Here is a 219,463-nt window from a genome sequence, read left to right on the forward strand (position 1 = left end):
GCGGTGTCGCCGATCATGAGGACGGCGTCCGAGGGCAGCTTCCGGTCGGCCAGCACGGCGCGCAGATGCCGCCGCATCGCGCCCCAGCTATCGGTGAAACGCGGCGCGGGCGCGGCCCAGTCGAGCGGGTCTGGCGTCTCGGCAGCCAGCGGCGCATGCACCAGAACGCCGCGCGACGCGGCCACGTCCGAGAGTTTCGCGGCCCGCACGGCCTCGAGTTCGGCGCGGCGGATCATGCCGAGGGCGTTCGACGAGAAGAGGAGCGCCACGATGTCCCGCCCGGTGGCCGCCCGGACGCTGGCATAGGTGCCGTAATCGAGCCCCAGCGCCGCCGCCCGCCGGACGCGCAGGCGCACGACCTCGACCGGCATGACGTTCCCCATCACCGCGCGACGCGCGCGGCGCCACTGATGGAGCCGCCCGCGATAGCCCGCGGGATCCGTGCCGGAATTATGCCCGATGCCATGCGTCACGCACCAAGGCATGGGCCATCGGCGCGTGCCGGGCAAGTCGCGTCAGGCCGCGTCGCGGAGGATGGCCGCGATCTCGTCTTTGAGCGTCAGCCGCTGGCGCCGGAGCTCCAGCATATGGACGTCGGAGCACGGCTGCACGTTGGTTTCGGCGCGGTGAATCTCGCGGTTGAGCACGTGGTAGCGCTCGGCGAGCTTTGCAAAATGCGGCGCCTGGGCCTTCAGACGGGTGATGGTCTCGGCCTGATCGGGAAATTCCTCGGTCAGTTCGTGGGGCACATGGGACATGGGGCGGGCTCCGTTGCCGGGTTCGGGTCGCGGGCACCCTGACCCGCATCGGCGCGCGCCACCTTGATCCGGGTCAACCTTGGACGATCCAACCGACCGCGCGGCACGCGTCGCTACGGGCGCGGGCCGCGTCGGCGAACCCCATCCGGGGCGGGTGCAGGCGGCGCCTTCCATGGGCGTCCTCGGGATCGCGGCGGCATTCGACCCAGCCCGCGCCGTCCCGATTACGAGGATGTCGACGCAGCGGTCGCCGGTCGCATCCTCGATCGGCGCCTGGACGGTCACCCCGCCTCGGCCAGCCGCGCGACGTAGCGCGCCAGCGTGTCGATCTCGAGGTTCACGCGGTCGCCGGGGGCGGCGGTGCCCCAGGTCGTGACCTCCTGCGTGTGCGGGATCAGGTTGACGCCGAACTCCACACCCTCGACCTCGTTGACGGTCAGGGACGTCCCGTTCAGCGCCACCGAGCCTTTGGGCGCGATGAAGCGCGCGAGCGCGGTTGGGGCGGCGAAACGGTAGCGGATGCTGTCGCCCTCGGGCACGACCGACAGGATCTCGGCCACGCCGTCGACATGGCCCGAGACGATATGCCCGCCCAGCTCGTCGCCGACCCGCAGGCTGCGCTCGAGATTGACGCGCGTGCCCTCGGTCCAGGCGCCCAGCGCCGTCTTAGACAGGCTCTCGCCCGAGACGTCGACGTCGAACCAGTGCCCCTCGGCGTCCGTGCCGCGATCCACCACCGTCAGGCAGCATCCGTCGCAGGCGATGGACGCGCCCATGTCGATGCCCGCCGCGTCGTAGGCCGTGCCGATCCGCACCCTGAGGTCGCCGCGCCGATCCAGCGCGCGGATCGTTCCGATATCGGTGATAATGCCCGTGAACATGGTGCCTCCGTCGCTCGAACGTGACGTAAAGCCAGTGCGCATTGGCCACAAGTGCCCCGAACGTGCCACAATCGCGCCTTTCCCGTGCCGCCGCGGCGGGGCACCACGGACCTGTCTATCGGAGGGCGAAATGCGTCCAACGCGCCGATTCCTGTTCTTGCAGGGGCCCCACGGGCCCTTCTTCCACCATCTGGGGCGGCTGCTCCGGGCGGCGGGCTGCGAGGCGTGGCGCGTGGGGTTCAATCGCGGCGACGATGCGTTCTGGTTCCACCGCGACAGCTACATCGCATTCCAGGATGCGCCCGAGGCATGGCCCGCCGCCTTCGCGCGTATCGTCGAGACGCGCGGCATCACCGATCTGGTGATCTATGGCGACGTCCGTGCGATCCACGCCGAAGCGGTCGCCGAGGCCAAGGCGCGCGGCCTGACCGTGCACGTCTTCGAGGAAGGTTACCTGCGGCCCTGGTGGATCAGCTACGAGCGCGACGGCTCGAACGCCCATTCGCGGCTGATGACCAAGACCGTCCCCGAGATGCAGGCCGCGCTGGCCCAGCTCGATCTCGACCTGCCCGATGCGCCCGCCCATTGGGGCGACATGCGACACCACGTCTTCTACGGCGCGCTCTATCACTGGTTCGTGGTCTCGCGGCCCGGTGCCTACCGCGCCTACCGGCCGCATCGCGACATCACGGTGCTCAAGGAGTTCCGGCTCTATCTGCGCCGCCTCGTGACCATGCCCTTCACCGCGCTCGAGCGGCGCTGGAAGACGCGCCGGATCGTCCATGGCGGCTTTCCCTATCACCTGTGCCTGATGCAGCTCGAACATGACGCGAGCTTCCAGGCGCATTCCCCCTACGCGTCGATGACCGAGTTCCTGACCGAGGTGATCGCGGGCTTCGCCGCGGGCGCGCCGTCGCACCACCATCTCGTGCTCAAAGCCCATCCGCTCGAGGACGGGCGCGCGCCGGTCAAGGCGACGGTCGCGCGGTTGGTGGCCGAATACGGGCTGCGCGACCGCGTCCATTACCTCCGGGGCGGCAAGCTCGCCGGGCTGATGAACGAGGCCCGCTCGGCGATCACGGTGAACTCGACGGCGGCGCAGCAGGCGCTCTGGCGCGGGTTGCCGGTGCTGGCGCTGGGGCGGTCGGTCTATTCGAAGCCCGAATTCGTCAGCGACCAGTCGGTCGAGGCATTCTTCGCCGATCCCGAACGCCCCGACAGCCGCGCCTATCGCGATTACCGCCACTACCTCCTGGAGACATCCCAGGTGGCGGGCGGCTTCTATTCGGCGCGCGGACGCCGGCAACTCCTGCGGCAGGTCGTCGACATGATGCTGTCGGACATGGACCCCTATGACAGGCTGGAGGCGGGCAAACCCGCGCCCCGGCAGAATTTGAAACTGGTATCCGGCTAGGCTACCGTCGACCACAACACCGCCCGCGCGGAAACACGCGCCGGATCGGGGACAACCCCGGCGAGCGAGGCACCGAAGGCAGATCGAGAAGGACAGGCACCATGGGTATCGCTCTGGGACGCGCCGCACGCATCGCGGTGCTGGCCACTTTGGCCTCCGCTATCGCCGCATGCGGCACCCTGCCCCGATCCGGGCCGAACAAGCGCGAGATCTTCGCGGGCTCCGTCCTCAACGAGGGCGATGCCTTCATCGTCTCGGTCAACGACCGGGTGGCGCGCGCCACGGCGGTCACGCCCGCCCTCGGCTTCAGCCCATCCTTCCGCCATGCGGGCCTGGTCGGCGCGGACACGATCCGGCCGGGCGACACGCTGGGCCTCATCATCTACGAGAATGTCGAGGACGGGCTCCTGACCAATGCGGGCGCCTCGGCCTCGCTGATCGACGAGGTGCAGGTCGACAGCGCAGGCATGATCTTCATCCCCTATGCAGGCCGCCTGCGGGCCGCGGGCAATACGCCCGAAGCGCTGCGCCAGGTCATCACGCGCCGCCTCGACGAGCAGACGCCCGACCCGCAGGTCGTCGTACGTCGCCTCGCTGGCGACGGCGCGACGGTCAGCGTCGTCGGCGGCGCGGGCGCGCAGGGCGTCTATCCGATCGAGCGTCCGACGCGGACGCTGACCGCGATGATCGCCGCCGCCGGGGGCGTGGCCATCTCGCCCGACGTGGCGCTGGTCACCGTCACGCGCGGCGGGCGGACCGAGACGGCCTATCTCTCCGATCTGTACAAGAACCCGGCGATGGATATCGCGCTGCGCAACGGCGACACGATCTTCATCGAGGAGGACACCCGCTCCTTCACCGTGCTCGGCGCGACCGGCAGCCAGAGCCGTCTGGAATTCGACAGCGAGGTCATCACCGCCATCGACGCGCTGGCCGAGGTGGGCGGCCTGAACCCCCTCCTCGCCAACCCCACGGGCGTCTTCGTCTTCCGCAACGAGCCCGAGGCCATCGCCGAGGCCGTGATGGGCCGCGACGACCTGACCGGCACGCAACGGTTGGTCTACGTGCTCGACCTGACCGAGCCCAACGGCATGTTCAACGCCCGCGATTTCGTCATTCGCGACGGCGACACGGTCTATGTCACCGAGGCGCCCATCGTCGGCTGGAACCGCTCGGTCGCCGCGATCTTCGGCTCGCTGGGGCAGATCACCGCAGCGGGAACGGCCGTCGGCGTCAACTGAGTATGAGACACCGGGCGTCCGCGTGCGGTCCGGCCCGCATCGTCCTCTGGCCCGAAATACCTCGGGGGAGCGCGAGGGGGCTGGCCCCCTCGCTCCCGCCGGCGCCGCGATCGCGGCCGCCGGCATGACCGCGCCCCGCCGCGTCGCGCGCTTCGTCTCGGGCGGGTTCCTGTCGCGCCGCATCCGCCGCATCGCGACCCTCGCGGGCGTCGACCTGCGGCCCGGCCTGCCCCGCGACGGCGACTGGATCGCGGCCTGGGGCCATGACGGCCCGTCGGCCCGCCGCGCCGCCGCCTTGGCCGCCCGCACGGGGGCCCCGATCCTGCGCTTCGAGGACGCGTTTTTCCGCTCGCTCCATCCCGGCCGCGCGGGCGAGCCGACGCTGGGCCTGACCATCGACGCGGCGGGCGCGCATTACGACGCGACCGCCCCGTCGGAACTCGAGACGCTCTTGGCCACGCACCCGTTCGACGATGGCGACCTGATCGCCCGCGCCCGCGCGGCGATGGACGAGATGATCCGGTCGGGGGTTACCAAATACGCCGGCACGCGGACCGATCTCGACCCACCCGACCCGGGCTACGTCCTGGTGATCGACCAGACGCGGGGGGACGCGTCGATCCGGCTCGGCGGCGCCTCCGAGGCGACCTTCCGCGAGATGCTGCTGATCGCGCGCGAGGAAAATCCCGGCACGCGCATCCTCATCAAGACCCATCCCGAGACCGCGCAGGGCCTGCGCGCGGGCCATTACGGCGAGGGGGATGCCGTCCACGGGGCCACGCTCGAAACCCGCGCCCTGCCGCCTGCCACGCTGCTCGCCGGCGCGGCGAAGATCTATACCGTGTCCAGCCAGATCGGCTTCGAGGCGATGCTGCACGGGCACCGTCCCATCACCTTCGGGCAGCCCTTCTACGCCGGGTGGGGGCTCGACGACGACCGCAACCCGCTCGACCGTCGGCACCGCAAGCTGACGCGAACGCAGCTCTTCGCGGGGGCCATGGTGCTCTACCCGCACTGGTACGATCCCCATCGCGACCTGCTTTGCGACCCGCTCGACGTGATCCGCATCCTCGAGGCGCAGGCGCGGGCGTGGCGGGAGGATCGGGAGGGCTGGGCCGCGCCCGGCATGCGTCTCTGGAAGCGCGCGCCGATGCGGCGGTTCCTGTCGAAGCAGGTCGTCTATCGCGCCGACCCGGCCCGACGCCGCCTCGTCTGGGGGGCCGCCGCCGCCGAGGGCCCGGTGACGCGCGTCGAGGACGGGTTCCTGCGGTCGCGCGGGCTCGGGGCCGATCTGATCCCGCCCTTGTCTCTGATCCTCGACGGGCAGGGCATCTATTACGACCCGGCCGCGCGCTCGGACATGGAGGACGCGATCATCGCCGCCGCCGCGCTGCCGCCGGAGGCACTGGCCCGCGCCCGTGCGCTGCGGGCCGCGATCGTCGCGGCGGGACTGACGAAGTACAATCAGGGCGGCGGCCTGCCCGATCTGCCCGACGGACCGATTCTCCTGGTGCCGGGGCAGGTGGCGGATGACGCGTCAATCCGGCTGGGCACGTCGGACGTGACCGACAATGCGGGCCTTTTGCGCGCTGCGCGGCGGGCCAATCCGGACGCGGTGATCGTCTACAAGCCGCATCCGGATGTCGAAGCCGGGCTGCGTGACGGCGCCATCGGGGCCGAGGACGCGGATGTCGTCGCGTCGGACACGGATCCGCTGGCGCTCATCGCGCGGGCGGGTGCGGTCTGGACGCTGACCTCGCTTCTGGGGTTCGAGGCGCTGCTGCGCGGCGTGCCCGTCACCACGCTGGGGACGCCCTTCTATGCCGGATGGGGGCTGACGACGGACAAGGGCCGCATCCCGGCGCGACGCCGGGCCGCCCGTCCGTCACTGGACGCGCTGGTCCATGCGGCGCTGATCGCCGTGCCGCGCTATCACGACCCGGTCACCGGTACGGCCGCGCCACCGGAGATCATCGTGGAGCGGCTGGCCGCGGGCACGGTGCCATCACCCGGGCCGGGCAATCGGCTTCTGGCCAAGGCGCAGGGCTTGCTAGCGTCGCAGGCCTGGCTCTGGCGCGGCTGAACCGCGCGTCAGGCTTCGAGGGCCGCCAGGATCTCGTCCACGAGGGCCGACACCTCGTCGGCGGCGGCCTTGGCGCCGGGATACTCCCGCACCCCCTGCCCCCGGCCCATCGCCTCGGCATAGGCGACGCGATTTGCGATCACGCCCTCGGCGGCCTCGGCCTCGAGATCGGACAGCGCGGCCTTGATCGAGGCGGTCAGCCGCGTGCCAGCGCGGGCCCGGTTGAGGACGGCCAATGGGCGCTTGCCCTCGCGCGCGGCCAGTTCCAGCACGCCCTCGGTCGCCCAGAGGTCAACCTGGCTGGCCGAGACGGGCACGACCACCAAGTCTGATGCTTTGAGCGCGGGCCGCAGGTCGCCGTCGATCTTGGGCGGCGTGTCGATCAGGACGAAATCGTGGGTCGGCCCGTATTTCGAGACCTCATATCCGATGCCCCAGGCCGACGCGGTCGAGAAATCGACATCCGGCTGGCCCTGCATCCGCTCCAGCCGGGTCATGAACCAACGGCCCATCGACCCCTGCGGATCGCTGTCCAGAAGCGCCACCCGGTGCCCGCGCGCGATCAGCTCGACGGCCACGTTGGCACAGAGCGTGGTCTTGCCGGACCCGCCCTTCTGCTGGGCGAAGGTGATCGTCGTGGCCATGTCGCATCCCCATGCTGCAGTGCGGCAAGACCATGCGCGCGCCTTGGCGCGGCGTCAATCCCGGCTAGGTCAGCGACATATCGAATGACGGAGACCTGCAATGACCCGCCTTGCCCCTGCCCTCGTCCTCTGCCTCACGTCCCCAGCGACCGCGCAGGAGGCGTGGCCCATGGCCGACTGCCTGACCGCGCTTCAGGAGATCGCCCAGGCCGAGGCGGCCGAGGTGCCCGAGGCGGACGATCCGCTCTGCACCTTTCCGACGCCCGTCCGGATGACCGCGATCGAGACCGAAACGGGGCCGGTCCTGCTGTCGGGCGACCCGATCTTCCAGTGCGATTTCGCGCTGGCGGTCGCCACCTACGTGCGCGACGACCTCGTCCCGGCCGCGACCCTGCACATGGAAGACCGGCTGGACGCGATCGGCACGGGCAACGGCTTCGTCTGCCGACGGCGCAACGGCGCGCCGGACGGCAAGTTCTCGGAGCACGCGTTCGGCAACGCGATCGACATCACGACCTTCCGCTTCGACGGCAGCCTGCTCGTCGTCGCCGAGAGCGAGGATCTATCGGCCGACGAGGAAGCCTTCTTCGACGTCGCCCGCAAATCGGCCTGCGACGACTTCACGACCGTGCTCGGGCCGGGGTCGAACGCCGCGCATGCTGATCACTTCCATTTCGACCTCGGGCGGTCGGTGAAGGAGGGTCTCCGCGTCGCCGAGCCCTATCGCATCTGCGAGTGACGCCGTTCAGCCGCCGGTGAACTCGACCACCGTCTCGCCGGGCTTGACCAGTTGGGCGAGATGCTCGGCATCCCAGTTGGTCAGGCGCACGCAGCCATGGGACGCCATCGAGGTGATCTCGGTCGGATAGGGCGTGCCGTGGATGCCGTAGGTCGGCTTGCCGAGATCGATCCACATCGAACCGACAGGTCCGTTCGGTCCGGCGGCGATCTGCACGACCTCGTCGAAATCGGCGTTGGGCAGGTTCTCGGGGTCATAGGTATAGGTCGGGTCGGCGGCGATGGCCGTGACCTTCATCGACCCCGAGGGCGACGGGGTCTGCTGCGAGCCGACGGCGGCGGGGGCCGCGAAGATCAGCTTGCCATCCTCGCCGGTGCCGTCGAAGGCCTCCAGTCGCCCGGTATCGCGATTGACGGTGATGCGCATCACCTCGCCCTCGGGCGCGACGCGGGTAGCGGCGACGGTGATCTCGGTTCCGGCGGCAGTGAAGTCGGCCTCGGGGTTCAGCTCGGCCAGAAGCTCGGGGTCCATCTGGAAGCGCTCGGCCAGCATCTCCTGGTGCGAGTGGTAGCCGAGGTGGTCCATCTCGGCCATCTTCTCGTAATCCTCGGGGATCTCGGGCGTCGCTTCGAAGCCCGCATCCTCTTCGGTGAGGGTGTAGGTCTCGGTCGCGGGTCCGCCCTGTTCGAGCACGGCCCAGAGTTCGGGATCGAGTTCGCCGTCGACGGTCATCCCGTTCATCGCCTCGAAGGCCCGAAGCGCGGCGCGGGTCGCCTCGCCCATGTAGCCGTCGACATACCCGACCGATGCGCCGCTCCGGTCGAGCAGCACCTGGAGGCGGATCATCGCAGCCCGATCCTCGCCCGAGAGCGGGTCGGCGCCGTTGATCTCGTCGATCGAGAGCTGGGCCGCGGCGGCGGTGGGCAGAAGGAGAGCGGCGAGTGCAATGGATTTCATGGGTCCGGTCCGTGGTGGCTGACCGAAAGTCAACGCGAACGGACGGGCGGTGTTCCGCCGACCCCTGCGCGACCCTGCGGCAATGCGGCAATGCGGCCCATGTGATCCGAAGTAGGGATGGTGGAGCCGAGGGGAATCGAACCCCTGACCTCGTCATTGCGAACGACGCGCTCTACCAACTGAGCTACGACCCCAACGGGGCGGCATATGACCCTGGGGAGAGGCCGCGTCAAGCCGGTCCGGGCGGGTCGGGCACCGGAGACGACGCACGATCGAAGAACGGAAACGCGGAGCAGACGCAGGGGGTCGGGCCGTGTTGTCCAGGTGGTCCCCGTTCGCGCATGGCACCTATGCAAATTCGCACCGATTCATGGGGTGCGCTTGGCTGTCGCGCGCCCATATATGGAAGACGTTCAAGAGAAGGATAGAACCGATGAGCGTTCTGACCCCCTGTTCCTCGAAGGCGATGGGCCTTCACCGTGGTGCGACCCTTGGCCTTGCCGCCCCGCTGATCGGCGCGTTGCTGGCCGGGGGCCTCTGGCTCGCCGCGTCGTCGGCGGCGCCCTTCTGGGCCGAGCCGAATTCCCACTTCACGGCCGAGCGGCTGGCTGAAGTGACGCGGATGCTCGCTGAGCAATAGGCCCGGCGAGCCCGAACCCGCGCGGGCGGCGACCGATCGCCGCCCGCCGCGCGTCCCTACTCGGCCGCTTCGAGATAGTCCTCGACCGGCGGGCAGGTGCAGATCAGGTTGCGGTCGCCCGCGACGTTGTCGACGCGGTTGACCGGCGGCCAGTACTTGTCGACCCGGAACGCGCCCGGCGGGAAGCATCCGTCCTCGCGGCTGTAGGGCCGGTCCCAGTTGCGCACGAGATCTTCCATCGTGTGCGGCGCGTTCTTCAAAGGATTGTTGGCCGCGTCCATCTTACCGTCGGCGATTGCCGCCACCTCCTCGGCGATGGCCAGCATCGCGGTGCAGAAGCGGTCGAGCTCGGGCTTCGGCTCGCTCTCGGTCGGCTCGACCATGAGGGTGCCCGCGACGGGCCAGGACATGGTCGGCGCGTGGAAGCCGTGATCCATCAGACGCTTGGCCACATCGTCGACGGTGACGCCATGCTCGGCGAAGGGGCGCGTGTCGAGGATGCACTCATGCGCGATCCGCCCGCGCCGCCCGCCATAGAGGACGGAATAGGCCCCCGAGAGCCGTCGCGCGATGTAGTTGGCCGAGAGGATCGCGACCTTGGTGGCCTGCGTCAGGCCCGCGCCACCCATCATCATCACATAGGCATAGGAGATCGGCAGGATCGACGCCGACCCGTAGGGCGCACCCGAAACCGGGCCGTCGGTGCCCCGCTCGGGGTGACCCGGCAGGTGGGGTGCCAGGTGGGCGCGGACGCCGATGGGCCCCATACCGGGGCCGCCCCCGCCATGGGGGATGCAGAAGGTCTTGTGAAGATTCAGGTGGCTGACATCCGCGCCGATCTCGCCCGGCTTCGAGAGGCCCACCATCGCGTTCAGGTTCGCCCCGTCGAGATAGACCTGCCCGCCATGGGCATGGGTGATCTCGCAGACCTCGCGGACGGTGTCCTCGAAGACGCCGTGGGTCGAGGGATAGGTGATCATGCAGGCCGCGAGGTCGTCGCCCGCGGCCTCGGCCTTCGCGCGGAAATCGTCGAGGTCGATATCGCCGTTCTCGGCTGATTTGACGACGACCACCTTCATCCCCGCCATCTGGGCACTGGCCGGATTGGTGCCATGCGCGCTTGTCGGGATGAGGCAGACGCGCCGGTCGTCGCCATTCGCCCGGTGATAGGCGGCGATGGTCAGAAGTCCCGCATATTCGCCCTGAGCGCCGGAATTGGGCTGCATCGACATCGCGTCGTAGCCGGTGATGACACAGAGCCGCGCGGCCAGCTCGTCGATCATCCCGGCATAGCCCTCCATGTCCTCGGCGGGCGCGAAGGGATGGATGCGGCCGAATTCGGGGAAAGTGACGGGCATCATCTCGACGGCGGCGTTCAGCTTCATCGTGCAGGAGCCGAGCGGGATCATCGCGCGGTCGAGCGCAAGGTCGCGGTCCGCAAGGCGGCGCATGTAGCGCATCATCTCGGCCTCGGCCCGGTTCATGTGGAAGATCGGGTGGGTGAGGAAGTCCGAGCGACGCTTCAGCGCGTCGGGGATATCGGTGCGGCTGGCCGCGACCGGGCCGTCGATGCCGAACGCGCGCAGGACGCGGGCCAGCACGGCCTCGTCGGTCAGCTCGTCGCAGGCGATGCCGATGGCGGTATCGCCCACACGGCGAAGCGTGATGCCCTCGGCGCGGGCGGCGCGCCAGATGACGCCCTGCATCGGACCGGTCTCGACCGTCAGCGTGTCGAAGACATGGGCCGGGGCGACGTCGAAGCCCGCCCCGGTCAGCGCGTCGCGCAGCGCGACGGCATGGGCGTGAACATGGGTCGCGATGTGGCGCAGTCCCTTCGGACCGTGGAACACAGCGTAGAAGCTGGCCATCACGGCCAGCAGCGCTTGGGCGGTGCAGACGTTGGAGGTCGCCTTCTCGCGGCGGATATGCTGCTCGCGGGTCTGGAGCGAGAGGCGGTAGGCCTTGTTGCCATGGCTGTCGACGGACACGCCCACGAGGCGGCCCGGCATCGACCGCTTGAGCGCATCGGTGCAGGCGAAGAATGCGGCATGCGGGCCGCCATTGCCCAAGGGCACCCCGAAGCGCTGCGCGCTGCCGACCGCGATATCGGCCCCCATCGCGCCCGGCTCTTTCAGGAGGCACAGCGCAAGAAGATCGGTGGCCATGACCGCCAGCGCGCCCTCGGCATGAAGCGCCGCGATGAGGTCGGAGACATCCCGCAGGTGCCCGTTCGTGCCGGGATACTGGAAGATCGCGCCGAAGACGGCGGCGGGGTCTAGATCGTCGGGATCGCCCACGATCAGTTCGATTCCCAGAGGCTCGGCGCGCGTGCGCATGACGGCGATGTTCTGGGGATGGCAGCCGGCGTCCACGAAGAAGGCCTGCGCCTTCGACTTGGACATCCGCTGCGCCAGCACCATGCCTTCGGCGCAGGCCGTCGCCTCATCCAGCAGCGAGGCGTTGGCGATGGGCAGGCCGGTCAGGTCCGAAACCATCGTCTGGAAGTTCAGAAGCGCCTCGAGACGGCCCTGCGCGATCTCGGGCTGGTAGGGCGTGTAGGCCGTGTACCAGGCCGGGTTCTCGAGGATGTTGCGCTGGATCGCGGGCGGCGTGACCGTATCGTGGTAGCCTTGCCCGATCATCGCGGTCGTGACCCGGTTGCGGTCCGCCAGCGCGCGCATCCGGGCCAGGATCGCGTGCTCGGTCATCTGCGGCCACGGCAGCGGCTCGGCCTGCCGGATGCTCTGCGGCACGGTGTCGTCGATCAGCGCGTCGAGGCTCTCGGCCCCGACCACCTCCAGCATTTCGGCCATCTCCTGCGGCGAGGGGCCGATATGGCGACGGTTGGCGAAATCGTAGGTGTCGTAGTCGGTGAGGGTCATGGTGAGCGCTCCGGATCAGGCGGAATGGGTCAGAACGTTGACGAGATGGCCGTCAGGGTCGGTGAGAAAGAAACGACGGACACCCCGGGGCTCGTCCGCGGGGCCGTACGGGATCGGCGCCCCGGCAGCGCGGGCGGCGGCGAGGGTCGCGTCGAGGTCGTCCACTTCGATCGAGAGGGCCGGCACATCGGTGCCCGAGCCGCCCTCGGAGGCCAGCGAGAGCTGCACACCTGCGACCCCGCGCCCCGGATCTTCACGATCCAGCCATGATCCCTCGCAACCTCCAACCCGAAAACGGCGCGATAGAATGCGGCCGCGCGGGCTGGATCGGTGCAGTCGAGATTGGGGACGATACGGGCGGGCATGGGGTTCTCCGGGCGGGACGGATGGGGCGGACGGGGCCGGGCGCGGCGCGCGCGGGCCCCGACGCCACCGGATCAGTCGCCGATCAGCTCCTTGTAGGCGTCCTCGTCCATCATGCCGTTCATCTCCTCGGGGGTGGTGGTCGTCATCTTGAAGAACCACGCCGCCTCGGCGTCCTCGTTCACGAGGCCGGGCGTGTCCGACAGCGCGTCGTTGACCTCGGTAATCTCCCCGTCGAGCGGCGCGGTGATGTCCGAGGCGGCCTTGACGCTCTCGATGACCACGATCTCCTCGCCCTTGGTGACCGTGCGGCCCACCTCGGGGAGTTCGATGAACACCACGTCGCCCAGCTGGGTCGCGGCGTGTTCGGTGATGCCGACGGTGATGATCTCGTCTTTGGCGTCGAGCCATTCGTGGTCTTCGGTGAACTTCATTTGAGGGCCTCTCGGGATCAGCGCACGTAACGCGGCGCGTGGAAGGGAAGGTCGGTGACGGTCACGGGCAATCGCTTGCCCCGGACATCACCATAGAGCGTCGTGCCAGCGGCGCACCCCGCGGGCACATAGCCCATCGCGACCGGCGCGCCGATCGTCGGGCCGAACCCGCCCGAGGTGACGGTGCCCACGGGCACGGTGGCGGTCTCGCTGTCGTAAAGCATCACGCCCATCCGCATCGGCGCGCGGCCTTCGGGCAAAAGGCCGGTGCGACGGCGGTCGGCGCCCGCGTCGAGCTGGCCGAGGATGCGGTCCGCGCCGGGAAAGCCGCCCGCGCGGTCGCCGCCCGTGCGGCGGACCTTCTGGATAGCCCAGGCGAGATCGGCCTCGACGGGCGTGATCTCGGCGGTGAGGTCCTGCCCATAAAGCGGCATCCCGGCCTCGAGCCGGAGCGAATCGCGCGCCCCGAGCCCGATGGGTGCGACGGCGTCATGGGCCAGAAGCGCGCGCGCGAAGGCCTCGGCGCGGGGCGCGGGCACGCTGATCTCGAAACCGTCCTCGCCGGTATAGCCCGAGCGGCTGATCCAGAGCGGGGCGCCGTCCCAGTCGTGGGTGGCGACATCCATGAAGCGCATGTCTGCGACGCCCGGCACGAGGGTGGCCAGGGCCTCGGCCGCCCTCGGCCCTTGCAACGCCAGAAGCGCGCGGTCGTCCAAGAGTGTGACCTCGTGATCCGGCAGGCCCGCGGTCAGGATCTCCATGTCGAGATGCTTCATCGCACCGTTCACGACCAAGAGGAGGTGATCGCCGCGATTGGCGAACATCAGATCGTCCGCGACGCCGCCGTCGGGCAGTGTCAGGAGGCCGTAGCGCTGCCGCCCTTCGGCCAGCCCCGCGACGTTCATCGGGATCAGGCGCTCCAGCGCATCCGCTGCGCCATCGCCGCGCAGAATGACCTGGCCCATATGGCTGACGTCGAAGAGGCCGGCATCGCTGCGGGTGTGCAGATGCTCGGCCATGACGCCCATGGGGTACTGAACCGGCATGGTATAGCCCGCGAAGGGGACCATCTTGCCGCCGAGATCATGGTGCAGATCGGCCAGCGGGAGCGGCAGGGGCGGTGTGGTGTCATCGGCCATGGGTCGAGCCTCCGCGATGCGGTTTCCTCGCCCCCTCTGTCCCGTGCGCCTGAGATCGCTATCCCTTCGGCGGACCCGTTCGGGCCTCTCTCCAGAGTCTTCGTCACGACCGGTCCCTTGCGCCTGAGAGTTTACCGGGGCGGTTGCTCCTTCGGCCCTGCCCGCATGGGGCAGCGTCTCCCGAGTCGTGATGCGTTTCCTATAGGAAACTTCGCCGCCGCGTTGCAAGGGGTGGCGTGCGCGCCCGGCGCCCGGCATCACGGGCCACATGGAGACCGCACCGCCCCGCTTCTTCGGCTATGGCAGCCTCGTGAACCGGCTGGCCCATGCCTATCCAGATGCGGCTCCGCTGACCGTGGGCGGCTGGCGGCGCGCGTGGCGGCACACGCCCCTGCGGCCCGTCGCATTCCTGACCGCCGTGCCGGATCCCGGCACGCGGATCGACGGGCTGACGGCGGCGGTTCCGGCGGGCGACTGGCTGGCGCTCGACGACCGCGAGGCGGCCTATCTGCGCGCATCGCTGCCCGAGGGCCCGGCGATCTATCACATCCCCGACGGCCTCCATGGCCCGGCGACGGACACGCATCCGATCCTGCGGTCCTATCTCGACGTCGTCGTGCAGGGATACCTGGCCGAGTTCGGCCCGGCGGGGGTGGCGCAGTTTTTCGCGACGACCGATGGCTGGGACGCGCCGATCCGCGACGACCGTGACGCGCCGCTCTACCCGCGCGCGCAAAGGGTGTCGGGCGAGGTGACCGCGCTGGTCGATGGCTGGCTTGCGGCGCCAAACTCTTCCTGAAGAGTTTGTGCAGGCTTTTCCGGGAAAAGCCTGATCCGGTCTCAGTTCCGCGCGGCGGCGATGGCGTCGAGCACCGCCGCTTCGGTCAGCAATTCCGGCAGGGCGATGCCGCCCGGCGCGCCGGGGCCGTAGACCGCGTTGAACGGGATACCGAAGCGGTCGTGTTCGCGCAGGTAGGCGGCGATCGCCGGGTCGGGCCGCGTCCAGTCGGCACGCATCCGCACCGTGCTCGACAAGGTTTCGGTCACCTCCGCGCTGTCGAGGACGAGGCGCTTGTTGGCCTTGCAGGTCAGGCACCAATCGGCGGTCACGTCGACGAAGACGACCTCGCCTGCGGCGACCGCGGGCGCGATCCCGGCGCGGTCGAAGGGGTGCCACGGGCCGTCGGCGACAGAGCTCGCGGGGGCTGGCGGCAGGAGGAGGGCGGTCGCCACCAGCGCCGTGACACCGGTCGCAGCGACTAGGGTCGGCCGGAGTCGCAGCGCCAGCGCTCCGAGCAGCAATACTGCGACAAGCCCGGTGGCCAGCGCCACGCGCATGCCCGCCGACGCCCAGAGCACCGAGAGAAGCCAAAGCGCGGTCAGCAGAAGCAGACCGCCCAGCACCGCGCGGACCGTGCCCATCCAGCGGCCGGGCCGCGGCAGGCGGCGCACGAGTCCGGGTCGCGCCGCGACGAGGAGATAGGGGGCCGCGAGGCCGACCCCCATGGCGGCGAACAGGGCCACGATCTCGACCGGGCCGTGGGTCAGTGCGTAGGTCACCGCCGTGCCGATGAAGGGCGCGGAACAGGGCGTCGCCATGATAGCGGCGAAGGCGCCGGTGGCGAAATCGCCGCCGAGGCCGGGGCCACCCGCCTTGGCCATCCTCGTCTGCGCGCCCTGCCCTAGACCGATCTCGAACCAGCCGAACATGTTGGCCGCGAAGACCGCCATCAGCCCGATCATCAGCGCAAGGAAGGCGGGCTGCTGGAACTGGATGCCCCAGCCGACCGCGACCCCGCCCGCGCGAAGCGCGATCACCGCCGCGGCCAGCGCGAGGAAGAAGGCGAGCACACCCGCTGCCGCCGCAAGGAACCCGGCGCGGATGCGCGCGGGTGCGCGGTCCTGCGCCTGAAGCGCCGAGGCCAGCTTGATCGACAGGACTGGAAGAACGCAGGGCATGGCGTTCAGGATCAGCCCGCCCAGCGCGGCGATCAAGATCATCCACCAGAGGCTTGCCGCCCCAGTCGGCGGCGGCGGCGCCGCGGCGGCCAGCGGCGCGTCCAGAGTCGCGGCCCGCGCGCCGTCGGTCAGCGTCACGGATAACGGCCCCTCGCCCGCGGACAGGACGGGCAGCCGGGCCCAGAGCGTCCGGCCACCGTCCGAAAGGCGAATGTCGGGCGCGCCGAAGCTGGCTTGCGGGCCGCGCTCGGGGAAGAGGTCGGGCACCGCGAAGGGGGTCTCGGCGCGCGCCATGATCGTAAGCGCCGTCGCATCGAGATGCGCATTCCTCACCGATATCCCCGTCTCCTCGCCGCCGGGCACACGGGCCACGGCCTCTGCGATCCGGGCGGCGGCGCCTTCGTCCATCCCGCCCCCGACCGGCAGGTCGAGCGTCAGGGTCACGGTCTCGGGAATGCAGATCTCGGCACAGACGAGGAGGTTCGCCGCGACGTCCAGCCGCGCGGGCGCCGTGGCGTCTCCCACGCGGATGGTCAGCGGGAAGGTCACCGCGCCCTCGTAGCCGAAATTCTGGATGTCGAACGCCTCGAACCGGGTCGGGGCGGGATAGGCCAGCGCCGCGTCCGCGACATTCACCGAACCGGACCAGTCGAGCTCCGGCGGCAGGCCGACCTCGCCGGGGCTGCGCCAATAGGTCTTCCAGCCGGGCGCCAGATCGACCCGCAGCCCGGCCGAGATGGTCTCGCCCGTCACCCCGTCCGTCGCGGTCAGCAACGTCGCCGTCAGCTGGTTGCCCAGCGCGGGCACCGACTCGGCGGCCCGCAGCGGCAGGGCGAGCGCCGACAGGGCGGCAAGGAGGAGGGCGACGCGGCGGATCATCCTGCCAGATAGGCCGCGCAGCGGGGCTTGCGACAGATCGGAAGCGGCGTGGTGACGGGATCGTGACCGATCCGCACCGGCCCGCGCCCCTTGTGTCCGGCGGGCGCGCGCGGCACCCTCGCGCCCGACCTGCACCCGGAGATCCCGCCATGCGCCCCCTGACCCTTACGATGACGGCCACCGCCCTTGCGCTCCTGACGGTCCTGCCTGCCGCTGCCGAGCGCAGCGATGACGAGATCAAGGCCCTCGTGCTCGAGGCCATCCGCGAGAATCCGGAGATCGTGATGGAGGCCGTCGGCCTGATCCAGGCCGAGGAGGCCGAGGCTGCCGCTGCCGCCGCCCAGGCGGCGCTGGACGATGGGCGCGGCGCGCTCGAGGCCGATCCGAACGCGCCGATTCTCGGCAATCCCGATGGCGACGTCACCGTCGTGGAATTCTTCGACTACAACTGCCCCTATTGCCGCCGCGCGGGCGACGAGGTGAAGCAGGTGCTGGCGCTCGACGAGGATGTGCGCGTGGTGATGCGGGAATGGCCGATCCTTGGCGCAGCGTCGATCTTCGCGGCCCGCGCCGCCCTCGCCGCCCGCGAGCAAGATGCCTACGACCGGATGCACGAGGCGCTGATGAGCGCCCCGGGCCGTCTGGACGAGGACAGCGTGATGCGCATCGCCGCCGAGCTCGAGCTCGACACCGACCGGCTGCGGTCGGACATGGAGGGCGAGGCCGTACAGGCGCATATCGACCAATCGATGCGGCTGGCCCAGAGCCTCGGGTTCTCGGGCACGCCGAGCTTCGTCATTGGCGACCAGACGGCGCCGGGCCTCGTCGAGGCGGCGCAGATGCTGGACATGATCGACGCGGTGCGCGACGGGGGCTGACCCGGGCCTCACGGCGTCTCAGCTGACCTTGACCGGCACCATGGTTCCGAGCGCCGTGGCTACATGCGCGCCGTCGTCGCCATGCACGTCCGCCGCGACGGCGATGATGCGGCATCCGCTCCGCACGACCCGCCCGGTCGCTACCAGCCGCCCCGTCGCTGGGGCCAGAAGGGAAATGCGGAACTCGGAGGTGACGACCTCCAACCCGGGATCGAGGGTCGTCAGCGCGGCATAGCCCGCCGCCGAATCCGCGATCGCGAAAGTCAGGCCCGCGTGGCCGGCCCCGTGCTGTTGCGCGGTCTCGGGGCGCACCGCGGCCTCGATCCGGACCTCGCCTGCTGCGACATGCACCAGCCGCGCGCCCAGCGTCCGCATCAGGCCCTGCCGCGCGAAGCTGGCGGCGATCCTGTCGGCGATATCACTCATGCGCCGTCCATGATGATGCAGGTGGTCGAGCCGGTCGCGTAGAGCTTGCCGTCGGCGACGCCCCGGATCGTGCCCTCGGCCACGCCCGTGCTGCGGCCCGCGTGGCTGACGACGCCCTCTGCCACGATCTCGGTCCCGATGGGCAGGTTGCGCGTCACGTTCACCTTGTATTCGAGCGTCGTGTAGATGCGCCCGCGCGGCACCGTCGTCTGGACGGCACAGGCCATGCAGCTGTCGAGCAGCGTTCCGTACCAGCCGCCATGCACGGTCCCGAGCGGGTTGGTATGCTCGAAGGTCGGCGCACCGGTGAAGACGACGCGCCCCGGTTCGACCTCGGTCACGCGGTAGTTCAGCGTCCGGCCGATCGGCGGCTGCGGCAAAGTGCCGTCGCGGATCGCGCGCATGAATTCGAGGCCGGACATCGACAGGACGGTCTCGCGGGAGGCGAGATCCTCGGGGCGGTCGGCGAACATCGGGTGGCTCCGCTGCGGCTGGGGTCGTCGGCGGACCCTAGCCGCGTGCCGCGCGTCAGGCCACCCGGCTGAGGGCGGCGCGGGACGTCCGGCCCAGCGCGGTGCAGACATCGCGCGTCAGGTCGGGCCGGTTCAGCGTGTAGAAATGCAGGTGATCGCAGCCTTCGGTGACCAGCGCGTCGGCCAGTTCCGCGGCCTGCGCCACGGCGAAGAGCTCGGCGCGGTCGTCGCGTTCGGCCACGTCGAAGGCAGCGGCCAGATCGTCGGGGATCGACGCACCGCACCGGGCGGCGAAAGCACGCGTCTTCGACCAGTTTTCGACCGGCAGGAGGCCCGGCACGATGGGGGCGTCGATGCCCGCCGCCACGCAGCGGTCGCGGAAGCGAAGGAAGGTCTCGGGATCGAAGAAGAACTGGGTGATCGCCTCGGAGGCGCCTGCGTCGATCTTGCGCTTGAGCCATTCGACGTCGGCCGCGTCCGACGTCGCCTCGGGGTGGCGGTCGGGATAGGCGCCGACGCGGATGGTGAAGCCGTCCGCGGCCAGCGCTTCGATCAGCTCGACCGAGTTGGAAAAGCCGTCCGGGTGGGGCACGAAGCCGTCGGACCCCGCGGGGGGATCGCCGCGCAGCGCCACGATGTCCGACACGCCCGCCTTCCGGAAGCCGCGCGCGGTCTCCATCGTCTCGGCGCGGCTGGCATCGACGCAGGTCAGGTGGCCCGCGACGCGCAGGTCGAACTCCGCGCCGAGCGCGCCCACGGCCTCGCGCGTCAACTCGCGCGTCGTGCCGCCCGCGCCGTAGGTCACGCTGACCCATTCGGGGGCCAGCGGCGCAAGCGTCCGGGCGCAGTCCCAGAGCCGGAAGCTGCCCTGCAACGACTTCGGCGGAAAGAATTCGAACGAGACGGTGGGCGTGGGCATGACGTGATTCCTTCGGGGTCCAACCCTTGTGCCGCGATCCGGTTTCGTGAGACAGGCTCATAATCTTCAAGTTCGACATGAGGCGCACGCGATGAAGCTGCATCTGGAGTTCCGGCACCTGCGCACGATCAAGGCGATTGCGGAATGTGGTGGCCTCGCGCGCGCGGCGGATCGGCTGAACATCACCCAGAGCGCGCTGAGCCACCAGGTGAAGAACCTCGAGGGCCAGATCGGGGTGGAGCTGTTCGTGCGCCGCTCGAAGCCGATGACGCTGTCGCCGGCGGGCCAGCGCCTCCTGCGGCTCGCCGAGCAGGTGCTGCCGCAGATCGAGGCGGTGGAACAGGATTTCGCCGGGCTGAAGTCTGGCCGCACCGGGCGGCTGCACATCGCGATCGAGTGCCACGCCTGTTTCGAATGGCTCTTCCCGGTGCTCGAGCAGTTCCGCCGCGCCTGGCCCGAGGTGGATGTGGACATCCGACCCGGTCTCCAGTTCCAGGCCCTGCCCGCGCTCCAGAAGGAAGAGGTGGACCTCGTGGTGTCGTCGGACCCCGAGGCGCTACCCGGCGTCGAGTTCGCGCCCCTCTTCGACTACGAGCCGGTGTTCCTCGCCTCCTCCGCGCACCCTCTGGCGGCGAAGCCCTTCGTCGAGGCGGCGGATTTCACGGGCGAGACGCTCATCACCTACCCGGTGGATCGGCCACGGCTGGACGTATTCAGCCAGCTTCTGACGCCTGCCGGGGTGGAACCGGCGGCGATCCGGCAGGTGGAACTGACGGCGGTGATCCTGCTCTTGGTGGCGTCGAACCGGGGCGTGTCGGTGCTGCCGGACTGGGTCGTGCGCGAGGTCCGCTACAACTCCGACTACGTCACCCGCCCGCTGACCGCCTCCGGCGTCACGCGGCGGCTGTTCGCAGCGGTGCGTTCCGACGATGCCGCCAAGCCGTATATGGCCCATGTGCTGCGCCTGATGCGGACGGAGCCGGTGAAATTGCAGCGGACCGATGCACTGACCTGAGAGCTGCGGGCGCGGGTCGCGCGCAACGGCGCGTCCCGATGGCTCAGGTGGCCGCCGGGTCCTCCATCAACCCCAGCGCGCGGAACGATACCTCGCGGTCCTTTCCGACGATCATGTGGTCGTGGATGACGATATCCAGCGCGCGGCAGGCGATCTCGATCCGGGCAGTCATCTCGATATCCGCGTCGGACGGGGTGGGATCGCCGGAGGGGTGGTTGTGGATCAGCAGCAGCGCCGAGGCGTTCAATTCCAGCGCACGGCGCGCGATTTCGCGCGGGTAGACGGGGACGTGATCGACGGTGCCCTCACCCTGCGCCTCGTCGGCGATGACGACGTTCTTGCGGTCGAGGAACAGCACGCGGAACTGCTCGGTGTCGCGATGCGCCATCGTCGTCCGGCAATAGGCGACGACATCGGACCAGGACGACATGATGCAGCGGTCGAGGACGCGCGCCTGCCCCATCCGCTGCGCGAAGGCCTCGGCGATGCGGAGTTGCAGATAGACCCGGTCGGTCGCGCCCTCGACCCCGAGGAGGCGCCGCTCGGACGCCGCGACGACGCCGTTGAGATCGCCGAACTCCGCCAGGAGGCGCTTGGCGAGGGGTTTGACGTCGATCCGGGGGATCGCGTTGAAGAGGAGCAGCTCGAGCAGTTCGTATTCCGGCATGGCCGCGTGGCCGCCCGACAGGAAGCGGTCGCGCAGGCGCGCGCGATGCCCGTGGTAATGCGGCCGTGCGCACCCGTCCGGCCCGGTGACCATGCCGCCGCCCGCCGCCTGGCTGGGATGCAGACGGCCGCCAGGCTTAGGCTTCGGCGTACAGGCGGGGCGGGTCGGCGTGCCGGGCGGCGGCAGTCGCGCATCCAGCTCCATCGCGCCGCGATGGGCCGCCTCCGAGAAGCCGCCCGAGGCCGGGGCCTCCACCTCGCGGTAGACGGGGATTGCGTCGTCGTCGCCCTGTCCGGGCAGAAGCGCGCGCAGCCGGTCCCATACCAACGCCGATCTCCTCCGCATGTCCGCTCCCGCCGCGATTCCACTTGCGGTTGAGCCTAGGGGACGAGATGTGAACGCGACGTTAACGGTCGCGGAAACGGGGCTGGCCCCGCCGCGCGCCAGACGCTACACGGCGCGCCTGACCGAACTCCGGGGGCCGACATGCAGGGCAGCGCCAATCTCAACGTGATGATCAAGGCCGCCCGCAAGGCGGGTCGCAGCCTCGTGAAGGACTTCCGAGAGGTCGAGAACCTGCAGGTCAGCCGCAAGGGCCCGGGCGACTTCGTCACCCGCGCCGACCGCGCCGCCGAAGAGATCATCCGCGAGGACCTGACCGAGGCCCGGCCGAATTACGGCTGGCTGGCCGAGGAGAGCGATCCCGTCGAGGGCAAGGATCCGACGCGGCGCTGGATCGTGGACCCGCTCGACGGGACGACCAACTTCCTGCACGGGATGCCCCATTGGGCGGTGTCGATCGCGCTGGAGCACAAAGGCGAGGTGGTGACCGCAGTCGTCTACGACCCCGCGAAGGACGAGCTCTTCTGGGCCGAGAAGGGCGCGGGCGCCTGGCTCGACGGCAAGGTGCGCCTGCGGGTGTCGGGGCGCAGCACGATGGCCGATTGCGTCTTCGCGACGGGGCTCCCGTTCGCGTCCAACCGCTACCTGCCGGCGACGCTCAAGGATCTTGGGCGCCTGCTGCCGGCCTGTGCGGGCGTGCGCCGCTGGGGGGCCGCGTCGCTCGACCTCGCCTATGTCGCCGCCGGCCGCTACGACGGCTACTGGGAGCGCGGACTGAAGCCGTGGGACCTGGCGGCGGGCATCCTGATCGTGCGTGAGGCGGGTGGCATGGCCGAGCCGATCCGCAGCGACCAGACGCTTCTGGAGGACGGGCATGTCGTCGCCGCCTCGGGGTCGATCTTCGACAGGCTCGCCGGGACGCTGCGCGAGCGCGACTGACCGCGCTAGGCCGCGCCCACCGCATCGCGGCGCTGACCCATTTGGCCCAACCGCGTCATGGCGTCCGGCACGGTCGCGAACCAAGGCGCGAAGCCACCCAGATGCGCGTCCTCGGCACAAAGTTCGGCCATGCGCGCGGTCCAGCCGGGCAACGTCTCGGCCACCGGCGCGTCTCGCCCATGCCGGAGCGCGGTGGCCGCATCCGCCCAACCCTCCGCGCGTAGCACCCCCGTCATGCGGGCGAGGCGGTTCGCAGCCAGGAGCGTCGCCATCCGCCGGACCAGCGCCATCGCCTCGGGCGCGCCATTGCAGGGGCCCTCGATCAACCCATCCGTCGTCGCCCGGTTCAGGTCCCATGCAGGGTCGGAGATCGCCCATGCCAAGTCCTCGACCCCGGCACGGCGACCCGTCAGCGACCAGTCGTACCAGATCACCCTGCCGTCGGACTGCACGGCAGCCTTCGCAAGCGGCGCGTTCCAGCGCACGAAGCGGGCGGGCGGGGCCGCGAGCGCTGCGGCGACGGCCTCGAAATCCATAACCGGCTGCGCGATGCCGAGATCACCCGACAGGAACACGGGGCGCGAGACGAACTCCTCGGCCCAGGCCGGTTCCACACCGAGGCCGGGCAGTCGCGCGACAAGCTCGGGGTTGCGCATCATCGCGGCCCGGCACCCGTCGAGCGCCGCCAGCGCCCCCGCCGCCAACGCCACGCGCCGCTTCGGATCGGCCTCGGTCATCTCGACCGAAAGCCGCGCGGACCCGGCATCGCCCTGCAGCAGGAGCCCATCGGCGACGCCCAGCGGTTCGGGGACCGGCGCGCCTTCGGCATGGAGGGCGCCGAGCACGGCATGTTCAGCCGACGCGCGCGCGGCACTGGCGCGACGGGTCGCGATCACTGTCGTGCCGTCGTCCAGCTCGACCCGCATCGAGGCCCGAGCTGGGCCGCCCGGCGCGCTGATGCGCAGGACCGTCCGGCCCGTCAGCGCATGGGTCGCGGCCTTCAGCCAGCCGATGGATCCGGGGGGATGCGCGCCGGGGGTCGCGTCTGTCAAAAGGATCGCTCCTGATCGATCGGTGCCCCCAGGCACCTTGGCGTCATGGTTGCACCCGGGTCGACCGCATGCAACGGTTTTGAGGCGCTTGAACGGGCCCCGCGGCCCCGTCCGCCGGCGCTCGATCCGCCACCAGACCCCAGGCCCGCCCGTGACGCACGACCTTCCCCGCAACGCCGGACTGCCCTTCGACCGCTCGGTGGTGGATGGCGTCCGCGTCAACACGCCCGCGACGCTGCGGCGTGCGGCGACCCTGCCCGGCCGCCGGTCGGTCAAGAAGGACTGGCAGGCCGCGTGGCTGGCGCGCGCGATCAGCATGATCGACCTGACGACGCTGGCGGGGGACGACACCGAAGGCCGGGTCCGGCGGCTCTGTGCCAAGGCGCTGCGCCCGGTGCGCGCCGACCTGCTGGACGCGATCGGCCTGCCCGACCTGACCGTGGGCGCGGTCTGCGTCTACCACGAGATGGTGCCCGCCGCCGTCGCCGCGCTAGACGGTCGAATACCCGTCGCAGCGGTCAGCACGGGCTTTCCGGCCGGGCTGTCGCCCCTGCGCTTCCGACTGGCGGAGATCGAGGCGAGCGTCGAGGCCGGCGCGTCCGAGATCGACATCGTGATCTCGCGGCGGCACGTGCTGACGGGAAACTGGCAGGCGCTCTACGACGAGACCCGCGCCATGCGCGAGGCCTGCGGCGACGCCCATATGAAGGCGATCCTCGCGACGGGCGAGCTCGGCACGCTGAAGAACGTGATGAAGGCCTCGATGGTCTGCATGGCCGCCGGGTCGGATTTCATCAAGACGTCGACGGGCAAGGAGTCGGTGAATGCGACGCTGCCGGTCAGCCTGATCATGATGCGCGCGATCCGCGACTACGAAACGATGAGCGGCTTCAAGGTCGGCTACAAGCCCGCGGGCGGCGTGTCGAAGGCGAAGGACGCGATCACCTACCTGGCGCTTCTGAAGGAGGAGTTGGGGGACCGCTGGCTGCGGCCCGATCTCTTCCGCTTCGGCGCATCGTCGCTGCTGGCCGATATCGAGCGCCAGCTGGAGCATCATGTGACCGGCCGCTACTCGGTCGGGCACCGGCACGCCGTGGGGTGAGGCCGGGGGCCAGCCCCCGGACCCCCGAGGTACTTATGGCCAGAGGAAGACAGGACAGAGATGACCCGCGTGGCTGAGATTTTCGAAAGCATGGATTGGGGCCCCGCCCCCGAGGGACGCGGCGAGGCGGATGCCTGGCTGGACGAGCACGGGCGCGCGTTCGGCCATTACATCGGCGGCAAGCGCACCAAGCCGGGCGAGACCTTCGCCACGCTGAACCCCGCCGATGGAGCCGAGCTGGCGCAGGTGACGCAGGGCAGCGCGGCGGACGTGGCCGCGGCGGTGAAGTCCGCGCGCAAGGCGCAGGCGGGATGGGCCGCGACGCCCGATCACGCGCGGGCGGAGGTGCTCTACGCGATCGCCCGCGGCCTCCAGAAGCATGCGCGCCTTTTCGCGGTCCTGGAGACCCTCGACAGCGGCAAGCCGATCCGGGAGAGCCGCGACATCGACGTGGCCCTGGCCGCGCGGCATTTCTACCACCATGCGGGCCACGCGGCGCTGCGGGGCGAGACCCATCCGGGCGCGGAGCCCTGGGGCGTCTGCGGCCAGATCGTGCCGTGGAACTTCCCGCTGCTGATGCTGGCCTGGAAGATCGCGCCCGCGCTGGCGATGGGGAACGCGGTGGTCCTGAAGCCCGCCGAGTGGACGCCGCTGACGGCCCTCCTGTTCGCTGACGTCTGCGAGATGGCGGGCGTGCCGCCGGGCGTGGTCAATATCGTGACCGGCGACGGCGCGACGGGGGCCGCGCTGGTCGCCGCCGAGATCGACAAGCTGGCCTTCACCGGCTCGACCGAGGTCGGGCGCAACCTGCGCCGCGAGACCGCCGGACGCGCCATGGGCCTGACGCTCGAGCTGGGGGGCAAGTCGCCCTACGTGGTGTTCGAGGATGCCGATATCGACGGCGCGGTCGAGGGCGTCGTCGACGCGATCTGGTTCAACGGCGGGCAGGTCTGCTGCGCGGGCTCGCGGCTCCTGGTGCAGGAGGGCGTGGCCGAGGCGTTCGAGCGGAAGCTCCTGGCGCGGATGGCGAAGGTGCGCGTGGGCGACCCGCTCGACAAGGCGGTCGACATGGGCGCCCTGGTCCATACCGAACAGAAGGCGCGCATCGAGGCCATGCTGGCGCGAACCGGGGGCACGATCCATCGCGGCACGGCGCCCGAGGGCTGCTTCCTGCCGCCGGTGCTGGTGACGGATGTCCATTCCGCCGATCCGGTGATGCAGGAGGAGGTGTTCGGCCCGGTGATCGCGATGACCACCTTCCGCACGCCGTCCGAAGCCGTGATGCTGGCCAACGACACGACCTACGGCCTCGCGGCGAGCGTCTGGTCGCAGGATATCGACGTGGCACTGGACACCGCGCCGCGGATCGACGCGGGCATCGTCTGGGTGAACGGCACCAACATGATGGACGCCGCCGCCCCGTTCGGCGGCATGAAGGAAAGCGGGTTCGGGCGCGAGGGCGGCGTGGCCGGATTGGCGTCCTATCTGCGTCCCGCCTCGGGTGCGACATTGAAGCCGGTGAAGCGGCACGCGGCCAAGGGCGACGGGCCGGGCGGCATTGACCGGACCGCGAAGATGTATATCGGCGGCAAGCAGGCGCGACCCGATGGTGGCTATTCCCGCAGCGTTGCGGGGCCGAAGGGCATCGTGGGCGAGGTCGGCGTCGCCAACCGCAAGGACCTGCGGAACGCGGTCGAGGCGGCGCGGGGGGCCGCGTCCTGGTCGCGCACGACCGGGCATATGCGCGCACAGATCCTGTATTATCTGGCCGAGAACCTCGCCGCGCGGGGCGCAGAATTCGACGCGCGGCTCGCGGCGCAGGGTGCGACGGACGCGGCCGGAGATGCGGCGCGGCATCTGTTCCGTTGGGCGGCCTGGGCGGACAAGCACGATGGTCGAACGCTCGGCGTGCCGATGGGCGGGCTGGCGCTGGCGCTGAACCGACCGGTCGGCGTGATCGGGGCGTTCGCGTCCGAGGCGCATCCCTTGACCGCGATGGCGCAGGTGATCGGAGCGGCGCTGGCGACCGGCAACCGGCTCGTGCTGGTGGCCCCCGAGACCGCCCCGCTCAGTGCCACGGATCTCTACCAGGTGCTGGACACGTCGGACGTGCCGGGTGGGGTCGTCAACATCCTAACCGGCGACCACGCGGAGCTTGCGCCGCAGATGGCGGGCCACCTGGGCGTGGATGCGGTCTGGAGTTTTTCGGAGGCGGACATCTCGGACGTCATCGAGCGCGAATCCGCGGCCGATCTGAAGCGGACCTGGGTGAATGACGGGCGCGGGCGGGACTGGCGGGCGAGCGAGGCCGCCCCGTTCCTTGCGGCGGCGACCGAGATCCAGACCGTCTGGGTGCCCTTCGGCGTCTGAGCGCGGCTCAGGCCGGCGAGCGGAAGAGGAAGAGCGCGAAGGCCACGATCAGCGCAAGGATCGCGAAGCCGCCCGGGCTGGTGAGGTCGTAGGTGCTTCCGGCGATGCTGACATGCAGGTCGGGCGCACAGACGCCGCCGATATAGGGTAGATCGATGCACTTCATGGCACGCCTCCGATCGGATGGGGGTGGGAACGTGTGTTAAGGCGCAATCTGGACATGGTGATGCCGCAACCATGGCAAAATTGCAGCGAGACGGGTGGCGATCGGCGCGTCTAGCCGATCACCGTGACCTCGGGCGCCTCTTTCGACAGCGTGTCGCGGATCAGGTCGGCGATCTGCGCATAGGCGGCGTGACCGGCGGAGGTCTTGCGCCAGACCATGCCGATATCGCGCCCCGGCGCGGGGTTCGAGAGCGGGCGGGCCACGACCAGTGCCTCCCGCGCGACCTCGGAGCGGACATAGAGCGCGGGCAGAACCGAAAGGCCCAGGCCCGTGGCGACCATCTGGCGGAGCGTGTCGAGCGAGGTGCCCTCGTAATCGAGCGAGAGATGCGCGCCGACCTCCTCGGCCAGCGCGGCCACCGTGTCGTGCAGCCGGTGCCCGGCCTCGAGCGTCATCACGGTCTCGCCCGCCAGCGCAGCGCGTTCGATGACGGGGGTTTCGGCCAGGGGATGATCGGACGGAAGGACGACCTGCAAGGGCTCGTGGAAGAGCGGCTCGACATGCAGCGCGGCTTCCTCGAGCGGCAGCGGGAAGAAGAGCGCGTCGAGCGCGCCGTCGTTGAGCCGCCGCATCAGGTCGGTCGCGATCCCCTCGCGGACGTAGAACTTGAGCTTGGGATAGGCGGTATGGAGCGCCGGGATCACCAGCGGCAGGAAGTAGCTTCCGAGGCTGCCGACCACGCCGACGCGGATCGTGCCCCCGAGCGGATCGGCCCCGGTCCGGGCGAGGTCGACGATGTCTGCCACGTCGCGCAGGACGGTGCGGGCGCGTGCGGCGACATCCGCCCCCACCGGTGTCAGCGAGACCCCGGCCCGTGACCGCTCGACCAACTGCACCCCGAGCTTGCCCTCCAACTCGCGGATCTGTGCGCTCAGCGTGGGCTGCGTGACGTGCACCGTCTCAGCCGCGCGCCGGAAATGGAGGGTGTCCGCGACGGCCACGAGGTAGCGGAACTGTTGCAGCGTAGGCATTTGCACCTCGATAGACAGTATCTATCCTAAAACAGATAACGCCATGGGTTGAACAATCAAACCCTCCCTCTATGTATCGCCTCAACTTGACGTAGAGGACCCGATGGCGGCGCGCGAAGGACGGATCTTGGGGGGACCCGCCGGTTGGATCTCCGTCCTGATCCCGGCGGCGCTGTTCGCGTGGTTTCTGCAGTTCCTGCCGGCCGTGTCCGCGGGCGAGGTCGTCACCTTCACCTTCGACTGGGTGCCGTCGCTGGGGGTCGAGATCGGGCTGCTGCTCGATGGGCTCTCGCTGACCTTCGCGCTCCTGATCACGGGGATCGGGACGCTCATCACGCTCTACTCGACGGCCTATCTGGGGGGCGAGGCGCATTATTCGCGCTTCGTCTGGTACCTGATGGCCTTCATGGTGGGGATGCTGGGCCTGGTGCTGTCGGACAACCTCCTGGCGCTCTTCGTGTTCTGGGAGGTGACGACGATCAGCTCCTACCTGCTGATCGGCTACAATGCCGACGACGCCAAGTCGCGGCGGAACGCGCTGCAGGCGCTGGTCGTCACGGGGACCGGCGCGCTCGCGTTCCTCGCGGGGATCGTGCTGATCGGGACGGCGGCGGGCACGTTCAACATCTCCGAGATCGAGGGCACGCTGACGGATCACCCGCTCTACCTGCCGATCTTCCTGCTGGTCGTGGCGGGGGCCTTCACCAAGTCGGCGCAGGTGCCGTTCCACTTCTGGCTGCCGAACGCGATGGCCGCGCCCACGCCGGTCTCGGCCTATCTGCATTCCGCGACGATGGTGAAGGGCGGCGTCTACCTCCTAGCGCGGATGAACCCCTCGCTCGGGGGCAGCGACGTCTGGTTCTGGACGCTGGTCATCTTCGGCGGCGTTACGGCGGTCTTCGCCAGCGTCCTCGCCATCCGCCAGACCGACATCAAGCAAGTGCTGGCCTACACGACGCTGATGGCGCTGGGCACGCTGGTGATGTTCACCGGGCTGGGGACCGAGGCGGCGATCCTGGGCGCGATGGCCTTCCTCGTGGTGCATTCGCTCTACAAGGCGGCGCTGTTCCTGATGATCGGGCTGGTCGATCACGGCACGGGCACGCGGGATGCCACGGTCCTCCGCGGCATCGGGCGCAAGATGCCGGTGACGATGATCGCCGGCATGCTGGCGGCGCTGAGCATGGCGGGGCTGCCGCCGCTCTTCGGGTTCATCGGCAAGGAATTTCTCTACAAGGCGTCGCTCGACGGACCCGCGATCTGGTGGGTGACCGGCTGTGCCTTCGTCGCCTCGGCCCTGATGTTCGCGTGCGCCGGCATCGCGGCGTGGCGGCCCTTCACCGGCAAACTGGCCGAGACCCCGGTCGCCCCGCACGAGGGGCCATGGCCGATGCTGGCCGGTCCCGTCGTGCTGGCCGCGCTGGGCCTCGCCTTCGGTCTCGTGCCCGACTGGGCCGAAACGATGGTCGCCCCCGCGACGGTCGCGGTGCTGGGCACACCCGCCGACACCGATCTTTACCTCTTCAAGGAGGTCAACGCCGCGTTCCTGCTGTCGCTCGCGACCTTCGCCCTCGGCCTCGTCCTCTATGCGCTTCATCCGAAGCTCCGGGACGGGCTCGCGCGGTTCAAGCCGCGCTTCGATCCGGGCTACGACCGCGTGATGGACGGGGTCGCCGCCGGGTCGCACGGCCTGACCGCCGCGATCCAGACGGGACAGCTCCGGCGTTATATCTTCGTCACCTTCCTGACGCTCGCCGCTGCGATCGGCGCGGCCATGTGGCATGGTCGCGTGCTGCCCGAGATCCCGCCGCTGGAGGATCTGCGCACCAAGCACTGGTCGGTGCTCATCTTCATCATGGCGGGCGCGCTGCTGACTGCCTTCACCAACAGCCGGATGACCGCTATCGCGGCGTTGGGCACGGTCGGAATCGGCGTGGCCCTCGTCTTCATCATGTTCGGCGCGCCGGACGTCGCGATCACCCAGCTTCTGGTCGAGGTGCTGCAGGTCGTGCTCGTTGCCGTCGCGATGCTGAAACTGCCCCACATCCTGCCCGAGCATGTCAGCCGCGTACGGGCCTGGGACCTGGCGCTTGCGCTGGCGATCGGGGCGATGACGACGCTCGTCCTGCTTGCCGTGATGGCCGCCCCGCTGGACCTGCGCCTGACCGAGTTCTTCGAGGCGACCGCCGTGCCGATCGCCCATGGCCGCAACATCGTGAACGTCATCCTCGTGGACTTCCGCGCGCTGGATACCTTCGGCGAAGTGGCGGTGGTCGTGATCGCGGCGCTGGGGGCCTACGCGCTTCTCAGGGGCACGCGGGGGGCGCGGTCGTGAAGTCGTCCCTGATCGTCCGCGCCGCGACGCGCATCCTCGTGGGTCTTCTGCTGGTGTTCAGCTTCTACATGCTGATCCGCGGCCATAACGAGCCGGGCGGCGGCTTCATCGGCGGGCTGACGGGGGCGACCGGGTTCATCCTCTACGCGATCGCCCATGGCTGCCGCGCCGCCCGCGAGGCGCTACGCATCCAGCCCCAGACCATCGCGGTCGCGGGCCTCGGGATCGCGCTGGCGGCGGGCGTGGCGGCCTATCTCTTCGGGGACGTGTTCTTCACCGGGCAATGGCTCTTCATCGGGGCAACCGAGACCGAAAAGGGCCTGCCCCTGTCGACGGTGCTCGTGTTCGATATCGGCGTCTATCTCGTGGTGCTGGGATCCGTCCTGACCATCGTGCTCGCCCTCGAGGAGGAGGTCTGATGGAGACCCTGATCGCCCTCATGGTTGGTGCGCTGGTCGCGGCCGCAGTTTACCTGATGCTGGCACGCAACGTGCTGCGCTTCCTGTTCGGCCTGATCCTGATCTCGAACGCGGCGAACCTCCTGATCTTCGCCTCCGGCGGTCTGACCCCCGAGGCGCCGCCACTGATCGCCTATGGCGAGAGCGTGCCGCCCGAGGGCGTCGCCAACGCGCTGCCGCAGGCACTCGTGCTGACGGCGATCGTGATCGGCTTCGGCCTCTTCGCCTTCGCGCTGGTCTTGGTCTACCGCGGCTACCAGAACCTCGGGACGCTCGACAGCGACGAGATGCGCCTCGCGGAGCCCCGCGAATGACGCCCGAAATTCTCCTGCCCCTGCCGCTGATCCTGCCCTTCGTGACGGCCGTGTTCGCGTTCCTGTTCCGCCGCGGCAGCGAGGGGAAGTGGATCTCGGTTCTCGGCTCGGCGATGTCGCTGGTCGCGGCGGGTCTCCTTCTGAGCCATGTGCTCGCGAACGGACCGGTCGCGGCGCAGATGGGCGACTGGCCCGCGCCCTTCGGCATCACGCTGGTGGCGGACACGCTCTCGGCGATCATGGTGGTCATCACTGCGATCACCGCGCTGGCGGTCAGCATCTATGCCGTCTCGGATGTCACCCACGACATGGAGGAGCTGGGATACCACGCCCTCTTCCAGGTGCTGATCGCGGGCGTGACCGGCGCGTTCCTGACCGGCGACCTCTTCAACCTCTATGTCTGGTTCGAGGTCATGCTGATCTCGTCCTTCGGCCTCCTGATCATGGGCGGCAAGCGGGTGCAGCTGGATGCGGGCATCAAGTACGTCACGCTGAACCTGATCTCGACGATCCTGTTCCTGTCGGGCATCGGCCTGCTCTACGGGACGACCGGTACGCTGAACCTCGCGGACCTGCATTTCGCCGTGCAGGAGGCGGATACCGGCCTGATCACCGTGATCGCGACCATGTTCCTCGTGGGCTTCGGGGTGAAGGCCGCGGTCTTCCCGCTCTTCTTCTGGCTGCCCGCCTCGTACCACACGCCCAGCTTCGCGGTGTCGGCGGTCTTCGCTGGCCTGCTGACGAAGGTGGGCGTCTACGCGCTGATGCGGATGTTCACGCTGGTCTTCACGCAGGACGTCGCCTTCACCCATACGCTGATGCTCTGGGTCGCGGTGGCGACCATGGTGACGGGCGTCCTCGGGGCGGCGGCACAGACCGATTTCCGCCGCATCCTGTCGTTCCACATCGTCAGCCAGATCGGCTACATGGTGCTCGGCCTCGCGCTGATGACGCCGCTGGCGGTGATGGGCGCGGTCTTCTACCTCGTGCACCACATCATCGTGAAGGCGAACCTGTTCCTCGTCTCCGGCGTGGCGAACCGGATCGCGGGCGGGACCGAGCTCGACCGGATCGGCGGGCTCTACAAGGGCGCGCCGCTCCTGGCCTTCCTGTTCCTCATCCCCGCCTTCTCGCTCGCCGGCTTTCCGCCGCTCTCGGGGTTCTGGGCGAAATACGTGCTGGTGAAGGCGTCGCTCGATCTCGAACTCTGGTTCGTCGCCTTCGCGGCGCTGGCGGTGGGCCTGATGACGATCTACTCGATGACGAAGATCTGGGGCCGCGCGTTCTGGACGCCGCATCCCTCGGGCGTGACCCCCACCCTTCGCGATCTGGCCGCGGGCGAGCGGGCGGCCCTCCTGCTGCCGATCGCGGGGCTGGCCGCCATGACGGTGTTCATCGGCCTCTACCCCGAGCCCTTCGTCGAGGTTGCGACACGCGCAGCCGGTGAACTTCTGGACCCGAGCGCCTATATCACGGCCGTGCTGGGAGAGCGCCCATGAGCCTGTTCCTGATGAACCTGATCCTCGCGATCGCCTGGGCGGCCCTGACGGGCACGTTCACGCTGCCGGGTCTCGCCGTGGGCTTCGTGGTGGGCTTCCTCGCGCTCTGGATCATTCAGCCGCTCTTCGAGAACCGCGGCGGCGGATATTTCGTCCGCGTCTGGCGCTGGCTCAAGCTGATCGTGCTCTTCCACTGGGAGCTGATCGTCTCGTCGCTCTCGGTCGCTTGGGACGTGCTGACGCCGCGCCACCGTGCCCGGCCCGGCATCGTCGCGGTGCCGCTCAAGGCCAAGGGCGAGGCCGAGGTCCTCCTGGTGACGAACCTCATCTCGCTTACCCCCGGAACGCTCAGCCTCGACGTAACCGAGGATTGCAACACCCTCTTCGTACACGCGATGTTCGCCGACGATCCCGAGAGGATCGCCTCGGATATCGAGAACGGCATGGAGCGCTGGGTGCGCGAGGCGTTGGCATGACGAGAAGGAGGCGCGGATGGCCCCGACCCTGACCGAACAGATGCCGATCCTGAACTTCGCCGTTCAGACGGGATTCGTCCTCGTGATGCTGGGCGTCATCCTCGCGATGATCCGGCTCATCAAGGGGCCGTCCCTGCCCGACCGCGTGGTGGCACTCGACACGATGACGGTTCTGATCGTCGCGTTTTGCGGGCTCTTCGCGCTGGACACGGGATCGGCGGCGTTTCTCGACGTGGCGGTCGTCCTGGCGCTGATCGGGTTCCTGGCGACGGTGGCCCTGGCGCGCTTCGTCGAGCGCAAGGTCCGCCGCGCCCGCCCCGAGGACGCGATCCGGGTCGAGGAGGCGCCGCGATGATCGAGATCGTCCTCGCGATCTGCGTCCTGCTGGGCGGCTTCTTCGCCTTCATCGCGGGCCTCGGCATCCTGCGCCTGCCGGATGTCCTGATCCGGATGCACGCGACGACCAAGGCCGGGACGCTGGCCTCGGGTCTCATCATGCTGGCGGTCGCCATCGGGTTCGCCGACCCGCCGACCATCGCCAAGTCGGTCGCGATCGTCGTCTTCCTGCTGCTGACCGCGCCGGTCGGTGCGCATATGATCGGGCGCGCGGCCTTCCGTTCGGGCGTGGCGCTCTGGGCGCCGACCAAGGTGGACCCGACCGCGAAGGCCAAGCTCGGCGTGCAGGAGCCGGGCGACTAGCCCCTGCCCCAAAGCCGCGCCCACCAGGCGCGCATCCCGCGGCGTCGCTCGGCCACGTTGTCCTCGACTGCGTCCCACCGCTCTCCCGCGTCCTCCAGAACCGGGTCGATCCTGTTGCGGCGGAAGCGGATGATGCGGACCGTGATGGCCCAGACGATCGCGGCCAGGATCGTCAGGAAGATGATGTTGAACCAGGGGATCGTGGTGGCCTCCGGGCCTTCGACCTCGCGCACGCTGACCGCGTTCGGAAAGATCGAAAGGAACTCCGAGCGCCAGCCGTAGTGCCGCAACGCGACCCAGCGCGGCGCGGCGGCGGTCGAGACGAGATCCGTCGCCTCGGTCTGGAGGTTCGAGCTGTCGAGCTTGAAATAGGGCGGCCAGCCCCATCCCGTATCCTCGTTGCGATAGACCGAGACGCGGCCCGACGGACGCACCGTTTCGATGAACCGGACGTCGCGATTGGAAGCGGTCGCCCCGCTTCCGACATCGCCATCGGCCCAGAAGATCGAGTTCTCGCCGAAATCGACGCGCCGGACATCGGTGTCGACCACCCGGACGATATCGGTCTGTGGCAGGGTGTAGTGCAGGAAGGCGGCGATGATGCCGACGACCAGCAGAAGCGGCACCCATTTCAAGACGCGCATGTCGGCCCCCTTCAGGCGTAGTTGACGACGTAGATCAGGGTGCAGATGGCCCCGATCGGCAGGATATACACCCCCCAGAGCAATTTGCGGCGCAGGCTGCCCTGATAGTGGCGGAGCCCGTTCTCGACGAAGGTGTCGCGCGGCAGGGGGGGTTGGTCGCGCTGCCATTCTTCCTCGAGGCGGTCGCGCTCGCCCGCGCGGAAGTAGAAGACCAGCGCCCAGTAGATCACCGTCAGCGCGATCAGCAGCATCACAGCCAGTCTGAGAAGTCCGATCATGCCTGCTCCCTCGTCTCGCGTGCCGGATCGCTCCGCCGTCGCCATCCCGCGCATCCTAGCCGCTCCGCGCGCGAGGCGCGACAGGCGGTTGCGCGCCCCGGCCTCACCACGTCTCGGTCGTCCAGTGGCGTGGCAGATTGGCGAGCGACAGGACCATCATCGGCCCCCAGATCAGCGCGCTGCGCAGGCTGAGCACGGCGAAATGCCACGGCGCCTCGCGCCAGACGACGCCGCCCGCCTCGCCATAGAGGAAGACGAAGCCCAGCCCGGCGAGCACCGCTAGCAGGACCGACGAGATGACGCCGTTGGCGACGAGCCAGCCGACCCCTTCGGGGAGGAGTTTTCCCAATCCCCACGGCACGAGCCACGCGACGACCAGCAGGGCGAGGACCGGCAGGACGAGTGTCACGCCGCGTGATCCGATGCGCGCGGCCGCCGATACGCGCCGCCATTCGGTTGCGTCCCTGTCACATCACGCTCCGTCCCGTTTCGGTCCTATCCTATCCGCGCCGCGCCGCAGGCCGGCCGGGAATGGTCTGGCCCCCTGCCCGGTTTCCCCCCACTGTGTCGCCCGGAGCACGCCAAGGGAGGCCCGGATGGATCGGCTGTTGCAGGAGATCGAGCAGCGCGAGGGCGACCTCGTCGCGCTGACGCAGGCGCTGATCCGCATCCCGACACTGAACCCGCCGGGACGGCACTACCGCGACATCTGTTCCTTCGTCGGCGAACGGCTCGGCGCGCGCGGCTGGGAGGTGACGATGGTGCGGGCCGAGGGCGCGCTGGGCGACAGCACGGCCTATCCGCGCTGGAACGTGATCTGCCGCCTGGAGGGGGCGGAGCCGGGCGAATGCGTCCATTTCAACAGCCATCACGATGTCGTCGCCGTGGGCGAGGGCTGGACGCGCGAGCCCTTCGGGGGCGAACTCGACGGGGGTCGGATCTACGGGCGCGGCGCCTGCGACATGAAGGGCGGGCTGGCGACCAGCATCGTCGCCGCCGAGGCGTTTGCTGCGATGCGCCCCGACTTCCGGGGCGCGATCGAGATCTCCGCGACCGCAGACGAGGAATCGGGCGGCTATGGCGGCGTGGCCTACCTCGCCGAGCAGGGATACTTCGACCCGGACCGGGTCCAGCACGTCATCATCCCCGAGCCCTTGAACAAGGACCGCATCTGCCTCGGGCATCGCGGCGTCTGGTGGGCCGAGATCGAGACCAAGGGGCGCATCGCCCATGGCTCCATGCCGTTTCTCGGCGACTGCGCCGTTCGCCACATGGGCGCGGTCATCGACGAGATGGAGCGGACGCTCTTCCCGCTGCTCGCCGGACGTCGCACCGCGATGCCGGTGGTGCCCGAGGGGGCGCGGCAATCCACCCTCAACATCAACGCGATCCATGGCGGCGAGCCGGTGCAGGCGGAGGACTATACCGGCCTCCCGTCGGCCTGCGTGCCGGACCGCTGTGTCCTGACGCTGGACCGGCGGTTCCTGATGGAGGAGGACATCGCTGCCGTGAAGCGCGAGGTCACCGAGATGATGGAACGGGTCCGCGCCGAGCGGCCCGAGTTCCGCTACGAGATCCGCGATCTCTTCGAGGTGATGCCGGTGATGACGCCCACCGACGCGCCCATCGTCCGCGTCGTGGGCGAGGCGGTGGAGGCGGTGCTCGGCCGCGCGCCCGAGCATGTCGTCAGCCCCGGCACCTACGACCAGAAACATATCGACCGCATCGGGCGGCTGAAGAATTGCATCGCCTACGGTCCCGGGGTGCTCGACCTCGCGCATCAGCCCGACGAATGGATCGGGGTGGAGGACATGGTCGATAGCGGCAAGGTCATGGCGCTGGCGCTGGATCGTCTTTTGGGGTGAGGACGCTCCATCTCGACATCAACGACCGCGGAAGCCGCTATGCCGTGACCGGCGCACCGGCCCGCGACGCGGATGCGGCCAAGGCAGTCGTCGCCGCGCTCTGCCGGGACAAGCGCTTTGCCAAGGGGACGCATCACAGCTGGGGCCTGATCGCCGCGGACGGGCCGGTGAAGAACGACGACGGCGAAGCGGGGGCGGGCATGGTCATCCTGCGCATGCTCGAGCGGGCGGAGCTGCGCGACCACGTGGTCGTCGTGACGCGCTGGTATGGAGGCAAGCATCTAGGCGGCGACCGGTTCCGGCACATCCAGACGGCGGTGCGCGACTACCTCGCGTCCCGCGCGGAAAGTCCATGAAAGGATTTTGCCAAACTCTTCGAAGAGTTTGGGCCGGGCGCTAGCTGGCTGGCCATGCTCGATGCCGACGATTGCGTGACATTGATGGAGACGCTGCGCCGCGCCTACCCCGATGCGCGGCAACCGGCGACCAAGGGCGGGCGCGATCCGTTCCGCTCGGTCGTGAGCTGCATGCTCTCGGCCCAGAGCCTCGACCGGAACACGGCCGCGGCGTCAAAGGCGCTTTTCGCGCTCGCGCGGACACCCGAGGGTATCCTCGCGCTGCCGGATGTCGAGATCGCGGCGGCGATCCGGCCCTGCGGCCTCTACAACGTGAAGACCCGCAACCTGAAGCGGATGTGCCGGTTCCTGCTCGACGAATATGACGGGCACGTGCCGACCGACCGGGACGGTCTGATGTCCCTGCCCGGCGTGGGCCGGAAATGCGTCGATATCGTCATGGCCTTCACCTTCGGCGAGGCCGTGGTCGCGGTCGACACCCATGTCCACCGGGTCTGCAACCGCATGGGTCTGGCCAGCGGCAAGACCGAGGCGCAGACGGCCGCGTCGCTGGAGGCGCGTATCCCGGAGCCATTCCGCCGCGACGGCCATCTGATCCTTCTGACCCATGGCAAGCGGATCTGCCGGGCGCGGGCGCCGCGCTGCGACGACTGCGCGGCCGCGCCACTCTGCGAGGCGGTCGCCGGGGCCCGGAGCTGACGGAACTGCCCCACGGACACCGCTTGCCCCCGAGGCGAGGGGTTGGCTACGCTGGCGCACCGTTCCGGGGAGGACTTGACCCATGCTTCGACTGACAACCGCCATCCTGCTGCTGACCGCGTCCACCGCGCTGGCCCAGCAGACCGACATCACCATCGGCATGCAACTCGAGCCGCCCAATCTCGATCCCACGGGCGGGGCCGCCGCGGCCATCGACGAGGTTGTCTATGCCAATGTCTTCGAGGGTCTGACGCGGTTCGGGCCGGACGGGTCGATCCAGCCCGCGCTGGCCGAAAGCTGGGACGTGTCCGAGGACGGGCTGACCTGGACGTTCGACCTGCACGAGGGCGTGACCTTCCACGACGGCACGACCATGGATGCCGAAGACGTGGTCTTCAGCCTCGACCGCGCGCGCGCAGAAGATTCCACGAACGCACAGAAGGCGTTGTTCGAGGGGATCGCGAGCGTCGAGGCCGTGGACGCCCAGACCGTGCGCATCACGCTGGCCGCGCCGAACGGCAACCTGCCCTTCAACCTCGCCTGGGGCGACGCGGTGATCGTGGCGCCGGAAAGCGCCGAGACCAACGCATCGGCGCCCGTGGGCACGGGGCCGTTCACCGTTGCGGACTGGGTGCAGGGCGACCGCGTCGAGCTGACGCGCAACGACGCCTATTGGGGCGACGCCCCCGCGCTGGACCGCGCGACCTTCAAGTTCATCTCGGACCCGAACGCCGCCTTCGCCGCCGTCATGGCAGGCGATGTCGATGCCTTCCCGACCTTCCCCGCCCCCGAGACGCTGTCGAGCTTCGAGGCGGATCCCCGGTTCAGCGTCATCGTCGGCTCAACCGAGGGCGAGACGATCCTCGCAATGAACAACGTGTCCCTCCCCGACGCCCGCGTGCGCCAGGCGATCACCCACGCGATCGACCGGCAGGCGATCATCGACGGTGCGATGTTCGGCTACGGCACGCCCATCGGGACACATTTCGCGCCGCACAATCCCGACTATGTCGACCTGACCGACCGGTCGGCCCATGACCCCGAGCGGGCGCGCGAACTGCTGGCCGAGGCGGGGGTCACAGACCTGACGCTGCGCCTGATGCTGCCGCCCCCGGCCTATGCGCGGCGCGGCGGCGAGATCATCGCGAGCCAGCTGCGCGCGGTCGGGATCGAGACCGAGATCGCCAACCTCGAATGGGCGCAGTGGCTCGAGCAGGTGTTTCGCGGCAAGGATTTCGACCTGACCATCGTCAGCCACACCGAGCCCGCCGACATCAACATCTACGCGCGGCCGGATTACTACTTCCAATACGACAACCCCGCGTTCCAGGCCCTGATCGAGGAGCTTTCCGTCGAGACCAACCCCGAGCAGCGGAGCGCGCTGTCGCGGCAGGCGCAGGAGATCATCTCGGGCGACTACGTGAACGCCTACCTGTTCCAGCTGGCCAAGACCGGCGTGGCCGATGCCCGCATCCAGGGCCTGTGGGAGAATTCGCCGACACAGGCCAATGACCTGACCGGTGTCAGCTGGTCGGAATAAGACCCCGCGGGGCGGCCTCCGGGCCGCCTCAGCCCCAGTCGGGCGCGGTGGTCTGCGGCGCGTAGGTTCCGAAGGACCACTCGTGCCCCTCGGGATCCGTGCCGCGCCAGCGTCGCGTCCCGAACTCCGTATCCTGCGGGCCGTAGACCACGCCCGCCCCGGCCGCGACCGCCCGCGCGTGATGGGCGTCGACATCCTCGACCACCAGATAGAGGCCCGGCGAGCCGTGATCGGCCGCCGCATCGACCGAGCCGATCATGATCACGCCGTTGCCGAAGCGCATCTCGGCATGCATCACGCGCCCGTCGGGGCCATCGTGGGCCTGCACGGTCTCGAGCCCGAAGGCATCGGCGAGGAAGGTCATAGCCGCCTTGGCGTCGACATAGCTGAGATAGGGCACGATGGCCGGGCTGTCGGTCATGGTCGTCTCCTGAATGCGTGGGGTCAATTGGCGCGATCCTAGCACGGTTTTTCGCGCCGTTCCCCCTCTGGCCGCGCCGGCGCATCAGACTAACTGCCCCCCATGACACTCCGCGCCATTCTCGTCCTTCTCGCCGCGCTCGCCTTCGCGGTTTCGCCGTTCTTCGTCCCCGGCTTCGGGGGCTACGATCCGACGCAATTCCCCAACCCCATCGAGAACCCGTCGGTACAGCCGGCGGGCTATGCCTTCTCGATCTGGGGGCTGATCTACCTTTGGCTGATTGCCATGGCGGGCTACGGGGTCTGGGCCCGGCGCGACGATGCGGCCTGGGATGCGACGCGCGTGCCGCTTCTGCTCAGCCTCGTGGTGGGCGCGGCGTGGTTGGCCGTCGCGGTCGCCTCGCCGATCTGGGCGACCCTCCTGATCTGGGTCATGCTGGGCGGGGCACTCTGGGCGCTCATCCGGACGCCCGAAGCCGACCTGTGGTGGCTGCGCGCGCCGATCGGGCTCTATGCGGGGTGGCTGACCGCCGCCTCCTCGGTATCGATCGGTCTTCTGGCGGCGGGCTGGGGCTGGCCGCCCTTCGGCGAAGCGGGCTGGGCCATCGCGGCGCTGTCCATCGGGCTGGCCATTGCCGTCGCGATGCTGCGGATACGGGCCTCGCTGATGTATGGCGCCGCCGTCGTCTGGGCCTTGATCGCGGTGACGGTGCGCAACGGGTTCGATCTCGTAGGGATCTTCGCGGCCGGCGCCGCGGTGGCCGTCGCTCTCCTTACGCTGGCCGCCTTGCGCGCCGCGCGGGCCTAAGCCACGCGGCGCCACGCCCTCGGCTCAAATCGTCGCGTTCGTGGCCCCGCCATCGGCCAGCAGGTTCTGGCCCACGATGAAGCCCGCATGGACCGAGCAGAGGAAGGCGCAGGCCTGACCGAACTCGGCCGCTGTTCCGTAGCGATTGGCGGGAATGGTCGCGGCGCGGGCGGCCCGGGCCTCGTCAATGGAGATGCCCTTCGATTGCGCCACCGGCCCATCCAGCGCGTCGGCCCGGTCGGTCGCGTGGATGCCCGGCAAGAGGTTGTTGATCGTCACGCCGCTCGAGGCGACCTGCCGCGCCGTGCCCGCGACGTAGCCCGTGAGCCCGGTGCGCGCCGCGTTCGACAGCCCGAGCTGCGGGATCGGCGCCTTGACCGATTGCGAGGTGATGTTGACGACGCGCCCCCAGCCCCGGTCCATCATGCCGGGCAGACAGGCCTTCATCAGGGCGATCGGGGTCAACATGTTGGCGTCGAGCGCGGCGATGAAATCGTCGCGATCCCAATCTGACCAGAGGCCGGGGGGCGGCCCGCCCGCGTTGGTCACGAGAATGTCGGGGCTGTCCGCGGCGGCGAGTACCTCGGCCCGACCCGCCTCGGATGTGATGTCGGCGGCGACGGTCGTGACCGACACGCCGTAACGTTCGCGCAGATCGGCGGCGGCGGCCTCCAACGCCTCCGCCCCCCGCGCGTTCATCACGAGATCGACGCCCGCCTCGGCCAGCGCCGTCGCACAGCCCAGTCCCAGCCCCTTCGACGACGCGCCCACCAGCGCCCGCCTGCCATTGATGCCCAGATCCATCGCAACTCTCCCCTATTGTCCGTCTGGCCCGTCCTATCAGCCCGCCCCGGCGGCTTCACGCCCACATTTCCGTAACGTCGCCTCAATTCTCCGGATGCGGTCACCGCACGGCCCTGTTTTCGCCCCCGCGCGCCGGGTATCGTATTGAAATGACGGAATCGTCTTCCCCCCTTGCGGCGCTCAGCCGCTGCATGGTCCACGATGCGAACGCCCTCTCGGTCGAGACGGGCGCGCTGATGGGCGACGCGATCGGCACCGTTGACGAGGTCGTGGCCGGGGACATCTATTACCTCGATCCAGGGGCCACGCAGCGTGAGCTAGTCCTGACGCGGATCGGCGGCGGTATGGCGGTCGGACCCGGCAGTTCGGTCGGAATCGCAGGACAGGCCGTCACGGCGCTGGCGCGGCATCAGATCATGGGCGAACGCGGCTCGATGGTCGAGGTGCTCGTCCTCGACTTGGACGGCACGCGCCTGGCGTTGCCGCTGGGCCCGCTGTCGGCTTCGGACGAATACACGCTCATCGCCTCCGAGACGGTCGAGGGCGAGCTGTCGAACGTCGCGCAGGTCAGTTTCACCCGCGGCACCAAGATCACCATGGCCGACGGCCGCCAGACCCCGGTCGAGGCGCTGGCGACCGGCGACCGCGTCCTGACCCGCGATCACGGCCCGCAGGCGATCCGCTGGATCGGCCGCCAGACCGTGCGGGCCGAGGGCTCGAACGCCCCCGTCCGGATCGCGGCGGGCGCGCTCAACAATGCGGACGACCTGATCCTGTCGCCGGACCATCGCCTGTTCATCTACCACCGCGACGATGCGATGGGCGTTGGCCGGGCCGAACTGCTCGTCCGGGCGCGGCATCTGGTCGACGGGGACGGCATCGTGCGGATGGCCGGAGGGCATGTCGATTATTTCCACCTGCTCTTCGACGCGCACGAAATCATCTATGCCGAATGCATCCCGGCCGAGTCGCTTCTGGTCTCGCCCGAGGTTCTGGCCGGCATGGACGAGGACATGGCGCTCGACATCGCGCGGCGGATGGCCGGTCGAATCCAGCATCCGCATCACGGGGTGGAGCCGTCGGCCGCAGATCTCGACGGGGTCGATGCCACGGCACTTCTGGGGCGCGCCCTACCGGGGCGCGGCTAGCTCCAGCGGTCGAGCGCCGTCTCGTCCGCAGCGACTGCCGCGACCCACGCCTCGCCCTCGGCCGTCACCTCCTTCTTCCAGAAGGGCGCGCGCGACTTGAGGTAATCCATCAGGAACGTCGCCGCCTCGAACGCCGCTGCGCGGTGCCGCGCGGCCGTAGCGACCATCATGATCCGCGCTCCCGGTTGCAGGCGCCCGTGGCGGTGGATGATCGTCACGCCGGCCAGCGTCCAACGCGCCGCCGCCTGCTCGGCGACGTCGGTCAGGGCGCGTTCGGTCATGCCGGGATAATGCTCGATTTCCATGTGGCGCAGGCCGTCCGCGCTGTCGCGAACGCGGCCCGTAAAGGTGACCACCGCGCCGGTCTCGGCCCCTGTCTCCAGACGCGCAGCCTCGGCCCCGAGGTCGAAATCCTCCGGACCGACGACGATGCGCGGTGTCATCGCCCCCATCTCCGGGGTCGGTCGAGGCGAGGCATCGCCTAGCCCCCGGTCATGGGTGGAAAGAACGCGACTTCCCGGACGCCGCGCAAGGGCGCGCCGAGATCGGACAGCTCTTGGTCCAGCGCCACCTTGACGCTCGCCATGTCGGAGAAGGCGGCGGCATAGCGCGGCTCGCGTCCGCGCAACTCCTCGACCAGATCGGCGACCGTCGCCGCCTCGGTCTCGACCATCTCGCGGCCCAGCCCGATCCGCTCGCGCAGCCACGCGAAATAGAGCACCTGCACCGTCACGCCTTGGTGTCCCGCAGATGCGGCTTGGCCTTCGAGAAGTAGTCCCAGCCGGTCATCGCCGTCAGCGCCGCCGCGACCCAGAGTAGGATCACGCCGATCAGGAAGGTCGTCGCCTCGGCCTGCACCATCGTCGTCAGCCCGATCTCGTCGGGCACGGCGCCGGTCAGGATTGAATCCACCATGGGCAGGTCCATGCCCTCGGTCCGCTCGAGGAAGGCGTGCTCGAACACGCCTGCCGCGAAGAGCACCGCGATGGCCGTCATCTGCGCAGTCGTCTTCCACTTGGCGAGCTTCGTGACTTTCAGAAGACCCGCCGTCGCCCCGAGGAACTCGCGCAAACCGCTGACGAAGACCTCGCGGAAGAGGATCACCGTCGCGGGCAGCAGGATCCACGGATTCATGCCCGAGAACCCCGTGATGACGAGGAGCGCGATCACCACCATCGCCTTGTCCGCGATCGGGTCGAGCATCGCGCCGAAGCGGCTTTCCTGGTTGTATTCGCGCGCCCACCAGCCATCGATCCAGTCGGTGACCGCGGCGACCACGAAGAGGACGAGTGCGAACCAGTCTGCCCAGGGCCGCGCGAAAAAGAGGAACATGATCGCCACGCCGGGCGCAGCCAGGAGGCGCAGGACGGTCAGGATATTGGGCACGTTCCAGTTCATGGCCTTGGTTTAACGAGGTTCCGGTGGGGGTGCCATCCCCGCCGCATGGGCGGGGCGCCCGGTGGCGCCCCGCAGGGTCAGGAGAGGGCGTAACGATGCAGCGTGGCCCCGCCGCCATAGTCCCGCGCCTCGAGGAGCCGGGACGCGACGGCCCCGCCCGACCAGAGCGGTACGCCGCCCCCGAGGAGGATCGGCGCACGCTTCAGGACGACCTCGTCGATGAGGCCGCGATCCTTCATCGCGGTCGCCAGCGCGCCGCCGCCGCAAAGATAGACCGGGGCTGTGGCCGTAGCGCGAAACGCTTCGACCGCGGCGAGATCGCGGCAGATGCGGATCTCGCTGCCGGGCAGGTCGAGCGTCGTCGAGACGACGCATGCCGCCATGCCCGGATAGGGGTTCTCGCCCGGGGACAGGCCGTAGGCGAAGCCGAACTCGTAGGTCGCGCGACCCATGATGACCGCGCCGTAGCTGGCAAGGCGGTCTCGGTAATCGTCGACCACCGCGCCGTGATGTGGAAAGCGGGAGATGTCGGCGCCGGGGCCGCAGATGAAGCCGTCGCCGGACACGGCGACATCGTAGATGATGGGTTGCATGGAAAGATCCTGAACTGAATGGGATGGCGCGCGCTCGTCGCGCGCGGATCGGAATTCAGACGGTCAGGATCATCGGCAGGGCACTCCTCGGCTTGGAAGCGGTATTGCATTCCGGCCTCGCGCGCGCAACGGCGCGGGATCGGCCTGCCGCAGGCGCGCTCAGTCCCGTTCGTGGAAATGGGCGTGGATCGTCTCGGCGATGGTGTCGCTGATGCCCTCGACCGCCTTCAGGTCGGCGAGCGCCGCACGGCTGACCGCCTTTGCCGAGCCGAAATGCGTCAGCAGCGCGCGCTTGCGCGTCGCACCCACCCCCGGCACGTCGTCCAGCGGGTTCGCCACCAGCGCCTTCGCCCGCTTGGCGCGGTGCGTTCCGATGGCGAAGCGGTGCGCCTCGTCGCGCATCCGCTGCACGAAATAGAGCACCGGGTCATTGCGGCGGAGCGCGAAGGGGCGCTGGCCGGTGCGGTGGAACTCCTCCTTGCCGTGGTCGCGGTCGACGCCCTTGGCGACGCCCACCATGGCCACGTCCTCGACGCCCAATTCGCGCAGGATCTGGCGCACGGCGCTGACCTGCCCCGCGCCGCCGTCGATCAGCAGGAGATCGGGCCAGAGACCCGAGGCCCGTTCGGGGTCTTCCTTCAGAAGGCGCTTGAACCGCCGGGTCAGCACCTCCTTCATCATGCCGAAGTCGTCCCCCGGCGTCAGCTCGTCGCCGCGGATGTTGAACTTGCGGTATTGCGACTTCTCGAAGCCGTCCGGTCCGGCCACGATCATCGCGCCGACCGCGTGGCTGCCCTGGATATGGCTGTTGTCGTAGGTCTCGATGCGCCGGGGCGGCGCGGGCAGGTCGAACGCTTCGGCGATCCCGCGCAACAGCTTCGCCTGCGTGGCGCTTTCGGACATCTTGCGGCCGAGGCTTTCGCGCGCGTTGCGGACGGCGCCCTGCACCAGCTCGCGCTTCTCGCCCCGTTGCGGCACGAGAAGCTGGACGCGGCGTCCGGCCTTCGTGGACAGCGCCTCGACCATCAAGTCGCCCTCCTCGATGCCGTGGGACAGAAGCACCATGCGCGGCGGCTCCTTGCCGTCGTAGAACTGGCCGAGGAACGCTTCCATCACCTCGGCGGGCGAGTTGTCCTCGGCGACGCGCGGGTAGACATCCGTGTTGCCCCAGTTCTGGTTGGCGCGGATGAAGAAGACCTGGATACAGGCCTGACCGCCCTCCATGTGCAGCCCGATCACATCGGCCTCGGGCACGCCTTGCGGGTTCACGCCCTGGGTCGACTGCACGTTGGTCAGCGCCTTGATCCGGTCGCGCATCGCGGCGGCGCGCTCGAACTCCATCTCGGCGGCAGCGCTCTCCATCTCCGCGGCGAGCTTCGCCTGGATCGACGTCGTCTCGCCCCGGAGGAACCGCTCGGCATCCTTGACGCTGGCGGCATAGGCCGTGGGCGTTATGAAGCCGACGCAGGGCGCGCTGCACCGCTTGATTTGGTAGTTGAGGCAGGGCCGAGTGCGCCCCTCGAAATCGCTGTCAGAGCAGTTCCGCAGCAGGAACACGCGCTGCAACTGGTTGAGCACGCGGTTGACCGCGCCCGCGCTGGCGAACGGCCCGAAATAGAGCCCCTGCCCCTTCCGCCCGCGATGCTTTCGGATCTGGGGAAAGGCGTGTCCCGTCGTGACCTCGATATTCGGAAAGGATTTGTCGTCGCGCAGCAGCACGTTGTAGCGCGGCTTGAGCTGTTTGATGAGGTTCTGCTCCAGCAGAAGCGCCTCGAGCTCGGTCTGCGTCGTCAGCACCATCATCGATGCCGTCTCGGAGATCATCCGGCGAATGCGCGGCGAATGCCCCTGAAGCCGGGTGTAATTCGCCACCCGGTTCTTGAGGCTGCGGGCCTTGCCAACGTAGAGAATGCGGTTCTGATCGTCGAGCATCCGATAGACGCCGGGCGACCCATCGAGCGTTTTCAAAAAGCGCTTGATGACGGTCGGGCCGGTCGGCTTGGGCGCGGATTTCGTGTCTGCCATGGCGGGGTCTGATTCTGGAATCTGGCTGCTTCGAGTCGAGGGGAGGATCAAGGGGTCCGACGGGTGTCAAAAGAGGTCGACACTTGTGGATAAGGGTGGGAGCGGAATCGTCTCGCCCCTATTCATAACGGCACCGTCACATCACTGTCACCGTTTCGGAAAATTTCCTCGTCGGCGCAAGCCTCTCATATCAAATGACATTTATACGAAGTCGGGCCTAACGCATTGATCGGACTACCGAGTCCAGCGAACTTGACAGGGGTCGACCTTACGCGTGGACAATTTTCGAACCGGGTGACGCAAGGGCCGCGAATGAATCTGTCATTCGACCCCCAGAACGTCTGGTGTGCGCCATCCCAGATGCTGGCCCCCATCGACGCAAATCAACTGTCCCGTAACCGCGTCTGCTGTGACGAGATAGCGCAGCGCCGCAGCGATTCCAGCGGGATCCGCGCCGCGCTCCAGTATCGTCGCGGCGCGCTGTTCGTCGAAGTGGGTCTGACTCTGGCGACTGCCCTTCAAAGTCGGGCCGGGGCCGATGGCATTGACCCGGATCTGCGGGGCCAGCGCCTGTGCCGCCGTCCGCGTCAGCGTCCAGAGCCCGGCCTTGGCGAGCGTGTAGGTCATGAACTGGGGCGTGAGTTTCAGCACCCGTTGGTCGATGAGGTTAACGACGCAGGCGCGCGCGATCGGCTCGCCGTCGTCGCCCGGGGCGGGGGCCTGCGCCGCGAAGGCTTGAATCAGGAGAAAAGGCGCTTGAAGGTTCGAGCGCATGTGCCGGTCCCAGCTCTCGCGGGTGGCCGTCAGAAGGCTGTCGTATTCGAAGATCGAGGCGTTGTTCACCAGAAGGTCCAGCGGCTCGCCCAAGGCATCGGCCGCACGGGGCACCAGCGCCTCGGCCGCGTCGAGATCGGTCAGGTCGGCCTGAACTGTGACCGCCCGGCGCCCTTCGGCGCGGACGGCCTCGGCGGTGGTCTCGGCCCCCTCTACGCTCGACGCGTAGTGAATCGCGACGTCATGGCCGAGCCGCGCCAGCTCGACCGCCATGGCGGCCCCGAGACGGCCCCCAGCCCCTGTGACCAATGCCGTCATATCAATGCCCAGACGATGTAGCCCGCATAAAGCCCCGCGAGGATCGCGCCGCGCCCCCGGGTGATGTCGAGCTTGAGGAAGACGAACGGCGCGAGGAGCAGCGTTGCCGCCAGCATGACCCAGAGGTCCTTGGCCAGAAAGTCCGGATCGACCGGAACCGGGCCGACGAGGACGGCGACGCCCATGATGCCCAGAAGGTTGAACAGGTTCGAGCCGATCACATTGCCCAGCGCCACGTCCGCGTGCCGCCGGATCGCGGCCATCACCGTCGTCGCAAGCTCCGGAAGGGATGTGCCGATCGCGACCAGCGTCAGGCCGATGACCGTCTCGCTGACCCCCAGCGTGCGCGCCACGGACGTCGCGCCATCAACCAGGAGGCTGGCACCGAGAGGCAGACCGATTAGGCCCAGCCCGAGGAACAGCGACATCTTCCAGCCGGACAGCCCCGGCTCCGCGCCCTCGACCTCCACCTCTTGGCCGCGCGACGACATGAACGTCGCGGCCAGGATGCCGGCCAGCACGATCAGCAGAACGATCCCGTGCCACCAGACCAGCGTCCCCGACAGGCAGAACGCGATGAAGAGGAAGGTCGCCGCCAGCATGTAGAGGTAGTCGCGGCGCGTCTCGCAGACCGAAGTGTGCATCGTTGCGATCAGGGCGGGGATGCCCAGCACCAGCAGCACGTTGGCCACGTTCGATCCGACCACGTTGCCGAGGGCCAGGCCCGGCACTCCGTCGAGGATCGCCTGCACGCTGACGAGCAGTTCCGGCGCCGACGTCCCGAACGCCACGACGGTCAGGCTGACGACCAGCGCCGGCAGCCCGAGCCGGAGTGCGAGGTTCACCGCGCCCTTCACCAGCGCGTCGCCCGCGAAGATCAGGATGACGAGGCCGACGGCCACCAGAGCAAGGTCGTACAGCACGCGCTCAGCCTTTCCCGCAGGGACAGGGCCCGCGCCCGGCGCGCGGCGCGCCGCAGGCCTTGCACCGCGCGCGCGACAGCTTCGGGACGCCGGGCATCCGCAGCTTGCCGAACATCGCTAGCACGCCCATGCCGATCAGGAAGAGGGTTACGATCTTGATGATCATTCAGAGCCCGTAGCGCGACCAGGCGGCCCGCTGCTCGATCGACGCCATCAGGTCCAGCGCGACGCTCGGGATCAGCCGCTGAAGCAGCGGGCGTCGCATGGTCAAAGCGCGGAACGTCGTCTTGTCGCCGTAGCGCGCCTTCATCACCGGCACGAGATGGCCGATCCCGTCCACGAGGCCCGCATCGACCGCCTCGGCCCCCACGAAGATCTCGCCCGTGAAGAGATCGCGGCTGGTGTCGAGGCGGTCGCCCCGCCGTACCTGCACGAAGGCGATGAAGCTGTCATGGATGCGGGTCTGAAGCGCCTTCAAGCGTTCGATATCGCGGTCACGCTCGGGCCGGAACGGGTCGAGGATCGACTTGTCCTCACCCGCCGTATGGACCCGCCGCTCGATCCCGTAGCGCTCGATCAGGTCGTGAAAGCCGAAGCCCGCCGAGATGACGCCGATACTGCCGGTGATGGAGCTGGCGTCGACATGGATGTCGTCCGCCGCCGCCGCCAGCCAATATCCGCCGGACGCCGCCACGTCCTCGACGAAGGCATGGACGGGGATGTCCAGCTCGTCCGCCAGTCGACGGATCTGGCCGCCGATCAGCGACGACTGCGCGGGCGAGCCGCCCGGCGAGTTGATCGACAGCGCCACGGCCGTCGGCTTCGCTTTCCGAAACGCCCGTTCGATCAGCGGTGCGATCGCCGCGTGGGACAGCGCCCCGCGCGTGCCGTTGGACGCGATCACGCCCTCGAGGCGAAGAACCGCGACGCGGGGTGGCTGGTCGAGAAACGGAAGGCGATGACGCAGACGATCGAGCATGGTTCGGCATGTATGGCACGCCGGGGGGGCCGACAAGGCGCGGGCCCACCGCGGCGCCCGGAGGGTTGCCGCGCGGATCGGAGGGCTGGGCGCAAGGGCAAGAAGTCGGCGCTGGCATCCCGCGACGTCGCGGTGCATCCGGGGCCGAGACTAGCGGACGACGAATTCCGCATGCAGGGCGCCGGCAGCCTTGATGCTTTTGAGGATGTCGATCATGTCGCGGGCGGAAACGCCGAGGGCATTCAGCCCAGCGATTACGTCCGAGAGCGTCGTGCCCCCCTCGACCAACGCGAGGCCCGGTCCCGGCTCCTCCCGGAGGGCCACACCGGTGCGCGGCACCACGACCGTCTCGCCCTCGCCGAAGGGGCTCGGCTGCACGACGAGCGGGGCCTCCTCGATGCGCAGGGTCAGGTTGTTCTGGGACACCGCAACCTGGCTGATGCGCACCTCGCTTCCCATCACGATCGTGCCCGATGCCTGATCGACGACCACCCGAGCCTTGTGCTGCGGTGCGACCGTCAGGTTCTCGATGGCGCTGATCGCGTGCGCGGGCGACGGACGACCGGTCGCCGCGATGTCGATCAGGACGGTTCCCGCATCCAGCATGCGCGCCACCGACCGGTTGAGGCCCCGGTTGATGACCCGTTCGATCCGCGCCGCCGTGGTGAAGTCCGGCTCGCGGAGCGCCAGCCGGATCTGTCGAAGGTCCCCGAACTCGAAATCGACCTCCCGTTCGACGCGCCCGCCCGCGGGCACGACACCGGCCGTCGGCACCCCTTCGATCACGGTCGCCGCAGCCCCCGTCGCGGCCACGCCCCCGGCGATGACCGTCCCCTGGGCGACCGCATAGACCTCGCCATCGGCGGCGGTCAGCGGCGTCATGACCAGCGTGCCGCCCAACAGGCTGTCGGCGTCGCCGATCGCCGAAACGGTGACATCCAGCCGACCGCCGGCGCGGGCGAATGGCGGCAGCGTCGCCGTCACGATGACCGACGCGACGTTGCGTGGGCGAAATTGCTCGCCGGTGACGTTCACCCCGAGCCGTTCGAGGACGTTCTGCATGATCTCCTCGGTATAGGGCGCATTGCGCAGCCCATCTCCCGTCCCGTTCAGCCCGACGACCAGTCCATAGCCGATCAGATCGTTGCCGCGAACGCCGTCGAACTCGACCAGATCCTTCAGCCGAATGTCCTGCGCGCCCGCACCGCCCGCCGCGAAACTCGCGGAGCAGACGGCGATGACGGCGAGGATCAGGCGGATCATCTCAGGTAATCCGTCAACGACAGGCGCGAGAGTCGCGCCGTGACCGCATAATGGCTTTCGAGGCGCGAGATCTGTTCCTGGAGACGGGACGCGGTTTCGTAGGGATCGCTGCCGACGATCTCTGCGATGGAGGCCTCGATCGAGAGCATCTCTGCCGACACCCGCGCGACCCCGTCCGAGAGCCTGTCGGCAACCGTGCCGATGCGGGCCTGCGTAGCGATCACCCCGCCGGCATTCTCGACCAGCCGTTCGAGCAACACGGCATGGAGCCCAGCACGATCGGTCGGATCGGTCGATGCGGGACTCGCCGGGAGGACGGCGAGGATGGCCGTATCCCGCAACGTGGCACGGATCGCCGGATCGTCGAGGTCGACCGGGATCGCCACGGATTGGCCCTGGCCCGTCGGAAAACGCACAGTCTCGGTCGCGAAATCCCGCATGACGGACGTCTCGAACGTGCCCCCCGGTCCGAAATAATCGTCGAGCGTCTGCAGCAGGACGGCCGGATCCGTCTCCGTGGCGGCCAAGACGCGCAGATCGGCCAGAAGGGCATCAGGCATCGGCAGGACGGGTCCACCGGCATCGCCGTTGGCGAAGATCGCGCGTCCGTCCTGCGTTCCGCCAAGCCGCGCCATCATCGCGGCCAGCGCATCCTCGGCCGCCAGCGCGATTGCGGCCGTGCCGGAACCGGAATCTTCGCCGGCCAGCACGGCGAGCTGTTCCATAAGCGCAGCTTGCTCCCCCGCGTTCGCGGCCAATGCCGACAACAGTCCATCGGACCACCGTTCGGCCCGCGCGAGCGAGGTGTGACGCGCAAGGGAGGTCCCGAGGTCATGGCGAAGACGCGACAGCTCGGAAAAATCGCTGCGCACGGCACGCCCCCGGTCGGCAACCTGACCGGACGCCATCTCGCGCGACAGCGTCTCGATCCTCTCGCGTATCGTCGCGCCGACATCACCGCTTCGGGCGGGAACGGATCCAAGCGAAATGGTCATCTCAAATCTCCGTAATTCGATCCATCATCGCATCGACCGCCTGGATCACGCGTGCGTTGGCGGCGTACGCGCGTTCGATCTCGATCAGGCGGCGCATCTCGGCATCCGTATCGACCGATCCGCCGTCGCGGGCGGCCGCCAAACTGTTGGCATGGGCACGGGCGACCCCGCCCTCGTCTTCGGACCGGATGCGGCTCGAAGAGATCTCGGACCGCATCGTTCCCAGAAGATCCACGAGACTGCCGGCCGAGCGCGCCGGGTCGGTCACGGGGACGTCGCGCAGGTGCAGCGCGGCGCCGAATCGCAGAAGCTGCGCGGGATCGCCGGCCGGACCCGCGACCATCGCGCCGAACCCGTCGCGCAACGGAAGGAGCGTGGCCGGGTCCGTCGGTTCGAGTGCGTTGTTGACGCGAAGGCGGGCGGCCAGCCCCGCGGGCGGGGCGGCCGATAGCGCGGCGCCTGCATCGGTGAAAAGGCCTGGATCGCCGGGGGTGAGCGACGGGTCCGTGCCGACGCGGGCAAAGCGATCGATGAGGTCGGCGGCGAAGGCGTCAAGCCGGTCCGTGGCCGCCGGTGCATCGCGATCGCGAATGTCGAAGAGTGCGCCCAGCCGACCGCTACCCACCGGTCCCGCGCCGCCGGTCACGACGGGGCGGCCCTGGATCGTCAGCCCGGACAGTTGGCCCGGGGCGACCATGTCATCGGTCACGACCGGCTGAGGGGTGAACCCGATTGCGGCGGCGCGTCCATCCAGGAGGATCGCGCCACCTGTGGAAACGAGGGCGACCCCGCCGCCGTCGCGGGCCAGGCGGCGGACGGGTATGGCCTCGGAGATGCGGTCCACGAGCAGACCGCGCCGGTCGCGAAGATTGGAGGCGTCCTGACCGGAAGCCTCGACGCGCATGATCCGCGTGTTGAGGTCGGCCACGGCGGAAAGGTCCGAATTGAGCGCACGGACGGTCGCGTCGATCGCGGCATCGGCATCCTGCCGGGCCGCCGTCACCACATCGGCCATATCGTTCAGCCCGCCTGCCAAGCTGGCGGCGTCGCGTGCGACGGAAGCCAGAAGTGTCTCCGATGTCGGGTCGGACGCGGCAGCCACGAAGGACGCGTCGAAGGCGGCAAGGCGCGCCTGCACGCTTCCGGGATCGCCCGGATCGCCGATCGCCGTGTTGAGCCGGGCATGGAAGGCTTCGGCGGTCCCCGTCCGCGCCGCGTCCGCAGCCGCGTCTCGCCGCAACTGGGCCAGCGCCGGATCGACGACGCGGCGGGTGACGGCGCGTCCCGGAATTTCGCCCTGCACGATTTCGCGTCGGCGGTAGCCGTCCGTATCGGCATTCGCCACGTTCGAGGCGACGGCCTCGGCGCGGCGCGACGTCTGGGTCAGGCCCGACATTGCGGAGTTCAGGGAAGCGGTCAGGGACATGGCGACCTCCGGTCAGGTTGCGTCAGCGCTTGATGTTGGTGGTTTCCTGCAGCATCTCGTCGACGGTCTGGATGACCTTCGCGTTGGAGCTGTAGGCGCGCTGGGTCTGGATAAGCTGGGTCAATTCGCCCGCGACGTCGGTGGTACTCTCCTCGCGGGCGAAACCGACCATCGCGCCGACCGGGCCCTGGCCCGCATCCCAGAGGTAGAATGCGCCGCTCTCGCTGGAGATGGCGTAGGTCTGGTTCGGGAGGGCCTTCAGACCGTTCAGCTTCGGGACGTCCACGATCGGGATCTGGTAGAGGGCCTTGCTGAACCCGGTATCGTAGAGGGCGCGAAGAATGCCGTTCTCGTCGACTTCGATCGAGGTCAGGTTGCCGACCGGCGAGCCGTTCTTGCTGATCGAGAGCGGCGCGAACACGTCCGAGAGCTGGGACAGACCCTTCGCCTCGAGCGGGCGACCGACCTCGACCTCGATGTCGCCACCCAGGGCGCCGATGGTCAGTCGTCCGGTCGCGGGGTCGTACGCGCCTGCCGAAAGCGGCGTCACCGCCGAGATCGTGCCGCCGTTCTGGCGCGTGTCGTCGAACAGGATGTCGAATTCCCCGACGACGATCCCGCCCTGGCCCTGATCGCGAACCTCCATCGTCCAACGGTTGCTGGATCCCGTGGCGGGGATCACGGGCGTGTAGGTCACGTCGAGCCGTTCGGCTTGCCCCAGGCTGCCGAAATATTCGAGCGTCAGTTCCCGCGGGTCGCCCGTCGCGTCGAATTGGGTGTCGGTTGCGGGAAGATTGACGCCCATCAGGATCTCGGTGGTGGGATCGCCTTCGAATGTATTGGTGTCGACGCGGACGGGTTGCAGACCGCCGGAGGCGTCGCGCGGATAGGCGGGAATGATGCCGTCATTCGTCGCGGGCCAGCCGAGGAGGACGAGCCCGCTTTCGGTGCGCAGCACCCCGCTGGCATCGGGCCGGAACGATCCCGTCGTCGTCAGTCGCATCTCGACTGCCTCGCCCGAGGCCGCGCTGGTGGCGGTCGTGACCGGGATCATGCCGCGCCCGCCGACCGCCAGATCGGTGGCGTTGCTGGTGGTGACGAGCGTGCCGCGCTGATCGATCATGCGCCCCGTGGTGACGCGCACGCCACCTGCGGAATAGTTGCCCTTCGACTGATTGAGTACGAGCGAATGGAAATCCGCGACGGCGCGCTTGTAGCCGAAGGTGGCCGAGTTCGCGATGTTGTCGGAGATCGTCGCGAGCTTGCTGGCGTTCACGTTCAGACCGGTCACGCCGGCATTGAGGGAGGAGGAGATCGTCATCGGCAATCCTTGCTGAAAAACTCGGGCTTCTGTCGGATGGTGCTGCGGCGAGCATGGGCAACGGGTCTTAAGGCGAGGCTAACGCCGCGGCCGCGCGCCAGCCGTTATCGCGGTCGCGGGGGTCTCGGCGTGTTGCGCAGAAGGATGAGTTCGACGCGATTGTTCCGCTCGGACAAGGGATTGGCATTGGCCGGGCGGCGGTCGGCATGGCCGGTGATCCGGGCGACCCGGCCATCGTCGATCCCGATCGTCGGCAAAGCCGCGCGCAGCGAATCGGCCCGCGCCGTCGACAGCGCCCAGAGCCCGGCATCCCGCACCACGATCGGTGCGGCGGCGGTGAACACGCTGATGGCGATCATGTTGCGGCGCGGCGTCAGCTCGGACTTGGCCGCCTGGATGATGCCCAAAAGGAGGGGTGTCGGCGTGGTTCCGTCGAACAACGGTCGGTCCGGCAGGTCGAAGATCTCGATCACGGTGCCTTCGTCGGAGAGGCGGACGGTGACGTGACGAAGCTGCTCGGTGTCGAGAAGGCTGTCGCCCCCCTTGCCCATCAGCGCGGCGGCCACGGCCGTCATCTCGCCCTCGGCATCCGCGGTGCCATGCACTTCGGACGGGGTGATGCCGCCGCGCCCGGTCTGGACGACGAGCGCATCCGCGGCGGTGCTGTCGCCGCCCATCGCGCCGTCCCCGCCGCCCGACGCGCGGCTGATCGCGATCGTGGGATTGAAGTAGTCCGCGAGGCCCTTGCGCTGCTTCTCGGTTGTCGCGTTGAGCAACCACATGAGCATGAAGAAGGCCATCATCGCGGTGACGAAATCGGCATAGGCGACCTTCCACGCGCCACCGTGATGCCCCCCGCCCTCGACCTTCTTGATGCGCTTGATGATGATCGGGCGCGCGTCGTTGCCTGCCATGTCCGGGCCTCCGGGGGGCAGGGCTAGCGGCCAGACATGAAGAAACGGTTAGGGCGCGACCCAGCGGCCCGGCGCGTCCGGCCCGTCGAATGAAGCCCGTCGATGTGGCGCATGCGCGAGGCTGACGGCATCGATCCCGCGGACATGGCCGGACAGCGCGACGAAGCGCTCGAGGGCGGGGGTCCGGGTCACGATTTCGGGCGATGCGACCGACAGGCCCGGCGCGGGGTCGGTGCCGTAGTTCAGCCGCGGCTCGGGGGGCACCTCGGCCCAGCGGTCGCGGTCGGCGGGGATCAGAGTCATCTCGACGGAAAGGCGGATCTGGACCTGCGTTGCCGCGTCCCAGAACAGAAGGGCCGCGCGCGGCTCGGTCCAGAGGGCACGGATCTTGGCCGTCCTGAGGTCGCTATGTACCTCGATCGTGCCGGCCCGGCGGTCCGCGCCGCGCAGGCCGACCATCCGGGCTTCGGGGCCGTCCGTTCCCGCAGTGGCGAGCGCCACGAGCCGGAAGGGATCGGACGCATCCGCCACCCCGGCCGCGAGTCGGTCCCAGATATGGCCGAGTAGCGTGTCGAGCCGGTGCCACGGGTCACTCATAGCCGGTCATCTCCAGATATCCCGTCGCGGCGTGGCTTCCGGTGGCCGTGACCGGCCCTTCCCAATAGGGAAAGAGCGTCGCCTGCCAGCTCCGGGGGTTCACCGCACGTACCGTCAGGTCGAGATCGCGGGCGGGCAGCTCCAGTCGCCATTCCGTGGGAACGTCCCGCCCCGCCACCTGCGAGATGTCGAGCGCTTCGAGCCGGAGCGCGTCGCCGGAATAGGGCGTCAGCGTGCCGTCGGGATCGATCCACGAGGCGTATGCGAACGGTGTCCCGCCGCGCAATTGGAACGCCATCAGCTTGGCGCCGCCCTCCAGATGCAGCGAGAACCAGTCCCAGCCCTCCTGGTCGTCCTCGAGCGGCTGGGACGACCATTCGCGATCGAGCCATCCCTGCCCTGACACCTCGACCGGTCCCGATGGCAGGTCCAGCGTGCCCGAGACCCGGTAGAAGGGTTGCGAATAGTAATAGCTCGCCTGCCCGCTCGCGGACTTCACCGAGAAACCGTCCGCGCCGTGAAAGACGAGCGGTCCCTCCGCGGTCAGGGCAAGGTCGTAGCCAGCCTCGGTCCCGCGCGCCGACAGGGTCAGGTCGCCGAGATCGGGCCCCGCCATGCGCCACTCGTCGATCCACGCGGCGAAAGGCGCGGCCTCGACCCCGGCCTGCCCGATACCGCCCCGCGCCAGGCGCTCGCCGGAATGGTGCGCGTCAGGCGTGGTGATGCCCATATGCCCCATCCAGACCTGTGGCCCTTCGGGCGTCAGTGCCGAACGGAAGAGCGTCCATTGAATGCCGTAGGGCGTGCCGTCCGCCGCTTCGAGGCTCGCCGTCAGATACCACCATTCGATGCGGTAGTCGGGATGCGGGCCGTGATCGGCGGGGAAGGCGAACTCCGGGTCGGGGCGCGGCACCGCGAAGCCGTCGCCGCCCTGCCCGAGGCCCGCGAAGCCCTGTGCGGCGACCTGCAGCGGCAGCAGGATTAGGAGGAGGCACAGCCTAGCGTTCATGGGCGAAGACCTTCACGAGCCGGGCAGGCGGCATCCGCCACATGCGCCAGGCCGGCAGGGCTGCGGCCAGCGCGGCGGCGAGCACAGCCCAGAGCGCCAGCGCGGTCCAGCCGCCGGGGTCGGGGCGGAGCGGCAGGCGCCAGCCGAAGGCCTGCACGTTGACCACGGCCAGCAGCACCCAGGCCAGCACGATGCCGACCGGGATGGCCAACGCCGCCGTTGCCGCCCCGAGAAGGACGGCGCGGGCGAGGTCGAGCGCCGCCAGCCGCCCGCGCGTCAAGCCGATCGCCCAGACCGGCGCGACCTGTGGCAGGCGCATGGTTCCGAGGGTCGTCAGCGACGCCCAGAGCGCAAACCCGGCGACGCCCAGCGTGAGGACGTTGAGCGCGGCAGTCACGGCGAAGGTCTGTTCGAACACGTCCAGAGAGAAGCGCTTGATCCCGGCCTGATCGACCAGCCGGTCGCGCGGCAGGTCGAACCGCGCGCGGAGATCCGCGACGAGCGGCGTCACGTCTGCCGGTGCCACGCGAAGAGCGAAGCGCAGACGCGGCACCTCGGGAAAGCGCGCGTCGAAGGCGGCGAGGCCGAGGATCGCCTGCCCGCGCGGATTGCCGTAGTCGGAATAGACCCCGAGGATGGTTTGCCGCCCGGCCGCGCCCAGATCGACGTTGTCGCCCGCCCAGAGCCCCTCGCGCCGGGCGAGCTGTTCGTTGACGAGCGCGCCCTCCCCGTCGACCAGCCGGTCCCAGAGCCCCGGCAGGCCGTCGAGGATCGGCCAGTGATCGCGGTAGGTCGCGTGGTCGGCGACGCCGAAGACCTCGCCCGGCGCGCCCTGGAGTTCGGCCTCCGTCGAGGTGATCGGCAGGATCGCGTCCACGCGCGGCTCAAGATAGGCCACGAGCGCCTCGGCTTCGGCCGGGGTGGCGGCGGTGATGTAGAGTTCCGAGGCGAGGCGCTGATCGAGCCAGCCCGTGAAGGTCGCCCGGAAGCTGCCGACCATGGTGCTGACGCCGATATTGGCCGAGAGCGCGAGGAGCAGCGCCATCAGCGCGAGGCTGAGGCCCGGAAGCTGCTGGCGGGCGTCGGCCCAGAGCCATTGCGCCACCGCCCCGCGCGCTGTCCGCGCCCCGAGATCGAGCAGGAGCGACAGGAGCGGCGGCAGGAGAAGCGCCGCCCCGAGAAGAAGCGCGCCGAGACAGAGAAAACCCGCGACAAGACCTTGACCTAACAGCGCAAGCGCGGCCGACGCGGCGAGAAGGGCCAGCCCCGCCCCGGCCTGCCGCATCAGCGTCGACGCCCTAGCGCGCGCCCAAGCGCGGGGCATGGCGGGCGCCAGCACCGGTAACTGGGCGAGCCGCCAGAGGCTGCCGCCGCCCGCGACTGCCAGACCCGCACCGGCCATCGCGAAGCCCGAAAGCCACCAGATGGGCGCCAGCCCGAGCGTCCCCGCAACGCCTGCGCCATAGAGCCCCGAGAGCGTGGCCGCCACGCCCGGCAGAAGGGCCGCGGCCACGAGGTAGCCCAGAACGATCCCGAAGGCGCCGGAGACGAGCGTGAAGGCGACCAGTTCGCCCGCCAGAAGCCAGGTCAGCCGACGCGCCGAGACGCCCAGCGCTCGAAGCGTCCGAAAGAGCGGGCGGCGCTGTTCGAAGGCGAGGCCGATGGCGGCGTGCACGATGAAAAGACCTACGGCGAAGGCCAGGAGCGCGAAGGCCGTCAGGTTGAGGTGGAAACTGTCGGTCAGCCGCGCGACGTCTCCGGCCCCGTCGGTCGTGACAAGACGGGTGCCGGGCAGGAGGTCGGTCAGACCGGCGACATTCGACGTGTCCCCGAGTATGGCGAGATAGCCGATCCGGTCCGTGCCCAGCAGCGCCTGCGCCGCGCCGATGTCGGCGAGGACATGACCGGGCGCGAGACCCTCCAGCGGCCGGACGGTCGGCAGGCCCTCGGGTAGCCGGTCCATCGCGTCGGGTGCGGCGAAGATCACCTCGCCGGTCAGGAACCCCGCGAGATCGCCGTCGCCGCCCAGATCCGGCAACGGGCCGGCCGGGGGTGCGGTGAACGGATCGAGCCCGATCAGCCTCAGGGTCGAGCGCGGCAGCCGCGCCTCGATCACCGGCGTCACCGCCCAGCCCGCGCGGCGTGCGGCGGCGAAATCGCCAAGCGTCAGCGGCCCTTCGAGCCGGGTCCCGTCTTGCGCCCCGAGGGTCGCGGCGGCCTGGTCGTAGCTGAGCCGCGCTTGCGCATTGATCGCCTGCACACCGGTCCAGAGGCCGGTTGCGAGCGCAAGCCCCACCACCAGCGTCACCAGTTGCACCGGGTGCCGTAGCCAGTGCGACAGGAGAGCTTGCAGTGCCGCGTGGTTCACGTCACGCGTCCGGCGCGCAAGTGCAGCCGCGCGTCGAGCCGCCCGGCCAGCCGTTCGGAATGGGTCACCATCAGGAGGGCGGCCCCCGCCCGGACGACCATGTCGCGCATCACGTCGAGCATCGCGTCGCCGGTCGTCTCGTCGAGATTGCCGGTCGGCTCGTCGGCAAGGACGAGCTTCGGGCGCGCCAGAAGCGTTCGCCCGATGGCGACGCGCTGCTGCTGGCCACCGGAAAGCTGCTCGGGATAGCGGTCGAGATGCCCGTCAAGCCCGAGCCGTTCGGCCAGCGCCGCCACATCTCCCGGCGCATGGCCCGCGAGCCGGGCGTGAAAGGTCAGGTTCGCGCCGACATCGAGCGAGGGGATGAGATTGAACTGCTGGAAGACGAGGCCCACGGTGCTGCGCCGCATGTCCGCCCGACCGGCCTCGTCGAGGGCGGCGATGTCGCGGCCGTCGATTTCGATGACGCCCGCGTCGGGCGCGTCGAGGCCACCGATCAGATGCAGGAGCGTCGACTTGCCCGAGCCGCTCTCGCCGGTGAGGGCGAGCGTGCGTCCGGCGGGGATGGCGAGCGAGACGCCGCGCAGGACCGGCTGCGACCCGTCGCCCGTCTCGTAGCTCTTCTCGATCTCTCGCACGTCCAGCAGCATCGGGCCTCCAAGCCTGCGGACGATAGCCGGGGGACGCGGGGCTTCAACCGCTGCCCGCCCGTCCGCGTCAGAGGGTCACGTCGGGCAAGCTGTGGAACGCGGTGCGCAGCGCGTCGGACCATCCGTCCGAGATCGCCGCGAAATCGGCGTCGCTGTCCTGGATGCGGCGGTCGAGCCCGAGGCGGCAGGTATCGGTCTCGAGCAGTTGCAGGTCCAGCGGCGTGCTGACCGACAGGTTGGCGCGGATGGTCGAATCGAAGCTGACCATCAGGAGCTTGGCCGCCACCTCGAACGTCATCGCGGGGTCGTAGGCGCGTACGAGGATGGGGCGGCCGTATTTCGTCTCGCCGATCTGGAAGAAGGGCGTGTCGGGCTGCGCCTCGATGAAGTTGCCCTCGGGATAGATCATGTAGAGCCGGGGCGGCGATCCCGCGACCTGCCCGCCGAAGATCATCGTGGCGTTGAAGGTATTGGCCTTGGACTTCGAGTCGCGCGCATCCGCGATGACACCGCGCAGCGTCTCGCCGATCAGGCGCGCGGCCTGGAACATCGACGGGGCGGTCAGGAGCGAGGGGCTGCGCTCGGATGGCGCGAGGTTGCGCTCGTCCAGGAGGCTCACGACGGCCTGCGTGGTGGCGAGGTTGCCCGCGGTCATCAGGACCATCGCGCGCTCGCCCGCGACCTCCCAGGTGTGCATCTTGCGATAGGTCGAGACGTTGTCGACGCCGGCATTGGTGCGCGTGTCGGACATGAAGACGAGGCCGCGATCGAGTTGCAGGCCGACGCAATAGGTCATGGGTTTTGTCCAAGATGAAGGTCGCCGTGCTCTGCCATGCCCGCCTTGGCCGCGCAACGGGAACTCACCGCGGGTCCACGTATCGGTCCCGGCCGGACACGCCCCCGTGCCGCAATGCGGCAGGGTCCTATTGCTGCGACTGCTGCTGGGCCTGCCCTTCAGACACCACCAATTCGACATCCATCGCCTCGATCCCGTCGCCCTGGCGCACGCCTGTCACCGGCGCGGCCTCTGCATAGTCGCGGCCCGTCGCCACGCGCACGTAGCGGTCGTCGGGCGAGATGCCATTGGAGACGTCGAATCCGACCCAGCCGATCCCGTCGACATAGGCCTCGGCCCAGGCGTGGGTGGCGCTTTGGGTGTCCTGCCCGTCCATCCGCAGATAGCCGGAGACGTAGCGCGCGGGCCGGTCGAGCAGCCGCGCGCAGGTGACGAAGATATGCGCATGGTCCTGGCAGACGCCGGTGCCCGCATCGATCGCCTCCTCGGCGGTCATGTCCACGTCCGTCGTGCCGGTCGCGTAGGTCACCGCGTCGCGGATCACCTCGGACAGACGGTGGAGCTGGCCCAGATCGTCCGACATCTCGCGGACCTCGCGCGCGAAGGCGAGCGTGCCGCTGCCGCGCCGGGTGCGATCCGTCGGGCGCAGGAACATCCACAAGGGCATGAATCCGCCCTGTTTTCCGATGACGCCGCCCGCATCGCTCATCTCGACGCGGCCCTCGGCGATGATGCGGATCTCGCCCGCGCCGGGATTGATGGATACCAGCTGCGTCCGGTTGGCGTTCGCGTCGTCGAACGCGACCTCGACGCGCCCGCCCTCGATGCTCGTGTCCCAGGACAGGATCTTCTGGTCCGGGCGGTCCTTCGGGGTCAGGCGAAGCTGCTGGAGGCCATAGGTCGTGGGGCCATCCCAGCGATAGGTCGTGACGTGGCGGATATCGAGGCGTCTGGTCATTTGACGAACCTGTAATCGGTTTCGATCTGCGCCCCGAGTGCCGCGTTCATCCGCAGGAAATCCTGCAGGAACTCGTGCAGCCCCTCTTCGAACACGCTCTCGATGCTGGCACTGTCGAGTTTGCGGCAAACCTCCTCGGCGAGGTCATGGCTGGGCATCCGAATGCCATGGTCGCGTTCGAGATAGCCGAGATTGCCGCCAATCTTCTTGTAGCAGAAGGCGAGGCTGCGCGGCATCCGCTTGTCGAGCATCAGGAACTTCGCGATGTCGGCCGGTCGGCGGGTCCGGCCGTGCACCATGAGAAATGCGTTCTCGGCCGAGACCGACCGCAGGATCACCTCCCATTGCGCGTTGTCGAGGGGCGAGCCGACACCGGCGGCGGTCGGCAGGAGCACGTAGTACTTCACATCCAACAGCCGCGCGGTGGCGTCCGCCCGCTCCATGAAGGTCCCCAATCGCGAGAAGTCGAAGATCTCGTTGCGCAGCATCGTGCCGTGCATCGTGCCCCGCACGAAGGCCGAGCGCTGCCGGATCGCGCCGAGGACCTTGGGCAGGTTGCGCATCGTGACCTTGCGCGACAGGTCCGCGCGCAGCGTCATCCAACATTCGTTGACCGCCTCCCAGACCTCGCGGGTCAGGGCGGTGCGAACCGTACGCGCGTTCATCCGCGCCGATTCCACGCAGGCCAGGACCGAGGACGCGTTATCCGGCGATCGCAGCAGCCAGTCGATCACCGCTTCGGCGGTCACGTCGTCATGGGCGGCGTCAAAGGCCTGCCGCACGCCCGCCGTGCTGAGGACCGAGGCCCATTCGGTTTCCGCGCGGTCGGGGCGCGTCAGGGCGATGCGATGGCCGGTCTCGACCAGCCGCGCGATATTCTCGGTCCGCTCCAGATATCGAAACATCCACAAGAGACCGCCTGCCGTTTTTCCGAGCATCAGTCGTCCTCCAGCACCCAGGTGTCCTTGGTGCCGCCGCCCTGGGACGAGTTCACGACGAGCGATCCCTTCTTGAGCGCCACGCGCGTCAGTCCACCGGGCGTGATGTCGATCCGGTCGGGCGAGACGAGAACGAACGGCCGCAGGTCCACATGTCGTGGCGCCAGCCCCTCCTTGGCGAAGATCGGGACCGTCGACAGCGACAGCGTCGGCTGCGCGATGTAGTTGGAGGGGCGCGCCTCGAGCTTCTTGCGGAACGCCCGGATGTCCTTCTTCGACGCGGTCGGCCCGATCAGCATCCCGTAGCCGCCCGAGCCGTGCACCTCCTTGACGACGAGGTCCTCGAGGTTGTCGAGCACATGCGCAAGGCTGTCGGGATCCGAGCAGCGCCAGGTCGGCACGTTCTCGAGGAGGGGCTTCTCGCCGGTGTAGAACTCCACGATCTCGGGCATGTAGCTGTAGATCGCCTTGTCGTCGGCGACGCCCGTCCCCGGCGCGTTGGCGATGGTGATCCCGCCGGCACGGTAGACGTCGAAGATGCCCGGCACGCCGAGTACGGAATCCGGGCTGAAGTTCAGCGGGTCGATATATTCGTCGTCCACCCGCCGGTAGAGCACGTCGATGGGCTTGTAGCCGCGGGTCGTGCGCATCGCGACGCGACCGTCCACGACGCGCAGGTCGTGACCCTCGACCAGCTCTACGCCCATCTCGTCGGCGAGGAAGCTGTGCTCGTAATAGGCCGAGTTGTGGATGCCGGGCGTCAGGACGGCCACGACCGGATCGCCGTCGCAGGCCGGCGGCGCACAGGCCGCGAGGCTGGCATGGAGGTTCTGCGGATAGGACGACACCCGCTGGACCCGGTTCTGCGTGAAGAGCTCGGGGAACATGCCAAGCATCGTCTCGCGGTTTTCCAGCATGTAGCTGACGCCCGAGGGTGTGCGAGCATTGTCCTCGAGCACGTAGAACTCGTCCGGCCCCGTCCGCACGAGGTCGATGCCGACGATATGCGTGTAGACCCCGCCCGGCGGCTCGACCCCGATCATCTGCGGCAGGTAGGCCTCGTTGCGCGCCAACATCTCGTAGGGCAGCCGCCCGGCACGGACGATCTCCTGGCGATGGTGGATGTCGTAGAGAAACGCATTGAGCGCGCGCACGCGCTGCTCGATTCCGCGCGACAGCTTCTTCCATTCGCGCGCGGCGATGATGCGCGGCACGATGTCGAACGGGATCAGCCGCTCGCCGGCCTCGGCCTCGCCGTAGACGTTGAAGGTGATGCCGGTCAGCCGGAAGATCTCCTCGGCCTCGCGCGCCTTCTGGCGCAGGTCGCCGGTCTCCTCCTCCGAAAACCAGCGCTCGAAGGCAGCATAGGCTTCGCGGACCGACCCGTCGGGGTCGGTCATCTCGTCGAAATTGGGCGCTGAAGTCATCACGCGACGATGGTCGGTTTCGCCGCGAAGCGCAACGCAGTCGAGGACGGAGCCCGGATCGTAACCGGACGGCAACCTTTCCGCGCCTAATCTCGGACCCGAAGTGCTCAGGAGCCGTGCATGCGCCTAATCCGATCCCTCACCGTCCGGCAGTCGATGATCCTCGTGTTCCTGTCGGGTTTCGCGACCGCCTTGCTTTTTGCCGGCTCCGTCATACTGGGCGATATCCGCGACTCCCGCGCTCAGAGCGCCGAAGCCGGTATCATCGCGCTCGACGATGCGCTGTCGGGGGTGTCGCGGGCGATGCTGCTGGAACGCGGGGCCTCGACGGCGTGGCTCGCCTTCGGCGGCGCCGATTGGGCGGACGCGGTTGGACAGGCGCGCCTCGTCACCGACCGCGCCTTCCGCGAGGCCGAGATGCGGACCGCGGATGGTCGCCTGCTGACGCAGGCCGGTCTCGCGCCAGTCTCGCTGGGCACCTGGCGCCGGGCGCATGGGACGCTGCGGAACCGCATCGACGGCAGGGCGACCGATCTCGGGGCGCTCTACGAGGTCATGGCACGCGACAATGCCGCCATCCTCGGGGCGATGACCGCCGCCACCGACCGAACCCGCAGCGCCGCACTGGCAAAGCGCCTCCATGCCAGCATCAACCTCTCGCGGGCGATGAATGCCCTCGGGCAATGGCGGGACCGGGGCGTCATCGCACGGGCCACCGCGATGTCCGAGGGCCGAACCGATCCGGACCAGGTCGCCGACATGGCCGCGGCGCGGGGACGCTTCGACGGTCTGCTCACCGGGTTCCGTCAGGTGGCCGGGCGCGGGCCTGCCGAGATGGAGCTGGCGTTCGGCGCATGGACGCGGCTGGGGTCGGGCGCTGCGCCGACGGGGCTCGACACCTGGGAGGCAGGCCCGTCCGAGCGCGCCGAAGGTGTCGCCGTGCCGACCTGGTTCGCGGATGTCGACACGAGGATCGAGATGCTCGGGACTGCGCGCCGCGCCTATCTCGACCATCTCGGACAGCTCATCCGGCAGGATGCGGCCGCCGCGATGGCATCGGCCCGGTCGAAAGCGCTGCTGCTTACGGGAATGACGTTGCTCTTCGGCGGGGTCGCGATCATCTCGGTGCGATCCACGGACCATTCGCTCCAGAAAATCGTGCGCAGCATCTGCCACCTCTCCCTCGGGGCGACGGACACGGCGATCCCGCATTGCCCCCAGAAGGATCTCGACACGGTCGGTCGCGCGCTCGAATTGCTGCGCGCCAGCCAGGTCGCCCGCGACCGCGAACTCGCCGCGAACGAGGATCTGCGCGGCCGCTTCGACGCGACGATGCAACGGATGCTGAGCGGCGCGGCACTCGGCAAACCCGCCGAGCGACTCGACGTGCTGGGTATGGACGCACCGACGGCGGTGCTCGCACGCGGAATCAACCAGCTGCTCGACCGGGTGGAGGACAAGCGGGACACGGCCTGACCCGCGCCTCCGGGAGACGCAGTCGATCGGTGTCCCCCGTCGGCCTCGTCGCGCCCGGCCCTTGGTGTCAGACGATCTCTTCGGGCATCGCGGGAAGGCTGCGTCCGAACCGTCTGGCCGGCCCGGTCAGATAGGGCACGAGGAAGCCTTTCCGCGTCTCGGGCTTGCGCCTCGCGTTTTCCAGCGCCAGCCGCTGCCACGCCCGGACGGCGGTCTCGGGCGACAGGAATGCGTCCACGTCCTCCATATCGCCGCACCAGTGGCGCAGGCATCGCTCGCGCAGGTGGGTCGCGATCGCCCGATCCCGGATCGGCACGGCCAGCTCGGTGTCCCAGCGCAGGCTGCGCCCGTTGAGGTTCGCACTTCCCACCATGGCGAACGCGTCATCGATGACGCAAACCTTCGCGTGGACATAGACCAGAGGGGCGCCGTGCAACGTATCCCGGCCGGTCCCCTGGGCGGTGCGCGGCTGGACCGGGGAGCCGACGAAGATGCGACCGCGAAAGGCACGCCGCAGCTTCCGAATGCAGGAGAATTGCAGGTACTCCCCGAACCGCGCGTCGCTGCGCGTTGCACCCATGTAAGCAACGTCTTCGGGCGCGCCAGGCAACACCACCATGACCTCAAGCGACGGCTGCTCGCGCGCCCGCCGCGCCAGCGCGCGCGCGATCCGACGGTCGCGCAGGAACTGCGTCTCGATATAGATGAAGCGTTCGGCGCGGGCGATCTCGGCCAGGAGCGCAGCTTCGATCTCGGCCAGGACGGGACGCGGGGCAAAGAGCGACGGGCGCCCCTCGGCCTTGGCCGAAAGCGTCCGAAGGATCACGCCACCCAGATCGGAAGGCGGGGCCGCCCCCTCGATGGCCGCGACGAACTCCTCGAGATGGGTCTTGGTCGCCGCCGACACCTCCGCATTCCGGACCAGAAGCTGGACGTCGTGCCACGTCTCGTCCGACGGGCCGTCGTGGCGCAGCGTGTCCCAGCGCCGCTCGTTCAGATCGAGCCCACCGATATAGGTCACCGCGCCGTCGATCACCGCGACCTTCTGGTGATGGGTCACGGGCCAGAGCGACGGCAGCGGCCAGATCCGCGGCCGGAGACGCCCGCCCGTCCGCGCGGTTAACGCCGCAAAGCGCGGATGCCGCGCGAGGAACCGCGACAGGGCACGGTCCCCGCGCTTCGTCGTGCGTCGGAGACGGCCGTCTAGAAGGGCCCGCACCTGCGGCAGGAGCGCCACCTTCGCGACCGCACCGACCGAGGCCGGGTGGAGCGAGGCCATGATCTGGAGCCGGCCGGCATCGCCCGCAAGCTCGTTCAGCGCGATGGCCATCGCCATGCTGCGCCACGTGCCGCCGTGCAGTTCGGTCCCGACGACGGGGTCGAAATCCGACAGCACCATGCGTACCGATACCCCCCGCCGGACCGTGTGCAGCATCAGGTCGAACCAGTCGGTCCCGATCTCTAGCGCTTCGGGGGTCCGCAGCTTCGTCGAGAAGTCGAAGATGCGGAACCCCGCGACGATCTCGTGCTCGGCGGCCAGCACGGCGCGTTCGAAGGCGGGATAGGCTTCGGCTGCGGTCAGCAGGATATCGAGGTCGTCCGGGCCGGACACATGCGGTGGCGGTGCGGGGGGGCTGCGCTCGAACATGTCAGTAATCCTGCGTCGCGGCCTGCTGCGTGGCGACCGGGAAGGTCAGCCGCACCGCGTAGCGATCGTCCTCGATCCCCATCCGGAGCGTTCCGGCCAACTGGCTCTCGAAGGCACGGATCAATTGCGCGCCGAGCCCGCTTTCGTTGTCGGGCACCGGCGCGGCGCCCAGCGTGCTCGTGATCGTAAGCCGTCCATCGCCGTCCCCCGCACGGACCAGGGTCAGATGGATCTGCGTCCGGCCGTCCGCATCCGGCCCCGCGTAGCGAATCGCGTTGGTCATCGCCTCGCTGCAGAGCATGCTCAGGGGAACGGCCTGGTCGGGAAAGAGCTCGATCGGGGTGGTCTCGACGCGCAACCGGATCTCGCCGCTTCGGGTCGACATCGCGACAAGCTGTTCGGCGAGGTCGCGAATGAGCTGGCCCGCGTCGATCCGGTTCATGTCCTCGGAGCGGTAGAGCACGCGATGCACCGATGCCAGCGTCAGCACCCGCTCCTGCAGGCGGCGCAGCATGCTGCGGGCCTCGTCGTCGGTCGCCTTGCGCATCTGCATGTTCATGATCGAGGTGATGAGCTGGAGGTTGTTCTTCACCCGGTGATGCACCTCCTTGAGGAGGATGTTCTTCTCGCGCAGGTTGTCCTCGAGCCGGGCCTCGTCCTGAAGGATCGACTGCGCCATGTCGCGAAACTCGCGTTCGATGGCGGCCAGGTCGTGCCCTGCGGTCCGCATCACCGGGCGCGCCACGAGGCGGCGGGTGCGCGCGAAGGTCCGCATCTGCCGCGACAGGCCGCGGATATGGCGGATCACCAGCCGGTCGAGGGCGACGAAGGCCACGAAGAGGCTGGCCAGCCACATCAGCGCCGGCAGGATCGACGTCGCCAGAAGGCGTTGCGGACCCGACGTGACGAGCGCCGCTTCGGGCCAGGAGCTGAGCGCGAAGGCCACGTCCGGCAGGAGCGGGACGACGCCGTAGGTGCGACGCTGGCCCGTCGCGTCGTCGGCCACGAAGACCTGTGCGCCGCGGTCGGTCAGATCCGCCAGCGACGCTTCGGCGGGCAGGGCCGCGCGCACCGTGTCGTCATCCTTGGTGCCGGTCAGGATCTGGCCCCGGTGATTGAAGGTCACGATGGTCACGGGCGAGTCGAGGGCCAGCGTGTCCATCGTCGGCAGGAGCGTGTCTTCAGGCACCGAGAGCGACAGGAACCCTTGGAGCGTGCCATCGGCGTCCCGCACCGGCTCGGTGATGACGATGACGGGCAGCCCGGTGACCTGACCCGAGGGGTTACGCGTGACGCTGGAGCGCGGGTCGGAGATACTCTCCGTCAGCGCCTCCATCATGGGGGTGTCCGCCAGATCGATCCGCTCGCCGTTCGACGCGCAGACGACCTGCCCGTCGAGGCCGATGTAAGAGATGATTGAATAGACTTGAAAGCGGCTTTGGAAATCGGCGAGCTCGGCGTCGCAACCGTCGGACCGCCGGGTGGACAGCAGGATGGCCTGCCCCAGGCCCCGTGCCGCACCGTATCCACGCTGCACGACGGCCTGCAGGTCGTTCGTCGCCCGCTCGGTCAGGAGGAGGAGTGCCAGTTCCGAGCGCTGTTCGGCCTGGCGCGCGTTGTCATAGGTCAGGAAGACCGAGGTCGCGGCGAAGGGAAACAGGGCGACGGACAGCAGGATGAGAACGCGCGTTGTCAGCCCGCGCTGTCCGAAGCCGCCGGGGGTCATCACATATTGCCGTTATGCGCCGATGCGACGACCGCCATGGTGGCACTGTCGGTCAGTTCGAAAGCCTCGTCGTCGCTCATGCCCATCAGTTCGACCAACTTGGCGCGGCCGCGGTTCACCCGGCTCTTGATGGTGCCGACGGCGACACCGCAGGTGGCCGCCGCCTCCTCGTAGGCGAAGCCGGAGGCGCCGACGAGAACCAGCGCCTCGCGCTGCTCCTCGGGGAGTTTGGCGAAGGCGACTTCGAAATCCATCATGTTGAGGCGGCCGTCATGATCGGGTTTGCGCGACAGGCTGGCTGTGATCGCGCCGTCGGTGTCGGGCACCTCGCGCTTGGCCTTGCGCCGGTTCGAATAGTAGGTGTTCCGAAGGATCGTGAAGAGCCAAGCGCGCATGTTCGTGCCCGGCTGGAACTTGTCGAGATTTGACCACGCCTTGACGAGCGAGTCCTGAACCATGTCGTCGGCCAGCGCCGCGTTGCGAGTGAGCGAAACGGCAAAGGCGCGCATCGCGGGGAGATGCTCGACCAACTCCTCGCGCGGATCGGGATGGCTCACGTGTTGTCCCCTTCCTTGCGCGACGCGGCGGGTTCGCCGGCCTGCAACTGACTGAGGAGCTTGGCGAAGCGGTCCGGGACCTCTTCGGACAGGACTGAGTTGTAGACGCGCTTCAGGTTCTGGTCGATAAGGTCGTCGACGCGCGTTTCTTTGTCTTTTTCGTCGGTCATCCGTATCCCATCCGCCCGCTGTGGTTTTTTTTCTGGGGCTGGAACTGAACGCGACGCATACGAGTTTGTTCCGAACAAAAATCAGTCCCGTCCGGCGGGAAAAAAGGCGACAGGATACGATGGACAGCACGACCGAGATCAGCACAGCCCTGCCCTATCTGCGGCGTTACGCACGTGCGCTAACGGGCGCTCAGACGAGTGGCGACAACTACGCCGCCGCCACGCTGGAGGCGATCCTGACGGAGCCCAGCACGCTCGACGACGCGTCAAGCACGAAGACCGCCCTGTTCCGCACGTTCCACGGCATCTGGATGAGTTCGGGTGCCCCCGTCGATACCGAAGAGACCGGTCTGGAGGCCGCCGCCCAGCGCCACTTGGCGCTGCTCACGCCGAACACCCGCGAGGCACTGCTTCTGCACACCGTCGAGGAGTTCAGCTTCGACGAGGTGGGCGAGATCATGCAGGTCAATGGCAGCGAGGCCCGCGATCTGGTGAACATCGCCCGCCAGGAGATGTCGAACGCCGTCTCGGGCAAGGTCATGATCATCGAGGACGAGTCGATCATCGCGATGGATCTCGAATCCCTGGTCGGCGAGATGGGTCACCGTATCACCGGCATCGCCCGCACCCACCGCGAGGCGGTCGATCTCGCGGGCAAGGAGATGCCGGACCTGATCCTCGCCGACATCCAGTTGGCCGACAATTCGAGCGGCATCGACGCGGTCAACGAGGTCATGAGTGATCTTGGTAAATGCCCGGTGATCTTCATCACGGCCTTCCCCGAACGCCTGCTCTCCGGCGAGCGCAAGGAACCGGCCTTCATGATCGCCAAGCCCTACACGCAGGAGCAGGTCCGCTCGGCCGTCAGTCAGGCGATGTTCTTCTCGAGCACCGAAACCCTCACCAGCTGACGCGTCCGGCTCGGACGGGAGGCGCGCGGCTCAGACCTGTGCGCGCATCAGCGCGTTCAGGAACGCGTCGTCCGAGAACGGCCGGTCGAGGACGATCCAGTTCGGCGAAAGGTTCGGCGGGACCGGATCCATGTCGGCCAGAAGCACGATCCGCCCGCCCGAGGCGATGAACTGGTTCACCTCTTCGGACGTCACGACATCGCGCACCGGCCGTGCCGTAACGAGTACGCCGCCGGACCACGCGGGCCGCAGCGGCTCGAGCGTCGAGAGCGTCTTCAATTGTATGACTTCGGATTGGTCGTCCGTCCGTCCCAAGAGATCGATGAGATCGAGCGCGACGAGTTCGTCCTCGGCATCGATGATGTATTTCACGGCGTGCAGGCTCCGGTCTAAACATCAGGCATGGAACATTCCGGGACAGGTCGCATTAAACTGTGACGTATCTCCAGGGAATGTTCATGGTCACACGCTGCGACAATTGTCCGTTACGGACCCGAAGCCTGTTCACCGACATGTCGGATGACGAGGTGCGCCAGACCCAGCGCTTCAAGGTCGGCGAGATGACGGTCGAGCCCGGCACACCCGTGCTGACCGAGGGTTCGCATTCGGCACAGATCTTCACCGTGCTCGACGGCATGGGGCTTCGGTTCAAGGTGCTGGAGAACGGGCGCCGCCAGGTCACGACCTTCATCTTTCCCGGGGACCTGATCGGATTGCAGGCCGCCGTGATGGGCGAAATGTCGCATACCGTCGAGGCGCGCACGCGCATGAAGCTCTGCGTCTTCGATCGTGCGGCGCTCTGGGGGTTCTTCAAGAATTCGCCCTCGCGCTCTTATGACCTGACATGGATCGCGGCCACCGAGGAGCATTTTCTCGGCGAGGCGCTGACCACGGTGGGCCAGCGCGCCGCCGAGCAGGCGGTAGCTTGGGCGCTGGTGCGTCTGTGGCTCCGGGCCGAACAGCTCGAGATGGTCGCGGCGGGGGGTATGCCCCTTCCGTTCCGCCAACAGGATCTCGCGGACAGCCTCGGGCTGTCGCTCGTGCACACAAACAAGACACTCGCGAAGTTCCGGGAGCGTCAGCTCGCGATCTGGCGGGACGGGGTGCTGATCGTCAACGATCTCGAGCTTCTGGCCAAGATCGGGATGACCGACAGCGAGCCCGCACAGACGCGCCCGCTGCTCTAGGTTTCGCGCCGGCCCGTCAGGCCTGGCTGAGTTCGGATCCGGATTTCAGGACCCGGTCGCCGTCATCCTGTTCAATCATGAAGGCCGGCTCGTCCGAGCTGGCCTTTCGCGTCACCTCGGTTCCGTCGATCGTCCGGGTGACCTTCTCGGTGAACCGTTCGGTCACCTTGCCGGTGCCCTCGCCGTTGCCCCAGTTCCACTTCACCTTGTCGCCCACGTTGATATCGGCCATCGCCCATCTCCTTCTACGAAACGTCGCCCCGGCAACCCGCATCCGGGCGCCGGGGTTCCGTGGCGGTGACGTGGCTCAGATCGGTCTGCGATGCAGTTCGTCCTTGACCTGGCCATGGGCGAGCAGGGTGAAGATCACGGTTCCGCCGACGATATTGCCCGCAAGGACCGGCAGGAAGAAGGTCACGAAGCCTTCGAAGAAGCCGAGCTGATCGCGCCAGACCATCCAGCCCCATTCGACCGAACCCGCGACGACGTGGGTAAAGTCGCCCGCCGCGATCAGCCAGGTGAAGACCATGATGATCGCGAAGGCACCGCCCGACCGCTGCGGCAGCATCCAGACGAGGGCCGCGACGATCACGCCCGCCGGGATCGCCCGGAAGAACGCCTCGCTCGGGGCAAAGCCGGTCGCGTGGGCCGAGAGACTGTCGAACGCGGGATAGAGATCGGCGGGCAAGGCGGGTGTATAGGCATAGAGCGCCGAGACGGCGAAGGCGCCCACGACGTTCGCCACGAGGACCAGCGCCCAGAGTCGGAGCATCGCCATGAAGATGCGCCGCGTGGGCTTGGCGATGACCGGAAGGACGGTCGTGATCGTATTCTCGGTGAAGAGCTGCATCCGCCCGAGGATCACCACGAGGAAACCCAGCGAATATCCGAGATTCTCGACGAGGTAGGACCAGGACGCGTCGGCCGGCAGGTAGGTCCGGAATACGGCCTCGCCCAGCACCGACATCGAGATCATCATGCCCGCGGCAAGCCCGGAATAGACGAGGCTCCGAAGCGGGCGCGTCAACTCTTCCTCGCCATCGCGACGGATCACCTCGAAGAGAAGCTTGGGCGCGAGTTTCCCCGCGTCCTCGATGGCCTCTTCCTCGCGCTGCTCCTCGGCGTGCTCTTGCTTGGCGGTGCGCGGGTCCAGCCCGAGCGATTGGCGGGGTGTCATGCGAAGCTATCCCATCGGTTGTGCGGTTCCATGAAACTTCCCGCGACGCGATTGCGTTCCCTTTGGCCCAACCGCAGACACCGATGCTCGATATCTCCCCCCTGAAGCAATTCGCCCGCCTCCGGACCATCATCCGGGACATCCGCGCGAGCTACTGGTTCATTCCCGCCTGTCTCGTGACGGTGTCGGCCATCGGCGCGTGGTTCGCGCATTTCGCCGGCGCCGACGCGACCGAGGTTGTTCCGCTGCCCCCCGCGCTCATGAACATCACGACCGAGGGCGCGCGCAGCCTTCTGTCGGTGATCGCGGGGTCGGTCGCCTCGATCACGGGGGTCATGTTCTCGCTGACGCTCGTGGCGGTGACCCATGCCGCCGGACAATACGGCCCGCGGCTGATCGGGAACTTCATGCGGGACCGCGGCAACCAGTGGTCGCTCGGCATCCTGATCTCCGTTCTGGTCTTCGCGGTGACGACGCTGGCGCTTCTGTCCACGGGCGAGGATCACGTCGCCCGGCTGTCGGTCGCGATCGCGCTGGTGCTCTGCTTCCTCGCCATCGGGACGATGATCTACTTCGTCCACCACGTGCCCGAGACGGTGAACGTCTCGAATATCACGGCCCAGCTCGGCAAGCGGTTCGACGCAATGATCCGGGCGCAGATCGACGGACGGGACTCGGATGCGGGCGCGATCGCGCCACCGGACCGCGAGCCGGACCGCGTGCTGACCATGCCGGATGCCGGCTTCGTCCAGGCGGTGAACTACGACCGAATCGCCGACATCGCCGAGGATCGCGACCTCGTCCTGCGCTTTGCGCGGACGCCCGGCGATTTCGTGAACCCAGCGCAGCCGCTTCTGGAGATCTGGGGTGACGGCTTCGACGACGAGATTGAGGAGGACATCCGCGACGCCGTCGCCATCGGTCAGGAACAGACCGAGATGCAGACGCTGACCTTCGTGGCCGACCAACTGGTCGAGATGACAGCTATCGCGCTCAGCCCCGGCATCAACGATCCGTTCACGGCCATCAACTGCCTCAACTGGCTGTCGGCGGGGCTGGCCTCGGCGCTGACGCACGAGGGCGGCCTTGTGGCGCATCCGCCGGGCCGGATCCACGGGCGCGCCCTGACCTTCGACGACCTCTATGCGCATACCTTCCCGGCGGCCCTGCCACACGTGATCGCCGACGACATGGCACGCGGGCGCGCGGTGGCGCTGCTCTCGGACTTGATGGCGCTCGAAACCGAACTCGATCGACGCGCGATCCTGCGCGATCTCAGGCGGTTGCGCGCGGCCTGACGCGCGCGGATCGTGACCACACGGTGCTTACACTTGCATCCCGGCAATGCTAGAAACGGCAGACGGGTGCTGCCGCTCGTGCCGATTTCTCGAGGGACGTCCTGCCCGTGATCCCCATCCGTATCCGCGCCGCCGCCCTGCTCCTTGCCGTCGCGCTCTCGACGCTGCCCGCATCGGCCGCCCAGCTGCAGCTGGCCTTGCCGGCGGACGAGGACCTGTCCGAAAGCCTGACCGCCGCCTCGCTGACGGTTGGCGCAATCCGCGAGGCCGAGGGCGCGCCCGTCCGCCGCGACGTCGTGGCCGCAGCGCAGGCCGACTATCGCCGCCTGGTGGCCGTGCTCTTCGAGGCGGGATATTTCGGCCCCGTCATCTCGATCCAGATCGACGGGGTCGAGGCGGCCGCCCTACCCGTCATCTCGCGTCAGGATCCGATCGGAACGGTGACGATCTCGGTCCAGTCGGGCCCGCGCTTCCTGTTCCGCGAAACGCGGATCGCGCCCGTGGCCCCCGGCACTGAACTGCCCGAGGATTTCGCGCCCGGACGCCCGGCGGGCACCGACGTCCTGCGGCGAACGACCGCAGCGGGCATCGATCGCTGGCGCGCGCTGGGCCACGCCAAGGCGGAACTGGCCGGACAGGACATCGTCGCTGATCATGCGGCCAACCGGCTGGACGCCGCGCTGGCGCTGGCCCCCGGCCCGAAGCTGCAATACGGCCCGCTTTTCGTCGAGGGGGCCGAGCGGGTCAGAGAGAACCGCATCACGCGGATCGCGGACCTCCGGCAGGGTCGCGTCTTTGATCCCGAGCAGGTGGACGAGGCCGCGCGGCGACTGGTCCGCACCGGCGCGTTCCGCTCTGTCTCGATCACCGAAGCCGACGAGATCGGACCGGCCAATACCCTGCCAATGACGGTGCAGGTGGTCGAGCGTCTGCCCCGCCGCTTCGGAGCAGGTGCCGAACTCAGCAGCGAGGACGGGCTCAGCCTGTCGACCTTCTGGCTGCACCGGAACCTCAGCGGGGCGGCCGACAGCTTCCGCGTCGAGGGCGAGATCGAGGGGATCGGCGGCGATACCGGCGGCGAGGATTTCCGCCTGAGCTTCGCCTATAACCGGCCGGCGACCTTCAACCCCGAAACCGACCTCTACGCCTCGGCCTTCATCGAAAGCCTCGACCAGCCGAACTTTCAGTCCGACCGCGTCGGCTTCGAGGTCGGCGCGCGGCGGATCGTGGACGAGGAGTTCAACTATTCCTACGGCATCGCCTACGAGCAATCGAAGGTCGAAGACGCGTTCGGTCGTCGCGACTTCTCAATCCTCTCGCTCCCGCTGGAGGCGGAGTACAATCGCCGCAACGACGATCTGAACCCGACCGACGGCTTCTACATCGAAGCCTCGGCCGAGCCGTTCTACGGTTTCCGGACGGCGGGCGCGGGCATTCGCTTTCTCGCCGACCTGCGCGGCTATCAGGGTTTCGGGTCCGAGGATCGCACCGTTGTCGCGGCCCGGCTGCAATTGGGCTCCGTGGTCGGGCCCGACCTCGCCGATACGCCCGCAGCCGATCTTTTCTTCTCGGGCGGCGGCGGCACGGTGCGGGGACAGGAGTTCCAGTCGCTTGGAGTCACCCTCCCCAGCGGACGGCTCGTCGGCGGCAAGTCGTTCCTCGGCTTTTCGGGCGAGCTGCGGCAAGGCGTGACCGAGAAGATCGGCGTCGTCGGCTTCGTTGATATGGGCCTCATCAGCCCCAACAGCGACTGGTCGGACGGTGACACCCATGTCGGCGCGGGTCTCGGTATCCGCTACAACACCGGGATCGGTCCGATCCGCGTAGACCTCGGATTGCCCGTATCCGGACCGGGCGATCCGTCCGGCGTCGCCATCTATATCGGCATCGGTCAGGCGTTCTGATGCGCCGCCTCGCCCTCGCCTTGGCCTGCGCCGCCACGCCCGTCCTCGCGCAAGACGAGACCGAGCGCGACCGCGGCTTTCTGACCGCCCTGATCGAGGACAACCTGTCCGCGCCGGGGCTCGCCGTGCGGATCGACGGCTTCGACGGCGCCCTTTCGTCCGAGGCGACGATGGACCGCCTATCGATCTCGGATGACGAGGGGACGTGGCTCGTCCTCGAGGATGTGGTGCTCGACTGGAACCGCTCCGCTCTCCTGCGCGGACGGCTCGAGGTGACGCAGCTGACCGCGGGGCTCATCCGCGTCGATCGCGCGCCGCTGCCGGCCGAAGGCGTCGAGGCGCTGCCGGATGCGGGTGCGTCCGGATTCTCGCTGCCGGACCTGCCCGTCGCAGTCGAGATCGACACGCTTACCGCCGAGCGGATCGAACTCGGCGCGCCGTTCCTCGGCGAAGAGGTGGCGCTCACGCTCGACGCCTCGGCCAGCCTCGTGGACGGCTCGCTCGACGCCCGCATCGAGGCGCAGCGGCTCGACGGCGCGACGGGTCAGTTCTCCATAGCGCTCGCCTATGCCAGCGAAAGCCAGGACCTGACGGTTGATATCGACCTGACGGAGGGCGAGGGCGGGATCGCCGCGACGCTCCTGCAACTCCCCGGACGTCCCGCGATCGAGCTGACCGTCGCGGGCAGCGGTCCGCTCGACGCCTTCACCGCCGATATCGCCGTCGCCTCGGACGGGGTCGAGCGGATCGGCGGAGACGTCACCCTGACCGGCACGCCCGACGGCCGCCGCTTCGAGGTCGATCTCGGCGGCGATGTCACCGCCCTCTTCGCGCCGCGCTATCGGCCCTTCTTCGGCGACGACGTCCGCATCGCCGCCGCCGGTCTTCAGCGCAACGCGGGCGGCACCGATCTGGACACCATGCGGATCGCGACGCAGGCCTTCGACCTGTCCGGCAACGCGCAGCTTGGCCCCGACGGCTGGCCGACGCTGCTCGATATCGAGGCGCGGATTGCCGCCACCGATGGCGGGCCGGTCGTCTTGCCCATCGGCGGCGACCCGTCGCTGGCCGAAGCGCGTCTGGCGATCACCCATGACGCGACGGTCTCGGACAACTGGCGCCTGGACCTCGACGCGACGCGCTACGAGGGGCCGGACGTGACCGTCGCGACCGCCCGGATCACCGCCGACGGTATCCTCAGCCGCGCGAATGGCGCGGTCGAGCGGGCGACGGCGGCGGTCACGGCCGCGCTCGACGGACTCGTCTTCGCGGACCCGGCGCTGGGACAGGCGGTTGGCCCGCGCGTCGCCCTCGACGGCGACGTCGCGTGGTCGGCGGGCTCACCCGTCCGCATCTCGGGGCTCGAACTGGCGGGCGGCGCCTACGCGCTAGGCGGTACGGTCGAAATCGCGACCGCGGCCGACGGGCTGCCCATCACGATGGACGTCACCCTCCGGCACGACCGGTTGCAGAGCCTCGCGGCCCTCGCGGGTCAGGACCTCGCCGGCACGGCCCGCGCGACGATCCGGGGCGTCTATGCCCCGCTGGCGGGGACCTTCGATCTGAACCTCGACGCCGAAACGCAGGATCTGGGCCTCGGGATCGCACAGGCAGACGCGGTGCTGGCGGGCGGGACGACGCTGACGGCCGCAGCGCGGCGGACGGTCGACGGCACGTTCCTCGACGCCTTCCGGGTGGGGAACGACCGCCTCACGGCGCAGGGCGCCGCCCGTCTGCTCGACACCGACGCGCCGGAAACGCTGCAGGGTCAGCGCAGCACGGCGACCTTCTCGGCCCGGCTCGACGACGGAACGATTCTCGACCCGCGCCTCGACGGTCCCATCCAATTTGCCGTGGACGTGACGCGCGACGACGAGGGCGCGTGGCGCGGCAATTTCGACGCCGCGGCACCGAACGGGGTCGCCGTCTCGGCCAATGGCGTGCTGACCGGCGACACGCCCGCCGTCGATTTCACCGCAAACGTGCCGGACCTTTCGGCCTTCGCCGATGGCGTGCCGGGCGCGGTGTCGCTCGCGGGGACGGCCTCGGCGGCGAATGGGCTCTGGTCGCTCGACGCCGAGGCCAGCGGCCCCTGGGGCCTGCGCGCGACTGTCGAAGGGCCGGTCACCGGCCCGACCCCCGAGATCACATTCGAGGCGACCCTGCCCGACCTCACCGATCCCGTCCCGGCGCTGGCGTCGATCGAGGCGCTGCGCGGCGCGGTCGATCTTTCGGGCACGATCGGCCGGACGGGCGACGCCTGGCGGCTCGACACCCGGCTCGACGCGCCGGCAGGCATCACGCTCCGCGCCCGCGGCCCCGTCACCGGCGACGCGCCCCGGATCGAGTTCGTCGGGACCGTGCCGGAGACCTCGGACCTGGTGCCTGCAGTCGAAGGGCGCCTCGACCTCGACGGCGCGGTGTTCCGGGCAGACGAGGATTGGGTCGTCGACGCCACGGCCACCGGGCCCTACGGCGCCACGGTCACGGCCCGAAGCGCGCTGACCGCCCAACCCCTGGCGGTCGACTTCACCGCGGATATTCCCGATCTCGGTCGCGTCGCCCCCGCCATCCCCGGCAGCCTTTCGGTCAGCGGGCAGGCCGTCCAGCGCCCGGACGGCTTTGCGATCGAATTCGAGGGGACCGGTCCCTATGACGCGACGCTGGATATCGGTGTGGACCTCGCCGGGGCGCCGGTCGTCACCGCCACCGGCCAGATCCCCGACGCGGCCCGCGTCTCGCCGCAGCTGCGCGGGCCGCTCGACTACGACCTTCGCGCCGAGCAGACCGAGGCCGGATGGCGCGTCGATGCGGCGGTGAACGGCGCGCAGGGCCTTGCCGCGACGGTCGAGGGCTTGGCGACGGGCCCGTCCGCCGACCTGTCCTTTACCGCGCGGGCCGCCAATGTCTCGCCCTTTCTGCCGGGTCTCAGCGGTCCGCTCGACGCCAGCGGGCGGCTTTTCCAGCAGGGCGGCGAGTGGGCCGTCGACCTGGACGCGTCGGGGCCGCTGGGGGCCCGGCTCTCGGCCGATGGCACGCTGACCGGCGGCGCAGCCAGCGCCCGGTTCGATCTCTCGGTCCCGGACATCTCGCCGCTCGTCCCCGATTTGGCCGGTCCGCTGCGGATCGACGGCACCGCAAACCAGCAGGGCGATGGCTGGCGGCTCGATGTCGACGCCACCGGCCCGGCGGGCACGCAGGCGGCGATCGACGGCACCGTGGCGTCTGGCGGCACGCTCGACCTCTCGGTGCAGGGCTCCGCACCGCTGGGCCTCGCCAACGCGGCCATCGCGCCACGACGCCTGGCGGGGCAGGCCCGGTTCGACCTGAACGTGAACGGCCCGCCCGCGCTCGATAGTGTGCGCGGCACGATCCAGACCTCGGACGCGGCGCTGTCGCTGCCGACGCTGCGCAACACGATCGAGAATATCGACGCCACAGTCACGCTGACGGGCGCGCGCGCGCAGGTCGAGCTGACCGCCGCGCCAGCGTCCGGCGGGCGGATCGAGGTCTCGGGACCGGTCGATCTGACCCCGCCCTTCAACGCGAACCTGACCGTCGGTCTCGATGTCACGCTGACCGACCCGAACCTCTATACCGCCGATCTCTCGGGCCAGATTACCGTCACCGGCCCGCTGACCGCAGGACCGCTGATCGCAGGTCGGATCGAGGTCGACGGGGCCGAGATCGCCGTGCCCTCTACGGGCCTCACGGCCGTTGGCGACCTGCCCCCGATCCGGCATCTCGCGACGCCGCGCCCCGTCCAGCGCACGCTGGCGCGTGCCGGTCAGGATGCCGCCAGCGTCCGCGAGGCGCTGGCCTCGGCCGAACGGCCATCGGGTCCGCCGGTCCGGCTCGACCTCGTGATCTCGGCGCCCGGACGCATCTTCGTGCGCGGACGCGGCCTCGATGCCGAACTCGGCGGCCAGCTCCAGCTTCGCGGCACCGCGAACGCCCCGATCACGACCGGCGGCTTCGAACTGGTGCGGGGCAGGCTCGACGTCTTGCAACAGCGCTTCGAGCTCGACGAGGGCGCGATCACGTTCCAAGGCGACCTCGTGCCCAATATCCGGCTGGTCGCCGTGACCGAGACCGACACGATCACCGCGTCGATCATCGTCGAGGGCCCCGCCGACAACATCTCGGTCCGGTTCGAAAGCACGCCCGACGTCCCGCAGGAGGAGATCCTCGCCCAGATCTTCTTCGGCCGCGACCTAAGCCAGCTCTCGCCGCTCCAGGCCCTGCAACTGGCCAATTCCGTCGCCGTCCTCGCGGGCCGGAGCCAGGGCGGGTTGCTCGACCGGCTGCGTGGCGACGCGGGGCTGGACGATCTCGACATCACCGCCGACGACGAGGGCAACGTGGCGCTGCGCGCGGGCAAATATCTCAGCGACAACGTCTATACCGACGTCCAGATCGACCAGAACGGCGAGGCGTCGATCTCACTCAACCTCGACCTGACGCCGAACCTGACGGTGCGCGGGGCGGCGGGGGCCACAGGGGATACGTCGCTCGGCGTGTTCTTCGAGAAGGATTACTGAGGTGGCGGAGATGCCCGGTGACCACCTCGTGTGCTGTCCCGTCTGCGACGCGCTGCATGAGGTTGGCGATGTGGCCGATCGCACCCGTATCCGCTGCGTCCGCTGCCGCACGGTGATCGCGGTCGGCCGCCCCGAGGCGATCCTGCGCATCGTCGTGCTCGCGGCGACGTCGCTGGTCCTGATGTCGATCGTGGTCTTCTACCCGTTCCTGAGCCTTCGGAACGGCATGTTCACCAGTCGCGCCTCGGTCTTCGACACGGTGATGAGCTTCAGCGAGGGCATCATGGTGCCCCTGTCCATCGCCGTCGCGATCTTCGTGATCGTGCTGCCGGTGACGCGGCTGGGCCTTCTGATCTGGGCGCTGGGGCCGCTGACCGCCGAGCGCAAGCCCTGGACGGGCGCGGCCTTCGCGCTGCGCTGGGCCGAGATCCTGCGCCCCTGGGCGATGGCCGAAATCTTCATGGTCGGCGTGGCCGTCGCACTGGTGAAACTGGCCGACCTCGCCACGCTTTCGATGGGGCCGGCCTTCTGGTCCTTTGCGGCGATCGTGGTCATAACGGCCGTGCAGGACACCCAGATGAGCAAGCATTCGATATGGTCGGCTCTCGACGACGCGCGGAACGCATGACGGCATGGACGGCCCGCGACGCGGGCCTCGTCGGATGCCGTCATTGCACGCAGGTCTCGCCGCTCGGCACCGAGATCTGCCCGCGCTGCGGCGGCGGGCTGTCCAGTCGCGACCGGACCAGTCTGCAACGGGTCTGGGCCTGGGCGCTGGTCGGCGTGCTGTTCTACATCCCCGCCAACGTCTACCCGATGCTCATCACCTCGACCGTCGGGCGCGCACAGGAATCGACCATCGTCGGCGGCGTCATCGAGCTCTTCCAGCATGGGGCCTGGGGCGTCGCGTCCATCGTGTTCTTCGCCAGCGTCATCATCCCCGTCGGCAAGTTCGTGGCCATCGGCTATCTGGCATGGATCGTGCGGCGGCCGCATGGCCATTCGCCGGGTCAACTCCTGCATCTCTTCGAGGTGGTCGAATGGATCGGCCGCTGGTCGATGATCGACGTCTTTGTCGTCGCAATCCTCGTGGCGCTCGTGCAATTCGACCTTCTGGCGACTATCAATCCGGGAATCGCCGCCGTCTGCTTTGCGCTGTCGGTCGTGTTCACCATGCTCTCGGCGCTCAGCTTCGACAGCCGCGCCCTCTGGGACCAGATCGAAGCGATATCCGATGAGTGACGACCCGAACCGCCCCGCCACCCCCATCGCCGAGCCGACGCGCACCCCGCGACGGGTCCTCTCGGCCGTCTGGATCGTGCCGATCATCGCCGTTCTGATCGCGCTCGGGATCGCGTATCAGAGCTGGTCGAACCGCGGCGTCCTGATCGCCATCGCCTTCCCCGATGCCTCCGGCGTCGAGATCGGGCAGACGACCCTGCGCTACCGCGAGGTGACGGTCGGCGTGGTCGAGGATGTGGGCTTCTCGCCCGACCTGACGCAGGTGAACGTCTATATCCGCGTCAACAAGTCCATCGCGCCCTTCCTCGACGAGGATGCGAGCTTCTGGATCGTCCAGCCCGAGGTGACGGCGCGTGGCGTCGAGGGGCTGAACACGATCCTGTCGGGCACCTATGTCGAGGGCACGTGGGACGCCGAGATCGGCGAGCCCCGGCTGGGCTTCGTCGGTGATGAACGCGCGCCGATCGTCCCGCCCGGTGTCGACGGCACGGCCATCGTCCTGCGTGCCAAGGACAGCGCGCGGCTGGGGCCCGGCGCGCCGATCCTCTATCGCGGCATCGAGGTGGGCGAAGTCGCGGCCCCGCGCCTCTCGCCCGACGGCTCCGAGGTGCGCGTCGATGCCTTCGTCCTCTCGCCCTACGACCGGCAGCTTTCGACCGCGACGCGGTTCTGGGACGCATCCGGCGTCACCGCTACGCTGGGCGCCGGCGGGGTCGAGCTGCGCATCGGCTCGCTGGCCTCCATCATCGAGGGCGGCGTCAATTTCGACACGTTGATCTCGGGCGGGCGGCCCATCGGGCGGGGGCATATCTACTCGATCTTCGCCGATGAGGACTCCGCCCGCGCTTCGACCTTCGAAAGCACCGAGGGCCGCGCCGTCGCGATCGCCGCGCTGTTCCCGGCCGCGGCCTCGGGCCTCGTCGAAGGCGCCGCCGTCCGGCTCCAGGGCGTGCGCATCGGGGTCGTCAGCGCGATCACAGGCTTCATCCGCCCCGACGACCCGACCGCACGGGTCCAGCTTCTGGCGGTGATGGACCTTCAACCCTCGCGCATGGGCTTCGACCGCGACACCGGCAACGACGTCGAAGCCGTCGATTTCATCGGCGATCTCGTGGAAGGCGGGCTCAAGGCGAAGCTGGTCGCGACCTCGATCCTCGGCGGCGAACTGGTGGTCGACCTCGTGAACGAGGGCGATCCCGGCACGCTGGAGATCGGCATCACCGACAATCCGCTGATCCCGACGGTCGACACGGAGACCAGCAGTCTGACGGCCACCGCCGAGGGCGTCATGACCCGGATCAACGAGTTGCCGATCGAGGAGCTTCTCGCCTCGGCGACGGGGCTTCTGGACAACCTCAACCGAATCGCCGGGTCCGACGACACGCAGGCGCTGCCCGCCGACATCCGCGCGCTGCTGGATGACGGCTCGGGCCTCGTGCGGGACGGGCGGAACATCATCTCCTCGCCGCAGGTCGCGGGCGTGCTGGCCGATATCGAAACCATCTCGGGCGACCTGCGCGAAATCGTGGCCACCATCGCCGCCCAAGAGGTCGCGGCACGCATCTCCGAGACGCTGGCCGCCACGACCACCGCCGCCGAGAACATCGCGCAGGGCACGCAGGACCTCGAGGCGCTGGCCGCCAGCGCGCAATCGGTGCTGCGCAATGTCGATGCCATCGTGGCCTCCGCCGATACGCAGGCCCTGCCTGGGCTGGCACGCGAGACGCTGCAGGAGGGTCGCGACCTGATCGCCTCCGAGGAGGTGCAGACGATCCTCACCGACCTCGCCCAGACCAGCGCAGACATTCGCGCGATCACCGACCAACTCGCCGCGCAGCAGGCAGGCGAACGGCTGGTGCAGGCCCTCGATGCCGCGGCATCGGCCGCCGACGCGGTCGCGCGAGGCACCGAGAACCTGCCCGCCCTTTCGGCCAGTGCCGAACGCGTGATGGCCGAGGCCGAGACGCTCGGCACCCGCCTCAACGAACTTGCGGCGAAGGCCAACGCGCTGGCACTGGATGAGCTGGTGAACTCCACCACGGACTTGATGCAGACCGCCGACGCCTTCCTGTCCTCGGACGAGGCCGATGACGTACCGGTCGTGCTCGTGGACACGCTCGAGGAGCTGCGCCTGACCATCGAGACGATCCGCACCGGTGGCACAATCGACAACCTCAACGCGACGCTGCGCTCCGCCGCCTCGGCCGCCGACGGGATCAGGACCGCATCGCAGGACCTGCCCGCGCTGGTGAACCGCCTCCAGACCCTGACGACGCAGGCCGGCGGCGTGCTTGCGACCTACGGGCAGGACAGCCGGATCAGCACCGAACTCTTCGCAGCTCTCCGTGCCGCGACCCGCGCCGCCGAAGATGTCAGCTCGCTCTCGCGGACGATCGAACGCAATCCCAACTCGCTCCTGCTCGGACGGTGAACCATATGCGCCTGCCTCTCGCCCTCTGCCTCCTGATCGCCGCCTGTGGCCAGACCCAGTATTTCACGCCGCCGCCGGTCACGACCGACCTGCGCGTGAACGTTCGCGCCAACACCGCGATGATCAACGAGCCGTCGATACCCGAATACGCCATCAACCAGGAAATCCCGATCCAGCAGGCGGATGGCAGCCTCGTGACCGACACCGACCGGCTCTGGGCGGATTTGCCTGACCGCGCACTCTCGGCCAGCCTGATGCGGCATCTCAACGTCATCACCGACGCGCAGGTCGCGGTAGAACCTTGGCCGCTCTCGGGATTCCCGGACACCGAGATCTCGGTCTTCGTCGAGGACATGATCGTGCAGGCGAATGGCACGCTGCTCTTCACCGGGACCTTCGCCCTCGGGCCCGAGACCGGACGCGGCCGGATCGACCCGTTCTCGATCACTGTCCCTGTCGTCGATCAGAGCTATCCGACCATCATCGCCGCGCATGAGGCGGCATGGTTGCGGCTGGCCGAAGAAATCGCACAGGCATTGTGATCATATTGTGTAGGGACTTTCCGGCTAACGCTCCTACAACATGACGGACCTATGAAGGACGCGTCATGATCCGAACCCTCCTCACCGCCGCCACACTCCTCACCACCCTCCCCGCCGCAGCGCAGGAGGTCGAAAGCCAGACCGACGTCGACGTCGCCGGCATCATCTCGCAGATCAGCACGCAGATGGGCGAGATGTCGATGACGATGCCCACCGCAACCGGTGGCCCCGAGTTCAAGGAGGTGCTGCGGTTCGAGCCGTGGCAGATGCTGGGCGATCTGTTCCGCGACGACGTGGTCCTGCTGATGCGGCACGGCCCGACGGATTGGTCGATGCGCGACGTCTCCGATGTGGCCCCGACCGATTGCGCCAACCAGCGCGTGATGACCGATGCGGGCAAGCACCAGATGCTGGAGCTCGGGGCGCTGCTCGTCGCCAACGAGATCGTGCCCGGTCGCATCGCCGTCAGCGAATGGTGCCGCAACCAGGAAACCCTCGAAGCGCTGCGCCAAGGCATGATCATGGCCAACAGCTCGTCGATCTCCGGGCTCGAGATCGAGACCGTGCCGGACCTGAACCTCCTGCTCTCGCTTCAGGGCGCGCCAAATGTCACGAACATGCGCCAGCTCATCTCGGACTGGAACGGCAGCGGCGGCAACGGCCCGCTCCTCGTCATCTCGCATTTCACGAACATCCAGGAGCTCACGGAGTTCAGCGTCTACGAGGGCGAGATCCTGATCATCGATCCGAAGCGCAACAACCGCGTCCTCGGCTACCTCCGGCTCAAGAGCGCGGCACCCGATGTCGGCCATTTCGACGAGAGCGTCGCCGTCACCGCAAACGGCGGCTGACCGATCTCAGGCCGTCGCGACGCTGGTGGCGACTGGGGTGACGACGACCCGCGTGCCCCAGTCGGCGCAGGATGCCGCGAGCGCATCGCCCGGCCGGCGGTCGGTCACCAGAAGGTCGATATCGCCCAGGCTGCCCACCCGGATCGGGGCCTTCCGCTGGAACTTGCCGTGATCGGCCACGAGGATTGTCTGCCGCGCGCGTGCCATCGCCGCGCGGGTCACGCTGACCTCGCGCTGGTCGAAGTCGAGGATGTCGCCATCCGCCTCGACCGCCGAACAGCCGATCACCGCAAAGTCGAATTTGAACTGACCAATCGTGCTTTCGGTCAGGGGGCCGACCATGCCGCCATCGGCGGGCCGGACCGTACCGCCGCAGAGCACGACCTCGCATTCGGGGTTCTCGATCAGGATCTGCGCGACGTTGATGTTGTTGGTGACCGCGATCATGTTTTCATGACCGACGATGGCGCTGGCCACGGCCTCGGTCGTCGTGCCGATCCCGAGGAAGACCGAGGCCCCGCCGGGCAGAACCGCCGCACAGGCCCGCCCGATCGCGGTCTTGGCATCCCGGTGCTGGCTGCGGCGCTGTTCGTAGATCACGTTCGCGGTGCCCGACGGCAGGATCGCACCACCATGCACCCGCTCCAGTCGTCCGGCCTCGGCCAGGTCGGTCAGGTCGCGCCTTATCGTCTGGAGCGTCACCCCGAAATGAGCGGCGAGCCCGTCGACGGTGACGCGCCCTTCACGGCGGGCGATGTCGATGATCTCGGGATGTCGGAAGATCTGGGCCATGCTTGGGTCAGTTCGCCTGTATTCGCCAAAGGTTCTCAACATCTTGCAAAGCGTGATGTCTCGAACCAGCGTCTACGTCGCGCCGTGACGGACCGCATTGAACTATGACACATGCGGCCATCCGCCACGCCGAAATACGAACGCAGCGGCCATGCGCGCTTCGCCATCAGCGAACATTGTCGCGCATGCCCCTTTTCGCTTCGCCGGGGGATCGGTAGGTGCGACGGCAGATCATTCTTCAGCGCGAGATCCCATGACGTCTTCCGACATAACTAAGGCCGTTTCGGACCTGTTCGTCATCGGCGGCGGGATCAATGGGTGCGGCATCGCCCGCGATGCGGCGGGCCGCGGCCTGTCCGTGACGCTCGTCGAACAGAACGATCTGGCGTCGGCCACGTCATCGGCCTCCACGAAGCTCTTTCATGGCGGGCTGCGCTACCTCGAATATTTCGAGGTCCGGCTCGTGCGGGAATCCCTGATCGAGCGCGAAACCTTGCTGCGCGCGATGCCGCATATCTCGTGGCCCATGCGCTTCGTGTTGCCCTACCACCCCGATATGCGGTTCGAGAGCGAGACGCCGACCTCGAAGGTGCTGAATACCGTGATGCCGTGGATGCGCGGCCGGCGCCCCGCCTGGCTCATCCGCCTCGGCCTTCTGATGTACGACAATCTCGGCGGCCGGAAGATCCTGCCCGGCACCCGGTCGCTCGACCTGACCCGCGCGCATGAAGGCGAGCCGCTCGAAGATCGTTTCCTGAAGGCGTTCGAATACTCCGACTGCTGGGTCGAGGACAGCCGTCTGGTGGTGCTGAACGCGCGCGACGCCGAAGCGCGAGGCGCACGCATCCACACCCGCACCCGCTTCGACGCCGCGCATCGCGACGGGGATCACTGGTCGATCGAGCTGACCGACCTCGCCACGGGCGAGAGCCGCACCGAGCGCGCACGCATGATCGTCAATGCGGGCGGCCCGTGGGTCGGCGACATCATCCAGCAGCGCGTCCGCATCCCCACCAACGAAGGTGTCCGCCTCGTGCGCGGCAGTCACATCGTGACCAAGCGGCTCTACGATCACGACAAGGCGTATTTCCTGCAGGGCGAAGACGGGCGCATCATCTTCACCATCCCCTACGAAACCGATTTCACGCTGATCGGGACCACCGATGCCGAACATCACGACCCATCGGTCAAGCCCGTCTGCACCGACGAGGAGCGGGACTACCTGATCGCCTTCGCCAACCGCTATCTGAAGCGCGACATCACCGCCGATGATGTGGTCTGGACCTATTCCGGCGTCCGCCCGCTTTATGACGACGGCGCATCCAGCGCGACGGCGGCGACCCGCGATTACGTGCTCAAGGTCGATGGCGGCGGCGAGACGGCACCGGTCCTGAACGTTTTCGGCGGCAAGATCACAACCTATCGCCGCCTGGCCGAAAGCGCGATGGAGCGCATCGCGCGCACCTTCCCGCAAGCCGCGGAGACGTGGACGGCGGGCGTGCCCCTGCCCGGGGGCGACTTCCCCGTCGATGGCGTGCCCGCACTCGTCGCGGGCCTGCGCGAAGACTACCCGTTCCTCGAGAGCCGCCATGCGCTCCGCCTCGTACGGGCCTACGGCACCGAGGCGCGCGCGATCCTGGGCAACGCTGCGACGCTTGCCGATCTCGGACCCGAGTTCGGCGCGACGCTGACCGGCGCCGAGGTGACGTGGCTGATGGAGAAGGAATACGCCCGCACCGCCGAGGACGTACTCTGGCGCCGGACGAAGCTGGGCCTGCGGATGACCGCCGCCCAGACCGCCGAACTCGACGCGTGGATGGCGGATCGCCTGACCTGAGGGGGTTATCTGGTGCCGCTGAAGGGACTCGAACCCCCGACCCCATCATTACGAATGACGTGCTCTACCAGCTGAGCTACAGCGGCACCGTGGCGGCGTCCTAGCAGGGGTTCGGGACCGGTTCCAGCCCCGAAATCGCGTCACATCCGCGACGTCCCGGCGGTGGTGGGAACCTCGTCCTGGGGTGCCGGCGGGCTGTCGCCGGCGGGCAGGGTTACGGGCTCCGAGACGTCGCGCGTCGTGCCGACCACGTCCGGATCCACATTGCGCTCGGTCACGACCTCAACCTCGGGTTCATCCGAGGCCACCGGCCGGGCCTCAACCTCTGGCGCGACCGGGTCGGGCGCGCCGATCAGCAGGGGCAACATATCCGAGGCCAGCGCCGTGGTGGGCACCGTTCCCGCGCGCGGCTCGGTCCAGCTCAGCGCGTCGAAGGTCTCGCAATTGGTGCAGACGGGCAGCCATTGACCATGCACGGTGCCGCAATTCTCGCAGACCCATTGCGGCCCGCGCGAAGCGCCCAGCGCCTTGGCCAGCCAGCCGCGCACGACCGCTTCCGAGCCGCCTTCGCCGCGTTCGATCGCCGCCATGAGCGACAGGCTGCGGGCGGAGGGATGGGTCTCGTAGAGCGTGCCCAGCGCGCGCCGGGCCGCCGGGAAATCTTCGGCTGCAAGGTGCAATTCCGCTTCCAGCATCTTCGCTTCGGGTGCCGCCGGGTCGAGTTTCAGGAACGGTTGGAACCGCTTGATGCGGGCATCGGGCGTCTCGCCGGGTTCGATATCGGCGAAGGCCGCGGCCAGGTCGGGGTGATGCTTCGTCTGCCACGCGGCCTTGAGCACCTTGGCCGCACGCCGCTTGTCGCCGCTTTCGATGTGCATCCGGGCGGCCAGCACCGCGGCGGGGACCAGTTCGGGCGACAGCCGGTTCGCCTCGAGCGCCTCGGCCCGGGCCTTGTCGGTGTTGCCCTGCGCCAGCTGGTCGCGCGCATCGGCCATGCTCAGCACCGCCTCGCGACGCTTGTAGACGTCCTTGGGGAGCGAGCCGGACTTGACCTTGGCCGTCAGAACCTTGCGCGCGCCGTCCCAGTTGCCGTCCTTGGCCTGCAGGCGCAGGAGCGTGTCCTGCATCTCGACATGGCGCGGCTTCAGGGCGAAAGCCTTCTCGGCCAGCTTCATCGCCGTGACGGTGTCGCCCTCTTCGAGCTTCTGGCGCATCAGCCCGCGCACGCCGACGAAGCGGGTCCGGTCATGGCGCACCAGTTCCTTCATGGCCTCGCGGGCGCGGTCTGTCTCACCCGCGGCCTCGGCGGCCTGGGCCACGACCAGCGTCGTGATCTCGGGCTTGTTAAGGTATTTCTCGGCCTTCTGGGCCTTGGTCGTCGCCTCGCGCGCCTCGCCAGAGGCCAGCGCCACCAGCGAATCCGACAGCGCCTCGTAGCCCTTCCGCTCGCGGTTGCGGTCGAAGTAGCGGCCGATCGCGGTGTCGTCGCCGTTGATGAACCGCAGCGTCGCGACGAGCAGACCCGCCAGCTTGAACAGGATCCAGAGCGCCAGCATCGCTACGAGGAGGCCCAGCACGACGACCAGCGGCGGCAGCACGTATTCCGCGCCGTTGAACGTGACGAGCACCTCGCCCGAAACCGAAAGCAACCACTGCGCACCGAAGGCCAGTGCCACCACGAGCCCGACGAAAAGGAGGATCTTGAAAAGCGACCAGAGCATCTAGGAAATCCTCACCCGTCCTGAAGGTAGTCATCGAGGGCTGCACGGGCGTCGCGGCGGGCGGTCGCTCGTGCGGTCCAGTCGGCCAACACGTCCTGCGCGCCCTCGGGCAGCGCGTCGATCTCGGCCAGCGCCGTGTCCAAATTCCCCGCGCGCACGGCGGCCTCGGCCCGGCTGAGCACGGCGTCGGGATCATCGCCTTCGCGCGGCTCGAGCGAGCGGGCATTGAAGAGCGATCCGAACATGCCGCCCACGCCTTCGGGCGCGGATCCGGCACGGGCCGCGCGCAGCGCCTCGCGCGCCAGCGGCGGGAAGTCGGCCACGAGATCGCCCAGCGTCGCAACCCCCTCGGCGGCGGAAGCGGCCAGCGCATCAGGCGCATCGCCGAGGACGTCCAGCGGCTCGGCGAAGGGCGCACCGGATTCGAGCGCGATCCGAAGCTGGTTGGCCGCAGCCTCGCGCGCCAGCGTCTCGGCTTCGTTCTCGACGGCGGCGGTTTCCGCTCCGATCTCGTCGATCCGTGTCGCGAGGCCGTCGATCCGGCCCGTCGCATCCGACAGCCCGGTCTCCACCGCGTCGATGCGCCCGCCGAGATCGGCCCGGAGACCGTCCAGCGCCCCGGTCACGTCCTGCGCCTCGCCCGAGGCGTCCACACGCGCCGCCAGTGCATCAAGATCGGTGCGCAGCGGGGCCAGATCGACGGGCGCCGCATCGACATTCGCCGTCGAGGCGGCGTCGGCGGGACCGGCAGCGGGCGCATCGGGCAGCGCCGCGACCTGCGCCTCGACCTCGTCCAGACGGGCCGAGAGGTCGGCTTGCGCACTCTCGATCGGTGCGAGGTCCACCGGGGCCGCGTCACCCCCCTCGCCCAACGCCGCGAGGTCCGCCTCCAGCGCCTCGATGCGCGTCATGTCTATTTCAGGAGCGGTCTCGGGTGCGATGAAGGTCGGGATCGCATAACCGATCGCACCGGCCACCAAGCCGCCGAGGACCAGCGGCAGGAAGCCCGGTCCGCGCTTCTCGATCACCGCGGGCGGCGGCGCCGTGATCGCCGTGGCGGGCTCCGCATCGGGTGCGGGGTCCGGTTCGGGTTCGGACGCGTCGCCCGCGATATCGGCGATCAACGTGTCCTCCACGGCGTCGTCTGCCGCCGTCTTGCCCGCGAGGCTGTCATCGGTCGGCATATCGTCCGAAGGCGCGTCGTCCGACGCGGTCTCGGCCACCGGCGTATCCGCCACGCCATCGGCCGCCGCCTCCGGATCCGTCCCCGCGGCGACGCTGTCATCGGGCATGTCCACCGCGGTCGCGACCAGCGTGTCCGACCCGGCCGTCCCCGCATCCTCGGACACGACGACCGCATCCTCGACCGGCGTCGCGGGGCTCGTATCCTCGGGGGACGTGTCGGTCTGGGTCGTCTTGCCGGTCTTGCGCGCCACCACGTCGTCTCCCCGTCAGCTTCGGCCCAAAGGACCATGGATACACCTAGACCGTCCCCCGTGGGCCCTCAACCGCCGTTTGCGGCGAGCGCCTTGCGGATCGCGCTCTCCATCGCCTGCCCGTCGGGGCGCGCGGCCATTGCGACGGGGCGAACCGGCGCGGCCTCGGCCACCGCGCGGCTGAGGCAGACCGCGCGGACATGGTCCAACGCGCCCGCCGGGCATTCGGTCCCGAAGATCGTGGCGGTGCGCGGCGAATAGAGCGGGACGAGGGTCGGACCGGCCCGGAGAAGGGCGCAGGCTGGCGCGGTCAAGGGCAAGGCGGTCTGCCGGTAGATGACGGCATCGGTCGCGGCGCGGCCCCGCGCCCGAAGGTCGCCGGCGAGGTCGCCGCGCTGCACCTCGCCGCGCAGATGGACAAGCGGCGGCGCGTCCTCGGGGACGAGCGCGGCGAGCGCCGCCGCATCCGCCCCGACGCCCCGGACGTCGAAGCCCGCCGCCGCCGCACGGCGCGCCGTCTCGGGCCCGACGACCCAAGCGGGCCAGGCGCCTGCGCCGCCCATGGCCGTCCACGCATCGATCGCGGCAGGCGAGGTCAGAAGCACGCCGCCGGGGATCGCGGGCAGAGCGCCCATCGGCGAGACCTCGAGCAGTGGAGAGACCAGGACCGTCGCGCCCGTGTCGGCCAGCCGCGCCGCGAGGGTCGTCGACGCGGCGCGCGGGCGGGTCAGCAGGATGGGCAACGGGCGCATTGTTCCCCCGGATCGGGCGGCCTAGGTGAAGGGCGAGGGTGAACCCGCAGCACGGACGGCACAACACCTATGGCGCAGGGTCTGACGATATTGGGGCTGGAAAGCTCCTGCGACGACACCGCGGCCGCCGTGGTGCGCCGCGACGGCGCGGGCGACGCCGAGATCCTGTCCAACGTCGTGATCCGGCAGGACGATCTTCACTCGGCCTTCGGCGGCGTCGTCCCCGAGATCGCCGCCCGCGCCCATGCCGAGAAGATCGACCTCGCCGTCGAACAGGCGCTGGCCGAGGCCGGCGTGACCCTTACGGCTTGCGACGCCATCGCGGTGACGGCAGGGCCGGGCCTGATCGGCGGCGTGCTGGCGGGGGTCATGTGCGCCAAGGGATTGTCGGCGGCGACGGGCCTGCCGCTCGTCGGGGTGAACCACCTGGCGGGTCACGCGCTGACGCCGCGGCTGACGGATGGCGCGACCTTTCCTTATCTGATGCTGCTCGTCTCGGGAGGGCATTGCCAGTTCCTGCGGGTCGATGGACCCGATGCATTTACCCGGCTGGGCGGCACAATCGACGACGCTCCCGGCGAAGCCTTCGACAAGACCGCCCGCCTCCTCGGCCTGCCGCAGCCCGGTGGCCCGTCAGTCGAGGCGGCGGCCGCACAAGGCAAGACGTCGGTGCCCCTGCCCCGCCCGCTCCTCGATCGGCCGGGGCTCGACATGTCCTTTTCGGGCCTCAAGACGGCGTTGCTTCGTGCGCGCGACGCGGTCGTGGCCGAGCATGGCGGCCTGCCCCGCGACCGCCGCGCCGATATCTGCGCCAGCTTCCAGGCCGCGATGACCGAGGTCCTGGCCGAAAAGTCGCGCCGTGCCCTCCACGCGCATCCCGATGTCACCGCCTTCGCCGTCGCGGGTGGCGTGGCTGCCAATCGCAGCCTGCGCGCGGCCCTGACCGAGCTTGCGGGGGGCGCGAACCTGCCGTTCCTCGCCCCCCCCCTCGCGCTTTGCACCGACAATGCCGCGATGATCGCTTGGGCGGGCGCGGAGCTTTTTGCCGGGGGACGCCGCGACAATCTTACGCTCGCGGCCCGGCCCCGCTGGCCGCTGGACGGCGATGCCGCGCCGATGCTCGGGTCGGGCAAGCGCGGGGCCAAGGCGTGAGCGCGCCCATCGGCATCGTCGGTGCGGGCGCCTTCGGGACCGCGCTGGCCGTCGCACTCGCCCGCGCGGACACGCCTGTCCGCCTCTGGGGCCGGGATCGCGCCATCCTCTCCGAGGCGGTCCGCACCCGCTGCCTCCCGCGCCTCCCGGGCGTGACCCTGCCCCCGCCCGTGTTGCCCACCGCCGATCCCGCGGACCTCACCGCCTGCGACACCATCCTGATGGCGGTCCCGATGCAAACCCTCGGCGCCGTCCTCGCCGATCTGCCGATCGAACCCGCGCATCTCGTGGCGGCCTGCAAGGGCGTCGACCTCGCAACCGGGCGCGGCGCGACCGCCATCCTGCGCGACATGCGCCCCGACGCGGTGCCCGCGATCCTGTCCGGTCCCAGCTTCGCGGCCGATATCGCACGGGGCCTGCCGACCGCGCTCGTCCTCGGATGCGCCGATGATGCGGTGGGTGCGACGCTCCAGACCCGGCTCGCCACGCCCGTCCTGCGCGTCTATCGCAGCACCGATACCATCGGGGTCGAACTGGGCGGTGCGCTCAAGAACGTCGTCGCCATCCCCTGCGGCGCGGCCATCGGCGCGGGGCTGGGCGACAGCGCGCGCGCCGCCCTCATGACGCGCGGCATGGCCGAGATGATGCGGCTCGCCGCCGCGATGGGCGCGCGGACCGAGACGCTGATGGGCCTGTCGGGGCTGGGCGATCTCGCGCTGACCTGTGCCTCGCCGCAATCGCGCAACTTCGCGTTGGGCCATGCGATCGGCGCGGGGTCGGCGCGGCCAGACGCCACGACCGAGGGGGCCGCGACCGCCCGCGCGGCGCTCGACCTGGCCGCACGTCACGACATCGACCTGCCGGTGACGCGCGCGACCGCCGGGCTTGTCGCCGGGGACCTGACGGTCGAAAACGCGATGCACGCCCTTCTCTCCCGCGACCTGAGGTCCGAATGATGCTCCACGCCCTGATCTGCACCGACAAGCCCGGCCATCTCGCCCTCCGACAGGAGAACCGCGAAGCCCATCTGGCCCATCTGCGGGCCGATCCGCATGTTCGCCAGGCGGGCCCCTTCGTGAACGCGACCGGCGAGATGTGCGGCTCGCTCATCATCTTCGAGACCGAGGACCGCGCCCATGTCGAGGCCTTCGCCGCCGCCGACCCCTATGCGACGGCGGGCCTGTTCGAGGATGTCCGAATCGAGGCCTGGAACCGGGTCGTATCGGCATGAGGTACTGGCTCTTCAAATCCGAGCCCTCGGTCTGGTCCTGGGACGACCAGGTGGCCAAGGGCCGGGCGGGCGAAGAGTGGGACGGCGTCCGCAACTACCAGGCGCGCAACTTCATGCGCGAGATGGAGCCGGGGGACCGGGGGTTCTTCTACCATAGCCAGTCCGAGAAGGCCGTCGTCGGCATCGTCGAGATCTCGGCCGCCGCCCATCCCGACAGCACCACCGATGACGACCGCTGGGACTGCGTCGATATACGGGCCGTGCGCGCGCTAGACGCCCCCGTGACGCTGGGCGCGATCAAGGCGCGGGACGACCTCTCGGAGATGATCCTCGTTCGCAACAGCCGCCTCTCGGTCCAGCCCGTGACCGAAGCGGAATGGCAGGCGATCTGCGCCATGGGCGGGGTCGATCCCTGACGCGCGTAAAAATTTCGTTAACGCGAATGCAACCGATTCGAACGAAGCGGCGTTCCTTTTTCGAACGACGCCGATGACGAACCGGAGACGCCCTTGCCGACAGATCGTGTAATCCGCATCGAAGCCGTCCGGTTCGACCCGCTCGACGGCACATTCGCAGGCACCGCGATCCTGCGCGCGCCGGGCGGGACCGTTCACCGCCGCCGCCTGACGGCCCCCGGCGATCCGGCCTGGACGCACGACACCGCCGTCAGCGCGCTGGCCGAACAGGCCCATAACACCTGACACTCTGGACAGGCCACGCACGGCGTCCTACCCCGCCCGGCAACCCCCTTGCCGGAGATTGCCCATGTCCGATGACCGCCTAATCGTCGCGCTCGACGTCCCGAACGCGCTCGATGGGCTCGCAATGGCCGAGACGCTGGGCGATGCCGTGTCTTTCTACAAGATCGGGCTGGGCATGCTGACCGGCGGCGGTCTCGCGCTGGCCAACGAGCTCAAGGACGAGCACGGCAAGCGCATCTTTCTCGATATGAAGCTGTTCGATATCGGCGCCACGGTCGAAGCGGCGGTGCGCGGGCTTGCGCAGTTCGACCTCGACTTCCTGACCGTCCATGGCGACCCGCATGTGGTCGCGGCGGCGGCGCAGGCGAAGGGCGACATGAAGATCCTCGCCGTGACGATCCTGACCTCGCTCGACCGCGCCGATCTGGACGCGTCGCTGATCGCGCCGGGCGATATCGCCGACCTGGTGGCGATCCGCGCCGCGCGGGCCTTCGAGGCGGGCGCCGACGGGGTCATCGCCTCGCCGCGCGAGGCGGCTGCCATTCGCGCCCTGCCCGAGGCACGGGGGAAGCTCATCGTGACGCCCGGCGTGCGACCGGCGGGCGCGGCACTCGGCGACCAGAAGCGCACCGAAACGCCCGCCTCGGCGATCGAGGCGGGCGCGGATCACATCGTGGTGGGTCGCCCCATCCACGCCGCCGCGGATCCCCGCGCCGCTGCGCAAGCGATCCTCGACGAGTTGGGCTGACGTCAATCGACGGGCACGACCGGCACGGTTGTCGTCGTCACGTCGCTTTCGACCGAGACGGCGGTCCCGGCGGTCTCTTCGACGGCGACGGCGGTCACGGGGGCGGTTTCGGTCGCCGTCTCGGTCGCAACGATTTCCGCGTCGGTGGTCGGCGTCACGGCGACCGTCTCGTCGGCGGCGAACGCACCGAACAGCCATGCCAGCAGCAGAAGCCCGAGCACGACCGCCGCGGCGATGATGATCCAGTTGGTGCCGGAGCTGTGCGTCTCGCGCGGTTCGGCCACGTGGTCGTGATCGGTCGTCCGTGCGGTGTGGGAATCATGCGGCACGCGGGCGTCTACCTCGGCGCGGCTGATGTTGTTGTGGCGGGGGTCGGTCGTGTGGTCGATGCTGGCCATGTCGGGCCTCCGTCTGTTGCAGGTCTATACCCAGACAACGACGACCCCACCCGGTCAGGTTCCCAAATTATTCAGTCGTTTACGTCGTCGTCGAAGGTCTGTGCCGCGGCACCCGGCGGCCCGAACACCGCCCGGAGCGCGATCCACGCGATCAGCGACAGCACCGCGAAGGCCACCAGCAGGCTGGCAAAGCCGTAGCCGCCCGCCAGACCGACCAGCGGTCCGAGAAAGCCGGTGAGCAGACCGAGCCCGATGAGCCCCGCGCCGATCGCGAACCCGAGCATGATGTAGGAGGGGGCGAGCACTTCGACGACGCCGAAGACCAGCGCCGCGAGCATCCAGATCCACCATGCCGACCACATCAGCCCCGACCCCGCAGCATCTTGAACGCCTCGCCGAACGCATCGAGCGCCGAGGCAGGCACGACGACCGTCTGGCTGCCGCCCTTGCCGCCCAGCGCGGTCAGTGCCTCGACCTGCTTCAGCGCGACCTGGTACTGCGCCGCCTCGAGGCCGTTATCGGCGATGGCGCGGGCCACGACCTCGGTCGCATAGGCCTCGGCATCGGCGGCGATGCGCCGGGCCTTGGCGGTCTGCTCGGCGGCGTAGAGCTCGGCATCGGCGGCCAGTTCGACCGACCGCTTCTGACCCTCGGCCTCGGTCACCTGCGCCCGGCGGGCCCGCTCGGCATTGAGCTGCTGCATCATCGCCTCGCGGGTCTGCTGATCGAGATTGACGTCGAGGATCTCGGCCCGCGTCACCTCGATCCCCCAATCGTCCACGGCATCGGCGACCTGCGCCTTGATCTTGTTGATGACCTCGGAGCGGTTCGACTGCACCTCGTCGAGTTCCATCATCCCGATCTCGGCGCGCACGATGCCGGCGACCGTCGTCGCGATGGCCGCGTCGACGTCTCGGATGCGATAGACGGTCTTTTCGGGCGCGAGGATGCGGTAGAAGACGCTCGTTTCCACCTGCACGAGGACGTTGTCGCGGGTGATCGCGTCCTGGCTGGCATTGGGAAGCTGCCGCTCGAGGATCGAGACCTTATGCGCCACCTTGTCGAGGAAGGGCACGATGAGGTTGATGCCCGGCCCGAGCACGGATTTCAGCCGCCCGAACCGCTCGACCACGTATTTCTCGGATTGCGGAACGATCCGCACGCCGAGCATGATGCAGACGATCACGAAGATCGCGATGGCGATCAGCACGGCGTTCTCGCCCGCGAGTGTCAGAAGTTGCTCTTCGATATCCATGACCCGGTCCCTCGCGATTTTGCGAACGATGCCCTGCGATCAGGGCGGGGACAACGGGTCATGGACGATGTCGTCAGTCGCCGACATTGGCGAGGCCGGTGCCATCCGCCTCGGGGACCACGACGTTGAAGCCGCCATCGACGGCGGGGCCTTCGGCGGTAAGGTAATAGAGGTTCGGCATTACGAAGACGACGATCAGCCCGCCGAGCACGATCGCGACCGCGAGCCAGATGTAGTAGTTGCGCTTGCTGCCCTCGGGGACGGGGGCGTCATGGGGTTCGGTGACCATAGGGATTCTCCTTCGGTCCAGTGAACGAGCCAGCGCCCGCTCCGTTCCGACGGCGCGACATTCAGTCCCCGAGCTTTCCGTCATCGACGATCACCGCCTCGGGCCCGCCATCAGCCGCGACGGGCGCATCGTCCGCCCAGAGGACCGACACCGCGAGGATCGCGACGATCAGCGCCAGCAACGCCAGCAGGCCGATCTTCGCCCGGCCGCCGTTCGGGGCGACGTCGTCGTGCGTCAGCGCACCGTCGCCCGGTGCTTGACCCGACGCATGGCCCTGCTTGGTCTCTGTGCCCTCGCCACTCATTGCGAGACGACCGCCGGAGTTTCCTCGACGGTTTCGTCGCCGCCGGGAATCAGTAGGAAGACGACGAAGAGGATCAGGACGAAGGCCGCCGCCGTTAGCAGCATCTTTCGCCCGGCCGGGCTGGACGGCGCCTCGACCGCGGACTGGGCGGAGCCGCTGGGCGGCGCGTTGGCGTCGGGTTTGTGCGGATCGGTCATGGCAGCCTCCTCGGGCATTGTGACAATCCCTTTGGAAACCCCAAAGCCCCCCTCGCGGGTTCCCTCGGCGCCGTACGGAGATTACATCCTCGCCATGCCGTCGCTCTGCCGCGCCTGTCTCCAGTCCTTTCCCGATGCGCGACGCTGTCCCCGTTGCGGCAGCCCCCGCGTGACCACCCACCCCGAGCTGTTCGACCTGTCGATCGCGCATATGGATTGCGATGCGTTCTATGCCTCGGTCGAGAAGCGGGACCGGCCCGAACTGGCCGATAAGCCCGTCATCATCGGCGGAGGGCGGCGGGGCGTCGTCTCGACCTGCTGCTACGTCGCGCGCATCCGGGGCGTGCGCTCCGCGATGCCGATGTTCAAGGCGCTGGCGATTTGTCCCGACGCGGTCATCATCAAGGGTCGCATGTCGCTCTATGTGGAGGTGAGCCAGGCCATCCGCGCCATGATGGAGGAGCTTACGCCCGATATCGAACCGCTCTCGCTCGACGAGGCGTTTCTCGACCTGACCGGCACCGCGCGCCTCCACGGCCAGCCGCCCGCCGTGATGCTGGCGCGGCTGGTCGCGCGGATGCAGGCCGAGCTGGGGATCACCGGTTCGATCGGGCTCAGCCACAACAAGTTCCTCGCCAAGATCGCCTCCGATCTCGACAAGCCGCGCGGGTTCTCGGTGATCGGCGCGGCCGAGACCGAGACGTTCCTGGCCGACAAGCCGGTCGGCATCATCTGGGGCGTCGGCCTCGTCGGGCAGGAATCGCTCAAGAAGGCGGGGATCAACACCATCGCCGATCTGCGCCGGTGGGACCGCGCCGATCTCGGGCGGCGCTTCGGATCGATGGGCGACCGGCTTTGGCATCTGGCGCGGGGCCAGGACCGCCGCCGGGTCAGCGCACGCCGACCTGTCAAGTCGATCTCGAAGGAGACGACGTTCCACGAAAACACCGCCGATCCGGATATCCTCGACGGGCATCTCTGGCGGCTGGCCGAACAGGTCAGCGCGCGCGCCAAGGCCAAGGGTCTGGCGGGGCGGGTCGTCACGATGAAGATCAAGCGCGCCGATTTCACCTCCGTCACCCGCCGCCATGCCCTCTCCGAGCCGACGCAGATGGCGGACCGCATCTACCGCGAGGGCCGCGCGCTGTTCGACGCGCTGGGATGGAGCGGGCCCGCGCGGCTGATCGGGGTCGGGATCTCGGATCTCGTCCCCGAGGATCAGGCCGATCGGGCGGGCGACCTTCTGGATCCGCACGCCGCGCGCCGGGCCGAGGCCGAACGCGCGACCGACGCGATCCGGGCGCGGTTCGGCGAAGATGCGATCCGCAAGGGACGCGCACTGCGCTGACGGCTATTCGGCGGCGACGCGATCCTTTCCGCGCGCCACTTCGGCGAAGCGTGCGAACGCATCCGTAAGCGCGCGCTTGAGGTCGTCGAACCCGGCGGTCTGGCGCATCGCGGCCTCGTCCATGTAGAGCGCGCGGTCGATCTCGATCTGGATGGCATGACGGCCGCGGGCGGGCTTGCCGTAGTTCTGCACGACATAGGCCCCCGCAAACGGCGCATTGCGCGCGACCCGGAAGCCCTGGTCGGTGAAGATCGTTTCCAGCGCGTCCATCAGGTCCGGCCGCGCACCGGCCCCGAAGCGGTCGCCCAGCACGATCTCAGGCGTGCGGCCCGCCGGGGCCGAGGCCTCGATCGCCTCGTGCGGCATCGAATGGCAATCGATGAGGACGGCTTCGCCGAACCGGGCCTGCGCCTCGTCCATCAAGGCGGCGAGCTGCGCGTGGTAGGGATGCCAGAACCGCTCGATGCGGTCGCGCGCTTCCGAGCGGCTGATCTTGCCGTCATAGATCGCGCGACCCTGTGCGACGACGCGGGGAATGACCCCCAGCCCCGAAGTGATCCGTGGATTGGCCACCGATCCGCGCGGCACGTCGCGCACGACTGCCGGATCCAGCTCCTCGGTGGCGCGATTGAGGTCGAGGAAGGCGCGCGGCATCTCGGCCACCAGAAGCGGCAACCCCAGCGACGGCATGTCCTCGAGCAGGAGATCGACGAACGCGTCCTCGGACGACCGGATGCGGTCGCCGTCGAGCACGGTCGCGGACATGAAATCCCAGTCGTAGTTGCGGCCCGAATGGGGGCTGGCCACGACGACGGGCGATCCGATCGCATCGGGTCGAAACAGGCGGAAGGACTGGCGCGGCATGGGTGGATCGAGGCTCCTCGCACGATAACCTAGGGCGTTCGCGATACGGCAGAAAGCCCCCTTGCACGCCCTCGTGAAAGACACTATCCCCGCCGCACCAATGCGCCGGGCTGTCGGGAGTTCCCGTTATTTCGGCGGATCGGGGGTGATTAGCTCAGCGGTAGAGCACTTCGTTGACATCGAAGGGGTCACTGGTTCGATCCCAGTATCGCCCACCACCCCGCATCTTCCCCACGGAAGACGGCGGGATCTCACCGCCCCCGCCGGGGGCACGGATTGAAACCCGGGGCGCACGCCCCGCAGGCATAGGAGAGCAGCCATGAAGGTTCGCAATTCCCTCCGGTCGCTGAAGAACCGCCACCGCGACTGCCGCGTGGTGCGTCGCAAGGGCCGGGTCTACGTGATCAACAAGACGCAGCGCCGCTTCAAGGCCCGCCAGGGCTGAACGCGACGACCGCGTGACGATCAGGGCCGCTCCTACGGGGGCGGCCTTTTTCGTGTCAGCGCGCGGGACGCGCGACGAAGCAGACCTGCCCGCGCGGCAGCATGTCGTCGCGGCGTCCGAGGTCGAACCCCGCCGCCTCGACCATCCGCCGAACGGCGTCTTCGGAGATGTGCCAGGGCGGACGGTCGGGATGGGTGACGACACCATCGGCCTGCCGGACGGGACCGGCGCCGTCGCGGCCGAGAAATACCGTGAAGAGGAACGCCCGGAGCGCGGGGAAGGCGATGCGCGCGCGGTCGAGCGCACCGCCCAGACGATCCGCCGGCAGGTGTGTAAAGACCGCGAAGGAGATGGCGAAGTCGATCCCCGGCGGCACCCCCGGATAGCGGAAGCCGTCATCGCCGATCAGGTGGTCTTCGGGCAGCCTGTCTGGCGCGTCCAGTTCCTCCTCGCGACCGCGCAGCATCAACGCGCGCGACGCGTCCGTAGCCCAGTAGTGCCCCGCCTCGAGAAACGGCACCGCTCGACATCCCAGCCGCATCGCCCCCGCGCCGATGTCCAGAAGACGATGATGCGGCGCCAATCCCTCGGCCCGAAGGAGCGCTATCTGCGCGCGACCGGTCTCGTCCCAGCGCCCGCCGACGATCGAGCGGTGCTGCCCGGCCGCCAGCGCGTCGTCGTAGAAGCCGGGCGCCAGGTACGGAGAGACCCGGCGCCCGTCCCCCGCCCCGCCCGTCAGGCCGAGGGGTCCTTCGTCATCCGCAGATACGGGAAATGCGTCGTGAAATCGCCGAACTTGGCCTTCGCATCCTCGTCCGACACCGCCGCCGGGATCACCACGTCCTTGCCGTGGTCCCAGTTGGCCGGCGTGGCCACGCCGTGCTTCGCCGCCGTCTGGAGCGCGTCGACGGCACGCAGGATCTCGGCGAAGTTGCGGCCCACGTTCATCGGGTAGGTCATCGAGAGCTTGAGTTGTTTGTCCGGCCCGATGACGTAGACCGAGCGCACCGTGGCGGTGTCGTTGGGCGTGCGTCCGTCGGGCAGGTAGGCGTCGGCGGGCAGCATGTCATAGGCCTTCGAGACGTCGAGCGACGTGTCGGCGATGATCGGGAAGGTCGGCTCGGCGCGGCCGAAGGTCTCGATGTCGGCCTTCCACTTGCGATGGCTTTCCGCGTCGTCGACCGAGATGCCGATCACCTTGACGCCGCGCTTCTTCCACTCGTCGGCCAGTTGAGCCACGGCGCCGAACTCGGTCGTGCAGACCGGCGTGAAGTCCTTCGGGTGGCTGAAGAGGATGGCCCAGCTGTCGCCGATCCAGTCATGGAACCGGATCGGTCCCTCGCTGGTCTCGGCCTCGAAATCGGGAACGGTCTGGTTGATGCGAAGACCCATGGTCTCGTCTCCTCGCTCGGTTGCGTCGCTCGTCATGTAGTCCCCCTGCCCCGGTCTTGAAACGGGTCGCGCGTGGGATCGGGACAGCGGTTCGCCCCTGGCTCGCCGGTCGGAACGGTATCCCCTTGGGCGCGGATCAGAACGGACAGGGCGCCTCGAGCCGCATCATGATGCCTTCGACCGGATGCTCGAACTTCAGACCCTCGGCATGGAGCATCATGCGCGGCCACGCCTCCGGGTCGTCGGAGTAGAACGGATCGCCCAGGATCGGATGCCCAAGCTCGCGCATATGCACCCGAAGCTGATGGCTCCGCCCCGTGCGCGGCATGAGCTTCATCCGCGTGGTGCCGTCCTCCATCGCGACCCGCTCCCAATCGGTGACCGACGGCTTGCCGGTCTCGTGGTTCACATGCTGCAGCGGCCGGTTCGGCCAGTCCACGATCAGCGGCAGGTCGATCGTGCCCTTCGCCTCGGCCACTGCGCCCGCGACGCGCGCGATGTAGCGCTTCTTGACGCGCTTGGTCTCGAACAGGCGCCCCATCTTGCGCTGCGCCAGCTTCGTCAGCGCGAAGACCATGATGCCCGACGTATCCCGGTCGAGCCGGTGACAGAGTAGAACCTCGGGATGGGTTCCGGCCAGCCGTGACAACAGGCAATCGGCGAGGTGGTCGCCGCGTCCCGGCACCGACAGGAGGCCCGCGGGCTTGTCGACCACCAGAAGATGCGCGTCCTCGTGGATCACGGGGATCGGCCCGTCGGGCGGATCGTAGGGCGTGGAAGGGCCGGGCGCGTCGGTCATGGGCGGCAGCCCTACCCGCGCCCCCGCCAGAGTCGCAAGCCCGCCCAGATCGCGGTGCCCCCGAAGAAGAGGGTCGACATGCCGACGACCTCGATCGCGGCGATCCCGCCGACGCCCCGGAGCGCGACCGCCCCGCCCATCAGCGCAAGCCCCCCGAGAGAGACCAGGAGATAGAACCACGTCTCGCGGCGGTTGGGGCCGTATTTGCTCACACGCCGTCCCGACCGCCGGGGGCGTCATTCGCCGGTGCGTGATCGGGCCGCACCGACCCGTCGCCCCGCTCCCTGCGTGCGTCGTCCTTCCAGGGCCGACGCCACATCTCGCGCAGCGCCTGCGGCAGGGAAACCAGCGCCACCAGCACGGCGATCAGGGCCAGCCAGCCCAGCGGGTGGATCGATGCGGCGAAATCCATCATGGCTATCTCCCGAAGGGTTGCGTCCGATCAGGCGAGATACACCCGGAACCACGCGACGGTCTTTTCCCACGCGGCCTCGGCCGCCCTTGCATCGTAGCGCGGGGTCGTGTCGTTGTGGAACCCGTGGTTTACGTCGGGCCAGATCAGCGCATCGTAGATCTTGTCGTTTTCTTCCAATGCCTTCTGCATCTCGGGCCAGCCGGCGTTGATGCGGCTGTCGAGCGCGGCGTATTGGAAGAGGAGCGGCGTCTCGATCTTCGGCACGTCCCCCGCGGCGGCCTGCCGCCCGTAAAAGGGCACGCCCGCATCGAGCTCCGGGTACGCCACCGCCAACGCATTCACCACGCCTCCGCCGTAACAGAACCCCGTCGCGCCGACCTTGCCGTTCGTTCCCTCCATCGCGGCAAGGTATTCGTAGCCCGCGAAGAAGTCGTTCATCAGCTTTTCGCCGTCGACCTGCCGCTGCATCTCGCGGCCCTCGTCGTCGTTGCCCGGATAGCCCCCTATCGAGGTCAGGCCATCCGGCGCCAGCGCGACGAAACCGGCCTTGGCCACCCGTCGCGCGACATCGCGGATATAGGGGTTCAGGCCGCGATTCTCGTGCACGACCAGCACGGCGGCGGGCGGGCGCTCGGGGTCGATCTCGGCCGGACGCACCAGATAGGCATTCACGTCGCCATGCCCGTTCGGGCTGACATAGGTGATGTCCTCGCCCGTGATATCCGCGTCGTCCTCCCTCACCTGCTGCGCCAGCGCGTAGTTCGGCGAGAGGGTCGTCAGGATCGCCGCCGCCGTCAGGCCACCGACCGCCCATTTGCCCGCGCGGTCGAGAAACTCGCGCTTGCTGATCTTCCCGTGGGCGTAAAAATCGTAGAGATCGAGCAGCTCCTGGTCGAAATCCCTGGCTGTCATGCGTGTCATGGCGTGTCTCCCGTCCCTAATGAACAGGGGGACCGTAGCGCGGTTCACGGCGCCATACACGGAACTTGGCGAAGCGCGCCGCGTTTCATGGAAATGAAATCGCACATTCTCGCCGCCGCCCTCCTTCTCGCCCCAACAGCCCATGCCGAACAAGTCGGCGAGGTGGGGGTCGACTGGGTCGGCAACGACATCATCATCGAAGCCATCGCCGACCCGAAGGTCGAGGGCATCACCTGCCATATCGCCTATTTCGACAGGTCGTTGATCGACCGGCTGAGCCAGGGGGCGTGGTTCGAGGATCCGTCCAATGCGTCGATCGCCTGCCGTCAGACCGGACCGATCCGCGTAGGCGACATCGACATGTCCGAGGATGGCGAGCAGGTGTTCCGCGAAAGCCGGTCGATCATCCTGAAGTCGCTCCGCATCAAGCGCATCTTCGACGAGGCGAACCAGACGCTGATCTACCTCGTCCACGCGCAGGAGTTGACCGAGGGGTCCGCCAAGATGTCGATCTCGACCGTGCCGCTTTACGGCGCGACGCTCGCGACGGACTGACGCCCGCCTAGAGGATCGCCAGCGCCGCACCGTAGGCCACGAAGCACAGCGCCAGCGACCGCCGGAGCCAGACGCTCGCCATCACGCCCATCGCCCGCTGCCCCAGCCATGCGCCCAGCGCGCACCAACCGGTGTAGCTGAGGGTCGTGAGCGTCAGCGCGGTCGGCCCGAGGACGCCCATTTGTGCCAAGACGGGGATGTCGGCTGACACGAACTGTGTGAACGCCGCGAGGTAGCCCGCGAGCGATTTGGCATTGAACGTGGCGACGGCCAGCGCCCGCAGGTAGATGCCATGGGCCGGTGGCGGATCGGCGGCGGGGGCTTCCCCCGCCCGGACCCAGGCCCGGACCCCCAGCGCCACGAGGATCGCGGCCCCGATCAGCTTGATCGCGTCGAACGCGCCGGGTGCCGCCAGCAGAAGCGCCGTCACACCCGTCGCCGCCAGCCCGAGGAACAGCGTCGCCTGCGTCAGGATTCCCGCCACGCACCAGAGCGACGCCCGGAATCCGGCGGACCACGCCGTCAGGATGCAGTTGGCCGCGTTCGGACCCGGCGAGGTCACGAAGACCGCCCAGAAGGCCGCGAACACGATCCAGTCGGTGAAGGGCAAGGACGGCTCCGGCGTTTGCAACAGTGCGGACGATTACGACCCGCCACCCTAGGCGCGGCGTCCCGAACCCGCTAGGCATCTCGAAACGTTCGGACCTGCGCGGATATGCGCATCTTGATCGTGGCCGCGACGCCCCATTTCTAGTGGCAACGCCACCAACCGCCGATCGGACCACCCCTTCCCTTGCAGAACATCCAGACTTCCCCGTCCCGCCGTATCGCCGTGATCGGCGCGGGCATCAGCGGCATGGCGGCCGCCGATGCGCTCGCCGCCGGCCATTCCGTCACCCTGATCGAGGCCGCGCCGCGTCTCGGCGGCCACGCCCGCACGGTCCTCGCGGGCCGCACGGGCGAGCAGCCGGTCGATACCGGCTTCATCGTCTACAACCGCCCGAACTATCCCAACCTCGTCGAATTGTTCGAAGATCTCGAGGTGCCGGTGGCGGAATCGGACATGTCCTTCGCTGCGTCCATCGAGGGCGGACGGATCGAATACAGCCTCCAGACGCTCGACACGCTCTTCGCGCAGCGCAGCCTCGCCTTCTCGCCGCCCTATCTGCGGATGGTGCGCGACGTGTTCCGCTTCAACGCCCGGGCGGGCGAGATGGACATCGCGCCGGATCTGTCTCTGGGCGAGTTCCTGACCCGGATGGGCCTCGGGCAGGAATTCCGGGACTGGTATATCGGCCCCATCTCTGGCGCGATCTGGTCGACTCCCAGCCAGAACGTCATGGATTTTCCGGCCGCGGCAATGCTGCGCTTCTTTCGCAACCACAACCTCCTGCACCACACCGGCCAGCATGTCTGGTACACCGTCGATGGCGGATCGATCCAGTACGTGTCCCGGCTCGAGGCGCGGATGCGGGCGCGTGGCGTCGACATCCGCCTCGGCGCGCCGGTCGAGGGTCTGCGCCGTCTCCCCGGCGGGGTCGAGATCCGGGTGTGGGGCGGTGAATGGGAGCGGTTCGACGACGTGGTGCTCGCAACCCATTCGGACGTCGCGCTGTCGCTTCTATCGGACGCGTCCGAGGCCGAGACGACCCATCTGCGCGACATCCGCTACCAGGACAATCGCGGCATCCTGCATCGCGATCCGTCGGCCATGCCCCGGCGCCGCAAGGTCTGGGCGTCGTGGAACTACAGCGAAGCCAAGCGCGGCGGCGACGACCGGCTGGGCCTGACCTACTGGATGAACCGGTTGCAGAATATCGATGAGAGCGATCCGCTCTTCCTGACGCTGAACCCGCAGAGCACCTTCCGGGACGAGGATATCTACGACGACAACACCTTCCGACACCCGGTCTACGACCTTGCGATGCTGAAGGCGGTCGAGGGCATGCGCGCCCTGAACGGCACCGCGAACACGTGGTTCTGCGGCGCATGGATGCGGAACGGCTTCCACGAGGACGGCATCGCCAGCGCGCTCGATGTCGTACAGGCGATGTCGCGGCGGACCCCGATGGGGATCGCGGCGGCGTGACTCGGGTCCTGGACCATGTTCCGGGCCAGACCTTCCATGGCCGCCGCGCCGAAGGGGTGACGAACGCCTTCCGCTACGGGGTCGATTACGTCCTGCTCAACCCGACCGATACCGGGCCGATGCCATCGCTCTTCGGACGCAACCGCGCCTCCCTGGCCTCGCTCCGGGATCGCGACCATGGCGGGCCGCCCGGCGCGGGACGCGGCGTGAGGTGGGTGCACGAGGTGCTGTCCGAGGCGCATCCGTCCTTCCGACCCGGTCGCATCCTCCTACTCGCCCAACCACGCGTGCTGGGTCACGCGTTCAACCCGGTGAGCTTCTGGCTTATCCACGACATGGCCGGCGCGTTCCGGATCGCCATCGCCGAGGTGACGAACACCTATGGCGACCGGCATTCCTACCTCTGCCATACCGACGACCTCGCACCGATCACGCCCGACACACGGCTGGGGGTCCGCAAGCTGATGCATGTCTCGCCCTTCCAGCCGACCGAGGGGGATTATGCGTTCCGTTTCGACATCGCCCCTGATCGCGTCGACATCCGCATCGACTACCGCATCGGCGACGGCCGGCTTCTGGCGGTTCTGACCGGGCCGCGTGTGCCGCTGACCAATCGCGGGCTGATCCGCGCGGCGCTACGGCGGCCCTTCGGCACGCGCCGGGTCCTCGGGCTCATCCACTGGCAGGCGCTGCGCCTCTGGTGGAAGGGCGCGACCTGGCGGAACCGGCCCCGTCCGCCCGAACACGAGACGTCGCGGTGACGCGGACGGAAGGGCTGCCCCGCTATGCCGGGTTCGCGGCCCTGCTCGCGGCGGCCGGCCTTCCGATCTACATCCACGCGCCGAAATTCTACGTCGACGGCTACGGCGTCACGTTGGCGCAACTTTCACTGGCGCTCTTCGCACTGCGGCTGATCGACGTGGTGCAGGACCCACTGCTGGGCCGGCTGGCCGAGGCGACGCGTAACCGGCGCGGCGTGATGGTCCTCGGAGCCGCGGCCCTGATGGCGGCGGCGATGGTGGCGCTCTTCGCCGTGCCGCCCGCCCTGCCCCCGCTCTGGTGGTTCGCGCTCAGCCTTGCGGCGCTCTTCTCGGCCTTCTCGTTCCTGACGATCTGCTTCTACGCCCAAGGCGTGGCGAAGGCGCGGGCGATGGGCGACGGACATGTCCGTCTCGCGGCCTGGCGCGAAACGGGCGGGCTGCTGGGTGTCTGCCTGGCCGCGGCGTTGCCGGCGGTTCTGGCAGGGACGGGCGCACCCTTCGCGTGGTACGCGGCGATCTTCTGCATCGGGGTCGTTTTGGTCGTCTGGCTGATGCGGCGTGAGTGGACCGGCGGCGGCGAGGCGCCAGATACCGGCGGGCTGCGCGCGGTGCTCGGCGACGCGCCGGCGCGCCGCCTCCTCCTCCTCGCGCTGGTCAACGCCACGCCGGTCGCCGTCACCTCGACCCTCTTTCTCTTCTTCGTCAGCGACCGCCTTCAGGCTCCCGGCTGGGAGGGGCCGCTGCTCCTGCTGTTCTTCCTCTCGGCGGCGTTGGCCGCGCCGCTCTGGGGTCGGGCGGCCGAGCGGATCGGCGCGCGCCGTTCCCTGCTCTGCGCGATGGGGCTCGCCATCGTGACCTTCGCCTTCGCCCTGACCCTCGGGCCGGGCGATGCCATCCCCTTCGCGGCGATCTGCGTCGCCTCAGGGGCTGCCGTCGGCGCGGACCTGACACTTCTCCCGGCGCTCTTCGCCAAACGCCTGGCGGTGATTGCGCCCTCGGCGGCGGACGGGTTCGGGCTATGGTCCTTCGTCAACAAGATCACGCTGGCCTTCGCCGCGATTGCCCTATTTCCCACGCTGGAAGCTGCGGGGTTCGTGCCCGGCGGGGCCAGCCCCACCGCCGCGATGACAGTGCTGACAATGCTCTATGCCGGTGTCCCGCTGGTCCTGAAATCCGCAGCATTCCTGCTGCTGGCGCGCCTTGACCCGGAGGAAGGATGACAGACCCGATACTCTACGTCCTGATCGGCGTCGTCCTGACGCTGGCCTGCACCTGGATCGTGCGGCGGACCTTCGCGTTCCAGGCGCAGGAGCATGACGATTACGTCCACCTGCTGCCCGAACTGGACCTTCGGCGACATCTCAACGGGACGATGCGCTGCCAGGGCATGATCTTCGGGCCGACCGGACGCGTCAGCAGTCGCTTCGTCGCCATCATGCGGATGACGTGGGACGGAAATGTCGGCTCGATGATCGAGACCTTCGTCTATGACGACGGCACGACGCAGGAGCGGGTCTGGCTGATCACCGTTCACGAGGACGGCCGGGTCGAGACCGAGGCCAACGACGTGCCCGGCGGTGGACAGGGCCGTCAATCGGGCAACACGCTGGGCCTGCGCTACCGTATCCAGCTCCCCGAGGAGATGGGCGGTCATCTCCTGTCGGCGGTGGACTGGCTCTACCTTCAGGAGGACGGAACCATCCTCAACCGCAGCCAGTTTCGCAAGTTCGGGATCAAGGCCGCGGAGCTCTTCGCCGTCATCACCCCCATGGAGGACGAGGATGCGTGACTGGAGCGGCAAACGGTACTGGCTCGTCGGCGCGTCCGAGGGCCTCGGCGCTGCGTTGGCCCAGAAGATGTCGCGCGCGGGCGCCGAACTGGTGCTCTCGGCCCGGTCCGAGGACAAGCTCGACGCGCTGGCCGCCGACCTGCCCGGACGGTCCGAGGTGCGGACCTGCGACGTCTCCGACAGCGCATCGGTCCGCGCGGCCGCCGAGGCCATCGGCCGGATCGACGGCATGGTCTTCCTCGCGGGGGTCTATTGGCCGCTGAAGGCGCAGGAGTGGAATCCGGACAAGGTCGAGGCGATGATCGACGTGAACCTGACGGGGGCGGCGCGCTGCGTCGGCGCGGTGATCGGCGACATGGTCGAGCGCGACGCGGGGCATATCGTACTGACCGGCTCGCTCTCGGGGTTTCGCGGCTTGCCGGGGGCGACGGGATATTGCGCGTCGAAGGCCGGGATCATAGGGATGGCCGAGGCGATGTATGCAGACCTGCGCACGACGGGCGTCCAGGTCCAGATCGCGAACCCGGGCTTCATCAAGACGCGGCTGACCGACAAGAACGATTTCGACATGCCCTTCCTGATGGAGCCCGAGGAAGCCGCGCAGCACATGTTCGAGCTGATGTCGGGCGACGACTTCAAGAAGAGCTTCCCGACGGTCTTCTCGTGGCTGTTCCGGGGCGGTCAGTTCCTGCCGGACGCGCTCTGGTATCCGATCTTCGCCCGGAAAGGCTGAGGACCGGAGGGGGCGCTGCCCCCGCCCTTCGGGCCCCCCGAGGTATTTAGGGCCAGAGGATAGCGCGCGTTAACCTTAACGGATCGTGATCGTGAGGGTCCGATCGGAAACGGCGCGGGTCGCTTCCCCCGTATCCCCTGTCGCGGGTGGTCTTTCGGGCCGAGGGGCGACCGCCTAGGCTGGCCGCGACTGACCGGGGTGCGACCATGTCCGAGACGATCGAATTCATCCTCGACGGCGAGACCGTCCATGCCGCCCCCGGCGAGACCATCTGGGAGGTGGCGCATGGGCACGGCCTGAAGATCCCGCATCTGTGTCACGCGCCCGAACCCGGCTATCGGCCCGACGGCAATTGCCGGGCCTGCATGGTCGAGATCGAGGGCGAGCGCGTTCTCGCCGCCTCCTGCATCCGCGAGCCCGCCGCCGGCATGGTCGTCACGACCGACAGCGCGCGCGCCACGGCGGCCCGCAAGATGGTTGTCGAGATGCTCGTCGCCGACCAGCCCGAGCGCGACGCGGCGCACGACCGGTCCTCGCGTCTCTGGGACCAGGCCGACGCGCAGGGCGTGACCGAGAGCCGCCTGCCGACGCTGGAGGCCGGGCGCATCCCGCTGCTCGACGACAGCCACGTCGCGATGCGCGTCAACCTCGACGCCTGCATCCAGTGCGGCCTCTGCGTCCGCGCCTGCCGCGAGGTGCAGGTCAACGACGTGATCGGCATGGCGGGCCGGGGGCACGATGCCTACCCGGTCTTCGATTTCGACGACCCGATGGGCGAAAGCACCTGCGTGGCCTGTGGCGAATGCGTGCAGGCCTGTCCGACCGGCGCATTGATGCCCGCGACGATGGTGGACGCGGCGCAGGTGGGCGACAGCGCCGATTTCGACGCCGAGACCAGGTCCATCTGCCCGTTCTGCGGCGTCGGGTGCCAGGTCTCGCTGAAGACCAAGGGCGACCGGATCGTCAAGGTCGACGGTATCAACGGTCCCGCGAACGAGGGGCGGCTCTGCGTGAAGGGGCGGTTCGGCTTCGACTACATCCACCATCCGCATCGCCTGACCGTGCCGTTGATCCGGAGGGATGACGCGCCCGCAAAGGGACTCAACGTCGATCCGGGCGACTGGCGTGCGGTCTTCCGCAAGGCGACGTGGGACGAAGCGCTGGACCGCGCCGCCGGGGGTCTGAAGGGACGCGGGCGCGAAGTCGCGGGCTTCGGTTCGGCCAAGTGCTCGAACGAGGAGGCGTATCTCTTCCAGAAGTTCATCCGACAGGGCTTCGGGCACAACAACGTCGATCACTGCACACGGCTCTGCCACGCGTCGTCCGTCGCGGCACTTCTGGAAAATGTCGGCTCGGGCGCGGTCACGGCGACCTTCAACGAGATCGAGAATGCCGACGTCGCCATCGTCATCGGCGCCAACCCGGTCGAGAACCATCCCGTCGCGGCCACTTACTTCAAGCAGTTCGCCAAGCGTGGCGGCAAGCTGATCGTGATGGATCCGCGGGGGCAGGCGCTCAAGCGGCATTCGTCCCACATGCTGCAATTCCGGCCGGGTGCCGACGTGGCGCTGCTGAACTCGATCATGCATGTCATCTCGGACGAGGGATTGGTCGACCGCCAGTATATCGAGGCGATGACCGAAGGCTGGGACGCGGAACGCGCGCATCTCGAAGGGTTCGCGCCCGAGAAGATGGCCGACTTGACGGGCATCGACGCCGAAACGGTGCGCGACGTGGCGCGGACCTTCGCCGGGGCGCGCTCGGCCATGATCTTCTGGGGCATGGGCGTGACCCAGCACATCCACGGCACCGACAATTCGCGATGCCTAATCTCGCTGGCGCTGATGACCGGACAGGTCGGGCGACCGGGCGCGGGGCTGCACCCGCTCAGGGGCCAGAACAACGTGCAGGGCGCGAGCGACGCGGGCCTGATCCCGATGTTCCTGCCGGATTACGCGAGCGTCCTGTCTGACGAGGTGCGCGCGAAATACGCGGGGCTCTGGGGCGACGAACCCCTGGCCGAAAAGGGCCTGACCGTCACCGAGATCCTGGGCGCCGTCCATGCGGGCGACATCCGGGCGATGTATATCCTGGGCGAAAACCCGGCGATGTCGGACCCGGATGTCGACCACGCCCGTGCGGCGCTCGCGGCGCTGGACTGCCTCGTGGTGCAGGACATCTTCCTGACAGAGACCGCGAATTATGCGGACGTCATCCTGCCCGCCTCGGCCTTCGCCGAGAAGTCGGGGACGGTCACCAACACGAACCGCCAGGTCCAGATGGGCCGCCCTGCCGTGGCCCCGCCGGGCGACGCGCGCGAGGATTGGTGGATCACGACCGAACTGGCGCGACGCTGCGGGCTCGACTGGCGCTACACCCATCCGCGCGAGGTCTTCGCCGAGATGACGCAAGTCATGCCGAGCCTCGACAACATCACCTGGGACCGGCTGGAGGCCGAGGGCGCGGTAACCTATCCGTCGCTGACGCCCGAGGATCCCGGCCAATCGATCGTCTTCGCCGACGCATTCCCCCGCGAGGGCGGGCGGGCGAAGTTCACGCCTGCCTCGGTCATCCCGCCCGACGAGACACCGGATGCGGAGTATCCGATGATCCTGACGACGGGACGGCAGCTCGAGCACTGGCACACCGGGTCGATGACGCGCCGGGCGAGCGTTCTGGACGCGGTCGAGCCAGAGGCGAATTGCTCGCTCCACCCCTCGACGCTGCGCCAACTGGGTGTGGGTCCGGGCGGGCTGGTGCGGCTGACGACGCGGCGCGGCTCGGTGACGCTGATGGCGCGGGCGGACCGGGCGGTGGCGCCCGACATGGTCTTCCTGCCCTTCGCCTTCGTTGAGGCGGCGGCGAACCTGCTGACCAACCCGGCGCTCGACCCCTACGGCAAGATCCCCGAGTTCAAGTTCAGCGCGGTGAAGGTCGAGGCGGCGGAGGCGGTCGCGGCCGAATAGCCCTCAGAACGAGATGGCGAACTGGAAGTTGACGACGCCGTGCACATCCTCGCCGTAGGGCAGGACGTTCAGGCGGTATTCCGTGCGCCCGACGCGGTAGGCGCCGGTCAGGATGCCGATCGGCACGAAGCCCCCGACATTGGGGATCGTGTCGCCGCGGGCCTCGTAAATGTCGACGAGGTCGCCGTAAAAGGCGGTGCCGACGCTGATCCCGAAGCGCAACTCGCCCGGACCGATCTCGCCCACGCCGGTCGAGAGACCAGTGACGAGGATCGGGGACACCTCCTCGTAGGAATTGTAGAAGACGCCGCCCTCGACATGCCATTCGGCCGGCCCCTGCCCTATATCGCGGCGGATGCCGTAGGTCAGGCCGGGGTTGAAGTCGTTGTAGGCATCGCTGCCGATATGCTGCGAGCCGACGAACACGCCGATATAGCGCTCGTCCGCTTGGGCGGGCAGCGCGACGGCGATCAGGGTCGTCATGGCAATCAGGGCAGCGCGGATCATGGGGCGGGTCTCCGAAGCGGCGATGTCCCTGATATGGCGCGGGTTCCGCGCCACCGGCAAGGTGGCGCGGACCGATTGCGGGCGAGCGATGCTACTCCGCCGCAAGCCGCGTGATCAGCACCGTCACCTCGGGGCGCTTGCCGACCTCGTCCTGCGCGACCTTGCGGACGCCCTTGACGATCAGGTCCTCGAGCTTCTCGTCATCGCCCGCCGTCCGCGTGTCGACCCGCGCGAGCTGTCCGGCGAGGTGCTGCTCCATCAGGTCGGCCAGCGCCGCGCCGTTGTCCGCGACATCCGGCAGGCCGCGCAGGTCGACCCAGGTGTCCTCGAGGATCTCGTCGTCATCATCGACCATCACGGCGACCACGGCATGACCGTTCAGCGCCATGCGGATACGGTCGCGGACCACGCCGTCGAACTGGCCCACAAGGGCCGAGCCATCGAGATAGGTGCGCCCGGTCTCGACGTGATCGACCACCTCGGGCTTGTTGCCCGCGAGATCGAGCATCGTGCCGTTGGGTGCGACGACGCCCAGCCGCCCGAGGCTGTCGGCCAGCTTGGCATGTTCGCGCAGGTGCCGGTGCTCGCCATGCATCGGGATGACCATCTGCGGATCGGTGATCGTGTGGACGAGTTCGAGGTCCGGCCGGTTGGCATGGCCCGAGACGTGGTAGAGCCCGTCATCGTCGGTCACCACGTCCACGCCCAGCTCGGAGAGGTTGTTCATGATGCGACCGACCTCCTTCTCGTTGCCGGGGATGGTCTTCGACGAGAAGAGGAACGTGTCGCCCTCGGCCAGTTCCATCCCGAAATACTTGCCCCGGCTGAGTTGGGCCGACGCCGCGCGGCGCTCGCCCTGGCTGCCGGTGACGATCAGCATCAGGTTCTCGCGCGGGATACCGGCGGCATCCTCGGGCGAGATGGTCTTGGGAAAGTCGGGCAGCAGGCCTTCCTCGCGCGCGGCCTCGGTCATGCGGCGCATCGCGCGCCCCATGAGGCAGATCGAACGCCCCGCCGCCTCGCCCGCGTCGGCCAGCGACTTCAGGCGGGCCACGTTGGACGCGAAGGTCGTGGCGACGAACATGCCCTTGGCGGCGGCCACGAGCGGCACGAGGTTCGGCTTCACCTCGGATTCCGAGCGGCCGGGATGCTTGGAGAAGACATTGGTGGAATCGCAGACCAGCGCGCGCACGCCAGGCTTCGCCGCCTCGGCCCAGAGGTCGTCATCGAACGGCTCGCCGATGACGGGGGCCCGGTCGATCTTGAAGTCGCCGGTGTGGATGATGCGGCCCGCGGGCGTGTCGATCACCAGTGCCGCGCTTTCCGGGATGGAATGCGAGACGGGCAGGAAGCCGACGCTGAAGGGACCGGCCTCGATCATCGCGGGATAGGGGTCGGCGGTAGTGACGGCCTTCGGGTCCTGGCCCTTCTCCTGCAGCTTCCGCCGCGCGAGGTTGGCGGTGAACTTGCGCGCATGGACCGGCTTGCGCAGTTGGTTGTGCAGGTGGCCCACGCCGCCGACATGGTCCTCGTGCCCGTGGGTGATGAAGATCGCCTCCAGGCGGTCGAGCTTGTCGGCCAGCCAGCCGATATCCGGCAGGATCACGTCCACGCCGGGGGTGGTGTCCATGTCGGGGAAGGCGATGCCCAGATCGACGAGGATCAGGCGCTCCTTTCCCTCGGGGCCGTAGCCGTAGACATAGGCGTTCATGCCGATTTCACCGGCGCCCCCCAGCGGGAGGTAGATCAGGCGTTCGCGAGCCATTCAGTCGTCCTTGTTATATGCGTGGATCACGGTCAGGCCGTGCATCGTCAGGTCTTCGTCATATGCGTCGAACAGGGTGTCGCCCTGTTGGAACAGGGGCGCGAGGCCCCCGGTTGCGACGACCTTCATCGGCCGGTCGCGTTCCGCCCGGATACGGGCGCAGATTTCACGGATGAGGCCGACATAGCCCCAGAAGATGCCGCTCTGCATGCAGGCGACGGTATTGGTGCCCACGACGGTCGCGGGCTGGGTGATGTCGACATGCGGCAGCGCGGCGGCGGCCATGTGCAGCGCCTCGAGCGAGAGGTTCACGCCGGGCGCGATGACGCCGCCGACATAGGCGCCGTCATGGTCGACCACGTCGAAGGTGGTCGCGGTGCCGAAATCGACCACGATCAGGTCGCCGCCATGGCGGTCCCACCCGCCAACCGAGTTCACGAGGCGGTCCGGACCGACCGCCGTGCCCGCATCGACCCGCACGTCGATCGGAAGACGGGTGTCGGGCTTGCCCACGACCCACGGGCGCGTGCCGAAATAGCGGTCGCAGAGGACGCGCAGGTTGAACACGACCCGCGGCACGGTCGAGGACACGATGCAGTCGGTGATCGTGACGTCCACGTCGCGGAGCGTCATCGAGGTCCGGAGCCAGGTGTAGTATTCGTCCGCCGTGCTGGCGTGGTTGGTCGCGCGGCGCCAACTCTCGACGAAGCGCGTCCCGTCCCAGATGGCGAAGACGGTATTGGTGTTGCCGCAGTCGATGGTCAGGAGCATGGGGGCTCTCCGAAGAAGACGTCGCCCGCGGTGATCCGGACCGGGCCATCCGGCGTCCCTAGGACGAGATGCCCCTCGGCGTCCACATCCTCGAACGTGCCGGACGTCGCGTCGGTCATGGTGCGGGCCGTGATGGTCTCGCCCAGCCGCGCCGCATGGGCGAGCCAGGCGCTGCGGATGGGGGCGAAGCCGAGGGTGGTGAATTGTGTCTCGCGCGCCGCGACGGCGGGGGCGAGAGCGTCGAGAAAGGCCTCGGGTTCGATCCGGAGGCCAGAGGCGTCGCGAAGGGAGATGGGGGCGAGCGCGCCCGGTTCAAGGGCGGACGGGTCCGGGCCGGCCACGAGGTTCACGCCGATCCCGAGAACGAGAAGGCCGGGGCGCGGGCTTTCCAGCAGGATCCCTGCCAGCTTGCGGCCGTCGAGAAGTACGTCGTTCGGCCATTTGAGCGAGAGGCCCGCGACCCCCATCCCCGCCAGCGTGTCATGGAGAGCGAGCGAAGCCACGAAGCTGCGCAGCGCGAGGGCCGCAGGGTCGCCATCGGGGCGCCAGGAAAGGGACGCGGCGAAGTTGCCTTCGGGCATCGACCACGCGCGCCCGCGACGCCCCCGCGCGCCGGTCTGTCGCCGGGCCATGATCCAGGTGGGTCCGACGGGCGCACGGCGCGCCGCCTCTTCGGAGGTGCTGTCGATCTCGTCGAGGATCACGCGGTCCACGCCCGCGGGCCAGCCCGCCGGCGCGGCCTGCATCTAGAGGACCAGCGTCGCCGCAGCGGCGGCCGCGATGCCTTCGAGCCCGAACATGTTGACGATCCCCAGCACCATGATCGCCGCCGACACCACGAGTGCGACCATCTGGGCGGTCGGCATGTGGCGGTCGAGCGGAGCGTCGGTCTCGCCGAAATACATGAAGTAGACGATCCGCAGGTAGTAGAACGCGCCGATCACCGAGGCGATCACGCCCAGCACCGCGAGCCAGACGAGGCCCGCGTCCACCGCCGCCTGCAGCACGTAGTACTTGGCGAAGAAGCCCACCATCGGGGGGATGCCGGCGAGGCTGAACATCAGGACGAGCAGGGCCAGCGCCGCCGTGGGCCGGGCCTTCGCGAGCTGGTTGAGCGAGGCGATGTCCGTCACCTCGAGCCCGTCTCGCGACATCGAGAGGATGAAGGCGAAGGTGCCGATATTCATCACCACGTAGATCGCCATGTAGAGCAGCATCGCCTGGACGCCGCCGGCCGTACCCGCGGCGAGGCCCATGAGGGCGTAGCCGATATGGGCGATCGACGAGTAGGCCATCAGGCGCTTGATGTCGCGCTGGCCGATCGCGGCGATGGCCCCCAGGAACATCGACAGCACCGACAGGAGCGCCACGATCTGCTGCCAGTCGCCGACGACGCCGCCGAAGGCGTCATGGGTGACACGGGCGAACATGCACATCGCGGCGACCTTGGGGGCCGTCGCGAAGAAGGCGGTGACCGGCGTGGGCGAGCCCTCGTAGACGTCGGGCGTCCACATGTGGAACGGCGCCGCCGAGACCTTGAAGGCCAGACCGCAGATCATGAAGACGAGGCCGAAGAGCAGGCCCAGCGCGATCTCTCCATCGGCCGCGGCGGCGATGACGCCCGCGAACTCCGTGGTGCCCGTATAGCCGTAGGTCAGCGAGATGCCGTAGAGCAGAAGCCCCGAGGAGAGCGCGCCGAGGACGAAGTACTTCAGCCCCGCCTCGGTCGACTTCACGCTGTCGCGGCGCATCGAGGCGACGACATAGAGCGACAGGGATTGCAGCTCGAGCCCCATGTAGAGCGTCAGGAGGTTGCCGGAGGACACCATCACCATCATGCCGATGCAGGCGAGCGTGATGAGGATCGGGTATTCGAATTTCATCAGCCCCGTGCGGGCCATGTAATCCTGCCCCATCACGAGGACGACCGCCGCCGACAGCAGGATCGTCACCTGCGCGAAGCGGCTGAACCCGTCCTTGACGATCATGCCGGTGAACCCGGTTCCGACCTCGGACGAGACGGCGATCCAGAAGGCGACGACGACGAGCACGGCGGCCGTCAGCCAGACCAGCGGGCGGGCGAGGTCATCCTTGCCGGTATAGACCGCGCCCAGCAGGGCCAGCATCGCGTAGACCGCGAGCACGATCTCGGGCAGCAGCAGGGTCAGGTCGGCGCTCATGGGGCGGCCCTCTCAGTGATCGGCCCCGGCGACCGCGTTGTGCAACGCGAGATCGGCGGTGGCGACGTCGTAATTGGCGACCAGCTCGGCCACGGTGGGGCCGATGATATCGGTCACGAGGCTGGGATAGACGCCCAGCAGGATGGTGAAGAAGACCAGCGGCGCGAAGATCGCCCGTTCGCGGCCCGTAAGATCCGAGATGGTCCGGAGGCTCTCCTTGATGAGATCCCCGAACACGACCCGGCGGTAGAGCCAGAGCGCGTAGCCTGCCGACAGGATGACGCCGGTGCAGGCGACGACGGCGACCCAGGTGTTGACCTGGAACACGCCCATCAGGGTCAGGAACTCGCCTACGAAGCCGCTCGTGCCCGGCAGGCCGACATTGGCCATGGTGAACAGCATGAAGATCAGCGCATAGGCCGGCATCCGGTTCACGAGCCCGCCATAGGCGTCGATGTCGCGGGTGTGCATCCGGTCGTAGATCACGCCGACGCAGAGGAAGAGCGCGCCCGAGATGAAGCCGTGGCTGATCATCTGGAAGATCGCACCGTCGATGCCCTGCTGGTTCGCGGCGAAGATGCCCATGGTCACGAAGCCCATATGGGCCACCGAGGAATAGGCGATCAGCTTCTTCATGTCGTCCTGCACCATCGCCACGAGCGAGGTGTAGACGATGGCGATCGCGCTGAGCCACAGGACGAGCGGCCCCATCACCTCGCTGCCCACGGGGAACATCGGGATCGAGAACCGCAGGAAGCCGTAGCCGCCCATCTTCAGAAGGATCGCCGCAAGGACGACCGAGCCCGCGGTGGGCGCCTGGACGTGCGCGTCGGGCAGCCAGGTATGGACAGGCCACATCGGCATCTTGACTGCGAAGCTGGCGAAAAAGGCGAGCCAGAGCAGCGTCTGGGCCCCGCCCACGACGTTCAGCCCAAGCACCGACAGCGGCGCATAGGAGAACTCGTGCACCAGCAGCGTCGGGATGTCGGTGGTGCCCGCATCGAGATACATCGCGATCATCGCGACCAGCATCAGGACCGAGCCCAGAAGCGTATAGAGGAAGAATTTGAACGACGCGTAGATGCGGTTCGCCCCGCCCCAGATGCCGATGATGAGGAACATCGGGATCAGGCCCGCCTCGAAGAAAAGGTAGAACAGGATCAGGTCGAGCGCGCAGAACACGCCGAGCATCAGCGTCTCGAGCACAAGGAGCGCGATCATGTATTCCTTCACCCGATGCGTCACGCCCCAGCAGGACAGGATCACCAGCGGCATCAGGAAGGTCGTCAGCATCACGAACAGAACCGAGATGCCGTCGACGCCCATCTTGTAGGTCAGGCCGGCGATCCAGGTATGTTCCTCGACGAACTGGAAGCCGGTGTCCTCGGGGTCGAAGCCCGTCAGCACGAAGATCGAGACGATGAAGGTCAGCGACGTGGCGCCGAGGGCGAGCCATTTGGCGTTGCTCTGGGCGCTGGTGTCGTCGCCGCGCAGGAACGGCGCCATGATCAATGCCGCGATCAGCGGGATGAACGTGACGATCGAAAGGAGGTTGTCCAGCATCTCAGTTCCCCGCCGCGATGGTCATCCAGGTGATCAGGGCGACAAGCCCGATGACCATGGCGAAGGCGTAGGTGAAGACGTAGCCGGATTGCGCGCGGTTCAGCCAGCGCGTCGCCGTCGGCACGATCCCCATGGCGAGGCCGTTGATCGATCCGTCGATGGTCGAACCGTCACCCTTCTTCCAGAAGAAGCGGCCGATCGCCTTGGCGGGACGCACGAAGACCGCGTCGTAGATCTCGTCGAAATACCACTTGTTGAGCAGGAACCGGTAGAGCGGCCCGAGATTGTCGGCCCACTGGCCCGGCAGGCCCGGACGGCGGATGTAGAAGAGCCATGCGGCCCCGAGGCCCAGCAGCATCGCCACGAAGGGCGAGACCTTGACCCATGCCGGCACGAGATGCGCTTCATGGATGACGTGGTTCTCGGGTCCGATGAAGATCGCCCCCTCGCCCGGCACCTGCGGCAGGCGCTCATGCGCCTCGTCGCCCTCGGTGGCGGCGATGGCCGCACCCGGGATCGCATGGGTGGCATGGGCGGCGGGGACGGTGTCGGTGATCCCGAAGAAGTGGTCGACCTTCTCCTGGCTGCCGAAGAACGGCCCGTAGAAGACCATCCCGGCCAGCACCGAGCCCACGGCCAGCACGCCCAGCGGCGCGGTCATGGTCGTCGGGCTTTCATGGGCATGCTCGTGCGTGTGCTTGTCGCCGCGCGGGGTGCCGAAGAAGGTCATGAACATCAGGCGCCAGGAATAGAAGCTCGTCATGGCGGCCGCCGCGACCAGCACCCAGAACGCCCCCGTCGAGCCGACATAGGCGACCTCGATGATCGCGTCCTTGGACACGAAGCCCGCGAAGCCGATCGGGAAGCCGACATAGAGAAGCGGGATGCCGACGCCCGTGATGGCGAGCGTGCCGATCAGCATCGCCCAAAACGTCAGCGGGATCTTGGTGCGCAAGCCGCCGTAGTTCCGCATGTCCTGCTCGTGGTGCATGGCGTGGATGACGGACCCGGCGCCGAGAAACAGCATCGCCTTGAAAAAGGCATGGGTCAGCAGGTGGAACATCGCGACCGAATAAGCACCCAGGCCCGCGGCCACGAACATGTAACCCAGCTGCGACATGGTCGAATAGGCGATGACGCGCTTGATGTCGTTCTGGACGAGGCCGATCGTCGCCGCGACGAAGGCCGAGGCGGCCCCGATGACCACGACGAAGCCCATGGCGGTCGGGGCGAACTCCATCAACGGCGACATGCGGCAGACGAGGAACACGCCCGCCGTCACCATGGTCGCCGCGTGGATCAGGGCCGAGACCGGCGTCGGGCCCTCCATCGCGTCGGGCAGCCAGACATGCAGGCCCAGCTGGGCCGACTTGCCCATGGCGCCGACGAACAGCAGGAAGGCGATCAGCTCGGCCGCGTTCCAGTCGGTCCACATGAAGCGGATCGTCGTCTCGGCGATCTCGGGGGTCAGCGCGAAGATCGTCCCCATGTCGATGCTGTCGGTGACGTAGAAGAGCGCGAAGATGCCCAGCAGGAAGCCGAAATCGCCGACGCGGTTGGCGATGAACGCCTTCATGGCCGCGGCACCCGCGCTGGGCTTGCGCCAATAGAACCCGATCAGGAGATAGGAGGCGACGCCCACACCCTCCCAGCCGAAGAAGAGCTGCAGCAGGTTGTCGGCCGTCACCAGCGCCAGCATCGCGAAGGTGAAAAAGGACAGGTAGGCGAAGAAACGCGGCCTGTAGGTCTCGCCCTCGCGCCATTGCGGGTCGTGATCCATGTAGCCGAAGCTGTAGAGATGGACGAGCGACGACACCGTCGTCACCACGATCAGCATCACGGCCGTCAGCCGGTCGAGCCGGATCGACCAATCCGTCAGCAGGCTGCCGCTTTCGATCCAGCGGAAGAGCTGGATGACATGCGTCTCGCCGTCATGGCCGAGGAACACGATCCAAGACAGCGCGGCCGACAGGAACAGCAGGCCGGTCGCGATGACGCAGGCCGCCGTCTCGCCGATGAAGCGCCAGCCGAAGCCGCAGATCAGGGCGCCGACCAGCGGGGCGAAGAGGATGATCGTTTCCATCGGGTCAGCGCGCCTTCTTGTCGTCGCGTCGTGCGGCCAGGTCGGGCCAGGCGAAATAGAGGACACCCGCGGTGCCGCCGAACCCGGCGATCATGATGGCGGCCCAGAATGCGATGCTCATGGCCCTCAGCCCTTCATGACGTTGACGTCTTCGACGTCGATGGTGCCGCGGTTGCGGAAGAAGCAGACGAGGATCGCGAGGCCGATGGCCGCCTCGGCCGCCGCGACCGTCAGGACGAACAGCGTGAAGACCTGCCCCGTGAGATCGCCGAGGAAGCCCGAGAAGGCGACGAAGTTGATGTTCACGGCCAGCAGCATCAGCTCGATCGACATCAGGATGATGATGACGTTCTTGCGGTTCAGGAAGATCCCGAAAATGCCGATGACGAATAGCGCCGCGGCCACCGTCAGGTAATGCTCAAGTCCGATCATGGTCGTCCCTCTCCGGGGCGCTTGGCGGCCCCGTTCGTCGTCTCGGTCCCGTTCAGAAGAACGAGTAGCCGCCCAGCAGGATGACCAGCAGGACGATGATGATGATAATGGTCGTACGGGACATGAGATGCCCTCCGGTTTACAGGCCTTGGCCCGGTTTCACGTCATGGACCTCCATCGCGGTCGCGGGGTCGCGCCACATCTGATGGAGCACGTTCTGGCGCTTGACGTCGCGGCGGTGCCGCAGCGTGAGCGCGATCGCCCCGATCATCGCCACCAGCAGGATCAGCCCCGAGAGCTGGAACGCGAGGAAGTAGTCGTCGTAGAGGATCAGCCCGAGTGCCGCGGTGTTCAGCTCGGCCATCGGCGCGATGGTGGCCAGACCGTCGGCCACGACCACGCCCTCGGCCACGTCCCAGACGCCGTAGGCGATCACCAGCTGCATCAGGAGGACGACGCCTATCAGCCCGGCCAGCGGCACGTAACGCGCCATCTCGGCCTTGAGTTCGGCGAAATCGACATCGAGCATCATCACGACGAAGAGGAACAGCACCGCGACCGCGCCGACATAGACGATGATCAGCAGCATCGCGACGAACTCCGCCCCGATCAGGACGAACAGGCCTGCCGTCGACAGGAAGGTCAGGATCAGCCAGAGCACCGAATGCACGGGGTTGCGCGCGACCACCGTCATCAGACCGCCGGTCACCGTCAGGATCGCGAAGAGGTAGAAGGACAGGTCGAGGATCGTCATGCGTCGTCCTCCAGCGCTTCGGTCGCAAGCTCCATGGCCTTGTTCATCGCGGGCAGCCCGCCGAAGAGGCCCATCAGCCCGATCGTCTCGGCGATCTCCTGCTTGGTGGCGCCCTGTGCGGCGGCCTGGCGGACGGTCATCCGCACCTGCGCCTCGGCCTGCGCGCCCAGCACGGTCAGCCCGGCCAGCGTCAGCAGCATCTTGGTCTTCGCGTCCAGCCCCTCGGGGTTGAAGCCCTTGCCCGCGAACTGCTCCATCACCTCGGCGGGCATGGTCGGCCAGAGCTTCTCGAAGCCCTTGGGCGTGAACGTCTCGAGCGCCGGATTCATCGACTTGGCCATGTCCTGCATGTGGGACATCCAGTCGGCGAAGGGGTTTTTCGGATCGGTCATCGGTAGGGTGCATCCAGCTCGAGGTTCTTGGCGATCAGCGCCTCCCAGCGCTCGCCATTCTCGAGAAGCTTGTCCTTGTCGTAGAACAGCTCCTCGCGGGTCTCGGTCGCGAATTCGAAGTTCGGGCCCTCGACGATGGCATCGACGGGGCAGGCTTCCTGACAGAAGCCGCAATAGATGCACTTCGTCATGTCGATGTCGTAGCGGGTCGTCCGGCGCGACCCGTCTGCGCGCGGCTCGGCGTCGATCGTGATGGCCTGCGCGGGGCAGATCGCCTCGCAGAGCTTGCAGGCGATGCACCGCTCCTCGCCATTCGGGTATCGGCGGAGGGCGTGCTCGCCGCGAAAGCGGGGCGAGAGCGGGCCCTTCTCATGCGGGTAGTTCAGCGTGGCCTTCGGCGCGAAGAAATACTTCAGTCCCAGCTTCATGCCCTGCCACATGTCGGCCAACAGGAAATACTTGGCGCTGCGGGTCCAGTCGATCTGCGTCATCGGATCACCTCCGGAATGCTACGGCCGCCCATCAGTTCACCACCGCCACGACGTCGGGCCAGCGAGCCCAGAACCCGTCGAGGACCTGGAACTTCGCGAGGAAGGCCACCAGCACGACCCAGCCGAGCGAGAACGGCAGGAAGACCTTCCAGCCCAGCCGCATGAGTTGGTCGTAGCGGTAGCGGGGCACGATGGCCTTCACCATCGCGAAAAGGAAGAAGAAGAACGCCATCTTGGCGACCATCCAGAGCGGGCTGTCCGGGATGAACGGGATGGGCGAGAGCCAGCCGCCGAAGAACAGAAGCGAGATCAGCGCGCACATCAGGAAGATCGCGATATACTCGCCCGCCATGAACAGAAGGAACGGCGTCGAGGAATATTCGACCTGGTAGCCCGCGACGAGTTCGGACTCTGCTTCCGGCAGGTCGAAAGGCGGGCGGTTCGTCTCGGCCAGCGCGGAGATGAAGAACAGGAATACCATGGGCAGGTGCGGCAGCCAGTACCAGCCGAAGAAGCCCCAGCCGTTGTCCTGCGCGCGCACGATGTCGCCGAAGTTGAGCGAGCCGGTCGAGAGGATCACGCCGATGATGATGAGGCCGATCGAGACCTCATAGGAGATCATCTGCGCCGCCGACCGAAGCGACCCGAGGAACGGGTATTTCGAGTTGGACGCCCAGCCGCCCATGATCACGCCGTAGACCTCCAGCGAGGAGACGGCGAAGACGAAGAGGATGGCCACGTTGATGTCCGACAGGACCCACGTGTCCGAGAACGGGATCACCGCCCAGGCCAGCATGGCGAGGACGAAAGAGATCAGCGGGGCCAGCATGAAGACCGTGCGATCCGCGCCTGCGGGAATCACGATCTCCTTGACGACGTATTTGAGGGCGTCCGCCACGGTCTGCAGAAGGCCGAACACCCCCACGACATTGGGGCCGCGCCGCATCTGCACAGCAGCCCAGATCTTGCGGTCGCCATAGACTAGGAACAGCAGCGAAATCATCACGAAGGCGACGACGGCCAGACACTGGGCGAGGATCGTCAGCCCGATGCCTGCCGGAGATGCCAGAAATTCCGCCATTCAAGTCGTCCTCATACGGTCGGGATGCCCAGCGACACGCAATTCTCCACGGTCACTTCGGCATCAATCGTTCTCAGTCCCCGAGGGACCGCAGGCGAGACGGTGTAAACCGCATCCGCCCGCCAAATGCCACCCTCTTCGGCTACGTTCGTGCGCACCTGACGCGCGAACCCGAAGCCCCGGATCAGGGCATACTGCGCCGCGGCGCATTCGGCATAGTCAATCACGTCCTGTCCGTCGCGGGCGCCCGTCATAGCGACCCTGAAACGCACCAGATCGCCCTCCAGAAGCCCCGTCTCGACCCCTTGGTAGTCGGGTCGGAAGACGTCGACCACCGGCGCCTCTTCGGACTGGCAGGCGGCGAGGAGCAGGATCGCGGCCAGCCCCGCGCGCATCACTCGGCGGCGATGGGCGCGTCCCGGCGCCCATCGGCCAGCGCGGAGAGTTCGGCCATCAGCTCGGACGCCCGGGCCACCGGGTTGGTCAGGTAGAAGTCGCGGAGGGCGGGCACGAAATCGCCACCGCCCAACTTCGGCGCGGCGCCCAGCGGCGCGGCGCTGTTGACCGGGACCGCGTCGATCTCGGCCAGCTGCGGGGCGGCTTCGACCAGCGCGCGACGCAGCTGCGTAAGGCTGTCATAGGGAAGTTGCGCGCCCAGCTCGGCCGAGAGCGCGCGCAGGATCGCCCAGTTCTCCTTGGCCTCGCCCGGTGCGAAGCCGGCGCGCAGCGCAAGCTGCGGACGCCCTTCGGTGTTCACGAACAGGCCCTGCTCCTCGGTCCAGGCCGCGCCCGGCAGGATGATGTCGGCCCGGTGCGCGCCGCGGTCGCCATGGCTGCCCTGGTAGATCACGAACGGCCCCGCGGGCACGTCGATCTCGTCGACCCCGAGGTTGTAGACCACCTCGGCCTTGAGCGCCGCGTCGATGCCGCCCTCGCAGGTGGCACCCGCATCCATCGCGCCCACGCGCCCGGCGGCGCTGTGCAGGATCAGGAGGCCCGAGCCCGCGCTCTCGGCCAGGGCCTGCGCCGTCGCCAGCACGTCCGCGCCGTCCGGCCCGCTGAGCGCGCCCATGCCGACGATGATGACGCCCGCCTTGTCCCTCGCGCCGGAATGGTCCTGTCCCGCTAGCTTCGACAGCGCGTCGCGCCCGGTGCCCAGCTCGACCACATCGTAGGACAGGTTCGCAGGCGCACCGATCCGTGCCACGGTCGCGCCGCGCAGCCACGCCTTGCGGATGCGCGCGTTCAGGACCGGCGACTCGACCGACGGGTCGGTCCCGATCATCAGGATCATCTCGGCGGTGTCGATATCCTCGACCGCTGCCGTCCCGGCATATCCGGCCCGGTCGCCCGCGGGCAGCTTCGCCCCGTCGGTCCGGCATTCCGTGATGCCGCCGAGCTTGTCCATCAGCGAGCGGAGCGCGAAGGCCGCCTCGGTCGGGACCAGGTCGCCGACGATCCCGGCGACCGATGTGTCGCGCATCGCGACGGCGGCGGCGTCCAGCGCCTCGGGCCACGTCGCAGGCGTCAGCTTGCCGTCACGACGGATATAAGGCCGGTCCAGCCGCTGGCGCCGCAGGCCGTCCCACACGAAGCGGGTCTTGTCGCTGATCCATTCCTCGTTGGTGCCGTCGTGGTTGCGCGGCAGGATCCGCATCACTTCGCGACCCTTGGTGTCGACGCGGATCGACGCACCCAGCGCGTCCATCACGTCGATCGTCTCGGTCTTCGACAGCTCCCATGGCCGGGCCGTGAAGGCGTAGGGCTTCGAGACCAGCGCACCCACGGGGCAGAGGTCGATGATGTTGCCCTGGAGGTTCGATTTCAGCGTCTCGCCCAGGTAGCTCGTGATCTCGCTGTCCTCGCCGCGCCCGACCTGGCCCATCTGGGTGACGCCCGCGACCTCGGTCGTGAAGCGCACGCAGCGGGTACAGGAGATGCAACGCGTCATATGCGTCTCGACCAGCGGCCCGAGGTCGAGATCGACGGCGGCGCGCTTGGGCTCGCGGTAGCGCGAGAAATCGACCCCGTAGGCCATCGCCTGGTCCTGCAGGTCGCATTCGCCGCCCTGGTCGCAGATCGGGCAGTCGAGCGGGTGGTTGATGAGGAGAAACTCCATCACCCCCTCGCGGGCCTTCTTGACCATCGGGCTGTTGGTCTTGACGACCGGCGCCTGTCCCTCGGGGCCGGGGCGCAGGTCCTTGACCTGCATCGCGCAGGACGCGGCGGGCTTGGGCGGGCCGCCGACCACCTCGACGAGGCACATCCGGCAGTTTCCGGCGATCGTCAGCCGTTCGTGGTAGCAGAAGCGGGGGATTTCGATCCCGGCCTGTTCGCAGGCCTGGATCAGGGTCATCTCTCCGGGCACCTCGATCTCGGTGCCATCGATCACGATCGTCTTGAGGTCGCCCATGTCAAACGCTCCGGTCTTCCGTTCGCGGCGGTTCTAAACCTGCCGCGCGCCGGTGACCAGAACCCTTGGCCTCAGTTCGGGTTGAGCAGTCGACCGACCTGCGTATCATTCGCGACTTCGGCCACCCCGACGCGGCAATGGGCCGCGACATCACCGCGCGATGCGCCCAAACCCGCCAGACGCTCGCGCGCGATGACCTCGAGCCGGTCCTTCGCGGCATCGTCGTCGATGAAGGTCTCGATCTCGGCGTCGCTATAGCCCAGATCGCTGGCCGCCGATTTCAGCGCCAGCAGATAGCGCAGGCCGCGGATGCGGCGCGGACCGATGGTCGGGCAGACCTCGGCGATCTCGTAGGCGATGCCGACCGTAATCAGCCCTTCGGTGATGCGCGGCTCGTCCTCGAGCCCTGCGGCGAGGACGGGCGTGGCGGCAACGGTCAGGGTCGCGGCAAGGGCGCGAAGGAAATGGGGCATGACGGCCTCCGGGTTGGCATTGCTGTCCGATCCGAAATTGTCCCGACAGGACCGTCATTCAATAGCGGTCGTCCGCAAGCGTCTGACCCGGCGGGGTTCAGCGCGTGACGCAGGTTCCCTGCAGGACCAACGCGCCGCCATCGTCCAGCACGACCTCTTCGACCGGGCGATCGGGCCCGATGGCCCAAGTGATATCCGAGCCGCCATAGCGCTTGATGCAGTATTTGACGCCCTCGACGCGCCCGGCCTCGAGCGCGCCCTCGACGGATCGGTCTGCCCCGCGCGTGGCGGTCGTGAAGGCCCGGCCGTCGCCCGAGACCCGCGTGCGGAACCGGACGCCGCCGACTTCGGTCGCGCTGCCGCGCAGGCCACCACCGCCGCTGAACGGACCGCTCGCCCCCGAGGCGAGGCTGTCGAAGGTGCCGCAGCCGGCGAGACCCGCCAGGGCCGCGATCAGGGTCAGGGTTCTCAGGGTCATTCAGCGACCTCCAGCATCAGATGTCCGAGGGGTGTGTCCCCGGCGATTTCGGCGCGACCGGCCGCACAGACCTGCGGCTCAGGCGCGCCGTCGGCCAGATCATGCTTCGCGAGGAACGCTTCCTGCAAGGCCGCGATAGCGGGACCCGGATCATCCATCCCCGTCGCGATGACATCCGATGTGTACCCATCGGCCTCGAGCCGGGCGAGCACGGTCTCGGTCAGGCGGGTCGTCGCCGCGGGATCGAGCGACAGGGTCGAGCAGGCCCGCGCGATGGTCTGGGCGGTCGAGGTCAGGAAGACGGTGTCGACGAAATAGTCCGGCACCGGGCGCAGATCGTCGGCCCGGAGCGGCGTCGCGAGGCAGAGGACGATCAGGCCCACGCGGATCACAGCGTGAAGGCCCCGACCAATGCCAGAAGCGCAAGACCCGTCACGCACAGCGTGCCCGCGAACCAGAAGGCCGAACGGGCGGGCTGGATCTCGGTGCGTATATGGATGACCGCCATGCCGATGCGCGCGACGAGGAAGACCGAGGCCAGAAGGTTCGTCCAGAAGGGCGACGCGCCCACGAGGATGGCGACGAGCGTGGCCGCGATGAACGGGCCGGATGTCTCGACGGCGTTCCGGAAGGCGCGGTCTCGGCGGTAGAATGGGTCCGAATAATCCCGCACGGGCATGCCGTTGTCGGACCGCGCGCGGGGCGCCCCGACCACCGACAGGATCAGGAGGACCAGCGTCAGGACGACCCAGCCGGCAATGGCGGCCAACGCATGGGCGTAGGGTTCGGTGATGACCGATAGCATGGTGCCGTCGGCGATGGTGTCGGCGACGGCGGGCACGGCTTCCTGCGCGGCGGCCGGGATCGCCGCAAAGGCACAGGCGACCGTCAGGCCACGGATCATTCCGCGGCCACCGATGTCGGGGACGGGGCGCGCTTGTGCCGGATGCGATCCTCGATCTCGTCCCGGAAATGCCGGATCAGGCCCTGGATCGGCCAGGCCGCCGCGTCGCCCAGCGCGCAGATCGTGTGGCCCTCGACCTGCTTGGTGACGTCGAGCAGCATGTCGATCTCCTCGACCTCCGCCTCGCCCTTCACCAGCCGGTCCATGACCCGCATCATCCAGCCCGTACCTTCGCGGCAGGGCGTGCACTGTCCGCAGCTCTCGTGCTTGTAGAACGCGCTCAGCCGCCAGATCGCCTTGATGATATCGGTGGAGTTGTCCATCACGATGACCGCCGCGGTGCCGAGGCCCGACTTCTGCTCGCGCAGGTAGTCGAAATCCATGATCGCCTCGCGCATGTCCTTCCCCGGTATCATCGGCACCGACGACCCGCCGGGGATCACGGCCTTGAGGTTGTCCCAGCCGCCGCGAATGCCGCCGCAATGGGTCTCGATCAGCTCCTCGAACGAGATGGACATGGCCTCCTCGACGACACAGGGCCGGTTCACGTGACCCGAGATGGCGAAGAGTTTGGTCCCCGCGTTGTTCGGCCGTCCGAAGCCCGCGAACCATTCGGCCCCGCGCCGCAGGATGGTGGGGACGACCGCGATGCTTTCGACGTTGTTGACCGTGGTGGGGCAGCCATAGAGACCCGCGCCCGCCGGAAACGGCGGCTTCATGCGCGGCATGCCCTTCTTGCCCTCGAGGCTTTCGATCAGGGCGGTTTCCTCACCGCAGATATAGGCCCCAGCGCCGTGATGCAGGTAGAGGTCGAAATCCCAACCCGACTTTGCGGCGTTCTTGCCCAGGAGCCCGGCCTCGTAGGCTTCGTCGATGGCGTTCTGGAGCGCTTCCTTCTCGCGGATGTATTCGCCGCGGATGTAGATGTAGCAGGCATGCGCGCCCATCGCGAAGGACGCGATCAGCGCGCCCTCGATCAGGGTGTGGGGATCGTGCCGCATGATCTCGCGGTCCTTGCAGGTGCCCGGCTCGGATTCGTCGGCATTGATGACGAGGTAGGCCGGGCGACCGTCGCTTTCCTTGGGCATGAAGGACCACTTGAGGCCCGTCGGGAAGCCCGCGCCGCCGCGCCCGCGCAGCCCGCTCGCCTTCATGATCTCGACGATCTTGTCGCGGCCCAGCGCGATCAGGTCCTTGGTCCCGTCCCACTGGCCGCGCGCCTGCGCGCCCTTCAGCGAACGATCCGCCATGCCGTAGATGTTGGTGAAGATCCGGTCCTGATCTTGCAGCATGGGTCAGTCCTCCTTGCGGCGCAGCCGGCGCACCCGCAACAGCATGAATAGCGCCCAGCCCAGGGCCGCGAGCGCCACGAGATCGAGCAGTCCCATCAGGCGCGTCGGCAGGTCCAGCCAATAGGCGATGCCCTGCATCGGCAGCCAGAGCGCGAATGTGCCGAGGATCACCAGCGCGATGTTGCGCTGCATCCTGGCGATCGACACGTCTGAGGGCGAAGGCTCGGTCATTTCAGGCCGTCTTCAACAGGTCGGGCGCACCGCCGTCAAGCGGTGCCGCCCGGTCGGCGTCAATAGACCCCACCCTTGTCGACACGCTTGGAGAAGGCCGTGTCGCCGCCCTCAGCCAAGAGCTTGGCCTGCGCGACCCAGTCGTCACGGCGAACCCGTCCCTTGAAGCCTTCGAGATTGGCGTCGACCCATGCGATCTCCTCGTCGGACCAGCTAGCGATCTGGTCGAAATGCCAGAAGCCCAGTCGGTTGCAGAGTGTCTCGAGCTTGGGGCCGATGCCCTTGATGCGCTTGAGATCGTCGGCCGCGCCGCCCCGCGGGGCGTCCAGCGTCTCGGGCTTCGTGCCTTCGGCCCCGGCATCCGGTGCCACGCTGGACGACGACGTCGATGCGGCGGTTTTCGGGGATGCGGCCGGTTTCGGGGGCGCGGCCTTAGGCGGCTCGGGCGAGACGACCTCGCCATCCATCGGGGTGGGCTGCGCCTGCGGCTTGGGCGCAGTCGTCGCGCCCACGGGCTTGGCCACGACCGGGTCGGCATCGACCGGCGCGGGGGCCGGCACCGGGGTCGCGTGGCTCGCGCCCGCCAGTCCGACGGCATGGGACGGATCGCCGAGCGCGCGATTGACCCGCGGATCGCCGATGCCATCGCGGCGCACGTCCGAGATCATCGAGCTGTCGATCGAGGCCTTGTGCGGCGAGGGCGCGTTCACGTCGCGCGGCGCCAGCGGACGGGCGGGCTCTCCGGGCGTTCCCGGTGCTTCGGCCTGCGCCAGATCGGCGGTTGGACGCTGCACGCCGCCTGCACCCACAGGCCGCGAGATCGGACGCGCGATGGTCAGGAGCAGGATGCAGAACACGACGGCCGCGACCACGAACCCGCCGAACACGGCCTGCAGGAAGCTCCAGTCCGCGATCAACATGAGAAGCGCGAGGGTGCCGACGCCCGCGAGGGCCGCGACCCCCGACGACGTCGCTGCGCTCTCGAGTGTCCCGATGGGACGGATTCGGTTGTCATCCATGGTGCGGCTCCCCTGCTATCGCGGGCGACCGACCGTTCGGATGCCCCTTACGTCTGGCGCGAGGAGAACTCCGTCTCTCCTCCCTCAGCCAACACTCTAGCCTGTTTCACCCATTCGTCACGCCTTGCGCGTCCCTTGAACCCTTCGAGGTTCCCGTCGACCCACGCGATTTCGCGGTCCGACCACGCGGCAATCTGGTCGAAATGCCAGAAACCCATGCCGTTCAACATCTTCTCGAGCTTCGGCCCGACACCCCGGATGCGCTTGAGATCGTCCGCACCCGTAGACTTCGGCGCGTCCATCGTCGCGGGCTTGGTGCCCGGATCGGCGGTCGCGGTCGATTCGGCCGCCGTCTGGGTGCCTGCAGGCATCCCGTCGGTGTCGGTCGTGCCGGTGACGGTCGGCGTCTCGTGTGTCTTCGCGATACCCGCGGCGGGGCGCCCCTCGGGCTCGGGTGCGACGGTGCCGGCCTCGGGCTTCGCCTTGGCCGTGGCGTCGGAGCCGCGGACATTGGCGCGCCCGTCGCTGGCATCGCCGCGCGTGCGCGGAGCATCGGCCTGACCACGAACGCGACCCGCCTGCTTGCCGTCCGGGCCCGACGGACCCATCATCGGATCGCGCGCCGCGACCTCCGGGTCGTCATCGGCCTGGTTGGCGCGGCCCCAGGGGGCGACCAGCGGCACTTCGGTGCCGTCGATCCGCTTGATTGTGTCGCCGATCCGGTGGGCCAGCGCGACCGAGCCGTTCGCAGCCTCGTCCTTCGATCCCGCGGCATCGGTCAGCGAGGTGACACCGCCCAACGGCTCCGAGGTAAAGCGGCCGTTCTGCGGGCCCGGCACCGGCACCTCGCCCGCGCGGAACTGGTCGAGCATCTCGGCGAAGCGTTCGGTCGTCAGGTCTTCGTAGTAGTCCTTGCCGATCTGGGCCATCGGCGCGTTGGCGCAGGCCCCGAGGCACTCGACCTCTTCCCAGCTCAGCTTGCCGTCCTCGCTGATCACGTGGGGACGCGAGGCGATCTTGTCGCGGCAGACGGCGACCAGATCCTCGGCCCCGCAGATCATGCAGGACGTGGTGCCGCAGATCTGGATATGCGCCACCGCGCCGACGGGCTGAAGCTGGAACATGAAGTAGAAGGTCGCGACCTCGAGCGCCCGAATATAGGCGAGGCCCAGCATGTCCGCGACATGCTCGATCGCGGGCCGCGACAGCCACCCCTCCTGCTCCTGCGCGCGCCAGAGCAGCGGAATGATCGCGGAGGCCTGCCGCCCCTCGGGATACTTGGTGACCTGCGCCTCGGCCCAGGCCTGGTTGGCGGGCGTAAAGGCGAAGGTCTCGGGTTGGTCTTTGTGGAGGCGTCTAAGCATTGGCGCAGCGTCCTGTAGTAAGTCGAAGGCCGCGAACGAGACTTACGACCTGTCCGTCGCGCATCAGGAATTCCACGACCTTGTGCAACTGAGAATTGCTGAGGCCGGTCGCCTCTTCCACGGCGCGGGATTGATCGTCGGTCACGATATCGCAGCCGAGATCGACCACCGCGGAGATGAAATTCGCCACATCCCCTTCGGTGACGGATGGATCGAGGTCATTCGCACCAGCCTGCGTCGCGAGAACGGTCGACACGACGCCGAAGATCATGCACCTCACCTGTCGATCTCCCCGAACACCACGTCCAGCGTTCCGATGATGGCGGCGACGTCGGCGAGCTGGTGCCCCCGCGCAATGTGGTCCATCGCCTGCAGGTGCAGGTAGCCCGGCGCGCGCAGCTTGGCGCGGTAGGGTTTGTTGGACCCGTCCGACACCATGTAGACGCCGAACTCTCCCTTGGGGGCCTCGACGGCGGCGTAAACCTCGCCCGCGGGGACGTGGAATCCTTCGGTGTAGAGCTTGAAGTGATGGATCAGGCTTTCCATCGAGGTCTTCATGTCGCCCCGGTTCGGCGGTGTCATCTTGCCACGGGCCAGCACGTCGCCCTGGCCCTCGGGGGCGCGCAGCTTCTCGATTGCCTGGGTCATAATCCGGAGCGACTGCCGCATCTCCTCCATCCGGACGAGGTAGCGATCGTAGCAGTCGCCGTTCTTGCCCGTGGGGATGAGGAAGTCGAACTCGTCGTAGCATTCGTAAGGCTGCGCGCGGCGCAGGTCCCAGGCGAGGCCCGATCCGCGCGCCATGACGCCCGAGAAGCCCCAGTCCATGACCTCCTGCTCGCTCACGACAGCGATGTCGACGTTGCGCTGCTTGAAGATGCGGTTCTCGGTCAGGAGCCCGTCGATGTCGGCGAGGACGCGCGGGAAGTCCGCGATCCAGGCCTCGATATCGTCGATCAGGTCGGGCGGCAGGTCCTGATGCACGCCGCCGGGGCGGAAATACGCGGCGTGGAGCCGCCCGCCGGACGCACGCTCGTAGAAGACCATGAGCTTCTCGCGCTCCTCGAAGCCCCAAAGCGGGGGCGTCAGCGCGCCGACATCCATGGCCTGCGTTGTGACGTTGAGGATGTGGCTGAGGATGCGCCCGATCTCGCAGTAGAGCACGCGGATCAGCTGGGCGCGGCGCGGCACCTCGGTCCCCGTGAGCCGCTCGATGGCGAGGCACCACGCATGCTCCTGGTTCATCGGCGCCACGTAGTCGAGGCGGTCGAGATAGGGCAGGTTCTGGAGGTAGGTGCGGCTCTCCATCAGCTTCTCGGTCCCGCGATGCAGCAGGCCGATATGCGGATCGCAGCGCTCGACGATCTCGCCGTCGAGCTCGAGCACCAGCCGCAGCACGCCGTGGGCCGCCGGATGCTGGGGCCCGAAATTGATGTTGAAGTTGCGGATCTTCTGCTCGCCGGTAAGGGCGTCCTCGTATCCGCGGGCCGGGGTCAGGTCGCCATCCATCAGGTCGTTCCTCCTTCGGAAGCATAAAGCGCGAAGACCTCTGCCTCCGTTATCGTCTTGCGGTCGCCCGCGAGGGCGTAGTTGCCGGGCTTCTTGTCGATGAAGACCTCGACGCCGAGTTCGAACTGGCCCGGGTCCTCGAAACACTGGATCGAGACGTGCTGATGCGTGCCGTCCTGAAGCTGCCAGAGCAGCGACGCGCCGCATGATGTGCAGAACACCCGCTCGCCCCAGTCCGATCCGCGGAAGCGGCCCAGCGGCGCGCCGTCCTCGAACGCGACGCTGTCGCCGCAATCGACCGACAGGAAGATGCCGCCCGACCATTTCCGGCACATGCCGCAGTGGCAGGCGCCCGTCCCAGCGGGCCCGTCGGGGCGCGCGGTGAAGGCACAGGCCCCGCAGAGGCAGCGTCCGGAGAGCGTCTCGGCCACGGCCCTACGCCTCCACCGTCGAAGGGCCCATCGTGCGGAACACCTTCGTCAGAAGCTTCCAAGACCCGTCCACGCGCACGAAGCCGAGATGATCCTCGTAGCGGCGCGGCGGCACGTCGACCCAAAGATGGACGCGCGCGATCTCGTCACCCGCGATGTCGACATCGAGGATCTCGGCCGATACGTCGCCCGGAAAGGCCGACCGGCCCCGCACCCGCTCGAGATAGGACGCCTTGTCCCACGCGTTCTCGCCGCCCTCGGGCGTGATCTCGGTCATCGCGAAGCGGTCGTGGCAGATCTCCTCGAAGATCTCGGGACGCGCGTGGTAGACGCCCTCGCAATAGCGCCGCGCGACGTCGCGGAGGTCGGTTTCGGCGGCGGTCACTTCGCCTCGCCCTTCTCGTCGCCGGGCAGCACGTATTCCGCGCCCTCCCACGGGGACATGAAGTCGAACTGGCGGTATTCCTGCGTCAGCGAGACCGGCTCGTAGACCACGCGCTTCTGGACCTCGTCGTAGCGGACCTCGGTGTAGCCCGTCGTCGGGAAGTCCTTGCGCAGCGGATAGCCGCGGAAGCCGTAATCGGTGAGGATGCGGCGCAGGTCCGGATGGCCCGAGAAGAGGATGCCGAACATGTCGAACACCTCGCGCTCGAACCAGTTCGCCGCCGGATAGACCTCGGTGATCGAGGGCACGATCTCCTCCTCGCGGACCGCGGCCTTCAGGCGAATGCGCTGGTTCCGGTACATCGAGAGGAAATGATAGACTACGACGAAGCGGCGCTCGTCGCCCGGATAGTCGATGGCCGTGATGTCCACGAGCGACGCGAAGCGGCACTGCTCGTCGGTCTTGAGAAACTCCACGAGTGCGGGGATGTCCGACGCGATGGCCTCCAGCGTCAGCTCGCCATGGGCGACGGAATGGCCCGTGACGCGCTCGGGCTGGCGCATCTCGATATGGGCGACGAGTTCTTCGAGTTGCTCGCTCATCGCACCAAGGTCCCCGTCCGGCGGATCTTCCGCTGAAGTTGCAGCAATCCGTAGAGCAATGCCTCTGCCGTCGGCGGGCAACCCGGCACGTAAAGGTCGACCGGCACGATCCGGTCGCAGCCGCGCACGACGGAATAGCTGTAGTGATAGTAGCCGCCGCCATTGGCGCAGCTGCCCATCGAGAGGACGTAGCGCGGCTCCGGCATCTGGTCGTAGACCTTGCGGAGCGCGGGCGCCATCTTGTTGGTCAGCGTGCCCGCCACGATCATCAGGTCCGACTGGCGGGGGGACGCGCGGGGCGCGGTGCCGAACCGTTCCATGTCGTAGCGGGGCATGGCCGTGTGCATCATCTCGACCGCGCAGCAGGCCAGCCCAAACGTCATCCAGTGGAGCGAGCCGGTGCGCGCCCAGTTGATGATGTCCTCGGTCGAGGTTAGCAGGAAGCCCTTGTCCTGAAGCTCGCGGTTGAGAAGCTGCGTCGCATGCTCCTTGTCGCCGCCCGCGGTGTTCAGTCCGGTCTGCACGCCCATCGCATCGCTCCGTCTCGGAATTCGCCTCGCGGGATCGGGTCCCGCAGGGTCGGTCGCGGTGTAGCCCGCACCCCGCGGGCGGTCAACGCGACCCTGACCCGAATGTAGGCCTCGGACGGTGCGACTTACACCCGCGCAGGCCGCGACCGATCGTAGCCGCGGAGCGCGTCAGGACAGTCCGAGGAAGAACCGCACCATCTCGGCCGAGGCATCCGGGCCCGCCGCGTCGGCATAGCTGCCGCGCGGATCGCCCCCCGACCACGCGTGCCCGGCCCCGGCGATGCGCCAGACCTCGACCGCGCCGCCCGCCATCGTCCGCCCGACCGTGCGCCGGACCCTGCGCCCGTGGCCCGCCGGGGCATCGGTGGCGGGCGCATCGAGGTCACGCGTGCCCCAGTCCGCAGCGGCAGGCGCGACGGTGCGATCCGCGTCGCCGTGAAACAGGATCATGGACGTGGTGGGGCCCGGTTGCGCCGCGGACCCGTCGCCGCGCATCGCCGCGAAGGCCGAGACCATGTCGCGGGCCGCGCCCGGCGCCAGCCCCGAATGCACGCCCGCCGCCCGGAAGACCTCGGGGTGAGCTGCGGCCGTGACCGCCGCCATCGCGCCCCCGGCCGACAGACCCGCCACGAAAACGCGCCCATCGGGCACCGAGAACTCCGTCGCGATCTGGCCCGCCAACTCGGCGATCAGGGCGGATTCGCCGCCGCGCCCCTGTTCGGCGGGCTGAAACCAGGCCCAGCAACCCTGCGCATTGGCCGCGCGGTCCTGTGCGGGATAGGCGACGACGAGGCGGTGATCTTCGGCCTGGCGACCCATCGCGGTACCGATGGCGAAATCCTCGGGCGTCTGGGTGCAGCCGTGCAGCATCACGATCACCCCCGCTGCACCCTCTGCGGCGACGCTGGCGGGGATATGGACCCGGACGTCGCGGGCCCCGAACCGCCCGGCATGGCGCCGTCTCTCCCAGACCGCCACGTCGGCGAGGTCGGGCATCGACCCGCCCGTCGCGCGGGACCGCGCGCGCAGCGAGTCCAGCGTCGCACCCAGTGGCTTGCGGGCGCGGCGACGCGGCGGTGTCTCGTCCACGATCTCCGCGTCCTCGACCTCGGGGGCGGTCGCGCCCGTACGCTTCGGCTTTGGCTTCGGGCCCGGGTCGGCCACGGCCTCCGCGCGTGGCGCGTCTCCGCCACCCGAAAGCGCGGCCTGGATCTCCCGCGTCGCAGCGCCGAGATCGCCACTCTTCGTCAGGTCGAGCGTGCGGCGCATGGCCGCCATGAAGTCTCCGTCCATCGGGTCTCTCCTCGTCGCGCTTACCGGATGCGGTCGCGCAGGGCGTCCTTGAGTGCGGGCGGCGCCTGAAGCGCCCCCAGCACGGTGATTTCGGCGATGGTCTCGCGGGCGAGATCCGGCGGGATGTCCGCCGCCAACCGGGCCAGGCCGACCACCTTGATGTGCAGCCGTTCGCCTGCGGCGCGCGCGGTCTCGAGTTCGGCCCGCGTGATGTCGCGCAAGCCCATCTCCAGCACGCGACGCTCGACCAGGGCGCCGACCTCGGTACCGTGCCGGTCGAGCTGCGCCCGGATCGCGGTCCGGATGAAGTCGGTCCGATTGGTGAAGAAGCCTTCCTCGACCAGAAGGTCGATCCGCCCGAGATCGACATATCCCAGGTTCAATGTGAGCTTCTCGGTCTCGGTCGCCTTCAGCTGCTTCGGCATAACCGCCTCGTTTTACCATCTACTTGGATGGTATGAACCGAGATTCGAGTGAAATCAAGGAAGAATGCTGCGCCGCAGAAAAACGGAAGGGCCGCCCGAGGCGACCCTTCAACTTGCGGTGCTGAAACGGCGCGTCATTCCCAGTCGAGCGCGCCCTTCTTCCATTCGTAGGCGAAGCCCACCGTCAACACGGCGAGGAAGACCATCATCGACCAGAACGCCTCCATCGACAGGCCCGCGAACGACACCGCCCACGGGAACAGAAACGCGATCTCGAGGTCGAAGATGATGAAGAGGATAGCGACGAGGTAGAACCGGACGTCGAACTTCATCCGCGCGTCGTCGAAGGCATTGAACCCGCATTCGTAGGCCGAGACCTTCTCGGGGTCCGGCGCGCGCACCGCGATCAGGGCGGCCGCGAGGATCAGGACGAGGCCAAGCCCGATGGCCACGCCGAGAAAGATCAGGATGGGCAGGTATTCCATCAGCATGTCGGGCACTCCGCTCGCGTCTGGGGCCGGTTCTAGGTGGCGCGCCGCGGGGGGTCAACGGGCGCCGGGTCGTCAGGGCGCCATCCGGCGCTCGCCGATCAGCGTCGCCTTCACCCAACCCTGCCGGCCGTCCGGCGCGCCGATGCGGCACCATTGCTCGTCGGGCGAGCAGACGTCGATGCGCCCACCCTCGCCTGGACGCAGACGGCCGACGACCGGATTACCGGTGCCCGGCCCGGATCGCAGGTTCACCTCGCCGGTGGTGACGTTCCACATAGGGGCCGTGGTCGACAGGATGGTGGGCGGCCGCGCGCCCGTGACGGTGCCGCCGCCCAGCCCGAGGACCGCCGACACGATCTCGCGCGGCAGGTCGGCGGGCGGCTCGAACGGCGCGGCGCCGGTGGACGGCAGCGGTGTGACGATCACCTCGGGGACCGGTGCGGTCGGCGACCGCGCCGCGAGATAGGCCGTATTGACCCACCCGAACGCCCCGTCGGTCGAGACGAGGCACCACCGCCCCTCCAGATCGCAGCGCCCACGCTCCACGGCCACACCCGGCCCGAGCGTGCCCAGCACCGGAAAGAGCGTCCCCGGCCCGCCCCGCAGATTGACGGCACCGCCACTGTCGTTGCGCAGGGTCTGGGCCGTCGCGGCCCCGGCAAGGGCCACGCAGAACAGGAGGGGCAGGATCAGTCGCATCGAACGCTCCGGTCGGTGTAGGTCTCCGGAACAGGTGGGCGGCGTGGCCGTGTCAGGCAATGACAGACCCCGAACCGCCCGCCCGATCTAGCCCCCGAGCCGCTGCAACAGCGCGACCGACGGACGACCCGTCGCCTCGAGACCGACGCTCCGCTGATAGGCGGCGATCGCGGCCCGGCTCTTGGGGCCGAGCACGCCGTCATCGCCGTCGGTGTCGAACCCGGCAGCGGTCAGGCGCCGTTGCAGATCGACCCGCTGGGATTTCACGAGGCCGTCGCCGTCCGGGCCGAATCCCTGTCGCAGCGCCCCGCCCCCGGCGATCCGATCCGCCAGGTGGCCGACGCCCAGCGCGTAGGAATCCGAGTTGTTGTAGCGCTTGATGACCCGAAAATTCGGCCCCGTCCGGAAGCTGGGTCCGCCGCGATCCGGCGTGAGGTTCCCCGACGGATCCTCGACCGCCCAGCTCTGGCCCCGCTGCCAGCCGGCATCGCGCAGATAGGCCGCTGCCGAGGCCAGCGCATCCGCCGGATCGTCGCTCCAGATGTCGCGGCGCCCATCGCCGGTGAAATCGACCGCCGATTGCAGGTAGCTGGTTGGGATAAACTGCGTATGCCCCATCGCCCCCGCCCAACTCCCGAGCATCCGCTCAGGCGTGATATCGCCCGATTGCAGGATGCGCAGCGCGGCGATCAGCTGCTTTTCGAAGAACGCCCCGCGCCGCCCGTCGAAGGCCAGCGTCGAGACGGCGCTGATCGTGGGGATGTCGCCGCGCCGCTGGCCGAAATTGCTCTCGACGCCCCAGATGGCGGCGACGATCTCGGCGGGCACGCCATAGCGGCTTTCGATGGCCGAAAGGGTCGAGCGATGGCGCGCGAAGGCGGCGCGACCCGCCTGCACCTTCCGCTCGGGGGCGACGATGTTGAGGTAATCCTCGAAGCTGCGCTTGAACTCGGTCTGGTTGCGGTCTCGCGCGACCACGCCGGGCACGTAGCCCTGCCCCCGAAAGGCGCGCTCAATCACATCGGCGCGGATCCCCGCGGCAGCGGCGCGTGGCTTGAAGGCCGCCACCCAGGACGACCAGCCGGGCGTGGCGCGGGGCACGAGGTCCGGGTCGGAGGGCCGGGCATTGGCGCGGGCCGACAGGGCGGGCGCGTTGGCGCAGGCCGCGAGGGGCCATAGGGCGAGGGTCAGGGTGATCGCGCGACGGGTGAACATGCCTGCAGATCCTTCTGGCGAGGGGATTGCGCGAATCCTACCCGATGGCGGCGCGCCCGCAAGCCGTCGCGCGCGCCTCGGCATGCGTCAGCCGGCCCAGCGCGGCGGGCGCTTCTCGAAGAAGGCGCCGACGCCCTCGGCGGCCTCGTCCCCCTCCCAGCGGGTGATCAGCGCATCGATCGTCCGCTCGATCGTGGCCTCGTCGATCACCGGCCCGAGCGCGCGGGCCAGGCGCTTGGCCTCCGCCACCGCACCGGGCGCGCAGGCCAGATAGGGCGCGACCTCGGCTTCGACCGCCGCGTCGAGCTCGTCCGGCTCGACCACCCGCGCGAGGATGCCCAGATCGACGGCCTCGGCGGCGTCGAAGCGGCGCGACGACATGAAGACGCGCCGCGCACGTCCCTCGCCCATCCGTGCGATCACGTAGGGCCCGATGGTCGCGGGGATCAGGCCCAGCCGCGTCTCGGTCAGACCGAAAAGCGCGCCCGCCGCGCCGATCGCCACGTCGCAGATGCAGGCAAGCCCCACCCCGCCGCCGAATGCATTGCCCTGCACCCGCCCGATCACCGGCTTCGGAAGCGTGTTCCACGCCTGCAGCATGTGGGCCAGGCGGCGCCCCTCGGTGGCCCGCGTCTCGGGCGGGGCATCGAACTGCGCCCGCATCCATCCCAGGTCCCCACCCGCGCAGAAGGACCGGCCCGTCCCGGTCAGCACCACGACGCGGCTGTCGTCGGCGGCAAGCGTGGCAGCGACGGCCGTCAACTCGTCCATCATCGTCGCAGAGAGGGCGTTGTGCACGTCCGGGCGGTGCAGCCGGACGGTCGCGACACCGCGCCCGTCGCGGCTCAGGTTCAGGGTCTCGTGGGTCATGTCATCTTCTCCCCCGGCAGCGGGCGATCCGCGCCCACCCAATCCTCGTAGATCCAGACCATCCGGTCGCAGAACCAGACCTTCGGCAGCACCGTCAGCGCCATGCCGAACACGACGCCTTCCCACCAGAGCGCCCAGAGCCCGACGACCAGCGGAACGGCTCCCGCGGCCGAGGACCAAGTCAGGACGGTGGCGGCGCGACGGTGATGCGGCGCGATCTCGGCGCGGTGGCCGAGGAAGATCCGCTCGCCCATGACGGCGCGCCCCGCCCAGCCCCGGATCCGGTCGACTGGTGGAAAGACCCTCGGGTTCAGCCAGTTCCACGCCAGCGCCAGGCCGATCGGCAGAAGCGCCCACCACCCCAGCCAGACCCGGCTCCAGATCGCCAGAACCAGAAGCGGCAGGACCGTGAAGCGAGACCAGACCGACCACGGGTTGGCGTGTCGGCGCCATGTCGCGTCGTCCATCGCCATCATTCGCTCGGCACCCCGGTAGACGTCCATCATCCGGCCCTCATGCCGCGTGCCATCTCGGCCGCCGCAGCCACGACCGCGGCGTCGAGGCCGGTTTCGTGGCCTGCGGCGTGCAGATGCGCGAGTACGGCCTCGGTCGCGACGTTCCCTGCTGCCCCCGGCGCGTAGGGACAGCCGCCGAGCCCGCCCACCGCGGCGTCGAACACCCGCAGCCCGCGCCCGAGCGCCGCGTCCACATTGTCCAGCGCGCGCCCGGCCGTGTCGTGGAAATGCCCGGCCAGCGCCGTGGCCTCCATCTCGCCCAGCACCGCGTCCAGCATCGCATCCACCGCTTCGGGCCGTCCGCGCCCGATCGTGTCGCCGAGGCTGATCTCGTAGCATCCGAATGCGCGCAGCGCTGCGACGACCCACGCCACGTCACCGGGCGGCACGGCCCCGTCGAATGGGCATTCCACGACACAGGACACGTAGCCCCGGACCGGCATGTCGTCGGCGCGGGCGGCCGCGACCAGCGGTTCGAACCGGGCGAGGCTCTCGGCGATGGTGGCGTTGAGATTGGCCTTCGAGAACCCCTCCGAGGCGCTCGCGAAGATCGCCACCTCGTCGACCACGGCGTCCCGCGCGCCCTCGTAGCCGCGCAGGTTGGGCGTGAGCGCCGCGTAGGACACGCCGTCATGGCGCTTAATCCCGGCCAGGACCTCGGCGCCGTCGGCCATCTGAGGCACCCATTTGGGGCTCACGAAGCTCGCCACCTCGATGCGCCGGAACCCCGCCTTCGACAACAGGTCGATCAGCGCGATCTTCTCGGCGGCCGGGATCGCGCGTGCCTCGTTCTGGAGCCCGTCGCGGGGGCCGACCTCGAAGATTTCGACACGGTCGGTCATGCGTCCTCCGGCGCGATCACGGGCGGCGCGTCGTAGAACGCCCGATCATAAAGCGCGCCGCCCCGGTCCGACGCGGACCATCCCGGCCGCGCGAGGCACCGGTCGAGCCAGCCCGCCATACGCGGGCGGTCACCCACCGCGTGAAACCGGCGGCCCATCGCGGCGGCCTGCGCCACGCAGATATCCGCTGCCGAGAACCCCGAGGGCAAAAGCCAGTCGCCCACCAGCCGCGCCTCGATGGCATCGAAGCATTTGCCCACGCGGGCGGCTTCCAGCTTCATCGCCACCGGCGAGCGCATCCAGTCCTCGCGGAGCGCGATATGGGCCTGGGTCAGGGCGGCGGCGTGCTGGCTGATCGTCTCGCTGAAATGCACCCAGATCAGCCAATCGGCCCGCTCGGGCTGATCCGGTGCGCGGCCAATCCCGGCCTCGGGAAACCGCTCGCACAGGATCTCCACGATCGCGCCCGTCTCCCAATAGGACCGCCCGTCCATCTCGAGCGCGGGCACGCGGCCCGCCGGGTTGAGCGCGAGGAACTCGTCGGATCTCAGCGTCTTGTCAAAGGGCCAGGTCCGGACCTCGAACGACACATCCAGTTCGTGCAGAAGCCAGAGCACGCGCTGCGACCGGCTTTGGGGGACGTGATGCAAGAGGATGCCGGTCATGAAGCGACGTTCCTCTGGCCCGAAATACCTCGGGGTCCGGGGCGGAGCCCCGGCGCCCGCCGCGGACGAGACGGCGACGTCATGCCTTGTCCTCCATCCGCACGAGGGCCGCCCCCGCCTCGACCTGGTCGCCCGCCTTGGCCAACACCTCGGCCACGGTACCGTCATGCGGGGCGGTCAGCGTATGCTCCATCTTCATCGCTTCGAGGACGGCCAGCCGCGCGCCCGCCGCGACCTCGGCCCCGGCCTCGACGAAGACCGCCTTCACCAACCCGGGCATCGGCGCCTCGACCACGCCCGACGCGGCCCCGGCGGCGGCGGCCACGTCCAGCGGATCGGTCACGTCGAAGGGATAGGCGTTGCCCCAGAAGATCGTCAGTCGGCCCGGATCACGGTGCCATGCGGCCCCGACGGCCCGCCCGTCCACCACCCAGCCTGTGGGCGCGCGCACCACCTCGACCGGACCGTCGCCCAGATCGACCGCGTAGGTGCCCGCGCCATGGGCTGTGACCACGGCGTCGATCGCCTCGCCACGGTGATCCATCGCGACCGTCCAGCGCAGCGGCTCCCAAAGGTGGAATCCGTCATGGGCGGGCGGCTCGTCCAGTCCCAAGGCGAGCACCGCGGCCAGCGCCCGTGTCCTGGTGCAGGCAACGGGGTTGGCGGCCAGCGTCTCGACCTCGCGGTCGATCAGGCCTGTGTCGACCTCGCCGCGGCCGAACCCCTCGTGCCGCGCGAGCTTTCGGAGGAAAGCGAGGTTCGTGACGGTTCCGGCGACCTGCGTCCCGGCCAGCGCCCGCTCCAGCGCACCCAATGCCGTCGCCCGCGTCGGTCCGTGTGTTACCAGTTTGGCAATCATCGGGTCGTACCACGGGCTGATGACATCGCCCGCCCGGACCCCAGTCTCGGCGCGCGCGCCCTCCGGAAACGACAGATGCGTCAGCCGTCCGGTCTGGGGCAGGAAGCCGCCCGCCGCGTCCTCGGCATAGAGCCGGGCCTCGAAGGCGTGGCCGTCGATCGACAGCTCGTCCTGCCGCTTGGGCAGTCCCTCGCCGCTGGCCACGCGCAACTGCCATTCCACGAGATCGACGCCGGTGATCGCTTCGGTCACCGGGTGCTCGACCTGCAGGCGCGTGTTCATCTCCATGAAATAGAACCGGTCCGCCCGGAGGCCGTCGGTCGCGTCGACGATGAACTCGACCGTGCCCGCGCCGGCATAGCCGATCGCCTCGGCGGCGCGGACGCCGGCCTCGCCCATCGCGTTCCGCATCTCGGGCGTCATGCCGGGCGCGGGCGCCTCCTCGATGACCTTCTGGTGCCGCCGCTGCAGCGAGCAGTCCCGCTCGAAGAGGTGGACCGCGTTCGTGCCGTCGCCGAAGACCTGCACCTCGATATGGCGGGGTGTGGCGACCCATTTCTCGATCAGCACATGGTCGTTGCCGAAGGCCTTCCGCGCCTCCGAGGCCGCCGCGTCCAGCGCGTCCGCGAAGCCCTCGGGCGCCTCGACCTTGCGCATCCCCTTGCCGCCGCCGCCGGCGACCGCCTTGATGAGCACGGGGTAGCCGATGGCCTCTGCCTCGCGCGCCAGCGCGTCCGGATCCTGCTCTTCGCCGCGGTAGCCCGGCACGACGGGCACGCCCGCCTCTTCCATCAGCGCCTTGGCCGCGTCCTTGAGACCCATGGCCCGGATCGCCTTGGCCGAAGGCCCGATGAAGACGAGCCCCGCGGCCTCGACCGAGTCCACGAAGTCGGGGTTCTCGGACAGGAAGCCGTAACCGGGATGGATCGCCGCGGCCCCTGTCGCGCGTGCAGCCTCGATGATCGCATCGCCGCGCAGGTAGCTGTCGGCCGGGGCCGCGCCGCCGAGCGAGACCGCCTCGTCGGCCATCTCGACATGGCGCGCCTGCGCGTCGATATCGGAATGGACGGCGACGGTGCGCACCCCGAGCCTGCGGCAGGTGTCGATCACGCGACAGGCGATCTCGCCCCGGTTGGCGATCAGGATCTTGCGGAACATGGGGTCTCCTTCACGTCGCGCACGGCTTGCGGCAGTGGCCAGGCGTCGTCGTCGCCCTCGCCTCCGGACAGCTCCGGGTGGATCTTGAGGTCGAGCCGGTCGAGCGCGCGATCGGTCGCCGCCATCACGCGCTCGATTTCGGCCTCGAGCCGGGCCGGATCGTGCGGACCGGGCGCAGGACGGTCGCGCCCCAGCACCAACGCCGCCACACCGAGCAGCGCGGAGGTCGCGAGGCCCGCGGGCGTGGCCCGCATCGCCAGAAGCGTGCCCTGCGCGGCAAGCGTCAGCACGAGCCCCATGCCCGTCCGCGCCTCGGTCTCGGCCTCACGCGTGCCGTCGTTGAGCTGGGCGCGCGCGGCATCGATCTCGGCGGTGACGATCCGGCGGAGCGTCTGACGCAGGCCCGTCCTGTCGACGTCGTCGCGCCCCGACCAGACGAGGAGCGAGGGTTCGGCGGTGCGCGAGGCTTCCACGAAGGTCGCGAAGTCGAAGATGGTCTCGTAGAAATCGGGTCGGCCGTCGCGATGGATTAGCCAGACCTGCACGGCCGGGCCGCGCTGTTGGCGGACGCGCGGCACGCTGGTCGCCTCGGCAGGCGGGCCCCAGGGGGATTGAGCGCTCATGCGTAATCCTCGACGACCCGGAAGGTCTCGACCATCAGCGCAAGGTCCTCGGACCAGCCGCCCGTCCGCTCGAAATAGGCGCGGTAGCCGTCGCGCCAATGCGCAAGGTCGCGGAACTCGCCCTGCGCGGCGACGCGGTCCTCGGTCATCTCGTCGAAGCGCATCCGGTCGACGGCGACCGTCTCGACCATCATCGCCGGGCGGCCATCCCATTCGAGCGCGATGTCGCGGCGCCCGACCTCGGGGAGCGAATCGCCATCGGGGCCGTCATAGACGCGCATCGCCTCGACGGTGACGGTCTTGTCGCCCGACCGCACCAGCGCGAGGATCTCGGCCGAGAGCGCGGGGCCGTCGCCGAAGCGGAAGGTTTCGGCATCCGGATGCGCGTCGACCAGCGTCTGGAGATCGGGCCGGGTCACGGCGCGACCCCCCGCGGCATCAGCAGTCGGGCGGGGCGGCGACCGACTGGAAGGCATGACCGCCCTCGGTCCGGCGCGGCACGGGAGCCGACGCGCAGGTCTCCAGCTCGGCCTGCGCCAACTGCGCGCGCTTGAGGGCGCTGTAGGTCTCGAGCGTTTCGCGAAACTCCGCGAAGGCCGGGCCGATCTCGGCGCCCGCCCGGTCGCGCAACTCGCCCAGCGTGCCCGTCGCGGCCAGCACCGCATAAAGCGCGAGGAAGGGCAGCTTGCGCCGCAGCCGCCGCAGCAGATACCGGCCCAGACGGGTGCGCAGCGGGACACGGGGCGGATCGGCACAGGCGGTCATGCCCGATCGCTAGCGCCCCGGTCGGGCCGAAATATGGCACCGGCACCGCCATCACATGCGGAACACGCCGAACTGCGTGTCCTCGATGGGGGCATTGAGCGCTGCGCGCAGTGACAGGGCCAGAACCGCGCGCGACTTGCGCGGATCGACGATGCCGTCATCCCAGAGGCGCGCCGAGGCATAGAGCGGGTGCGACTGGCGGGCGAACATCTCCTCGGTGGGGCGCTTGAACGCGGCCTCCGCCTCGGCGGACCAGTCCTCGCCGGCCTTCTCCATCGCGGCACGCTTGACCGTCGCCAGCACGCCCGCCGCCTGCGCCCCGCCCATCACCGAGATGCGGCTGTTGGGCCAGGTCCAGAGAAAGCGCGGCTGGTAGGCGCGCCCCGCCATGCCGTAATTCCCGGCCCCGAAGCTGCCGCCGACCAGCATCGTGATCTTCGGCACGGAGGTCGAGGCCACCGCCGTGACCATCTTGGCGCCATGGCGCGCGATGCCCTCGTTCTCGTATTTCCGGCCGACCATGAAGCCGGTGATGTTCTGCAGGAAAACCAGCGGGATCTTCCGCTGCGAGCAGAGTTCGACGAAATGCGCGCCCTTCTGCGCGGCCTCGGAGAAGAGGACGCCATTGTTGGCGACGATCCCCACGGCCATGCCTTCGACATGGGCGAAGCCGGTCACCAGCGTCTCGCCGAAGCGCGCCTTGAACTCGTCGAAGCGCGAGCCGTCGACGAGGCGCATGATGACCTCGCGGATGTCGTAGGGCGTCGTCAGGCTGGCGGGGACGACGTCGAGCAGCTCGTCGGGGTCGTAGGCGGGCGCCTCAAAGCCCCCGATCTCCGTCGCAGCCCCGCCCCCGAGGCTTCGGACGGCATCCCGCGCGATGGCCAGCGCATGGGCGTCGTCCTCCGCCAGGTAGTCCGCCACGCCCGAAAGCCGTGTGTGCACATCGCCGCCGCCGAGATCCTCGGCGGTGACGACCTCGCCCGTGGCGGCCTTCACCAGCGGCGGCCCGGCGAGGAAGATCGTCCCCTGCTCGCGCACGATGATCGACACGTCGGACATGGCGGGCACGTAGGCGCCCCCCGCGGTGCACGACCCCATGACGACGGCGATCTGGGCAATGCCCTTCGCCGACATCCGCGCCTGGTTGTAGAAGATGCGCCCGAAATGGTCGCGGTCGGGGAAGACCTCGTCCTGGTTGGGCAGGTTCGCCCCGCCGCTGTCGACAAGATAGATGCAGGGCAGGCGGTTCTCCTCGGCAATCTCTTGGGCGCGCAGGTGCTTCTTCACGGTGACGGGGTAGTAGGTTCCGCCCTTCACGGTCGCGTCGTTGCAGACGACCATGACCTGCCGTCCGTGTACGAGGCCGATCCCCGCGATGGCCCCGCCGCCGGGTGCCGCGCCGTCATACATGTCGTGCCCGGCGAAGGTGCCGACTTCGAGGAAGGGCGAGCCGGGGTCGAGGAGATTGGCCACACGGTCGCGGGGCAGCATCTTGCCGCGGGACAGGTGACGCGCGCGGGATTTTTCGCCCCCGCCGGCCTGCGCCCACTCGGCGGCGGCGCGCACCTCGTCCAGCGCGTCGAGATGGGCGGCGCGGTTCGCCTTGGCGACGTCCGAGCCGGGTATGTGGGCGGATCGGAGTTTCATCGGCTGCGCTCCGCGAGACGGTCTTCGAGGTCCAGCGCCTGCCGCCCGGTCTGGAGCATCCAGCAGCCGTTCGACGCCGGTCCCGCGCCTGTTCCGCCGCCCCACAGCGACGCTTCGTAGGCGCAGCCGGCGTCGCGGAAGGACATCCAGGCCCGCTGCATCTCGCGCAGGGCCTCGGCCTGCGACGGCGCGGCGCTCCCGAGATCGCGCATCTCGGCATCGACGGCACGCGCATCCGCGCGTAGCGCGCCATAGGCCGCGTTCAGACGGTCGTCCCAGTATTCCGCCTCCGCCCAGAGACAGCCGCCCGTCCCCACCGTCGAGCTGCCGCCCGGGGTCTCGGTCATGCACAGGTTGGCCGATACGCCGATGCAGGCGGGACCGGCGCCTGCGGCCAGGCAGGCCTCGGTCGCCGCGGGCGAGAAGCTCAGATCCTGCGCCGCGGCGGGGGCGGCAAGAAGGACGACGAGACCGACCGCGCGGATCACGCCATCGCTCCCATCATCTCGCGGCCGACCAGCATCCGGCGAATCTCGGACGTGCCCGCGCCGATCTCCATCAGCTTGGCGTCGCGGAAGATGCGGCTGACGGGCGTGTCGTTCATGAAGCCCGCCCCGCCCATGGCCTGCACGGCCTGGTGCGCCTGCACCATCGCCTGTTCGGAAGCATAGAGACAGCAGGCGGCGGCGTCCTGGCGCGTCACGCGACCCGCGTCGCAGGCCTTCGCAGCCTCGTATACATAGGCGCGGGCCGAGTTCATCGCGGTGTACATGTCGGCGATCTTGCCCTGCATGAGCTGGAACGACCCGATGGGCTTTCCGAACTGCTTGCGCTCGGCCAGGTAGGGCATCACCTCGTCGAGGCAGGCGGCCATGATGCCCGTCCCGATCCCGGCCAACACGACGCGTTCGTAGTCGAGCCCGGACATGAGGACCTGCACGCCGCGCCCCTCCTCTCCCAGCACGTTCTCGAACGGGACCTCAACATCCTCAAAGATCAGCTCGGCGGTGTTCGAGCCGCGCATCCCGAGCTTGTCGAAATGGGGGCTGGTGGAGAACCCCGTCATGGACTTCTCGATCAGGAAGGCGGTGATCCCCTTCGAGCCGGCATCCGGGTCTGTCTTGGCATAGACCACCAGCGTCGAGGCGTCGGGCCCGTTGGTGATCCAGTATTTGGTGCCATTCAACACGTAACGATCGTTCCGCTTCTCGGCCCGCAGCTTCATGGACACGACGTCCGAGCCGCTGCCGGCCTCGGACATGGCCAGCGCGCCGACATGTTCGCCCGAGATCAGGCCGGGCAGGTACTGCGCCTTCTGCTCCGTCGAGCCATTCAGGGCGATCTGGTTGACGCAAAGGTTCGAATGCGCGCCATAGGACAGGGACACCGAAGCCGAGGCGCGCGCGATTTCCTCGACGGCGATCACATGCGCAAGATAGCCCATGCCCGCGCCGCCATCTTCCTCGGGGACGGTGATCCCCAAGAGGCCCAGCTCGCCCATCTCGGTCCAGAGGTCGGAGGGGAATTCGTTCGACGCGTCGATCCCGGCGGCCAACGGCCGAACGCGGTCCTGCGCCCAGCGATGCACCATCTCGCGCAGGGCGTTCACGTCGTCGCCCAGGTCGAACTGCATTGTGGCGTTGAACATGGTGCCCTCCCGCGGAATTGAACGCTCGTTCAGTTCATAGCGCCTCGTCCGCGCCGCGTCCATGGGTCGGGAATACCATGCTTGACCGAGGCCGCGTCAGGCTTGCACCCTTGCACCTGTTCCAGTCACGAGGATTTGCAACATGCCGCGCTATTGGGTCGCCTTCTATCGGGGTCGTGGAACGCTCGCCGACAAGATCGTGCGCGCGGCGACCCGGTCGCCGTTTTCGCATTGCGAGATGATCCGGCAGGAAACACGCCCCGCACGGGGCGACACCGTCACCTGTCTCAGCGCCTCGGCCCGGGACGGGGGCGTGCGCCTCAAGGAGATCACGCTGGAAGACGGCAAGTGGGACATCTATGCCGTCCCATGGGCCCGGCCCGACGCCTGGGACCGCGCCCTCGCCGAAGAGGGCCGTCCCTACGAGCTCTGGTCGATGGTGCTGAGCCAGCTCTTCAACTTCCGGCGGAACTCGCGGGACCGGTGGTATTGCTCGGAGCTGATCGCCTACGCGCTTGGCCTCTCGATGCCCCATGCCAAATCGCCCGGCGACCTGATGCGCGCGATCCACGATCACGTCGTGACGTGGAACGCGGGCCAAGTGGTCGCCCGTCCGCCCCGACAGGGGATCATCGACGACGAGGACGAGATGGGCGCGATGGGCTGAAACCCGCGTGCAGGTCGGCTTTCACGCGAGGTGGCGCGCCGCCTCGTCGGCCACGATCCGGCCGATCCGCGCGCAGTCGTCCAGATCGAAGGTCAGCGGCACGCGCATGTCCAGAAGCCCCGCCAACGCGGCATCGGTGCGCGGCAACCGCTGCGGCGCGAGATAACCCCAATGCCGGTGGGCCGAGGTGAAGCCGACCGCCCGTTCGGCCCCGAACCACTTCCATTCGACCCCCCGCGCCGCGCATCCGGCGACGAAGGACGGCACACGGGCGGGGTCGCTCGCGATCGTCTGGATCGACGAGCCCACATAGGCCTCGGCCTGCGGGCGTGCGATGACCGCAAGGCCGGGAGCCGCGCGGAACCCGTCCTCGAGGACGCGGTAGCGCGCGTTCCAGCGCTCCACCTGACGGGGCAGGTCGGCGATCTGGGGCCGCAGGATCGCGGCCCGCAACTCGTCCATCCGGCCCGAGACGTTCGGCACGGTCCCGGCGTGGCGCGCGAAGACCTCGGCGTCGGGGGCGGTGCCGTTGCGGTCGTAGAGCATGTAGCTGCCCGAGAGCAGGATCATCCGCGCCGCGAGATCCGCGTCGTCGGTGACGATCAGCCCGCCCTCGCCCGAATTGACATGCTTGTAGGTCTGGCAGGAATAGCATCCCACCGCCCCCCACCGGCCCGACGGCACCCCGTTCCAGGCCGCGCCCATGGTGTGTGCGCAATCTTCGACCACCGCGACCCCTGCGGCGTCGCAAATCGCCATCAGCGCCTCCATGTCGACGATGTGGCCGCGCATATGGCTCAGCATGAGGACGCGCGCACGCGACGCGGCGATGCGCTCCGCGAGGTCGTCGAGGTCGAGGACGAGGTTCTCGGTCGTCTCGACCAGCACCGGCTCCGCACCGACGGCAGCGATGGCACCGGGCACGGGGGCCAGCGTGAAGGCGTTGGTCAGCACCGGGTCGCCCGGCGCCGCACCCAGCGCCCGGAGCGCGCAGCCCATGGCGTAGCCGCCCGATGCGACCGCGATACAATGAGCCGCGCCGGTCTGGGCGGCGAACTCGGCCTCGAGCGCGGCGACCTGCGAGGGCTCGGCCCCGTAGCGATGCAGCACACCCGAGCGCATCACGTCGACGGCGGCGGCGATCCCCGCCTCGGGGATCGGCTCCTGCCGGGTGAATGATTTGTCGAACCGTTCCATGCGCGCGCCAGCCTTGGTGACGCGCGGGGCGCGCGTCAATGTCGCGATCGGGCCAGACGGCGCTGTCGGATAAGGCCAGAGAGGGATCGATGGACGCGATCGACTTCCTGACGGATCGGACGGTGCTGCCCGCGGCGGTGACGGCGCAGGCACGGCGCTGCCTTCTCGACCTCGCGGGCGTCGGCTGGGGCGGGTCGATCCTGCCGCTCGCGCGGATCGTGGCCGACCACGCGGCCGAGGACCTGCCGGGCCCGGTCCCGCTGGCCTTCGACGCGCGGACCGCGGCGCCGATGGGGGTGGCGCTGGCGGCGGGCATGACGATCGACGCGCTGGACGGCCATGACGGGGCGAACGCGACCAAGGGTCATGCCGGTTGCGGCCTGATCGCGGGCCTGCTGGCGGTGGTGCCGGACGCGATGCCGGGGGCGGCGGTGTTGGACCTCTTGGCGCGCGGCTACGAGGTGGCGCATCGCGCGGGCGTCACGCAGCACGCGACGTCGCCCGACTATCACACCTCCGGCGCCTGGGTGGCGGTGGCGGTCGCGGGGTTGGCGGCACGGATCGCGGGGCTGGACGCCGGGGCGATGCGCGAGGCGATGGGCATCGCCGAGTACCACGGCCCGCGCAGCCAGATGATGCGCTGCATCGACGTTCCGACCATGGTCAAAGACGGCTCGGGCCAGGGCGCGATGGTGGGCGTGCAAGCCGCCGCATTGGCCGCGCGCGGCTTCACCGGCGCCCCGGCAAGGGTATGCGACGGCCCGGCCTGGGACGACCTCGGGACGCGCTGGATGATCCACGAGCAGTATTTCAAGGCCTACTCCGTCTGCCGCTGGGCGCAGGCGCCGGTCGAGGCGGCGCTGTCCCTCCGCACCGGGCTGGACGGCCCCATCGAGACCGTCACCATCGAGACGTTCCACGAGGCGATCCGGCTGGCGGTCACCCATCCGACCACGACCGAGGAGGCGCAGTATTCGACCGCCTTCCCCGTCGCGGTCGCGCTGGCGCGGGGCGGGATCGGGCCACGCGACGTCTCGGGCGACACGCTGACCGACCCCACTGTGCTAAAGGTCGCCAGCCGGGTGCGCTTCGTCGAGGACGCCGACGCCAACGCCGCCTTCCCCGCGACCCGGCTGGCGCGCGCCCGGATCGTCGCGGGCGGAGCGGAGCATGTCAGCGCGTGGCACCGGCCCCGCTGGGATGCCGACGCACCGCCCTCGGATGCCGAACTCGCCGCGAAGTTCGACGGGATGGTCGATGGCATCGTCGCGCCCGCACGCGCCAATCGGCTGAAGGAGATGCTCGCGGGCGACGACTGGACGATGGCCGATCTGCGCGCCGCGCTCCGGCCCTAGAGACCCACGAGGCGGAGCGCGTCCTCGAGCTGGCCGTAATCGTGGAGTAGCGCCTCGGGGGCGAGATCGGCGACGTCGTTCGACCCCGGCCCGAAGGTCACGAGGATACAGGGCACGCCCGCCGCCTTGGCGGTGTCACGGTCGGTCTGGGTGTCGCCGATCAGCACCGCGCGAGACGGCGTGCCGCCCACGGCCGCGACCGTTTCGGTCAGGTGGCGGGGATCAGGCTTGCGCACGGGCAGCGTGTCGGCCCCGAGCAACGCGTCGAAATGATGGCTCGCGTCCAGCGCGTCCATCAACTGCCGGGCAAGCCCTTCGGGCTTGTTGGTGCAGATCGCCACCGCGTCGCCCCCCTCGCGCAGCCGGGTCACCGCGTCCAGCGCGCCGGGATAGAACACCGTGTGCCGCGCGATGTCGCGCGCGTAGGCATCGAGAAGCGGCTGGAAGCCCGCATCGACCTCGCCCTCGTCGACGTCGCCCAGCCGCCCGAGCCCGAGGCGCAGCATCGCCCGCGCCCCGCGCAGCGCCGTCGCCCGGTCCTCGGGCGCGCCCGCATCCAGCCGCACGTCGCGGCCCAGATCGGCGAAGGCGACGTTCGCCGCGGCCAGCAGGTCGCCCGACGTGTCGCAGAGCGTCCCGTCCAGATCGAATATGACGGATCGTTTCATAATCGGGTGTCCTTTCGCCGACGCCTGACTTGCGACATGTGACCGCGCAGGTAGAACGGCAGCGCATCCAAGGGAAGGTTTCACATGTCCATCGCGTTGATCGTCCTCGCCGCCGGACAGGGCAGCCGGATGCAGTCGGACCGCCCGAAGGTGCTGCACGAGGTGGCGCACGCACCGCTTCTGGTACACGCAATGATGGCCGGCGCATCGCTCGATCCGGAGCGGACGGTGATCGTCGCAGGTCATGGCGGCGACGCCGTCGAGGCCGCCGCGACGGCCCATGATCCCGACGCCGTCGTGGTGCGGCAGACCGAGCAGCTCGGGACCGCCCATGCCGTGGCGCAGGCGCGGGCCGCGCTCGCGGGGTTCGAGGGTGATGCGATCGTTCTCTACGGCGACACGCCTTTCATCCGGCCCGAGACGCTGCAGGCGATGATCGGCGCGCGGCGCGACGGTGCGGGTGTCGTCGTGTTGGGTTTCGAGGCCGCGGAGCCCGGGCGCTATGGGCGGCTGGTGGCCGAAGGCGACCGGCTGGAACGGATCGTCGAGGCCAAGGACGCGACGTCAGAGGAACTGGCGATCACGCTGTGCAATTCCGGCGTCGTCTGCGCTGAGGCCTCGATCCTGTTCGACCTGATCGACCAAGTCGGCTCTGACAATGCGGCGGGGGAGTACTACCTCACCGATATCGTCGGCCTCGCGCGGGCGGCGCGGATGTCGGCCCGCGTGGTCACCTGCCCCGAAGCCGAGACCATGGGCGTCAACACCCGCATGGATCTCGCCGCCGCCGAGGCCGCCTTCCAGGCCCGCGCGCGCCTGGCCGCGATGGAGAACGGCGCGACCCTCACGGCACCCGAAACGGTTCAATTCGCCCATGACACCCATCTGGGCCGCGACGTGGTGATCGAGCCGCATGTCGTCTTCGGTCCCGGCGTCACGATCGAGAGCGATGCGACCATCCGCGCCTTTAGCCATCTGGAGGGGTGCCACGTCTCGGAGGGCTGTGTCGTCGGCCCCTATTCCCGTCTGCGGCCCGGCGCCGAGCTGGATCGCGGCGTCCGCATCGGCAACTTCGTCGAGGTGAAAGCGGCCACGGTTCACGAGGGCGCGAAGATCAACCACCTGAGCTATGTCGGCGACGCCGAGATCGGCGCGCGCGCCAATATCGGCGCGGGCACCATCACCTGCAATTACGACGGTGTCTTCAAGCACCGGACCGCGATCGGCGCCGACGCCTTCATCGGGTCGAACACGATGCTGGTGGCGCCGGTCACGGTCGGGGCCGAGGCGCTGACCGCCAGCGGCTCGGTCGTGACCGAGGACGTGCCCGACGGCGCTCTGGCGCTCGGGCGCGCCAAGCAGGTCAACAAGGCGGGGCTCGCCCGGCGGCTGATGGCCAAGCTGCGCGCCGCGAAGGAGGCTCGCTGATGTGCGGGATCATCGGGATACTCGGCGACCACCAGGCGGCGCCGATCATGGTCGACGCCCTGAAGCGGCTGGAATATCGCGGCTATGACAGCGCCGGGATCGCCACGGTCGAGGACGGCCGGCTGGACCGGAGGCGGGCCGTCGGCAAGCTCGTGAACCTCGCCGATCTTCTGGTGCACGAGCCGCTCGCCGGGCTGGCGGGCATCGGGCACACGCGCTGGGCGACCCATGGCGGCCCGAGCGTCGCCAACGCGCATCCGCATCGCGCCGGGCGCGTAGCGGTCGTCCATAACGGCATCATCGAGAATTTCCGCGAACTTCGGGACGAACTCGGCGGCGACTGGGAAAGCCAGACCGATACCGAGACTGTGGCACGGCTCTGCGAGCGGTACCTGGACGAGGGCATGCCGCATCGGGACGCCGCCTTCGCGACCATCGACCGGCTGGAGGGGGCCTATGCGCTCTGCTTTCTCTTCGACGGCGAGCCGGACCTGCTGATCTGCGCCCGTGCCGGATCGCCGCTCGCCATCGGGCATGGTGACGGCGAGATGTTCGTCGGCTCGGACGCCATCGCGCTGGGGCCGTTGACCGATCGGCTGACCTATCTCGAGGAGGGCGATCGCGCCGTCGTCACCCGTGCGGGCGTCGAGATCTGGGATATCCACGGCAATCGCTCCAACCGCGAGATCCGGCGCGTGCCGGTCGACCGCCAGCGGATCGAGAAGGCGGGCCACCGGCACTATATGGCCAAGGAAATCCACGAGCAGCCGCAGACGCTCAAGGACGTGCTTGACCTCTATCTCGACGGCGACCGGGTCGTGCCGCCCGACGGCTACGATTTCGCGGCGACTGACCGTATCCAGATGGTCGCCTGCGGCACGGCGAATATCGCCTGCTCGGTCGCGAAATACTGGTTCGAAGGGCTGGCCCGCCTCCCGGTCGAGGTCGATATCGCCTCGGAATACCGCTACCGCGAAGGCCCGATCGGCGCCGACACCACCGCGCTCTTCGTCAGCCAGTCGGGCGAGACGGCCGACACGCTGGCCGCGCTGCGCTATGCCACCCCGCGGGCACGCGCGATCCTTTCCGTGGTCAACGTCACAGAATCTTCGATCGCGCGGGAATCCTCGGTCGTCTTCCCGATCCGCGCGGGCGTCGAAGTGGGCGTTGCATCCACCAAGGCCTTTACCAACCAGCTGGCCGCGCTTTTGTGCCTCGCCATCCTCGCCGCCCGCCAGCGCGGCGAGATCGACGCCGCGCGCGAGGCCGAACTGGTTACCGGACTGCGGCGTCTGCCCGCGCTGGTCAGCCAGGCCCTCGCCATCGAAGCGCGCTGCGAGGCGCTGGCGGTCAAGTTGGCCGAGGCGACGGATATCCTGTTCCTCGGGCGCGGGCCGATGTTCCCGCTGGCCCATGAGGGCGCGCTGAAGCTCAAGGAGATCAGCTATATCCACGCCGAAGCCTATGCCTCGGGCGAGCTCAAGCACGGCCCCATCGCGCTGGTCGATCGGACATTGCCGGTGGTGGTCTTCGCGCCGATGGATCCGCTCTTCGACAAGACGGTCAGCAACATGCAGGAGGTGATGGCCCGCGAGGGGCAGGTCCTGCTGGTCAGCGACGCGGCCGGGCTGGAGGCGGCGTCCGACGGCGTCTGGGAAACCCTGATGCTGCCCGAGGTCGAGCCCGTCTTCGCGCCGATCCTCTACGCCGTTCCGGCGCAGCTTCTGGCCTATCACGTGGCCGTCGCGAAGGGCACGGATGTCGATCAGCCCCGCAACCTCGCCAAGTCCGTGACCGTGGAATGAGCGACGGTGCGATCAGCCTCGGGGATCGGAAGGATGCGATCCTGGCCGACCTGCGCGCGGCGGGTAACGCGACCCGCGCCGCGCGGGACCGGGCGGCCAACCGCACCGACCGCGAGACATTGGGCGTGACACCCGAGATGCTGAACGAGATGGCCAAGGCGCTGCGAGTGGAGCTGTCGGTGGATCACCGCGTCATCATCGCCGACGCCCTCTGGCGGGCCGACGTGTTCGACGCGCGGATGCTGGCCTGCAAGCTTCTGACGCAGGCGCGCATCCGTCCCGATGACGGCGTCTGGTCCCTTCTGGAGCGGTGGGTCCACCGGCTCGACTGCCGTGCGCTGGCGGATGCGGCGTCGGCGGCGATCTCCCGGCGGCTCGCGGCGCAGCCGGCGCGGCTCGACCTGCTCGACGACTGGGTGGCCGCTGCGAACCCTTGGACCCGTCGGACCGTCCTCACGGCGACGGCGCATCTGGCAAAGGCGAACCACCCGTCCGAGGCCGAGCGCGCCGCGCGCGAGCGGGTGCTGGGATGGGCCGCAGCGCTCCGCACCGACACCCGGCCGGTCATCGCGCAGGCGGTCGAATCCTGGATGCGCGATCTGGCCCGCCGCGACCCCGACCGCGTCGCCGCCTTCCGGGGCTGACGCCCGCAGCCTTGCCCCCGCGCGGCGGCTCCCCTATGCCGCCCGCGACCCGGATCCAGAGGCAGACAGGCCATGACCCGTCTCGTGATGAAATTCGGCGGCACCTCCGTCGCCAATCTCGAGCGCATCAAGCGCGTCGCCAAGCGCGTGGGCGTCGAGGTCGCGCGGGGCCACGAGGTGATCGTCGTCGTCTCGGCCATGTCGGGGAAGACCAACGAACTGGTCGGCTGGGTCAACGAGACCTCGCCCTTCTACGACGCGCGCGAATACGACGCGGTTGTGTCGTCGGGCGAGAACGTGACCGCGGGCCTTCTGGCACTCGTGCTCCAGGAAAACGGGATCGACGCGCGGTCGTGGCAAGGCTGGCAGGTGCCGGTCATGACCTCCTCGGCCCATTCGAGTGCCCGGATCGAGGACATTCCGCCGGCCAATCTCGACGCGAAATTCGCGCAGGGCATGAAGGTCGCGGTCGTCGCAGGCTTCCAAGGCATCTCGCCCGAAGGCCGGATCACGACGCTGGGCCGGGGTGGCTCGGACACGACCGCCGTCGCCTTCGCCGCCGCCTTCGACGCGGTGCGCTGCGACATCTACACCGACGTGGACGGGGTCTATACGACCGACCCCCGGATCGTCTCGAAGGCCCGCAAGCTCGACCGCATCGCTTTTGAGGAGATGTTGGAGCTGGCCTCGCTGGGCGCCAAGGTGCTGCAGACGCGTTCGGTCGAACTCGCCATGCGCTACAAGGTGAAGCTGCGGGTCCTGTCCAGCTTCGAGGAACAATCTGACGATGCGGGCACGCTGGTCTGCGACGAGGAGGACATCATGGAATCGAACGTGATCGCCGGGGTCGCCTTCGTGCGCGACGAAGCCAAGATGACGCTGGTCTCTGTCGCCGACCGGCCGGGCGTATCGGCCGCTATCTTCGGGCCGCTGTCCGAGGCAGGGGTGAACGTGGACATGATCGTCCAGAATATCGCCGAGGACGGCCGCACCGATATGACCTTCTCGCTGCCGGTGGACCAAGTGGCGCGGGCCGAAAAGGCCGTCGCGGCGGCCAAGGACAGGGGCGAGATCGACTACCACGACCTGATCGCCGACGAGGGCGTCTCGAAGGTCTCGGTCGTGGGCATCGGGATGCGCAGCCATGCGGGCGTCGCGGCGCGCATGTTCAAGGCGCTCTCGGATGAAGGCGTGAACATCAAGGTGATCACCACGTCCGAGATCAAGATCTCGGTTCTGATCGACCGGAAATACATGGAACTGGCCGTGCAGGCGCTGCACGACGCGTTCGAGCTCGAGGCGGCCTGATCGCAGGGGCGCAGGCCCGCCCCCTCGGAGAACCTCAAGCACATTCCGCGGCCGCTCGATTCGGATGCGGGTTCGGTGTCACCGCACATCGATCGCGCAGTCGACCCTGCGGCAACGGACATCCCAGCGCCGCCCCCTCTCCCCAAGCGCGACGCGGCCCCGTATAGGGAACCCGAGGGAGCGACCGATACTGATGCCCAAGTCGAAGGACACCGATAGCCGCAAGCTCTTGCGGCGGCTCAAGGCCGTCATGGCAGAAGAGGCGCAGGGGCAGGAGCGGCTCGACCGGATCGTGGACCTCGTGGCCGATTCGATGCGGACCGATGTCTGCTCGATCTATCTCAACCGCGATGCCGATACGCTGGAGCTGTGCGCGACGCGCGGCCTCAACGCGGATGCGGTCCATGTCACGCGGATGCGGCTGGGCGAGGGCCTCGTCGGCCGCGTCGCGCGGCGGCGGGTCTCGATCAACACGGCCAACGCGCCCGCGACGCGTGGCTTCCGCTACATGCCCGAGACCGGCGAGGAGGTGTTCTCCGCCTTCCTCGGCGTGCCGGTGCAGCGGCTGGGCGAACGGCTCGGCGTCCTCGTGGTCCAGTCGCGCGAAGCCCGCGAATATTCCGAGGACGAGGTCTACGCGCTCGAGGTCGTGGCGATGGTCCTGGCCGAGATGACCGAACTCGGCGCCTTCGTCGGCGAGGGCGAGGCGTTGCGACCGCGCCATGCCCAGCAGGTCCTCTTGCGGGGCGTCACCGGCCAAGAGGGCTCGGCCGAGGGCGTCGTCCACCTCCATGACCCGCGTGTCGTCATCACCAACCCCGTCAGCGACGACCCCGAGGGCGAGCTGGTGCGCCTGCGCGAAGCGGTCGATGCGTTGCGCCTTTCCGTAGACAAGATGCTGACCCAAGCCAGCGGCGACCGCGAACAGACCGAGGTGATCGAGGCGTTCCGCATGTTCGCCTATTCGCGGTCCTGGCTGCGCCGGATGGAGGACGATATCGACGCGGGCCTCACCGCCGAGGCCGCCGTCGAGAAGGAACAGACGGCCGCACGCGCCCGGATGCGCGATGCCGATCCCTACCTGCGCGACCGGCTGGCCGATCTCGACGACCTGTCGAACCGCCTCCTTCGCATGCTGACCGGCCAGGGGCGCGACAGCGTGGCGCTGCCCGACAACGCCGTGCTGGTGGCCCGCAATATCGGGCCGGGCGAGCTTCTGGAATACGGGCGCAAGCTGCGCGGCGTCGTGCTGGAAGAAGGCTCGGTCGGCAGTCACGCGGCCGTCGTCGCGCGCGCCTGGGCGATCCCGCTGGTGCTTCAGGCCGAGGGGATTACCACCGAGGCCCTGTCTGGTGATCCGATCCTCGTGGATGGCGACCAGGGCGTCGTGCATCTGCGCCCCGACGACATGGTCACCGCCGCCTTCCGCGAGAAGCTCGCGATGCAGGAGCAGGCGCAGCAGCGCTACGCCTCGATCCGCGACACCGAATGCGTCACCGCGGACGGGCACCGGATCGAGATGATGATGAACGCGGGCCTGATTGCGGACCTGCCCTCGCTTGCGGGTTCGGGTGCCGAGGGTGTCGGCCTGTTCCGGACCGAACTTCAGTTCCTGACCCGCAACACCGTCCCCAAGCGGGGCCAGCTCGTCGAGATCTACAAGCGCGTGCTCGATGCCGCGCGCGGGCTGCCCGTGACCTTCCGGACTCTCGATATCGGGTCGGACAAGGTGCTGCCCTACATGAAGCCGACCGAGGAGCCGAACCCCGCCCTCGGGTGGCGCGCAATCCGCGTCGGCCTCGACCGGCCCGGCGTGATGCGGATGCAGCTTCAGGCCTTGCTGCGCGCGGCCGACGGTCGCCCATCGCGCATCATGTTCCCCTTCATCGCGCAGATGGAGGAGTTCCTCGAGGCGCGGGACCTGCTCGTCCGACAGGTCGAGCGCGAGGCGGCGCTGGGCCATGCGGTCCCCTCGGATCTCAAGATCGGAGCGATGCTGGAAACCCCCAGCCTCGCCTTCGCTCCGGGCCGATTCTTCGAGGCGGCGGATTTCATCTCGATCGGCGGCAACGACCTCAAGCAGTTCTTCTTCGCCGCCGACCGCGAGAACGAGCGCGTGCGCAAGCGCTACGACACGCTCAACGTCAGCTTCCTGTCGCTGATCGCGCAGATCGTCGCGCGCTGCGAGGCGGCGGGTACACCGGTCAGTTTCTGCGGCGAGGATGCCGGGCGCCCGGTCGAGGCGCTGTGCTTCGCCGCCATGGGACTACGCTGCCTGTCGATGCGGCCTGCCTCCATCGGGCCGGTGAAACACATCCTGCTGCGCTCCAACCTCGCCGAGGTGCGCGACGTCATCGAAGCCTCCCGCGAGGCCGGCGAACAATCCGCCCGGCCGGCGATCATGGAGTACCTCCGCTCGCGTTAGACGTGTGCGACGGACTGACGCGGAGGCAGCGCGGCAAGCCTCCGGTAAGCTGTTACCGTCCCTGCGGGAAAGCCAGTCCATGCCCGAAGACAAGATCGACCAGGTTCAACGCGCGCTCGATCCCGAAGATGTCGGATACAACCCGAGCGCGAATCTCTCTGACATGGCCGAGGACAGCGATTATCTGTTCCGGCAGGCAGTCGAGCAGACGCGCATGGCGATCTGCATCGCCGATGCCCGGGCGGAGGATCTGCCCATCGTCCTGTGCAATCAGGCCTTCGTCGAACAGACCGGCTATCCCCGCGACGAGATCATCGGGCGCAATTGCCGGTTCCTGCAGGGCGAGGACACCGAATCCGGGGCCGTCGACCTGATCCGCGAGGCGATCGACCGGCGCGAGGTCCGGGTGGTCGAGATCCTGAACTATCGCCGCGACGGCACGCCGTTCTGGAACTCGCTCCATATCGGTCCGATCTACGCCGCGGATGGTACGCTTACGCATTTCTTCGGGTCGCAATGGGACGTGACCTCGCTCCGCTCCGAGCGCGACAAGGTCCGCAAGTCCGAGGATATGGCCGAGGAGTTGCTCCACCGGACGCGCAACCTCTTCGCGGTGACGACGGCGATCCTGCGGATCTCGGCCCAGAGCGCGCGCGACATCCCCGATCTCGTGGCCTCTGTGACCGAACGGCTGGCCGCGTTGGCCCGCGCGCAGGACGCCTCGATCTCGACCATCGACGGCGGCACGGATTTCGCAGCGATGCTCGACGCGATCATCCGGCCCTACCGCACCGAGAGCGCCGCCCACATCACGCTCTCGGGACCTTCGGTCACGCTCGGACGCGAGCATGTCGCGCCGCTCGGCATGGCGCTGCACGAGCTGTCGACCAACGCGGCCAAATACGGCGCCTTACGCTCGAACGAAGGCCGCGTGTCGGTGGATTGGGCGCGGCGTGACGGCGTGCTCGAAGTCCGCTGGCTCGAACGCGGTCTCGCGGACGAACCCGACGACCGGCAAGAGACCGCATCGGGGGGCGGCACCGGGACAAACCTCGTGCAGCGCATCCTCAAGGCGGCGGGCGGTCAGATCGAGACGGATCTCCACGCCGACGGAATCGACGTGACCGTCCGCCTCCCGCTCTGACGGATCGGCCTAGCGCCCGGCCTCCTGCTCCAGCCGCAGCCGGGCGATGGTCTCGTGGGCATCCGCCTCGCGCTGGTCACGCATGCAGCTTCGCACGAAGGTCAGGTGGGCCTCGGTCGCGGCGCGCGCGGCCTCGGCGTCCCGCGACTGGATGGCCACGTTGATGGCCCGGTGCTGGTCCAGCAGCATGTCGCGCGTGGTCCGTTGCTTGAACATGACCGACCGGTTGTAGAAGACGCCCTGCCGCAGCAGGTCCATCATCGAACGCATCATGTGAAGCATGACGACGTTATGCGACGCCTCGACGATCGCCATGTGGAAATCCGCGTCGAGCGCGGCCTCCTCGGACGGGTCGCGCTTCGAATGGGCGGCCTCCATCTTGCGGAACACGGCCTCCACGACCGCGAGATCCGTGTCCGACCCGTCGCGGGCGGCGCGGGCGGCGGCGATCCCCTCGATGTCGCGGCGAAAGGCGATGTAGTCGAAGAGCGCGTCCTCGTGGCTGGCGAAAAGCCGCGTCAGCGCGGGCGAGAACGCGTTGCCCAGCACATCGGCCACGTAGACCCCGGCCCCCGCCCGCGTCGACAGAAGGCCCCGCGCCTGGAGCTCGGCCACCGATTCGCGAAGCGATGGTCGCGATACGCCCAGCCGTTCGGAGAGCTCGCGCTCGGGCGGCAGGCGGTCGCCGGGCCGCAGGATGCCGCACAGGATCAGCCCTTCGATCTGACGGGTGACCGCGGCGGCCAGCTTTTCGGCCTCGATCTTCTGGAACGGCATGGCAACTCCCGCAATTGGTCAAATCATATGACCGGTCGCGACCGGATGCCAGCACCGCGATGCGAAACGGCCCCCGGTGCGCGACACCGGGGGCCGTTCGGGCCGACGAATGACCCGTGTCGTCAGGTAGAGGGGGTGATGACGATCTCGACGCGGCGGTTCTGCTGGCGCCCTTCCGGGGTCAGGTTCGACGCGATGGGCTGGCTTTCGCCCCGGCCGATGGCCTGGACGCGGAAGCCGGGCACGCCCTGCTCCAACAGGACACCGGCGACCGACCGCGCGCGCCGCTCGGACAGGTCCTGGTTGTAGGCGGCCGAGCCGGAATTGTCGGCATGGCCGACGACCTGCACCGTCGTGTCGGGATATTGCAGCAGGTTGCGGCCCAGCGCGCGCAGATCGGCCTGCAGATCGCCGCGCAGCGATGCGCTGTCGGTCGCGAAGAGGATGTCCTGCGGCATCGTCACGATCAGCTGCGAGCCGGTATTGCGGATGGTGATACGATCATCGCCCAGTTGGTTGCGGAGATCCGCGGCCTGGCGGTCGAGCCGCGAGCCGATGGCCCCGCCGATCAGACCGCCCGCGACGACGCCCGCCGCGATTTCGTCGGCCCGGCTGCCATCGCCCGCGATGGCCCCGGCCGCGGCACCGATGCCTGCACCGATCAGCGCGCCGTTGCGCGTGCGGTTCGGCTCGCCCGTCGTCGCGTCGACGCAGGCAGTGAGAACGAGGATGCCGGACAGCGCGGCGGCGAGCGGGAGCTTGATGGTGGTCATATCCGTGACTTTCCAGTCTGTGATCTTTTGGTGTGCGTCGAGACAACGCATGACGCCGCGAAAGAGGTCCACGGCCCGTCGCGAAACGGAATGCCATGCGCGACGCTCCGCCGGGACATCGCGCGCGGCCCTCCGTTATGCAATGTCACCCGGATGTTGGCGCCTGCGCCCCCGCCTCGGCGCGCGCCGTCTCCCATGCCAGAAGGGTGCGCTTAACCGGCAGGCCCCAGTGATAGCCGCCCAGCCCGCCCGATTTCCGCAGCGCCCTGTGGCAGGGGATCAGCCAGCTCACCGGGTTGCGCCCGACCGCCGAGCCCACCGCGCGCACCGCCTTCGGGCTGCCGATGGCGTCCGCGATCGCGCCATAGGTGGTGACATGGCCCGAGGGGACCTGCATCAGCGCCTCCCAGACCTTGATCTGGAACGGGCCGCCGATCATGTGGAGCCGCGCCTCGCCCTCCAGCCGGAGCACGGCCTCGACCATCGGACGGATCGCCTCCGCGTCCTCCTGCAGCGTCGCGTCCGGCCAGCGACCCGCCATATCGGCGAAGGCTGCCGCGCGCCCGGTCTCGGCGGCGAGCGCCAGCCCGCAGATGCCGCGCTCCGTGGCCATCACCAGCATCTCGCCGAAGGGCCCGTCGAACCACCCGTACCGAATCGCGAGGCCCGCCCCGCCTCGCGCGTATTCGCCGGGCGACATCGCCTCCCAGCGCAAGAACAGGTCGTGGAGCCGCCCTGTCCCCGACAGGCCCGTGCCCAGCGCCGTCTCCAGAAGGCTGGTGCGGTCGCGCAGCAGCGCCTTGGCATGCCCCAGTGCCAGATACTGGGAGAACCGCTTGGGGCTGACCCCGGCCCAGTTCGAGAAGGTGCGCTGGAAATGGGCCGGGCTCATGTGCATCTCGGTGGCGAGATCCTCGAGCGCGGGCGGCGTCTCGGCCGCGTCGATTCGCTCGATCGCGCGGCGGATCAGACGGTAGTGATAGCGGTCGTCGATTGCGGGATCGGACTGGAGCATTGCGCACCTCCTCGATTGAACCCCGAACCTAAGCCGCGTCTACGCGCGCCGCGACCCGCTTCCTGCGGGTTCCGGCGCGGACGCCGCGACTTGCCCGCGACCCGCCTCCTGCGTCATACCCCGAGGCCATGGCCAAGCTCCCCCCACCCCTAGCCTATGCCGTCCAGTCCGAGATCTTCGCCCGGTTCCAAGCCGCCGAGCCCGAGCCCAAGGGCGAGCTCGAACACGTCAACGCCTACACGCTCGTCGTCGCCGTGGCGCTCTCGGCGCAGGCGACCGATGCCGGCGTGAACAAGGCGACCCGCGGCCTCTTCGCGGTGGCCGATACGCCCGGGAAGATGCTGGCGCTGGGCGAGGACGGGGTGACCGAACACATCAAGACGATCGGCCTCTTTCGCCAGAAGGCGAAGAACGTCATCAAGCTCAGCCGCATCCTCGTCGAGGAGTACGGCGGCGAGGTGCCCTGCTCGCGCGCGGCGCTCCAGTCGCTGCCCGGCGTCGGCCGAAAGACCGCCAACGTCGTGCTCAACATGTGGTGGGGCCATCCCGCCCAGGCGGTCGACACGCATATCTTCCGGGTGGGCAACCGCACGCGGATCGCGCCGGGAAAGGACGTCGACGCCGTCGAGCGCGCCGTCGAGGACAACGTCCCCGCCCCCTACCAGCATCACGCCCATCATTGGCTCATCCTGCACGGCCGTTACACCTGCCTCGCCCGCAAGCCGAAATGCCCGGCCTGCCTCATCGCCGATCTCTGCCCCTACGACGACAAGACCGAACCGCCCGGTCGGGCTTGATCCCGCGCGTCCGACACGGCAGGACGCGGCAACCTCAATCCTGTTCCTCTGGCCCGAAATACCTCGGGGGGTCCGGGGGGCGGAGCCCCCCGGCGGATCGTCCCGCGCCTGCGGGGCGATCTTCCGAAAGGCCATCTGCATGACCCAGAGCTTCGACGTGATCGGCATCGGCAACGCCATCGTGGATGTCATCTCGCCCTCGACCGACACGTTCCTCGACCAGATGGGCATCGAGAAGGGCATCATGCAGCTGATCGAGCGCGACCGCGCGGAACTCCTCTACGCTTCGATGTCCGAACGGGTCGAGGCGCCGGGCGGCTCGGTCGCCAACACGCTGGCCGGGATCGGCGCGATGGGCCTGACGACCGCCTTCATCGGCAAGGTGAAGGACGACGCGCTCGGCCGGTTCTACGCCCAGACGATGGAGGCGTCCGGCACGGCATTTCCGCATCCACCGCAGCAGGTCGATCTGCCGACCTCGCGGTCGATGATCTTCGTGTCGCCGGATGGCGAGCGGTCGATGAACACCTATCTCGGCGCAGGCGCGGACATCGCCTCGTCGGACGTACCGGAGGTGTTCGGCGGCGGCGGGATCCTGTTTCTCGAAGGCTATCTCTTCGACAAGGACGAGGGGAAGACCGCCTTCTCCGAGGCTGCGACACGCATGAAGGCCGCGGGTGGCCGCTCTGCCATCACCATCTCCGACCCGTTCTGCGCCGAGCGGCACCGCGCCGACTTCCAGCGCCTGATCGCCGAGGACATGGATGTGGCCATCGGCAACGCCGCCGAATGGACCACCCTCTACGAGACCGACGATCTCGACCGCGCGATCGGCATGGCCGCCGAGGTCTGCGAGATCGTCGCCTGCACCCGCTCGGGCGAAGATGTCTGGATTCGCTCGGGCGATACCCGCGTCACTGCGCCGGTCACGCCTGCGACCGTGGTGGACGCCACCGGCGCGGGCGACCAGTTCGCCGCCGGGTTCCTCTACGGTCTGGCCTCGGGGCGCGACCTGGAGACGGCGGCGCGCATGGGCGTGGTCTGCGCCCGCGAGGTGATCGGCCATATCGGCCCGCGTCCCATGGTCGACGTGATGGACCTGTTCCGTCACGAAGGGCTCGTCTGACCCTGCGGGATCGCTGCCTGGACTGCGGCCACGAACCGACGTGACAGCACGGACGCGCCATCCGGGACCCGTCCTCGTCTAGCGCAGCCACGGCCACGGCCCGGATCGCTGCGGCGCCCCATCCGCCGGACCGGGGTGGCCCCCGCACCGTCACCCGGCTAGCGTCCCCCCAAACCCCCAGGGAGGCCCTTCATGCATATCCTCGTCACCGGCGCTGCTGGAATGATCGGTCGCAAGCTGACCGAGGCCCTGATCGCACGCGGGACCCTGCAGGGTCAGCCGATCACCGCGCTGACACTTGTCGACGTGGTCGCGCCGACGCTTCCGGTCGGAACGCCGGGGGCGGCCCTGGCGGTCGATTTGGCCGATCCGGCGGCCGGACCGGCCCTGATCGAGTCCCGCCCCGACGTGATCTTCCACCTCGCGGCGATCGTCTCGGGCGAGGCGGAAGCGAAGACGTCCATGGGATACGCGGTCAATCTCGGCGGTACCGTCGCGCTGTGCGACGCCATCGTGGCGCAGTCCGACTACTGCCCGCGCTTCGTCTTCACCTCGTCCATCGCCGTCTTCGGCACGCCGCTGCCCGACGTGATCGACGACGCGTTCCAGCCCCGCCCGCTGACCAGCTACGGCACGCAGAAGCTGATGGGCGAGATGCTGATCGACGATCTCAGCCGCAAGGGCCTGATGGACGGGATCTCGCTCCGGTTCCCGACGATCTGCATCCGGCCCGGCAAGCCCAACGCCGCCGCCTCCGGGTTCTATTCGTCGATCCTGCGCGAGCCGCTGATCGGACAGGAGGCGGTGCTTCCGGTGCCGGACACGACGCGCCACTGGTTCGCGTCGCCCCGTGCGGCGGTCGGGTTCCTGCTCCATGCCGCCGAAATGGACCTTGCGCCGATGGGCCAGTCGCGGGCGTTGAACCTGCCGGGCGTCGATGCGACCGTCGCCGACGAGATCGCGGCGCTCGAACGGGTGGCCGGACCGAAGGCCACCGCGCTGATCCGCCATGTGCCTGACGAGACTGTCGCGACCATCGTCGGCAACTGGCCCCGCGCCTTCGATCCAGAACGCGCCCGGTCCCTGGGGTTCGAGGCCGAGCCCGATATGGACACGATCATCCGTGCGCATGTCGAGGATGAGCTGGACGGGACCATCCCGGTCTCGAACGGCTAGGCGGCGGGACGCAGACACCGATCCCCGGCCCCGCGAGAGACGCAGGCGACATGATGGACCGGGTCGCCCCTTCGAGAGCCGGATTGCATATTTCTACGAGCAAAGACGACAGGCACTCCGTCGCCCGGCCGCCGGGAGGGATACCGGGTGCCCGGCGACGGAGGCGTCTTCGCTCGAGGTCATCGGCATGCCTGCCTGTACCGCCCGCCCAGCTTCACCCGGCGAATCGCAATTGATGATTAACGGCCGCGTCTTTGCGCCCAACCAGGCGGACGGACGGGTTCAGCCGAGGGCGACGTCGAGGCCGTCGAATCCCCGGAACCGGACGCGGGACGATCGCCTGCAATTCGTGACGCGGTAATCCGGGTGCCGCGCGAGGAACCGCTCAAGCGCGATCCGCCCCTCCATCCGAGCCAATGTCAGCCCGACGCAGACATGCGGCCCGGCGGCGAAGGCGAGGTGGCGGGGCGGGCCGGGATCGGGCGCGATGCGGTCGGGGTTGGCGAAGACCGCCGCGTCGCGATTGGCCGCCCCGATGCAGAGATGCACATCCGTCCCGACGGGCAGCTCGACCCCGTGTAGCGTGACCGGCGCCGTCGTCTGGCGATTGCCGAACTGGTTGGGGCTTTCGAGGCGCAACGTCTCCTCGATCAAAGCCGCAACGGGGTAGGTTCGTGCCGCGCGGTCCCGGTCGAGCAGCCAGAGCGCGTTGCCGATCAGGTTCGTCGTCGTCTCGTGGCCCGCGTTCAGGATGAAGATGCAGTTGTGCAGGAGCTCCGTCTCGGACAGGTCACCGCCCTCGATTAACCGGGTCAGCACATCCGTCTCGGGGTCGCCCGGGGCCGCCCGACGCCGGGCCACGAGTTGGCGGAGGTAGGCCTCGAAGGCCACGACGGCCTCCTCCCCCCCGCGCAGTTGCTCCGCCGTCAGCGCCGGTTCCAGCGCGCCGAGGATCGCCAGCGACCACCCCCGCAGCGGCCCACGTTCGTCGCGCGGCACGTCGAGGAGGTCGCCGATCACCTCGACCGGGATCGCGGCCGCGAAGCCCTCGATCGCACAGCCGCCCGCGAACCGGTCCAACAGCCCGTCCACCAGCGCCTCGAGGCGGGGCCGCAGCCCCTCGAGCGCGCGCGGGGTCAACGCGCCGGTCAACACGCGGCGGACGCGCGTGTGCAGGGGCGGGTCGTTGAAGACGAGCGAGGTCGTGTGGTGCCGGAAGAGCGGCCCGTCGCCGTATTTCGGCGCGAAGACCTCGCGCTTGTCGCTGCGATAGGTCGCGGTGTTCTTGTAGATCGCGGTCAGGTCGGCGTGCCGGCCCACCAGCACCGACCCGTCGGGCTGCCGCACCGCGCCCGCTTCGCGAAGGGCCGCGTAATGCGGCCAGGGGTCGTCGTGGAAGCCCGCGGGCAGGTCGGTCAGGATCATGGCCGCGACCCTAGCGCCCTGCCGCCCGCATCACCAATGGGGCGGACGCTCGTCGCCCAGCACGACACCACCTTCGCCGCCCTCCGGCGCCTGCCGTTCGACGAGGCGCGCGACCTTGCGCTCCAATGCGTCGATCTCGCCCGCCTGGCGCGCGACCACGTCCGACAGGTCCTCGACCGCGCGGGTCAAGTGGGCGATGCGTTCTTCCAGGTCCTGCATGGAACGGCCTCTGCGGGTTGCGGCACGGGTGGGCGGGTCGTAGACGGTCGCGCGACGGACAGGAACCCGACCCATGGCCAAGATCAAGAAAACGCCCCGCCCCAAGGCCGCCCCGCCCAAGGGCTTCCGCGACTATTTCGGCGCGGACGTCACCGAGCGCAAGGCGATGCTGGACCGGATCGCCGAGGTCTATCACCGCTACGGGTTCGATCCGTTGGAATCCTCGGCGGTCGAGACGGTCGAGGCGCTGGGCAAGTTCCTTCCGGACGTGGATCGCCCCAACGAGGGCGTCTTCGCGTGGCAGGAGGGTGAGGAGAGCGACAAGCCCGGCGACTGGCTGGCGCTCCGCTACGACCTGACGGCACCCCTGGCCCGCGTCTATGCCGAGAACCGCAACGACCTGCCCACGCCCTATCGCCGCTACGCGATGGGCCCCGTCTGGCGCAACGAGAAGCCGGGCCCGGGACGGTTCCGGCAGTTCTATCAATGCGATGCGGATACGGTGGGGTCGGCGAGCGTGGCGGCGGATGCGGAAATTTGCGCGATGCTTGGGGACGCTCTGGAAAGCGTGGGAATCTCGGGCGACGACTACGTGATCCAGCTCAATGACCGCCGATTACTAGACGCGATCCTCGACATCGCGGAGGTTGCGGATGATCCCTCGACGCGTGGAATCGTGCTCCGCGCAATCGATAAGCTTGACCGCCTGCAGCCGCATGGCGTCCGTCAATTGCTGGGTGAAGGCAGGGAGGACAAGAGTGGCGACGTCACCGTAGGTGCGGGCCTCACCCAGTTGCAGATCGACAAGGTCATGGAATTCGTCTTGACCGATGATCGCGTCAATGACCGGCTCGCACGCCGGGCGGCGCGCGCACGCGACGAGGGCGACACCGAGGAAGAGAGCCGTCTCCATTCCGCACGAGACTCCACCCACGAAGCCACGCGACAAAACTGGCCCGCGAAGGGCTCCGGGCGCCGTCTATGGAATGCGGAGGTCCTGGACTACCTCGGCGAACTGATGAAACCGCACGACAAGGGCTGGGCTGCCGTCGAGGCCTTGCGTCAGATCGTGTCTCTTCTTACCGAGACGGGCCGGAACGACCACCGGTTGCGGATTGCTCCCTCCGTCGTGCGCGGCCTCGGCTACTACACCGGTCCTGTCTACGAGGCCGAGCTTACCTTCGAGATCACCGACGAGAAGGGTCACCCGCGGCAGTTCGGCTCCGTCGCGGGTGGCGGACGCTACGACGACCTCGTGACGCGCTTCACCGGCCAGCAGGTGCCTGCCACCGGCGTCAGCATCGGCGTCGACCGGTTGCTCGCCGCGCTCCGCATGAAGCGCGACGCCGCGCCCCCGACCGGCGGCCCCGTCGTCGTCACGGTCATGGATCGCGACCGGATGGCCGACTACCAGTCCATCGTCGCCACCCTGCGGCAGGCCGGCATCCGGGCCGAGGTCTATCTCGGGAACCCCAAGAACTTCGGCAATCAGCTCAAATATGCCGACAAGCGGGGCGCCCCCGCAGCGATCATCCAGGGTTCGGAGGAGGCCGCAGAAGGCAAGGTGCAGGTCAAGGACCTGATCCTCGGTGCCAAGCTTGCCGAGGGCGCATCGGTCGAGGAATGGAAGGACCATCCCTCTCAGACCAAGGTCGCGACCGGCGCCGAACTGCTCGGGGAAATTGCCCGCATCTACCGCCTCCACGGCCTGCCTCTCCCCGAGGGTTTCGACCCGGACGCCCCATGATCACCGCCGCCGACCGCGCCCGCGCCGCCGACCTGCTCGCGACCTTCGCCGCGACCGGGGCGCAGCCGGTCGAGACCTCGATCCTGCAACCGGCGGGGACGCTGCTGGACCTCTACGGCGAGGATATCCGCGCGCGTGCCTTCGTCACGCAGGACCCGCTGCGCGGCGAGACGATGCTGCGCCCGGATTTCACGGTGCCCGTCGTGCAGTCCCACATGGCCCATGGGGCCGAGCCCGCGCGCTATTGCTACGCGGGCGAGGTCTTCCGGCGGCAGGAGGCCGACGAGGGCCGTCCCCGCGAGTATCTCCAGGTCGGCTACGAGGTGTTCGACCGCACCGATCCCGCAGCCGCGGATGCCGAGGTGTTCGACCTGATCGCCATGGCGCTTGGCCCCTGGGCGCCTGCCCCCGCTCTCGGCGATCTTGGGCTCGTGATCGCGGCGGTCGAGGGCCTGACGACGACCGACCGCCGCCGCGCCGCGCTCCGTCGGCATGTCTGGCGTCCGCGCCGCTTTCGCCGTCTGATGGACCGGTTCACCGGGCGTGCCGCCCCCACACCCGCCCGTGCGACCCTGCTGGCACGCCTCGCCGCCGAGGCACCCGACGCCATCGTCGCCGAGGCCGGTCCCGCCATCGGTCTGCGGGAGACACCCGAGATCGCGGCGCGCCTTGCCGCGCTGGCCGAGGATGCGGCGACCGCGCCGCTGCCGGGCCCCGAGGCCGATGCGATCGACGCGCTTCTGATGCTGGACGCGCCGCTCTCCGAGGCCGTTTCCCGCATCCGCGATCTCGCCGTGGACCTGCCGGCGCTGGACCCGGCCGCCGACCGGCTGGAGGCGCGGGCCGACGCATTGGCCGCGCGCGGCCACGACCCGGCCCGCCTGCCCTTCGCACCGGCGCGGGGACGCACGGCGATGGAGTATTACGACGGCTTCACCTTCACCTTCATGCGCGGCGGGCGCACGGTCGCCACCGGCGGTCGATACGACGCGCTGACCGCGATCCTGGGCGAGGGCCGTTCGATCCCCGCGGTGGGCGGCGTCATCCGCCCCGGCCTTCTGGAGGACGCGCCATGATCCGGCTCGGTATTCCGTCCAAGGGTCGCCTGATGGAGAAGACCTTCGACTGGTTCGGCGCGCGCGGCCTGACCCTCACCCGCACCGGATCGGACCGCGAATACGCGGGCGCGGTCGCGGGCGCCGAGATCGCGCTGGTGCTCCTTTCGGCGGGCGAAGTCCCGCGCGAGCTGGCCGCCGGGCGCATCCACCTGGGCGTCACCGGCAGCGATCTCGTGCGCGAGAAGATGGTCGGTTGGGCCGACCGCGTCGAGCCGCTGGCCCCGATGGGGTTCGGCCACGCCGACCTGATCCTCGCCGTCCCGAAGGTCTGGGTCGATTGCGACACGCCCGACGATCTGGACGCGGTCGCCGCCCAGTTCCGCGCCACCCATGGCCACAGGCTGAGGATCGCAACCAAGTATCACCGTCTGGTGCGCGAGTACCTGACCGAGCACGGCGTCGCCGATTACGCGCTCGTCGACAGCCAGGGCGCGACCGAGGGCACGGTGCTGAACGGCACCGCCGAAGCCATCGCCGACATCACCTCGACCGGCGAGACGCTGCGGGCGAACCACCTCAAGGTGCTCGACGGCGGCCCGATCCACGCGAGCCAGGCGACGCTCTTCCGCTCCCGCGTCGCCGACTGGTCCGAGGCCGAACGGTCCGAACTGGACCGGCTGCGGCCGATCCTCGCACAGGGCTAGGGCGACGCCTCAGAAGCCAGGCAGGGTCGGCACGCGCCCGATGATCATTAGGTTGTTGGCAGGCATGGCGATCCGCTCGACTTCGAGCCCCATCGCCACCAGCACGGTCTCGACCACCTCGACCTCCTTGAAACCGATGGCGCTGTCCTGCGCGCGCAGGCTCGCGTCGAAGGTCAGATCGCCGGGCGAGGTCGCGACCCCGCCCCGGAGAAACGGGCCGTAGATCGCCAGGAGGCCGCCGGGCGACAGGACGCGCACGGCCTCGTCGAGGAGTACCGACATCTCGGCATCCGAGATGAGATGCAGCAGGTTCACCACCATCACCGCCTCGGCCGTGCCCTCCAGCGACCAGCCCGGCGTGCAGGCGTCGACATCGCCCGCCGGTGCGACATTGGAGAGGCCCCGGCAGCGGGCGTCGATGGCCGCGCGCCGTTCGGGATCGGGTTCGGTCGGATGAAAGGACAGGTCGGGCCGATGCGCGGCCAGCGCGGCGATGTGTTGCCCCGTGCCCGAGGCCAGTTCCAGTACGTCGCCCTGCCGGGGCAGGCGCGGCAGCAGCGCCTCGAGGATCGCCTCGCGGTTCCGGTCCGCCGACGGCGCGTGCAAAAGACCCGAACCGTCGACCGCGCCGGCCGTGTCGGGCAGGTCAAGGCGGCGGATCATGCTGTCATCCGCAGGAAGCGACGCGGATCGAGGGCGGCGACGGTCTCGGCCCCAAGTTCCGAGCCGCGGCCGGCGATCCGATCGGCCAGCAGACGCGCGGCGGCGGGCGCGGTCTGGAAGCCGTAGCCCCCCTGTCCCGCGCTCCACCAGAAGCCGTCCAGCTCCGACGGGCCGATCGCCAGCAGGCGGTCGAGGGTGAAGGTCCGCAAGCCCGCCCAGGTCGCGATGGGGCGCGTCACCTCCTCCTTCACGGCTTCCTGATAGCGGGCCAGCCCCTCGGCCAGCACCATGTCGTCGGCGAAGGCGTCGAGCGGCTCGGACGGGTCCTCTTCGGCGGGGGACACGATCCACGCGCCCGCATCGGGCTTGGCGTACCAGCTCTCGCCCGCGCCCATCAGCATCGGCCAGCCGCGGACATCGTGACCACCTGGGGCCTTGAGCCGGGCCATCGACCGGCGAAGGGGCGTCAGACCGAGCGGGGTGGCACCCGCCATCCGCGCCACCGCATCGGCCCAGGGCCCCGCCGCGTTCACGAGCGTCCGGGCCTCGTGGGTCTCGGCCCCGGCCCGCACCTGCCAACCGCCGGCCATGCGCGCGATGCCATCGACCCGCGCGCCAGTCAGAACGGCGCCGCCGCCGGCGCGGACCGCGCGGGCGCCCGCCTGCAGCATCGCGTCGGTGTCGAGGTCCATCGCATCCGGCTCGAAGGCGGCACGGGTCACCGCGTCCGACAGGATCGGGACCCGCGTCCGGGCATCGGCGACGGGCATCTCGGCGATGGACATGGCCTGGAGATCGGCCTCGAATGCGGCGTCTTCGCCCTCGACCGCCACGAGAAGAAAGCCGCGCGCGCTGAGATGGCCGGCCGCCGCGTGATCGGCGCGCGACGCCCGGTTGAGCGCGATCACGGCGGGCTTGCCGTAGCTTTCCTCGAACAGCGCCGCCGACCGCCCGGAGGCATGATGCCCGATTGCGGCTTCCGCTTCGAGGACGAGCACGCGCCCCAGCCCCGCCAGCGCCTGCCCCGCGGCCAGCCCGGCAATGCCACCGCCGATGATCAGAAAATCGTACATGGTCCGGAACCTGTCACGGGACGCGGGGCATGGCAAAGGGCTAGGCGCAGGCGGTCGCTCCGACGCGCCTCATGCCTCCTCGAGGCGATCCGTGGCGGGGGCGGGCGCGCGCGACAGGGCGGTGATGCGGTCGCGCAGGGCGTCGTCCATTTCGAACGCCGCCGCCGCGAGCGAGGGGGCCAGTTGTTCGGGCGACCGCGCGCTGACGATCGGCGCCGTGACGCCTGGCTGGCCCATCGCCCACGCCACGGCGAGCGTCGCGGAATCGACGCCGCGTTCGCGGGCCAGCGCGCCGAGGGCCGTCGCCGTCTCGTGCATCCAGTCCTGTCCGTAACGTGCGGCGTATCGCTCGTCGCTGCGGATGCGCCCCTCGCCGCCATCGGCGTATTTTCCAGTCAGAAGCCCGCCTCCCAGCGGCGAATAGGGCGCGACCGCGATCCCCTGATCCAGCGCCATCGGCAGGAGCTCGACCTCCGCCTGCCGCTTCACGAGGTTGTACATCGGTTGCATGATCGCGATGCGGGTGCCCAGCGCGGCGGCGACACCCTGCGCCTTCATCACCTGCCACGCGGCATAGTTGCTGACCCCGAGATGACGCACGGTACCGTCCGATTGCAGGCGGGCAAGCGTCTCGAACGTCTCCTCCAGCGGCGTGCCGCCATCCCAGCGGTGCATGTAAAGGATGTCGATCACGTCAAGGCCCAGCCGCCTGCGGCTTTCGTCGAGCGAGTCGAGGATGTTCTGCCGCGACGCGCCGCCCCCGTATGCCGCCTTGGTGGCGACGACGACGCGGTCGCGCTCGGGTCCGACCATGGCGCCCAGCATCGTCTCGGACGCGCCCCCGGTATAGACATGGGCGGTGTCGAAGAAGTTGACCCCGGCGGCGCGGCAGTCGTCGTACATGGCCCGACTGGCGGGCTCGTCGGCCGTGCCGCCGAATTGCATGGTGCCGAAGCACAGGGACGAGATCGGGGTGCCGTCGAGGCTGGTGAGGTCGGTCATATGCGAGTGTTTCCCGAAACCGGCGGATTTGCGAGCCGCGATTTCAGATCTTCGCCCACGCCGGTGTTCGAGATCGGGGCGCGTGGTGGTCCAGCGCCCGCGTGACGACGGGACGCGATCTGACTAGGCTTTCGCCGATCTGGGCGACGGCATGCGAACTCGCCCCATCACCGGCCCGCGGCGGAGGACGACATGGCCCACAGCTTCGACCCGCCCGACATATGGGCGCCCTTCGGCGCGTTCTCGCAATCCGTCATCGTCGGGACTGGGCAGACGGTCCTGCTGAAGGGACAGGTGGCGCTCGATGCCTCCGGGCAGATCGTTGGCGAAGGCGATATGGAAATGCAGGTCCGGCAGGTCCTGCGGAACCTCGCCGATACTCTCGCGCCGATGGGTGGCCGGATGTCGGATATCGTCGCGCTGAACCAGTTCACGACCGACATCGCCGCGTTCATGGCCTGCAGCGAGGTCCGGAAGCAGGTCTTCTCGCCGCCCTATCCCGTCACGACGACGCTCGAGGTGGCCGCGCTCTACGATCCGCGCCTCCTCGTCGAGATCAACGGCACGGCCGAAATCCCCACGTCCCGCTTCACGATGCCGGACACCGCGCGCGCCCTCCACGGCTGACGCCCCCCGAACGCAAGACGCCCGGCGGAGAACCCGCCGGGCGCCTTGTCCGGATCGAGACCGGATCAGTTCGGGATATCGCCCTCGATGCCCTCGACGTAGAAGTCCATCGTCGCCAGCGCGCCGTCATCTGCCACTTCGCCATCAGCGAGGAAGACCGAGCCGTCCTGCTTGGTGATCGGGCCGGTGAAGGGATGATAGCTGCCGTCGGTGATGGCGGCGATCATGGCTTCGGCCTCGGCCTTGACCTCGGCGGGCACCTCGGCGGTGATCTCGCCGATCACGACCTCGCCCTCGGGCATGCCGCCCCAGGATGCCGTCTGCTCGTAGGTGCCGTCGATCAGCTCGCCCACACGCTTGATGTAGTAGGGCGACCAGTCGTCGATGATCGACGCGATCCGGGGGCTCGGCTTGAAGGCCGCCATGTCGGAGGCCTGACCGAAGGTGAACACGCGGCCACCGTTCTCGTTGGCCTCCTGTGCGGCCGCCTGCGGCGCGGTCGAATCGGTGTGCTGCAGGATGACGTCGACACCCTGGTCGATCATGGCGCGGGCGGCATCGGCCTCCTTGGCGGGGTCGAACCAGGTATAGGCCCAAGTCACGACCATCTCGACATCCGGATTCACCTTCTGCGCATGCAGGAAGGACGAGTTGATGCCCTGGATGACCTCGGGGATCGGGAAGGACGCGATGTAGCCGATCTTGTTGGTCTCGGTCATGTGGCCCGCGATGGTGCCGATCACGGCCCGGCCCTCGTAGAAGCGCGCGTCATAGGTCGAGACATTCGGATGCTCGCGCTTGTAGCCGGTCGCATGCTCGAACTTCACGTCCGGGAACTTGGCGGCGACCGCGTTGGTCGGGTCCATGTAACCGAACGACGTGGTGAAGATGATGTCGGCCCCGCCCAATGCCATCTGGGTGATGACCCGTTCGGCATCGGCGCCCTCGGGTACGCTTTCCTGGAAGACGGTCTCGACTTGGTCGCCGAACTCCTCTTCGACGGCAAGACGACCCTGGTCGTGCTGGTAGGTCCAGCCGCCATCGCCGATCGGCCCGACATAGACGAAGCCGACCTTGACCGGATCGTCCTGGGCAAAGGCCGCGCCGGTCAGCGCAAGGCTCATCGCGCCTGCAAGCAGGGTGGTGAATTTCATCGGTATCTCCCCAGTGGTGGCGCGTCCTCTTCAGCGGGACGCGTGGAATGGCTTGCCCAGGTCGGCGGGCGCATCCCCGCCCCTCCCGGCACGGAGCGAAATAAGCACGAGCACGAGGATGGTGACAAGGTAGGGCGCCGCCGACAGAAGCTCGACGGGGATGCGCGCGCCGGCCGTCTGAAGGTTAAGCTGCAACACCGTGATGCCGCCGAACAAATAGGCACCGATCAGAACGCGCGGAGCCCGCCAGGACGCGAAGACCACGATGGCGAGCGCGATCCAGCCCGCGCCGGCGGTCATGCCTTCGGTCCATTGTGGCACGCGCACGAGGCTCAGATACGCGCCGCCGAGGCCCGCGCAGGCGCCCCCGAATGCGATGGCCGCCAGGCGCACGAAGCGGACGGAATAGCCCAGCGCATGCGCCGCCTCGTGGCTTTCGCCCACCGCCCGCAGGATCAGGCCTGCGCGGGTGAACCGAAGGAACGCCCAGACCGCGACGACGAGTGCCACGCTCAGGTAGACGATCGGGTCGTGCCCGAAGAGGACGCGCCCGACGAACGGCAGGTTGCTCAGGGGGCCGAGGTCGATGCGGCCCAGCGAGTTGGCCTTGATGCCGACATATCCCTGTCCCAGCAGGCTCGACAGCCCCAGACCGAACAGCGTCAGCGCAAGGCCGGTCGCGACCTGGTTCGAGAGGAGCACCTGCGTCAGGAACCCGAAGAGGAGCGCCATCACCGCGCCCGCGATGGCCGCCATGATGAACCCGAGCCAGGGCGAGCCGGTTTCGATCGCCGCGATGAAGCCGCAGACCGCGCCCATGATCATCATTCCCTCGACCCCGAGGTTCAGGACGCCCGATTTCTCCACCACCATCTCGCCGAGGGCGGCCAGCAGGATCGGGGTCGCGGCCACCATCAGGGACGCGATCAGAAGCGTGGGGGAGATCGAGGAGAGGTCCATCAGGCGCCTCCGTGCCACGTCAGGAGGCAATGGGTGCACACCACCGCGAACCCCACGGCGACACCCTGCACCATCCGCCCGAGCATCCGCCGGTCGGGACGGTGCGCGGCGAGCCAGGTCCGGACGCGGGGCGCGATCAGTGCCAGCGACGCCAGCGACGCCACCACCGCGACATGGGCCGCGACGAATGCAATGCCTGCGCCCGCCAAGGGTCCGTGGATCATCAGCGGGATCATTCCGCCCATCGCCAGCCCCATCAGGGGCGCCATTCGTGCGTGGTTCATGTCGTCACCCCGGACCCGATCCGCACCCGGAAGTTCGCCAGCACGTCCACGGCCAAAAGGAAGAACAGCAGCATTCCCTGGAACGCCGAGATCGCGGCGGCCGGAAGCCCGAGATTGGTCGCAGCGTTGTCGCCGCCCACATAGGTGAGCGCCATCAAAAGACCCGCGGCCACGATCCCCAAGGGGTTCAGCCGCCCGAGGAAGGCCACGATGATCGCCGTGAAGCCGTACCCGCTCGCGAAATCGATGGAGATCTGGCCCGCGGGACCCGTCACCTCGAAGAGCCCGGCGAGACCCGCGAGAAGGCCCGAGAGGCCGAAGCAGATCAGGACCAGCCGCCCCGGATCGACCCCCGCGAAGCGCGCCGCGCGGGGCGCGGCCCCGGTCAGCCGGATCTGGAACCCCAGAAGGTGCCGCGTCAGCATGATATAGGCGAAGATGACCGCGATCAGAGCGGCCACGACGCCCCAATGCGCGCCCGTCCCCGCGATCAGTTCGGGGTTCGCCGCCGCCGCCCATTGGCCGAGGTTGCGCGAGCCCGGGAAGCCCACGGCATCCGGGTTGCGCAGCCACGAGACTGCCGCCGAGGCCAGAAGGTTCTCGGCCACGTAGACCAGCATCAGCGACACAAGGATTTCGTTCGTCCCGAGCTTGACCCTCAGCAGCGCCGGGATCATCGCCCAAGCAAGACCGCCCAGCGCCCCGCAGACCACCATCAACGGAAAGATCAGCCAGCTGTCGGAGGGGTAGAACGCGAGCCCGGCGGCGGCGCCGCAGATCGCGCCGACGATGTATTGCCCCTCGGCGCCGATGTTCCAGACGCCCGCCCTGAAGCCCAGGGCGAGGCCCACCGCGATCAGGATAAGCGGCCCGGCCTTCACGAGAAGTTGGCCCCGGAAATACCACGCGAACTCGCCTAAGACCGGATCCCAGAAGATCGTGCGGATCGCCTCGATCGGGTCCTCGCCGAGGAAGGCGAACATCAGCCCGCCCGCGATCATCGTCAGCGCGACGGCGAGGATCGGGGCGGCGGCGCCCCAGACGCGCGAAGGCGTCGGCCGACGTTCGAGATGGATCATGTCGGCACCCGCTCAGGCATGGGCCACCTCGAGGTCATGCGCACCGCCCAGCATCAGGCCGATCCGCTCCATCGTCAGCTCCGAGGTCGGGGCCGAAGCCCCGAGGCGCCCTTCGTTGAGTGCGGCGAACCGGTCCGAAATCTCCAGCAGTTCCTCGAGGTCCTGGCTGATGACGATCACGCCCGCGCCGCCCGCCGCGAGGTCCAGCAGCGCCTGTCGGATGGCGGCGGCGGCACTGGCATCGACGCCCCAGGTCGGCTGGTTGACGACAAGGACGCGCGGGTCCTGCAGGACCTCCCGCCCGATCACGAATTTCTGCAGGTTGCCGCCCGACAGCGCGCGCGCCGCGACATGGACGCCCGGCGTCCGCACGTCGAAACGCTCGACGATCCGCGCCGCGAAATCCCGCGCGCCGCCCCAATCAAGGAACCCGCGATTGAGCATCCCCTGCCGGCCCGCACCGGTCAGGGCGGCGTTCTCGGTCAGAGTCATGTCGGGTGCAGCCGCATGGCCCAGCCGTTCCTCGGGCGCAGTCAGAAGACCCGCGGCCCGTCGTGCGTTCGGCCCCGCGCGCGACAGGTCGACACCGTCCAGCACGACGGTGTTCTCCGCCGTCAACCGCTCGCCCGAGAGCGCGCCAAGAAGCTCGTCCTGCCCGTTTCCGGCGACGCCGCCGATGCCCAGCACCTCGCCCGCGCGAAGCGTCACCGCCACGTCCCGCAGTGGCGTCCCGAACTGCGAGGCCGGCGGCAGCGTCAGGCCCTTGACCTGCAACAGATCCACGCCCGGCGCAGCACCACCCGCCTTCGGGGCCGTCAGCGCCGCGCCGACCATCCGCTCGGCCAGTTCGGCCGCCGAGGCGGCGCGCGGGTCGCATTCACCCACCACCTTGCCGCCCCGCAGGATCGTCGCCGCATCGCAGAGCGCGCGGATCTCCTCGAGCTTGTGGGAGATATAGAGGATCGCCGTCCCCTCGGCCGAAAGGGTGCGCAGCGTGGCGAACAGGATCTCGACCTCCTGCGGGGTCAGCACGCTGGTCGGCTCGTCCATGATCAGAAGGCGCGGATCCTGCAAAAGGCAGCGCACGATCTCGACCCGCTGTCGCTCGCCCGCCGAAAGATCGCCCACGCGCCGCCCCGGATCGAGCGGCAGGCCATAGGATTCCGAGACATCGCGGATGCGGCGGGCCAGATCGCGCGGCTTCGGCGGGTCTTCCATCCCGAGGGCGACGTTCTCGGCCACCGACAGCGCCTCGAACAGGCTGAAGTGCTGGAATACCATCGCCACGCCGGCGGCGCGCGCAGATTTCGGATCCGGCGGGTTGTAGGCCGCGCCGCCCAACCGCATGGTGCCGGCATCGGGCTTGACCAGCCCGTAGATCGTCTTGACCAGTGTCGACTTGCCCGCGCCGTTCTCACCCAAGAGCGCGTGGACGCCGCCCTCGGCGATGGCGAACGACACGTCGTCGTTGGCCACCACGCCGGGATAGGCCTTGGTCAGGCCGTCGAGTTCCAGAAGCGCCGTCAATCCATCGTCCCCACCGGCACCTCTGCGGGTGCGTCCCGCGAGAGTAGGGCCGCGGCGACGCCGACGGCAATCCCCTGCGGGTGCTCGCCCAGCCGTCGGTCACCAATCGGGCAGTCGATCCGGTCGATCGCCCGTTCCGCGTGCCCCAGCGCGATCAGCCGCGCCCTGAACCGCGCGCGCTTGGTCGCCGAGCCGATCACGCCGCAACTGGCGAAGCCCCGGCGGAGCGCCGCGTGGCAGAGGGCGAGGTCGATCTCGTGGCTGTAGGTCAGGATGATATGGTCGGCATCGCGCGGCGCGTGGGCCATCGCGGCGGGCATGTCGCGCGCGACCAGCCGGTCCACGCCCTCGGGGATCGCGGGGAAGCGGCCGGGCGCGTCGTCGACCCAGACCACCGGCCGGAGCGGCGCAAGGATCGCGACCAGCGCCGCGCCCACATGGCCCGCCCCCCAGACCCAAACGGGGCGTCCGGGCGCGGGCGCCTCCTCGCGGAGCCAGCCGTCATGGAAGCCGGGGCGGCGCGGATCGGGGCGGTCGCCCTCGATCCGACGCGCCCAAGGGAGGTCCGGCACGGTCTCCAAACGCTCGACCACAAGCGTCACCGCCCCGCCGCAACACTGCCCCAGCGCGGGACCGAGCGGGACGCGTTCGACCTGCGCGGCACCCGACCGCAGCACCGCTCGCGCCACCGCCAGCGCGCGCCACTCCAATGCGCCGCCGCCGATCGTGCCGTCGAACCCGTCGGTCCAGACCAGCATCTCGGTGCCCGCACCGCGCGGAACCGAGCCCCGCGCCTCGGCCACGACGACCCGCGCGACCGGGCCATGCGCGTCCAACGCCCGCCGCAGCCGCGCGGGATCGAGCGTCACGAGACGGCCCGGACGGCGCCCAGCACACGCTCCGCCGTCGCGGGCGCATTAAGGTCGGGATAGACCGACCCGCAGGCCGCGACCGCATCCGAAAGTGCCATCAGCACGCTGATCCCGTGCATGAACGGCGGCTCGCCCACGGCCTTCGAGCGGTAGATCGTGTCCTCGCGGTTCGGCGCGTCCCAGAGCTCGACGTTGAAGATCTCGGGCGCGTCCGAGGCGCAGGGGATCTTGTAGGTCGACGGCGCATGCGTCCTCAGGCGACCGCGATCGTCCCAGACAAGCTCCTCGGTGGTCAGCCAGCCCGCGCCCTGGATGAAGCCGCCCTCGATCTGGCCCAGGTCCAGCGCGGGGTTCAGCGAGGCGCCCGCGTCGTGCAGGATGTCGGTCCTGAGGATGCGGTTCTCGCCCGTCAGCGTGTCGATGACGACCTCCGAGCAGGCCGCGCCATAGGCGAAGTAAAAAAACGGCCGCCCCTGCCCCGCCGCCCGGTCCCAGGTGATTTCTGGCGTGGCATAGAAGCCCGTGGACGACAGCGAGACGCGCGCCGCATAAACTTTCGCCGCGGCCTCCTCAAAGCCGTATTCGGCGCCGCCCACCGTGACCCGATCGCCCGCGAACACGACATCGCCCGGCGTCGCCTGATGCTCGGCGGCCAGCGCCTCGGCCATGCGGTCGCGGATCGTATCGCAGGCGGCCTTGACCGCCATCCCGTTCAGGTCCGCCCCCGACGATGCCGCCGTGGCCGAGGTGTTCGGCACCTTGCCGGTATCCGTCGCCGTCACCTTCACCCGCGCGGGGTCGCATCCGAACCGGTCCGCGGCGACCTGTGCCACCTTGGAATGGAGGCCCTGCCCCATTTCGGTGCCGCCATGGTTCAGATGGATCGAGCCGTCGGCATAGACATGCACCAGCGCGCCCGCCTGGTTGAGATGCGTCAGGGTGAACGAGATCCCGAACTTCACCGGCGTCAGCGCGATGCCGCGCTTGAGGACCGGGTTCGCCTCGTTCCAATCCGCCACCCGTGCCCGGCGGGTCTCGTAGTCGCAGGTCTCCGCCAGGCGGTCCACGAGCCCGTTCAGGCAAAAATCCGACACCTCCTGCCCATAATGCGTGCGGCCTGTCTTCCTCTGGCCCGAAATACCTCGGGGGGTCCGGGGGGCTGGCCCCCCGGTCGCGTCATCCGCGTCGGCATAGAAGTTGCGCCGCCGCACCTCGAGCGGATCGCGCCCCGTGGCAAAGGCCACATGATCCATCACCCGTTCGATCCCCAGCATCCCCTGCGGCCCGCCGAACCCCCGGAAGGCCGTGGCCGATTGCGTATTCGTCCGCAGCCGCCACGACGTGATCTCCATCGCGGGGATGTCGTAGGCGTTGTCGGCATGCAGCATCGCGCGGTCCGCCACGGGCAGCGACAGGTCCTGAGCCCAGCCGCAGCGCGTCCAGTGCCGGAACCGAATGCCCAGAACGCGACCCTCGCCGTCGTGTCCGACCTCGTAGGCGATGCGGAAATCGTGGCGCTTGCCGGTGACGACGAAATCGTCGTCACGGTCGTAGCGCATCCGGCAAGCGCGACCGGTGCGCGCCGCTGCGACCGCGCAGGCGATGGCCAGCGCGTTGCCCTGGCTCTCCTTGCCGCCGAAGCCGCCGCCCATGCGGCGCACCTCGGACCGGACGGCGTGCATCGGGACACCCAGCGCGTCGGCCACCTTGTGCTGGATCTCGGTCGGGTGCTGCGTCGAGGTCAGGACATGCATCTCGCCCGCCTCGGAGGGCAGGGCCAGCGCGGCCTGACCCTCGAGGTAGAAGTGCTCCTGCCCGCCCATCTCGATCTCGCCGGTGAGGCGGTGCGGCGCGCCCGCAAGCGCTGCCTCCACGTCGCCATCGGTCCAGATGCGCGGGCCGTCATCGAACCAGCTTTCGGCGGCGAGCGCTTCCTCGATCGTCAGGAGCGCGGGCGCTTCGGTCACCTCGGCGCGGTGCAGGCGCGCGGCGCGGCGGGCGTTCAGGTGGCTGTCGGCCACCACCATGTAGAGCGGCTGACCGGCATAATGAATCTCGCCGGTCGAGAGCAGCGGCTCGTCGTGGAGCGATGGGGAGCAGTCGGGCATCGTCTCGAAATCATCGGCCGCGAACACAGCGACGACACCCGGCGCGGCCCGCACGGCATCGAGGTCCAGCGCGTCGAGCGTGCCGCGGGCCTGTTCGGAGAGGCCGAACGCGATGTGCAGGCATCCGTCCGGTGCGGGGATGTCGTCGGTATAGCGCGCCGCGCCCGTCACATGCAGGCGCGCGCTCTCATGCGGCAGGGGCTTGGCGACGGTCACGGACGCACCTCCAGCACAGAAGCGGATACGCCGGTCATCTCGTGGAAGGTGCGCCACAGCATCCCCTCGGCCGCAGCCAGCCGATAGGTTGCCGAGGCGCGCATGTCGTCGAGCGGCGTAAAGTCCTTCCCGAAGGATTTTACCGCAGCGGCGACCGTCGTCTCGTCGAGCGGCCTCCCCGCTAGAGCGGCCTCGACCGCGGTGGCACGTTTCGGGATGCCCGCCATGCCGCCGAATGCGATCCGGGCGTCCCGGATCACGCCATCTGCGATTGGCAGAACGAACGCCCCGCAGACCGCCGAGATGTCCTGGTCGAACCGTTTCGACAGCTTGTGGACATGCAGCACCGGGCCGCCGATGGGGATGGTGATGCGTTCGACGAACTCGCCGGGGCGGCGGTCCTGCTTGCCGTAGTCGAGGAAATACGCCTCGAGCGGCATCTCGCGACGATCATCGCCCCGGCGAAGGTGCAGCACCGCCCCGAGCGCGATCAGGGGTGGCGGGCTGTCCCCGATGGGCGAGCCGTTGGCGATGTTGCCACCCAGCGTCGCCGCGTTACGGACCTGCACGCTGCCGTAGCGGCGCAGCATCTCGGCGAAGGACGGGTGATGCGGCGCGATCGCGTGGCGCAGCGTCTCCATGTCGCACATCGCGCCGACCGCGAGCGCCGACCCCGCCTCCGTCACCGCCCGCAGATCGTCGCAGCGATTGAGGAAGGCCACTGTGCCGAGGTCGCGGAACTGCTTCGTCACCCAGAGTCCGACATCCGTGGCCCCCGCGACCAGCGTGGCGTCCGGATTCTCGAGATACCATCCCGCGAGATCGTCGCCGGAGACGGGTGTGAAGGCGGTCGCGTTGTCCGGGCCGGGTCCACGCGCGCCGTGATCGGCCAACGGACGGGGTGCGCGCGGCGGCGAGGTCGCGGGCACCTCCGGGGGTGTCTCGATCATATGTGCGGGCACCGGCGCGCCCTCGACGTCTCGGGCGGCGCGCAGGATCGGGGCATAGCCGGTGCAGCGGCAGAGATTGCCCGCGATCTGGTCGGCGTGGTCGGTGTGGCCGCGCGCATGGGCGGCGGCCATCGTCGTGATGAAGCCCGGCGTGCAGAAGCCGCATTGCGATCCGTGACGGTCGATCATCGCCTGCTGGACGGGGTGAAGCGTCCCGTCGGGCGCCGCGATCCCCTCGACCGTGCGCACGGCGCGCCCTTGAAGCTGCGGCAGGAAGAGGATGCAGGCGTTCAGCGTCTTCGCCGTGCCGTCCCGCCCCGTGACGACGACCGAGCAGGCCCCGCAATCGCCCTCGTTGCAGCCCTCCTTGGTGCCGGTCAGGCCGCGCGCACGCAGCCAGTCGAGCAGCGTCGTCGTCGGGTCCTCGGTCGTCGCGGTGACGTCCTCGCCGTTCAGGCGGAAGGTGATCTCCATGGAATGCCCGCCGCGATACCGGTCCGGCCCGAAGCCCCCTCCGATGCGGCGTAGGAGGGGCGGGCCACCGGATTAGACGAGCGGGCGCGCCGCATTGCAAGGGGCGCGCAGCGGCCGGCATCGAGGGATCGTGAGACCGGGCCTGCTTGATCGCGAGGCTGACGCGTGGTCAGTCTTCGTCGATGGCCCTCGTCGATCTGATCCATGACGCGACCGATCACCTGAAGGTCTACCTCCTTTCGGGAACACTGGTGGCGGTCGGCGTCGACGTGGCCGCAAACGTGTCGGGGTCGATGACGGGCGAGATGATGGTGCCGTCGATGACCGAGATGTCCCCGCCCATGGCCATCCTGTCGGACCCGCTCGCGTTTGCGGTCAAGGCGATCGGGGGACTGATCGCGCTGGTCGGCGCGACGCTCTATCTCGGGAACATGTGGTGCGGCTTCGTGGCCCTGCGCGCGCTGCGGTTCCGCTTCGAGGAACGGGGCGTGATCCTGCAGGCCGGGGGCTGGAGCCTCGCCTTCCTCTACGTGGTGGTGAGCGCGGTGATCGGGCTGGCGGTGAACGCGGTCTACCTGGCGCTGGTGACCTGAAGCCCAGTGCGGCACCCGCGAGACAGGGCGCGGATTGCGGCTTCACCCCGACGGGCCCACCCCCCATATTCGGACCATGCCCGATCCGCGATTCATCCATCTGCGCCTCCATACCGAGTATTCGCTGCTCGAGGGAGCCGTGCGCCTGAAGCAGCTGCCCGACCTCGTGGCGCGCGCGGACATGCCCGCCGTGGCGGTGACGGACACCAACAACATGTTCGCCGGGCTCGAGGCGGCGACGGCGCTGGCGGGGCGCGGGATCCAGCCGATCATGGGCTGCCAGATCGACGTGATGCACGATCCCGCCGCCCCCGGCGAAAAGCCCCGCAAGCCCGCGCCGATCGTGCTGCTGGCGCAGGACGAGGCCGGGTACGAGGCGCTGATGCGGCTGAACTCCTGCCTCTATCTCGAGCGGCCCGAGATGCTGCCGCAGGTGACGTTCGAGGAGCTGGCGGCGAATGCGGACGGGCTGATCTGTCTGACGGGCGGGCCCGACGGCGCGGTTGGACGCTTGGTGCGCGACGGGCAGGAGGCCAAGGCCGAGGCGGTGCTGGGCCGGCTCCACGCGATTTACGGCGACCGGCTCTATGTCGAGCTGCAGCGCCAGACCACGCCCGAGCCGACCGAGCGCTTCCATGTCGGACAGGCCTATGCGCGCGGCCTGCCGCTGGTGGCGACGAACGACGTCTACTTCCCCGAAGCCGGGATGCATGACGCGCATGACGCGTTCCTCTGTATCGCCGAGGGCGCCTATGTCGACCAGCAGGCGCCGCGCCGCCGGGTCACGCCGCGCCACCACTTCGCGTCGCAATCCGAGATGGCCGCGCTCTTTGCCGACCTGCCGGAGGCGCTGGAGAACACGATCGAGATCGCGAAGCGTTGCGCCTTCAAGGCCTATGGCCGCGATCCAATCCTGCCCAAATTCGCCGATGACGAGGTGCAGGAGCTGCGCCGCCAGTCCGAGGAGGGTCTGCGCGCCCGTCTGGCCGTGATCGAACCCGCCGCGCCCGTCGAGGAGTACGAAAAGCGCCTCGACTACGAGCTGGGCATCATCGAGGGCATGGGCTTTCCGGGTTACTTCCTGATCGTCGCCGACTTCATCCAGTGGGCCAAGGAACAGGGCATTCCCGTGGGGCCGGGGCGCGGGTCGGGCGCGGGGTCGCTGGTGGCCTACGCCCTGACGATCACCGATCTCGACCCCTTGCGGTACGCGCTTCTCTTCGAGCGGTTCCTGAACCCAGAGCGTGTCTCGATGCCCGATTTCGATATCGACTTCTGCATGGACCGCCGCGAGGAGGTCATCGCCTACGTGCAGGAGAAATACGGCCGCGACCGCGTCGGCCAGATCATCACCTTCGGCGCGCTTCTGTCCAAGGCCGCCGTCCGCGACGTGGGCCGGGTGCTGGGGATGCCCTATGGTCAGTGCGACCAGCTCTCGAAGATGATCCCGGTCGAGGGCGTGAAGCCCGTCTCGATCACCAAGGCGCTGGCCGACGAGCCGCGCCTGCGCGAGGCCGCCCGCGAGAGCGAGCAGGACCGGCGCGACGGGCGCACGAACCCCGTCAAGCGCCTCTTGGACTACGCCGAGAAGCTGGAGGGGCTCTTGCGCAACGCCTCGACCCACGCGGCGGGCGTCGTAATCGGGGACCGGCCGCTCGATGCGCTGGTGCCGCTCTACAAGGATCCGCGCTCGGACATGCCGGCGACGCAGTTCAACATGAAATGGGTCGAGAAAGCGGGACTGGTGAAGTTCGACTTCCTCGGTCTGAAGACGCTGACGCAGGTGCAGAACGCCGTCGAGTTGATCCGCGCGCAGGGCCGCGACATCCACATGGCCGCCGACGGGCGCACGCTCTACACGCCCCAGCCCGGCACCGAGAACGACATCAACCTGATCCCGCTCGACGACGAGGCGAGCTACGAACTCTATGCCTCGGCCAACACAATCGCCGTCTTCCAGGTGGAATCGACCGGCATGATGGACGCGCTCCGGCGCATGAAGCCGACCTGCATCGAGGACATCGTGGCGCTGGTGGCGCTCTATCGGCCCGGCCCGATGGAGAACATTCCGAAATATTGCGAGGTCAAGAACGGCCTCTCGAAACGCGACACGCTGCACCCAAGCATCGACCACATCCTCGACGAGACCCAGGGCATCATCGTCTACCAGGAACAGGTGATGCAGATCGCCCAGGACATGGCGGGCTACTCGCTGGGCGGCGCCGACCTTCTGCGCCGCGCGATGGGCAAGAAGATCCAGGCCGAGATGGACGCGCAGCGGCCGTTGTTCCTCGAGGGGGCGAAGACGAACGGCGTCGACCGCGAGAAGGCGATGGAGGTCTGGAACCTCCTCGACAAGTTCGCGAATTACGGCTTCAACAAGTCCCACGCTGCCGCCTACGCCGTCGTCAGCTACCAGACGGCCTGGCTCAAGGCGAACCACCCGGTCGAGTTCATGGCCGGGATCATGAACAGCGACATCCACCTGACCGACAAGCTGGCCGTCTATGCCGAGGAGGTCCGCAAGGCCCGCGACCGCGGCGGGTTGGGCCTCGAGATCATTCCGCCCTGCGTCAACCGCTCCGAGGCGCGGTTCACCGTGCGGGACGGCAAGCTCGTCTATGGCCTCGGTGCGCTCAAGAATGTCGGGGTCGAGGCGATGGGCCTCGTGGTCGAGGGCCGCGGTGAGACGCCGTTCACCACGCTTTACGATCTGGCGCGGCGGGTCGACCTGAAGCGTGTCGGCAAGCGCCCGCTCGAGATGCTGGCGCGCGCCGGTGCCTTCGACGAACTCGACGGCAACCGGGCGCGCGTGCTCGAAGCGCTGGACGGCCTCGTCGGCTATTCGGCCGCGATCCACGAGCAGCGGGCGTCGAACCAGGTCTCGCTTTTCGGCGAGGCTGGCGAGGACCTTCCCGAGCCGCGCCTGCCCTTCCGCGACGACTGGCTCGCCGCCGAACGGCTCGGCGAGGAGTTCAAAGCCATCGGCTTCTACCTCTCGGGCCATCCGCTCGACGACTACATGACCGCGCTCAAGCGACAGGACGTGATGACCCTCGCCACGGTCCAGTCGAAGCTCGCAGGGGGCGGCGCCATGGTCGCCAAGATCGCGGGCATCGTCTCCGCCCGGCAGGAGCGGAAATCGGCGCGCGGCAACCGCTTCGCATTCCTGCAAGCCAGCGACCCGACCGGTGCCTACGAGGCGATGGTGTTCTCGGACCTGCTCGACACCGCGCGCGAACATCTCGAGCCCGGCTACCGCGTGATCCTTCAGGTCGAGGCGACGCAGGAGGCGGATCAACTCAAGCTGCTGGCGCGGGCGGTGACGCCGATGGACGACGCGGTCGACGCTGCGCCCCAGATCGGCCTGCGGATCTTCCTCGAGGATGGCGGCGCTATCCCGCCCCTGCGCAGCCTTCTGGAGCGGCTATCGGGCGAAAGCGGAGCCCGCGGGCGCGGGCCGCTGCATCTCTGTCTGCTGGGCGACGACCTGCCGGGTGAGGTCGAGCTGCGCCTGCCCGACCTTTACCCGGTCAATCCCAAGGTGAAGGGCGCGCTGAGCTCGCTTCCGGGGGTCGCGATGGTCGAAGAGGTCTGACGACGGCGGCCTGGCCGGATCGCCGTTCGGCCTTCCTTAACCACGGACCGAACGAGGCGACGGGCATTTACCGATCATTCAGTCGGCTGCGGCAATCTCGCGGGATTGCAGCGGAGTCCGACATGCCGATCGTCACCGACTATACGTCCATCGTCGCATCGCTGGACGATCCGGCCGTGCGCTGGAATGCCGACGCCCCCACCGGTGTCGGTGTCGTCATCACCTATTCGATCCTGTCGGACGCGGACCTGCCGCCCGTCTCTGATGTCTATTACGGGCCGACCGGCGTGTCGTCCTTCACCGACGCGCAGGCCGACAATTTCCGCGATGCGCTGGCACTCTACGAATCCCATACCGGCGTCGTCTTCGTCGAAGTCGAGGGCGCGGCGATGCTGTCCGCCTATTCCGCCAGCGGGCTGAGTACCGGCGGCAGCACGGTCTCCGGCTATGCCTTCTACCCTCACGTCACGACAAGCCACATCGCCGGATCGGCCGTCGTGATGAACGTCGCCGGCAACTGGGACCCGGGAAGCTGGGGCTTCACGGTGCAGCTCCACGAACTCGGGCATGTCATGGGGCTGCAACACACGTTCGACGGCCCCAACGTGCTGGCCGACCACCTTGATGACGACGACCACTCGGTCATGACCTATACCTTCACCGGACCCCGCCCCCGCGACTTGCAGGACTTGGATATCGCGGCCCTCGAATATCTCTACGGCCCCGGCGCCGGGGGTTGGACGGGCACCTGGAACGCCCACGCCCAGCGGGTCGAGGTGACGGGCGGCGCGGGCAACGACACGCTTCTGGTGGCCGACGCCCCGACCCTCATCCGCGGTGGCGGCGGCGGCGACCTTCTGCTGGGCCGTGCAGGCGCCGACAGTCTTCACGGCGGCGACGGCGCGGACGAACTTCGCGGCGCGATCGGCGATGACGAACTGCGCGGCGGCACGGGTGCGGACCTCCTGCTGGGCGAAGTCGGTGCGGACCGCCTGTTCGGCGACTCCGGGGCCGATACGGTGATGGGCGGCGACGGGGCGGACCTGCTTTGGGGCGGCGGCGACGACGATTGGCTATATGGGGATGACGGCACCGACACGCTGCGCGGGGAAGCGGGTCGTGATCGCCTCGATGGCGGCGGCGATCACGATGTCCTTTTCGGCGGCGACGGGAATGACACGCTCTCGGGTGGCGGCGGCCGCGACACGCTGAACGGCGGCAATGGCGACGACCACATGGATGGCGGCGTCTGGCACGACCTTCTGTCGGGTTGGGACGGCAACGACACGCTCCTTGGTGGAAACGGCATCGACACGCTCAGCGGCGGTCTCGGCGACGACAGCCTGATGGGCGGCGCCGGCGATGACGAACTCAACGGCGGCGACGGCGCCGATACGCTGCGCGGCGACGACGGCGATGACGTCCTTTCGGGCTGGGGCGGGCGCGACGTGCTGGTCGGCGGTTATGGCGAGGACCGCCTGATCGGCGGCGCGGATGACGACCGCCTCTACGGCAACGCCGCCCGGGACGTGATGTATGGCGGGTCCGGCAACGACTGGATGTCCGGCGGCGCCGGAAGCGACCGCATGTTCGGCGAATGGGGCGACGATACGCTCACCGGCGGCGACTGGAACGACACCATCGGCGGCGGCGACGGCGACGACTACCTGCTCGGCGATGACGGCAACGATCTCCTGGTGGGCGGCCATGGCATCGACACGCTGTCGGGCGGGTCCGGCAACGACACGCTTCAGGCTTGGGGCGACGGCGGGACCATGTCGGGCGGAACCGGATCGGATTTCCTCATCGGCGGCGACGGGGACGACATGATGTGGGGCGGTCTCGACCGCGACCGGTTCGTCTTCACGGGCGGCGACGACGTCATCGGCGACTGGACGAACGGCGAGCAGATCATGATCCGTCCCGGCGCTTTCGGTCGCCCGGATCTGACCGTGACGGAGCTGGCGGACGCGGCGTCGGCCGGGCTCGACGGTTATGTCTTCGCCTTCGACGCGGGCGCATCCCTGTCGGTCGTGACCGGCGCCGGACTGGGCGCGATTCTCGATGACATCGTGCTGATCTAGGGCACGGCCCGCCGCTCCGCGAGCCGTGTCGGCTGGGGTGCCGCGCCATGAGATGTGCCGTATTGCTCGAAGGGTCGCTTGGCCGTGCATCCCGCGTCGCTTGACCGGGCCAGATGCCCGCGAAAGGCTGCGCCCATGCTCGACCCGACCACCTTTCTCGACGACCTCGACACCCTGCGCGGGATCGGCCGGCACGGCACCGGAGTCGTCCGCCGGGCCTTCGACCCCGACGACATCCGTGCGCGCCGATGGCTTACCGACCGCTTCGCCGCCGCCGGGCTCAATCCGGTCATCGACCCGGCCGGGAACGTCTGGGGCTGCGGTGGGCCGATCCTGATCGGCAGTCATACCGACACACAGCCCGAGGGTGGCTGGCTCGACGGATCGCTCGGCGTGATCGCCGGGCTGGCCGTCGCGCGGGCCCGGCCCGGTGCGGTTTCGGTCGTCTCGTTTCAGGACGAGGAGGGGCGGTTCGGCGCGACCACCGGGTCCGAGATGTGGTCCGGCGCGCTATCTCTCGATTCCGCCGACGCCTTGGCGGACCTCGACGGCATCACGTTCGGCGCGGCTCGACGCGCGCTGCCCCCGACTGGATCGGCGCCCAATCCGGCCCGCTTCCGCGCCTATCTCGAGCCGCATATCGAGCAAGGCCCGATCCTCGATGCCGCGAAAGAGGCGGTCGGCATCGTCACCGCGATCGTGGGGCTGCGGCAGGTGACCGTGACGATGGCGGGCCGCCAGAACCATGCGGGCACCACGCCAATGCACCTGCGGGCGGATGCGCTGCGCGGTCTCGGCACGGCGCAGGACGCCATTGCCACCGCACTGGGCGACGTGGCCACGCCGGACAGCGTCTGGACCATCGGACATGTCGCCCTGCACCCCAACGCCCCGTCGATCGTGCCGGGTCGCGTCCGGTTCACCGTGCAATGGCGCGACGCATCGGCCGCGCGGCTGGACCGGATGGAGACCGCGATCCGCCGGGCGCTGGAGGATGCGGCGCGGGCCTCGGGCCTGCGGATCGACATCTCCGATACCGCGGCCTTGCCCCCCGCGCAGATGGACGGGGCCCTGCAGGATGTGCTCGCGCGCGCCGCCGAACGGGACGCTCCGGGACGCTGGCGCCGCATGCCGTCGGGCGCGCTGCACGACGCGACGAACGTGGCCCGGGTCCTGCCGGTCGCGATGCTCTTTGCCCCCTCGATCGGCGGGATCAGCCATGCCTTCGACGAGGACACGGATCGCGACGACCTCGTGACGATGCTCCGCGTGCTGGACCGCGCGGTGGGCGACCTCGCCTAGATCGGCAGGGCTGTCGTGTCCTTGATATCCTCCATCACGAAACTGGCGGACACGTCCGCGATCGGCACACGCGCGATCAGCGCCTTGTAGAACCGGTCGTAATCCGCGACGTCCCGCACCTTGATGCGCAGCACGTAATCGAGCTCGCCGGTCATGCGGTGCGCGCCTTGGATTTCCGGCATCGCGGCCACCACGGCGCGGAAGCGGTCCAGCCAGTCCGGGTCGTGCGCGCCGACCCGGATCATCACGAGAACCGACAGCCCCAGGTCGAGCTTCGCCGGGTCGAGTTGGGCGACGCGCGACCGGATGACGCCCGCCGCCTCGAGCTTGCGGACCCGACGCCAGCAGGCGTTACGCGATAGCGCGACTCGCTCGGCCAGCAGATCGAGCGACTGGGCGGCGTCGGTCTGGAGCTGCCGCAGGATACGGCGATCCGTTTCGTCGATAATGTGGCCCATACGTGGGATGATATTTCGACTATCCGACGTTTAGCAATCAAATTTGGGAGATATTCTACCGCGCCGCACGCCATACTGCCTCAAATAGGAGACCGCTATGACCCAGATCGCCCAGTTCGTCCGCGCCTTCCATGACCACCCGGCTTCAGTCGACGAAACCTATTTCGGCCATATGCGCTTTGCCTTCGGGTTTGCTGGCACGCTGTTCCTCGCGGGCGCGGCCGCTCTGATCCATGCGATCATCCCGCCGCTCTGCGAGACGACGGCCAGCCGTCTGATCCGGCGGATGCATGCGCGGATCGACAACCGGCACTGAGCGTCAGGTCCAGGATACCTCGCCCAGGAAGATGTAGCCGGCTCCGTAGATCGTCTTGATCAGGGCCGGATCCTTCGGGTCTTCGCCCAGCTTGGCCCGCAGCCGCGAGATGCGCACGTCCATCGCGCGGTCGAAGCTGTCGCCTGCCGCGCCACCCAGCGCGTCCTGCATCTCGGCGCGGGTCAGAAGGCGGCGGGGACGGTCGAGGAAGAGGCGCAGGATCTCGGCCTCCGCCTGGCTTATCGGGCGCTCGCCCTCGGGGCCGGTCAGCACGAACCGGTCGAAATCTGCGGTGAAGGGTCCGAAGGCGGCGACGCGGGCCTGCGTGGGCGCCGGGGCCTTGCGCAGTCGCGCGCGGATGCGGGCGACGATCTCGGCGGGCTCGAACGGCTTGACGACGTAATCGTCGGCCCCGAGCTCCAGGCCGGTGATCCGGTCCTGCACCTGCCCGCGCCCCGAGATAATGATGATGACGGCCCCGCCCTCCAGCGCCAACCGCGAGACGACGGCGAGCCCGTCGCGATCCGGCAGGCCCAGATCGACAAGGCAGACATCGGGCGTCGACTGCCGGAGTGCTGCCTCAAAGGCATCGGCGCGGGCATAGCTGCGCACCTCCATCCCAGCCTCGGCAATCGCCTCCGAGAGCAGCGCGCGGACCTGCGGGTCGTCATCGAGGATCGCGATCCGGGCCGTCATGCCAGCACCGCCGAAAGCTTCTCGACCGAGAAGGGCTTGCGCAGGACCGGCCAGTCGGCCGCCGCCTCCCGGTAGAGCGGCGCGTCGGGCGGAAGCGAGGTCATCAGCGCCACGGGCAGGCCGCGGCGCGCGGCGTATCGTGCGAGATCCAGCCCGTTGAGATGGGTCTTCAGCATGATATCCGACAGCACGAGGCCGATACCGTCGATATCCATCAGCCCTTCCGCCTCGACCACGCCCGAGGCTTCGAGCACGGCATGACCGGCAGCCACTAGCCGGTCGCGCACGGCCTCGCGGATATGGCTCGCGTCCTCGACCAGTAGGATCATCGTCGTCGCGAGGCCCGGCGGCGGCTGGCGCAGCGGCAGGCGCAGCGTGACGGTCGCTCCGCCGTCGGGCGCGGCCCCCAGGCGCGTGCGCCCGCCCGCGAGCTTGACCACATCGTAGACCATCGAGAGGCCGAGGCCGGTGCCGTCCTCGCCCTTCTCGGTGAAGAACGGCTCGAGCCCCCGCTCCAGCGCCTGCGGGCTGAAACCGGGGCCCGTATCGGCGACCTCGATCTCGATCCAGGTGTCCCGCACGGCGCGGGCCGTCACCGTGATGCGCCCCGCCCGCGCGCCAATGGCGTCGCGCGCATTCAGAATGAGGTTCAGCACCGCATCACGCAGCGCGTCGGGGTCGAGGAGGACCGGCGCGTCTAGCCCCTCGACCGTCCAGTCGAGCGTGACCTCACCCGGAAGGGACGCGCCACCGAGCAGCGCCATTTCCGAGAGGAACGCGCGCAGGTCGGTCGCGCGGGGCGCGAGGTCGCGGGGACCGGACAGGCCCGCGATCTGGTCGATCAGGACGCCGCCCCGCGTAGCGGCGAGCCCGATGGCCTGCACCGCCTCGGCCGCGCCGGCCGGCAAGTCCATGCGGGCGAGCTTGTCCTTGAGCCCGAGGATCACGGTCAGAAGGTTCGCGAAATCATGGGCCATCCCGCTGGTCAGTTGCGCGGCCACCTGTCGGCCCGCCGATTGGGAGACGGCCGCGCGGGCCTGCGCTTCCTCGGTGATGTCGACCGACAGGGCATAGACACCGACGACCGCCCCCTCGGCCGGTTCGGGGGTGAAGCTGACGCGGATGCGGCGGCTCGACGCCTCGTGGGTGATCTCGAAGACCGACGGCTCGCCGGCCAGCGCGCGCTCCAGATGCGGGGCGGTACGGGCGTAGGTCTGGGGGCCCAGCGCCTCCTCCATGGTCAGGCCGATGATCTCCGAGCGGGCGCCGGGCATCACCGCGCCAAGCCTGCGGTTCGAGAAGGTGTAACGCCGGTCGCGGTCGAGCCGGGCGATATGGGCGGGCAGCATTTCGGTCGTCAGCCGGATGCGCGCTGCCATCTCCGTCGCCTCGCGGCGGGCTTCTGTCAGGGCCGCATTGGTTGCGGCAAGCTGGCGGTTGGCCTGACCCAACTCCTCGGCGCGTACGAGTAATTGTTCGGACAGGACTTCCGAACGGGAGCGGAGCAGCCGTTCCTGCGACTTGATCGCCGTGATGTCCGTATAGACCGTCACCCAGCCGCCCTGCGGCAGGGGCGATCCCTCGACCGAGACGACCATGCCGCCGGGCCGCGTCCGTTCGAGGTAATGCGGCTCGAAGGCGCGGGCCTGGGCCACGCGGTCGGCAACGAAGCCATCGACATCGTTGACGGACCCGTACTCGCCGCGCTCGACGAGGAACCGGATCGTGTCGGCGAAGGGCGTGCCCGGCCGGGTCAGGTCTTCGGGCAGGTCGAACATGTCGGCATACATCCGGTTCGACACCGCCAGCCGCAGCTCGCCATCATAGATCGAGAGCGCCTGGCCGATCAGGTTCAGCCCGGCCTGCGTGAGGCGGGCGGTGGTCGCGTTGCGGTCGGTCATGGCACCCCCCGACCGGACGGTATCACGCGGCCGCCCGGCGGCAAGACAACGGGGCGCCCCGGCCCGCTCCAAGGGTCGTTACAATTCGTTGGGATTGGGAAACATCGGTGAAGGAATCACCCGGCAGGGTCGCGCCCGGAGCCGTCCGCCCGGGGAGGGGCGCGGCCCGGGGAGGACGCCATGGCCGACACGCTTCGCACGATTCCGGACTTCATGGATCGGAATGCCGACCGGTTCGGCGTGTCCGCCGCCTACCGCGAGAAGGAATTCGGCATTTGGCAGGAATGGACCTGGACCGATGCCCGGACCGAGATCGAGGAGATGGCGCTGGGCCTGATCGCGCGCGGCATCGAGATCGGCGAGCATGTCGCCGTGATCGGCCGCAACCGCCCCCAACTCTACATGGCGATGGTCGCCGCCCAATGCGCGGGTGCGATTCCGGTGCCGCTCTACCAGGATGCCGTCGGCGAGGAGATCGCCTACGTGCTCGGGCATTGCTCTGCCAAGTTCGTGATCGCCGCCGACCAAGAGCAGGTGGACAAGGTCCTCGAGGTCCGCGACCGGATCGAGGGCCTGCGCCACATGGTCTATCTCGACGGGCGCGGCCTTCGGAAATACGACCATGCCGAGATGTCCTCGATGGCCGACCTGCGCGACAAGGGCCGCGCCGCGGATCGCGCCGAGATGGAGCGGCGCCGCGACCAGCAGACCGGCGAGACGACCTGCGTGATGCTTTACACGTCGGGAACGACGGGGAAGCCCAAGGGCGTCGTGCTGTCGCATGACAACATCGTGGCCACGTCGAAGGCGTCGTCCGAGTTCGACGGGCTGCGGCAGACGGACGAAGTGCTCGCCTACCTGCCGATGGCCTGGGTCGGGGATTTCATCTTCTCGATCGGGCAGGCGATGGTGACGGGCTTCTGCGTCAATTGCCCCGAGAGCGCGGACACCGTGATGCACGACCTGCGCGAGATCGGACCGACCTACTACTTCGCGCCGCCCCGCGTGTTCGAGACGCAGCTGACCAACGTGATGATCCGGATGGAGGACGCGAGCCCGCTGAAGAAGCGCATGTTCGACCGCGCGATGGCCCACGCCAAGACGGTCGGCCCGAAGCTTCTGGACGGCGAGCCCGTCGGGTTCATGGATCGGATGAAATACAAGTTGAGCGAGCTGGCGGTGTTCGGGCCGCTGAAGAACACGCTGGGTCTGAGCCGGGTGCGCGTGGGATACACCGCGGGCGAGGCGATCGGGCCTGAACTCTTCGATTTCTACCGGTCCATCGGGATCAACCTCAAACAGCTCTACGGCCAGACCGAAGCCTCGGTCTTCATCACCCAGCAGAAGGACCACGAGGTCCGGTCCGACACGGTCGGTACGCCGACGCCGGGCGTCGAGCTGCGCATCGCCGAGAGCGGCGAGGTCTTCTACCGCTCGCCCGGCTCGTTCCGCGAGTACTTCAAGAACCCCGAAAGCACCGCCTCGACGAAGGATCCCGAGGGGTGGGTCGCCACGGGCGATGCCGGTTTCATCGAGGAGGGGACCGGCCACCTGCGGATCATCGACCGCGCCAAGGATGTGGGAAAGATGGCCGACGGCGCGCTGTTCGCGCCGAAGTTCGTCGAGAACAAGCTGAAGTTCTTCCCCGAGGTCTACGAAGCGGTCGTCTTCGGCAACGGGAAGTCCCGTTGCGTCGCCTTCCTCAACATCGACCTGACGGCGGTGGGCAACTGGGCCGAGCGCAACAACATCGCCTATGCCAGCTACCAGGAGCTGGCCCAGCATCCCCGCGTGATCGAGATCATGCGCGGCCACGTGAACACGGTGAATGCCAGTGTCGCCGAGGACGAGATGCTCGCCGGTTGCCAGGTCGCGCGGTTCCTCGTCCTCCACAAGCAGCTCGACGCCGACGACGACGAGCTGACCCGCACCCAGAAGGTCCGCCGCCGCATCATCGAGGAGAAATACGCCGACCTGATCGAAGGTCTCTACGGCGACGCCGACGAGGTCTACACCGAAACGGAAGTCACCTACGAGGACGGCCGCAAGGGCAAGATAAAGGCGACGGTCAAGCTGATCGACGCCGAGGTCGTGGACGTCACGGCGAAGCCGGTCGCCGTCCAGGTGGAGGCGGCGGAATGAGCCTTCGGTCCCGGCACATGAGGCGCCTCACCACCCCCACGCGCAGCGGAGGTCGCCATGCTTGACGCGAACGCCCCCCACATCACCCCCGACGGCCGCACCATCGGCGATGTGGTCCTCGACCTGCGGAACATCACGCTGCGTTTCGGCGGGGTGGAGGCGATCAAGGACATCTCCTTCGACATCCGCGAGGGCGAGATCCGGGCGATCATCGGGCCGAACGGCGCGGGCAAATCCTCGATGCTGAACGTCATCTCGGGCTTCTACGTCCCGCAGGAGGGTGAAGTCTGGTTCCGGGGCGCGCCGCGGCCGCAGATGAAGCCCTACCAGGTGGCGCAGCAGGGGATCGCTCGGACGTTCCAGAACATCGCGCTCTTCGAGGGCATGTCGGTGCTCGACAACGTGATGACCGGCCGGCTGGGCTACATGTCGCAGAACCTGCTGAGCCAGGCGATCTGGTGGGGCAAGGCCGCCAAGGAAGAGACCGAGAACCGCGCCGTCGTCGAGCGGGTGATCGACTTCCTCGAGATCCAGGCGATCCGGAAGACGCCCGTCGGCCGCCTGCCCTATGGCCTGAAGAAGCGGGTCGAGCTGGCCCGCGCGCTGGCCGCCGAGCCGAAGCTTCTGCTGCTCGACGAGCCGATGGCCGGCATGAATGTCGAGGAGAAGGAGGACATGAGCCGCTTCATCCTCGACGTGAACGACGAGTTCGGGACGACGATCGCCCTGATCGAGCACGACATGGGCGTGGTCATGGACCTCAGCGACCGCGTGGTCGTGATGGATTACGGCCGCAAGATCGGGGACGGCACGCCCGACGAGGTGCGCTCGAACCAGGACGTGATCGATGCCTATCTAGGGGTCGCGCATGATTGAGGGCGCGCCCCTCCTGCGCGGCGCGGGTGCCGCGGGCGTGCTGGCCATCGGGGCTACGGCCGCGATCGCCGAGGATGCGGGCGATGCCCTCTGGGCTTTTTTCGAGGCGCGCTGCCTCGTGCCCTACGAGCATATCCTCTCGCCGGACACGCGCGATCTCATCCGGGGCGGGGCGGATCTCTTTCGCGACGACACGCACACGCTGATCGTGACTCTGGACACCTGCACCGCCGTCGGACGCGCCGATGACGATTTGGGCACCCGGCTCGCGGGGCGGGAGCGCTACGAGGAGGTCGCGCCGGGCGTCTGGCAGTCCGACCGCTGGCGCGAGCCCCGGATCGAGGTCCTTCGCGACGCGACCGGCTATACCGTGCGGGAGACCGACCTTGAAAGCTGAGACACCGAACGGACGGAGGCCTTGATGCCCGACCAACTTCTCTTCGGCATGGAGGTCGCGCTGAACGGCCTGATGGCGGGCGTGATGTACGCGCTCGTGGCGCTGGGCTTCGTTCTGATCTTCAAGGCCAGCGGCATCTTCAACTACGCGCAGGGCGTCATGGCGCTGTTCGCGGCGATGACGCTGGTGGGCATCCAGAACGGTCAGGTGCCCTTCGCGCATCTGATCAACGCGACCTTCGGGACGAACATCCACCATTTCGGCTGGCAGGTGCCGGCGCTTCTGGCGATCCTGCTGACGGTGGTCGTGATGGCGGGCTTCGCGTGGCTTGTGAACCGCTACATTTTCCGCCACCTCGTCAATCAGGAGCCGATCATCCTCTTCATGGCGACGATCGGGCTGGCCTATTTCCTCGAAGGGGTGGCCGACCTGATGTGGGGCGCCGAGATCAAGACGCTGGATGTCGGCCTGCCGCAGGGCATCAACGACTGGATCGACACGACGACCTTCGAGATCTTCGGCTACGGCTTCTTCATCGACAATCTCGACATCGTGGCGACGATCATCGCCGCCCTTCTCGTCGCGGGGCTGGTCGCGTTCAGCCAGTATACCAAGCAGGGCCGCGCGCTCAGGGCCGTGGCCGACGACCACCAGGCGGCATTGTCGGTAGGCATCTCGCTCAACTTCATCTGGGTGCTGGTCTGGTCGATCGCGGGCTTCGTGGCGCTGGTCGCGGGCATCATGTGGGGCGCCAAGTCGGGCGTGCAATTCTCGCTGAGCCTCATCGCGCTCAAGGCGCTGCCGGTCCTGATGCTGGGCGGATTCACCTCGATCCCGGGCGCGATCATCGGCGGGCTGATCATCGGCGTGGGCGAAAAGCTCTTCGAGTTCCTGATCGGCGCGCCCTATCTCGGCGGCGCGACCGAGAACTGGTTCGCTTACGTGCTGGCGCTGATCTTCCTGGTGTTCCGCCCGCAGGGCCTTTTCGGCGAGAAGATCATTGAACGGGTCTGACCCCATGCGCCTCACGTGCCATTGCGGCGCGGCCGAGCTGCGGGTGACGCTGGCCGCCGGCCTCTCGGACGCGCGGCGCTGCGATTGCTCGTTCTGTCGGCGGCGGCAGGCGGCGAACGCGACCGTAAAGGACGGCGACCTCGAGGTCGTGAAAGGCGAGACGCTGACGCTCTACCGGTTCGGCACGATGCAGGCGGAGCATTACTTCTGCGCGGTCTGCGGCTGCTACACCCATCACCGCCGGTCCTCGGCCACGTCCGAGTTCGGCGTCAACGTGGGCGGGCTGGAGGGCGTGAACCCGCGCGACCTCGAGCCGATGCCATGGCTCGACGGCGTGAATTACTGGCCGGAGGCCGCGCGATGACCGGCCGCTACCACGAACTCAGGACCTGCACCGCGCAGAGCACCAGAAGGCCGACGACGACGATCGCGGTCAGGGCGAGAAAGCCGATCTCCGTGAACGCCAGCGCCACGACGCTTCCGATCAGGAGCGCGACCGCGACGATCACGGCAATCAGCCAGCCCGCGACATCGCCGAGGATCCACGCGAGCGGACCGCGCCGGGGCCGGTTGCCCGGTTCGGGAAGGGGGTTCAGCACGCGCTCCTTCGCGAGGGCGAATTCCGCCTCGGTCAATTCGCCCGCGTCTCGCAGCGACAGAAGCTTCGTCAGTTCGGTGGCGGGTTGGGACATCGGTCAGGCCTCGCATCTCGTCGGGACGGGTCTGACAGAACATCTTGGCGGTAAAATGGCCGCAGGGGGAGTGACACATGCTCTATCGTGAGGCGGGCGACTTCAAGACGTCCTATGCCAAGGACAACCAGACCTTCCCGATCAAGTTCGATCGCTGGGGGTACTGGGCGATCCTGCTCGTGGCGGCCGTCATCCTGCCGTTCCTCGTGACCGACTACTGGGCCAACGCCTTCCTCGTGCCGTTCCTGATCTATGCGATCGCGGCCCTCGGGCTGAACATTCTGACGGGCTATTGCGGACAGGTGTCGCTGGGCACCGGCGGGTTCATGGCGGTCGGAGCCTATGCCTCCTACAAGCTGATGACGGCCTTTCCGTGGATGGACATGATCACGGTCACGCTGCTTTCGGGGCTGATCACGGCGGCGGTGGGGGCCGCGTTCGGCCTGCCCTCGCTCAGGATCAAGGGCTTCTACCTGGCGGTGGCGACGCTGGCGGCGCAGTTCTTCCTCGTCTGGATGTTCAACCGTGTCGGCTGGTTCTACAACTACTCGGCTTCGGGACAGATCAACGCCCCCGAGCGCACGCTCTTCGGGGTCGAGGTCACCGGGCCGAACACCGAAGCCTGGGCGCAGTACCTGTTCTGCCTGCTCTTCGTCGTGGTTCTGGCCTGGGTCGCGCGCAACCTGACGCGCGGCACCATCGGGCGACAGTGGATGGCCATCCGGGATATGGATATCGCGGCCGAGATCATCGGCGTGAACCCGCTCCGCGCCAAGCTCACGGCCTTCGCGGTGTCGTCCTTCTTCGTCGGCATCTCGGGCAGCCTGTTCTTCACGGTCTATCTGGGCGCGGTCGAGGTGGGCGAGGTCTACGGCATCCAGAAGTCGTTCCTCGTGCTCTTCATGATCATCATCGGCGGCCTCGGTTCGATCTTCGGCAGTTTCGCGGGCGCCGCGTTCCTCGTGCTGCTTCCGGTGATGCTGAAGCTGGTGGGCGTCGACCTCCTGGGTTGGCCCACGGACATCGTGGCGCATCTCAACCTCGTGGTGGTGGGCGCGCTGATCATCTTCTTTCTGGTGGTCGAGCCGCACGGGCTGGCGCAGCTCTGGCGCCTGACGAAGGAAAAACTGAGATTGTGGCCCTTCCCGCATTGATGCGGGCGGCCACGGGAGGCGGCGGGACCAAACCCGCCCTACGACAATCGGATACCCCAGGGAGGACATACCGATGAAACTTGGAACCCTTACGATCGCGGCCATCTGCGCCGCAGCCCCGGCGATGGCGGACCTCGTGTTCCCGTCGCTGAGCTACCGGACTGGCCCCTATGCGGCGGGCGGCATTCCCTTCGCGGACGGCTATGCCGACTACTTCACGCTCCTGAACGAGCGCGATGGCGGCATCGGCGGCATCCCCGCCCGCGTCCTCGAATGCGAGACGGGCTACAACACCGAGAAGGGCGTCGAGTGCTACGAAAGCACCAAGGGCGAAGGCGCGCTGGTCTATCAGCCGCTGTCGACGGGCATCACCTACCAGCTGATCCCCAAGACCGCCGCCGACGGCATCCCGCTCCACACGATGGGCTACGGCCGGACCTCGGCCGCCAATGGCGAAGTCTTCAACAACGTCTTCAACTATCCTGCGAACTACTGGGACGGCGCGTCGATCGCGGTGAACCACCTGCTGGACGTCAATGACGGCTCGCTCGAGGGCAAGAAGATCGCGCTGGTCTACCACAACTCCGCCTACGGCAAGGAGCCGATCCGCACGCTGGAGGAGCTGGCCGCCAAGCATGGCTTCGAGCTGAGTCTGCTGCCGGTCGATCACCCGGGCCAGGAGCAGAAGTCGCAATGGCTCCAGATCCGTCGCGAGCAGCCCGACTACGTCGTGATGTGGGGCTGGGGCGTGATGAACCAGGTCGCCATCCAGGAAGCCGCCAACATCCGCTTCCCGATGGAGAACTTCATCGGCAACTGGTGGGCCGGGTCCGAGAACGACGTGCTGCCCGTGGGCGAGGCCGCCAACGGCTACAAGTCGCTGGCGATGCACAATGTGGGCGCCGATTTCCCGATCTTCGCCGACCTGCAGGAGCACGTGATCGACGCCGGGATGGCGGCGGGCAACGGCGACCAGGTGGGCACGGTGCTCTACAACCGGGGTCTCTACGCCGCGATGCTGGCCGCCGAAGCCGCCAAGAAAGCGCAGGAAATCCACGGCGAGATGGACATCACGCCCGCGATGATGCGCGACGGCATGGAGGCGCTGGTCGTCGACGAGGCGCTGATGGAAAGCCTCGGGATGCCGAATTTCGGCCCCGCCTTCAGCGTGTCCTGCGAGAACCATGGCGGCTCCGGCCAGGCCAAGGTCCAGCAGTGGGATGCCGCCGCCGGCGAGTGGGAGATCATCACGGACTGGATCGACAGCGACCGCGACGTGATCGACCCGCTGATCGAGGAAGATTCGGCCGCCTATGCCGCCGAGGCCGGCATCACGCCGGGCTGCGCCGAGAGCTGATCGACACCGCCCCCGGCCGCGCCACGCGCGGCCGGGGGCTCCTCGCCTTCCCTCTGCCGCCCCGTGCCGGGCGCCAGCGGCGAGACGAGCCACCCGACACGACGGAGATCCCCATGCTGGACACGACCCCGGACGCCCAGGCCGCGCAGGGCACCGCCGACGCCCTGCTCGAGGTCAACAATATCGAGGTGATCTACAACCATGTGATCCTCGTCCTGAAAGGCGTCAGCCTGACGGTGCCGAAAGGCGGTATCACCGCGCTTCTGGGCGGCAACGGCGCGGGCAAGTCGACGACGCTCAAGTCGATCTCGAACCTGCTCCGCTCCGAGCGTGGCGACGTGACCAAGGGCTCGATCGTCTACAAGGGCGACCGCATCCAGGACCTGACCCCCGCCGACCTGGTGGAGCGCGGCGTGGTGCAGGTAATGGAGGGGCGGCACTGCTTCGAGCACCTCACCGTCGAGGAGAACCTGCTGACCGGATCCTACACCCGCAAGGACGGCAACTCGGCCATCAAGCGCGACCTGGAGATGGTCTATGACTACTTCCCGCGCCTGCGCGAGCGGCGCGGCAGCCAGGCCGGTTACACCTCCGGCGGCGAGCAGCAGATGTGCGCCATCGGACGCGCCATGATGGCCCGCCCCGAGATGATCCTTCTCGACGAGCCGTCGATGGGCCTCGCCCCGCAACTCGTCGAAGAGATCTTCGGCATCGTGAAATCGCTCAACGAGGATGAAGGCGTGTCCTTCCTCCTGGCCGAGCAGAACACCAACGTGGCGCTGCGCTTCGCGCATTACGGCTACATCCTCGAGTCGGGCCGCATCGTGATGGACGGCCCGGCCGCCGAGCTGCGCGAAAACCCGGACGTGAAGGAATTCTACCTCGGGATGTCGGACGAAGGCCGGAAATCCTTCCGCGACGTGCGCAGCTACCGCCGCCGCAAGCGGTGGCTGTCTTGAGCCGCGTCAGCACCTGCCTCTGGTTCGCGGACAACAACGGCCACGAGGCCGCGGCCTTCTGGTGCGACCTGCTGCCCGATAGCCGGATCACGCAGACCATGCCCGGAGAGGGCGACGCGCCGCTCGCCGTGGCGTTCGAGTTGATGGGCACCCCGTACCAGGCGCTGAACGGCGGTCCCCGGAACCGCCTTGGGGAAGAGACGTCGATCGTCGTGGCGACCGACGATCAGGCCGAGACCGACCGTCTCTGGGCGGCGCTGTCCGACGGGGGCGAGGTGCTCGAATGCGGCTGGCTGATCGACCGGTTCGGGGTGCGATGGCAGATCGCGCCCGAGGGCCTGTGGGACATGACCTGCGACCCGGACCGCGCGGCGGCGGGGCGGGCCTTCGCCGCTATGATGACCATGACGAAGATCGACATCGGCGCCGTGCGCGCCGCCTTTGAGGATCGGTGATGCGGGCCTTTGTCGGCCTCCCCGTGCCCGAGGCGTGGATCGGGCCGCTATGCCGCGCGCAATCGCGCATCCCCGGCGGGCGGAAGGTCGATGCGGAGGACCTGCACCTGACGCTGGCCTTTCTGGATGACCAGCCCGAGGACCGTCTTGAGGCGTTGCACGAGGCGCTGGAGGCGCGGCCCGCCTCGGCCGTGACGCTCGAGCCTCTGGCCTACGCAGTCTTCGGCGCGGGACGGGCCCGCCTGATGGCGCTGGATATCGCGGCGACGCCTGACCTGACCGCGCTCCGGGACGCGGTGCGGACGGCCTGCCGCCGCGCGGGCATCGACCTGCCGCGCGAACGCTTCCGCCCGCATGTGACGCTCATCCGGTTCCCCGCCTCCGCGCCGGGCGACCCGGCCCGACTGCCGGGCGCGGTCGCGGCGCTGGGCGTGCCGGTGGTGGCACCCGAAATGGCCGGGTTGGCCCCGCTCTGGTCCTCGATCCTGACGCCCGAGGGGCCGATCTACGAGCCGCTCGCGACCTATCCGCTGGTGGCGGCATGACCGATCGCAAGCCCTGCCGGACACCGACGGGCACCAGTGCCACGAACGTGCCCACCTGGAAATTCGACGCCTGCCGCAGCGCCATCCTCGACGTCCTCGCCGACGGCGCGGTCCCGGCCTCCGAGGTGGCGGCCCGTGTCGGAGACCAGCTGACGGACGAGCAGCTGGACGCGCTCGGCAAGCTCGGATGGCACGTCACCACCGTGCGACTGGAGATGGAGGTCCGCGGTGAAATCGCGCGCCTGCCCGGCCGCCCGCTGCGATTGACGCGCGCATGACGCGAAACCCATCCCGCCCCGGCCCGTTGACCCTCCGACACAAACGGAGATCCCCATGCTGAAGCCCCTCGCCCTGCGCGCCGCCCGTCTCGTGGAATCCGGTCTCGAGCGGATCGGCGACCGCTCCGACGACGACCCCGTCCTCGACCCCTATCTCGGCTATGCGACCCCCGAGGGACTGGTGCTGCGCGGTCGCGTCCTGACCCATCTGCGCCGCGCCGAGCCCGATGCCGAACAATCGAAATGGATGAACCTGCGCCAGATGGCGAACCTCTTCATCACCGACGAGGTGCAAGGCGTCACGGTCGAGGGCGGCGGGGCCACCGGCCTGTCGGATGCCGAAGGGTATGTCCGCCTGACCGTCGCGGGCGATTTCGACCCAGGCTGGGCCACCGTGCACTGCGCCATTCCCGGTCAGGAGCCTGTCGCCTTCCACGCGCGCGTCCCGGCACCCGATGCCGAGTACATGCTGATCTCGGATATCGACGACACGATGATCGAGACCGGCGCCCATTCGCTGGCGCGCAACCTCTGGACGACCTTCACCGGCTCGGCGCTGACGCGGCAGGCCCATGACGACGCCATCGCCCTGGTCGAGTCGATGACCGACGGCACGCGGCATCCGATCTTCTACGTCTCCTCTTCGCCCTGGAACCTGCACGACTTCCTCGAGGACCTGTTCCGCCACGAAGGCGTGCCGCGCGGCCCGATGTTCCTGCGCGACCTGGGCATCACCGAGGAAGGCGTCGGCGCCAGCCACGGCACCCACAAGGGGCGCGCCATCGACGCCATCCTCGCGGCCAATCCCGATCTCGACGGCTACCTGATGGGCGACAGCGGCCAGAAGGACGCCATCGTCTACCGCGACGCCGTCCGGCGTCACCCCGGCCGCATCCGGGGCGTGGCTTTGCGCGAACCCGCCCCGGGCGTGGGCGACGACGACGCCAATGCCATCGCCGAGATCGAGGCGGAGGGCGTGCCCTGCTTTCACGGCCCGGACTTTACGGGCGCCCGACGACATTGGGGACTGGAATGAGCCATTACGACGACCTCGAGACGCGAAGCGCCGATGCCCGCGCGGCCGACCAGCTGACGCAGCTGCGCGCGCAACTGGCGCAGGTGACGCCCCGCGAAGGCAATCACCTCGACCCGTCCGAGATCACGTCGTTGGACGATCTGCCCAAGCTGCGGGTCATGCGGAAATCCCATCTGTCGCAATGGCAGTCGGAACAGCCCCCCTTCGGCGGCATCCGGGTGTCGAACGTGGCCCAGATATTCCAGTCGCCCGGCCCGATCTACGAACCCGGCGGTGTGTCCCACGATTGGTGGCGGATGGGTCGGTTCCTGCACGCCTGCGGGATCGGGACCACCGATGTCGTGCAGAACTGCTTCGGCTACCACCTGACCCCGGCCGGCCACATGTTCGAGAGCGGGGCACGGGCCGTGGGCGCGATCGTCATCCCGGCCGGCACGGGCCAGACCGACCTGCAGGTGCGGGCGGCGGCGGATCTGGGCGCGACGTCCTATGCCGGGACGCCGGATTATCTGAAGGTGATCCTCGACCGCGCCGACGCGACGGGCGAGAGTCTCGGGATCGTGCGCGCAGCGGTCGGCGGCGGCGCGCTGTTCCCCAGCCTGCGCGCGGAATACACCGAGCGCGGCATCGCCTGCCTGCAATGCTATGCCACCGCCGATCTCGGCAACATCGCCTACGAGAGCGACGCGATGGAGGGCATGATCGTCGATGAGGGCGTCATCGTCGAAATCGTGCGCCCCGGCACCGGCGACCCCGTTCCCGCGGGTGAGGTCGGCGAGGTCGTCGTCACCTCGCTCAACCCCGATTACCCGCTGATCCGCTTCGCCACGGGCGACCTCTCGGCGATGATGGAGGGTACGTCCCCCTGCGGCCGGACGAACGCGCGCATGAAGGGCTGGATGGGCCGCGCCGACCAGACCGCCAAGATCAAGGGCATGTTCGTGCGCCCCGAACAGGTGGCCGAGTTCGTCGCCCGCCATCCGGAGGTGCAGGCGGCGCGTGTTGTCGTGACCCGCGAAGGCGAGATGGACGCGATGGAGGTGCAGGTGCAGGCGACGGGCGGCGACGAGGCCGCCTGGGCCGAGAGCGTCGCCCAGACCCTGAAGCTCAAGGGCCGCGTCCTGCGCATGGACGCGCTGCCCAACGATGGCCTCGTGATCGAGGACAAGCGCGACTACGGTTGAGGCGCCGTGCGCGACAAGCGCCTTTCCTTCGGTTGCGCCAGCAAACATGATGGGCGCTTCCGCTGACCGATCCGAACGAGAGCGCTGCTTGTGTCCAGTCCCAAGAATCTTCTTGTCGTCGGTTGGATGGAGCGGGTCAGCCTGCCCGCGCTCGACCTAACGGATATCAAGGCGAAGATCGACACGGGCGCACGAACCTCCGCGCTCCATGCCGACATGATGGAAGAGTTCGAGCGGGACGGCGTCCCATGGCTCCGATTCCGCATCCGACACAATGGCGCCCGCAGCCAGCGCATCCACGAACATCCCGTCCTCGACCGCCGCGCCGTCAAGAACACGTCCGGCATTCCCGAAGACCGACACGTCATCCGCACGCCGCTGCTCATCGCGGGTCACCGCTGGCTGATCGACCTGTCGCTGACCGATCGCAGCCGGATGCGCAGCCCCATGATCGTCGGGCGCACGGCGCTCAGTGCCCATAACGTCGCGGTTCATACCCGGCGCACGAGATTACGGACGTGCCCTTCTCCAGTCGCGGACGCCCGCGGAAAGGACGACCCATGAAAATCGCTATGATGGCACGCAACGCCAACCTCTATTCGCATCAGCGCCTCAAGGAGGCCGCCGAGGAACGCGGCCACGAGATGCACGTCGTCAACACGTTGCGCTGCTACATGAACATCGCGTCGCGGCGGCCCGAAATCTACTACAACGGCGAGAAGCTCGAAGGCTTCGACGCCGTCATCCCGCGGATCGGTGCGAGCGTGACGTTCTACGGCCTGGCCGTGCTGCGGCAGTTCGAGATGATGGGTGTGTTCCCGGTCAACGAAAGCGTGGCCATCGGGCGGAGCCGCGACAAGCTCCGCTCCATGCAGCTTCTGGCCCGCGACGGCATCGGCCTGCCGGTGACGACCTTCGCCCACGACCCGAAGCAGACCGAGGAAGTGCTGGAACTGGCGGGTGGCGCACCCCTCGTCATCAAGCTGCTGGAAGGAACGCAGGGCTTGGGCGTCGTGCTGGCCGACACGGACCGCTCGGCCAAGTCGGTGATCGAGGCGTTCCGCGCCACCAACACCAACATCCTCGTGCAGGAGTTCATCAAGGAGGCCGGTGGTTCGGACATCCGCGCCATCGTCGTCGGCGGCCGGGTGATCGCGGCGATGAAACGGCAGGGGGGCGAGGGCGAGTTCCGGTCGAACCTGCATCGCGGCGGCTCGGCGGAGGTGATCAAGCTCTCGCCCGAGGAACGCTCGACCGCCGTGCGCGCAGCCAAGGCGATGGGCCTCGCGGTTTGCGGTGTCGACATGCTGCGGGCCAATCACGGGCCGGTGGTGATGGAAGTGAATTCCTCGCCCGGCCTCGAAGGCGTCGAGAAGGCGACCGGTCTCGATATCGCGGGCAAGATCATCGAATTCATCGAGAAGAACGCCAAGCCGGGCGCCACCAAGACGCGAGGCAAAGGCTGATGCCGGCTGCCCCGACGCGGCGTCCCACCTTCGAATTGGGCGGGACGGCGATCGCGCCGGGGACGCGGGCCACGATCGACCTGCCCGTCAGCCACCTGTCCGACCACACACCCGTCTCCATGTCCGTGCATGTCATCCACGGGCGTCGCGACGGACCGACGATTTTCGTCAGCGCGGGCATCCATGGCGACGAGGTCATCGGGGTCGAGATCGTGCGCCGCCTCCTGCGCGCCCCGGCGTTGAAATCGGTGAAGGGCACGCTGATCGTCGTGCCCATCGTCAACGCGTTCGGGTTCATGAACCATTCGCGCTACCTGCCCGATCGGCGCGATCTCAACCGCTCCTTTCCCGGCAGCGCGGGCGGATCGCTGGCCGCACGGCTGGCGCATCTCTTCCTTTCGCAGGTGGTCGCGCGCTGCGACCTCGGGATCGACCTTCATTCGGCAGCGATCCACCGCACCAACCTGCCCCAGATCCGCATCGCGCCCGACAATCCGGCGATGCTCGATCTCGCGCATGTGTTCGGCGCGCCTGTGATCCTGCAGTCGCCGCTTCGCGACGGAAGCCTGCGCGGCGCGGCCAAGGCCATCGGGCGCGACGTGCTGCTCTACGAGGCGGGCGAGGGTCTGCGTTTCGACGAATATTCCGTGCGTGCGGGCATGGCTGGCATCCTGCGGGTGCTGCGCTATCGCGGCATGGTCGGCGGGCGCGGCATCGCCGCCGCCCAGACGCGCCCGCAGATCTGCACCTCGTCCAAATGGCTTCGCGCACCGACGGGCGGCCTCCTGCGGGCCTTTCGCGGTGATGGCGACGTGGTCGAGACGGGCGCCGTCCTCGCCGCCGTTTCGGACCCCTTCGGCGAGCACGAGACCGAGATCACCGCGCCCTTCGACGGCATCATCGTCGGCCGTGCCGTCATGCCCGTCGTCAACGAGGGCGACGCCGTCTTCCACCTCGCCCGCGTCGCCTCCGTCGCCCGCGCTGAGACCGTGATGGACGATCTGACCACCCAGATGGCGGACGACCCGCTATTCGACGAGGACGAGATCATTTGATCCCGACGCCCGTCTAGATCGTGAGGAGCAGCGCGCAGTGGTCCGAAACCTCGGGCGAGCGAACCACCTCGAACGCCAGGACGGCGTTCGGATCGTCGACGCACATGTAATCGGCGAAGCGTCCCGGCTTGGAGTAAAGCGATGTCCGGGTCCCGTCGAAGCCACCCGCCGTCACCAGCTCTGTGAGCCCCGCACGCGTCAGCCGCGCGAGGGTCTCGCTCTCGGGCTCAACGTTGAAGTCGCCGCAGATGACGACGCGATCCCCGGCCTCCGCCGCCCGGTCGGACAGCGCGACGAGGCGGTCGGCCTGGATCGCACGCGCGGCCGTATCCGCCTTGCCGACGGACGGATCGCGCAGGCCGTGCATCTGTGTGACGCACACACCCTGTCCCGCGTCGTGGTCCCAGACCCGCACGGCATGTGCACTGCGCGAGCGGGGGTGATCGCCGTAGCCGTCGGGTTCGTAGCCCTTGTGCACGAAGCCCTGAGCCTGGGCGACGATGGGCAGGCGGCGATGCACGAAGGTAGCGAGGCCCCAGCGCGAGGGAACGGCGGCCTCCCCGTGCCACAGCACGCCCTGTGCCGCCGGACAGAAGATCGCAACATGGTCGGGCAAGGCCCGCGCCACGTCCGAGAGGATATCGGCCCGTTGCGGCAGGACATGCGCCCCGTCGCGATATGTCAGCCACGGCGCCGGGGCGTCGGGCGTGTGGACGACCTCCTGCAGGCAGAGGATGTGGGGCGCGGTCTCGGCGAGATACGGGACCAGCGCGTCATGGCACGCGCCGCCCCAGGCATTCAGCGACATGATCTGCATCGAACGCCTCCGCCGCGCCGCCGGGGGGCCCTGCCCCGTCAGCCGCGCAGCTCTCCTCCCGTAGCCTTCGCGACCTTTTCGACGACCTTTGCCGCGACCGCCTCGATCTCCTTGTCGGTGAGCGTGGCCTCGGTCGGCTGCAACCGCACCGTCACGGCCAGCGACTTGCGGCCCTCGCCGAGGCTGCCGCCCCGGAACTCGTCGAAGACACGCGCGCCGGTGATCAGGGTTTTGTCGGCCCCGAGCGCGGCGTTGACGACCGCCTGTGCCTCGACCTCCGCGTCCAGGACGAACGCGAAGTCCCGCTCGACCGCCTGCAGATCCGAAAGCGTCAGCGCCCCGCGCGAGGCGGTGGCGGATTTCGGGAACGGCACTTCGGCCGGCCAGATCGAGAAGCCCACCGCCGGCCCTTTCACGTCCATCGCCTTGAGTATTTTGGGATGGATCTCGCCGAACTCCGCCATCACCTTCTTCGGCCCGAGGCACAGCTTGGCCGAGCGGCCCGGATGCCACCAGTCGTCCGCGCCGCGCATCGTCTGCATTTTCGCGGGCGCGCCGATAGCCGAAAGGATCGCCTCGGCGTCGGCGCGGATGTCGAAGACGTCGACGGGGCGCCGGTCGCCATGGATGCCCTTCGGCGCGGTATGGCCGACGAGGAGGCCGGAGACGCAGAACTGCTGCTGGCCCGGCATTCCGCCATCGAAGACGTGCCCCGCCTCGAACAGCGCGAGGTCCGCGACGCCCCGCGCCTGGTTGCGGGCCGCCGCCTGCAGCAGACCGGGCAGGAGCGCGGGACGCATATGCGACATGTCCTGGCTGATCGGATTCTCGAGCCGCGTGGCATCGGTGCCACCGCCGAACAGCTCGGCCGACGCGCGGTCGATGAAGCTGTAGGTGACGCATTCGTCGTAGCCCAGCGCGGCCGCCGTACGGCGCGCCGTCCGCTCGCGCTGCTGCATGCGCGTCAGGACGGGCCGCAGCACCTGCGCGGGCCGCGCCATGGGCCGCCCTTCCAACTTGGTCAACGACGCGATGCGCGCGACCTCCTCGACGAGATCGGCGCTGCCCTGCACGTCCGGTCGCCAGCTCGGGACATGGGCCTGGTCTCCCTCCAGCCGGAAGCCCAGTGCGGTCAGCGTGGCGCGTTGCGTCTCGGCGGGGATCGACATGCCCACGAGGCCCTCGACGCGGTCGGTGTCGAGGCGGTAGCTGCGCGCGGTGTCCGGCACGGCTCCCGCCACGACCATGTGCGACGCCTCGCCGCCCGCATGCTCCAGGATCATGGCCGTTGCGTGATCCAGTCCCTCGGGCGTGAAGGCCGGATCGACACCGCGTTCGAAGCGGTAGCGGGCATCCGAGTTGATCTTCATCGCCCGGCCCGCCAGCGCGATCTGGACGTGGTCCCAGAACGCACTTTCGACCAGCACGTTCGTCGTGGCCTCGGTCACGCCCGAAGCCGCCCCGCCCATGATGCCCGCGATGCTCTCGATGCCGGCATCATCCGAGATGACCATCGCCCCCTCGGGCAGCGTGTAGGTCTTTTCGTCCAGCGCCTCGATCGTCTCGCCGCCGGCCGCGCGGTGAACCCGCAGGTCGCCCTGGACGATATCGGCGTCGAAGACGTGCAGCGGGCGGTTCAGGTCATAGGTGAACCAGTTGGTCACATCCACAAGGAAGCTGATCGGCCTGAGTCCGATGGCGCGAAGCCGGTCTTGCAGCCAGTCGGGCGAGGGTTCGTTCGTCACGCCCCGGATCATCCGCAGCGCGAAGACCGGACAGCCGTCGATCGTGTCGTCGGCGATGGTCACGCCGACGGGGCTGTCGAAGGTACCGGTGACGTCCGGCCGGTCGAGCGGCTTCAGCGTCCCGAGGCCGCGCGCCGCCAGATCGCGCGCGATGCCGCGCACGCCCAACGCGTCGGGACGGTTGGGCGTGATGGCGATCTCGATCACGGGGTCCACCTTGGCGGGATCGTGCTCGGCCAGCCAATCGGCGAAGCTCTGGCCGACCTCGCCCGAGGGCAGCTCGATGATGCCGTCATGCTCGTCCGACAGCTCCATCTCGCGCTCGGAGGCCATCATGCCGAAGCTCTCGATGCCGCGGATCTTGCCGACGCCGATGGTCGTGTTGATGCCGGGCACGTAGACGCCGGGCTTCGCCACGACGACGGTGATGCCCGCGCGGGCGTTGGGCGCGCCGCAGATGATCTGCTTCGTCCCTTCGTCCGTCTCCACCTGACAGACCCTCAGGCGGTCGGCGTCGGGATGCTTCTCGGCCGAGGTGACGTGCCCGATGGTAAAAGGGCGCAGCGCCGCACCGCGATCCTCGATGCCTTCGACCTCGAGCCCCAGATCGGTGAGCGCGTCGGCGATCTCGGGCACGGTGGCCGAGGTGTCGAGATGGCGCTTGAGCCAGGAGAGCGTGAATTTCATGGGATGCGGGCCTCGGGAATGTGTCGCCGCTCCATAACCGCATCGCCCCGCGGTTTGAAGCCCGGCCGCCTGACCCGGATGGTGGGCCGGCTCTGGCAGGCGCGGTCCGTCCGTGTCCCGCCTCAGGCGAGGTCGAACAGGAAACGCCGCACCTTCACTGGGTGGCCCACCAGCCTGTCATCTTCGGGTCCAGCATCCCGGCCGCCCTGCGCGCGGTAGAAGGCGATGGCGCGCGTGTTCGCCTCGAGCACCGTAAGCGTCGAGGCCGCGGCACCCCTTGCCGCGAGCGCCTTGTTGATCGCCGCCAGAAGCTGCGCTCCGGTCCCCCGCCCGCGCCCCGTCGGGTGGACATGGAGGTTGTCGATCAGTGGCGGCACGACATCGCGGAGCGCACAGACGAAGCCCAGCAACTCGCCTCCGGCTTCGGCGACCAGTGTCGGCTGATCGGGACCGAAGCCGCGTGGCGCCCATTTGGCCGCGAGGTAATCGGGCAGGACGTCGCTGAGGACGCGCGCGGGCAGGACGATGCCGTAGCTGCTCTGCCACGAGGCCAGATGCAGCGCGACGATGGCGTCGCGGTCCGCTTCGGTCGCCGCACGGATCAGCACGGGGTCACCGCGTCGCCCCGCGCGATCCGTCCCGGCGAGACGACCGATGCGCACCAGCCGCCATGATGGCGCACGGCTTGGTAGCCGCCGGGGCCGAGCGTCTCCTCCATGCGCGAACAGGGCGCGCAGGGGCCGCTGACGTGCAGCACGGCCGTCCCGATCCGCAGATCACGCCCCCGCAGCGTCGCGAGGTTGAGGCCCGAGACCACGAGGTTGCGTCGAAGCGCGTCCGGTCCGGCATCGGTGCGGCTGAGCGAGGCGATGACCGGCAGGTGTTCGGCCTGGATCAGTGTCACGGCGCGCTTGCCGGGCCGTGCGTGGTCGCCGACCGGGCCCGCTTCGGCGATGTCGACCGCGTCGACCTCGGTCATGTCGGCGCGGCGCGCGGGCCGCAGGCCGATCCAGTCGAGCCGCCCCGAATGATGATGCGCATCCATCAGAACGCGAAGCGACCTCATCGGGCGAAGGTCGCGTCGAGGATCCGCGCGAGTCCTTCGGCATCCGCCGTGTCGAAGGCATCCGGCCGGTCGCTGTCGATGTCCAGCACCGCGATCAGCGCGCCACTGCGGTCGCGCACCGGCAGCACGATCTCGGACCGCGTCGAGGACGCGCAGGCGATATGGCCGGGGAAGGCATCGACATCGGCAACGATCTGAACCTCGCCCGTGCGCGCGCAGGCGCCGCAGACGCCCCGATCGAAGGGGATCACGAGGCAGCCGTGGCCGCCCTGATAGGGGCCAATCTTCAGAAGGCCGGGGGCGACGACGCGGTAGAAGCCCGTCCAGTCGAAGCGATCGTCGGCATGATGCAGCTCGCAGGCGAGCGTGGCCATCAGCGCGACGGCATCGTCCTCGCCTTCGGTCAGGCTGGCGACGGTTCGGTCGAGATGGGCGTAGTCGATCTGGGGCATGGTCCCGAGGGGGCTCCGCCCCCGCCCTGCGGGCCCCCCGAGGTATTTGGGGCCAGAGGACGAGGACGCGCGTTAACCTTAATGAGTCGTTGTCAGGGGCGTTCGATGGCGATGGCCGTGCCTTCGCCACCGCCGATGCAGATCGCCGCGATGCCGCGCTTGAGGTCGCGGGCTTCGAGCGCATGGAGCAGTGTGACCATGATGCGCGCGCCCGAGGCCCCGATCGGGTGACCGAGCGCGCAGGCGCCGCCGTTGACGTTCACGATCTCGGGCGAGAGGTCCATTTCGTGCATGAAGGCCATGGGCACGACGGCGAAGGCCTCGTTGACCTCCCAGAGGTCGACGTCGCCCACTTCCCAGCCCAGCCGATCCATCAGTTTTCGGGCAGCTGGCACCGGCGCGGTGGTGAAGAGCCCCGGCTGCTGCGCGTGGCTGGCGTGGCCGAGGATGCGCGCGCGGACGGGCAGACCTTCGGCCTCGGCGATGCGGCCGGAGGCAAGGACCAGCGCCGCCGCCCCGTCCGAGATGGACGACGAATTGGCTGCCGTGACCGTCCCGTCCTTGCGGAAGGCGGGTTTCAGATGGGGGATCTTGTCGGGCCGCGCGCTGCCCGGCTGCTCGTCCTGCGCGACGGCGGTGTCGCCCTTGCGGGACGTGACGGTGAACGGCGCGACCTCGCCCGCGAACCCGCCCGACGCGATGGCCTCCTGCGCGCGCGACAGCGACCGGAGCGCGTAGTCGTCCTGCGCGTCGCGCGTGAATTGGTAGGCCTCGGCGCAGTCTTCGGCGAAGGTGCCCATGAGGCGGCCCTTGTCATAGGCGTCCTCCAGCCCGTCGAGGAACATGTGATCCACCGCCGCGCCGTGGCCCAACCGCGCGCCGCCCCGCATACCCGGCAAGAGATACGGCGCGTTCGTCATCGACTCCATGCCGCCCGCGACCATCACGCCGGTCTGGCCCAGCGCGATCTGGTCATGCGCCATCATCGCGGCCTTCATGCCCGAGCCGCACATCTTGTTGAGCGTCGTGGCGGGCACCTCCTTCGGAAGACCGGCGGCGAACCCGGCCTGTCGCGCCGGGGCCTGCCCCTGCCCCGCAGGCAGGACGCAGCCCATCAACAGCTCGTCCACACGGTCGCTCGGGACGCCGGCATCGGCGAGGGCCGCGGCGATCGCCGCACCCCCGAGCTCGGATGCGGTCGCCGCCGAAAGCGCGCCTTGGAAGCCGCCCATGGGCGTACGTTTCGCGCCTGCGATGATGACCTGTTCCATCTGTCCCCGCTTACGGATTGGTAAGGAATGGCGCGTAGCTTGCCACCGCGATGCCCGAGGTTCCAGAGGGCGCAGAACCGGAGACGAGGCATG

Annotated in this window: 229 protein-coding genes, 3 tRNA genes, 1 pseudogene and 2 riboswitches (2 of these 235 only partly in view); of the genes and pseudogenes, 89 read left to right on the plus strand and 144 right to left on the minus strand. The window is 68.8% G+C overall.

Going from position 1 to position 219,463, the window contains the following annotated elements; translation table 11 throughout:
- From ACK8OR_RS15590 to ACK8OR_RS15600, 3 genes are all read right to left on the minus strand, one after another.
- On the minus strand, positions 1-485 hold the 5' portion of the coding sequence (locus ACK8OR_RS15590) for a hypothetical protein (protein WP_410190322.1). 70 nt of this gene lie to the left of the window's left edge; the window shows 485 of its 555 coding nt (coding positions 1-485); the start codon lies at positions 483-485; its stop codon lies beyond the left edge, outside the window.
- A 30-nt stretch (positions 486-515) separates the two neighbouring features.
- Complete coding sequence (locus ACK8OR_RS15595; protein WP_410190323.1) at positions 516-758, minus strand: YdcH family protein; 243 nt, start codon at positions 756-758, stop codon at positions 516-518.
- A gap of 281 nt (positions 759-1,039) precedes the next feature.
- Positions 1,040-1,639, minus strand: coding sequence for a riboflavin synthase (locus ACK8OR_RS15600; RefSeq protein ID WP_410190324.1), 600 nt, complete (start codon positions 1,637-1,639; stop codon positions 1,040-1,042).
- Between the two features lie 130 nt (positions 1,640-1,769).
- On the opposite strand from ACK8OR_RS15600, the gene ACK8OR_RS15605 reads away from it, so the two are divergent.
- The 3 genes from ACK8OR_RS15605 (at position 1,770) to ACK8OR_RS15615 (ending at position 6,377) form a co-directional block, all read left to right on the plus strand.
- A complete protein-coding gene (locus ACK8OR_RS15605; protein ID WP_410190325.1) occupies positions 1,770-3,053 on the plus strand; it encodes a capsule biosynthesis protein in 1,284 nt (427 codons plus the stop codon).
- Positions 3,054-3,154: 101 nt separating this feature from the next.
- Positions 3,155-4,294: a polysaccharide biosynthesis/export family protein gene (locus ACK8OR_RS15610; protein WP_410190326.1), complete on the plus strand. Its 1,140-nt coding sequence runs from the start codon at positions 3,155-3,157 to the stop codon at positions 4,292-4,294.
- 124 nt (positions 4,295-4,418) lie between these two features.
- The gene (locus tag ACK8OR_RS15615) at positions 4,419-6,377 is read left to right on the plus strand and encodes a capsular polysaccharide biosynthesis protein (RefSeq protein WP_410190327.1); all 1,959 of its coding nucleotides are present in this window, start codon (positions 4,419-4,421) and stop codon (positions 6,375-6,377) included.
- A gap of 8 nt (positions 6,378-6,385) precedes the next feature.
- Here ACK8OR_RS15615 and parA read toward each other — a convergent pair whose 3' ends face one another.
- The gene (parA, locus tag ACK8OR_RS15620; protein WP_410190328.1) at positions 6,386-7,021 is read right to left on the minus strand and encodes a ParA family partition ATPase; all 636 of its coding nucleotides are present in this window, start codon (positions 7,019-7,021) and stop codon (positions 6,386-6,388) included.
- Between the two features lie 100 nt (positions 7,022-7,121).
- On the opposite strand from parA, the gene ACK8OR_RS15625 reads away from it, so the two are divergent.
- On the plus strand, positions 7,122-7,760 hold the full coding sequence (locus ACK8OR_RS15625; RefSeq protein WP_410190329.1) for an extensin-like domain-containing protein: 639 nt from the start codon (positions 7,122-7,124) through the stop codon (positions 7,758-7,760).
- Between the two features lie 6 nt (positions 7,761-7,766).
- Here the strand turns inward: ACK8OR_RS15625 and ACK8OR_RS15630 are convergent, their stop codons facing one another.
- Both ACK8OR_RS15630 and ACK8OR_RS15635 read right to left on the minus strand, forming a co-directional pair.
- Entirely contained in the window at positions 7,767-8,717 is a 951-nt protein-coding gene (locus tag ACK8OR_RS15630; protein WP_410190330.1) for a L,D-transpeptidase family protein, read from the minus strand.
- A gap of 118 nt (positions 8,718-8,835) precedes the next feature.
- A tRNA-Ala gene (locus ACK8OR_RS15635) sits at positions 8,836-8,911 on the minus strand.
- 239 nt (positions 8,912-9,150) lie between these two features.
- On the opposite strand from ACK8OR_RS15635, the gene ACK8OR_RS15640 reads away from it, so the two are divergent.
- Positions 9,151-9,357: a hypothetical protein gene (locus tag ACK8OR_RS15640; RefSeq protein ID WP_410190331.1), complete on the plus strand. Its 207-nt coding sequence runs from the start codon at positions 9,151-9,153 to the stop codon at positions 9,355-9,357.
- A 56-nt stretch (positions 9,358-9,413) separates the two neighbouring features.
- On the opposite strand, the gene gcvP is transcribed toward ACK8OR_RS15640, so the two are convergent.
- The 5 genes and pseudogenes from gcvP to gcvT form a co-directional block, all read right to left on the minus strand.
- Positions 9,414-12,239: an aminomethyl-transferring glycine dehydrogenase gene (gene gcvP, locus ACK8OR_RS15645; RefSeq protein WP_410190332.1), complete on the minus strand. Its 2,826-nt coding sequence runs from the start codon at positions 12,237-12,239 to the stop codon at positions 9,414-9,416.
- Between the two features lie 15 nt (positions 12,240-12,254).
- The gene (locus ACK8OR_RS15650; protein WP_410190695.1) at positions 12,255-12,548 is read right to left on the minus strand and encodes a VOC family protein; all 294 of its coding nucleotides are present in this window, start codon (positions 12,546-12,548) and stop codon (positions 12,255-12,257) included.
- Positions 12,518-12,604: pseudogene (locus ACK8OR_RS15655) on the minus strand (VOC family protein); the annotation flags it as partial. The gene ACK8OR_RS15650 and the pseudogene ACK8OR_RS15655, both read right to left, overlap by 31 nt.
- A gap of 72 nt (positions 12,605-12,676) precedes the next feature.
- Complete coding sequence (gene gcvH / locus ACK8OR_RS15660; protein ID WP_410190333.1) at positions 12,677-13,036, minus strand: glycine cleavage system protein GcvH; 360 nt, start codon at positions 13,034-13,036, stop codon at positions 12,677-12,679.
- Between the two features lie 17 nt (positions 13,037-13,053).
- Positions 13,054-14,175: a glycine cleavage system aminomethyltransferase GcvT gene (gcvT, locus tag ACK8OR_RS15665; RefSeq protein ID WP_410190334.1), complete on the minus strand. Its 1,122-nt coding sequence runs from the start codon at positions 14,173-14,175 to the stop codon at positions 13,054-13,056.
- A gap of 34 nt (positions 14,176-14,209) precedes the next feature.
- A riboswitch (glycine riboswitch) is annotated at positions 14,210-14,272 on the minus strand.
- A 3-nt stretch (positions 14,273-14,275) separates the two neighbouring features.
- Positions 14,276-14,369, minus strand: a riboswitch (glycine riboswitch).
- A 74-nt stretch (positions 14,370-14,443) separates the two neighbouring features.
- Here gcvT and ACK8OR_RS15670 point away from each other — a divergent pair.
- Positions 14,444-14,974, plus strand: coding sequence for a gamma-glutamylcyclotransferase family protein (locus ACK8OR_RS15670; protein ID WP_410190335.1), 531 nt, complete (start codon positions 14,444-14,446; stop codon positions 14,972-14,974).
- A 41-nt stretch (positions 14,975-15,015) separates the two neighbouring features.
- On the opposite strand, the gene ACK8OR_RS15675 is transcribed toward ACK8OR_RS15670, so the two are convergent.
- A complete protein-coding gene (locus ACK8OR_RS15675; protein WP_410190336.1) occupies positions 15,016-17,013 on the minus strand; it encodes a protein-disulfide reductase DsbD family protein in 1,998 nt (665 codons plus the stop codon).
- Positions 17,014-17,162: 149 nt separating this feature from the next.
- Between ACK8OR_RS15675 and ACK8OR_RS15680 the strand changes: the two genes are divergently transcribed.
- On the plus strand, positions 17,163-17,891 hold the full coding sequence (locus ACK8OR_RS15680; protein WP_410190337.1) for a DsbA family protein: 729 nt from the start codon (positions 17,163-17,165) through the stop codon (positions 17,889-17,891).
- 18 nt (positions 17,892-17,909) lie between these two features.
- On the opposite strand, the gene ACK8OR_RS15685 is transcribed toward ACK8OR_RS15680, so the two are convergent.
- From ACK8OR_RS15685 to ACK8OR_RS15695, 3 genes are read right to left on the minus strand one after another with little or no spacing between them, the layout of a single operon-like run.
- Positions 17,910-18,317 carry a PaaI family thioesterase gene (locus tag ACK8OR_RS15685; protein ID WP_410190338.1) on the minus strand — a complete coding sequence of 136 codons (408 nt, stop codon included), beginning with the start codon at positions 18,315-18,317 and terminating at the stop codon, positions 17,910-17,912.
- Positions 18,314-18,790: a PaaI family thioesterase gene (locus ACK8OR_RS15690; RefSeq protein WP_410190339.1), complete on the minus strand. Its 477-nt coding sequence runs from the start codon at positions 18,788-18,790 to the stop codon at positions 18,314-18,316. Before ACK8OR_RS15690 ends, ACK8OR_RS15685 begins: the two co-directional genes overlap by 4 nt.
- A gap of 55 nt (positions 18,791-18,845) precedes the next feature.
- Positions 18,846-19,709 (minus strand): methylenetetrahydrofolate reductase, encoded by an 864-nt coding sequence (locus ACK8OR_RS15695; RefSeq protein WP_410190340.1) that lies wholly within the window; start codon positions 19,707-19,709, stop codon positions 18,846-18,848.
- 97 nt (positions 19,710-19,806) lie between these two features.
- Between ACK8OR_RS15695 and ACK8OR_RS15700 the strand changes: the two genes are divergently transcribed.
- Positions 19,807-20,724: a LysR family transcriptional regulator gene (locus ACK8OR_RS15700; protein ID WP_410190696.1), complete on the plus strand. Its 918-nt coding sequence runs from the start codon at positions 19,807-19,809 to the stop codon at positions 20,722-20,724.
- Positions 20,725-20,767: 43 nt separating this feature from the next.
- Here ACK8OR_RS15700 and radC read toward each other — a convergent pair whose 3' ends face one another.
- The gene (gene radC / locus ACK8OR_RS15705) at positions 20,768-21,484 is read right to left on the minus strand and encodes a RadC family protein (protein ID WP_410190697.1); all 717 of its coding nucleotides are present in this window, start codon (positions 21,482-21,484) and stop codon (positions 20,768-20,770) included.
- A gap of 393 nt (positions 21,485-21,877) precedes the next feature.
- Between radC and ACK8OR_RS15710 the strand changes: the two genes are divergently transcribed.
- Entirely contained in the window at positions 21,878-22,672 is a 795-nt protein-coding gene (locus ACK8OR_RS15710; protein ID WP_410190341.1) for an inositol monophosphatase family protein, read from the plus strand.
- 5 nt (positions 22,673-22,677) lie between these two features.
- Here ACK8OR_RS15710 and ACK8OR_RS15715 read toward each other — a convergent pair whose 3' ends face one another.
- A complete protein-coding gene (locus tag ACK8OR_RS15715; RefSeq protein ID WP_410190342.1) occupies positions 22,678-23,724 on the minus strand; it encodes a hypothetical protein in 1,047 nt (348 codons plus the stop codon).
- A gap of 151 nt (positions 23,725-23,875) precedes the next feature.
- Between ACK8OR_RS15715 and deoC the strand changes: the two genes are divergently transcribed.
- On the plus strand, positions 23,876-24,826 hold the full coding sequence (deoC, locus tag ACK8OR_RS15720; RefSeq protein WP_410190343.1) for a deoxyribose-phosphate aldolase: 951 nt from the start codon (positions 23,876-23,878) through the stop codon (positions 24,824-24,826).
- Between the two features lie 60 nt (positions 24,827-24,886).
- Positions 24,887-27,196 carry an aldehyde dehydrogenase family protein gene (locus ACK8OR_RS15725; protein WP_410190344.1) on the plus strand — a complete coding sequence of 770 codons (2,310 nt, stop codon included), beginning with the start codon at positions 24,887-24,889 and terminating at the stop codon, positions 27,194-27,196.
- Positions 27,197-27,203: 7 nt separating this feature from the next.
- On the opposite strand, the gene ACK8OR_RS15730 is transcribed toward ACK8OR_RS15725, so the two are convergent.
- A complete protein-coding gene (locus ACK8OR_RS15730) occupies positions 27,204-27,362 on the minus strand; it encodes a hypothetical protein (RefSeq protein WP_410190345.1) in 159 nt (52 codons plus the stop codon).
- A 110-nt stretch (positions 27,363-27,472) separates the two neighbouring features.
- Positions 27,473-28,393: a hydrogen peroxide-inducible genes activator gene (locus ACK8OR_RS15735; RefSeq protein ID WP_410190346.1), complete on the minus strand. Its 921-nt coding sequence runs from the start codon at positions 28,391-28,393 to the stop codon at positions 27,473-27,475.
- A 127-nt stretch (positions 28,394-28,520) separates the two neighbouring features.
- Here ACK8OR_RS15735 and ACK8OR_RS15740 point away from each other — a divergent pair, with 127 nt between their 5' ends.
- Genes ACK8OR_RS15740 through mnhG form a run of 7 tightly spaced genes read left to right on the plus strand, consistent with a single transcriptional unit; the run spans position 28,521 to position 34,174 of the window.
- The gene (locus ACK8OR_RS15740; RefSeq protein ID WP_410190347.1) at positions 28,521-30,728 is read left to right on the plus strand and encodes a putative monovalent cation/H+ antiporter subunit A; all 2,208 of its coding nucleotides are present in this window, start codon (positions 28,521-28,523) and stop codon (positions 30,726-30,728) included.
- Entirely contained in the window at positions 30,725-31,147 is a 423-nt protein-coding gene (locus ACK8OR_RS15745; protein ID WP_298429709.1) for a Na+/H+ antiporter subunit B, read from the plus strand. Before ACK8OR_RS15740 ends, ACK8OR_RS15745 begins: the two co-directional genes overlap by 4 nt.
- On the plus strand, positions 31,147-31,500 hold the full coding sequence (locus ACK8OR_RS15750; RefSeq protein ID WP_298429707.1) for a Na+/H+ antiporter subunit C: 354 nt from the start codon (positions 31,147-31,149) through the stop codon (positions 31,498-31,500). The genes ACK8OR_RS15745 and ACK8OR_RS15750 overlap by 1 nt, the downstream gene beginning before the upstream one ends.
- The gene (locus ACK8OR_RS15755; protein WP_410190348.1) at positions 31,497-32,999 is read left to right on the plus strand and encodes a Na+/H+ antiporter subunit D; all 1,503 of its coding nucleotides are present in this window, start codon (positions 31,497-31,499) and stop codon (positions 32,997-32,999) included. Before ACK8OR_RS15750 ends, ACK8OR_RS15755 begins: the two co-directional genes overlap by 4 nt.
- Positions 32,996-33,475, plus strand: coding sequence for a Na+/H+ antiporter subunit E (locus ACK8OR_RS15760; protein WP_410190349.1), 480 nt, complete (start codon positions 32,996-32,998; stop codon positions 33,473-33,475). The genes ACK8OR_RS15755 and ACK8OR_RS15760 overlap by 4 nt, the downstream gene beginning before the upstream one ends.
- Positions 33,476-33,491: 16 nt before the next feature.
- Positions 33,492-33,830, plus strand: coding sequence for a monovalent cation/H+ antiporter complex subunit F (locus ACK8OR_RS15765; protein WP_410190350.1), 339 nt, complete (start codon positions 33,492-33,494; stop codon positions 33,828-33,830).
- A complete protein-coding gene (gene mnhG, locus ACK8OR_RS15770; protein ID WP_410190351.1) occupies positions 33,827-34,174 on the plus strand; it encodes a monovalent cation/H(+) antiporter subunit G in 348 nt (115 codons plus the stop codon). Before ACK8OR_RS15765 ends, mnhG begins: the two co-directional genes overlap by 4 nt.
- On the opposite strand, the gene ACK8OR_RS15775 is transcribed toward mnhG, so the two are convergent.
- From ACK8OR_RS15775 to ACK8OR_RS15785, 3 genes are all read right to left on the minus strand, one after another.
- On the minus strand, positions 34,171-34,818 hold the full coding sequence (locus ACK8OR_RS15775) for a DUF1523 family protein (RefSeq protein ID WP_410190352.1): 648 nt from the start codon (positions 34,816-34,818) through the stop codon (positions 34,171-34,173). The genes mnhG and ACK8OR_RS15775 overlap by 4 nt on opposite strands.
- Positions 34,819-34,829: 11 nt before the next feature.
- Positions 34,830-35,096: a hypothetical protein gene (locus tag ACK8OR_RS15780; RefSeq protein WP_410190353.1), complete on the minus strand. Its 267-nt coding sequence runs from the start codon at positions 35,094-35,096 to the stop codon at positions 34,830-34,832.
- Positions 35,097-35,199: 103 nt separating this feature from the next.
- Positions 35,200-35,505: a hypothetical protein gene (locus tag ACK8OR_RS15785; RefSeq protein ID WP_410190354.1), complete on the minus strand. Its 306-nt coding sequence runs from the start codon at positions 35,503-35,505 to the stop codon at positions 35,200-35,202.
- Between the two features lie 187 nt (positions 35,506-35,692).
- Here ACK8OR_RS15785 and ACK8OR_RS15790 point away from each other — a divergent pair, with 187 nt between their 5' ends.
- From ACK8OR_RS15790 to ACK8OR_RS15805, 4 genes are all read left to right on the plus strand, one after another.
- Positions 35,693-36,961 carry an acetylornithine deacetylase/succinyl-diaminopimelate desuccinylase family protein gene (locus ACK8OR_RS15790; RefSeq protein ID WP_410190355.1) on the plus strand — a complete coding sequence of 423 codons (1,269 nt, stop codon included), beginning with the start codon at positions 35,693-35,695 and terminating at the stop codon, positions 36,959-36,961.
- On the plus strand, positions 36,958-37,317 hold the full coding sequence (locus ACK8OR_RS15795; RefSeq protein ID WP_410190356.1) for a YigZ family protein: 360 nt from the start codon (positions 36,958-36,960) through the stop codon (positions 37,315-37,317). Before ACK8OR_RS15790 ends, ACK8OR_RS15795 begins: the two co-directional genes overlap by 4 nt.
- 54 nt (positions 37,318-37,371) lie before the next feature.
- Positions 37,372-38,016: an endonuclease III domain-containing protein gene (locus ACK8OR_RS15800; protein WP_410190357.1), complete on the plus strand. Its 645-nt coding sequence runs from the start codon at positions 37,372-37,374 to the stop codon at positions 38,014-38,016.
- An 82-nt stretch (positions 38,017-38,098) separates the two neighbouring features.
- Complete coding sequence (locus ACK8OR_RS15805; RefSeq protein ID WP_410190358.1) at positions 38,099-39,556, plus strand: ABC transporter substrate-binding protein; 1,458 nt, start codon at positions 38,099-38,101, stop codon at positions 39,554-39,556.
- A 28-nt stretch (positions 39,557-39,584) separates the two neighbouring features.
- Here ACK8OR_RS15805 and ACK8OR_RS15810 read toward each other — a convergent pair whose 3' ends face one another.
- Positions 39,585-39,977 carry a VOC family protein gene (locus ACK8OR_RS15810; protein ID WP_410190359.1) on the minus strand — a complete coding sequence of 131 codons (393 nt, stop codon included), beginning with the start codon at positions 39,975-39,977 and terminating at the stop codon, positions 39,585-39,587.
- A gap of 102 nt (positions 39,978-40,079) precedes the next feature.
- On the opposite strand from ACK8OR_RS15810, the gene ACK8OR_RS15815 reads away from it, so the two are divergent.
- Positions 40,080-40,784: a hypothetical protein gene (locus ACK8OR_RS15815; RefSeq protein ID WP_410190360.1), complete on the plus strand. Its 705-nt coding sequence runs from the start codon at positions 40,080-40,082 to the stop codon at positions 40,782-40,784.
- Between the two features lie 24 nt (positions 40,785-40,808).
- Here the strand turns inward: ACK8OR_RS15815 and ACK8OR_RS15820 are convergent, their stop codons facing one another.
- On the minus strand, positions 40,809-41,588 hold the full coding sequence (locus ACK8OR_RS15820) for an SDR family oxidoreductase (protein WP_410190361.1): 780 nt from the start codon (positions 41,586-41,588) through the stop codon (positions 40,809-40,811).
- A gap of 191 nt (positions 41,589-41,779) precedes the next feature.
- Here ACK8OR_RS15820 and ACK8OR_RS15825 point away from each other — a divergent pair, with 191 nt between their 5' ends.
- Entirely contained in the window at positions 41,780-42,736 is a 957-nt protein-coding gene (locus ACK8OR_RS15825) for a Hint domain-containing protein (protein WP_410190362.1), read from the plus strand.
- On the opposite strand, the gene ACK8OR_RS15830 is transcribed toward ACK8OR_RS15825, so the two are convergent.
- From ACK8OR_RS15830 to ACK8OR_RS15935, 22 genes are all read right to left on the minus strand, one after another.
- Complete coding sequence (locus tag ACK8OR_RS15830) at positions 42,733-43,179, minus strand: molybdenum cofactor biosynthesis protein MoaE (RefSeq protein WP_410190363.1); 447 nt, start codon at positions 43,177-43,179, stop codon at positions 42,733-42,735. The two genes, ACK8OR_RS15825 and ACK8OR_RS15830, sit on opposite strands and share 4 nt — an antisense overlap.
- 38 nt (positions 43,180-43,217) lie before the next feature.
- Positions 43,218-43,463: a molybdopterin converting factor subunit 1 gene (moaD, locus tag ACK8OR_RS15835; protein WP_410190698.1), complete on the minus strand. Its 246-nt coding sequence runs from the start codon at positions 43,461-43,463 to the stop codon at positions 43,218-43,220.
- 2 nt (positions 43,464-43,465) lie between these two features.
- On the minus strand, positions 43,466-44,134 hold the full coding sequence (pgsA, locus tag ACK8OR_RS15840) for a CDP-diacylglycerol--glycerol-3-phosphate 3-phosphatidyltransferase (RefSeq protein ID WP_298429687.1): 669 nt from the start codon (positions 44,132-44,134) through the stop codon (positions 43,466-43,468).
- A 77-nt stretch (positions 44,135-44,211) separates the two neighbouring features.
- On the minus strand, positions 44,212-44,727 hold the full coding sequence (locus ACK8OR_RS15845) for a dihydrofolate reductase family protein (protein WP_410190364.1): 516 nt from the start codon (positions 44,725-44,727) through the stop codon (positions 44,212-44,214).
- A 159-nt stretch (positions 44,728-44,886) separates the two neighbouring features.
- Positions 44,887-46,752: an excinuclease ABC subunit UvrC gene (gene uvrC / locus ACK8OR_RS15850; protein ID WP_410190365.1), complete on the minus strand. Its 1,866-nt coding sequence runs from the start codon at positions 46,750-46,752 to the stop codon at positions 44,887-44,889.
- A gap of 321 nt (positions 46,753-47,073) precedes the next feature.
- The gene (locus ACK8OR_RS15855; RefSeq protein ID WP_410190366.1) at positions 47,074-47,844 is read right to left on the minus strand and encodes an SDR family oxidoreductase; all 771 of its coding nucleotides are present in this window, start codon (positions 47,842-47,844) and stop codon (positions 47,074-47,076) included.
- Entirely contained in the window at positions 47,841-48,767 is a 927-nt protein-coding gene (locus ACK8OR_RS15860) for a calcium/sodium antiporter (protein ID WP_410190367.1), read from the minus strand. The genes ACK8OR_RS15855 and ACK8OR_RS15860 overlap by 4 nt, the downstream gene beginning before the upstream one ends.
- A gap of 4 nt (positions 48,768-48,771) precedes the next feature.
- Positions 48,772-48,933 (minus strand): hypothetical protein, encoded by a 162-nt coding sequence (locus tag ACK8OR_RS15865; protein ID WP_298429682.1) that lies wholly within the window; start codon positions 48,931-48,933, stop codon positions 48,772-48,774.
- The gene (locus ACK8OR_RS15870) at positions 48,934-49,734 is read right to left on the minus strand and encodes a S49 family peptidase (protein ID WP_410190699.1); all 801 of its coding nucleotides are present in this window, start codon (positions 49,732-49,734) and stop codon (positions 48,934-48,936) included. It abuts the gene before it with no gap.
- Between the two features lie 162 nt (positions 49,735-49,896).
- Entirely contained in the window at positions 49,897-51,009 is a 1,113-nt protein-coding gene (locus ACK8OR_RS15875) for a flagellar basal body P-ring protein FlgI (protein ID WP_410190368.1), read from the minus strand.
- Positions 51,006-52,004, minus strand: coding sequence for a flagellin (locus ACK8OR_RS15880; protein ID WP_410190369.1), 999 nt, complete (start codon positions 52,002-52,004; stop codon positions 51,006-51,008). Before ACK8OR_RS15880 ends, ACK8OR_RS15875 begins: the two co-directional genes overlap by 4 nt.
- 1 nt (position 52,005) lies before the next feature.
- Positions 52,006-53,430: a flagellar hook-associated protein FlgK gene (gene flgK / locus ACK8OR_RS15885; protein WP_410190370.1), complete on the minus strand. Its 1,425-nt coding sequence runs from the start codon at positions 53,428-53,430 to the stop codon at positions 52,006-52,008.
- Between the two features lie 22 nt (positions 53,431-53,452).
- A complete protein-coding gene (locus tag ACK8OR_RS15890; RefSeq protein ID WP_410190371.1) occupies positions 53,453-54,751 on the minus strand; it encodes a flagellar hook protein FlgE in 1,299 nt (432 codons plus the stop codon).
- A 104-nt stretch (positions 54,752-54,855) separates the two neighbouring features.
- Positions 54,856-55,665, minus strand: coding sequence for a flagellar motor protein MotB (locus tag ACK8OR_RS15895; RefSeq protein WP_410190372.1), 810 nt, complete (start codon positions 55,663-55,665; stop codon positions 54,856-54,858).
- A gap of 48 nt (positions 55,666-55,713) precedes the next feature.
- Entirely contained in the window at positions 55,714-56,262 is a 549-nt protein-coding gene (locus ACK8OR_RS15900) for a pyridoxamine 5'-phosphate oxidase family protein (RefSeq protein ID WP_410190373.1), read from the minus strand.
- On the minus strand, positions 56,255-57,271 hold the full coding sequence (locus ACK8OR_RS15905; protein WP_410190374.1) for a lipocalin-like domain-containing protein: 1,017 nt from the start codon (positions 57,269-57,271) through the stop codon (positions 56,255-56,257). Before ACK8OR_RS15905 ends, ACK8OR_RS15900 begins: the two co-directional genes overlap by 8 nt.
- Positions 57,261-59,639: an FtsX-like permease family protein gene (locus tag ACK8OR_RS15910; RefSeq protein ID WP_410190375.1), complete on the minus strand. Its 2,379-nt coding sequence runs from the start codon at positions 59,637-59,639 to the stop codon at positions 57,261-57,263. Before ACK8OR_RS15910 ends, ACK8OR_RS15905 begins: the two co-directional genes overlap by 11 nt.
- Positions 59,636-60,289, minus strand: coding sequence for an ABC transporter ATP-binding protein (locus tag ACK8OR_RS15915; protein ID WP_410190376.1), 654 nt, complete (start codon positions 60,287-60,289; stop codon positions 59,636-59,638). Before ACK8OR_RS15915 ends, ACK8OR_RS15910 begins: the two co-directional genes overlap by 4 nt.
- A gap of 67 nt (positions 60,290-60,356) precedes the next feature.
- Complete coding sequence (locus ACK8OR_RS15920; RefSeq protein ID WP_410190377.1) at positions 60,357-61,085, minus strand: peptidase; 729 nt, start codon at positions 61,083-61,085, stop codon at positions 60,357-60,359.
- A gap of 127 nt (positions 61,086-61,212) precedes the next feature.
- Positions 61,213-62,043 carry a transglutaminase family protein gene (locus ACK8OR_RS15925; protein WP_410190378.1) on the minus strand — a complete coding sequence of 277 codons (831 nt, stop codon included), beginning with the start codon at positions 62,041-62,043 and terminating at the stop codon, positions 61,213-61,215.
- Positions 62,040-62,981, minus strand: coding sequence for an alpha-E domain-containing protein (locus ACK8OR_RS15930; RefSeq protein WP_410190379.1), 942 nt, complete (start codon positions 62,979-62,981; stop codon positions 62,040-62,042). Before ACK8OR_RS15930 ends, ACK8OR_RS15925 begins: the two co-directional genes overlap by 4 nt.
- On the minus strand, positions 62,981-64,408 hold the full coding sequence (locus ACK8OR_RS15935; protein WP_410190380.1) for a circularly permuted type 2 ATP-grasp protein: 1,428 nt from the start codon (positions 64,406-64,408) through the stop codon (positions 62,981-62,983). The genes ACK8OR_RS15930 and ACK8OR_RS15935 overlap by 1 nt, the downstream gene beginning before the upstream one ends.
- Before the next feature lie 120 nt (positions 64,409-64,528).
- Here ACK8OR_RS15935 and ACK8OR_RS15940 point away from each other — a divergent pair, with 120 nt between their 5' ends.
- On the plus strand, positions 64,529-65,884 hold the full coding sequence (locus ACK8OR_RS15940) for a nitrate- and nitrite sensing domain-containing protein (RefSeq protein ID WP_410190381.1): 1,356 nt from the start codon (positions 64,529-64,531) through the stop codon (positions 65,882-65,884).
- 67 nt (positions 65,885-65,951) lie between these two features.
- Here the strand turns inward: ACK8OR_RS15940 and ACK8OR_RS15945 are convergent, their stop codons facing one another.
- From ACK8OR_RS15945 to ACK8OR_RS15960, 4 genes are read right to left on the minus strand one after another with little or no spacing between them, the layout of a single operon-like run.
- Positions 65,952-67,532 (minus strand): phospholipase D family protein, encoded by a 1,581-nt coding sequence (locus ACK8OR_RS15945; protein WP_410190382.1) that lies wholly within the window; start codon positions 67,530-67,532, stop codon positions 65,952-65,954.
- Position 67,533: 1 nt separating this feature from the next.
- A complete protein-coding gene (locus ACK8OR_RS15950) occupies positions 67,534-69,258 on the minus strand; it encodes a sensor histidine kinase (protein WP_410190383.1) in 1,725 nt (574 codons plus the stop codon).
- Complete coding sequence (locus ACK8OR_RS15955) at positions 69,258-69,815, minus strand: RNA polymerase sigma factor (RefSeq protein ID WP_410190384.1); 558 nt, start codon at positions 69,813-69,815, stop codon at positions 69,258-69,260. Before ACK8OR_RS15955 ends, ACK8OR_RS15950 begins: the two co-directional genes overlap by 1 nt.
- Positions 69,812-69,985: a NepR family anti-sigma factor gene (locus ACK8OR_RS15960; protein ID WP_410190385.1), complete on the minus strand. Its 174-nt coding sequence runs from the start codon at positions 69,983-69,985 to the stop codon at positions 69,812-69,814. Before ACK8OR_RS15960 ends, ACK8OR_RS15955 begins: the two co-directional genes overlap by 4 nt.
- Before the next feature lie 119 nt (positions 69,986-70,104).
- On the opposite strand from ACK8OR_RS15960, the gene ACK8OR_RS15965 reads away from it, so the two are divergent.
- The gene (locus ACK8OR_RS15965; RefSeq protein WP_410190386.1) at positions 70,105-70,896 is read left to right on the plus strand and encodes a response regulator; all 792 of its coding nucleotides are present in this window, start codon (positions 70,105-70,107) and stop codon (positions 70,894-70,896) included.
- Between the two features lie 30 nt (positions 70,897-70,926).
- Here the strand turns inward: ACK8OR_RS15965 and ACK8OR_RS15970 are convergent, their stop codons facing one another.
- Positions 70,927-71,268 (minus strand): hypothetical protein, encoded by a 342-nt coding sequence (locus tag ACK8OR_RS15970; protein ID WP_410190387.1) that lies wholly within the window; start codon positions 71,266-71,268, stop codon positions 70,927-70,929.
- A gap of 86 nt (positions 71,269-71,354) precedes the next feature.
- Here ACK8OR_RS15970 and ACK8OR_RS15975 point away from each other — a divergent pair, with 86 nt between their 5' ends.
- Positions 71,355-72,083: a Crp/Fnr family transcriptional regulator gene (locus tag ACK8OR_RS15975; RefSeq protein ID WP_410190700.1), complete on the plus strand. Its 729-nt coding sequence runs from the start codon at positions 71,355-71,357 to the stop codon at positions 72,081-72,083.
- Between the two features lie 16 nt (positions 72,084-72,099).
- Here the strand turns inward: ACK8OR_RS15975 and ACK8OR_RS15980 are convergent, their stop codons facing one another.
- Both ACK8OR_RS15980 and ACK8OR_RS15985 read right to left on the minus strand, forming a co-directional pair.
- Positions 72,100-72,315 carry a hypervirulence associated TUDOR domain-containing protein gene (locus ACK8OR_RS15980; RefSeq protein WP_410190388.1) on the minus strand — a complete coding sequence of 72 codons (216 nt, stop codon included), beginning with the start codon at positions 72,313-72,315 and terminating at the stop codon, positions 72,100-72,102.
- A gap of 75 nt (positions 72,316-72,390) precedes the next feature.
- Positions 72,391-73,260 (minus strand): formate/nitrite transporter family protein, encoded by an 870-nt coding sequence (locus tag ACK8OR_RS15985; RefSeq protein ID WP_410190389.1) that lies wholly within the window; start codon positions 73,258-73,260, stop codon positions 72,391-72,393.
- A gap of 83 nt (positions 73,261-73,343) precedes the next feature.
- On the opposite strand from ACK8OR_RS15985, the gene ACK8OR_RS15990 reads away from it, so the two are divergent.
- The 8 genes from ACK8OR_RS15990 (at position 73,344) to ACK8OR_RS16025 (ending at position 86,069) form a co-directional block, all read left to right on the plus strand.
- Positions 73,344-74,558 (plus strand): DUF2254 domain-containing protein, encoded by a 1,215-nt coding sequence (locus tag ACK8OR_RS15990; protein WP_410190390.1) that lies wholly within the window; start codon positions 73,344-73,346, stop codon positions 74,556-74,558.
- 107 nt (positions 74,559-74,665) lie between these two features.
- On the plus strand, positions 74,666-76,462 hold the full coding sequence (locus tag ACK8OR_RS15995; RefSeq protein WP_410190391.1) for an autotransporter assembly complex protein TamA: 1,797 nt from the start codon (positions 74,666-74,668) through the stop codon (positions 76,460-76,462).
- Entirely contained in the window at positions 76,462-81,003 is a 4,542-nt protein-coding gene (locus ACK8OR_RS16000) for a translocation/assembly module TamB domain-containing protein (RefSeq protein ID WP_410190392.1), read from the plus strand. The genes ACK8OR_RS15995 and ACK8OR_RS16000 overlap by 1 nt, the downstream gene beginning before the upstream one ends.
- Positions 81,004-81,013: 10 nt before the next feature.
- Positions 81,014-81,631 (plus strand): paraquat-inducible protein A, encoded by a 618-nt coding sequence (locus ACK8OR_RS16005; RefSeq protein WP_410190393.1) that lies wholly within the window; start codon positions 81,014-81,016, stop codon positions 81,629-81,631.
- Positions 81,628-82,245 (plus strand): paraquat-inducible protein A, encoded by a 618-nt coding sequence (locus ACK8OR_RS16010; protein ID WP_410190394.1) that lies wholly within the window; start codon positions 81,628-81,630, stop codon positions 82,243-82,245. The genes ACK8OR_RS16005 and ACK8OR_RS16010 overlap by 4 nt, the downstream gene beginning before the upstream one ends.
- Positions 82,238-84,676 (plus strand): PqiB family protein, encoded by a 2,439-nt coding sequence (locus ACK8OR_RS16015; protein WP_410190395.1) that lies wholly within the window; start codon positions 82,238-82,240, stop codon positions 84,674-84,676. Before ACK8OR_RS16010 ends, ACK8OR_RS16015 begins: the two co-directional genes overlap by 8 nt.
- A 5-nt stretch (positions 84,677-84,681) precedes the next feature.
- Entirely contained in the window at positions 84,682-85,218 is a 537-nt protein-coding gene (locus ACK8OR_RS16020) for a PqiC family protein (RefSeq protein ID WP_410190396.1), read from the plus strand.
- A 65-nt stretch (positions 85,219-85,283) separates the two neighbouring features.
- Positions 85,284-86,069, plus strand: a complete 786-nt coding sequence (locus ACK8OR_RS16025; RefSeq protein ID WP_410190397.1) for a histidine phosphatase family protein — start codon at positions 85,284-85,286, stop codon at positions 86,067-86,069.
- 6 nt (positions 86,070-86,075) lie between these two features.
- On the opposite strand, the gene ACK8OR_RS16030 is transcribed toward ACK8OR_RS16025, so the two are convergent.
- The gene (locus ACK8OR_RS16030; RefSeq protein ID WP_410190398.1) at positions 86,076-86,861 is read right to left on the minus strand and encodes a DeoR/GlpR family DNA-binding transcription regulator; all 786 of its coding nucleotides are present in this window, start codon (positions 86,859-86,861) and stop codon (positions 86,076-86,078) included.
- A 253-nt stretch (positions 86,862-87,114) separates the two neighbouring features.
- Here ACK8OR_RS16030 and glpD point away from each other — a divergent pair, with 253 nt between their 5' ends.
- Positions 87,115-88,698 (plus strand): glycerol-3-phosphate dehydrogenase, encoded by a 1,584-nt coding sequence (glpD, locus tag ACK8OR_RS16035; RefSeq protein WP_410190399.1) that lies wholly within the window; start codon positions 87,115-87,117, stop codon positions 88,696-88,698.
- Between the two features lie 10 nt (positions 88,699-88,708).
- On the opposite strand, the gene ACK8OR_RS16040 is transcribed toward glpD, so the two are convergent.
- The 4 genes from ACK8OR_RS16040 to ACK8OR_RS16055 all read right to left on the minus strand — a co-directional run bounded on the left by ACK8OR_RS16040 (position 88,709) and on the right by ACK8OR_RS16055 (position 92,607).
- Positions 88,709-88,784: transfer RNA gene (locus ACK8OR_RS16040), tRNA-Thr, on the minus strand.
- A gap of 54 nt (positions 88,785-88,838) precedes the next feature.
- Complete coding sequence (locus ACK8OR_RS16045) at positions 88,839-90,419, minus strand: heme biosynthesis protein HemY (protein WP_410190400.1); 1,581 nt, start codon at positions 90,417-90,419, stop codon at positions 88,839-88,841.
- Between the two features lie 11 nt (positions 90,420-90,430).
- Positions 90,431-91,855, minus strand: a complete 1,425-nt coding sequence (locus tag ACK8OR_RS16050; protein WP_410190401.1) for a COG4223 family protein — start codon at positions 91,853-91,855, stop codon at positions 90,431-90,433.
- Between the two features lie 68 nt (positions 91,856-91,923).
- Complete coding sequence (locus ACK8OR_RS16055) at positions 91,924-92,607, minus strand: uroporphyrinogen-III synthase (RefSeq protein ID WP_410190402.1); 684 nt, start codon at positions 92,605-92,607, stop codon at positions 91,924-91,926.
- A 69-nt stretch (positions 92,608-92,676) separates the two neighbouring features.
- On the opposite strand from ACK8OR_RS16055, the gene tsaD reads away from it, so the two are divergent.
- From tsaD to pyrF, 6 genes are all read left to right on the plus strand, one after another.
- The gene (tsaD, locus tag ACK8OR_RS16060) at positions 92,677-93,759 is read left to right on the plus strand and encodes a tRNA (adenosine(37)-N6)-threonylcarbamoyltransferase complex transferase subunit TsaD (RefSeq protein ID WP_410190403.1); all 1,083 of its coding nucleotides are present in this window, start codon (positions 92,677-92,679) and stop codon (positions 93,757-93,759) included.
- The gene (locus ACK8OR_RS16065; RefSeq protein ID WP_410190404.1) at positions 93,756-94,715 is read left to right on the plus strand and encodes an NAD(P)H-dependent glycerol-3-phosphate dehydrogenase; all 960 of its coding nucleotides are present in this window, start codon (positions 93,756-93,758) and stop codon (positions 94,713-94,715) included. The genes tsaD and ACK8OR_RS16065 overlap by 4 nt, the downstream gene beginning before the upstream one ends.
- Positions 94,715-94,990: a YciI family protein gene (locus ACK8OR_RS16070; RefSeq protein ID WP_410190701.1), complete on the plus strand. Its 276-nt coding sequence runs from the start codon at positions 94,715-94,717 to the stop codon at positions 94,988-94,990. Before ACK8OR_RS16065 ends, ACK8OR_RS16070 begins: the two co-directional genes overlap by 1 nt.
- Positions 94,987-95,406, plus strand: coding sequence for an EVE domain-containing protein (locus tag ACK8OR_RS16075; protein WP_410190405.1), 420 nt, complete (start codon positions 94,987-94,989; stop codon positions 95,404-95,406). The genes ACK8OR_RS16070 and ACK8OR_RS16075 overlap by 4 nt, the downstream gene beginning before the upstream one ends.
- Positions 95,407-95,499: 93 nt before the next feature.
- Positions 95,500-95,691, plus strand: a complete 192-nt coding sequence (locus ACK8OR_RS16080; RefSeq protein ID WP_410190406.1) for a hypothetical protein — start codon at positions 95,500-95,502, stop codon at positions 95,689-95,691.
- 64 nt (positions 95,692-95,755) lie between these two features.
- Positions 95,756-96,439, plus strand: a complete 684-nt coding sequence (pyrF, locus tag ACK8OR_RS16085) for an orotidine-5'-phosphate decarboxylase (protein ID WP_410190407.1) — start codon at positions 95,756-95,758, stop codon at positions 96,437-96,439.
- 2 nt (positions 96,440-96,441) lie between these two features.
- On the opposite strand, the gene ACK8OR_RS16090 is transcribed toward pyrF, so the two are convergent.
- The 6 genes from ACK8OR_RS16090 to ACK8OR_RS16115 form a co-directional block, all read right to left on the minus strand.
- Complete coding sequence (locus tag ACK8OR_RS16090) at positions 96,442-96,837, minus strand: hypothetical protein (protein WP_410190408.1); 396 nt, start codon at positions 96,835-96,837, stop codon at positions 96,442-96,444.
- 71 nt (positions 96,838-96,908) lie between these two features.
- Positions 96,909-97,199, minus strand: coding sequence for an NfeD family protein (locus ACK8OR_RS16095; RefSeq protein ID WP_410190409.1), 291 nt, complete (start codon positions 97,197-97,199; stop codon positions 96,909-96,911).
- Entirely contained in the window at positions 97,199-98,092 is an 894-nt protein-coding gene (locus ACK8OR_RS16100; RefSeq protein ID WP_410190410.1) for an SPFH domain-containing protein, read from the minus strand. Before ACK8OR_RS16100 ends, ACK8OR_RS16095 begins: the two co-directional genes overlap by 1 nt.
- A gap of 73 nt (positions 98,093-98,165) precedes the next feature.
- Positions 98,166-98,381, minus strand: coding sequence for a hypothetical protein (locus tag ACK8OR_RS16105; protein ID WP_410190411.1), 216 nt, complete (start codon positions 98,379-98,381; stop codon positions 98,166-98,168).
- Positions 98,382-98,442: 61 nt separating this feature from the next.
- Positions 98,443-98,685, minus strand: a complete 243-nt coding sequence (locus ACK8OR_RS16110; protein WP_410190412.1) for a hypothetical protein — start codon at positions 98,683-98,685, stop codon at positions 98,443-98,445.
- Complete coding sequence (locus ACK8OR_RS16115; RefSeq protein ID WP_298429569.1) at positions 98,682-98,882, minus strand: hypothetical protein; 201 nt, start codon at positions 98,880-98,882, stop codon at positions 98,682-98,684. Before ACK8OR_RS16115 ends, ACK8OR_RS16110 begins: the two co-directional genes overlap by 4 nt.
- A gap of 94 nt (positions 98,883-98,976) precedes the next feature.
- Between ACK8OR_RS16115 and ACK8OR_RS16120 the strand changes: the two genes are divergently transcribed.
- Complete coding sequence (locus ACK8OR_RS16120) at positions 98,977-100,230, plus strand: DNA polymerase IV (protein WP_410190413.1); 1,254 nt, start codon at positions 98,977-98,979, stop codon at positions 100,228-100,230.
- Between the two features lie 3 nt (positions 100,231-100,233).
- On the opposite strand, the gene ACK8OR_RS16125 is transcribed toward ACK8OR_RS16120, so the two are convergent.
- On the minus strand, positions 100,234-101,094 hold the full coding sequence (locus ACK8OR_RS16125; RefSeq protein ID WP_410190414.1) for an N-formylglutamate amidohydrolase: 861 nt from the start codon (positions 101,092-101,094) through the stop codon (positions 100,234-100,236).
- Between the two features lie 143 nt (positions 101,095-101,237).
- Between ACK8OR_RS16125 and ACK8OR_RS16130 the strand changes: the two genes are divergently transcribed.
- Positions 101,238-101,312 (plus strand) — tRNA-Val (locus ACK8OR_RS16130).
- Positions 101,313-101,413: 101 nt separating this feature from the next.
- A complete protein-coding gene (ykgO, locus tag ACK8OR_RS16135; RefSeq protein WP_005850168.1) occupies positions 101,414-101,539 on the plus strand; it encodes a type B 50S ribosomal protein L36 in 126 nt (41 codons plus the stop codon).
- Between the two features lie 55 nt (positions 101,540-101,594).
- Here ykgO and ACK8OR_RS16140 read toward each other — a convergent pair whose 3' ends face one another.
- The 6 genes from ACK8OR_RS16140 to yghX all read right to left on the minus strand — a co-directional run bounded on the left by ACK8OR_RS16140 (position 101,595) and on the right by yghX (position 105,066).
- Complete coding sequence (locus ACK8OR_RS16140; protein ID WP_410190415.1) at positions 101,595-102,059, minus strand: hypothetical protein; 465 nt, start codon at positions 102,057-102,059, stop codon at positions 101,595-101,597.
- A gap of 215 nt (positions 102,060-102,274) precedes the next feature.
- Positions 102,275-102,931, minus strand: a complete 657-nt coding sequence (locus ACK8OR_RS16145; RefSeq protein ID WP_410190702.1) for a peroxiredoxin — start codon at positions 102,929-102,931, stop codon at positions 102,275-102,277.
- Between the two features lie 136 nt (positions 102,932-103,067).
- Positions 103,068-103,730, minus strand: coding sequence for an RluA family pseudouridine synthase (locus tag ACK8OR_RS16150; protein ID WP_410190416.1), 663 nt, complete (start codon positions 103,728-103,730; stop codon positions 103,068-103,070).
- An 11-nt stretch (positions 103,731-103,741) separates the two neighbouring features.
- Positions 103,742-103,942, minus strand: a complete 201-nt coding sequence (locus ACK8OR_RS16155; RefSeq protein ID WP_410190417.1) for a hypothetical protein — start codon at positions 103,940-103,942, stop codon at positions 103,742-103,744.
- Positions 103,939-104,145, minus strand: a complete 207-nt coding sequence (locus ACK8OR_RS16160) for a hypothetical protein (RefSeq protein WP_410190418.1) — start codon at positions 104,143-104,145, stop codon at positions 103,939-103,941. Before ACK8OR_RS16160 ends, ACK8OR_RS16155 begins: the two co-directional genes overlap by 4 nt.
- 27 nt (positions 104,146-104,172) lie before the next feature.
- Positions 104,173-105,066 (minus strand): YghX family hydrolase, encoded by an 894-nt coding sequence (gene yghX / locus ACK8OR_RS16165; RefSeq protein ID WP_410190419.1) that lies wholly within the window; start codon positions 105,064-105,066, stop codon positions 104,173-104,175.
- Positions 105,067-105,159: 93 nt separating this feature from the next.
- On the opposite strand from yghX, the gene ACK8OR_RS16170 reads away from it, so the two are divergent.
- Entirely contained in the window at positions 105,160-105,621 is a 462-nt protein-coding gene (locus ACK8OR_RS16170) for a CreA family protein (RefSeq protein WP_410190703.1), read from the plus strand.
- A 7-nt stretch (positions 105,622-105,628) separates the two neighbouring features.
- On the opposite strand, the gene ACK8OR_RS16175 is transcribed toward ACK8OR_RS16170, so the two are convergent.
- A complete protein-coding gene (locus ACK8OR_RS16175) occupies positions 105,629-106,231 on the minus strand; it encodes a LysE family translocator (protein WP_410190420.1) in 603 nt (200 codons plus the stop codon).
- A 183-nt stretch (positions 106,232-106,414) separates the two neighbouring features.
- Between ACK8OR_RS16175 and ACK8OR_RS16180 the strand changes: the two genes are divergently transcribed.
- From ACK8OR_RS16180 to fdhF, 6 genes are all read left to right on the plus strand, one after another.
- On the plus strand, positions 106,415-107,710 hold the full coding sequence (locus tag ACK8OR_RS16180; RefSeq protein WP_410190421.1) for an NAD(P)/FAD-dependent oxidoreductase: 1,296 nt from the start codon (positions 106,415-106,417) through the stop codon (positions 107,708-107,710).
- The gene (locus tag ACK8OR_RS16185) at positions 107,707-108,471 is read left to right on the plus strand and encodes a DUF1365 domain-containing protein (protein WP_410190422.1); all 765 of its coding nucleotides are present in this window, start codon (positions 107,707-107,709) and stop codon (positions 108,469-108,471) included. The genes ACK8OR_RS16180 and ACK8OR_RS16185 overlap by 4 nt, the downstream gene beginning before the upstream one ends.
- The gene (locus ACK8OR_RS16190) at positions 108,468-109,691 is read left to right on the plus strand and encodes an MFS transporter (RefSeq protein ID WP_410190423.1); all 1,224 of its coding nucleotides are present in this window, start codon (positions 108,468-108,470) and stop codon (positions 109,689-109,691) included. Before ACK8OR_RS16185 ends, ACK8OR_RS16190 begins: the two co-directional genes overlap by 4 nt.
- A complete protein-coding gene (locus ACK8OR_RS16195; protein WP_410190424.1) occupies positions 109,688-110,260 on the plus strand; it encodes a DUF3833 family protein in 573 nt (190 codons plus the stop codon). The genes ACK8OR_RS16190 and ACK8OR_RS16195 overlap by 4 nt, the downstream gene beginning before the upstream one ends.
- Positions 110,253-110,993 (plus strand): SDR family NAD(P)-dependent oxidoreductase, encoded by a 741-nt coding sequence (locus ACK8OR_RS16200; RefSeq protein WP_410190425.1) that lies wholly within the window; start codon positions 110,253-110,255, stop codon positions 110,991-110,993. Before ACK8OR_RS16195 ends, ACK8OR_RS16200 begins: the two co-directional genes overlap by 8 nt.
- A 206-nt stretch (positions 110,994-111,199) precedes the next feature.
- Entirely contained in the window at positions 111,200-113,959 is a 2,760-nt protein-coding gene (gene fdhF, locus ACK8OR_RS16205; protein ID WP_410190426.1) for a formate dehydrogenase subunit alpha, read from the plus strand.
- 3 nt (positions 113,960-113,962) lie between these two features.
- Here the strand turns inward: fdhF and ACK8OR_RS16210 are convergent, their stop codons facing one another.
- From ACK8OR_RS16210 to ACK8OR_RS16425, 44 genes are all read right to left on the minus strand, one after another.
- The gene (locus tag ACK8OR_RS16210; RefSeq protein WP_410190427.1) at positions 113,963-114,466 is read right to left on the minus strand and encodes a hypothetical protein; all 504 of its coding nucleotides are present in this window, start codon (positions 114,464-114,466) and stop codon (positions 113,963-113,965) included.
- A 91-nt stretch (positions 114,467-114,557) separates the two neighbouring features.
- Complete coding sequence (locus ACK8OR_RS16215; RefSeq protein ID WP_410190428.1) at positions 114,558-116,231, minus strand: ribonuclease J; 1,674 nt, start codon at positions 116,229-116,231, stop codon at positions 114,558-114,560.
- Complete coding sequence (locus ACK8OR_RS16220; protein WP_298429523.1) at positions 116,232-117,002, minus strand: type III pantothenate kinase; 771 nt, start codon at positions 117,000-117,002, stop codon at positions 116,232-116,234.
- Positions 116,993-117,748, minus strand: a complete 756-nt coding sequence (locus ACK8OR_RS16225; RefSeq protein ID WP_410190429.1) for a biotin--[acetyl-CoA-carboxylase] ligase — start codon at positions 117,746-117,748, stop codon at positions 116,993-116,995. Before ACK8OR_RS16225 ends, ACK8OR_RS16220 begins: the two co-directional genes overlap by 10 nt.
- A complete protein-coding gene (gene nuoN / locus ACK8OR_RS16230) occupies positions 117,749-119,182 on the minus strand; it encodes an NADH-quinone oxidoreductase subunit NuoN (RefSeq protein ID WP_410190430.1) in 1,434 nt (477 codons plus the stop codon).
- Positions 119,183-119,194: 12 nt separating this feature from the next.
- Positions 119,195-120,742 (minus strand): NADH-quinone oxidoreductase subunit M, encoded by a 1,548-nt coding sequence (locus tag ACK8OR_RS16235; protein WP_410190704.1) that lies wholly within the window; start codon positions 120,740-120,742, stop codon positions 119,195-119,197.
- A 4-nt stretch (positions 120,743-120,746) separates the two neighbouring features.
- Positions 120,747-122,828 (minus strand): NADH-quinone oxidoreductase subunit L, encoded by a 2,082-nt coding sequence (gene nuoL / locus ACK8OR_RS16240; RefSeq protein WP_410190431.1) that lies wholly within the window; start codon positions 122,826-122,828, stop codon positions 120,747-120,749.
- A gap of 126 nt (positions 122,829-122,954) precedes the next feature.
- Positions 122,955-123,260: an NADH-quinone oxidoreductase subunit NuoK gene (gene nuoK, locus ACK8OR_RS16245; protein ID WP_092780793.1), complete on the minus strand. Its 306-nt coding sequence runs from the start codon at positions 123,258-123,260 to the stop codon at positions 122,955-122,957.
- A gap of 139 nt (positions 123,261-123,399) precedes the next feature.
- On the minus strand, positions 123,400-124,014 hold the full coding sequence (locus ACK8OR_RS16250) for an NADH-quinone oxidoreductase subunit J (protein ID WP_410190432.1): 615 nt from the start codon (positions 124,012-124,014) through the stop codon (positions 123,400-123,402).
- Positions 124,011-124,406 carry a carboxymuconolactone decarboxylase family protein gene (locus ACK8OR_RS16255; RefSeq protein WP_298429499.1) on the minus strand — a complete coding sequence of 132 codons (396 nt, stop codon included), beginning with the start codon at positions 124,404-124,406 and terminating at the stop codon, positions 124,011-124,013. Before ACK8OR_RS16255 ends, ACK8OR_RS16250 begins: the two co-directional genes overlap by 4 nt.
- Positions 124,403-124,897 (minus strand): NADH-quinone oxidoreductase subunit NuoI, encoded by a 495-nt coding sequence (gene nuoI / locus ACK8OR_RS16260; RefSeq protein ID WP_410190433.1) that lies wholly within the window; start codon positions 124,895-124,897, stop codon positions 124,403-124,405. The genes ACK8OR_RS16255 and nuoI overlap by 4 nt, the downstream gene beginning before the upstream one ends.
- A gap of 31 nt (positions 124,898-124,928) precedes the next feature.
- Complete coding sequence (nuoH, locus tag ACK8OR_RS16265) at positions 124,929-125,978, minus strand: NADH-quinone oxidoreductase subunit NuoH (protein ID WP_410190434.1); 1,050 nt, start codon at positions 125,976-125,978, stop codon at positions 124,929-124,931.
- 11 nt (positions 125,979-125,989) lie between these two features.
- Positions 125,990-126,373: a hypothetical protein gene (locus ACK8OR_RS16270; RefSeq protein ID WP_410190435.1), complete on the minus strand. Its 384-nt coding sequence runs from the start codon at positions 126,371-126,373 to the stop codon at positions 125,990-125,992.
- Entirely contained in the window at positions 126,373-128,391 is a 2,019-nt protein-coding gene (gene nuoG, locus ACK8OR_RS16275) for an NADH-quinone oxidoreductase subunit NuoG (protein WP_410190436.1), read from the minus strand. Before nuoG ends, ACK8OR_RS16270 begins: the two co-directional genes overlap by 1 nt.
- Positions 128,392-128,462: 71 nt before the next feature.
- Positions 128,463-128,864, minus strand: a complete 402-nt coding sequence (locus tag ACK8OR_RS16280) for a DUF5333 domain-containing protein (RefSeq protein WP_410190437.1) — start codon at positions 128,862-128,864, stop codon at positions 128,463-128,465.
- A 97-nt stretch (positions 128,865-128,961) separates the two neighbouring features.
- Positions 128,962-129,342 (minus strand): hypothetical protein, encoded by a 381-nt coding sequence (locus ACK8OR_RS16285; protein ID WP_410190438.1) that lies wholly within the window; start codon positions 129,340-129,342, stop codon positions 128,962-128,964.
- Entirely contained in the window at positions 129,339-129,725 is a 387-nt protein-coding gene (locus tag ACK8OR_RS16290) for a DUF5333 family protein (protein WP_410190439.1), read from the minus strand. The genes ACK8OR_RS16285 and ACK8OR_RS16290 overlap by 4 nt, the downstream gene beginning before the upstream one ends.
- A 5-nt stretch (positions 129,726-129,730) precedes the next feature.
- The gene (locus ACK8OR_RS16295; protein WP_410190440.1) at positions 129,731-130,246 is read right to left on the minus strand and encodes an MAPEG family protein; all 516 of its coding nucleotides are present in this window, start codon (positions 130,244-130,246) and stop codon (positions 129,731-129,733) included.
- Positions 130,243-131,538 (minus strand): NADH-quinone oxidoreductase subunit NuoF, encoded by a 1,296-nt coding sequence (nuoF, locus tag ACK8OR_RS16300; protein WP_410190441.1) that lies wholly within the window; start codon positions 131,536-131,538, stop codon positions 130,243-130,245. Before nuoF ends, ACK8OR_RS16295 begins: the two co-directional genes overlap by 4 nt.
- Positions 131,539-131,541: 3 nt before the next feature.
- Positions 131,542-131,769: a DUF5337 family protein gene (locus ACK8OR_RS16305; protein ID WP_410190442.1), complete on the minus strand. Its 228-nt coding sequence runs from the start codon at positions 131,767-131,769 to the stop codon at positions 131,542-131,544.
- A gap of 59 nt (positions 131,770-131,828) precedes the next feature.
- On the minus strand, positions 131,829-132,788 hold the full coding sequence (locus ACK8OR_RS16310) for a hypothetical protein (RefSeq protein WP_410190443.1): 960 nt from the start codon (positions 132,786-132,788) through the stop codon (positions 131,829-131,831).
- 47 nt (positions 132,789-132,835) lie between these two features.
- A complete protein-coding gene (locus ACK8OR_RS16315; RefSeq protein ID WP_410190444.1) occupies positions 132,836-134,152 on the minus strand; it encodes an NADH-quinone oxidoreductase subunit E in 1,317 nt (438 codons plus the stop codon).
- Positions 134,145-134,423: a hypothetical protein gene (locus tag ACK8OR_RS16320; protein ID WP_410190445.1), complete on the minus strand. Its 279-nt coding sequence runs from the start codon at positions 134,421-134,423 to the stop codon at positions 134,145-134,147. The genes ACK8OR_RS16315 and ACK8OR_RS16320 overlap by 8 nt, the downstream gene beginning before the upstream one ends.
- Positions 134,424-134,428: 5 nt before the next feature.
- Positions 134,429-135,661, minus strand: coding sequence for an NADH-quinone oxidoreductase subunit D (locus tag ACK8OR_RS16325; protein ID WP_410190446.1), 1,233 nt, complete (start codon positions 135,659-135,661; stop codon positions 134,429-134,431).
- Positions 135,661-136,092 carry a GFA family protein gene (locus ACK8OR_RS16330; protein ID WP_410190447.1) on the minus strand — a complete coding sequence of 144 codons (432 nt, stop codon included), beginning with the start codon at positions 136,090-136,092 and terminating at the stop codon, positions 135,661-135,663. Before ACK8OR_RS16330 ends, ACK8OR_RS16325 begins: the two co-directional genes overlap by 1 nt.
- A 4-nt stretch (positions 136,093-136,096) precedes the next feature.
- Entirely contained in the window at positions 136,097-136,477 is a 381-nt protein-coding gene (locus ACK8OR_RS16335; protein ID WP_410190448.1) for a nuclear transport factor 2 family protein, read from the minus strand.
- On the minus strand, positions 136,474-137,079 hold the full coding sequence (locus tag ACK8OR_RS16340; RefSeq protein ID WP_410190449.1) for an NADH-quinone oxidoreductase subunit C: 606 nt from the start codon (positions 137,077-137,079) through the stop codon (positions 136,474-136,476). Before ACK8OR_RS16340 ends, ACK8OR_RS16335 begins: the two co-directional genes overlap by 4 nt.
- A complete protein-coding gene (locus ACK8OR_RS16345; protein ID WP_055084349.1) occupies positions 137,076-137,609 on the minus strand; it encodes a NuoB/complex I 20 kDa subunit family protein in 534 nt (177 codons plus the stop codon). The genes ACK8OR_RS16340 and ACK8OR_RS16345 overlap by 4 nt, the downstream gene beginning before the upstream one ends.
- 168 nt (positions 137,610-137,777) lie before the next feature.
- Positions 137,778-138,902, minus strand: a complete 1,125-nt coding sequence (locus ACK8OR_RS16350; protein ID WP_410190450.1) for an extracellular catalytic domain type 1 short-chain-length polyhydroxyalkanoate depolymerase — start codon at positions 138,900-138,902, stop codon at positions 137,778-137,780.
- A gap of 20 nt (positions 138,903-138,922) precedes the next feature.
- Positions 138,923-139,327 carry a CopG family transcriptional regulator gene (locus ACK8OR_RS16355; protein ID WP_410190451.1) on the minus strand — a complete coding sequence of 135 codons (405 nt, stop codon included), beginning with the start codon at positions 139,325-139,327 and terminating at the stop codon, positions 138,923-138,925.
- A 134-nt stretch (positions 139,328-139,461) separates the two neighbouring features.
- Positions 139,462-139,827, minus strand: a complete 366-nt coding sequence (locus ACK8OR_RS16360; protein WP_298429436.1) for an NADH-quinone oxidoreductase subunit A — start codon at positions 139,825-139,827, stop codon at positions 139,462-139,464.
- A 63-nt stretch (positions 139,828-139,890) separates the two neighbouring features.
- A complete protein-coding gene (locus tag ACK8OR_RS16365; protein ID WP_410190452.1) occupies positions 139,891-140,517 on the minus strand; it encodes an SH3 domain-containing protein in 627 nt (208 codons plus the stop codon).
- Positions 140,518-140,604: 87 nt separating this feature from the next.
- Complete coding sequence (locus ACK8OR_RS16370) at positions 140,605-141,732, minus strand: lytic murein transglycosylase (protein WP_410190453.1); 1,128 nt, start codon at positions 141,730-141,732, stop codon at positions 140,605-140,607.
- 87 nt (positions 141,733-141,819) lie between these two features.
- Positions 141,820-142,602, minus strand: a complete 783-nt coding sequence (locus ACK8OR_RS16375) for a crotonase/enoyl-CoA hydratase family protein (RefSeq protein WP_410190454.1) — start codon at positions 142,600-142,602, stop codon at positions 141,820-141,822.
- Positions 142,599-143,108, minus strand: coding sequence for a DUF6653 family protein (locus ACK8OR_RS16380; protein WP_410190455.1), 510 nt, complete (start codon positions 143,106-143,108; stop codon positions 142,599-142,601). The genes ACK8OR_RS16375 and ACK8OR_RS16380 overlap by 4 nt, the downstream gene beginning before the upstream one ends.
- A complete protein-coding gene (locus ACK8OR_RS16385; protein WP_410190456.1) occupies positions 143,105-143,959 on the minus strand; it encodes a hydroxymethylglutaryl-CoA lyase in 855 nt (284 codons plus the stop codon). Before ACK8OR_RS16385 ends, ACK8OR_RS16380 begins: the two co-directional genes overlap by 4 nt.
- Entirely contained in the window at positions 143,956-144,624 is a 669-nt protein-coding gene (locus ACK8OR_RS16390; protein ID WP_410190457.1) for a glutathione S-transferase family protein, read from the minus strand. Before ACK8OR_RS16390 ends, ACK8OR_RS16385 begins: the two co-directional genes overlap by 4 nt.
- A gap of 79 nt (positions 144,625-144,703) precedes the next feature.
- Positions 144,704-146,641 (minus strand): acetyl/propionyl/methylcrotonyl-CoA carboxylase subunit alpha, encoded by a 1,938-nt coding sequence (locus tag ACK8OR_RS16395; RefSeq protein ID WP_410190458.1) that lies wholly within the window; start codon positions 146,639-146,641, stop codon positions 144,704-144,706.
- Entirely contained in the window at positions 146,623-147,264 is a 642-nt protein-coding gene (locus tag ACK8OR_RS16400; RefSeq protein ID WP_410190459.1) for a hypothetical protein, read from the minus strand. Before ACK8OR_RS16400 ends, ACK8OR_RS16395 begins: the two co-directional genes overlap by 19 nt.
- Complete coding sequence (locus ACK8OR_RS16405; RefSeq protein ID WP_410190460.1) at positions 147,261-147,683, minus strand: ASCH domain-containing protein; 423 nt, start codon at positions 147,681-147,683, stop codon at positions 147,261-147,263. Before ACK8OR_RS16405 ends, ACK8OR_RS16400 begins: the two co-directional genes overlap by 4 nt.
- 19 nt (positions 147,684-147,702) lie before the next feature.
- Positions 147,703-148,029, minus strand: a complete 327-nt coding sequence (locus ACK8OR_RS16410; RefSeq protein ID WP_410190461.1) for a hypothetical protein — start codon at positions 148,027-148,029, stop codon at positions 147,703-147,705.
- 51 nt (positions 148,030-148,080) lie between these two features.
- Complete coding sequence (locus ACK8OR_RS16415) at positions 148,081-149,679, minus strand: carboxyl transferase domain-containing protein (protein WP_410190462.1); 1,599 nt, start codon at positions 149,677-149,679, stop codon at positions 148,081-148,083.
- Positions 149,676-150,167, minus strand: coding sequence for a lysozyme inhibitor LprI family protein (locus ACK8OR_RS16420; protein ID WP_410190463.1), 492 nt, complete (start codon positions 150,165-150,167; stop codon positions 149,676-149,678). The genes ACK8OR_RS16415 and ACK8OR_RS16420 overlap by 4 nt, the downstream gene beginning before the upstream one ends.
- Positions 150,164-151,327 (minus strand): isovaleryl-CoA dehydrogenase, encoded by a 1,164-nt coding sequence (locus ACK8OR_RS16425; RefSeq protein ID WP_410190464.1) that lies wholly within the window; start codon positions 151,325-151,327, stop codon positions 150,164-150,166. The genes ACK8OR_RS16420 and ACK8OR_RS16425 overlap by 4 nt, the downstream gene beginning before the upstream one ends.
- Positions 151,328-151,469: 142 nt before the next feature.
- Here ACK8OR_RS16425 and ACK8OR_RS16430 point away from each other — a divergent pair, with 142 nt between their 5' ends.
- Entirely contained in the window at positions 151,470-151,994 is a 525-nt protein-coding gene (locus ACK8OR_RS16430) for a hypothetical protein (protein WP_410190465.1), read from the plus strand.
- 21 nt (positions 151,995-152,015) lie between these two features.
- Here the strand turns inward: ACK8OR_RS16430 and ACK8OR_RS16435 are convergent, their stop codons facing one another.
- Positions 152,016-153,191, minus strand: coding sequence for a DegT/DnrJ/EryC1/StrS family aminotransferase (locus ACK8OR_RS16435; protein WP_410190466.1), 1,176 nt, complete (start codon positions 153,189-153,191; stop codon positions 152,016-152,018).
- Positions 153,192-153,280: 89 nt separating this feature from the next.
- On the opposite strand from ACK8OR_RS16435, the gene ACK8OR_RS16440 reads away from it, so the two are divergent.
- Positions 153,281-154,546, plus strand: a complete 1,266-nt coding sequence (locus ACK8OR_RS16440) for an MmgE/PrpD family protein (protein ID WP_410190467.1) — start codon at positions 153,281-153,283, stop codon at positions 154,544-154,546.
- On the opposite strand, the gene ACK8OR_RS16445 is transcribed toward ACK8OR_RS16440, so the two are convergent.
- Complete coding sequence (locus tag ACK8OR_RS16445; RefSeq protein ID WP_410190468.1) at positions 154,543-155,214, minus strand: HAD-IA family hydrolase; 672 nt, start codon at positions 155,212-155,214, stop codon at positions 154,543-154,545. The genes ACK8OR_RS16440 and ACK8OR_RS16445 overlap by 4 nt on opposite strands.
- A gap of 84 nt (positions 155,215-155,298) precedes the next feature.
- Here ACK8OR_RS16445 and glmU point away from each other — a divergent pair, with 84 nt between their 5' ends.
- From glmU to ACK8OR_RS16475, 6 genes are all read left to right on the plus strand, one after another.
- Positions 155,299-156,642, plus strand: a complete 1,344-nt coding sequence (gene glmU, locus ACK8OR_RS16450; protein ID WP_410190469.1) for a bifunctional UDP-N-acetylglucosamine diphosphorylase/glucosamine-1-phosphate N-acetyltransferase GlmU — start codon at positions 155,299-155,301, stop codon at positions 156,640-156,642.
- The gene (gene glmS, locus ACK8OR_RS16455) at positions 156,642-158,447 is read left to right on the plus strand and encodes a glutamine--fructose-6-phosphate transaminase (isomerizing) (protein WP_410190470.1); all 1,806 of its coding nucleotides are present in this window, start codon (positions 156,642-156,644) and stop codon (positions 158,445-158,447) included. Before glmU ends, glmS begins: the two co-directional genes overlap by 1 nt.
- Positions 158,444-159,091: a DNA alkylation repair protein gene (locus ACK8OR_RS16460; protein ID WP_410190471.1), complete on the plus strand. Its 648-nt coding sequence runs from the start codon at positions 158,444-158,446 to the stop codon at positions 159,089-159,091. The genes glmS and ACK8OR_RS16460 overlap by 4 nt, the downstream gene beginning before the upstream one ends.
- 72 nt (positions 159,092-159,163) lie before the next feature.
- Positions 159,164-160,399 (plus strand): aspartate kinase, encoded by a 1,236-nt coding sequence (locus ACK8OR_RS16465; RefSeq protein ID WP_410190472.1) that lies wholly within the window; start codon positions 159,164-159,166, stop codon positions 160,397-160,399.
- A gap of 193 nt (positions 160,400-160,592) precedes the next feature.
- Positions 160,593-162,824 (plus strand): phosphoenolpyruvate--protein phosphotransferase, encoded by a 2,232-nt coding sequence (ptsP, locus tag ACK8OR_RS16470; protein ID WP_410190473.1) that lies wholly within the window; start codon positions 160,593-160,595, stop codon positions 162,822-162,824.
- 79 nt (positions 162,825-162,903) lie between these two features.
- Positions 162,904-163,968 (plus strand): PAS domain-containing protein, encoded by a 1,065-nt coding sequence (locus ACK8OR_RS16475; protein WP_410190474.1) that lies wholly within the window; start codon positions 162,904-162,906, stop codon positions 163,966-163,968.
- A gap of 9 nt (positions 163,969-163,977) precedes the next feature.
- On the opposite strand, the gene ACK8OR_RS16480 is transcribed toward ACK8OR_RS16475, so the two are convergent.
- From ACK8OR_RS16480 to ACK8OR_RS16490, 3 genes are all read right to left on the minus strand, one after another.
- The gene (locus ACK8OR_RS16480) at positions 163,978-164,745 is read right to left on the minus strand and encodes a FadR/GntR family transcriptional regulator (protein ID WP_410190475.1); all 768 of its coding nucleotides are present in this window, start codon (positions 164,743-164,745) and stop codon (positions 163,978-163,980) included.
- 122 nt (positions 164,746-164,867) lie between these two features.
- Positions 164,868-165,518 (minus strand): OmpA family protein, encoded by a 651-nt coding sequence (locus tag ACK8OR_RS16485; RefSeq protein ID WP_298429364.1) that lies wholly within the window; start codon positions 165,516-165,518, stop codon positions 164,868-164,870.
- Between the two features lie 145 nt (positions 165,519-165,663).
- Entirely contained in the window at positions 165,664-166,533 is an 870-nt protein-coding gene (locus ACK8OR_RS16490; protein ID WP_410190476.1) for a methylated-DNA--[protein]-cysteine S-methyltransferase, read from the minus strand.
- Between the two features lie 128 nt (positions 166,534-166,661).
- On the opposite strand from ACK8OR_RS16490, the gene nth reads away from it, so the two are divergent.
- The 3 genes from nth (at position 166,662) to denD (ending at position 169,632) form a co-directional block, all read left to right on the plus strand.
- Positions 166,662-167,330 carry an endonuclease III gene (gene nth / locus ACK8OR_RS16495; RefSeq protein WP_410190477.1) on the plus strand — a complete coding sequence of 223 codons (669 nt, stop codon included), beginning with the start codon at positions 166,662-166,664 and terminating at the stop codon, positions 167,328-167,330.
- A gap of 139 nt (positions 167,331-167,469) precedes the next feature.
- Positions 167,470-168,456 carry an adenosine kinase gene (locus ACK8OR_RS16500; RefSeq protein ID WP_410190478.1) on the plus strand — a complete coding sequence of 329 codons (987 nt, stop codon included), beginning with the start codon at positions 167,470-167,472 and terminating at the stop codon, positions 168,454-168,456.
- A gap of 192 nt (positions 168,457-168,648) precedes the next feature.
- Complete coding sequence (gene denD, locus ACK8OR_RS16505) at positions 168,649-169,632, plus strand: D-erythronate dehydrogenase (RefSeq protein ID WP_410190479.1); 984 nt, start codon at positions 168,649-168,651, stop codon at positions 169,630-169,632.
- Positions 169,633-169,914: 282 nt separating this feature from the next.
- On the opposite strand, the gene ACK8OR_RS16510 is transcribed toward denD, so the two are convergent.
- Entirely contained in the window at positions 169,915-171,057 is a 1,143-nt protein-coding gene (locus tag ACK8OR_RS16510) for a cytochrome P450 (RefSeq protein ID WP_410190480.1), read from the minus strand.
- Between the two features lie 30 nt (positions 171,058-171,087).
- Positions 171,088-171,276, minus strand: a complete 189-nt coding sequence (locus ACK8OR_RS16515; RefSeq protein ID WP_298429346.1) for a SlyX family protein — start codon at positions 171,274-171,276, stop codon at positions 171,088-171,090.
- 73 nt (positions 171,277-171,349) lie between these two features.
- Between ACK8OR_RS16515 and hisS the strand changes: the two genes are divergently transcribed.
- The 3 genes from hisS to hisG are packed head-to-tail and all read left to right on the plus strand — an operon-like array spanning position 171,350 to position 174,785.
- The gene (gene hisS, locus ACK8OR_RS16520) at positions 171,350-173,023 is read left to right on the plus strand and encodes a histidine--tRNA ligase (protein WP_410190481.1); all 1,674 of its coding nucleotides are present in this window, start codon (positions 171,350-171,352) and stop codon (positions 173,021-173,023) included.
- Complete coding sequence (locus ACK8OR_RS16525) at positions 173,020-174,099, plus strand: ATP phosphoribosyltransferase regulatory subunit (RefSeq protein ID WP_410190482.1); 1,080 nt, start codon at positions 173,020-173,022, stop codon at positions 174,097-174,099. The genes hisS and ACK8OR_RS16525 overlap by 4 nt, the downstream gene beginning before the upstream one ends.
- Positions 174,096-174,785 (plus strand): ATP phosphoribosyltransferase, encoded by a 690-nt coding sequence (gene hisG / locus ACK8OR_RS16530; RefSeq protein WP_410190483.1) that lies wholly within the window; start codon positions 174,096-174,098, stop codon positions 174,783-174,785. Before ACK8OR_RS16525 ends, hisG begins: the two co-directional genes overlap by 4 nt.
- Before the next feature lie 9 nt (positions 174,786-174,794).
- On the opposite strand, the gene ACK8OR_RS16535 is transcribed toward hisG, so the two are convergent.
- The 3 genes from ACK8OR_RS16535 to ACK8OR_RS16545 all read right to left on the minus strand — a co-directional run bounded on the left by ACK8OR_RS16535 (position 174,795) and on the right by ACK8OR_RS16545 (position 177,523).
- Positions 174,795-175,448, minus strand: coding sequence for a DUF938 domain-containing protein (locus tag ACK8OR_RS16535; RefSeq protein WP_410190484.1), 654 nt, complete (start codon positions 175,446-175,448; stop codon positions 174,795-174,797).
- Entirely contained in the window at positions 175,445-176,521 is a 1,077-nt protein-coding gene (locus tag ACK8OR_RS16540) for an NAD(P)/FAD-dependent oxidoreductase (RefSeq protein WP_410190485.1), read from the minus strand. The genes ACK8OR_RS16535 and ACK8OR_RS16540 overlap by 4 nt, the downstream gene beginning before the upstream one ends.
- 69 nt (positions 176,522-176,590) lie before the next feature.
- Positions 176,591-177,523, minus strand: coding sequence for an aldo/keto reductase (locus ACK8OR_RS16545; RefSeq protein WP_410190486.1), 933 nt, complete (start codon positions 177,521-177,523; stop codon positions 176,591-176,593).
- A 192-nt stretch (positions 177,524-177,715) separates the two neighbouring features.
- Here ACK8OR_RS16545 and ACK8OR_RS16550 point away from each other — a divergent pair, with 192 nt between their 5' ends.
- Entirely contained in the window at positions 177,716-178,150 is a 435-nt protein-coding gene (locus ACK8OR_RS16550; protein ID WP_410190487.1) for a RidA family protein, read from the plus strand.
- Between the two features lie 65 nt (positions 178,151-178,215).
- Here the strand turns inward: ACK8OR_RS16550 and ACK8OR_RS16555 are convergent, their stop codons facing one another.
- Genes ACK8OR_RS16555 through xdhA form a run of 8 tightly spaced genes read right to left on the minus strand, consistent with a single transcriptional unit; the run spans position 178,216 to position 187,774 of the window.
- Complete coding sequence (locus ACK8OR_RS16555) at positions 178,216-179,304, minus strand: BMP family ABC transporter substrate-binding protein (RefSeq protein ID WP_410190488.1); 1,089 nt, start codon at positions 179,302-179,304, stop codon at positions 178,216-178,218.
- A gap of 30 nt (positions 179,305-179,334) precedes the next feature.
- Positions 179,335-180,264, minus strand: coding sequence for an ABC transporter permease (locus ACK8OR_RS16560; protein ID WP_410190489.1), 930 nt, complete (start codon positions 180,262-180,264; stop codon positions 179,335-179,337).
- Positions 180,264-180,548, minus strand: coding sequence for a hypothetical protein (locus ACK8OR_RS16565; RefSeq protein ID WP_410190490.1), 285 nt, complete (start codon positions 180,546-180,548; stop codon positions 180,264-180,266). Before ACK8OR_RS16565 ends, ACK8OR_RS16560 begins: the two co-directional genes overlap by 1 nt.
- Positions 180,545-181,627, minus strand: a complete 1,083-nt coding sequence (locus ACK8OR_RS16570) for an ABC transporter permease (RefSeq protein WP_410190491.1) — start codon at positions 181,625-181,627, stop codon at positions 180,545-180,547. The genes ACK8OR_RS16565 and ACK8OR_RS16570 overlap by 4 nt, the downstream gene beginning before the upstream one ends.
- A 12-nt stretch (positions 181,628-181,639) precedes the next feature.
- A complete protein-coding gene (locus tag ACK8OR_RS16575; RefSeq protein ID WP_410190492.1) occupies positions 181,640-183,154 on the minus strand; it encodes an ABC transporter ATP-binding protein in 1,515 nt (504 codons plus the stop codon).
- On the minus strand, positions 183,151-184,023 hold the full coding sequence (gene xdhC / locus ACK8OR_RS16580) for a xanthine dehydrogenase accessory protein XdhC (RefSeq protein WP_410190493.1): 873 nt from the start codon (positions 184,021-184,023) through the stop codon (positions 183,151-183,153). Before xdhC ends, ACK8OR_RS16575 begins: the two co-directional genes overlap by 4 nt.
- Positions 184,020-186,350, minus strand: a complete 2,331-nt coding sequence (xdhB, locus tag ACK8OR_RS16585; RefSeq protein WP_410190494.1) for a xanthine dehydrogenase molybdopterin binding subunit — start codon at positions 186,348-186,350, stop codon at positions 184,020-184,022. The genes xdhC and xdhB overlap by 4 nt, the downstream gene beginning before the upstream one ends.
- Entirely contained in the window at positions 186,347-187,774 is a 1,428-nt protein-coding gene (xdhA, locus tag ACK8OR_RS16590) for a xanthine dehydrogenase small subunit (RefSeq protein WP_410190495.1), read from the minus strand. Before xdhA ends, xdhB begins: the two co-directional genes overlap by 4 nt.
- 182 nt (positions 187,775-187,956) lie before the next feature.
- On the opposite strand from xdhA, the gene ACK8OR_RS16595 reads away from it, so the two are divergent.
- From ACK8OR_RS16595 to ACK8OR_RS16610, 4 genes are all read left to right on the plus strand, one after another.
- On the plus strand, positions 187,957-188,367 hold the full coding sequence (locus ACK8OR_RS16595) for a hypothetical protein (RefSeq protein ID WP_410190496.1): 411 nt from the start codon (positions 187,957-187,959) through the stop codon (positions 188,365-188,367).
- A gap of 76 nt (positions 188,368-188,443) precedes the next feature.
- Entirely contained in the window at positions 188,444-191,965 is a 3,522-nt protein-coding gene (gene dnaE / locus ACK8OR_RS16600; RefSeq protein WP_410190497.1) for a DNA polymerase III subunit alpha, read from the plus strand.
- A 122-nt stretch (positions 191,966-192,087) separates the two neighbouring features.
- The gene (locus ACK8OR_RS16605; protein WP_410190498.1) at positions 192,088-194,049 is read left to right on the plus strand and encodes a M43 family zinc metalloprotease; all 1,962 of its coding nucleotides are present in this window, start codon (positions 192,088-192,090) and stop codon (positions 194,047-194,049) included.
- A gap of 135 nt (positions 194,050-194,184) precedes the next feature.
- Positions 194,185-195,351: a hydantoinase/carbamoylase family amidase gene (locus ACK8OR_RS16610; RefSeq protein ID WP_410190499.1), complete on the plus strand. Its 1,167-nt coding sequence runs from the start codon at positions 194,185-194,187 to the stop codon at positions 195,349-195,351.
- Here the strand turns inward: ACK8OR_RS16610 and ACK8OR_RS16615 are convergent.
- Positions 195,348-195,809 carry an Lrp/AsnC family transcriptional regulator gene (locus ACK8OR_RS16615; protein ID WP_410190500.1) on the minus strand — a complete coding sequence of 154 codons (462 nt, stop codon included), beginning with the start codon at positions 195,807-195,809 and terminating at the stop codon, positions 195,348-195,350. The genes ACK8OR_RS16610 and ACK8OR_RS16615 overlap by 4 nt on opposite strands.
- Positions 195,810-195,906: 97 nt before the next feature.
- Between ACK8OR_RS16615 and ACK8OR_RS16620 the strand changes: the two genes are divergently transcribed.
- Entirely contained in the window at positions 195,907-196,125 is a 219-nt protein-coding gene (locus ACK8OR_RS16620; protein WP_410190501.1) for a DUF6356 family protein, read from the plus strand.
- A gap of 3 nt (positions 196,126-196,128) precedes the next feature.
- Here ACK8OR_RS16620 and ACK8OR_RS16625 read toward each other — a convergent pair whose 3' ends face one another.
- Complete coding sequence (locus ACK8OR_RS16625; RefSeq protein ID WP_410190502.1) at positions 196,129-196,821, minus strand: response regulator transcription factor; 693 nt, start codon at positions 196,819-196,821, stop codon at positions 196,129-196,131.
- Positions 196,818-198,722 (minus strand): PAS-domain containing protein, encoded by a 1,905-nt coding sequence (locus ACK8OR_RS16630; RefSeq protein WP_410190503.1) that lies wholly within the window; start codon positions 198,720-198,722, stop codon positions 196,818-196,820. Before ACK8OR_RS16630 ends, ACK8OR_RS16625 begins: the two co-directional genes overlap by 4 nt.
- Positions 198,723-198,902: 180 nt before the next feature.
- Between ACK8OR_RS16630 and ACK8OR_RS16635 the strand changes: the two genes are divergently transcribed.
- The 5 genes from ACK8OR_RS16635 to ACK8OR_RS16655 are packed head-to-tail and all read left to right on the plus strand — an operon-like array spanning position 198,903 to position 203,515.
- Positions 198,903-200,864: an AMP-binding protein gene (locus tag ACK8OR_RS16635; RefSeq protein ID WP_410190504.1), complete on the plus strand. Its 1,962-nt coding sequence runs from the start codon at positions 198,903-198,905 to the stop codon at positions 200,862-200,864.
- 57 nt (positions 200,865-200,921) lie between these two features.
- Positions 200,922-201,740 carry an ABC transporter ATP-binding protein gene (locus tag ACK8OR_RS16640; protein WP_410190505.1) on the plus strand — a complete coding sequence of 273 codons (819 nt, stop codon included), beginning with the start codon at positions 200,922-200,924 and terminating at the stop codon, positions 201,738-201,740.
- On the plus strand, positions 201,733-202,137 hold the full coding sequence (locus tag ACK8OR_RS16645) for a hypothetical protein (RefSeq protein ID WP_410190506.1): 405 nt from the start codon (positions 201,733-201,735) through the stop codon (positions 202,135-202,137). The genes ACK8OR_RS16640 and ACK8OR_RS16645 overlap by 8 nt, the downstream gene beginning before the upstream one ends.
- A 24-nt stretch (positions 202,138-202,161) precedes the next feature.
- Positions 202,162-203,151, plus strand: coding sequence for a branched-chain amino acid ABC transporter permease (locus tag ACK8OR_RS16650; protein WP_410190507.1), 990 nt, complete (start codon positions 202,162-202,164; stop codon positions 203,149-203,151).
- A 4-nt stretch (positions 203,152-203,155) separates the two neighbouring features.
- On the plus strand, positions 203,156-203,515 hold the full coding sequence (locus ACK8OR_RS16655; protein WP_410190508.1) for a GFA family protein: 360 nt from the start codon (positions 203,156-203,158) through the stop codon (positions 203,513-203,515).
- A 7-nt stretch (positions 203,516-203,522) separates the two neighbouring features.
- Here the strand turns inward: ACK8OR_RS16655 and ACK8OR_RS16660 are convergent, their stop codons facing one another.
- Positions 203,523-203,843, minus strand: a complete 321-nt coding sequence (locus tag ACK8OR_RS16660) for an SHOCT domain-containing protein (protein WP_410190509.1) — start codon at positions 203,841-203,843, stop codon at positions 203,523-203,525.
- 77 nt (positions 203,844-203,920) lie between these two features.
- Between ACK8OR_RS16660 and ACK8OR_RS16665 the strand changes: the two genes are divergently transcribed.
- The 11 genes from ACK8OR_RS16665 (at position 203,921) to ACK8OR_RS16715 (ending at position 213,332) form a co-directional block, all read left to right on the plus strand.
- Positions 203,921-204,997 (plus strand): branched-chain amino acid ABC transporter permease, encoded by a 1,077-nt coding sequence (locus ACK8OR_RS16665; protein WP_410190510.1) that lies wholly within the window; start codon positions 203,921-203,923, stop codon positions 204,995-204,997.
- 67 nt (positions 204,998-205,064) lie between these two features.
- Positions 205,065-206,354: an ABC transporter substrate-binding protein gene (locus tag ACK8OR_RS16670; protein ID WP_410190705.1), complete on the plus strand. Its 1,290-nt coding sequence runs from the start codon at positions 205,065-205,067 to the stop codon at positions 206,352-206,354.
- A 113-nt stretch (positions 206,355-206,467) separates the two neighbouring features.
- Positions 206,468-207,313 (plus strand): ABC transporter ATP-binding protein, encoded by an 846-nt coding sequence (locus tag ACK8OR_RS16675; RefSeq protein WP_410190511.1) that lies wholly within the window; start codon positions 206,468-206,470, stop codon positions 207,311-207,313.
- The gene (locus tag ACK8OR_RS16680; protein WP_410190512.1) at positions 207,310-207,768 is read left to right on the plus strand and encodes a VOC family protein; all 459 of its coding nucleotides are present in this window, start codon (positions 207,310-207,312) and stop codon (positions 207,766-207,768) included. Before ACK8OR_RS16675 ends, ACK8OR_RS16680 begins: the two co-directional genes overlap by 4 nt.
- On the plus strand, positions 207,768-208,313 hold the full coding sequence (thpR, locus tag ACK8OR_RS16685) for an RNA 2',3'-cyclic phosphodiesterase (protein ID WP_410190513.1): 546 nt from the start codon (positions 207,768-207,770) through the stop codon (positions 208,311-208,313). The genes ACK8OR_RS16680 and thpR overlap by 1 nt, the downstream gene beginning before the upstream one ends.
- A complete protein-coding gene (locus ACK8OR_RS16690) occupies positions 208,310-208,591 on the plus strand; it encodes a DUF6958 family protein (RefSeq protein WP_410190514.1) in 282 nt (93 codons plus the stop codon). Before thpR ends, ACK8OR_RS16690 begins: the two co-directional genes overlap by 4 nt.
- Before the next feature lie 55 nt (positions 208,592-208,646).
- The gene (locus ACK8OR_RS16695; RefSeq protein ID WP_410190515.1) at positions 208,647-209,627 is read left to right on the plus strand and encodes a phosphatase domain-containing protein; all 981 of its coding nucleotides are present in this window, start codon (positions 208,647-208,649) and stop codon (positions 209,625-209,627) included.
- On the plus strand, positions 209,624-210,811 hold the full coding sequence (locus ACK8OR_RS16700; RefSeq protein ID WP_410190516.1) for a phenylacetate--CoA ligase family protein: 1,188 nt from the start codon (positions 209,624-209,626) through the stop codon (positions 210,809-210,811). The genes ACK8OR_RS16695 and ACK8OR_RS16700 overlap by 4 nt, the downstream gene beginning before the upstream one ends.
- 90 nt (positions 210,812-210,901) lie before the next feature.
- The gene (locus ACK8OR_RS16705) at positions 210,902-211,375 is read left to right on the plus strand and encodes an ATP-dependent zinc protease family protein (protein WP_410190517.1); all 474 of its coding nucleotides are present in this window, start codon (positions 210,902-210,904) and stop codon (positions 211,373-211,375) included.
- On the plus strand, positions 211,372-212,277 hold the full coding sequence (gene rimK / locus ACK8OR_RS16710) for a 30S ribosomal protein S6--L-glutamate ligase (RefSeq protein ID WP_410190518.1): 906 nt from the start codon (positions 211,372-211,374) through the stop codon (positions 212,275-212,277). The genes ACK8OR_RS16705 and rimK overlap by 4 nt, the downstream gene beginning before the upstream one ends.
- Positions 212,277-213,332: a succinylglutamate desuccinylase/aspartoacylase family protein gene (locus ACK8OR_RS16715; protein WP_410190519.1), complete on the plus strand. Its 1,056-nt coding sequence runs from the start codon at positions 212,277-212,279 to the stop codon at positions 213,330-213,332. The genes rimK and ACK8OR_RS16715 overlap by 1 nt, the downstream gene beginning before the upstream one ends.
- Before the next feature lie 13 nt (positions 213,333-213,345).
- Here ACK8OR_RS16715 and ACK8OR_RS16720 read toward each other — a convergent pair whose 3' ends face one another.
- The 6 genes from ACK8OR_RS16720 to ACK8OR_RS16745 all read right to left on the minus strand — a co-directional run bounded on the left by ACK8OR_RS16720 (position 213,346) and on the right by ACK8OR_RS16745 (position 219,370).
- Positions 213,346-214,149 carry an endonuclease/exonuclease/phosphatase family protein gene (locus ACK8OR_RS16720; RefSeq protein WP_410190520.1) on the minus strand — a complete coding sequence of 268 codons (804 nt, stop codon included), beginning with the start codon at positions 214,147-214,149 and terminating at the stop codon, positions 213,346-213,348.
- A 38-nt stretch (positions 214,150-214,187) separates the two neighbouring features.
- On the minus strand, positions 214,188-216,581 hold the full coding sequence (pheT, locus tag ACK8OR_RS16725; protein ID WP_410190521.1) for a phenylalanine--tRNA ligase subunit beta: 2,394 nt from the start codon (positions 216,579-216,581) through the stop codon (positions 214,188-214,190).
- A 122-nt stretch (positions 216,582-216,703) separates the two neighbouring features.
- Entirely contained in the window at positions 216,704-217,189 is a 486-nt protein-coding gene (locus ACK8OR_RS16730; protein WP_410190522.1) for a GNAT family N-acetyltransferase, read from the minus strand.
- Positions 217,183-217,647, minus strand: coding sequence for an MOSC domain-containing protein (locus ACK8OR_RS16735; RefSeq protein WP_410190523.1), 465 nt, complete (start codon positions 217,645-217,647; stop codon positions 217,183-217,185). Before ACK8OR_RS16735 ends, ACK8OR_RS16730 begins: the two co-directional genes overlap by 7 nt.
- A complete protein-coding gene (locus ACK8OR_RS16740; protein ID WP_410190524.1) occupies positions 217,644-218,099 on the minus strand; it encodes a GAF domain-containing protein in 456 nt (151 codons plus the stop codon). Before ACK8OR_RS16740 ends, ACK8OR_RS16735 begins: the two co-directional genes overlap by 4 nt.
- 92 nt (positions 218,100-218,191) lie before the next feature.
- Positions 218,192-219,370, minus strand: coding sequence for a thiolase family protein (locus ACK8OR_RS16745; protein WP_410190525.1), 1,179 nt, complete (start codon positions 219,368-219,370; stop codon positions 218,192-218,194).
- A gap of 90 nt (positions 219,371-219,460) precedes the next feature.
- Here ACK8OR_RS16745 and ACK8OR_RS16750 point away from each other — a divergent pair, with 90 nt between their 5' ends.
- Positions 219,461-219,463, plus strand: the 5' portion of a protein-coding gene (locus ACK8OR_RS16750) for an STAS domain-containing protein (RefSeq protein ID WP_410190526.1). 339 nt of this gene lie beyond the right edge of the window; the window shows 3 of its 342 coding nt (coding positions 1-3); the start codon lies at positions 219,461-219,463; its stop codon lies beyond the right edge, outside the window.

This window comes from Jannaschia halovivens, from assembly GCF_046452375.1.
GTDB classification, from domain to species: Bacteria; Pseudomonadota; Alphaproteobacteria; order Rhodobacterales; family Rhodobacteraceae; genus Jannaschia; species Jannaschia halovivens.

What these genes read in the sequence shown, in the direction of transcription:
- ACK8OR_RS16200 (WP_410190425.1), top strand. Translation starts at nt 110,253, where the DNA reads ATGCGTGACTGGAGCGGCAAACGGTACTGGCTCGTCGGCGCGTCCGAG.
- ACK8OR_RS16215 (WP_410190428.1), bottom strand. Translation starts at nt 116,231, where the DNA reads ATGGCTCGCGAACGCCTGATCTACCTCCCGCTGGGGGGCGCCGGTGAA.
- ACK8OR_RS16150 (WP_410190416.1), bottom strand. Translation starts at nt 103,730, where the DNA reads ATGACCGACGCGCCCGGCCCTTCCACGCCCTACGATCCGCCCGACGGG.
- denD (WP_410190479.1), top strand. Translation starts at nt 168,649, where the DNA reads ATGCATATCCTCGTCACCGGCGCTGCTGGAATGATCGGTCGCAAGCTG.
- ACK8OR_RS16195 (WP_410190424.1), top strand. Translation starts at nt 109,688, where the DNA reads ATGACAGACCCGATACTCTACGTCCTGATCGGCGTCGTCCTGACGCTG.
- ACK8OR_RS15805 (WP_410190358.1), top strand. Translation starts at nt 38,099, where the DNA reads ATGCTTCGACTGACAACCGCCATCCTGCTGCTGACCGCGTCCACCGCG.
- ACK8OR_RS16365 (WP_410190452.1), bottom strand. Translation starts at nt 140,517, where the DNA reads ATGCGACTGATCCTGCCCCTCCTGTTCTGCGTGGCCCTTGCCGGGGCC.
- hisG (WP_410190483.1), top strand. Translation starts at nt 174,096, where the DNA reads ATGATCCGGCTCGGTATTCCGTCCAAGGGTCGCCTGATGGAGAAGACC.
- ACK8OR_RS16720 (WP_410190520.1), bottom strand. Translation starts at nt 214,149, where the DNA reads ATGCAGATCATGTCGCTGAATGCCTGGGGCGGCGCGTGCCATGACGCG.
- rimK (WP_410190518.1), top strand. Translation starts at nt 211,372, where the DNA reads ATGAAAATCGCTATGATGGCACGCAACGCCAACCTCTATTCGCATCAG.
- ACK8OR_RS16015 (WP_410190395.1), top strand. Translation starts at nt 82,238, where the DNA reads ATGAGTGACGACCCGAACCGCCCCGCCACCCCCATCGCCGAGCCGACG.
- ACK8OR_RS16445 (WP_410190468.1), bottom strand. Translation starts at nt 155,214, where the DNA reads ATGAAACGATCCGTCATATTCGATCTGGACGGGACGCTCTGCGACACG.
- ACK8OR_RS15640 (WP_410190331.1), top strand. Translation starts at nt 9,151, where the DNA reads ATGAGCGTTCTGACCCCCTGTTCCTCGAAGGCGATGGGCCTTCACCGT.
- ACK8OR_RS16570 (WP_410190491.1), bottom strand. Translation starts at nt 181,627, where the DNA reads ATGATCCATCTCGAACGTCGGCCGACGCCTTCGCGCGTCTGGGGCGCC.
- ACK8OR_RS15685 (WP_410190338.1), bottom strand. Translation starts at nt 18,317, where the DNA reads ATGAGTGATATCGCCGACAGGATCGCCGCCAGCTTCGCGCGGCAGGGC.
- gcvP (WP_410190332.1), bottom strand. Translation starts at nt 12,239, where the DNA reads ATGACCCTCACCGACTACGACACCTACGATTTCGCCAACCGTCGCCAT.
- ACK8OR_RS16010 (WP_410190394.1), top strand. Translation starts at nt 81,628, where the DNA reads ATGACGGCATGGACGGCCCGCGACGCGGGCCTCGTCGGATGCCGTCAT.
- ACK8OR_RS16090 (WP_410190408.1), bottom strand. Translation starts at nt 96,837, where the DNA reads ATGGCCAGCATCGACCACACGACCGACCCCCGCCACAACAACATCAGC.
- ACK8OR_RS15625 (WP_410190329.1), top strand. Translation starts at nt 7,122, where the DNA reads ATGACCCGCCTTGCCCCTGCCCTCGTCCTCTGCCTCACGTCCCCAGCG.
- ACK8OR_RS16160 (WP_410190418.1), bottom strand. Translation starts at nt 104,145, where the DNA reads ATGATGGATTTCGCCGCATCGATCCACCCGCTGGGCTGGCTGGCCCTG.
- ACK8OR_RS16415 (WP_410190462.1), bottom strand. Translation starts at nt 149,679, where the DNA reads ATGAAACTCCGATCCGCCCACATACCCGGCTCGGACGTCGCCAAGGCG.
- ACK8OR_RS16030 (WP_410190398.1), bottom strand. Translation starts at nt 86,861, where the DNA reads ATGGCCCAGATCTTCCGACATCCCGAGATCATCGACATCGCCCGCCGT.
- ACK8OR_RS16595 (WP_410190496.1), top strand. Translation starts at nt 187,957, where the DNA reads ATGGCCCTCGTCGATCTGATCCATGACGCGACCGATCACCTGAAGGTC.
- ACK8OR_RS16045 (WP_410190400.1), bottom strand. Translation starts at nt 90,419, where the DNA reads ATGCTCTGGTCGCTTTTCAAGATCCTCCTTTTCGTCGGGCTCGTGGTG.
- ACK8OR_RS15940 (WP_410190381.1), top strand. Translation starts at nt 64,529, where the DNA reads ATGCGCCTAATCCGATCCCTCACCGTCCGGCAGTCGATGATCCTCGTG.
- ACK8OR_RS16615 (WP_410190500.1), bottom strand. Translation starts at nt 195,809, where the DNA reads ATGGGCCACATTATCGACGAAACGGATCGCCGTATCCTGCGGCAGCTC.
- ACK8OR_RS16210 (WP_410190427.1), bottom strand. Translation starts at nt 114,466, where the DNA reads ATGATCCGCGCTGCCCTGATTGCCATGACGACCCTGATCGCCGTCGCG.
- ACK8OR_RS15815 (WP_410190360.1), top strand. Translation starts at nt 40,080, where the DNA reads ATGACACTCCGCGCCATTCTCGTCCTTCTCGCCGCGCTCGCCTTCGCG.
- ACK8OR_RS15975 (WP_410190700.1), top strand. Translation starts at nt 71,355, where the DNA reads ATGGTCACACGCTGCGACAATTGTCCGTTACGGACCCGAAGCCTGTTC.
- ACK8OR_RS16380 (WP_410190455.1), bottom strand. Translation starts at nt 143,108, where the DNA reads ATGATGGACGTCTACCGGGGTGCCGAGCGAATGATGGCGATGGACGAC.
- ACK8OR_RS16500 (WP_410190478.1), top strand. Translation starts at nt 167,470, where the DNA reads ATGACCCAGAGCTTCGACGTGATCGGCATCGGCAACGCCATCGTGGAT.
- ACK8OR_RS16270 (WP_410190435.1), bottom strand. Translation starts at nt 126,373, where the DNA reads ATGCGCGCGGGGCTGGCCGCGATCCTGCTCCTCGCCGCCTGCCAGTCC.
- ACK8OR_RS16645 (WP_410190506.1), top strand. Translation starts at nt 201,733, where the DNA reads ATGATTGAGGGCGCGCCCCTCCTGCGCGGCGCGGGTGCCGCGGGCGTG.
- nuoN (WP_410190430.1), bottom strand. Translation starts at nt 119,182, where the DNA reads ATGAGCGCCGACCTGACCCTGCTGCTGCCCGAGATCGTGCTCGCGGTC.
- ACK8OR_RS16100 (WP_410190410.1), bottom strand. Translation starts at nt 98,092, where the DNA reads ATGGATATCGAAGAGCAACTTCTGACACTCGCGGGCGAGAACGCCGTG.
- ykgO (WP_005850168.1), top strand. Translation starts at nt 101,414, where the DNA reads ATGAAGGTTCGCAATTCCCTCCGGTCGCTGAAGAACCGCCACCGCGAC.
- gcvT (WP_410190334.1), bottom strand. Translation starts at nt 14,175, where the DNA reads ATGGCCGATGACACCACACCGCCCCTGCCGCTCCCGCTGGCCGATCTG.
- ACK8OR_RS16435 (WP_410190466.1), bottom strand. Translation starts at nt 153,191, where the DNA reads ATGGAACGGTTCGACAAATCATTCACCCGGCAGGAGCCGATCCCCGAG.
- ACK8OR_RS16665 (WP_410190510.1), top strand. Translation starts at nt 203,921, where the DNA reads ATGCTCTATCGTGAGGCGGGCGACTTCAAGACGTCCTATGCCAAGGAC.
- ACK8OR_RS16555 (WP_410190488.1), bottom strand. Translation starts at nt 179,304, where the DNA reads ATGAAATTCACCACCCTGCTTGCAGGCGCGATGAGCCTTGCGCTGACC.
- ACK8OR_RS16525 (WP_410190482.1), top strand. Translation starts at nt 173,020, where the DNA reads ATGATCACCGCCGCCGACCGCGCCCGCGCCGCCGACCTGCTCGCGACC.
- ACK8OR_RS16465 (WP_410190472.1), top strand. Translation starts at nt 159,164, where the DNA reads ATGACCCGTCTCGTGATGAAATTCGGCGGCACCTCCGTCGCCAATCTC.
- ACK8OR_RS16490 (WP_410190476.1), bottom strand. Translation starts at nt 166,533, where the DNA reads ATGCTCCAGTCCGATCCCGCAATCGACGACCGCTATCACTACCGTCTG.
- ACK8OR_RS16535 (WP_410190484.1), bottom strand. Translation starts at nt 175,448, where the DNA reads ATGATCCGCCGCCTTGACCTGCCCGACACGGCCGGCGCGGTCGACGGT.
- nuoI (WP_410190433.1), bottom strand. Translation starts at nt 124,897, where the DNA reads ATGACGCAGATCGACTGGACCCGCAGCGCCAAGTATTTCCTGTTGGCC.
- yghX (WP_410190419.1), bottom strand. Translation starts at nt 105,066, where the DNA reads ATGACACGCATGACAGCCAGGGATTTCGACCAGGAGCTGCTCGATCTC.
- ACK8OR_RS15945 (WP_410190382.1), bottom strand. Translation starts at nt 67,532, where the DNA reads ATGTTCGAGCGCAGCCCCCCCGCACCGCCACCGCATGTGTCCGGCCCG.
- glmS (WP_410190470.1), top strand. Translation starts at nt 156,642, where the DNA reads ATGTGCGGGATCATCGGGATACTCGGCGACCACCAGGCGGCGCCGATC.
- ACK8OR_RS16430 (WP_410190465.1), top strand. Translation starts at nt 151,470, where the DNA reads ATGCCGCGCTATTGGGTCGCCTTCTATCGGGGTCGTGGAACGCTCGCC.
- ACK8OR_RS16625 (WP_410190502.1), bottom strand. Translation starts at nt 196,821, where the DNA reads ATGACGGCCCGGATCGCGATCCTCGATGACGACCCGCAGGTCCGCGCG.
- xdhA (WP_410190495.1), bottom strand. Translation starts at nt 187,774, where the DNA reads ATGGAGATCACCTTCCGCCTGAACGGCGAGGACGTCACCGCGACGACC.
- ACK8OR_RS15800 (WP_410190357.1), top strand. Translation starts at nt 37,372, where the DNA reads ATGCTCGATGCCGACGATTGCGTGACATTGATGGAGACGCTGCGCCGC.
- pheT (WP_410190521.1), bottom strand. Translation starts at nt 216,581, where the DNA reads ATGAAATTCACGCTCTCCTGGCTCAAGCGCCATCTCGACACCTCGGCC.
- ACK8OR_RS15920 (WP_410190377.1), bottom strand. Translation starts at nt 61,085, where the DNA reads ATGACCTATTGCGTCGGCCTGCAACTCGATCGCGGCCTCGTCTTCATG.
- ACK8OR_RS15950 (WP_410190383.1), bottom strand. Translation starts at nt 69,258, where the DNA reads ATGACCCCCGGCGGCTTCGGACAGCGCGGGCTGACAACGCGCGTTCTC.
- gcvH (WP_410190333.1), bottom strand. Translation starts at nt 13,036, where the DNA reads ATGAAGTTCACCGAAGACCACGAATGGCTCGACGCCAAAGACGAGATC.
- radC (WP_410190697.1), bottom strand. Translation starts at nt 21,484, where the DNA reads ATGGTCACCGGGCCGGACGGGTGCGCACGGCCGCATTACCACGGGCAT.
- ACK8OR_RS15890 (WP_410190371.1), bottom strand. Translation starts at nt 54,751, where the DNA reads ATGACGATCTCCTCCTCCCTCAATGCCGGCGTGACCGGTCTGAACGTG.
- ACK8OR_RS15730 (WP_410190345.1), bottom strand. Translation starts at nt 27,362, where the DNA reads ATGAAGTGCATCGATCTACCCTATATCGGCGGCGTCTGTGCGCCCGAC.
- ACK8OR_RS16310 (WP_410190443.1), bottom strand. Translation starts at nt 132,788, where the DNA reads ATGGATGACAACCGAATCCGTCCCATCGGGACACTCGAGAGCGCAGCG.
- ACK8OR_RS16510 (WP_410190480.1), bottom strand. Translation starts at nt 171,057, where the DNA reads ATGATCCTGACCGACCTGCCCGCGGGCTTCCACGACGACCCCTGGCCG.
- dnaE (WP_410190497.1), top strand. Translation starts at nt 188,444, where the DNA reads ATGCCCGATCCGCGATTCATCCATCTGCGCCTCCATACCGAGTATTCG.
- ACK8OR_RS16650 (WP_410190507.1), top strand. Translation starts at nt 202,162, where the DNA reads ATGCCCGACCAACTTCTCTTCGGCATGGAGGTCGCGCTGAACGGCCTG.
- ACK8OR_RS16460 (WP_410190471.1), top strand. Translation starts at nt 158,444, where the DNA reads ATGAGCGACGGTGCGATCAGCCTCGGGGATCGGAAGGATGCGATCCTG.
- ACK8OR_RS16250 (WP_410190432.1), bottom strand. Translation starts at nt 124,014, where the DNA reads ATGACGATCCTCGACCTGTCCTTCTACCTCTTCGCGATCCTGACGGTG.
- ACK8OR_RS16285 (WP_410190438.1), bottom strand. Translation starts at nt 129,342, where the DNA reads ATGACCCTGAGAACCCTGACCCTGATCGCGGCCCTGGCGGGTCTCGCC.
- ACK8OR_RS15875 (WP_410190368.1), bottom strand. Translation starts at nt 51,009, where the DNA reads ATGATCCGCCTGATCCTCGCCGTCATCGCCGTCTGCTCCGCGAGTTTC.
- ACK8OR_RS16715 (WP_410190519.1), top strand. Translation starts at nt 212,277, where the DNA reads ATGCCGGCTGCCCCGACGCGGCGTCCCACCTTCGAATTGGGCGGGACG.
- ACK8OR_RS15935 (WP_410190380.1), bottom strand. Translation starts at nt 64,408, where the DNA reads ATGACTTCAGCGCCCAATTTCGACGAGATGACCGACCCCGACGGGTCG.
- ACK8OR_RS16170 (WP_410190703.1), top strand. Translation starts at nt 105,160, where the DNA reads ATGAAATCGCACATTCTCGCCGCCGCCCTCCTTCTCGCCCCAACAGCC.
- ACK8OR_RS16005 (WP_410190393.1), top strand. Translation starts at nt 81,014, where the DNA reads ATGCCCGGTGACCACCTCGTGTGCTGTCCCGTCTGCGACGCGCTGCAT.
- ACK8OR_RS16225 (WP_410190429.1), bottom strand. Translation starts at nt 117,748, where the DNA reads ATGCAGGCCGCGCCGGCGGGCTGGCCCGCGGGCGTGGACCGCGTGATC.
- ACK8OR_RS16700 (WP_410190516.1), top strand. Translation starts at nt 209,624, where the DNA reads ATGAGCCATTACGACGACCTCGAGACGCGAAGCGCCGATGCCCGCGCG.
- ACK8OR_RS16355 (WP_410190451.1), bottom strand. Translation starts at nt 139,327, where the DNA reads ATGCCGAAGCAGCTGAAGGCGACCGAGACCGAGAAGCTCACATTGAAC.
- nuoH (WP_410190434.1), bottom strand. Translation starts at nt 125,978, where the DNA reads ATGGCGGAATTTCTGGCATCTCCGGCAGGCATCGGGCTGACGATCCTC.
- ACK8OR_RS15710 (WP_410190341.1), top strand. Translation starts at nt 21,878, where the DNA reads ATGCAGGGCAGCGCCAATCTCAACGTGATGATCAAGGCCGCCCGCAAG.
- mnhG (WP_410190351.1), top strand. Translation starts at nt 33,827, where the DNA reads ATGATCGAGATCGTCCTCGCGATCTGCGTCCTGCTGGGCGGCTTCTTC.
- ptsP (WP_410190473.1), top strand. Translation starts at nt 160,593, where the DNA reads ATGCCCAAGTCGAAGGACACCGATAGCCGCAAGCTCTTGCGGCGGCTC.
- ACK8OR_RS16110 (WP_410190412.1), bottom strand. Translation starts at nt 98,685, where the DNA reads ATGAGTGGCGAGGGCACAGAGACCAAGCAGGGCCATGCGTCGGGTCAA.
- ACK8OR_RS15630 (WP_410190330.1), bottom strand. Translation starts at nt 8,717, where the DNA reads ATGAAATCCATTGCACTCGCCGCTCTCCTTCTGCCCACCGCCGCCGCG.
- ACK8OR_RS16620 (WP_410190501.1), top strand. Translation starts at nt 195,907, where the DNA reads ATGACCCAGATCGCCCAGTTCGTCCGCGCCTTCCATGACCACCCGGCT.
- ACK8OR_RS16545 (WP_410190486.1), bottom strand. Translation starts at nt 177,523, where the DNA reads ATGACCGACCTCACCAGCCTCGACGGCACCCCGATCTCGTCCCTGTGC.
- hisS (WP_410190481.1), top strand. Translation starts at nt 171,350, where the DNA reads ATGGCCAAGATCAAGAAAACGCCCCGCCCCAAGGCCGCCCCGCCCAAG.
- ACK8OR_RS16630 (WP_410190503.1), bottom strand. Translation starts at nt 198,722, where the DNA reads ATGACCGACCGCAACGCGACCACCGCCCGCCTCACGCAGGCCGGGCTG.
- ACK8OR_RS16690 (WP_410190514.1), top strand. Translation starts at nt 208,310, where the DNA reads ATGACCGATCGCAAGCCCTGCCGGACACCGACGGGCACCAGTGCCACG.
- ACK8OR_RS15895 (WP_410190372.1), bottom strand. Translation starts at nt 55,665, where the DNA reads ATGGCAGGCAACGACGCGCGCCCGATCATCATCAAGCGCATCAAGAAG.
- ACK8OR_RS15615 (WP_410190327.1), top strand. Translation starts at nt 4,419, where the DNA reads ATGACCGCGCCCCGCCGCGTCGCGCGCTTCGTCTCGGGCGGGTTCCTG.
- ACK8OR_RS15760 (WP_410190349.1), top strand. Translation starts at nt 32,996, where the DNA reads ATGAGCCTGTTCCTGATGAACCTGATCCTCGCGATCGCCTGGGCGGCC.
- ACK8OR_RS15985 (WP_410190389.1), bottom strand. Translation starts at nt 73,260, where the DNA reads ATGACACCCCGCCAATCGCTCGGGCTGGACCCGCGCACCGCCAAGCAA.
- ACK8OR_RS16025 (WP_410190397.1), top strand. Translation starts at nt 85,284, where the DNA reads ATGATCCGAACCCTCCTCACCGCCGCCACACTCCTCACCACCCTCCCC.
- ACK8OR_RS15960 (WP_410190385.1), bottom strand. Translation starts at nt 69,985, where the DNA reads ATGACCGACGAAAAAGACAAAGAAACGCGCGTCGACGACCTTATCGAC.
- ACK8OR_RS16385 (WP_410190456.1), bottom strand. Translation starts at nt 143,959, where the DNA reads ATGACCGACCGTGTCGAAATCTTCGAGGTCGGCCCCCGCGACGGGCTC.
- ACK8OR_RS16605 (WP_410190498.1), top strand. Translation starts at nt 192,088, where the DNA reads ATGCCGATCGTCACCGACTATACGTCCATCGTCGCATCGCTGGACGAT.
- ACK8OR_RS16315 (WP_410190444.1), bottom strand. Translation starts at nt 134,152, where the DNA reads ATGCTTAGACGCCTCCACAAAGACCAACCCGAGACCTTCGCCTTTACG.
- ACK8OR_RS15595 (WP_410190323.1), bottom strand. Translation starts at nt 758, where the DNA reads ATGTCCCATGTGCCCCACGAACTGACCGAGGAATTTCCCGATCAGGCC.
- ACK8OR_RS15980 (WP_410190388.1), bottom strand. Translation starts at nt 72,315, where the DNA reads ATGGCCGATATCAACGTGGGCGACAAGGTGAAGTGGAACTGGGGCAAC.
- ACK8OR_RS16020 (WP_410190396.1), top strand. Translation starts at nt 84,682, where the DNA reads ATGCGCCTGCCTCTCGCCCTCTGCCTCCTGATCGCCGCCTGTGGCCAG.
- ACK8OR_RS15605 (WP_410190325.1), top strand. Translation starts at nt 1,770, where the DNA reads ATGCGTCCAACGCGCCGATTCCTGTTCTTGCAGGGGCCCCACGGGCCC.
- ACK8OR_RS15735 (WP_410190346.1), bottom strand. Translation starts at nt 28,393, where the DNA reads ATGCCTACGCTGCAACAGTTCCGCTACCTCGTGGCCGTCGCGGACACC.
- nuoL (WP_410190431.1), bottom strand. Translation starts at nt 122,828, where the DNA reads ATGGAAACGATCATCCTCTTCGCCCCGCTGGTCGGCGCCCTGATCTGC.
- ACK8OR_RS15830 (WP_410190363.1), bottom strand. Translation starts at nt 43,179, where the DNA reads ATGACACCGCGCATCGTCGTCGGTCCGGAGGATTTCGACCTCGGGGCC.
- ACK8OR_RS15990 (WP_410190390.1), top strand. Translation starts at nt 73,344, where the DNA reads ATGCTCGATATCTCCCCCCTGAAGCAATTCGCCCGCCTCCGGACCATC.
- ACK8OR_RS16565 (WP_410190490.1), bottom strand. Translation starts at nt 180,548, where the DNA reads ATGAACCACGCACGAATGGCGCCCCTGATGGGGCTGGCGATGGGCGGA.
- ACK8OR_RS15670 (WP_410190335.1), top strand. Translation starts at nt 14,444, where the DNA reads ATGGAGACCGCACCGCCCCGCTTCTTCGGCTATGGCAGCCTCGTGAAC.
- ACK8OR_RS16550 (WP_410190487.1), top strand. Translation starts at nt 177,716, where the DNA reads ATGGCCCACAGCTTCGACCCGCCCGACATATGGGCGCCCTTCGGCGCG.
- ACK8OR_RS16660 (WP_410190509.1), bottom strand. Translation starts at nt 203,843, where the DNA reads ATGTCCCAACCCGCCACCGAACTGACGAAGCTTCTGTCGCTGCGAGAC.
- ACK8OR_RS15965 (WP_410190386.1), top strand. Translation starts at nt 70,105, where the DNA reads ATGGACAGCACGACCGAGATCAGCACAGCCCTGCCCTATCTGCGGCGT.
- thpR (WP_410190513.1), top strand. Translation starts at nt 207,768, where the DNA reads ATGCGGGCCTTTGTCGGCCTCCCCGTGCCCGAGGCGTGGATCGGGCCG.
- ACK8OR_RS15690 (WP_410190339.1), bottom strand. Translation starts at nt 18,790, where the DNA reads ATGTTCGCCGACCGCCCCGAGGATCTCGCCTCCCGCGAGACCGTCCTG.
- ACK8OR_RS16395 (WP_410190458.1), bottom strand. Translation starts at nt 146,641, where the DNA reads ATGTTCCGCAAGATCCTGATCGCCAACCGGGGCGAGATCGCCTGTCGC.
- ACK8OR_RS15825 (WP_410190362.1), top strand. Translation starts at nt 41,780, where the DNA reads ATGGTCCACGATGCGAACGCCCTCTCGGTCGAGACGGGCGCGCTGATG.
- ACK8OR_RS15610 (WP_410190326.1), top strand. Translation starts at nt 3,155, where the DNA reads ATGGGTATCGCTCTGGGACGCGCCGCACGCATCGCGGTGCTGGCCACT.
- ACK8OR_RS15680 (WP_410190337.1), top strand. Translation starts at nt 17,163, where the DNA reads ATGCGCCCCCTGACCCTTACGATGACGGCCACCGCCCTTGCGCTCCTG.
- tsaD (WP_410190403.1), top strand. Translation starts at nt 92,677, where the DNA reads ATGGCGCAGGGTCTGACGATATTGGGGCTGGAAAGCTCCTGCGACGAC.
- ACK8OR_RS15600 (WP_410190324.1), bottom strand. Translation starts at nt 1,639, where the DNA reads ATGTTCACGGGCATTATCACCGATATCGGAACGATCCGCGCGCTGGAT.
- ACK8OR_RS16320 (WP_410190445.1), bottom strand. Translation starts at nt 134,423, where the DNA reads ATGATCTTCGGCGTCGTGTCGACCGTTCTCGCGACGCAGGCTGGTGCG.
- ACK8OR_RS16695 (WP_410190515.1), top strand. Translation starts at nt 208,647, where the DNA reads ATGCTGAAGCCCCTCGCCCTGCGCGCCGCCCGTCTCGTGGAATCCGGT.
- ACK8OR_RS16735 (WP_410190523.1), bottom strand. Translation starts at nt 217,647, where the DNA reads ATGAGGTCGCTTCGCGTTCTGATGGATGCGCATCATCATTCGGGGCGG.
- ACK8OR_RS15780 (WP_410190353.1), bottom strand. Translation starts at nt 35,096, where the DNA reads ATGATCGGACTTCTCAGACTGGCTGTGATGCTGCTGATCGCGCTGACG.
- ACK8OR_RS16640 (WP_410190505.1), top strand. Translation starts at nt 200,922, where the DNA reads ATGCTTGACGCGAACGCCCCCCACATCACCCCCGACGGCCGCACCATC.
- ACK8OR_RS15810 (WP_410190359.1), bottom strand. Translation starts at nt 39,977, where the DNA reads ATGACCGACAGCCCGGCCATCGTGCCCTATCTCAGCTATGTCGACGCC.
- ACK8OR_RS15855 (WP_410190366.1), bottom strand. Translation starts at nt 47,844, where the DNA reads ATGACGGCATTGGTCACAGGGGCTGGGGGCCGTCTCGGGGCCGCCATG.
- ACK8OR_RS16370 (WP_410190453.1), bottom strand. Translation starts at nt 141,732, where the DNA reads ATGTTCACCCGTCGCGCGATCACCCTGACCCTCGCCCTATGGCCCCTC.
- ACK8OR_RS16400 (WP_410190459.1), bottom strand. Translation starts at nt 147,264, where the DNA reads ATGAGCGCTCAATCCCCCTGGGGCCCGCCTGCCGAGGCGACCAGCGTG.
- ACK8OR_RS15695 (WP_410190340.1), bottom strand. Translation starts at nt 19,709, where the DNA reads ATGCCCACGCCCACCGTCTCGTTCGAATTCTTTCCGCCGAAGTCGTTG.
- ACK8OR_RS16560 (WP_410190489.1), bottom strand. Translation starts at nt 180,264, where the DNA reads ATGGACCTCTCCTCGATCTCCCCCACGCTTCTGATCGCGTCCCTGATG.
- ACK8OR_RS16655 (WP_410190508.1), top strand. Translation starts at nt 203,156, where the DNA reads ATGCGCCTCACGTGCCATTGCGGCGCGGCCGAGCTGCGGGTGACGCTG.
- ACK8OR_RS16070 (WP_410190701.1), top strand. Translation starts at nt 94,715, where the DNA reads ATGCTCCACGCCCTGATCTGCACCGACAAGCCCGGCCATCTCGCCCTC.
- ACK8OR_RS16115 (WP_298429569.1), bottom strand. Translation starts at nt 98,882, where the DNA reads ATGACCGATCCGCACAAACCCGACGCCAACGCGCCGCCCAGCGGCTCC.
- ACK8OR_RS15905 (WP_410190374.1), bottom strand. Translation starts at nt 57,271, where the DNA reads ATGAACGCTAGGCTGTGCCTCCTCCTAATCCTGCTGCCGCTGCAGGTC.
- ACK8OR_RS16325 (WP_410190446.1), bottom strand. Translation starts at nt 135,661, where the DNA reads ATGGATGGCGACCTGACCCCGGCCCGCGGATACGAGGACGCCCTTACC.
- ACK8OR_RS16440 (WP_410190467.1), top strand. Translation starts at nt 153,281, where the DNA reads ATGGACGCGATCGACTTCCTGACGGATCGGACGGTGCTGCCCGCGGCG.
- uvrC (WP_410190365.1), bottom strand. Translation starts at nt 46,752, where the DNA reads ATGGCAGACACGAAATCCGCGCCCAAGCCGACCGGCCCGACCGTCATC.
- ACK8OR_RS16515 (WP_298429346.1), bottom strand. Translation starts at nt 171,276, where the DNA reads ATGCAGGACCTGGAAGAACGCATCGCCCACTTGACCCGCGCGGTCGAG.
- ACK8OR_RS16390 (WP_410190457.1), bottom strand. Translation starts at nt 144,624, where the DNA reads ATGACCGGCATCCTCTTGCATCACGTCCCCCAAAGCCGGTCGCAGCGC.
- ACK8OR_RS16145 (WP_410190702.1), bottom strand. Translation starts at nt 102,931, where the DNA reads ATGGGTCTTCGCATCAACCAGACCGTTCCCGATTTCGAGGCCGAGACC.
- ACK8OR_RS16055 (WP_410190402.1), bottom strand. Translation starts at nt 92,607, where the DNA reads ATGCGCCCGTTGCCCATCCTGCTGACCCGCCCGCGCGCCGCGTCGACG.
- ACK8OR_RS15765 (WP_410190350.1), top strand. Translation starts at nt 33,492, where the DNA reads ATGGCCCCGACCCTGACCGAACAGATGCCGATCCTGAACTTCGCCGTT.
- ACK8OR_RS15675 (WP_410190336.1), bottom strand. Translation starts at nt 17,013, where the DNA reads ATGATCCGCCGCGTCGCCCTCCTCCTTGCCGCCCTGTCGGCGCTCGCC.
- ACK8OR_RS16540 (WP_410190485.1), bottom strand. Translation starts at nt 176,521, where the DNA reads ATGTACGATTTTCTGATCATCGGCGGTGGCATTGCCGGGCTGGCCGCG.
- ACK8OR_RS16000 (WP_410190392.1), top strand. Translation starts at nt 76,462, where the DNA reads ATGCGCCGCCTCGCCCTCGCCTTGGCCTGCGCCGCCACGCCCGTCCTC.
- ACK8OR_RS16305 (WP_410190442.1), bottom strand. Translation starts at nt 131,769, where the DNA reads ATGACCGAGCCTTCGCCCTCAGACGTGTCGATCGCCAGGATGCAGCGC.
- ACK8OR_RS16125 (WP_410190414.1), bottom strand. Translation starts at nt 101,094, where the DNA reads ATGCCGCGCCAGTCCTTCCGCCTGTTTCGACCCGATGCGATCGGATCG.
- ACK8OR_RS16740 (WP_410190524.1), bottom strand. Translation starts at nt 218,099, where the DNA reads ATGCCCCAGATCGACTACGCCCATCTCGACCGAACCGTCGCCAGCCTG.
- ACK8OR_RS16120 (WP_410190413.1), top strand. Translation starts at nt 98,977, where the DNA reads ATGCCGTCGCTCTGCCGCGCCTGTCTCCAGTCCTTTCCCGATGCGCGA.
- ACK8OR_RS15755 (WP_410190348.1), top strand. Translation starts at nt 31,497, where the DNA reads ATGACGCCCGAAATTCTCCTGCCCCTGCCGCTGATCCTGCCCTTCGTG.
- glpD (WP_410190399.1), top strand. Translation starts at nt 87,115, where the DNA reads ATGACGTCTTCCGACATAACTAAGGCCGTTTCGGACCTGTTCGTCATC.
- ACK8OR_RS16255 (WP_298429499.1), bottom strand. Translation starts at nt 124,406, where the DNA reads ATGACCGATCCGAAAAACCCCTTCGCCGACTGGATGTCCCACATGCAG.
- ACK8OR_RS15900 (WP_410190373.1), bottom strand. Translation starts at nt 56,262, where the DNA reads ATGAGTGACCCGTGGCACCGGCTCGACACGCTACTCGGCCATATCTGG.
- glmU (WP_410190469.1), top strand. Translation starts at nt 155,299, where the DNA reads ATGTCCATCGCGTTGATCGTCCTCGCCGCCGGACAGGGCAGCCGGATG.
- ACK8OR_RS15880 (WP_410190369.1), bottom strand. Translation starts at nt 52,004, where the DNA reads ATGACCATTTCGCTTGGATCCGTTCCCGCCCGAAGCGGTGATGTCGGC.
- ACK8OR_RS16635 (WP_410190504.1), top strand. Translation starts at nt 198,903, where the DNA reads ATGGCCGACACGCTTCGCACGATTCCGGACTTCATGGATCGGAATGCC.
- ACK8OR_RS16280 (WP_410190437.1), bottom strand. Translation starts at nt 128,864, where the DNA reads ATGCCCCATTTCCTTCGCGCCCTTGCCGCGACCCTGACCGTTGCCGCC.
- ACK8OR_RS16295 (WP_410190440.1), bottom strand. Translation starts at nt 130,246, where the DNA reads ATGATCCGTGGCCTGACGGTCGCCTGTGCCTTTGCGGCGATCCCGGCC.
- parA (WP_410190328.1), bottom strand. Translation starts at nt 7,021, where the DNA reads ATGGCCACGACGATCACCTTCGCCCAGCAGAAGGGCGGGTCCGGCAAG.
- nuoK (WP_092780793.1), bottom strand. Translation starts at nt 123,260, where the DNA reads ATGATCGGACTTGAGCATTACCTGACGGTGGCCGCGGCGCTATTCGTC.
- nuoG (WP_410190436.1), bottom strand. Translation starts at nt 128,391, where the DNA reads ATGGGCGACCTCAAGACGATCGTGATCGATGGCACCGAGATCGAGGTG.
- ACK8OR_RS16340 (WP_410190449.1), bottom strand. Translation starts at nt 137,079, where the DNA reads ATGAGCGAGCAACTCGAAGAACTCGTCGCCCATATCGAGATGCGCCAG.
- ACK8OR_RS15930 (WP_410190379.1), bottom strand. Translation starts at nt 62,981, where the DNA reads ATGCTCGGAAAAACGGCAGGCGGTCTCTTGTGGATGTTTCGATATCTG.
- ACK8OR_RS16485 (WP_298429364.1), bottom strand. Translation starts at nt 165,518, where the DNA reads ATGACCACCATCAAGCTCCCGCTCGCCGCCGCGCTGTCCGGCATCCTC.
- ACK8OR_RS16375 (WP_410190454.1), bottom strand. Translation starts at nt 142,602, where the DNA reads ATGACCCACGAGACCCTGAACCTGAGCCGCGACGGGCGCGGTGTCGCG.
- ACK8OR_RS15820 (WP_410190361.1), bottom strand. Translation starts at nt 41,588, where the DNA reads ATGGATCTGGGCATCAATGGCAGGCGGGCGCTGGTGGGCGCGTCGTCG.
- ACK8OR_RS16410 (WP_410190461.1), bottom strand. Translation starts at nt 148,029, where the DNA reads ATGACCGCCTGTGCCGATCCGCCCCGTGTCCCGCTGCGCACCCGTCTG.
- ACK8OR_RS16075 (WP_410190405.1), top strand. Translation starts at nt 94,987, where the DNA reads ATGAGGTACTGGCTCTTCAAATCCGAGCCCTCGGTCTGGTCCTGGGAC.
- ACK8OR_RS15915 (WP_410190376.1), bottom strand. Translation starts at nt 60,289, where the DNA reads ATGCTGCTGGACGTGCGAGAGATCGAGAAGAGCTACGAGACGGGCGAC.
- ACK8OR_RS16610 (WP_410190499.1), top strand. Translation starts at nt 194,185, where the DNA reads ATGCTCGACCCGACCACCTTTCTCGACGACCTCGACACCCTGCGCGGG.
- ACK8OR_RS16350 (WP_410190450.1), bottom strand. Translation starts at nt 138,902, where the DNA reads ATGGACGGAGACTTCATGGCGGCCATGCGCCGCACGCTCGACCTGACG.
- pyrF (WP_410190407.1), top strand. Translation starts at nt 95,756, where the DNA reads ATGTCCGATGACCGCCTAATCGTCGCGCTCGACGTCCCGAACGCGCTC.
- ACK8OR_RS16220 (WP_298429523.1), bottom strand. Translation starts at nt 117,002, where the DNA reads ATGCTCCTGACCATCGACTGCGGCAACACCAATACCGTCTTCGCCATC.
- ACK8OR_RS16095 (WP_410190409.1), bottom strand. Translation starts at nt 97,199, where the DNA reads ATGTGGTCGGCATGGTGGATCTGGATGCTCGCGGCGCTGGTCTTCGGC.
- ACK8OR_RS16105 (WP_410190411.1), bottom strand. Translation starts at nt 98,381, where the DNA reads ATGGTCACCGAACCCCATGACGCCCCCGTCCCCGAGGGCAGCAAGCGC.
- fdhF (WP_410190426.1), top strand. Translation starts at nt 111,200, where the DNA reads ATGTCCGAGACGATCGAATTCATCCTCGACGGCGAGACCGTCCATGCC.
- ACK8OR_RS15865 (WP_298429682.1), bottom strand. Translation starts at nt 48,933, where the DNA reads ATGATCATCAAGATCGTAACCCTCTTCCTGATCGGCATGGGCGTGCTA.
- ACK8OR_RS16675 (WP_410190511.1), top strand. Translation starts at nt 206,468, where the DNA reads ATGCTGGACACGACCCCGGACGCCCAGGCCGCGCAGGGCACCGCCGAC.
- nth (WP_410190477.1), top strand. Translation starts at nt 166,662, where the DNA reads ATGGCCAAGCTCCCCCCACCCCTAGCCTATGCCGTCCAGTCCGAGATC.
- pgsA (WP_298429687.1), bottom strand. Translation starts at nt 44,134, where the DNA reads ATGAACTGGAACGTGCCCAATATCCTGACCGTCCTGCGCCTCCTGGCT.
- ACK8OR_RS16345 (WP_055084349.1), bottom strand. Translation starts at nt 137,609, where the DNA reads ATGGGCGTGCAGACCGGACTGAACACCGCGGGCGGCGACAAGGAGCAT.
- ACK8OR_RS15750 (WP_298429707.1), top strand. Translation starts at nt 31,147, where the DNA reads ATGGAGACCCTGATCGCCCTCATGGTTGGTGCGCTGGTCGCGGCCGCA.
- ACK8OR_RS15925 (WP_410190378.1), bottom strand. Translation starts at nt 62,043, where the DNA reads ATGACCAGACGCCTCGATATCCGCCACGTCACGACCTATCGCTGGGAT.
- ACK8OR_RS15775 (WP_410190352.1), bottom strand. Translation starts at nt 34,818, where the DNA reads ATGCGCGTCTTGAAATGGGTGCCGCTTCTGCTGGTCGTCGGCATCATC.
- ACK8OR_RS16475 (WP_410190474.1), top strand. Translation starts at nt 162,904, where the DNA reads ATGCCCGAAGACAAGATCGACCAGGTTCAACGCGCGCTCGATCCCGAA.
- ACK8OR_RS16745 (WP_410190525.1), bottom strand. Translation starts at nt 219,370, where the DNA reads ATGGAACAGGTCATCATCGCAGGCGCGAAACGTACGCCCATGGGCGGC.
- nuoF (WP_410190441.1), bottom strand. Translation starts at nt 131,538, where the DNA reads ATGCTGCAAGATCAGGACCGGATCTTCACCAACATCTACGGCATGGCG.
- flgK (WP_410190370.1), bottom strand. Translation starts at nt 53,430, where the DNA reads ATGTCCCTGACCGCTTCCCTGAACTCCGCAATGTCGGGCCTGACCCAG.
- ACK8OR_RS15845 (WP_410190364.1), bottom strand. Translation starts at nt 44,727, where the DNA reads ATGCAACCCATCATCTACGATGTCGCCGTGTCCGGCGACGGCTTCATC.
- ACK8OR_RS15725 (WP_410190344.1), top strand. Translation starts at nt 24,887, where the DNA reads ATGACCCGCGTGGCTGAGATTTTCGAAAGCATGGATTGGGGCCCCGCC.
- ACK8OR_RS16480 (WP_410190475.1), bottom strand. Translation starts at nt 164,745, where the DNA reads ATGCCGTTCCAGAAGATCGAGGCCGAAAAGCTGGCCGCCGCGGTCACC.
- ACK8OR_RS15790 (WP_410190355.1), top strand. Translation starts at nt 35,693, where the DNA reads ATGGATCGGCTGTTGCAGGAGATCGAGCAGCGCGAGGGCGACCTCGTC.
- ACK8OR_RS16425 (WP_410190464.1), bottom strand. Translation starts at nt 151,327, where the DNA reads ATGTTCAACGCCACAATGCAGTTCGACCTGGGCGACGACGTGAACGCC.